General features: G+C 37.9%; 130 protein-coding genes and 5 tRNA genes (1 of these 135 only partly in view). 51 read left to right on the top strand and 84 right to left on the bottom strand.

Annotated elements, in window-relative coordinates; genetic code table 11:
* Positions 1 to 314 precede the first annotated feature (314 nt).
* Positions 315 to 1,286 (top strand): integron integrase, encoded by a 972-nt coding sequence (locus tag H4J76_RS08520; RefSeq protein WP_182214389.1) that lies wholly within the window; start codon positions 315 to 317, stop codon positions 1,284 to 1,286.
* Positions 1,287 to 1,302: 16 nt separating this feature from the next.
* Here H4J76_RS08520 and prsT read toward each other — a convergent pair whose 3' ends face one another.
* Entirely contained in the window at positions 1,303 to 4,134 is a 2,832-nt protein-coding gene (gene prsT / locus H4J76_RS08515) for an XrtA/PEP-CTERM system TPR-repeat protein PrsT (protein WP_182230423.1), read from the bottom strand.
* 322 nt (positions 4,135 to 4,456) lie between these two features.
* Here prsT and H4J76_RS08510 point away from each other — a divergent pair, with 322 nt between their 5' ends.
* Positions 4,457 to 5,266, top strand: coding sequence for a PEP-CTERM sorting domain-containing protein (locus H4J76_RS08510; protein WP_182230422.1), 810 nt, complete (start codon positions 4,457 to 4,459; stop codon positions 5,264 to 5,266).
* 17 nt (positions 5,267 to 5,283) lie between these two features.
* On the opposite strand, the gene H4J76_RS08505 is transcribed toward H4J76_RS08510, so the two are convergent.
* Positions 5,284 to 6,252 carry an NAD(P)H-quinone oxidoreductase gene (locus tag H4J76_RS08505; protein ID WP_182230421.1) on the bottom strand — a complete coding sequence of 323 codons (969 nt, stop codon included), beginning with the start codon at positions 6,250 to 6,252 and terminating at the stop codon, positions 5,284 to 5,286.
* 58 nt (positions 6,253 to 6,310) lie between these two features.
* A complete protein-coding gene (locus H4J76_RS08500) occupies positions 6,311 to 6,580 on the bottom strand; it encodes an acylphosphatase (protein WP_182230420.1) in 270 nt (89 codons plus the stop codon).
* A gap of 112 nt (positions 6,581 to 6,692) precedes the next feature.
* Between H4J76_RS08500 and H4J76_RS08495 the strand changes: the two genes are divergently transcribed.
* Entirely contained in the window at positions 6,693 to 7,883 is a 1,191-nt protein-coding gene (locus tag H4J76_RS08495) for a class I SAM-dependent methyltransferase (protein ID WP_070376725.1), read from the top strand.
* 90 nt (positions 7,884 to 7,973) lie between these two features.
* On the opposite strand, the gene H4J76_RS08490 is transcribed toward H4J76_RS08495, so the two are convergent.
* From H4J76_RS08490 to H4J76_RS08440, 11 genes are all read right to left on the bottom strand, one after another.
* Complete coding sequence (locus tag H4J76_RS08490; protein ID WP_070376724.1) at positions 7,974 to 8,273, bottom strand: PilZ domain-containing protein; 300 nt, start codon at positions 8,271 to 8,273, stop codon at positions 7,974 to 7,976.
* Positions 8,274 to 8,371: 98 nt separating this feature from the next.
* Positions 8,372 to 12,271, bottom strand: coding sequence for an ATP-dependent RNA helicase HrpA (gene hrpA, locus H4J76_RS08485; RefSeq protein WP_404842531.1), 3,900 nt, complete (start codon positions 12,269 to 12,271; stop codon positions 8,372 to 8,374).
* 234 nt (positions 12,272 to 12,505) lie between these two features.
* Positions 12,506 to 12,919, bottom strand: coding sequence for a CBS domain-containing protein (locus H4J76_RS08480; protein ID WP_070376723.1), 414 nt, complete (start codon positions 12,917 to 12,919; stop codon positions 12,506 to 12,508).
* 125 nt (positions 12,920 to 13,044) lie between these two features.
* Positions 13,045 to 13,884: a hypothetical protein gene (locus H4J76_RS08475; RefSeq protein WP_083278094.1), complete on the bottom strand. Its 840-nt coding sequence runs from the start codon at positions 13,882 to 13,884 to the stop codon at positions 13,045 to 13,047.
* Between the two features lie 9 nt (positions 13,885 to 13,893).
* Complete coding sequence (locus tag H4J76_RS08470; RefSeq protein WP_070376722.1) at positions 13,894 to 14,064, bottom strand: DUF2986 domain-containing protein; 171 nt, start codon at positions 14,062 to 14,064, stop codon at positions 13,894 to 13,896.
* Positions 14,065 to 14,136: 72 nt separating this feature from the next.
* Positions 14,137 to 14,406 carry a DUF5062 family protein gene (locus H4J76_RS08465; protein WP_070376721.1) on the bottom strand — a complete coding sequence of 90 codons (270 nt, stop codon included), beginning with the start codon at positions 14,404 to 14,406 and terminating at the stop codon, positions 14,137 to 14,139.
* Between the two features lie 70 nt (positions 14,407 to 14,476).
* Positions 14,477 to 15,043, bottom strand: coding sequence for a DUF3087 family protein (locus H4J76_RS08460; protein WP_182222127.1), 567 nt, complete (start codon positions 15,041 to 15,043; stop codon positions 14,477 to 14,479).
* Positions 15,044 to 15,122: 79 nt separating this feature from the next.
* A complete protein-coding gene (recD, locus tag H4J76_RS08455) occupies positions 15,123 to 17,084 on the bottom strand; it encodes an exodeoxyribonuclease V subunit alpha (RefSeq protein ID WP_182230419.1) in 1,962 nt (653 codons plus the stop codon).
* A gap of 4 nt (positions 17,085 to 17,088) precedes the next feature.
* Positions 17,089 to 20,655 carry an exodeoxyribonuclease V subunit beta gene (gene recB, locus H4J76_RS08450; RefSeq protein WP_182230418.1) on the bottom strand — a complete coding sequence of 1,189 codons (3,567 nt, stop codon included), beginning with the start codon at positions 20,653 to 20,655 and terminating at the stop codon, positions 17,089 to 17,091.
* Positions 20,652 to 24,119: an exodeoxyribonuclease V subunit gamma gene (recC, locus tag H4J76_RS08445; RefSeq protein ID WP_259377131.1), complete on the bottom strand. Its 3,468-nt coding sequence runs from the start codon at positions 24,117 to 24,119 to the stop codon at positions 20,652 to 20,654. The genes recB and recC overlap by 4 nt, the downstream gene beginning before the upstream one ends.
* 101 nt (positions 24,120 to 24,220) lie before the next feature.
* Positions 24,221 to 24,574 carry a hypothetical protein gene (locus tag H4J76_RS08440; protein ID WP_182222131.1) on the bottom strand — a complete coding sequence of 118 codons (354 nt, stop codon included), beginning with the start codon at positions 24,572 to 24,574 and terminating at the stop codon, positions 24,221 to 24,223.
* Positions 24,575 to 24,826: 252 nt separating this feature from the next.
* Between H4J76_RS08440 and H4J76_RS08435 the strand changes: the two genes are divergently transcribed.
* The gene (locus H4J76_RS08435; protein ID WP_182222132.1) at positions 24,827 to 25,861 is read left to right on the top strand and encodes a succinylglutamate desuccinylase/aspartoacylase family protein; all 1,035 of its coding nucleotides are present in this window, start codon (positions 24,827 to 24,829) and stop codon (positions 25,859 to 25,861) included.
* A 114-nt stretch (positions 25,862 to 25,975) separates the two neighbouring features.
* Here the strand turns inward: H4J76_RS08435 and H4J76_RS08430 are convergent, their stop codons facing one another.
* Positions 25,976 to 26,596 (bottom strand): LysE family translocator, encoded by a 621-nt coding sequence (locus H4J76_RS08430; RefSeq protein ID WP_182214373.1) that lies wholly within the window; start codon positions 26,594 to 26,596, stop codon positions 25,976 to 25,978.
* A gap of 54 nt (positions 26,597 to 26,650) precedes the next feature.
* Entirely contained in the window at positions 26,651 to 27,061 is a 411-nt protein-coding gene (locus tag H4J76_RS08425; protein WP_182230416.1) for a hypothetical protein, read from the bottom strand.
* 330 nt (positions 27,062 to 27,391) lie between these two features.
* Between H4J76_RS08425 and ccoN the strand changes: the two genes are divergently transcribed.
* From ccoN to ttcA, 11 genes are all read left to right on the top strand, one after another.
* A complete protein-coding gene (gene ccoN, locus H4J76_RS08420; RefSeq protein WP_182214369.1) occupies positions 27,392 to 28,816 on the top strand; it encodes a cytochrome-c oxidase, cbb3-type subunit I in 1,425 nt (474 codons plus the stop codon).
* Positions 28,817 to 28,826: 10 nt separating this feature from the next.
* Complete coding sequence (ccoO, locus tag H4J76_RS08415; RefSeq protein WP_070376712.1) at positions 28,827 to 29,471, top strand: cytochrome-c oxidase, cbb3-type subunit II; 645 nt, start codon at positions 28,827 to 28,829, stop codon at positions 29,469 to 29,471.
* Positions 29,472 to 29,476: 5 nt separating this feature from the next.
* Entirely contained in the window at positions 29,477 to 29,671 is a 195-nt protein-coding gene (locus tag H4J76_RS08410) for a CcoQ/FixQ family Cbb3-type cytochrome c oxidase assembly chaperone (protein ID WP_070377255.1), read from the top strand.
* The gene (gene ccoP, locus H4J76_RS08405; protein WP_182214367.1) at positions 29,664 to 30,626 is read left to right on the top strand and encodes a cytochrome-c oxidase, cbb3-type subunit III; all 963 of its coding nucleotides are present in this window, start codon (positions 29,664 to 29,666) and stop codon (positions 30,624 to 30,626) included. The genes H4J76_RS08410 and ccoP overlap by 8 nt, the downstream gene beginning before the upstream one ends.
* A gap of 163 nt (positions 30,627 to 30,789) precedes the next feature.
* Complete coding sequence (locus tag H4J76_RS08400) at positions 30,790 to 31,284, top strand: FixH family protein (RefSeq protein ID WP_182214365.1); 495 nt, start codon at positions 30,790 to 30,792, stop codon at positions 31,282 to 31,284.
* Positions 31,285 to 31,373: 89 nt separating this feature from the next.
* Positions 31,374 to 33,782 carry a heavy metal translocating P-type ATPase gene (locus H4J76_RS08395; protein WP_182214363.1) on the top strand — a complete coding sequence of 803 codons (2,409 nt, stop codon included), beginning with the start codon at positions 31,374 to 31,376 and terminating at the stop codon, positions 33,780 to 33,782.
* A gap of 29 nt (positions 33,783 to 33,811) precedes the next feature.
* On the top strand, positions 33,812 to 34,024 hold the full coding sequence (gene ccoS / locus H4J76_RS08390; protein WP_182214361.1) for a cbb3-type cytochrome oxidase assembly protein CcoS: 213 nt from the start codon (positions 33,812 to 33,814) through the stop codon (positions 34,022 to 34,024).
* Between the two features lie 5 nt (positions 34,025 to 34,029).
* On the top strand, positions 34,030 to 34,707 hold the full coding sequence (locus H4J76_RS08385) for a sulfite exporter TauE/SafE family protein (protein WP_259364981.1): 678 nt from the start codon (positions 34,030 to 34,032) through the stop codon (positions 34,705 to 34,707).
* 38 nt (positions 34,708 to 34,745) lie between these two features.
* Positions 34,746 to 35,465, top strand: a complete 720-nt coding sequence (gene fnr / locus H4J76_RS08380) for a fumarate/nitrate reduction transcriptional regulator Fnr (protein WP_182214359.1) — start codon at positions 34,746 to 34,748, stop codon at positions 35,463 to 35,465.
* 149 nt (positions 35,466 to 35,614) lie between these two features.
* Complete coding sequence (uspE, locus tag H4J76_RS08375; protein ID WP_182214357.1) at positions 35,615 to 36,541, top strand: universal stress protein UspE; 927 nt, start codon at positions 35,615 to 35,617, stop codon at positions 36,539 to 36,541.
* 110 nt (positions 36,542 to 36,651) lie between these two features.
* Entirely contained in the window at positions 36,652 to 37,614 is a 963-nt protein-coding gene (ttcA, locus tag H4J76_RS08370; RefSeq protein WP_182214355.1) for a tRNA 2-thiocytidine(32) synthetase TtcA, read from the top strand.
* 109 nt (positions 37,615 to 37,723) lie between these two features.
* On the opposite strand, the gene H4J76_RS08365 is transcribed toward ttcA, so the two are convergent.
* From H4J76_RS08365 to H4J76_RS08305, 13 genes are all read right to left on the bottom strand, one after another.
* Positions 37,724 to 38,590: a glucosaminidase domain-containing protein gene (locus H4J76_RS08365; protein ID WP_182214353.1), complete on the bottom strand. Its 867-nt coding sequence runs from the start codon at positions 38,588 to 38,590 to the stop codon at positions 37,724 to 37,726.
* Between the two features lie 39 nt (positions 38,591 to 38,629).
* Complete coding sequence (locus tag H4J76_RS08360; protein WP_182214352.1) at positions 38,630 to 39,418, bottom strand: hypothetical protein; 789 nt, start codon at positions 39,416 to 39,418, stop codon at positions 38,630 to 38,632.
* A gap of 83 nt (positions 39,419 to 39,501) precedes the next feature.
* The gene (locus H4J76_RS08355; RefSeq protein WP_220465293.1) at positions 39,502 to 40,065 is read right to left on the bottom strand and encodes a DUF1415 domain-containing protein; all 564 of its coding nucleotides are present in this window, start codon (positions 40,063 to 40,065) and stop codon (positions 39,502 to 39,504) included.
* Positions 40,058 to 41,836, bottom strand: a complete 1,779-nt coding sequence (locus tag H4J76_RS08350; protein WP_182230415.1) for an ABC transporter ATP-binding protein/permease — start codon at positions 41,834 to 41,836, stop codon at positions 40,058 to 40,060. Before H4J76_RS08350 ends, H4J76_RS08355 begins: the two co-directional genes overlap by 8 nt.
* Before the next feature lie 402 nt (positions 41,837 to 42,238).
* Complete coding sequence (locus H4J76_RS08345) at positions 42,239 to 43,732, bottom strand: methyl-accepting chemotaxis protein (protein WP_182230414.1); 1,494 nt, start codon at positions 43,730 to 43,732, stop codon at positions 42,239 to 42,241.
* A gap of 17 nt (positions 43,733 to 43,749) precedes the next feature.
* Positions 43,750 to 44,499, bottom strand: a complete 750-nt coding sequence (locus H4J76_RS08340) for an ABC transporter substrate-binding protein (RefSeq protein ID WP_182230413.1) — start codon at positions 44,497 to 44,499, stop codon at positions 43,750 to 43,752.
* Positions 44,500 to 44,651: 152 nt separating this feature from the next.
* On the bottom strand, positions 44,652 to 45,386 hold the full coding sequence (locus H4J76_RS08335; RefSeq protein ID WP_182230412.1) for an ABC transporter substrate-binding protein: 735 nt from the start codon (positions 45,384 to 45,386) through the stop codon (positions 44,652 to 44,654).
* A 9-nt stretch (positions 45,387 to 45,395) separates the two neighbouring features.
* Positions 45,396 to 46,076, bottom strand: coding sequence for a TorF family putative porin (locus H4J76_RS08330; RefSeq protein ID WP_182230411.1), 681 nt, complete (start codon positions 46,074 to 46,076; stop codon positions 45,396 to 45,398).
* Positions 46,077 to 46,448: 372 nt separating this feature from the next.
* Entirely contained in the window at positions 46,449 to 47,780 is a 1,332-nt protein-coding gene (locus tag H4J76_RS08325) for a HAMP domain-containing sensor histidine kinase (RefSeq protein WP_182230410.1), read from the bottom strand.
* 47 nt (positions 47,781 to 47,827) lie between these two features.
* Positions 47,828 to 48,496 (bottom strand): response regulator transcription factor, encoded by a 669-nt coding sequence (locus H4J76_RS08320; RefSeq protein WP_182230409.1) that lies wholly within the window; start codon positions 48,494 to 48,496, stop codon positions 47,828 to 47,830.
* Positions 48,490 to 51,549, bottom strand: coding sequence for an efflux RND transporter permease subunit (locus H4J76_RS08315; protein ID WP_182214338.1), 3,060 nt, complete (start codon positions 51,547 to 51,549; stop codon positions 48,490 to 48,492). Before H4J76_RS08315 ends, H4J76_RS08320 begins: the two co-directional genes overlap by 7 nt.
* A 36-nt stretch (positions 51,550 to 51,585) precedes the next feature.
* Complete coding sequence (locus H4J76_RS08310) at positions 51,586 to 52,689, bottom strand: efflux RND transporter periplasmic adaptor subunit (RefSeq protein ID WP_157471051.1); 1,104 nt, start codon at positions 52,687 to 52,689, stop codon at positions 51,586 to 51,588.
* Between the two features lie 65 nt (positions 52,690 to 52,754).
* Positions 52,755 to 53,336, bottom strand: a complete 582-nt coding sequence (locus tag H4J76_RS08305; protein ID WP_182230408.1) for a TetR/AcrR family transcriptional regulator — start codon at positions 53,334 to 53,336, stop codon at positions 52,755 to 52,757.
* A 144-nt stretch (positions 53,337 to 53,480) separates the two neighbouring features.
* Between H4J76_RS08305 and H4J76_RS08300 the strand changes: the two genes are divergently transcribed.
* Positions 53,481 to 54,539, top strand: a complete 1,059-nt coding sequence (locus H4J76_RS08300; RefSeq protein WP_182230407.1) for an alkene reductase — start codon at positions 53,481 to 53,483, stop codon at positions 54,537 to 54,539.
* Positions 54,540 to 54,595: 56 nt separating this feature from the next.
* On the opposite strand, the gene H4J76_RS08295 is transcribed toward H4J76_RS08300, so the two are convergent.
* Positions 54,596 to 54,889: a hypothetical protein gene (locus H4J76_RS08295; protein ID WP_182214333.1), complete on the bottom strand. Its 294-nt coding sequence runs from the start codon at positions 54,887 to 54,889 to the stop codon at positions 54,596 to 54,598.
* Between the two features lie 109 nt (positions 54,890 to 54,998).
* Here H4J76_RS08295 and H4J76_RS08290 point away from each other — a divergent pair, with 109 nt between their 5' ends.
* The gene (locus H4J76_RS08290) at positions 54,999 to 55,754 is read left to right on the top strand and encodes an ElyC/SanA/YdcF family protein (protein ID WP_182230406.1); all 756 of its coding nucleotides are present in this window, start codon (positions 54,999 to 55,001) and stop codon (positions 55,752 to 55,754) included.
* A gap of 1,287 nt (positions 55,755 to 57,041) precedes the next feature.
* Here the strand turns inward: H4J76_RS08290 and H4J76_RS08285 are convergent.
* Both H4J76_RS08285 and H4J76_RS08280 read right to left on the bottom strand, forming a co-directional pair.
* The gene (locus tag H4J76_RS08285; protein ID WP_220466011.1) at positions 57,042 to 57,803 is read right to left on the bottom strand and encodes a Nif3-like dinuclear metal center hexameric protein; all 762 of its coding nucleotides are present in this window, start codon (positions 57,801 to 57,803) and stop codon (positions 57,042 to 57,044) included.
* Positions 57,804 to 57,834: 31 nt separating this feature from the next.
* Positions 57,835 to 58,581 carry a class I SAM-dependent methyltransferase gene (locus H4J76_RS08280; protein ID WP_182222146.1) on the bottom strand — a complete coding sequence of 249 codons (747 nt, stop codon included), beginning with the start codon at positions 58,579 to 58,581 and terminating at the stop codon, positions 57,835 to 57,837.
* Between the two features lie 71 nt (positions 58,582 to 58,652).
* Between H4J76_RS08280 and gloB the strand changes: the two genes are divergently transcribed.
* The 4 genes from gloB (at position 58,653) to H4J76_RS08260 (ending at position 64,138) form a co-directional block, all read left to right on the top strand.
* Entirely contained in the window at positions 58,653 to 59,483 is an 831-nt protein-coding gene (gene gloB, locus H4J76_RS08275) for a hydroxyacylglutathione hydrolase (RefSeq protein ID WP_310733526.1), read from the top strand.
* 92 nt (positions 59,484 to 59,575) lie between these two features.
* A complete protein-coding gene (locus tag H4J76_RS08270) occupies positions 59,576 to 61,294 on the top strand; it encodes a LysM peptidoglycan-binding domain-containing protein (RefSeq protein WP_182230405.1) in 1,719 nt (572 codons plus the stop codon).
* A gap of 211 nt (positions 61,295 to 61,505) precedes the next feature.
* Positions 61,506 to 63,170 carry an asparagine synthase B gene (gene asnB, locus H4J76_RS08265; RefSeq protein WP_182230404.1) on the top strand — a complete coding sequence of 555 codons (1,665 nt, stop codon included), beginning with the start codon at positions 61,506 to 61,508 and terminating at the stop codon, positions 63,168 to 63,170.
* 167 nt (positions 63,171 to 63,337) lie between these two features.
* Complete coding sequence (locus H4J76_RS08260) at positions 63,338 to 64,138, top strand: hypothetical protein (protein WP_182230403.1); 801 nt, start codon at positions 63,338 to 63,340, stop codon at positions 64,136 to 64,138.
* A 68-nt stretch (positions 64,139 to 64,206) separates the two neighbouring features.
* Here the strand turns inward: H4J76_RS08260 and H4J76_RS20155 are convergent, their stop codons facing one another.
* The 4 genes from H4J76_RS20155 to H4J76_RS08240 form a co-directional block, all read right to left on the bottom strand.
* Positions 64,207 to 67,989, bottom strand: coding sequence for an AAA family ATPase (locus H4J76_RS20155; protein ID WP_182230402.1), 3,783 nt, complete (start codon positions 67,987 to 67,989; stop codon positions 64,207 to 64,209).
* Positions 67,986 to 69,296, bottom strand: a complete 1,311-nt coding sequence (gene sbcD, locus H4J76_RS08250) for an exonuclease subunit SbcD (RefSeq protein WP_182230401.1) — start codon at positions 69,294 to 69,296, stop codon at positions 67,986 to 67,988. Before sbcD ends, H4J76_RS20155 begins: the two co-directional genes overlap by 4 nt.
* Positions 69,297 to 69,330: 34 nt before the next feature.
* Positions 69,331 to 69,852, bottom strand: coding sequence for a shikimate kinase (locus H4J76_RS08245; RefSeq protein ID WP_182214319.1), 522 nt, complete (start codon positions 69,850 to 69,852; stop codon positions 69,331 to 69,333).
* Positions 69,853 to 70,128: 276 nt separating this feature from the next.
* Positions 70,129 to 73,290, bottom strand: coding sequence for a TonB-dependent receptor domain-containing protein (locus tag H4J76_RS08240; protein WP_182230400.1), 3,162 nt, complete (start codon positions 73,288 to 73,290; stop codon positions 70,129 to 70,131).
* Positions 73,291 to 73,755: 465 nt separating this feature from the next.
* Here H4J76_RS08240 and H4J76_RS08235 point away from each other — a divergent pair, with 465 nt between their 5' ends.
* The gene (locus H4J76_RS08235; protein ID WP_182230399.1) at positions 73,756 to 75,246 is read left to right on the top strand and encodes a M28 family peptidase; all 1,491 of its coding nucleotides are present in this window, start codon (positions 73,756 to 73,758) and stop codon (positions 75,244 to 75,246) included.
* 312 nt (positions 75,247 to 75,558) lie between these two features.
* Positions 75,559 to 75,744, top strand: a complete 186-nt coding sequence (locus tag H4J76_RS08230) for a hypothetical protein (RefSeq protein WP_182214313.1) — start codon at positions 75,559 to 75,561, stop codon at positions 75,742 to 75,744.
* A 68-nt stretch (positions 75,745 to 75,812) separates the two neighbouring features.
* On the opposite strand, the gene H4J76_RS08225 is transcribed toward H4J76_RS08230, so the two are convergent.
* From H4J76_RS08225 to H4J76_RS08210, 4 genes are read right to left on the bottom strand one after another with little or no spacing between them, the layout of a single operon-like run.
* Positions 75,813 to 76,286 (bottom strand): glycine zipper 2TM domain-containing protein, encoded by a 474-nt coding sequence (locus H4J76_RS08225; protein WP_182222154.1) that lies wholly within the window; start codon positions 76,284 to 76,286, stop codon positions 75,813 to 75,815.
* Between the two features lie 30 nt (positions 76,287 to 76,316).
* The gene (gene lpoB / locus H4J76_RS08220; RefSeq protein WP_070376678.1) at positions 76,317 to 76,919 is read right to left on the bottom strand and encodes a penicillin-binding protein activator LpoB; all 603 of its coding nucleotides are present in this window, start codon (positions 76,917 to 76,919) and stop codon (positions 76,317 to 76,319) included.
* Positions 76,920 to 76,958: 39 nt separating this feature from the next.
* Entirely contained in the window at positions 76,959 to 77,396 is a 438-nt protein-coding gene (locus H4J76_RS08215) for a YcfL family protein (protein ID WP_182203657.1), read from the bottom strand.
* 10 nt (positions 77,397 to 77,406) lie between these two features.
* The gene (locus H4J76_RS08210; protein WP_220466010.1) at positions 77,407 to 78,798 is read right to left on the bottom strand and encodes a COG3014 family protein; all 1,392 of its coding nucleotides are present in this window, start codon (positions 78,796 to 78,798) and stop codon (positions 77,407 to 77,409) included.
* Between the two features lie 319 nt (positions 78,799 to 79,117).
* Between H4J76_RS08210 and H4J76_RS08205 the strand changes: the two genes are divergently transcribed.
* The 4 genes from H4J76_RS08205 (at position 79,118) to H4J76_RS08190 (ending at position 83,707) form a co-directional block, all read left to right on the top strand.
* Entirely contained in the window at positions 79,118 to 81,331 is a 2,214-nt protein-coding gene (locus H4J76_RS08205; RefSeq protein WP_182230398.1) for a marine proteobacterial sortase target protein, read from the top strand.
* Positions 81,328 to 81,885: a class GN sortase gene (locus tag H4J76_RS08200; RefSeq protein ID WP_182214307.1), complete on the top strand. Its 558-nt coding sequence runs from the start codon at positions 81,328 to 81,330 to the stop codon at positions 81,883 to 81,885. The genes H4J76_RS08205 and H4J76_RS08200 overlap by 4 nt, the downstream gene beginning before the upstream one ends.
* Positions 81,886 to 82,048: 163 nt before the next feature.
* Entirely contained in the window at positions 82,049 to 82,849 is an 801-nt protein-coding gene (locus H4J76_RS08195; protein WP_182222157.1) for an ABC transporter substrate-binding protein, read from the top strand.
* A gap of 108 nt (positions 82,850 to 82,957) precedes the next feature.
* The gene (locus H4J76_RS08190) at positions 82,958 to 83,707 is read left to right on the top strand and encodes an ABC transporter substrate-binding protein (protein ID WP_182230397.1); all 750 of its coding nucleotides are present in this window, start codon (positions 82,958 to 82,960) and stop codon (positions 83,705 to 83,707) included.
* Positions 83,708 to 83,788: 81 nt separating this feature from the next.
* Here H4J76_RS08190 and H4J76_RS08185 read toward each other — a convergent pair whose 3' ends face one another.
* On the bottom strand, positions 83,789 to 84,391 hold the full coding sequence (locus H4J76_RS08185; protein WP_182230396.1) for a DUF938 domain-containing protein: 603 nt from the start codon (positions 84,389 to 84,391) through the stop codon (positions 83,789 to 83,791).
* An 8-nt stretch (positions 84,392 to 84,399) separates the two neighbouring features.
* Positions 84,400 to 85,542, bottom strand: coding sequence for a GNAT family N-acetyltransferase (locus H4J76_RS08180; RefSeq protein ID WP_182230395.1), 1,143 nt, complete (start codon positions 85,540 to 85,542; stop codon positions 84,400 to 84,402).
* Positions 85,543 to 85,857: 315 nt separating this feature from the next.
* Between H4J76_RS08180 and H4J76_RS08175 the strand changes: the two genes are divergently transcribed.
* From H4J76_RS08175 to yghU, 3 genes are all read left to right on the top strand, one after another.
* Positions 85,858 to 86,028 carry a hypothetical protein gene (locus tag H4J76_RS08175; protein WP_182214298.1) on the top strand — a complete coding sequence of 57 codons (171 nt, stop codon included), beginning with the start codon at positions 85,858 to 85,860 and terminating at the stop codon, positions 86,026 to 86,028.
* Between the two features lie 378 nt (positions 86,029 to 86,406).
* On the top strand, positions 86,407 to 87,204 hold the full coding sequence (locus H4J76_RS08170) for an ABC transporter substrate-binding protein (protein WP_182230394.1): 798 nt from the start codon (positions 86,407 to 86,409) through the stop codon (positions 87,202 to 87,204).
* A gap of 151 nt (positions 87,205 to 87,355) precedes the next feature.
* Positions 87,356 to 88,228: a glutathione-dependent disulfide-bond oxidoreductase gene (gene yghU / locus H4J76_RS08165; RefSeq protein WP_182230393.1), complete on the top strand. Its 873-nt coding sequence runs from the start codon at positions 87,356 to 87,358 to the stop codon at positions 88,226 to 88,228.
* Positions 88,229 to 88,608: 380 nt separating this feature from the next.
* Here the strand turns inward: yghU and H4J76_RS08160 are convergent, their stop codons facing one another.
* The 5 genes from H4J76_RS08160 to purE form a co-directional block, all read right to left on the bottom strand.
* Positions 88,609 to 89,079 carry a phosphate-starvation-inducible PsiE family protein gene (locus H4J76_RS08160; RefSeq protein WP_182170271.1) on the bottom strand — a complete coding sequence of 157 codons (471 nt, stop codon included), beginning with the start codon at positions 89,077 to 89,079 and terminating at the stop codon, positions 88,609 to 88,611.
* Between the two features lie 107 nt (positions 89,080 to 89,186).
* Positions 89,187 to 89,630, bottom strand: coding sequence for a SirB2 family protein (locus tag H4J76_RS08155; RefSeq protein WP_182214292.1), 444 nt, complete (start codon positions 89,628 to 89,630; stop codon positions 89,187 to 89,189).
* A 174-nt stretch (positions 89,631 to 89,804) separates the two neighbouring features.
* A complete protein-coding gene (locus H4J76_RS08150; RefSeq protein ID WP_220465297.1) occupies positions 89,805 to 91,427 on the bottom strand; it encodes a SulP family inorganic anion transporter in 1,623 nt (540 codons plus the stop codon).
* Between the two features lie 118 nt (positions 91,428 to 91,545).
* On the bottom strand, positions 91,546 to 92,658 hold the full coding sequence (locus H4J76_RS08145; protein WP_182230392.1) for a 5-(carboxyamino)imidazole ribonucleotide synthase: 1,113 nt from the start codon (positions 92,656 to 92,658) through the stop codon (positions 91,546 to 91,548).
* On the bottom strand, positions 92,658 to 93,137 hold the full coding sequence (gene purE / locus H4J76_RS08140) for a 5-(carboxyamino)imidazole ribonucleotide mutase (protein ID WP_182170260.1): 480 nt from the start codon (positions 93,135 to 93,137) through the stop codon (positions 92,658 to 92,660). Before purE ends, H4J76_RS08145 begins: the two co-directional genes overlap by 1 nt.
* Positions 93,138 to 93,300: 163 nt before the next feature.
* On the opposite strand from purE, the gene H4J76_RS08135 reads away from it, so the two are divergent.
* The 3 genes from H4J76_RS08135 to H4J76_RS08125 all read left to right on the top strand — a co-directional run bounded on the left by H4J76_RS08135 (position 93,301) and on the right by H4J76_RS08125 (position 95,947).
* The gene (locus H4J76_RS08135; protein WP_182214287.1) at positions 93,301 to 94,251 is read left to right on the top strand and encodes a LysR family transcriptional regulator; all 951 of its coding nucleotides are present in this window, start codon (positions 93,301 to 93,303) and stop codon (positions 94,249 to 94,251) included.
* A gap of 495 nt (positions 94,252 to 94,746) precedes the next feature.
* Positions 94,747 to 95,133 carry a hypothetical protein gene (locus H4J76_RS08130; protein WP_182203676.1) on the top strand — a complete coding sequence of 129 codons (387 nt, stop codon included), beginning with the start codon at positions 94,747 to 94,749 and terminating at the stop codon, positions 95,131 to 95,133.
* A gap of 178 nt (positions 95,134 to 95,311) precedes the next feature.
* Complete coding sequence (locus tag H4J76_RS08125) at positions 95,312 to 95,947, top strand: HPP family protein (protein WP_182222163.1); 636 nt, start codon at positions 95,312 to 95,314, stop codon at positions 95,945 to 95,947.
* Between the two features lie 84 nt (positions 95,948 to 96,031).
* Here the strand turns inward: H4J76_RS08125 and H4J76_RS08120 are convergent, their stop codons facing one another.
* Together H4J76_RS08120 and H4J76_RS08115 are read right to left on the bottom strand one after the other, a co-directional pair.
* Positions 96,032 to 97,111, bottom strand: coding sequence for a site-2 protease family protein (locus H4J76_RS08120; protein WP_182222164.1), 1,080 nt, complete (start codon positions 97,109 to 97,111; stop codon positions 96,032 to 96,034).
* A 211-nt stretch (positions 97,112 to 97,322) separates the two neighbouring features.
* Positions 97,323 to 97,820, bottom strand: a complete 498-nt coding sequence (locus tag H4J76_RS08115; protein ID WP_182214281.1) for a fasciclin domain-containing protein — start codon at positions 97,818 to 97,820, stop codon at positions 97,323 to 97,325.
* A 368-nt stretch (positions 97,821 to 98,188) separates the two neighbouring features.
* On the opposite strand from H4J76_RS08115, the gene H4J76_RS08110 reads away from it, so the two are divergent.
* On the top strand, positions 98,189 to 99,079 hold the full coding sequence (locus H4J76_RS08110; protein WP_182222165.1) for a dienelactone hydrolase family protein: 891 nt from the start codon (positions 98,189 to 98,191) through the stop codon (positions 99,077 to 99,079).
* A gap of 80 nt (positions 99,080 to 99,159) precedes the next feature.
* Here the strand turns inward: H4J76_RS08110 and H4J76_RS08105 are convergent, their stop codons facing one another.
* Positions 99,160 to 100,794 carry a M28 family metallopeptidase gene (locus tag H4J76_RS08105; RefSeq protein ID WP_182214278.1) on the bottom strand — a complete coding sequence of 545 codons (1,635 nt, stop codon included), beginning with the start codon at positions 100,792 to 100,794 and terminating at the stop codon, positions 99,160 to 99,162.
* A gap of 820 nt (positions 100,795 to 101,614) precedes the next feature.
* A complete protein-coding gene (locus H4J76_RS08100; RefSeq protein WP_182230391.1) occupies positions 101,615 to 103,075 on the bottom strand; it encodes an alpha/beta fold hydrolase in 1,461 nt (486 codons plus the stop codon).
* 166 nt (positions 103,076 to 103,241) lie between these two features.
* Between H4J76_RS08100 and H4J76_RS08095 the strand changes: the two genes are divergently transcribed.
* Positions 103,242 to 104,777, top strand: coding sequence for a LytTR family DNA-binding domain-containing protein (locus tag H4J76_RS08095; RefSeq protein WP_182230390.1), 1,536 nt, complete (start codon positions 103,242 to 103,244; stop codon positions 104,775 to 104,777).
* Positions 104,778 to 105,364: 587 nt separating this feature from the next.
* On the opposite strand, the gene H4J76_RS08090 is transcribed toward H4J76_RS08095, so the two are convergent.
* The 6 genes from H4J76_RS08090 to H4J76_RS08065 all read right to left on the bottom strand — a co-directional run bounded on the left by H4J76_RS08090 (position 105,365) and on the right by H4J76_RS08065 (position 113,500).
* Positions 105,365 to 107,377 (bottom strand): TonB-dependent siderophore receptor, encoded by a 2,013-nt coding sequence (locus H4J76_RS08090; RefSeq protein ID WP_182214272.1) that lies wholly within the window; start codon positions 107,375 to 107,377, stop codon positions 105,365 to 105,367.
* A 743-nt stretch (positions 107,378 to 108,120) separates the two neighbouring features.
* The gene (locus H4J76_RS08085) at positions 108,121 to 109,587 is read right to left on the bottom strand and encodes a serine hydrolase (RefSeq protein WP_182230389.1); all 1,467 of its coding nucleotides are present in this window, start codon (positions 109,585 to 109,587) and stop codon (positions 108,121 to 108,123) included.
* A 666-nt stretch (positions 109,588 to 110,253) separates the two neighbouring features.
* Positions 110,254 to 110,967, bottom strand: a complete 714-nt coding sequence (locus H4J76_RS08080; RefSeq protein ID WP_182214268.1) for an ABC transporter substrate-binding protein — start codon at positions 110,965 to 110,967, stop codon at positions 110,254 to 110,256.
* 588 nt (positions 110,968 to 111,555) lie between these two features.
* The gene (locus H4J76_RS08075) at positions 111,556 to 111,822 is read right to left on the bottom strand and encodes a DksA/TraR family C4-type zinc finger protein (protein ID WP_182214266.1); all 267 of its coding nucleotides are present in this window, start codon (positions 111,820 to 111,822) and stop codon (positions 111,556 to 111,558) included.
* Positions 111,823 to 111,987: 165 nt separating this feature from the next.
* Positions 111,988 to 112,371 carry a VOC family protein gene (locus tag H4J76_RS08070; RefSeq protein WP_182230388.1) on the bottom strand — a complete coding sequence of 128 codons (384 nt, stop codon included), beginning with the start codon at positions 112,369 to 112,371 and terminating at the stop codon, positions 111,988 to 111,990.
* Between the two features lie 262 nt (positions 112,372 to 112,633).
* Entirely contained in the window at positions 112,634 to 113,500 is an 867-nt protein-coding gene (locus H4J76_RS08065; RefSeq protein ID WP_070374516.1) for a LysR family transcriptional regulator, read from the bottom strand.
* Positions 113,501 to 113,650: 150 nt separating this feature from the next.
* Between H4J76_RS08065 and H4J76_RS08060 the strand changes: the two genes are divergently transcribed.
* The 6 genes from H4J76_RS08060 to H4J76_RS08035 all read left to right on the top strand — a co-directional run bounded on the left by H4J76_RS08060 (position 113,651) and on the right by H4J76_RS08035 (position 119,390).
* The gene (locus H4J76_RS08060) at positions 113,651 to 113,977 is read left to right on the top strand and encodes a multidrug efflux SMR transporter (protein ID WP_070374515.1); all 327 of its coding nucleotides are present in this window, start codon (positions 113,651 to 113,653) and stop codon (positions 113,975 to 113,977) included.
* Between the two features lie 132 nt (positions 113,978 to 114,109).
* Positions 114,110 to 115,240, top strand: a complete 1,131-nt coding sequence (locus H4J76_RS08055) for an S-(hydroxymethyl)glutathione dehydrogenase/class III alcohol dehydrogenase (protein WP_220465933.1) — start codon at positions 114,110 to 114,112, stop codon at positions 115,238 to 115,240.
* 56 nt (positions 115,241 to 115,296) lie between these two features.
* Positions 115,297 to 116,136, top strand: coding sequence for an S-formylglutathione hydrolase (fghA, locus tag H4J76_RS08050; protein ID WP_182214263.1), 840 nt, complete (start codon positions 115,297 to 115,299; stop codon positions 116,134 to 116,136).
* Between the two features lie 123 nt (positions 116,137 to 116,259).
* The gene (gshA, locus tag H4J76_RS08045; RefSeq protein ID WP_182214261.1) at positions 116,260 to 117,825 is read left to right on the top strand and encodes a glutamate--cysteine ligase; all 1,566 of its coding nucleotides are present in this window, start codon (positions 116,260 to 116,262) and stop codon (positions 117,823 to 117,825) included.
* Positions 117,826 to 117,905: 80 nt separating this feature from the next.
* On the top strand, positions 117,906 to 118,832 hold the full coding sequence (locus H4J76_RS08040) for a bestrophin family protein (RefSeq protein WP_182214260.1): 927 nt from the start codon (positions 117,906 to 117,908) through the stop codon (positions 118,830 to 118,832).
* 33 nt (positions 118,833 to 118,865) lie between these two features.
* Positions 118,866 to 119,390, top strand: a complete 525-nt coding sequence (locus tag H4J76_RS08035; RefSeq protein WP_182214258.1) for a YqhA family protein — start codon at positions 118,866 to 118,868, stop codon at positions 119,388 to 119,390.
* A gap of 831 nt (positions 119,391 to 120,221) precedes the next feature.
* Here the strand turns inward: H4J76_RS08035 and H4J76_RS08030 are convergent.
* The 3 genes from H4J76_RS08030 to H4J76_RS08020 all read right to left on the bottom strand — a co-directional run bounded on the left by H4J76_RS08030 (position 120,222) and on the right by H4J76_RS08020 (position 124,574).
* Positions 120,222 to 121,439 carry an IS110 family transposase gene (locus H4J76_RS08030; RefSeq protein WP_182230387.1) on the bottom strand — a complete coding sequence of 406 codons (1,218 nt, stop codon included), beginning with the start codon at positions 121,437 to 121,439 and terminating at the stop codon, positions 120,222 to 120,224.
* A gap of 305 nt (positions 121,440 to 121,744) precedes the next feature.
* Positions 121,745 to 122,740, bottom strand: a complete 996-nt coding sequence (locus H4J76_RS08025) for an IS110 family transposase (protein WP_182230386.1) — start codon at positions 122,738 to 122,740, stop codon at positions 121,745 to 121,747.
* Positions 122,741 to 123,386: 646 nt separating this feature from the next.
* Positions 123,387 to 124,574: a YbfB/YjiJ family MFS transporter gene (locus tag H4J76_RS08020; protein WP_182214254.1), complete on the bottom strand. Its 1,188-nt coding sequence runs from the start codon at positions 124,572 to 124,574 to the stop codon at positions 123,387 to 123,389.
* 384 nt (positions 124,575 to 124,958) lie between these two features.
* On the opposite strand from H4J76_RS08020, the gene H4J76_RS08015 reads away from it, so the two are divergent.
* Entirely contained in the window at positions 124,959 to 125,732 is a 774-nt protein-coding gene (locus tag H4J76_RS08015; RefSeq protein ID WP_182230385.1) for a sulfite exporter TauE/SafE family protein, read from the top strand.
* 202 nt (positions 125,733 to 125,934) lie between these two features.
* Here H4J76_RS08015 and H4J76_RS08010 read toward each other — a convergent pair whose 3' ends face one another.
* The 3 genes from H4J76_RS08010 to H4J76_RS08000 form a co-directional block, all read right to left on the bottom strand.
* On the bottom strand, positions 125,935 to 126,582 hold the full coding sequence (locus H4J76_RS08010) for a DsbA family oxidoreductase (RefSeq protein WP_182214251.1): 648 nt from the start codon (positions 126,580 to 126,582) through the stop codon (positions 125,935 to 125,937).
* 133 nt (positions 126,583 to 126,715) lie between these two features.
* Entirely contained in the window at positions 126,716 to 127,222 is a 507-nt protein-coding gene (locus H4J76_RS08005) for a DUF6436 domain-containing protein (protein WP_182230384.1), read from the bottom strand.
* Positions 127,223 to 127,226: 4 nt separating this feature from the next.
* A complete protein-coding gene (locus tag H4J76_RS08000) occupies positions 127,227 to 128,693 on the bottom strand; it encodes a methyl-accepting chemotaxis protein (protein ID WP_182214247.1) in 1,467 nt (488 codons plus the stop codon).
* A 389-nt stretch (positions 128,694 to 129,082) separates the two neighbouring features.
* Here H4J76_RS08000 and H4J76_RS07995 point away from each other — a divergent pair, with 389 nt between their 5' ends.
* Positions 129,083 to 129,556, top strand: coding sequence for a DUF2947 domain-containing protein (locus tag H4J76_RS07995; protein WP_182214246.1), 474 nt, complete (start codon positions 129,083 to 129,085; stop codon positions 129,554 to 129,556).
* Positions 129,557 to 129,584: 28 nt separating this feature from the next.
* Here H4J76_RS07995 and H4J76_RS07990 read toward each other — a convergent pair whose 3' ends face one another.
* From H4J76_RS07990 to H4J76_RS07980, 3 genes are all read right to left on the bottom strand, one after another.
* Positions 129,585 to 130,634 carry an AI-2E family transporter gene (locus H4J76_RS07990; RefSeq protein WP_070377248.1) on the bottom strand — a complete coding sequence of 350 codons (1,050 nt, stop codon included), beginning with the start codon at positions 130,632 to 130,634 and terminating at the stop codon, positions 129,585 to 129,587.
* A 105-nt stretch (positions 130,635 to 130,739) separates the two neighbouring features.
* A complete protein-coding gene (locus H4J76_RS07985; protein WP_182230383.1) occupies positions 130,740 to 133,313 on the bottom strand; it encodes an ABC transporter permease in 2,574 nt (857 codons plus the stop codon).
* 2 nt (positions 133,314 to 133,315) lie between these two features.
* Positions 133,316 to 134,050 carry an ABC transporter ATP-binding protein gene (locus H4J76_RS07980; protein ID WP_182230382.1) on the bottom strand — a complete coding sequence of 245 codons (735 nt, stop codon included), beginning with the start codon at positions 134,048 to 134,050 and terminating at the stop codon, positions 133,316 to 133,318.
* Between H4J76_RS07980 and H4J76_RS07975 the strand changes: the two genes are divergently transcribed.
* Both H4J76_RS07975 and H4J76_RS07970 read left to right on the top strand, forming a co-directional pair.
* Entirely contained in the window at positions 134,049 to 134,687 is a 639-nt protein-coding gene (locus H4J76_RS07975) for an arylesterase (protein WP_182214241.1), read from the top strand. The genes H4J76_RS07980 and H4J76_RS07975 overlap by 2 nt on opposite strands.
* A gap of 1 nt (position 134,688) precedes the next feature.
* Positions 134,689 to 136,263, top strand: a complete 1,575-nt coding sequence (locus H4J76_RS07970) for a cation:proton antiporter family protein (RefSeq protein ID WP_182230381.1) — start codon at positions 134,689 to 134,691, stop codon at positions 136,261 to 136,263.
* A 423-nt stretch (positions 136,264 to 136,686) separates the two neighbouring features.
* On the opposite strand, the gene H4J76_RS07965 is transcribed toward H4J76_RS07970, so the two are convergent.
* From H4J76_RS07965 to H4J76_RS07945, 5 genes are all read right to left on the bottom strand, one after another.
* Positions 136,687 to 136,762: transfer RNA gene (locus H4J76_RS07965), tRNA-Glu, on the bottom strand.
* 185 nt (positions 136,763 to 136,947) lie between these two features.
* Positions 136,948 to 137,023 (bottom strand) — tRNA-Glu (locus tag H4J76_RS07960).
* Positions 137,024 to 137,208: 185 nt separating this feature from the next.
* Positions 137,209 to 137,284, bottom strand: a tRNA-Glu gene (locus H4J76_RS07955).
* Between the two features lie 186 nt (positions 137,285 to 137,470).
* Positions 137,471 to 137,546, bottom strand: a tRNA-Glu gene (locus H4J76_RS07950).
* Between the two features lie 105 nt (positions 137,547 to 137,651).
* Positions 137,652 to 137,727, bottom strand: a tRNA-Ala gene (locus H4J76_RS07945).
* A gap of 412 nt (positions 137,728 to 138,139) precedes the next feature.
* On the opposite strand from H4J76_RS07945, the gene yvcK reads away from it, so the two are divergent.
* Positions 138,140 to 139,048, top strand: a complete 909-nt coding sequence (gene yvcK, locus H4J76_RS07940; RefSeq protein ID WP_182214237.1) for a uridine diphosphate-N-acetylglucosamine-binding protein YvcK — start codon at positions 138,140 to 138,142, stop codon at positions 139,046 to 139,048.
* A gap of 66 nt (positions 139,049 to 139,114) precedes the next feature.
* On the opposite strand, the gene dcd is transcribed toward yvcK, so the two are convergent.
* Together dcd and apbC are read right to left on the bottom strand one after the other, a co-directional pair.
* Positions 139,115 to 139,711: a dCTP deaminase gene (dcd, locus tag H4J76_RS07935; protein WP_070376602.1), complete on the bottom strand. Its 597-nt coding sequence runs from the start codon at positions 139,709 to 139,711 to the stop codon at positions 139,115 to 139,117.
* A gap of 51 nt (positions 139,712 to 139,762) precedes the next feature.
* Positions 139,763 to 140,860 carry an iron-sulfur cluster carrier protein ApbC gene (gene apbC, locus H4J76_RS07930; protein ID WP_182214235.1) on the bottom strand — a complete coding sequence of 366 codons (1,098 nt, stop codon included), beginning with the start codon at positions 140,858 to 140,860 and terminating at the stop codon, positions 139,763 to 139,765.
* A 105-nt stretch (positions 140,861 to 140,965) separates the two neighbouring features.
* On the opposite strand from apbC, the gene metG reads away from it, so the two are divergent.
* The 4 genes from metG (at position 140,966) to tsaA (ending at position 146,498) form a co-directional block, all read left to right on the top strand.
* Positions 140,966 to 143,083, top strand: a complete 2,118-nt coding sequence (gene metG, locus H4J76_RS07925) for a methionine--tRNA ligase (RefSeq protein WP_182214233.1) — start codon at positions 140,966 to 140,968, stop codon at positions 143,081 to 143,083.
* 127 nt (positions 143,084 to 143,210) lie between these two features.
* On the top strand, positions 143,211 to 145,337 hold the full coding sequence (locus tag H4J76_RS07920) for a cation:dicarboxylate symporter family transporter (RefSeq protein ID WP_182214231.1): 2,127 nt from the start codon (positions 143,211 to 143,213) through the stop codon (positions 145,335 to 145,337).
* A gap of 13 nt (positions 145,338 to 145,350) precedes the next feature.
* Positions 145,351 to 145,767, top strand: coding sequence for an Rcs stress response system protein RcsF (gene rcsF / locus H4J76_RS07915; protein ID WP_182214230.1), 417 nt, complete (start codon positions 145,351 to 145,353; stop codon positions 145,765 to 145,767).
* Complete coding sequence (gene tsaA, locus H4J76_RS07910; protein ID WP_182221722.1) at positions 145,767 to 146,498, top strand: tRNA (N6-threonylcarbamoyladenosine(37)-N6)-methyltransferase TrmO; 732 nt, start codon at positions 145,767 to 145,769, stop codon at positions 146,496 to 146,498. The genes rcsF and tsaA overlap by 1 nt, the downstream gene beginning before the upstream one ends.
* Positions 146,499 to 146,588: 90 nt before the next feature.
* Here tsaA and H4J76_RS07905 read toward each other — a convergent pair whose 3' ends face one another.
* Positions 146,589 to 147,080, bottom strand: a complete 492-nt coding sequence (locus tag H4J76_RS07905) for a peptidylprolyl isomerase (RefSeq protein ID WP_182170177.1) — start codon at positions 147,078 to 147,080, stop codon at positions 146,589 to 146,591.
* A gap of 66 nt (positions 147,081 to 147,146) precedes the next feature.
* Positions 147,147 to 148,055, bottom strand: coding sequence for a DMT family transporter (locus H4J76_RS07900; RefSeq protein ID WP_259364617.1), 909 nt, complete (start codon positions 148,053 to 148,055; stop codon positions 147,147 to 147,149).
* A 130-nt stretch (positions 148,056 to 148,185) separates the two neighbouring features.
* On the opposite strand from H4J76_RS07900, the gene H4J76_RS07895 reads away from it, so the two are divergent.
* Positions 148,186 to 148,599 (top strand): hypothetical protein, encoded by a 414-nt coding sequence (locus tag H4J76_RS07895; protein WP_182214227.1) that lies wholly within the window; start codon positions 148,186 to 148,188, stop codon positions 148,597 to 148,599.
* Between the two features lie 40 nt (positions 148,600 to 148,639).
* Here the strand turns inward: H4J76_RS07895 and pyrD are convergent, their stop codons facing one another.
* The 9 genes from pyrD to nhaC form a co-directional block, all read right to left on the bottom strand.
* The gene (gene pyrD / locus H4J76_RS07890) at positions 148,640 to 149,650 is read right to left on the bottom strand and encodes a quinone-dependent dihydroorotate dehydrogenase (protein ID WP_182230380.1); all 1,011 of its coding nucleotides are present in this window, start codon (positions 149,648 to 149,650) and stop codon (positions 148,640 to 148,642) included.
* A 135-nt stretch (positions 149,651 to 149,785) separates the two neighbouring features.
* Positions 149,786 to 154,636, bottom strand: a complete 4,851-nt coding sequence (locus tag H4J76_RS07885; RefSeq protein WP_182221719.1) for an NAD-glutamate dehydrogenase — start codon at positions 154,634 to 154,636, stop codon at positions 149,786 to 149,788.
* 310 nt (positions 154,637 to 154,946) lie between these two features.
* Positions 154,947 to 157,256 (bottom strand): RND family transporter, encoded by a 2,310-nt coding sequence (locus H4J76_RS07880; protein ID WP_182214221.1) that lies wholly within the window; start codon positions 157,254 to 157,256, stop codon positions 154,947 to 154,949.
* 58 nt (positions 157,257 to 157,314) lie between these two features.
* Positions 157,315 to 158,325, bottom strand: coding sequence for a YCF48-related protein (locus H4J76_RS07875; protein ID WP_182230379.1), 1,011 nt, complete (start codon positions 158,323 to 158,325; stop codon positions 157,315 to 157,317).
* Positions 158,326 to 158,460: 135 nt separating this feature from the next.
* Positions 158,461 to 159,837 (bottom strand): DUF1329 domain-containing protein, encoded by a 1,377-nt coding sequence (locus H4J76_RS07870; RefSeq protein ID WP_182214217.1) that lies wholly within the window; start codon positions 159,835 to 159,837, stop codon positions 158,461 to 158,463.
* Positions 159,838 to 159,860: 23 nt separating this feature from the next.
* Positions 159,861 to 161,909, bottom strand: a complete 2,049-nt coding sequence (locus H4J76_RS07865) for a DUF1302 domain-containing protein (RefSeq protein WP_182230378.1) — start codon at positions 161,907 to 161,909, stop codon at positions 159,861 to 159,863.
* Positions 161,910 to 162,232: 323 nt separating this feature from the next.
* The gene (locus H4J76_RS07860; RefSeq protein WP_182170154.1) at positions 162,233 to 162,448 is read right to left on the bottom strand and encodes a DUF2835 family protein; all 216 of its coding nucleotides are present in this window, start codon (positions 162,446 to 162,448) and stop codon (positions 162,233 to 162,235) included.
* 7 nt (positions 162,449 to 162,455) lie between these two features.
* Entirely contained in the window at positions 162,456 to 165,020 is a 2,565-nt protein-coding gene (gene pepN / locus H4J76_RS07855) for an aminopeptidase N (RefSeq protein ID WP_182230377.1), read from the bottom strand.
* A 112-nt stretch (positions 165,021 to 165,132) separates the two neighbouring features.
* Positions 165,133 to 165,866 carry the end of a Na+/H+ antiporter NhaC gene (gene nhaC / locus H4J76_RS07850; RefSeq protein WP_182230376.1) on the bottom strand. Its footprint extends 769 nt past the window's final position, so the window shows 734 of its 1,503 coding nt (coding positions 770-1,503); its start codon lies off the right edge, out of view — the gene reads right to left on this strand; its stop codon occupies positions 165,133 to 165,135.

The raw sequence follows: 165,866 nt of genomic DNA, 5'->3' as shown, positions 1-165,866 counted from the left end.
AACTTGCCTCCAAAAAAGGTTGAGTAGCAAGTTAAGTGTGGTTGAAATGCAGTGATATGTCAGGGAGTTGCCACTCCCCGCGAAGCGGTTTAGTTCAACAGCTTATTAGACCGAAAAACTAAGCAATATATAACACTTAGCATTCCTTGTTTATTTAAAGTTACAATCATCATACTTTACAACATAATAACAACACTAACATTTTATTATTATTAAATATTTCAAAAGGTGCAACACCGAATCTTTCGGTATATTGGCAAAAGAACCGAACACCAGCTAAGCTGTATATAACAACAGTAAATGGATTTTATATTATGGACGCTAAATCGCCTTTTTTAATGAGTATCGAAGAGCATATGCGTAACTTAAGATACGCGAAAAGAACCATAGAAACTTATATTCATTGGATAAAGTATTTTATAAATTACTCAAATAAAACTCACCCTGCACTCATGGGGGATATCGAAGTTGAGAGATTTCTCAGTTATTTAGTTAATCAACAAAACGTTTCAACAGCTACCCAGTCACTTGCACTGAATGCATTAGCTTTTTTATACAAAGAAATTTTAAAAAACGAATTAAGTTTAAAGCTAAACTTTAACTTAAGCCGCCGGCCTAGAAAATTACCTGATGTGCTTACACCCACAGAAGTAATGAAACTTCTATCAAAAATACCCTCACAACATCATTTATTAGTAAGCCTCTTATATGGTAGTGGCTTAAGGCTAATGGAGGCTATTCGTTTAAGAGTACAAGATATAGACTTTAATTATCACTGTATCGCAGTTTGGAACGGTAAAGGGAACAAACATCGTCGAGTTACCCTCGCCACTGAGCTTATACCTGAACTGTACCGTCAAATTCAAAGGACTAATAAATATCATACTAGCGATATAGAAAATATTGACTATAAAGGTGTCTGGATTCCAAATGCTCTTAATCGCAAATACCCCAATGCCGCAAAAGAATTCAAGTGGCAATATTTATTTCCTTCTGCTCGATTAAGTATTGAACCAGAATTCAAATATCTTAGTCGGCATCACCTCAATGAAAGTAGTATTCAAAAGTCAGTTAAAAAAGCAGCAAATCAATTGAAGTTAAATAAGGTAATAACTTGTCATACTTTAAGGCATTCATTTGCTACGCATTTATTGCAAAGAGGGGCTGATATAAGAACAGTTCAAGAACAACTAGGGCACAGCGATTTACGTACAACTCAAATTTATACCCATGTACTTGAGCATGGCGCTAATGGTGTTCGAAGCCCTTTATCTGACTTGCTTTAGAGCATAATAATGATATCTAAATATCATTATTAGTACGTAGAGCATCAGCCCATAATTTTAACCATTGTTGAGCCTCTTTTTTCTCTGGAAAATCACGTTTACTATTAACCACTTCTAATAAGGTATTAAAAGCCTCTTTTTCTCGATTAAGCGCTTTGAGGGTTAACGCTAAATGATATTTAATTTCAATTTTAGAGTAATCTAGTGCAAGCGCTTGGCGAAATAGTGGCAGTGCTTTATCAAATTCTTGAGTATGATAATAAATCCAGCCAAGTGTATCGAGGGAATCCGGGTGGTTTTTTGTAATAGCTAAAGACGCTAAACTATGCTTTTCTGCCTCATCATACAAGGCTAAATTCAAAGCAGCAAACGCTGCATTATTATGTAATACGGCTTGTTGTGCATATTTGGTTAACAACAAAATATAAATATCGTAAGCTTTTTTCCACTGCTCATTAATCATATAAATTTCTGCTAGCGAAGAATTCATTAAAAAATTCATCGGCTCTTTGTTCAAATACTTTGTCAATAGCTGAGTTGCTTTGCTATTTCGTTTTTGTGCTTGATACACCAAACTTAAACCAACGACAATATTGTCATGATATTCATCTTGAGGTGGTGTTAATGCTAATGTCTTTTTATAGCTCTTTTCAGCATTATCATATTGGCCAGACAAATAATAAGAATGCGCCAAAATCACCTGTAATTTAGTTGAATAACTTTCTAAAAAATCATTAGCAAGCTTAATCGCTTCAAGAGGTTTTTTCTGTTGATTCAAAAACTGACTTGCCGCCACTAACGGTATCTGCTTATTTTCAGACCAGGCAATAGACTTTTTATAGGCTTCAAGGGCATCATCTGGTTTATTATTTGCTTGGTAAAATTGGGCTATATAAAAATAGACCTTCCCTTTATCACCATCAAATTTTATAGCATTGTTGAAGCTTTGCAGTGCTTTGTCAAAATTGTTTTGTTGCTGATAGTAATTGCCTAGTAATACAAATAAATCAGCCGTTTTTTCATGATTAGATAAATAACTTTCTATTATTTCTATTGCTTCGACGGGTTCGCCTGTCGCCATGTAGCTAAAAGACAATTGTTTAAGTAAGTCTTTATTATTGGGTTCTATATTATAAGCCCTCTTAAACCAAACGATTGACTCTTTAAATTGTCTGGTTTGAGTATAATTCTTCCCTAAAGCGCTAATGAGTTCTTTATTATTTTCTTGTTTTAAAAGTGCTTGCTCTAATAATTCAAACGATGCTTTTATTTTGCCCGTCGCAAGTAGTGTTTCTGCCAAACTAATCAGTGATTTAATGTGTAAAGCGTCGATACTAAGAGCATGTTCGAATGCTTGTTTTGCTTTATTATAATCACCCACTATTTGATAAATAAAACCGAGATGATGAAGGAACTCTTTATTATCTGGTTGTGCTTTAACTAATTTTTCAGCAAGCGCTACCGCTTTAGTCATTTGCCCTGACTTTACATAGGCTTGCACCAATAAAAAACTAATGGTTGACTGATACTCCGATGAAGCGTTGATTGAAAGCAAGGTATCTATGGCCTGTTGATACGCCCCCATATCAATACTATTTTTTGCTAACTGTTGCGAGGCAATCGATGAGTCAGGTAGTAATTCAATAACTTTTTGAAAGTAAAACTTTGCTTTCTCATATTGCTTAAGCTCAGAACTGACCAACCCTAAAAGAGAGATAACTTTAGGGTTATTTTCTTTTTGTAAATTGGCTTTATTCAATACTGACAATGCCGCGGTAAAGTTTTTCATGGCGATGTGAATTGTCGCTGAGAAGGTCATCGCTTTAATATTCAAACGATCAATATTTAAATAATTTTTAATATATTGATCAGCTGCTTCATAATTGTTTTGCTGAAAAGCCACAACACTGGCCAAATAATAATAACTAGGGTTATTATCCAACGTATCATTGTCAAGCGTTGACAATGATTCACTTAATTTTGAAAGTTTTTCCCTAGCATTTGAATTTTCGTCTTCTCTGGTTTCAATCATTGCTGATAAAAACATGGCCTTAGGTTCATTGGGCACAAGTTGAAGCACCGTCAAAATATCTTTTTTTGCGCTCTCGTATTCAATAAACTCTATATATAAACTAGCGCGTAAAATAAGTGCCTGAATATGATTAGGGTTTTCTAATAAAGCGTTATTTATAGCTTTAAAAGCAATATCTAATTCAGCTATATTTTGGTGGATACTCGCTTTTAATATCCAGGCATTCACTGGAGGAAAAAAACCGCTGAGTACATCATCAACATATTTTTGTGCTTCATCATAGCGATAATAATTTAAAGCCACCTGCGCTAAACCTAATTTTGCATCGGTATTAGCCGCATTAAGCAATAACGCTTGTTGGTAACTTTCTGCTGACAATGTTAACTGTCGCAAGCCTAGTTGTGCATGGCCTCTTAAAACAAAAATTTTGGCGGCGAGTATTTCATCTTGCACCTGTTTGTCTAGGTGCTTGATGGTGTCATGGTATTTACCTTGTAGTAAATAAGCTTTCGCAAACAGCAAGAATGTTCGATTTTTGTCTGCCCCTAAATTTTCAGCAAAATTGAGTTCAACTTCTGCAGTAGCCCCTTTGCCAAAAGCAATAAGTACCTCAGCCATTAAAAGCCTTGCCGCTAAATTATTGGGTTCTTTTTGGATTAAGTTTTTAAGATGAATGAGCGCTTCATGATGGCGGTTATCTTTAAAGGCGATATTAGCTTGTTCAAGCACATTTTTATCATCCCCCTGAGCAACTTGCTGAAAAGTTATTAAAAATAAAAATAAAAATATTTTGGGTATAAAAACGTGACGCACCATTAACTTCTCGAACAATTTAAAAGACAAGGATGATTGTGCTTTTTATCAGTAAACATTTCAATATAAAACCATTATCTACTCGTTAATAAGATGAATATTGCGCTTTGCTATTCATGAAAAAGTAAAATATTAGCTTAACTCTGTTGCTCAAGCATAATACACTGTCAGGATATTTTACAATACGCTAGAAAAACAAAATAAAGTTGAGAAATAAAACCAGTAATACCTTGATTTTATTTGGTATTATTTTTTCGGCCCAATTATTGCAATTATTGCAATTAATAGGCATATAAAAATTCATCTTATAACTTGGAAGTTAAGAATGACAATTATCCGTTCTCTTATAAATCAGACGAAATCGCTATTAGTTAGCGCATCATTATTAGTTTTCTCAACTAACGGCTATGCAGCAATGACTCCTGTTTCAGATATAATCAATCATCAAAATGGTTTATCAACCGTTTCAGTGCTAATCCCTTCAAAAAATGAGTGTTCTGGCCCGGATCATTATTTTAGCACGGATAAAGGATTCACTGAATGTGCCATATCAGTCGTCGCTACAGGTAATCCAGACACAGAACGTCATTTTCTAGCCGATGTTATTGCTAAGTTTGATGTTACGAGAGGAGAAAATCTTAATAATGCCATATATGAAGAAAGTAAGGATTATAAAGATAAAATTCAAGCTTCTTATTGGAATTTTACTTCAACTGGCGATTATTCATCGGGCGATTGGACATATAAAAACCCCAATAACTACCCTGATATTCGTTACTGGATGGCAAAGGCAGGTGGAGACAACAGCGGTGCAGGGTTTCGTTTGTTTTGGACCATCGAAACGAGTAAGGCGGAAGCATGTGGTACAGGTGCTGACATCAATACTAACTTAAATTATCAATGTATGAATTTAGCCCAATCTGTTACTACCGGTAGCTGGACAACACCTAATAATGCAAATGGCACTCTAAAAGGTTTATCACATATAACCTTTTTTGGTGGTTTATGTGAAGAGGTAGTTGGTTGTGAACCTGTTAACGTTAGCGTACCAGAGCCTTCTACTTTAGCCATTTTTGCTTTAGGTCTTATAGGCTTAGGTGTTAGACGTAAACAAGCTATGCGAATTAAACAATAAAGTGCTTTGAGTAGAAACTAAACCATTAGTACTAACTTGCCGATATTACCATTCTCCAACATACGTTGATGGGCTTTATCGGCATTTTGCCATTGGTAACAAGTATCAATAACTGGTAATAACTGCCCTGCGCAAAGTAACTTGCCAAAGTCTTCTTTGAAGTTAGCCACTAATTCAGCTTTATAATCATTGCTCCTATTCCTTAACGTTGAAGCTGTAATACTGACTCGCTTTGAAAGCATCTTACCTATGTCAATTTTTTCGCAGTAGCGGCCTTGTAAAATAGACAGAATAACAATTTGACCATCGACTGCGGCGACATTGATATTTCTCTGTAAGTAATCTCCGCCCACCACATCAATAATGACATTAAAGCCATCGGGAACGTTTGCTTTTTTCCATTGTTCAAAAGAATTTTGATGGTAGTTAATCGCAACATCTGCACCTAATTTTAAACACGCTTGGCATTTTTCTTCACTGCCAGCGGTCACAACAACAAAACAGTCTTTCGCTTTGGCAAGTGTAATAGCAGCACAGCCAACACCACTAGCACCAGCATGCATCAACACTGATTGCTTAGGTTGTAACTGGGCAATTGAGAATAGACTTTGGTAGGCCGTTAGAAACGTTTCTGCACAAGCTGCACCTTGTTCAAAAGTAAAGGTAGCAGGCAGATAAAATAACTGGCTAGACTTTATAACAACATATTCTGCGTAACCACCGCCAGCAACCAAACCAAAAACTTTGTCATTGATTTTCCAGTTATTTACCGCCCTACCACAAGCAACAATTTCACCACAAACCTCCAGTCCTAAAATAGTAGACTCGCCTTTAGGGGCGGGGTAATTTCCTTGTCGCTGTAAAATATCGGCTCGGTTAACGCCAATAGCTTTTACACGAATTAAGCATTCATCTGCCGAAAACTCAGGTACGGGTGTTTCAGCAAAAGTTAATTGCTCATCGGTTGTAACGTTAATATATTTCAAGAAAACCTCTAAATTGTAAACGCTTGTTCGTTTTACGGGTAATTATCTACACAGTAGATTAGCTAATCGCGAAAAAGTTATGTTGTTGCCATTTAACTTGTTTTTTCTCCATACTTACCACTTCAGCTTCTGGTGGTCCGTACGCGAGCCATGCTAACATTTTATCTACGTCTTTTTCTTCACCGCACATTAAAATTTCTACATCCCCATCATCCAAATTTTTTGCATAACCACTTAAACCATAATCAATAGCGACTTGTTGGCTAGACGCACGAAAATAAACCCCTTGTACTTTTCCGCTAACATGGGCGATATAACTAACATTCATACTTATTGTTCCTTAACGTAGACTGAAATAACTTAACGTGAAGATTGCACCCGAGCTTAGCATTGACTACACTCTGCGCAATTTCATTTACCAATTCATTAAGTATAGTCACATGTCAGCAAGAATTTATTTAAAAGTAAGCCGAGAGAAGTCTTTATTACGAAAACATCCTTGGATATTTTCTCAAGCGATTAATAAAATCAAGGGAAATCCGATGTTAGGCGATACCGTTGATGTCTTTGATCACAAGGAAAAATGGCTTGCTCGCGGTGCTTACTCGCCAGAATCACAGATTCGAGTTAGAGTTTGGAGCTTTAATGAAAATGAAGAAATTGACAGTGAATTTTTTCGTAAAAAATTAATAAGTGCTCAATCTAGACGTGAATGGTTTATCGAACAAGGCGGTTTAACCGGTTATCGTTTAATTGCTGGTGAATCTGACGGTTTACCCGGTATAACTATTGATAAATACGATAACTTAATTGTTTGCCAACTATTAAGTGCCGGTGCCGACTTTCAACGTTATACCTTAGTTGAAGTGATTAAAGAGCTCTATCCTCAATGTAGCATCTACGAACGCTCTGATGTTGACGTACGTAAAAAAGAAGGATTAGAGCCAATCACAGGTTGGTTAACAGAGCCCCTTGAGTCAACCGCATGTGTGATTAAAGAGCATGGTTTATCGATTAATGTTGATATCGCAAAAGGCCATAAAACAGGTTTTTATTTAGATCAACGTGATTCTCGTGTGACTGCAGGTCGATATGCTAAAAATAAATCAGTCCTTAATTGTTTTTCTTATACCGGAACATTCGCCTTACATTGTGCAGCAAATGACGCTAAAGAAGTCATCAATGTTGATGTTTCTCAATCGGCACTCGACTTAGCCGAAGAAAATATTGCCCTTAATAACCTGCAAGACAAGAATGTTTCTTTTGTTAAAGCCGATGTATTTAAGTTACTCAGACAATATCGCGAAGAAAAACGTCAGTTTGATATGATAATTTTAGACCCACCTAAATTTGTTGAATCAAAAGCACAACTAACCGGTGCATGTCGTGGTTACAAAGACATTAATATGCTTGCTATGCAATTACTCAAGCCAAACGGTATATTACTGACCTTTTCTTGCTCTGGTTTAATGGAAGCAAGCCTATTTCAAAAAGTAGTTGCTGATGCCGCTCTTGATGCTCGTCGCGAGGTGCACTTTGTTGAGCGCTTGCAACAAGCTGGTGATCATCCAATATCGAGTAATTACCCTGAAGGTTATTATTTGAAAGGCTTAGTCTGCCAAGTAAGTTAGTTCACTTTTTGTGACTGTCTTAAAATAAAAAACGAGCACTTAGTGCTCGTTTTTTATTAGTTTGTTTATTGCCTAGTTAATGCTCAGTCTTTAATCTATTTCGGCAATATTAATTCCAATTAAAAAGCACTCTTCACCCTCTTCGGTGACGCGTACTATTTTCCCTGAAACTTCCAACGGTTGAACATTACTGCTCGCAGACCGCACACTAACTTTAACATGGGTATTAAGCTCTAAAGGATGCGTCATTTCAATCGCCATACCCGTCGCACTTAAGTCTCGACAAGTCGCTAATATTTGACTGTTCGCTTCATCGTCGATAATGGTCACGGTTACATCACTATTTAACATCATCCGATAGAAATCTCGTTTATCATCAAAGTTAACCATTACTACTCCATATTATTATTTAAATTTTTATTGTCTCTTTTATACCCATTGTAGTGTTTAGTGTCAAATTTCAAACTTGAATTGTTGATTAAATCGACTTAATCTGCTGAAATTTCTTTCAAATGATTTAAAATTCGCTTTGCAGAGACCGGATAAGCTGTCTTTAAATTTTGCGCAAATATCGAAACACGAAATTCTTCTATCATCCAGCGAACCGCTAAAATGTCATCAACAATAGGCTTGCCTTTGCTCTGTTTGGCAAGCAACGCTAAATAAACATCATTTACTTTCGCAACCTCTAACATTTTCAATCGGTCTTGGTTGGGATCAACCGGCAGCTTTTCCATACGTCTTAACATCGCTTGTAAGTAACGAGCAATATCTTCTAATCGTTGATGACCAGAAGCGGTCACAAAACCTTTGAACACCAGTAAGCCAAGTTGTTCTTTAATGTCGGCTTGTGCTTGAATAACCTCTAAAGACATTCGACCCTTTAGTTTTTTCCCTATTTCATGGGTTAAGGTTAATACTTTTTCTACTTTTAATGCTGACACGAGCACACAGTCGGCAAGTTCAGCACGAACATGGTCTTTAGCTTTTTCAAAATCATTTTGGTTACGTGGTATGTCGCCATGCTCTTTCACCAAGTGCTGGCAAGCAGCGAGTATACAATCGTCTAATAAATCAGGTATTGAACCAAAAGGGTTAAAATATAGGCTTAACTTAGCTTTATTAGGCAATTTTTGTTGTAGATATTTAACTGGAGAAGGTATGTTTAATAAAATTAAACGACTCACACCATTAACCATCGCTTGCTCAGCAAGACTTTCTTGTTCAAATAATTCTATAGCAACCGTTTTATTTTTATCAACTAAGGCTGGAAAAGCTTTTATGGTGATATTAGCAATATTTTTTTCATAGCCTTTGGGAATGTTGTTGAAATCCCAGCTAGTAATTTGTTCACGTTCTATTCCTTTATCAGCCACTTTCTTAATTGATGCTTTTACTTTTCCTTGCAAAGAGGCTTTTAACTGTTCAAGCTTACGGCTTTGATTAATAAGCACACCTTTTTCGTCAATCACCTTAAAATTCATCGTTAGGTGAATGGGCAATTCAACATCTTGCCAAATATCTTCGGGTAAACGCACCCCCGTCATTCTTAATAAATGTTTTTCAACAGCGGCAACTAACTTACCGTCCCCCTCACTAATCGCTGACAAACAAGCTTCTGCGTAGTTAGGAGCCGGCACAAAATTTCGTCGTGAAGATTTAGGTAAGCCTTTGATCAAGGCAATAATAAGTTCTAGTCGCAACGCTGGAATTAACCAATCAAAATCACGATTTTCAATTTGATTCAAAATACCTACAGGAATATGTAAGCTTATCCCATCATCTATATCGCCAGGGGTAAAATGATAACTTAACGGCAAGGTCAAATTACCTTGATGCCAAACATCAGGATAATCGTTGGCCGATAATACTTTAGCCGTTTCGTTTAATAAAAAGGCTTCGGTAAAATTAAGTAACTGTGCATTTTTTTGTTTAGACTTTTTCCACCATGACAAAAAACTACGTTGGCAAATAATGGTTTCTGGTAACTTTTCATCATAGAACTCAACTAAACGTTCTTCATCGACTAAAAAGTCTTTACGGCGAGCTTTTTGCTCTAACTTCTCAATGCTCGCAACCAGTTGGTGATTTTGCTGATAAAATTTTTCATTAAGGGTGCTATCACCATTGACTAATGCTTCACGAATAAATATCTCACGGCAGGTATGAGGTTCAATATGATTGAAGCTGATCTTTCTTTTCGCAACTATGGTCAGGCCATATAGCATCACTTGTTCAAAAGCCATTACCGCACCTTGCTTTTTCTCCCAGTGCGGTTCGCTATAATTGCGCTTAATAAGATGTTCAGCTAAAGGCTCTATCCATTGTGGGTCTATCTTTGCGACCATACGGGCAAACAAACGGCTGGTTTCAACCAATTCAGTTGCCATTATCCACTTAGGTGATTTCTTTGCGACACCCGACCCCGGAAATATGAAGAATCGGCTATTGCGTGCACCTTTATATTCTCTGTTTTCGTCAAGTTGCCCTAAATGACTGAGTAAACCTGACAAAATAGCTTGGTGAATAATATTGTTATTATTACTTTCTACTGGCTCAGTTTTTTTACTTACATCGCTATTATTAGCATCTAACGATGGCGGAGTATATTCAACTCCGCTCATTGGAATGTTTAAATCGCGCAGTGTATGTTTAAGCTGACTAAAAATGTCTTGCCATTCACGAATACGCATATAAGCTAAAAACTCTTTTTTACACATATTTCGAAATTGGTTATTAGTCAGCGCTTTTTGTTGCTGTTGAATGTAGTGCCACAAATTAAGCAAGCTGATAAAGTCAGACTCTTTGTCTTTAAAGCGATTATGTTTTTCATCTGCCGCTTGCTGTTTTTCATGGGGACGTTCACGCGGATCTTGAATACTTACCGCACTAACAATAATAAAAATTTGCTCAATACAGCCCAAATCAATAGCAGACAGAATCATTTTTGATAAACGTGGATCGGTGGGGAATTTTGCTAACATCCGCCCCGCTTTGGTTAATACCACTTTGTTTTGCTGTTTTTCTATCGCTGCTAATTCTTCAAGCAATGAAACACCGTCATTAATATTACGACTGTCCGGTGGCTGAACAAAAGGAAAGTCACTGATTTCGCCGAGATCAAGCGCCAGCATTTGTAAAATAACTGTCGCTAAATTAGTACGTAATATTTCAGGATCAGTAAATTCAGGGCGACCAAGAAAGTCCTCTTCACTGTATAAACGTAAACATACACCCGCTGAAACACGACCACAACGCCCTGCTCTTTGATTAGCACTGGCTTGAGAAATAGCTTCTATAGGCAAACGCTGTACTTTAGTGCGGTAACTGTAACGAGAAATACGCGCGGTACCCGGGTCAATAACATATTTGATACCTGGTACGGTTAAGCTGGTTTCTGCAACGTTAGTGGCGAGCACAATATTACGGCCACTGTGTGGTTTAAAAATTCTATTTTGCTCTTGTACCGTTAACCGTGAATATAAAGGCAACACTTGGGTGTGTCGTAAATTTGCTCTTTCTAAGGCTAATGCGGCGTCTCGTATTTCGCGCTCGCCATTAAGAAAAATAAGAATATCGCCTTGGCTGATATGACCAAGTTCGTCAACGGCTTGCAAAATACCACTAATGATATCGTTACTACTTACTTCTTCTGTTTCATCATTATTGTCGCCATTAAGCGGACGATAGAGGATTTCAACAGGGAATGTTCGCCCCGAGACTTCAATAATAGGCGCGGGTTTGCCGTCTGCTGAAGCAAAATGCTGTGAAAATCTTTCTGGGTCGATGGTTGCCGAAGTAATAATGATTTTTAAATCAGGACGTTTAGGTAATATTTCGCGCAAATACCCCAATAAAAAGTCTATATTTAAACTACGTTCATGCGCTTCATCAATAATAATCGTATCGTATTTTCGCAGTAAACGGTCATGTTGCATTTCTGCCAATAAAATACCGTCGGTCATTAATTTTATATAGCTATTTTCACTCACTAAGTCATTAAAACGGACTTTATAACCAACCGCGTCGCCTAATGTTGTCGATAATTCATCAGCAATACGTGTAGCAACTGTTCGCGCCGCAATACGACGTGGCTGAGTATGACCAATCATGCCGTCGATACCGCGACCTAAAGCAAGACATATTTTTGGAATTTGAGTCGTTTTGCCCGAGCCTGTTTCACCCGCAATAATAATCACTTGGTTTTCAGTTATCGCTTTAGCGATAACGTCAGAATTTTGTGATACCGGCAAATCTTCTGGATAGGTGATTTTTGGAACATTCTGAATTTTACGCTGCTTTTTTTCGATTGACTCATCAATATGGGCAGAAATTTGACTGAGTGATTTTTGCTTTTTGTCACTATCAGTAATTTTCTTACTCGACATTAAGCGCTTTTTCAAACGAAACTGATCAGATTTAAAACACAATCCAAGGCGGCTAAAAAGCTTATCAATGTTAATAACTTGGCTGCGCTGAGATTCAGAAGAGGTAGTAATAGATTTTTCAGAAGACAAGGTTGACCCAAACAAAATAGCAAAAAATAATTTTACCAGCTTTATTAAGTCTGTACCACTTCAATCAAGTGGTACAAATAGACAGTGTGAAATTAACTCAGCTGACTAAGGTTTAAAGGTACTTCGAGTATATTGATCAATACCGTATAGAACATCATTACGACATATAGTACCCAGTAAAATACCATCTTCGTCTACCACTGGATAAACTTTAGGTTTATTCTGTAACATGCTTTGCGCAAGTTCTATGACACTGTCAGAGGGTTTAACTGATAATACTTCTTTGCGCATCAATGCGGCAACATCACTCACATGTTCATTATGATAAATCGTCTGTAGCATTGTTGCTAAAACATCACTTTCAGAGAGAAAACCAATAACACGATTATTACCATCGATCACTGGACCACCAATTTGCTTTGTTTTTAAAAAGCGCAACGCCGCCTCTTCAACCACCATTTCTGAAGTAAAAGTAACTGGATAGTGGTTCATATAGTCTTTTACTTGGATACTCAACATAGTTATTACCTCACTAAAATCAAAAATAAAATGCCCAACCAATAAAAATAACTGTAGACGCTTTTATTTAATAAATCATGAATTTAGTGAAAATAATTTTTTTATTTTTAATAAACATAGCTTGATTAAAGTAAAGACAGTAAAACGGGATCCGGAGAATTTTTTATGGTGTTTGTTAAAGCATGATAGGAAAGTGAAAATTGTTTTCGTAAATGTGATTTTAAATGAGGTTTTACCGCGTTAGGTCTTATCGCTTTAAGCAAACAAAATAGCGCTAAAGCATGCACTGTTTCATTTTCTGGCAATGCCGACTGACGGTTTGCATTAGGATTATTACACGAGCCACAGCCGCCTCTAAATTGATAAGCTGTGTTACTAAATATAATACCAAAGCCCATAAAACAAGCGATAACATCAACGGCTTGAGGAATAAACTCTTTGCCACCTGGTGGTAAACTAGCTTGTTGAACAATCAGGATATTCGCAAGGTTTTGTACAATCGACGAAATAAGATCTTGTGGCTGATTAACTTGATTTTCGCCATAAGAAAGCATGATCGGCTGTTGTTGGAGCTTCGCTGTATCTTCTTCACTTAATTTAGCAAAGGGCGTATTGTCACCACGACAATGGTCAACCATATTAAACGGTGGAATGGTTATTTGCTGAGTACCCGCAAAAAACTGCTCTGGTGTGATCAATATAATGGGCCACTGCTGCATACCAGCATAGGTGGTTGTTTGTTTAAAAATACTCAGTGCCATTTCATGAACACTAGTTACACTACCTTGATAAAATTGATTATTAGGTAATACAAGCTGACTATTGTTTTTAAACTCTGCAACATCAAAATGTGTAAGCGCCCAAGAAAAAGTATCGAGGATCCATTGATGACTATCTTGGTCAATGGCATCACTTACATCAATTTTACTCGCCGGTTTTATAATATTTAATAGTTTAGCTAGCATAACCAATAATTACTCAGTAAGTTGCGGTTCATCAGTTGTTTGAACAGCCGCTTCTTTTCCTTCTAAAAGTGCTCGTTCAGCTTTTGAAACATAACGGGGCTTGTTGCTGGTATGTAATTTAGCATTGGCTTTTTTCTGCTTACTTTTTAACGCGGCATTTATTTTTTTCTTACGATTCATTTTATTTTTCTATATTTAAATTTATAAAGCGTTATTTAAACGCACAGACCCTATCATTAAAATAGGCATTTATTACTTAAGTAATGGATGGTCTTCGGGTAATTGCTTTGCTATCCACATTGCTAATCGATGTTTCATACTAAGCAAGTCTTCACCATCAGCAGGCGAAGCTTGAATAAGCTTGTCGTTAACCAATAGACGGTACAAGCTTTCAACCTTGTCTTTTGAAGCATTGGTGGCAGAAAAACCATTATAACCTCGGTTCATCGCATATTTTTCGCCAACTTCAATCGCTTTTTTTAATAAAGCGGTTTCATTCTTTAACTTTTTAGGTTTTTTCATTGGGCTTCTTTTATTGTGGCTTCACATCAAAGTAAAAGGCATTTAATTTACTGCCATCAAGGTCGATTCGTTATTTATAGCTTGAAAGTAACACTTTGGTAAACTGCTCGGTAGTAATTTCTTTTCCATGTTGAGTGATTAATCCCTCAAGATGAGTAATATCAGCCTCTAACGACGACATAGTCAGTGTATTGTCATCTAATAAATAAAGTTGCTTTAGGCTAGCATAATAAAATTTCAAAATAATTAAGGCATTTTCATCACCATTAACACTCGCTTGTTTAATTTTTTTCAAACGACGATAAATAATATTTTGCGTTTGTTTAAGTTGCCAAACATAATAAATTTCATTAAAAAAGGGGGTGTTTTTTAATTGTCTTAGTATCCCTGCACACGTTAACAATGCCAGAATAACGCCTAAAAAGTTATAACGAAAGTTACTGGTTTGCTGACCCGACTCTATCGCGGTATTCATACTCGCTTGAGCCATGGTATCAAGCGCTAAAGGCTCAGCAAATACCGCAATCAATATACCACCAAAAGCAATGGCTAATATTGCGAAGGTAACAATAAAACCAACAATCACTTGATTAAGCTTACTGCGATAAGCTTTTTTATCTATGTCTTTTAACGTCATGGTACAACTTATTAATGGGTTACTAAAATTAAAACGTTATTCTAACGTAATTTCTTTCAGTAAACCCTATTCTCTAGCTTTATTTTTTATAGAGGTCGACACCTGAATAGCGTGTTGTTTTTGTCGTGACTCCTTGTCGCCAAACATTCGCTAAGGTAGCTATACTCAGTTTTTTCTTAGCCCGAGTAATAGCGGTATACATTAATTCCCTAGAAAGTAATTTATTATCAGTTTGTTCCGGTAATACCATCACAACATGTTCGAACTCACTGCCTTGAGTTTTATGAATGGTCATCGCATAAACGGTTTCATGCTGAGGTAAACGCGCCGGATTCACCCACTTATATTCATTGTCTGCTTGCTCAAAAACAGCCATTAAATGGCCCGACTCATTTTTCCACAATAAACCAATATCGCCGTTGTATAAACCTAGTGAATAATTATTAACATTGATCATAATAGGTTGCCCGCAATAGCGAGTATCAAAAGCATTAATATCACCGCGTTTAATCAGTATATTTTGTACTTGTTCGTTTAACGACTCAACCCCCTGCTCACCAACACGTGTTGCGCATAAGATACGAAATTTTTGTAATTGTTTAAAGGCAGCAGACACTGTTTTTTGCGCAAAAATGGGCGCGTAATACTCACTGACGAATGCCGTTAACCAAGAACTAGTTTTACCTTCGAGTAAGCATAAGGTATTCCCAGACTGAGGCACGTCTTGGTGATTATTATCTATAACTGGTTTTTCTGTTAATAGTTGCCAACTTTCGCTAAAGCGACCATTAATAACATGGCTCGCTATTTTTCCGATCCCACCTTCACCATCAAAACGTCTACTTTTGTCAAGAAACACCACGTGATCTGCGGCTAGGGTCAACCCTGATGATTTTGGCGACTTTTTCCACTGAGGTAAGTTTGCACATTGGCTGACTTGGCTTAAATATTGATGATTCTCGGGGCTGTAGCCACGATGAGGCTTAGGTGCTAAATCGTTAAGTACGCTACCAGCAGCAACGGACGGCAGTTGATCAGCGTCGCCTAAAAGTATGATTTGGCAATGGCTAGGTAAAGCTCTAAAAACTCTTACCATTAACGCCAAATCGACCATTGACACTTCGTCAATTAACAGCACATCAATATTCAGTAAATTGTCTTGGTGATGGCGAAAGTTAACACTGTTAGGAATAACACCTAAGAGTCGATGCAGCGTTTGTGCCTCTTGCGGTATTTTTGATAAAACCGCTGCGCTTATTTGTCCTGTAAATCCTTGCAAAGCATTAGTGACTGATTCAGATAAACGTTGAGCCGCCTTACCCGTTGGCGCTACCAAGGCTATCTTTAAGTCTGCATTGGGCTTTTCATTTGAGCTTGAGCTTGAGTTTAACATCACCAAAGCTGCTAACAACTTAGTCACCGTATAGGTTTTACCTGTGCCTGGCCCGCCAGCGATAATACTGAATTTTTTATTAATGGCATTGGCGACCGCAACCATTTGCCAATCTATTTCATTGTTATCATCTGCTGACTGTTGCTGTGGAAAGAGTGTTGCTAAACAGTTTTTAATATCAACGGCGTCAAATGTTTGTACATTTGAATCCTTGGCTTGAGCACTTTTAGCTGAAATAAAAGTCAGTAACTCTTGCTCAAAATGGTAATAACGACGTAAATAAAGGTTATTTTCATAAAAAACAATAGCATGGTTATCATCAGCCATAATAGACAACTGTTCACATAAGCTGACTAGCTGTGGTTGCTCAGCAAAGGTAAAACCGTTATGAGTAACAATACCTTGTTTATCGCAGCTATAACCAAAACGTGTACACGCGATGGTGGCTAAAGGTAAACAACTATGGCCTGCCCTAAGGCTTTCACTGAGGGCAATCAGTAAGTGAAAAAGTTGTTGGTTGTCATTATTGTTATGCTTGTCGCGATTAACTAGGCTTTGTTGAATTTCTTTTGCAAAAAAGTAGTCAACCGCTTCAATATTATTAAGCTGCTGTTGAGCATGACTGAACTGCTTATATAACACTGCCATATGCTTATTCAACTCCTAAAAACAATTGATCAAGTGCGGCAAGTTCGTGCGCCTCGATTTTTCGATAGTAAACACCACAATTAATGTGTTCAACTTGGTCAGTCATACCCCGTAAATATAAATAGTAAGTGCCGCCAAAATGCTGTTCTACGTCGTAATTATCTAAGCTGTGACTTAAATAACGGTGCAAGGCTAACGCATAAATCAAGTATTGTAAGTCATAGTGATTTTTTTCAATATTCTCTTTCATTGCTTGCTGGTTATAGTCACTAAAATCATTGCCTAAGTGGCTGGACTTATAATCACAGATATAATATTTATTATTATGCTCAAAAATCAAATCGATAAAGCCGTGCATCATACCTTTTAGCTGCTGGTATGCCGGTAAACGAACAATTGATTGCTGTGTTGATTGACTATGCGTATTACGATGTTTCGACAATATCTGGGTTAATTTATCAGTACTCGCTGAGCACATTGGATAATAAAATTCACTTTCTCGCAGTGTTTTTGTTTGCTTTAAGTCAGCTAAGCTAAAGGGCTCGCTATTATCAATCTCTAATGCGCTATCACCCAACGGCGAATTAATCATTTGCGCTAACCAACTCTGCAGATCTTCAGCTTGATAACCCGCAGTTAATTCTCCGTACTTTTGCAAGGGCCAATGCATAGCTTCTTGCCAGTCGGGGGCATTAAAATCGGTATGTTCTAAAATATCATGCAATAAATTACCCGTATGAGCTCCTTTTGCTAAATTAAAGCGTAATAAACTACTCGCTTGCATTGCACTAGATTGAAGCTCAGTCATGCTATTTTTTTCGAGTGGGTTATCTCGATCAGGCGAAGATACACCGCCGTGACGTAAATTTCGACTTAAGGCTGAAAATGAACTTAGCCACCAATCGCGTTCTATTTTACCGTTAAAGTGAGCAACTTGACCGGTTTTATCACTAACTTCCGCTAATGGCGCTTGTTGAGCAATAAGCTCACTGGCGTTTTCTAATGATGATAGGGTCACTAAACTGATGTTGTTAGGTTCATCATTAACCAGTTGGCGTAAGTTTTCTTCAATATCTTGCTGACTTTGCCACTTTAACGCTCTACCCAGTGGCGAATGCTCGGCTTTATCAAAAGCGGTTGTTAAGATATAACAACGTTTTTCTGCTCGGGTTACCGCAACGTATAATAGCCGAATGGCTTCAGCGTAAGCCTCATTGGCCATTGACTCCTTAGAATGGTCAGAGCCATCTAAACTTAATTTGAGCTGGTGGTTTTCATCATGATACTCAATAAAGGTCACCGAGCTTGCACCGAACTTAAGTGGGTCTTTATGTCGGGTGGCAAAAGGAACAAACACCACCGGGTATTCTAAACCTTTTGAGCCATGCTGGGTAATAATGCGTATTAAATTATCATCACTTTCTAGACGTAACTCGGCTTCAATTTCAGGATCGTCAACCCGACTTTGTTGTTCAAGCCAATAAAGTAATTCTTGTGGTTGACGGTGGCGTTGACTGGCCGTTTGCAGTATTTCAAATAAATGCAATAAATTGGTTAAAATGCGATCTTGGTTTTCATCGGCGATACAAAAATGGTCATGCATTAATTTTAATGCCATCGAAATAAAGCCTTTATACAACCATTCATTACGTAGTTGCTCAAAATCAAATTTCAATGTTTGCCAAGCAAGTTCATTTTCTTGTAATTCACGATATTTTTCAGGGTGATAGTCGAGTAAATCACAGGCAATGGCAGCACTAAAGTAGCGTTCATTTTCAACAAACAAGATCCCTTTTAGCAGCTGTATCAATTGCTCTGTTTGCTCACTTTTCATTAAGTTAGCGCGATTACTCATAAAGACTGACGCTAAATTAGCTTGTTCTAACGCTTGTTTTATATCACGTGCTTCAGCGCCATCACGCACTAAAATAGCAATATCTTTTGAGCTTAATTTATGGTTATTTTCGTTAGTAGGCGCGGCAAGTAAATTGATAATTTCATTGGCACACCAAGTGGCCATCACTGGGCGAAAACTTTGAGCAACCGATTTTTTTGCTTCTTCATCAACAAAATGCACAAATTGTAAGGCGTTATCGGTAATTGCTTTATATTTAATAAGTGCTGGCGGTGAAGCTTTTACTGGAATATAGGGAATATCGTAACCAAACACCCGACTATTCCCTTGAGTAACATCAACTTTATCGGTGATCGCTTCGCCATAAAATAAGCGGTTATAGCCAGCGATCATTGCTGGTGTTGACCGCCAATTCGTATCCATTAACCACTGTTGGTCACAATCTTTTCGGGCAGATAAATATGCAAAAACATCGCCCCCTCGAAAACCATAAATCGCTTGTTTGGGGTCGCCTATCATGTATAAAGCAGCCGTACTTTGGTGATAATATATGGCTTCTAGTATCGAGAATTGTAAGGGATCGGTATCTTGGAATTCATCAACTAACGCCACCGGATATTGTTCAAATAGGGTTTGTGCTAGGACTTGTGCGTTACTGCTTTTCGCTTGTAAGCAATTAGCCAAGGTTGAAATAAGATCGTCAAAACTTAAAATATTGGTGGTGCTTTTTTGTTCTGTGATATTGGCGCGTATTTGATAAATACCTTCGCGGACAATGACCAGTGCCTTGACTTTTTCAATTTTTTTAGCCAGGGATTTCAATTCAGCTTTAACCATTTTTACGGGTTCAAATACCGCTAACAGTTCAATTTTACCCACCGAGCGCGCGTAACGCTTGCCATCAATAAAACCATCTGGCATTTTTTCATCAGCAACCCCCAGATCTTCAGCAAGTCGATGTAACCATTGTATTAATGAGTCAAGCTCTTGTTGACGTTTTTCACGTTCACTGCCTTTTTTAACATCAATAAGGTACTGAGTAAGCAGTGGTAGATTGTTCTCGAGGTTATAAACCGCTTGCTGTACTAATTCGGTAAATAACTGCTCTATTGCAGTAACATTGACGACATCAAGCGCATTATGTTTACTAATAGCTTTAGAGAATTGACTGAGAAAGTTTAACGGATTTGGCCAAAACTGCATCACTTGCTTAAAGTGTTCAGGACTATCTTTTGCCAATACTCGATACCAATCTTGGCAAGCTTGTAGCACTAAATCTTGGCAATTAGTTTCCATTTGCGCGTTAAAGGCCACACCACTAGCAAAGGCATGTTGGCTTAACACCCGTTTACAAAAGCCATGTATGGTTAATATTGCCGCTTCATCTAAATATAACAATGCTTGGCGCAAACGTATCTTTGCCGACTTTTCATCAATGTGCTGACTTATCGCGCTAAAGAACTCATCGCTGACAATTAACTCGTCCCAATGGTTAAGCGCTTGGCGAATAAAACTATCGATACGGCCACGTAGCTCCTCGGTCGCATCTTTGGTAAAGGTCATAACCAGTATTTGTTCAACAGGCAATTGCTTTTCGAGTAATAGCCGTAAATACAAGCGGGTGATATTAAAGGTTTTACCGGTACCGGCACTGGCTTCAATTAAGTGCTTACCCTGCAACGGGATCTGGTGAGCAATAAGATTATTCATCTTCATTTTATTTGCTCCTGAGCTTGCCACATCGGTTGATAAAGTGCGGTGAATGTTGATTGGTACTCGGAAAATTCAGGACATTGCTGCCAGAAATAATGCATATAAGGGTCTTGTCCTAGGGGTTTTACCACGCTAAGCATACTGCCACTGTCAGACCATAGTTTTTCAAAACTACTTTGCGCAAAGGCTTTAGCTTTAAAGAATTTTTCAATCAATTCAGTATTAAGTAATAAAGCTTGCTGTTGCCCTTTAAGATAGGTCTCAACAATAAAAGCGAGTTGTGCCTGGGCATTGTCTATTTTACTAAAACGGTACTGTGTTGGTTTTTGATTTTTAGTATCAAAATAAAAACCTTTAGTGACATTCACCTGCGCAAGCATATTTTGCTCTTCGGTTAAATGAGCCGCATTTAAGTTCGAGGTATTTGCTTGCCAGCACTGCATAATAATTTGATGTAGATAAAGGCCAAACAAGTCTTTGCCTTTTGCCGAAGAGCTGCGATAAAACATTAAGCTGTCCGCTTGCACCGGGAAATTAGCACTGAGGGTAAAATGACTGTTATCGGTAAGTACCACATCAAGCTCGGTATTGATAAACGTTATCGGTAAGCTGTCGTTGGTTAATTGGCTTTGACTTTGAATGAATTCACTAAAGGTTTCACTGTCATCACGCCAGCGCTCTAGACTATCATGGGTACTGGGTAAATCAGGAAAAACGCCGCTCACCCCTGCCGCACTTACCGCAGAAGAAATCTCATCTTCGCTGCTACCCACGAGATAAAGCGCTAACAGCTGTTGACGTAACAAATAACTCTGCAAGAAGTTTTCACTGAATGGTTCAGTATCATCAAGTTGTGTTTCGTGGCTTTCAAAGAACAACTGCAAGTGTCGTTGAGCAAAGGCTTTTGCCGGATGCTGAAAAAAGCGGATCAGTTCATTAATATCGACAACTTTAGGATCATCATCAGCAATGATCGAAAGTGGTAACAATAAAGCATCGCTTTGTTGGATTTTTTTAGCTGATTTAAGTTTCAACCAATTAGGGTCAAAGCTTTTAAATTTGCCTAAATAGTTATGCTCACTGAATGCTTGCATGGGTAATTGTTTAATATCTGAAGATCGATCACCATTACCATTTTCGTCATTGCCAGCCTCAGCATTATGTAACTGCCAGCCATAGCCTGCTTCTAAATATTCCATCAATTCTTTCAGGACAACCGATGGCTGCTTTTCATTATTATTGCGAATATTACGGCCTTGATAGCTTAAATATAATGACTGTCGCGCCGATATAATGGCTTCTAAAAACAAGTATCTGTCGTCACCACGGCGCGATCTATCACCCAATTCGCTTTTACTACTCGCCATAAGATCAAAACCTAGCGGTTGGCGTTGTCGAGGAAATTCGCCATCGTTCAAGCCTAAAATAGCAATCACTTTAAAGGGAATACTGCGCATCGGTAACATCGAGCAAAAGGTTATCTGCCCAACCATAAATTGCCGACCAGGATCGGGCTGACTAAAATGATTTGTCAGAAAGTCACGTACCACACTCAAACTGATATTGGGCTGATAATTGGCATGTTGACAGTATTCGGCCAAAGAGCCGATCGCTTGGTCAATAACGTTAAAGGCCATTTCGTCGGTTACTTCAAAAAGACTATTTAACATCGTTAATAAAAATTGTTGCCACTGATTGGCTGATTTATCTTGGCCAAGTTGTTGGGAAAAATGCTGTAATTGCTCGATAATCAACATTAACTTACCCAGTAAAATGGCATCGTTGCCCTCGACATTTGGTAAATACAGTTGTTCATCTACATATATTGAACGGTCAGAAAAAGCAAAGCCACGCATTAATCGCGACAAACCTTGTTGCCAGGTAAAAGCATTATTAACTTCGAGGCTATGCAAGACCTCTTGCTTATGTTGCTGGTCAACGCCCCAATGCACACAAGCTTGCTCAAGCCAAGCAGACATTTTGTCTAGCTCTTCAAGACTAATTGAAAATTTATTTTGCATGGCAGGTAAACGTAACATGCCAATGATTTGGGAAACTTGAAAACGACTATCGGGTAAACTCAGTAATTGGGTAAAAGCGGCGACAACGGGCTCTGCATCTTTGCTTACCCGGTCGGCAATAGAACAAGGTAATGGCGGGATTTTATCCGCTAAGTCTTGCCAGCCTCGTGCAAATACAGCACTAATATAAGGGGCATATTGTTCAACTTGTGGGCACATCACTAATACATCTTTGGGGGTTAAGGTTTTATCATCATTAAACTGATGCAGTAACCAGTCGTGCAAGCCTTGTACTTCACGTAATGCGCTGTGTGCGCTAGAAAAAACAATCGAGTTGTCTTGTTGGTTTTTGGCGGTGCTTCTTTGATCAGTTAACGTTAAAATGTCTTGTTGAACTTGCTGCAAAACCGAAATATTTTCTGCTCCATCACTTTGTTCAACCGCATCAAAAACTTCAATATTTACCGTTGAATAATCGTTAAGCAAGGCCATAAACTCGCGGCCCTGCTGACCTAAATTAGCTAACAAAGGGTTACCAACATTTACGGTAATATCATCGTGCCCGACGACCCATTTTGAGAGTAGATTAATCGCTTGTTTTTCTGATTGTATATCGCCCCAATAATCAAAACAGGGATTAAGATGGAAAAAATGTACATCAAGATGTTCACTTATCGCTTCAATAAACGATAACCACATTGGCGCCATCGCATTGATACCAAAAAAAGATAAGCGCGGTGGCAATAAGTGCTTTTTGCTAACAATATTTTCAATGGCTTTATTGACTAACTCAAGCGGGTTATAACTTTGCTCTTGCGTTAACAATTGCCATAATTTTGCTTGCCATTTTTCAACAGCTAACGCTTGTTCTTTATTAACAAAACTTTGGCTGCTCTTACCTTGATGCCAATCATTAATCCACTGTGGCCTAAAAATCAAATATTGCTCATATAAATCAGCTAATTGACAAGCAAGTTGATAGCGTTTCAAGGTTTGCTGTTCGGTAAATACTCTTGGGTTGTCTTGCTTTATTTTTTCAGATTCGCCAACAGATCTATTGGCTAAGTCATCTTCATCAGTAGCGCCCCCTAACCAGTATTGGCTTGCACTGGAAAAATCAGGGTCTTGTATAACAACAGCACTAGCGAGTAACTGATCTATTCGCCATGAAAGTACTTCACGAGAGAATGGCGATTGATCGGGAACATCTTCATCACTTGCCATGCTTCTGACCAGTTTCCATAAAAACTGTGACGGCAAGGCATAACTGATATTCATGCTGATGCCGCGTTGTTGGGCTAACGACATATTAAGCCAATGCTGCATACCGGCATTTTGCACAACAATCATTTCTTGGCTGAAAATAGGAAGTGGTGAAACCTGTTGGATTTTATCGAGAAGTGCTAATAAATTTTCCATTTTATTAGCAGGATAAAGATAGAACAATATGAAGGCCTTAGGTGCAATATTTTCTGCCTAAATTTAAGCATAACAATACCAATAAAGCTATAAAAATCAGCTAAGTTATTGTGGTGAAACGGCTAGTTTTATTGAATAAAGTCTAGATGTCTTTGAAAATATTCACCTAAAAAAGGCACCGAATATTTTTCACCTAATATTGCATAATAGATAGCCATCAACCAGATAATAAATACAAAAACACTGGCTGCCCAGCCAATAAGAGGAATAAAGGACAAAAGCGTAAAAGTTAATACTAGGCCTAAAGATTGTTTTAAATGAAAAGTAGAAAAACTTGACCGATTACCACTATATAGCAGTATCGCAATACACCAACCAATAACGGTAAAGTAACTGATCACCGCGGCAAACTTTGCCATGTCAAAATTCGATTTACTCGGTATATGAAAATGTCCCATAGCCAAAGACTCAAATGAAGTCATAAATTAAGGTTAGTTGAAAAATTTTCTTTCGACAAACATATAAACGAGTAACTTTTATTAGTTTGTTTTAAATAAACACTTTTCATAAAAATAATTCATGCTTTTCTCATCATTATTGACCCTAATCAACAAAGACTTACCCCAAGTTGTGACATGCTAATTCATTGTACCGCCTTAGAGAGACACTTTGCTGACAAAGTTAAGTATCTTTAATGACTACCACTTACACAAACAGGATATTGGAAATCGCTAATGGACATAGATTTTGATGAAATCACCTATTTAAAAAATCCAGGTTCTCTTTTACTAAAAGCCGATTATATACAGTTTTTAATGACATTGACCGGGCCTACAGTAATTGATATTACCGGCAGTGATCAAGATAAATGTCGGGTATTTACCACACTATTACATGGCAATGAACCTTCTGGGTTAATTGCCATGCATCGTTGGTTAACGGCTAATGAGCAACTACCTGTGCCAACAACCAATGTCCGCTTTATTATTTGCTCGGTTGAGGCCGCTAATATTTCGCCGTTATTTAGTCGTCGTTATCTTGATGGCGGTAAAGATATTAATCGCTGTTTTTCTGGTGATAAAATTCCAGATTGTGGCTTTTGTCAACGAGCTTTACTGATAGAGAAAGCCATAAAAGAGGTTAATCCAGAACTTCTTGTTGACTTGCATAATTGTGCAGGGTCTGGACCTGCGTTTGCTATAGCACCGATGATAACGCCTGAGGTGTTATCAATAACGTCTTATTTTTGCCAGACCCTTATATTATCAGGCTTACAATTGGGAACATTAATGGAACGAAAGTTTGATTGCCCAATGATCACGGTAAAATGTGGCGGTAGCAAGGACGAACAGTCTCATCATGTTGCTTACCAAGGTTTAAAGCAGCTGACCTTAAATAAACAAGCTAAAACCTTCCAACAAAATAGAGCGGTTGATATTATTTATCGACCATTACGTTTAGAGTTAAAACCACACACCCCTTTAACTTATGGTGATCACGATGAAGGCTTTAGTGGTGTTTGTATAAAATCAAATATTGAACAACTTAACTATGGTATTTCTCGAAAAGATCAAATGTTAGGCTGGGTTGATGACAAAGGACTTGATAATTTTGTTCTCATTGACGAGCATGGAAATAATGTGATTGATGATCATTTTAGCTGTCGTAAAAACATTTTAACCTGTGCCGTTGATTTACGCATTTTTATGGCAACTGAAAATAAAAACATCGCTTTAAATGATTGCTTATTTTACGTGATAAAAGTTTAGTCAACGGCCCAAAGAGTAAAAGATAACGTTTATTATGAGCTGGATAATAATAACAGTGCCCTAGTAAATAGGGCTAAATAGCTCCAAAAATGATAATGCTCTTTTTAACAAGGATTAACTTAGTGCTAACCAAACCCCTACCCCGGCCATAAGTGTTCCTGCTATTCGATTCATAAGTTTGACGTTATCTCCCTTCGAGAGGAAAATTCTCAGCGTTTTACCACCACTTGCATATAACATCATACAAGTAAACTCTGAAACCATAATCACAGCAACTAAAACCATTAACTGAGGAGTTATTGCCAATTGAGTATTAATAAACGGTGGTAGGAGTGAAACCATAAATGCCCACCCTTTAGGATTTGAAATAGCGGTAAACAAGCCTTGATTAAATAAGGTAAGTCGCCCTATATTCGCAGGCTCTTGGGCACTGCTTAGCGACATTCGCCCCTTTGACAACCACATTTGTACACCAACATAAACCAAATAGGCTCCGCCGATATATTTTACTACAGCAAAGACATCGGGATATTTAAGCATTACTGAAGCAACACCAACAACCGCTGCAATAGCCACTGCAGCAACGCCAATGAGTTCTCCTAGCATCATCCACAAGGTTCTTTTTACACCAATACTCATGCCGAGTGTTAGGGCTAATGTCATACACATTCCAGGGGTAATACTAACAAAGAAGAATGTTGGTATGAATATAACTAAAGTGGTGTAATCAATCATCAGGGTAACTATCTAAGTAAAATTTGGTGTAGCTTATCAGAAGATATAATTGAACTAAAAGCGACTCGACTGAAAATCGATAAAAAAACTTGTTTGTTCTTTATCATTATTCGCTGATTTTTTTTCTACTGTTAACCATAACCGCCAAACCATATTATCTTCAGAGCAGCTACCTAACATTGTTTCTGCAACAAAATAATTTTTCTCTGTGGTGATGTCCTCAGTAAAAAACAAGGGAATTTTACCCATAAACATTGTTTTTCCTTCCATGTAGCCAACGACACTATACGAATCTTCAGCGGAAAAGTTATCCTTAAGCAAATGATCTTTTTTAAGTTCAACCCGTATATCAAAAGGGTGTTCTGTTAGCACTTTCCCAACATTAAACTTAACTAACATCCTGCCAAAAATGGTTTTAACTTCACAGATGCTTTGCGAAGTTAAACACTGAAATGGCAAACTCACTTGTTGAGATTTTTCTTGGGCGTCACAGCTGACAATGCTGACTAAAAAAAAAGCAATAAATAGCCTTTTGTAATTAAAATTATTAATAGGACAGTCTCTCTTTGGTGCTTTATGTACATTAATCGTACTAAGCTTTTAAATATTATTGATCTACAACAAAATTACTGCATATTCTAATGACTTTTCGATGCAAAATTATTACTATATACGGGAGATTTTTTATCGCTAAATGAAATTTATATTTTCAATTGTAACTTATCATTGGCGCTTAGTTTTTTTAATCATAAAAAATCGTTTTACGTTAACAATTATAACTGCGGAAACCATAACATGTCTCAAAGTAATGCGTCATCAGTAGACTACAATTTTGATGTTGTACGTCAATTTACTGTTATGACAGTAATATGGGGAATTGTCGGTACCCTCGTTGGTGTTCTAATTGCAGCTCAATTAATTTGGCCTGCGTTGAATTTCGAAACACCTTGGTTGACCTACTCCCGTCTTCGTCCACTTCACACTAATGCAGTTATTTTTGCATTTGGTACAAGTGCCTTATTTGCTACCTCTTATTATGTGGTTCAAAGAACCTGTAAAACAACATTATTTGGCGGCAAACTTGCTTCATTTACCTTTTGGGGCTGGCAAGCAGTTATTGTGCTCGCTGTTATCACGCTTCCTATGGGCTACACATCAAGTAAAGAATATGCTGAATTAGAATGGCCCGTTGACATTTTAATTGCCATTGTATGGATAAGTTACGCCATCGTTTTCTTTGGGACACTCGTTAAACGTAAAACCTCGCATATTTATGTTGCTAACTGGTTCTTTGGTGGCTTTATACTAACTGTTGCGGTATTACACATTGGTAATTCAATGGTAATTCCTGTTTCTATGATGAAGTCTTACTCTATCTACTCAGGTGCTATCGATGCGATGATGCAGTGGTGGTATGGACATAACGCCGTTGGCTTCCTATTAACCGCTGGTTTCCTAGGTATGATGTATTACTTCGTACCCAAACAAGCTGAACGTCCAGTTTATTCTTATCGTTTATCTATTGTGCATTTTTGGGCATTAGTTTCTTTATACATTTGGGCTGGCCCACATCACTTGCATTACACTGCACTGCCAGATTGGGCTCAGTCTGTTGGTATGGTAATGTCTATCGTGTTATTCCTACCTTCTTGGGGTGGTATGATTAACGGTATTATGACGCTTTCTGGCGCATGGCATAAACTTCGCCATGACCCGATTCTTCGCTTCTTAATTGTTTCATTGTCTTTCTACGGTATGTCTACCTTTGAAGGTCCTATGATGGCAATTAAATCTGTAAATGCACTTTCTCATTACACTGACTGGACCATTGGTCATGTGCATTCTGGTGCTTTAGGCTGGGTTGCTATGGTGTCAATTGGTGCTATGTACCATTTAATTCCAGTGCTATTTAATCAAGGCCGCATGTACAGTATTAAGCTGATCAATGTGCATTTCTGGTTACACACAACAGGTATTGTTTTATATATAGTTGCTATGTGGATTTCAGGTGTCATGCAAGGGTTAATGTGGAGAGCGGTTAACACCGATGGTACGCTAACTTACAGCTTTGTTGAAAGTTTAACGGCATCATACCCATTCTACTTTATCCGTTTCGTTGGTGGTGTATTAGTTGTTGCTGGTTTCTTATTGATGGCTTACAACATGTTCAAAACTATCTATGCTGAAGACGAAAGTCTTAAGCCCGTTGCCATAGATTAGGAGGCTGACGATGAAAAATAAACATGAAAAATTTGAAACAAATGTTGGTTTGTTTGCTATTTTCACTATTCTCGCGATAAGTATTGGCGGCTTAGTTGAAATAACACCGTTGTTTTTTCAAAAAGCAACGACAACACCTGTTGACAACCTCAGACCTTACACCGCTTTAGAAATGGAAGGTCGTGATATTTATATCCGTGAAGGTTGTAATGTATGTCATAGCCAAATGATACGTCCTTTTCGCGCTGAAACTGAGCGATACGGGCACTATTCAGTCGCTGGTGAAGGCGTATGGGAACATCCATTCTTGTGGGGTTCTAAACGTACAGGTCCTGACTTAGCTCGTGTTGGTGGTCGTTATAGTGACGATTGGCATCGTGCGCATTTACTTGACCCTCGTTCAGTGGTTCCAGAGTCGAATATGCCTTCGTTTAGCTGGTTAGCTGAAAACAAGTTAGATGGCGAATTAACCGAGAAGAAATTAGCTACTTTTAATTTCTTAACGCGCAATCGCAGCCATAAAGATGAACAAGGTAATCGTATCCCGTTATATTCAGCTGCAGATTTAGCCGGTGCTAAAGACGCGGTTAAAGATAAAACGGAAATGGAAGCTCTTATTGCTTATTTGCAATCTCTCGGTCATGCGTTGAAATAATGATGATGGATTATGGCACCCTCAGAGGGTTAATAGCTTTATTAATATTGGCACTATTTATTATTATTGTGGTTTGGTCTTATTCTAAAAAGCGTAAAAGCGCTTTTGATGAAGCTGCAAACTCTATCTTCGAAGAAGATAAAGAAAAGACTGAGCTTAATGACGTGAATGGCAAACAGGAGACTAATAAAAATGTCTAGCTTCTGGAATATATGGGTTTGGGTTTTAACCCTAGGAACTTTAGTCGGTTGTTTTTTACTACTTCGCTATTGTTTAAAGAACTTTGCAGGTGTTCCTGAAGGTGAGTCAATGGGACACACCTTCGATGGCATCGAAGAATTGAATAATCCACTGCCGCAATGGTGGAGTACATTCTTCTTATTAACTATCATTTGGGCTTTTGGTTATTTAGCACTCTATGGTTTAGGTAATTGGACTGGATTTATTGGTTGGAAAAGCTCTAACCAAGGAATTTTGAATCTTGCTGAATCTAAAGCGCAGATAATCGCCGCAAAAGAAAATGGTTATTTAGTACAGTATGACCGTGAAATTGAAGCCGCCGATTTAAAATATGGTCCAATTTTTGATGCCTATGCTGCACGCACCATTGAAGACTTAGCCACTGATGAAGAAGCGTTAAAAGTAGGTCAACGCCTATATTTACAAAATTGTTCTCAGTGTCATGGTTCAAATGCAAGTGGTACTACCGGTTTCCCTAACCTAACCGATAAAGACTGGTTATACGGCGGAGACCCACAATCGATTAAGCATACACTTCTATATGGTCGTAATGCTAACGGTATGATCGCTTGGGGCTCAGCATTAGGTGATCAAGGCGTTAAAGATGTTGCCGCCTATGTACTGAGTTTAAGTGGTCGTGAAGTTGACGTTGCCAGTGCTGCTGCCGGTAAAGAAAAGTTCGCTCTGTGCGCAAGTTGCCATGGTGCTGACGGTAAAGGTAGTTTAGCTATGGGTATTCCTTTAGGAGCGCCGAACTTAACTGACAACATCTGGTTGTATGGCGGCTCTCCACGTGCCGTTGAGTCATCTATTAAAAATGGTCGAGCTGGTGTAATGCCCGCATGGAAAGATATTTTAGGTGAACAAAAAATACATCTTGTTAGTGCATATGTGTATAGTTTATCGCAAAAATAACTGCGTTTAATTAGTCTCAATATATCAGCCTTGCGGTATTATTACCGCAAGGTTTTTTTATATCTTCCAAGCCAAGAATAGTGAGTAAATTGTTGGTTTTTTAATAGTTCCCAATAGAAAAAAGTCGTATAATACGCGCACTTTCACCGACTGAATTTTTAATATGAAAACATCTTGGTATAAAGAGCCTTGGGCTTGGTTCGTTTTTATTCTCCCCGCTACCGCTGTTGTTGCTGGTATTTCGACTTACTTTATTGCTAACCATAATCCCGATCCATTAGTCGTTGGTGATTACTATAAAAAAGGTAAAGCAATTAACCTAGAAGTCTCTAAAGTAAAGCTTGCCCAAAAATTAGGGATGCGCTTTGCATTAAAACTGCAAGATAACGAATTAATTATCAAACCTACCGGTATTGATAAAGTATTCCCGGTGTTAAATCTTAATTTTTATCACCCGACTCTTGCTGATAGAGATTTCTATTTAGCACTCACGCCTGACGGTAATGGCTATTTTAGGCATGTCTTTGATGAACCAGTAAAGGGAAAATGGCGCTTAACCATAACGCCTTTTGAGAATCACTGGAAAATTCAAAATACTATTTTCTTACCTCAAAGTGAATTTATCGATATTATTCCTAATGTTAGAGAAGCTAACTAAGCGCCAATAGTCTCTATTAGCTTAGGTGTTGATTAACCTCACCTAAGCAACACCTCTATAAAAACCAATTATTTGCTTGGCCTCAACATATGAAAACACTTTGTTATCACTGCAGTGAAATTGTTCCTAATGGGTTAGATTTATCAATAAAAATTGAGAATACCATGCAGCCGATGTGCTGTATTGGATGTCAAAGTGTTGCTCAAGCGATTATTGATAACGGTTTAGGTGAATATTATCGTTTTAGAACAGCTCCCGCACTAAAAGGTGAGCCTCTGGTTCCTGAGCAGTTACAACGTAATAAGTTACTTGATGATGACAGCCTACAAAGTGAATTTACTTATAAAAATGATGAATATAACGAAGCAATTTTAACGATTGACGGTATAAGCTGCGCGGCATGTGCGTGGCTTATCGAAATGCAACTTATCAAGATAAACGGCTTAATTAAAATTAATGTAAATGCCACGACACAACGTGCAACTGTTCGATGGAATAATAGTGAAGTACAACTTAGTGAGCTGATTAATCATATCAGCAATATTGGTTACCAAGCCCTCCCTTTTAAAGCGAGTACCGCCGAAAAACTTAACAAAACCCAAAGTAATAATTATATTAAACGCCTAGGTATCTCTGGTATTTTAATGATGCAAGTCATGATGATCGCTTTTGGCTTATACTTTGGCGCCTTTTCTGGCATGGATGAGTACAACTTAATCTATTTACGCTATGCGAGCTTATTTTTGACCTTACCTATTGTCACCTATGGCGCATTACCCTTCTACAAGGGAGCTATTAATGCTTTAAAAGTGAAGCGTTTATCTATGGATGTTCCTGTTGCTATAGCGATTTCACTGGCATTTTCGGCCAGTGCTTGGGCAACAATCACTCAGCAAGGTGAAGTCTATTTTGAATCAGTATCGATGTTCACTTTTTTACTACTTATTGGTAAATTTTTAGAATTTAGAGCAAGAAGTCGCGCCGCGGAAGTCTCGGCTAACTTGCTTAAGTTAATGCCGATGATAGCGACAAAACTCATTGATGATAAAGGAACAGAAAAAGAAGTCATACTACCAGCAAAAAAACTTCGTCCTCTCGATATTGTACTCATAAAACCAGGCGAAGTGGTTCCCGCTGATGGCACAATAATTACAGGCAGCAGCCAACTGAACGAAGCGATGTTGTCGGGTGAGCAGTTACCCTTAAATAAATCAATAGGCGATACTGTCTTTGCAGGCACTATAAATGGTGACGGTAATATCAACGTTGAAGTTAAACAAGCCAGTGAACATTCTTTTTTAAGCCAACTGATCAGATTAAGTGAATCATCTCAGGCGCATAAACCCAAATTAGCAAAATTATCAGATAAAATCGCTCAATACTTTGTTGCGGTTATTTTACTAACCGCTATAGGCACTGCATTTTATTGGCAACAGCATTTACCTGAAGAAGCTTTTTGGATCACCTTATCGGTACTCGTTGCTACCTGCCCTTGCGCATTGTCACTGGCAACCCCCACAGCGTTAACCTGTGCGACCACACGCTTAAACCGTGAAGGTATCATGATCAAATCTGCACATGTTATGGAAACATTACCAAAATTAACCACTATTGCTTTTGATAAAACAGGTACCTTAACTTCTGGTGATTTTTCTATTAATGAAATAAAGCGCTTTAATAATGAAAAGCTTAACTATAGCAAGCAGCAGGTTTTAGCTATAGCAGCAGCGCTCGAGTCTTATTCTGAGCACCCTTTAGCCAAACCGTTTAAAGCATTTCGTGATTACTCCTACCATACTCAAGCCGTTGAAATTAAATCTGGTGCTGGTATTCAAGGGAAAGTGAACGGTCAATACTTTCAAATCGGTAAACCTAATTGGTTGCTTAGCGAATCAAGTATGTTGGCAGAATTTGCGACGGCTTCTTGCCTATTAGTAGCAGACAACCAATTAGTCGCTGCTTTTTACTTAAGTGATGAAATTCGCAATGATGCCCAAACGCTGTTAGATGACTTAAAGAAAAGTAATATTTATACCATCATGCTATCGGGTGATAACCCTGCTGGCTGTGAAAAAGTTCAGGCATTGCTACATTTAGACGAGATACATAGTACTTTGACTGCGGCTAATAAGATGGCGATAATAAAAAATCAGCCTAAAAACTCAACCGTTGCTATGGTCGGCGATGGTGTCAATGATACGCCAGTATTCGGCGCAGCCCATGTCTCGATTGCTATGGGGAGTGGCACCGATATAGCTAAAAGTGGTGCCGATGTTATCTTACTCAATAATCGTTTAAAGTCGATAACAACATTAAGACAGGTCGCCAATAAAACTCGTCGCATTATTTGGCAAAATTATTTTTGGGCATTCGGTTATAATGCTATCGTATTGCCCCTTGCCGTCTCAGGCTACATTACTCCCTATATGGCGGTTATAGGTATGTCTGCAAGTTCGATATTGGTTATCACTAACTCGTTACGTTTATTAAAAAAGTAAACGCAAACTTATAATAGAGCATAAAGACCATGAGCATTATTTATATTTTGATCCCCATAGCGATAATCCTAACCTCTATCGCCATTTATTTATTTTTTTGGGCAGTAAAAACTGAACAATTTGATGATTTAGAGAAACAAGGTATGAGTATCTTGTTTGATGAAGATGAAAACACTACCACCAAAAAGTCCACTGAAACCCATAGCGAAAATACAGCTAAAAATGATACGGGTAGTAAATAACAGCCATGTTGAGTATAGATTATTTATCGGCATTCATCATCGGCTTGTTAGGTTCGGGACATTGTATCGGTATGTGCGGTGGTATAACAACGATGTTAACATCTGCTATATCACCGCAACAAAAAGGCAGCGATAAATTTAAGCTGGTCGGTGCATATAATGTTGGCCGAATTTTTTCTTATAGCTTAATTGGGGCAATCGTTGGATTTAGTAGTTCTATTGCAATAAAGAATATTGGCGTTCCATTAGGTTTTTTACGGTTATTTGCAGCGGTATTTTTAATTTTATTAGGCTTGTATTTAGGCCAATGGTTAATGTGGCTATCAAAAGTTGAAAAAATGGGTAAGTTCCTTTGGCGCTATCTATCCCCGTTAAGTAAAAGGTTTATTCCCATTAATAATGCTAAACAAGCGCTAGCATTAGGAGCAGTCTGGGGATGGTTACCTTGTGGTTTAGTCTACTCAACATTAACTTGGTCCTTAGCCAGTGGAAGTGCCCTCAGTGGCGCCCTAATTATGACCAGTTTTGGTTTAGGTACTTTACCAGCCTTGTTAAGTCTTTCACTTGGCTCTTTTGGTATAAAGTCGTTGGTAACAAACACGAAATTCAAGAAAATAATGGCGCTAATGATAATTTCATACGGAATATACAGTTTAATGTTTGCATATAAGCAATTGTTTTAATATGATCGATAAATTAGGGATAACTCATTTAGGTTAATATGTATAAAAAGCCATGTTCTACATCTCAACATATTCATTGTCAAAACTGTAGTATCAGCGAGCTGTGTTTACCTTTCTCTTTAAATGATAAAGAACTCGATACACTAGACAGCATTATTGACCGTAAACGCCCTATTCATAAAGGCGAACAAATTTTCCAAGATGGCGACAAAATGCAAGCTTTATACGCTATTCGCTCTGGAACATTCAAAACATTTACGGTTAATGAACAAGGTGAAGAACAAATTACCGGTTTTCATTTAGCGGGTGATTTATTAGGTTTTGATGCTATTGCTGAGTCAGAGCATCCTAGTTTTGCAAAAGCCTTAGAAACATCTATGGTCTGTGAGATACCTTACAATACTTTAGATTCATTATCGAATACGATGCCTAAGTTGAAAAAACAAATTCTTCGCATGATGAGTTCCGAAATCCGCTCAGATCAAGAAATGTTAACGCTACTTAACCGCAAAAATGCTGAACAACGCTTAGCAACTTTTATTTCAACCTTAGCCAGTCGCTATCATGCACGGGGTATGTCACTAACAGATTTTCGCCTAACGATGACGCGAAGTGACATTGGTAATTATATTGGTTTAACGGTTGAAACCATCAGTAGATTATTAAATCGTTTTCAAAAAAATGAATTAATCACAGTTGATGGAAAACTCATCACAATACTTAATATGGATAAACTTAACGAGTGTGCTTCACTGTAGTTTATCGCTTTTTTAAATAATTATAGATAAATGCTTAACATTAAAGATGTTAAGCATTTTTTTTATTGAAATATTATGATTTAAAGCAAATAATATCTATTAATTATGGTCTATTATTAATATTATTTAATAACTAGGGAGTAAATATTATGGATAAGTATAAAAAAATATTAGCCGTTATTGATCCAACCACTGAAAATCAAAAAGCGTTGAAACGTGCGATTGAATTAGCACGACATAGTGGCGGACAGATCACTGCATTTTTAACCATTTATGATTTATCTTATGAAATGACCACCATGCTTTCTGGCGACGAGCGAGAAGCAATGCGTCAATCGGTTATTAATGATCGTAAACTATGGTTAGACGAAAAGATTTCAGAAACTGATCACCAAGACATAACCATAGATACCTGTATTATTTGGCATAATCGCCCATTTGAAAAGATCATAAAAAAAGTACTGGCTGAAAACTTCGATATTGTCATCAAAGGCACCCATCAACATGACAAGCTAAAGTCGGTTATTTTTACGCCAACAGATTGGCATATATTAAGGAAATGTCCCTGCCCAGTATTACTGGTTAAAGACCATAGCTGGCCAAGCAATGGTAATTTACTTACCGCACTCAATATCGGTAGCGATGATGATGAGCACAAAGCGCTTAATAATAAGTTAACCCAAGAATCAATAGTGTTTTCTTCACTGATTAAAGCCAATGTTCATTTGGTGAATTCTTATCCAGGTACGCCAGTAAATATTGCCATTGAAATTCCAGAGTTTAACGCCTCTGAATATAACGACACTATGTTTAATCATCACAAAAGTGCGATGAAAGACCATGCTAATAGCTTTAATATTCCGCTTAAAAATACCCATGTTAAAGAAGGTTTACCTGAAGATGTTATTCAAAGTATTTCTAAGCACGTTGATGCTGAATTAGTTGTGTTAGGTACTATTGGTCGAACGGGGATTTCAGCGGCACTTATTGGTAATACTGCAGAGCATGTCATTGACCGCCTTAACTGTGATGTCTTAGCGATAAAACCTGATGGTTACCTCTCGCCATTAGCTTAATATTGAAATATGTAAATATCCATTAAAAAGCCGAGGATTTCCTTGGCTTTTTGCTATACTACGCGCGGTAAAATTCATACTTTTTATTTCAAATATCTCTAGGAAACACTATGAGCGCTCAATCAGCGACACCAATAACATCTTTAACACCCAGCCAAAAAATACAGCTGAGTAAACTTGAGAAGCGCTTAAGACGACATGTTGGCCAAGCTATCGCGCAATATAATATGATAGAAGATGGCGATAAAATAATGGTGTGCTTATCGGGTGGCAAAGACAGTTACGCCCTACTGGCTATTTTAATGTTGTTAAAAGAATCAGCGCCCATTCATTTTGATATCGTTGCCGTTAATCTTGATCAAAAACAACCCGGTTTTCCTGAGCATATCCTTCCCGAATACTTAGAAGCTTTAGGTGTTGAATATAAAATTGCGCAAGAAGATACCTACTCTATTGTTAAAGATAAAATACCTGAGGGGAAGACCACCTGCAGTTTATGCTCTCGTTTACGCAGAGCTATTTTATACAAGGTCGCGGCAGAAATAGGCGCAACTAAAATTGCACTAGGCCATCATCGTGATGACATGGTTGAAACACTGATGCTAAATATGTTTTATGGCGGTAAATTAAAATCAATGCCAGCAAAATTGGTCTCTGATAATGGTGAGCATGTCGTCATTAGACCGTTAGCTTTTTGTAAAGAAGCAGAACTCATCCAATATGCACAACTAAAAGCGTTCCCAATTATTCCTTGTAATTTATGTGGCTCTCAACCTAATTTACAACGTCAAAACATTAAGAAAATGTTACAGGACTGGAATGTTAATCATCCAGGACGAATTGAATCTATGTTTACTGCCATTCGCAATGTGGTTCCATCACATTTGTGTGACAGTGAACTTTTTGATTTTAAAGGGATTAACGCTGATTCAGGCATTATCAATGGTGGCGATATCGCTTTTGATGATGAACCTATTATTGCCGCTCAATTAACAAACAACGTCAATATTGAAGACAATTCAAAAGCCAAACTTTCATTAAGTAACAGTTTGAATATTATAGAAATAAAGTAGAATCTACCTTAATTAATACCAAGTATCTAAGCGCGATAACAACACCAGTTAAAAGAATGAATGTTATCGCTCGCCATCATTATCTGACGCGTAATACAATAAGCCGAGCCTAAATAACCTTAGGTTTTGGCTTCGACAATATTTTATCAAAATACACTTTATTATGGCGGATCATTTCTGTTATTTCTAAGACATAATCAGTGCCTCTAATAGAATAACGCAGTAATCCTGTTGCTAAGATTTGTGGCGATAGTGGTTGTTCTTGAGCGCGTAACTGCCCTCTAATTGAACGAAAAACACCATAAGCATGATTTGTATTAATATTGTGTAAATAACGCTGTACCGCATGCTCTAAACTATTAAATGCCGCTACTTCATGTTTAGCACCGTCATCTCTTCCTCTTGGCACCATGCCACAACCCTTTTTATAGCACCACATACCAAAAAAGTTTAAACCAACTCGAGCAAAACGAGAAGTGCCCCAAGCTGATTCATTGGCTGCCTGCACTAATACTAGTTCAACAGGCACAATATCAATACGCAACAATAATTCATTAAGTTGCTGTAGCGGCGAGTGTTTTTGATTAACTTTATATTTCTTAATTAATCGCTCAAGCAAAGCTTGTTGATCTGCTAAAAGATTTTCCTCGAGGAAAAGTGTTTCTATCATCAAGGAGACTTCTGCCCTTAACATAAGAATATTGCTATTCTCTTGCGCTATTGCTGGATAAATATAACGGAAAAACTGACGTTTTTTCGTTTTAACATCGCTTATAGAAGCAAAGTTTGGGATCTTAACGTTATGAAGCGGTTGCTCAACCACTTTTACTTTCGCCTTGACCACAGGAACGATAACAACGTTTGTTACTTCCGGCGTGGGAAGTTCAAAAGTTGGCGCTAAAAAAGTGAAGGGCGCAATAAGCGCAAGAAAAAATACACTTATTAACACAGTTCTCATCAAATATTGAATGATCATAGTAGCCTTTTTGTTAACAATAAGGTTTTGCACAGAGCTTTACGCTGAAAATGTATCACTCGTTTGCTGAGCGGGTACATCCGTCGCTTGTAACTGCATGCCAAAAATTTCTCGATATAAAATGCCTTTAACATTATAAAATAGCGGCGCTATAAATGTTAATGCGACTAAGAAAAGCATAACACCAATCACTGAAAATTGTGTTTTAGCAAGAATGGCTAAGGGGATTAAAGATAAAAATAAAGTTAAAAATAGTAAGCTATAAATAGCGAGTAACTTAAACCACTGAAAACGTGTAACTTGTAAACTCAAGGTGATAGCTTTTATCGGTGATAATTTTTTATCTACTACAAGCGGCAGTACTAATGACAAGGCGACCGCTAAATAAATACCTGGAAAAACAAATAAACTCATACCTAAAGTTATTAATACTGACGTTAACAGCGCACAAACAGCAACCCAACTGCCTCGTTTTAAGAAAGCAAAAATTAATTTACTATTGGTTTTTAAACCAACGGCATGAAAAACGCCCATCATCTCGACACCAACTAAAAAAGGATAGATAACCATAGTGACAACAATATTTAATAATGTTGTTGATTGTGGGTCTTTAATCACTTGTTCAATACCACCCATGGTATTACTGATCAAAAATGAAACAACAATCCCCAAAATAAGCGTAAAAAGTAATCCTAAATTAATAGCGATTCGCGAGCGAAGTGTTAATTGCCACGCCTCTTTTAATACCGAAGAAACGTCAATAGTATATTCACCCTGCAAAGACTTTTCTATGCTACCACCAATTTGTACTACTTTTTTTTCATCCACGAAAATGACTACCTTTGTGTAAATTTTTCAACATTATAGCAAGTTGATTTGATATTGGAAAATAGCATAAATTTTCACCTGAATTATTGGTGTAATTTAGCAATACGTTTTAATATATTTTGAAAGTAATGAGCACCTTTCTCTTGGGCTAAGGCAATATTATTATCAGGTATTTGCTGTGGATTTTTATACACAGATAGTACCTTTTCCATACTCGCTTCTCGTATTAAATGAAGCGTAGGTAATGGCGAACGGTTGGTATAATTAGAGGCTGCGTTGAATGGCTCACCTTCAAAATAATAATCAGGATGAAAACTGGCCAGTTGAAAGACACCTTCATAACCTAAGGTGAACAACAATTCATTAGCCTCATCGAGTAAATCAAGGTAGCTTTCAAAACCTTTAAAGCCTTCAGTAAAAATCAATAAAGTCGTTTCTATGCTGGGGTCAGCGACAAGTCTTTCAAATTCTATGGCTAATTCTGCTAAAGACGATTCGACCTTTTTTGCTGGGCAAACTTGATAATGTATCGTGTTATTAACAAACTCTTTTTTTGCAAAAGGGCAAAAATTCAAACCAATAATTATTTCTTCTAGCCACTGCTTAGTTTGTGAAATTTCAACGGCATACATTTGTTTATCAGGCATTTTGTTGCAGTTGCCACATCGTTGCGTAATGACCCTTTTTAGTGAGTAGCGTTTGATGATCGCCCTGCTCGATTATTTCCCCTTTGTGCAGGACAATAATATTATCGGCATCAATAATAGTTGATAATCGATGAGCTATCACTAAGCTAGTGTGATCTTTAGCCACCTCTTTGATTGCTTTTAAAATAGCTTGCTCTGAGTGACTATCAAGTGACGACGTTGCTTCATCAAAGACCAAAATAGCAGGATTTTTCAAAATGGTCCGGGCAATGGCAACCCGTTGCTTTTCGCCGCCAGAAAGCTTTAAACCACGCTCGCCAACGACGGTATCGAAACCTTTTGGTAACGAGGTAATAAAGTGACTTAAATGCGATAATCTTGCGGCTTCTTCAACTTGTGCATTACTCGCGTTTACATTGCCATATTTAACATTTTCAAATAAACTTTCATTAAATAACACCGTATCTTGTGGCACGATGCCAATATTCTTTCTCAAGGAATGTTGCGTAATATCAGTAACTGCTTCGCCGTCAATTTTAATACAGCCTTGTTGGCAGTCATAAAAACGAAAAAGTAGTTTCACTAAGGTCGATTTTCCTGAGCCACTCTCGCCAACAACAGCGACTTTTTGACCCGCTTTAACCTCGAATGAAACATTTTTTAAAATGGGTCTTTGCTCATCATAAAAGAAGCTAACGTTATCAAATTTAATAGCACCATGGCTTATCGCTAATTCTTTGGCATTTTGTGCATCAACAACCTTAGGTACTTTTTGCAACAAGGTAAACATTTGCTCAATATTTGCTAAAGAACCTTTTATTTCTCGATAAACAAATCCTAAAAAGTTTAAAGGGATAAACAATTGCATCATAAAAGCATTAACCAGGACAAAGTCTCCTAAGGTCATTTGTTGATGAGTCACTTGATAAGCCGCTAACGCTAACATTGCCGTCATCGCTAACGACACGATAATGGCCTGACCACCATTTAAAGCAAACAGTGACAAACGGTTTTGCATTTTTGCTTTTTCCCAATCAGCTAATTGACTGTCGTAAGCTGTTGATTCATATGATTCATTAGTAAAATATTTAACCGTTTCATAATTTAATAGACTGTCTATTGCGCGAGTATTACTTGATGAGTCAGCTTTATTTGCGGCTCTAATGTAGCGCGTGCGCCATTCTGTTGCGTAAATCGAGTAAGCGATATAGCTGGCAATAGACACGCCGGTGATCAGCGCAAACCAAATGCCATAATTCACCCATAATATGGTAATAACCATAATTATTTCGAGTAAGGTTGGCACAATATTAAAAACCATAAACCGCATTAAGAAGTTAACCCCAGACGTACCACGGTCAATGTCACGCGAGAGTCCACCTGTCTGGCGGTCCAAATGAAAGTCTAAGTCAAGTTGATGGAGGTGTTCGAAAACTTTCAAACCAATGCGGCGGATCGCTCGTTCGGTAACACGGCCAAATAAGGTGTCGCGTATTTCTGCCAGTAGCACAATAGTTAAACGCACTAAACCATAAGCGGCAACTAAAGCAAAAGGCACAATGAAAATATTGTTTTCTTGTTGAGCATCAAGTCCGTCAACGATATCTTTTAAGATAAAAGGCAGATAAACACTGGCGAGTTTAGTTAACACCAAACAAAACAACGCAAAACCTATTCGCACTTTAAATTCGAGTAAGTAGGGAATAAGTGACTTTAGCACTCGCCAATTAATGGTGGCATTTTCAGGTGGCGAGTAGGAAGATCTGCGCATTAAGGGATATTACTCTGGTAGGAATTAGGCAAACTTTAACGGCTTTAATCACTTAAAGCAATCAAGAAAATCAACCCATAGTGAACACAACATCTGTTTTTCACTTAATTGAAAAAGCGCTGCCGCACTTCAGTAGCTATAAACTGAGTATATTAAGTACGTCTCTGCATATCTAATCCATAACGCCACTTTAATCATGACGCTGATCTGAAATAAACAGCTAAAAAAAAACTGATTATAATTTGTTGTTAGCAAATTATAATCAGCATTTAATCGTCTCTAAGAGCGAAGGAGAACTCCATAGTTATTTAAAGTTCCCCCTTTTAAATAGATAAGTAAAGTCTATCAGTAAAAGAATCACATACCGGTAAATATACGTACCTAAAAATTTATTGCCTTACGTTAAGCTTTAAATTGTTGCGTTAATTTATTGAGCTCATCTGAAGAACTTTGCATAAGTTGAGAATTTTTTGTCATCGCATTTAATTGTTCTAAACTGCTATGACCTGCGCTAACAATTCTATTAACGTTGCTGCTTAACTCTTCTGCAACAGTACTTTGTTCTTCAACCGCAGAGGCTATTTGCGTCGCCATTTCAGTAATTTGTTCTGTAGAGCTTAAAATGCTACTAATAGACTCACCTGAACTGAGTGCATTTTCAACTGACGCCTTACTTTTAACCTGGCTATCTTCCATAACATGAACCGCTGATTTAGCACCTGATTGTAAACGTTCAATGGTCTGCTGAATTTGTGCAGTGCTTTCTTGAGTTCGACTGGCCAAAGCCCTAACTTCATCTGCAACCACAGCAAAACCACGCCCTTGCTCTCCAGCACGAGCCGCTTCAATGGCAGCGTTTAACGCCAATAAGTTTGTTTGTTCGGCAATTCCGCGAATGACATCTAAGACTGAAACAATGCCTTTAACATCATCCTCAAGTGCACCAACTACCTTAGTGGCTTCATTAAGGTGATCTGATAAGCCATTTATTGACTCAATAGACTCTTTAATAATAGCGGATACTGCTCGTGCATCTTGATTTGCTTGCTCTGCTGAGCCTGCAGTTAACTGAACATTATTAGCAATTTCTTTTGCTGACGCTGACATTTCAGTGATGGCGGTAGCCACTTGATCCGTTTCAGACTGTTGATTTTCTAAATGCCCACGACTGGCCTCAGAAGCTTGATATACATTTTGTGACACCTCTGAAGTCTGCTTTACCGACAATTGAATAGATTGAACAAGTAATTGAATTTTATCTACAAAGACGTTGAATGACTCTGCAACAAGGCCTATTTCGTCTTCACGTTTAACGCGTAGTCGCTGCGTTAGGTCGCCTTCTCCACGCGCAATATTCTCTAAAGCATTGGCAACTTCACTTAAAGGCTGTGTCACTAGTTTAGCGAATAAAAAGTAGATCGCTGAAATTAAAAATACGTCAAGCAATACTCCTTTAACAATGATGCGAGAAGCTAAAGATGACAATTCGGTATCTATTGAAGAACTATCGATAAACAAAGTAACATTACCAACACTGGTACTTTGACCGTCCTCAATATGTTGTAACTTAAAAGTGATCGCTTCGTTTGTTTTCTTTCCTTTTGATTGAGATATTGTTTTTTTATCTTCATTGGTTATTTCTATTAAAGCGATGTCTTCTGATTGTTGTTCCGAGTTTAAAATACCCTTCATTTGATCTTCTTCATAATTCCAAACAGCAGAAGGTAAATTAAGTTTCAATCGAGACTCGACCAAAGAAAGTTGATTTATTTGCTTATTTTTCAGTAAATTACTTTGTGCCATATAATCATACACACCAAAAGAAATGACGAGTGTGGTGACAATAATCAATGCTGAAAAAATAAGTTTAAATGATATAGATTTAGTAACGTTCATATTATTTTTATACCTTTTTACTGCCAGTCTTGTAGACCATATTTATTTAGAATATCTTTTAGCTGTCCAGATGCTCTAAGTGTTTCTGTACCTTTTTCGATTAATTCAATGTACATTTTACTGGTCGGTTTTGCAGGTGAACAAGCAATGTAAATCGGTGCTTTTTCAGCGTTAGTCCCTGCGCTTTTTAGTGCTTCATTAAAACCAAGTTCTTTTAACTTTGCATTCGCGACTGAAACCGATTCAACGACAACATCAATTCGGTTATTAACGAGTTTTTTAAAGTTTTTTTCCAAAGCATCAGTTCCTGAAACATCTTTAAAAACATCGGGTCGACTTTTTATTAACGCGTCAAACTCTTCGCCATAAGCATAACCACTAATAACACCTACTTTCTGAGTTAATAGCGAATCAAAACCGGTAAACGTCCAAGTTGATGCATTATTAACATAATATCCCGTACCATCCATTCCCCAATTCAAAGAAGGAAAAATAAAATCGGGTGCATCTTCAGGATACGCTCCGACAACGCAGTCAAACTTACCTTCACGAACCGAGTTTACCGCCCTTTCCCATGGCATTACCTTATAATCAACAGTATGTCCTGCTGCTGTAAAAATTGCTGTAGCCATATCAATCATATAGCCTTGCTTGTCACCATTTGGATCGCCATTCATCGGAAACCAGTCATCCGCTCGAATAGTAACTGTCGCTGCAGATGCTGGCAGTGAAATAGCAATAGTAAGTAAACCAATAACTAGTTTCATCGTATTAGCCTTGTGTAATGTTAGTTGAATGAATTACGCACATCTGCTTTTAATCAACTGTTATCATATTCATTAATAACAAAGTGCGTAAATATAGCAATCTATTGAGTTAGCCTGAAAAACTATTCTTTATGTATAATTGACATAAGGTCCTATTCATTCAAATATTTTTTCATCACTGCCGTAATATCAATCTTCTTTAAACCTTCATTATAGATAGCTAACCATTTCTGACCTTCGGTACTCTTTTTAAAGGCTACGAACAATTCCTTTTCTGTCAACAACTTAGTATTCATTTGCACTTGTTCTTGCGCCTTTTCTAAGTCTTTGCTATTTGCTAGTAAGTAGCTGAAAACATTGGTATCGATAACAGCAGCATCGATTCGACCACCCGCAACTTTACGAATGTTGGTTTCATCAGAGGTAGCGGTTTGCGCTTTTATTTCGCCACTAGCAATCAATGCATCAACTTCAGCTGTATTAACATAATCTTGAACTACGCCAATTTTATATTGCGTTAAATCTTTAACCGCCGACCATACTATGGGTTTTTTCTTGTTTTCAATTAACCCTAAAGGGCCCTTCCCCATCGGATTAGAAAATGAAAACTCATTAGACTCATAGTAATACTCAGGAAAATAACCTGCATATTTTGAGTCTGGTTCCGATGCAAGCTTTACAGCACGGCTCCAAGGGAAAAAATCAACCTTCAACTCATGTCCCATTGCCTTAAACGCTGCTTTAGCTACAGCAACTGAAGCACCTTGCTCATTTAAAGCCTTTCCAGAATATGGCGGCCAAGTTAACGAGGTTAGATGGACAGTGTCGCTAAATGCGGGTGTGCTAAAAGACAAAATTAATATAATTTTTATGACTTTATTAAACATGGCTATCTCCTAAAACTGAAATGTACGAGCAACGGTAAGCAATAGTGTGGTATCGCCATAAGTATCTAAATCAGTGCCGTGCAGCCCTAATGAAAAATCAAAACCATTGGTACTAAAGTTACTGGTGACTTGCCAATGGTTATAACTGTCACTACCGGGCTCCCATTGCCATTTGTCATCATCTAAACTACTCGACCTGTCAATACCCACTAATAAAGTTAACTCATCATTAATAGTAAAGGTATGATTTAACATAACAATGTAATGACCTGCCCCTGTTCCAAAGTAATCCCAAGCATACCAAAAGTTTAAATCGGTAGCGCCGAAATTCCATTTAGTATATATCTCAGCATAATTACCGTCAGAACTATAGCTTGCGCCGTTATAAGTATATTGAGCAACGCCAACATCAAGATTAACGTTATCATTTACTGCGGTGTAATAACCGAGATAAACATCTGCTTCTATATTCGTATCATCACCAAAATCAACATTTGACGCCCAACCACCCGCATACCACCCCCCCGCACCAGACCAATCAAGACTACCTTGAAGTGCTGGGCCCTCATCTGTTTGACTAACACCATTAAAAAGATAATCGCTTGCTACTGTAACGGTTGATGACCAGTCAGCGAACGCAGGTGAAGACATGGTAAGTAAAGTTGTTACTAATATTAAATGTTTTTTCATTAAGTTAATCCTATAAAAGATATCTATAAAATTATAGTCACTGATCGCTTAATAACAATATTTTACTGATATTAATAAGTAGATGGGCTAACTCAACTCATTGATGGTGAAGAACTTGTATGGTGATTACGGCAATAAATGTTAGCAGATGAGTTATTTAAGTCGTATTGGTATTAGGTAATTGCTGTATTAATGCTACTTTATGTTAGTTTGCATTAATAATAGTTAGTCGATATCGATGTTATTATCTAGTCATCAACTCCGCGATGAATAGGGTGTGATAAGTTTCTGTGATTTTCCCTAGAGGCCATTTATCTAAAATGCCAAGATATTAACCTATCTCGATAAAGATGAAGTTAGTTTGTTAAATAGTTAAATAGAGGTTCGAAAATCAACAGTCGCTTTACGGCCACCACTTGCATCATTATTTTGATATGACCAATGCATTTTATTGACGATTTTATCAACTAACCTTAAACCTAAACCATAGCCGTAATCAGCACCACTGTGATCAAAGTCACCTTCACTTATATTAATATTTTCAACGATAACTAGGCCTTGGCTACATTGAATAATAACTTCGCCTTCTGCTGTATATTGAAATGCATTGCGAATTAGATTGTTGAGGATCAAGCGACAAGGTGTTTCAAGTACCTTAATATGAGTAGGCGTCAATTTAAGTGTTATTTTAACTTTTTTACTTTGTAATAAGTACGCGTTATCTTCAACCAAGTTGTTAATCATCAAGTTTAAGTCTATTTCGACTAAAGCCAATGTTTGTTGATTGCTTTGTTCTATCGAGTGTTCCTGGCTGAGCCATAATAGTGTTTCTGTGGTGTGTTGCATATTGAGTGCTGCCCTACTGATTCGGGCTAAAGACTGTTCACCTTTGTCTTTATTATTTTCGCTAGAGAATATTCGGGTTAATAATTCACTGTTACTTTTAACAACCGCTATTGGGGTTCGTAATTCATGACTTGCATGGCGTAAAAAATCTTGTTCTTTACCAAGCATAGCACTGAGCCTTAATAGCGCTTTTTGTTGTTGAACTGCAATCGCTGTTAATTCATAGAATTCAAAGTTTGGTGTGTCTTGCTCAACATTTTCAAGGGTTAAACTTTCAACCCAATCACCAATACGATAAAAGGGTGTTAACGTTCGTTTAAGCAATAACTGGACAGAAAAATGCATCACTAATAAAAAAATCAATGCGATTGGCCACGTTAGCTGGAACATTTTACTGATACCCATTTGGCTTAAGGCATCATATTGTTTAATATTTATTTTTCGTACTAAATAGAAAATTTTACCATCAAATAAGGGCTGTGCAATAACAAATATAGCCTGCTCTGGCCATGAAATAAAAGTGTCTTCACTGAAAAGTCTAATGTTATCCATCGCCATTTTTTTTACATTTTCAAAGGCAGCAAAATGCTCTCGTACTTCGACGGGAAGACTTTTCCAATCTAAAAAACCTTGGAAGTGAATGTTATTAGGCATTGGATGATCGATGTTTTTTTGATATTGACGTGCAAAATCATTACTTTCTAAATGAAGATCCTGAAAGTTAGCTTCATCAAGCCCATGAATAAAATAAAAGTTAATCACTAAGGTGTAACTAAGCACGATAATTAAGGCAATCATGCTTTGTACTTTTAAGACGTATCGACGAAGGGTTTGTGGTTTTTTCTTAGTTTTACTCATATCAATTATTAACTATAAAGTCGCTATTATAATGTTCATTAATCTCATCATGCACGAAAAACAAAACCTTGTCCCGCCACCGTATGAATAAGCTTACTTTCATTGATGGTATCGACTTGTTGTCTCAATTTAAACAAATGGACTTTCAAACTATCACTGTCTGGTTGTTCATTACCCCAAACAGCTTGTAACAGTTGTTTTTTTGAAACAACCTCAGGTGATTTTCGCATCAGTACTTCAAGAATTTTCCAACCTGTTGGTGACAATTGTAACGTACGTTGTTGCCGTTTTAATGTTTTAGCGCCAAAATCAGCGTCAAGACCGAACAGTGATAATAGGTTTGTTTGACCACTGCGGCGATTTGCTAACACCTGAATACGGGCAATCAGCTCTTGCATTTCAAACGGTTTAACCAAGTAATCATCTGATCCTGCCGCAAAGCCAGCCAGTTTATCATCTAAGGTATCTCGAGCGGTCAACATCAAAATCGCCGTACTATTTCCTTGCTCGCGCATTTTTTTGCAGACGGTTAAACCGTCCATGCGCGGCATATTCACATCGAGGATCATCACATCAAAGTGGTGATTACTGAGCAATGCTAAGCCAGCAACACCGTTAGCTGCGTGATCACAGGTTATGCCTTCTAATTCAAGATAATCAATAATTGTTGTCGCTAAATCAAGATCATCTTCAACTAACAGTACATGAACTAGCATCGACTGATCTTAAAGAAACTGGCATATAAAACAGGTACAACCGCTAAGGTTAAAATTGTACCAACGCCTAAGCCGAATGCTAATACGGTTGCCATACCATAAAACATTGACATTGGGTCTATCAATAACGGTAATAACCCCATAATGGTGGTAACGGTTGTCATCGTTATTGGGCGTAACCGTGTTAAACACGAATTAACAATGGCTTGATAGTCACTTTGCCCTGTGGCTCGTTCAATTTCAATTCGGTCAATTAAGACAATCGCATTATTAATAATAATACCTGCCAAACTATAAATACCTAAGGTGACCATAAATCCAAAAGGCGCATTCATGACTAATAAACCAACAACCGTCCCTATCAGTGATAAGGGAATAGTCAGCACAATAATTGACGCTCGGCGGAATGAATTAAATTGCATAACCAATAAAATTAGCACCAAACCAATAACCATCGGCATACTAGCCCCAAGAGCTTGTTGCGCTTCTTTAGACTGGACAATAACACCGTCGTATTCAATTAAATGGTTAACGGGTAAATCTTTTTTTAATGCTTGAATATCGCCGTCAATAACCCCCTTTAGATCTTCCGCTGTCATTTGGGTATTACTGGCTTCAATCGTGATAGTGGTAAACATGTTCTCACGTTGAATTTTTGCATACTGATTAACTGGAATAAAGTCTGCCACTTGAAATAAGGGCACTGATGATCCAGTTTGATTAGAAAATATTGAAACGGTACGCAGCCTATCTAGATTAAAACGCTCTTCTTCTTCTGCGCGAAACACCACGGGAATAATATCATCGCCATCGCGATATTCAGTAACATTAGCGCCGCTAAAGTAGCCTTGTAAGGCGGTAGCTACGTCAGAAGAGGTAACACCGGCTCGACGGGCACGATGTTGATCAATTTTAACTTGCATCTTAACAATACGATTTTCCCAATCGGTACGCACATTTTTAGTATGAGGGACCGCTTGTAAAACGCTCATAATTTCTTTAGCTTTTTCATATAAAATGTCTTTATCAGGACCTTTTACTTGAATACTTATTGTGCTTGAATCTGAAGGGCCCGCAAACATCCGCTTAACGCGTCCAGACACATTGGGGAAGTTTTCAATAATACCGTTATGTAATTTATTAACAAAAGTATTAATTTTTGTCTCATCTTTAACATTAATGACGACAAACCCTTTATTATTAGCGGGATCTTCTGGATTAAGTGTTAATACAAAACGCGGTCCGTTAAAACCAGAATACCCCGAATAGTTACTGATCTCAGGAAAACTCGTCTTATCATCTAACCAAGTAAACACCTCTTGCATTTGACGATTAGTTTCTCTTGCCGAAGTCCCATTAGGTAGGTCAATGTACATCATCACCTGAGTTCGGTCAGAGTCAGGAAAGAATTGTTTTTTTAGTAAGCCAAAGCCACTTAAAGATACGATTAAGGTGACGACCATCAAGGTCATAAAAATGGCTTTATGTGCTAAAACCCAATGAAGAAATTTTTCATATATTTGATAGAATTTCGTTGAATTTTCAGTGGGTTTATCTGTTGTTGCCGCCCCCTTATTTTCAGCTTTGATAAAGAAATAACAAAGCGTTGGAGTAACACATAAAGCTAAAACCCAACTGGTCATCAACGTTATCAGTATAACCAGGGAAACTGAGCGGGTGAATTCACCCGCCACATGCTCGGCAAGCATTAAGGGTAAGAAAAATAAAATCGTGGTTACCGATGAACTGAGTAATGGCATGGCAAGTTCTTTACCGCCCTGGCACATGGCATCAAAGCGGTCTATACCTTGTTCAATTCTTCGTTTAAAGTCTTCAGCGATAACAATGCCATTATCAACCAATAAACCCAAGGCAATGATAAGTGTTGCTAAGCTCATTTTCTCTAACGTCATACCAGAGAACTTCATAATAGCTAATGTGGTTAGCATCACAAAAGGTACAATTGAGCCAACAATTAAACCGGTACGTAAACCTAAAAAGTAAATAACAACCAATAATACAATCACCAGTGTTTGTATTACATTGATTGAGACCCCTTCAATAGATTTCTGTACTTGATCCGCTTGATAAGTTGCAATATTGATTTTGTAACCAATCGGTAAAGTATTTTCAATGTTGGTGACCATATTTTTAACTCTTGGCGCATATTCCAATAAGTTATATTTTTGCAGCATGGAAACGCCAAACATAATAGCGGGCTCGCCATTAAAGTAGGCAGGTTTATCTGGCGGATCAATAAAGCCTCGGCGCAGGCTAACAATATCTTTTAGCGCGATGGTATCGTCAGTCCCGGTGATCCTAATATGAGTATTACCTATTTCTTCCAGTGAAGAAAAATTACCCGTTGGCTCAACCACGATGGAACGTAAACCCGTATCGATTTGTCCACCTGGACTAATAATATTTTGATTTTGTAGTTCACTAATAATGCTACGCGGTGAAATACCCAATTGAGCGAGTTTAGCTGTTTTTACTTCAAGGTATATTCGCTCAGCTTGAACGCCGATAATATCAACCTTTTTAGTACCGGCAACACTGTATAAATTGTCACGAATATGTTTAGAAATATCATACATTTCACCTAAGTCAAAACCGTCAGCGGTTAAGGCTAAAGTGACAACAGATACGTCACCAAATGAGTCATTAACAAAAGGAGGACTAGTCCCTTCTGGCAAATTCAATTGCGCTTGTTTAACTTTATTACGTAAGTCTTGCCAAATATTATCTAAATTAAAATAGCGATCGTAAATTTCAACATGAATGACCGATTGTCCCGTCATAGAGGTCGATGTAAGTTTTTCAACTTCAGGAATTTTTCTAATTTCTTTTTCAATGGCACGCGTGATTAATTGTTCAACACGTTCGGGGGCCATGCCTGGGTATGAAGTGGTAACAATGGCTTTACGTATAGTTATTGTTGGGTTTTCTTGTGCTGGTAAGGTTAAATAAGCAAAAACACCGTTGATCAATAATAAGGCAAGTACCATTAAAATGGACTTTCGGTAGGTAAAAGCAATTTTAGTTAAATTCATAAAAGTCTCTAAATTTCAAGTTATACGGAAACGTGATTAATTAAAACGCTTTACATGCTTATCAAGCAACCGAACCGACTGGCCATCACGTAAAAACGAGACACCGGCAATCGCAATGATTTCTCCTGACGATAAGCCAGCAGAAACCAAGACTTCATTGTTTAAAATACTTTCTGTTTGCACCATACGTTTTTGTAAAATTTGTTGTTCAACGTTATAAACAAATACATACGACTTTTGTCCTTCATCTGCTGCCAGTGCTGCAATAGGGAGACGAAAAGCTTTACCTTGATAACCCGTTCGTCCAATACCTTGAAAGGTAAAGTCAACTTCGGCTGTCATGCCTGCTCGCAAATTTTTTGTTTCAGAATTAATAAGAATAGTCACCGGAAATGCATTAGCTGTAGCGGCGCGAGAACTAATTTCTGCGATTGTGCCTTTACTGTTTAAGCCGGGAAACGCGGGATAATGAATATCAATTTCGCTTCCTTTAGATAAATCTCTGATCATCGTTTCGGGGACCATGACTTGCACCTCTAAACCATCGTCACCTTCAATTTGAAAAATGGCTTGGCCCGGAGAAATTTGCATAGAAGGTTCGCTAAGACGTTTCGTTATTTTACCATTGTAAGGGGCCGTTAATATTGAATCACTTAAATCTTTATTGGCGATATCAAGTTGAGTTTTAGCAATGTTTACGGCACTGCTTGCTGACTCAAAAGCTGCTTTGGCATTATCAAAGCCAGACTTTGACACTAAACCTTTGGCTGATAACTCGGCGTAACGTTTATATTCATTTTCAGTTTCAGATAGTGCGGCATAGCTTTTTTGTAGGTTTGCTTGTGCTGATTGACGACTCAAATTAAAGTTTCGTTGGTCTAAACGCGCTAGGGCATCGCCTCGCTTAACTTCATCACCGAGTTTTACTTTTATCCATTGTATTTTTCCACCAACCTCAAAACTTAAATTAGCTTCTTCAACCGGGTAAATAGTGCCAGACAAACGACGCACTTGGTCAAATGAGGTTTGCTGAACTTCTTGCCATGCAATAGGACGAATAACTTCTTCAAAAGGCTGCTCTTCTTTACCACACCCTGAGAGTACCGTGATAATAGAAAAAGCTAATAAAAATAAACGCATACAAAACTCCATGAAAAAAACTGCAATAATAAGGCTATTATAGCGGCTTTACAGTTAACGACCGGTTAATTATCAATACTGTTAAATAATTGCTCTGCTAACGCTTTTAATGTCTCTGCATCTGGATTTGATTGAGCAAAAGTGCGTAAACCATAAATCCCCATGATTAAAAATTGCGCTAAGTGTTCACTCTTTTTATTTAATGATAATTCTTTCGCTGCTTGTGCTTGCAAAAACTTATCAGCTAGCGCTTGTTGCCATTGTAAAACATTGTCGGCAATAACGGCTTGTACTTCTTGATCTTCTTCTGTTGACTCGTAAAGGGTTTTAATAAATAAGCAGCCTTTCGCGGGGTCACCGCTGACACACTCATTGACCATATGGTCTAAATATTTTTTTAATTGTGCAAGAATGGTTTCGTCACTTAAAAAAAACTGTGAAAATTCGGCATTACGGTCAGCTTTATACTGGGCGATAGCGGCTAACAGTAAACCGCGTTTATTCTCAAATGCACAATAAATTGAACCTGGATGTAAACCTGTCACTTTTTTTAAATCAGGCATACTTGTCTTGCTATAGCCTTTTTCCATAAATAAGCTCATCGCTGCTCTTAACACTTTTTCTCGGTCGAACTCAGCATTCCTCATGATCACCACTTTTCATTTATCTACTAGATAACGACATGATACTTAATTTTGAACAATCATTCAAAAATAATACTTGAATGATTGTTCAAATAACGTTATCTTGAACGCATATTCAAGAAAGAAATCAATTAATAGAGATAATTAATGACTGATAATTTATTCCAACCTTATGCACTAAATGACACCATCACTTTAAATAACCGTATATTAATGGCGCCATTAACCCGCTGTATGGCCGATGATAACTTAGTGCCTACGGTAGCAATGGCCGAATATTATGGCCGCAGAGCAGAAGCGGGTTTAATCATTTCTGAAGCAACGATAATCCGTCCTGATGGTCAAGGTAATCCGAATACACCGGGCTTATTTACCCAAGAACAAGTCAATGCTTGGAAATTTGTCACCAAGACAGTTCACGATAAGGGCGGTAAAATATTTGCTCAACTTTGGCACACCGGCCGAGTTGCTCATCCTCACTTCTTTGAGCACAATAATAATGGCTCTAGTGACGTTTTAGCGCCATCGGCGGTAGGTGTTGAAGGCACAGTACCGAGAATGCGTGATTTAAACTATCAAGTGCCAAGAGCTGTTACTCATCAAGAGATTGAGCAGTTAATAGCAGATTTTGCTCAAGCGGCAGAAAATGCTATCGAAGCAGGTTTTGACGGTGTCGAGATTCATGGTGCTAACGGCTATTTAATTGACCAGTTCCTTCATTACGACAGCAACCGTCGCACCGATGAATACGGCGAAACACCAGAAAACATGACACGTTTTCCGTTAGCGGTTGTTGATGCGGTTATTGCCAGCATTGGTAAAGATAGAACGGCATTAAGAATAAGCCCAGGTGCCTATTTCTTCATGTCTGGGGATGGAAGAGACCGCCAAGTATTTGATCACTTACTGACCGAACTTGAACAGCGTGATCTGGCATTTTTACATTTAGGTATTTTTGATGATTCTATGGTCTTCGATTATTTAGATGGCCAAGCATCAAGTTATATCCGCGCCAACTACACTAAAACATTAGTGGGTGTAGGCAGTTATACTCCAGATACTGCCAGTGATGCCATTGCCGATAATAAGTTTGACTTAGTCGCAATCGGACGACCTTTTATTGCTAATGCTGATTACGTCGCTAAAGTGCGAGTGGGTGAAGATTTGGTTGAATATAATGCCGAAATGTTAACCAGCTTAATTTAAAGAATAGCGAAGCGAAGCATAACTTGCTTCGCTTTTTTTAGTCGCTTACCCTAAATTTAAATCGCTAAAAAATGTCCGTAATAAAGCCGTGATCCAACCAGTGACTCTAGCTCTGCACTGCTAGGAAAAGTAGCCCACTTTTTAGCATTTTCTTCAACCGCTGCTTCATCTAACCAAACTAATTGCCAACAAATTTCTTCATCATTATCGGTCTTACTTAATATACGATGTGATATTAAGACGGCTCTTTCCTTGTTCATTTCTTCAAACAATAACTGACTTAATTCAATCACTCTTTGTTGATTTTCTTTACTAACAGAAAATACGGCAACCTCATAACAATATGACATGTAAACTCTCACTAGGTGATCAATCAATGACTTCACTTGGTATATCCATCAATGATGATTATAATCTCGAATAATTTTTCAAATATACAACGAGCTAAGATTAATTACTATGGATCTATTTTTACTTAAAAAAATTATTAGCGCGCTGATCATGCCGTTAAGTATCGTCATACTATTATTGGTATTAGCTATTATTTTTTATCAATATAAAAAGAGATTCAGTTATAGCTGCTTAATCTTGGCGACCTTATTATTAACGCTAGGTTCATTAAGTCCGGTTGCTAATCTAGTTATGGCGCCGCTAGAAAGCCAATACTCCGCGTTCACACGTTCAAGTAAACCTGTTGATTATATTATTATTTTAGGCTGCAAGCACACCACAGATGCTCAATTACCAGCGACTAGCGAATTAGGTGTTTGTTCGTTGCAACGACTCGTTGAAGCGATGCGTATTCTGCGTATTCACCCTGAAGCGCACTTAATTACCTCAGGTTATGCTGGTAATGACGAAACAAGTAATGCCGAGAAGGTTAAGCAAGCCGCAATGCTGTTAGGTGTTGCTGAGAGAAAAATAATTGTTGAGGGATTTGCACAAGATACCGAAGAAGAAGCACAATTAATGGCGCCAAGGGTCAGTGGAAAAAACGTTGTCTTAGTAACTAATTCTGACCACATGCCGCGTGCAATTAAGTACTTCCAACGAGAAGGTATTAACCCCATCGCCGCCCCCGCAGGTAAATGGACCAAAGGAATGAATGACGAAAAATATTGGCAAGATTATATCCCTACGCCAAAAAAATTAGAACAAACAACTCATGCCTGGTATGAGAGCATAGGCCGCGTGGTTCAGTCGTTAAAGAGCTAATAGCGGCTTATATTACGCCTGACGGTTTCAGTATCTGGTCTTTATGTTATGAACGACGAGATCCTGAAATAAATTCAGGATGACGGATGGGGGGTCATATGACGTACGCGGGTGCATTCTGTATCTGGTCTTTGTGTTCTTCGCCCGTCATACTGAACTCGTTTCAGTATCTGGTCTTTGTATTCTTCCCCGTCATGCTGATACTGAAATAAATTCAGCATGACGGTTTCTGTATCTGATATTTATCACCTTCGCCCGTCATGCTGGACTCGTTTCAGTATCTGGTCTTTGTATTCTCCGCCCGTCATGCTGATACTGAAATAAATTCAGCATGACGGTTTCAGTATCTGGTCTTTGTCCTATGAAGTACGAGATCCTGAAATAAATTCAGGATGACGAATGGGGGGTCATATGACGTACGCGGGTGCATTCTGTATCTGGTCTTTGTGTTCTTCGCCCGTCATACTGAACTCGTTTCAGTATCAAGTCTTTGTATTCTCCGCCGTCATACTGATACTGAAATAAATTCAGCATGACGGTTTCTGTATCTGGTCTTTGTGTTATGAACGACGAGATCCTGAAATAAATTCAGGATGACGGTTTCAATATCTGATCTTTATGTTCTCCGCCGTCATACTGATACTGAAATAAATTCAGCATGACGGTTTTAGTATCTGGTTTTTGTGTTGTGAAATACGAGATCCTGAAATAAATTCAGGATGACGGATGGGGGTTCATATGTCGAATGGGGTGCATTCAGTATCTGCTCTTTGTGCCATGAAATACGAGATCCTGAAATAAATTCAGGATGGCGGATGGAGGTTCATATGTCGAATGGGGTGCATTCAGTATCTGGTCTTTGTGCTCTCCGCCGTCATACTGGTACTGAAATAAATTCAGCATGACGGTTTCTGGATCTGGGCTTTATCACCTTCGCCCGTCATGCTGAACTCGTTTCAGTATCTGGTCTTTGTGCTATAAAATACGAGATCCTGAAATAAATTCAGGATGACGGATGGGGGCTCATATGACGAATGGGGTGCATTCAGTATCTGGTCTTTATGCTCTCCGCCGTCATACTGGTACTGAAATAAATTCAGCATGACGGTTTCAGTATCTGGGCTTTATCTTCTTCGCCCGTCATGCTGAACTCGTTTCAGTATCTGGTCTTTGTGCTATGAAATACGAGATCCTGAAATAAATTCAGGATGACGGATGGGGGGCATATGTCGTATGGGGTGTATTCTGGATGACGTAGGGTTTAATCATTACGGCTAAGTATATTCTCTAAGCAGGGTTATCAATATCAATAAAAACTGTTGGTATTGATAATTCTTTTTCAAGATGTTTGGCCAACGCTTTAGCGCCATAACGCTCGGTTGCATGATGGCCAGCAGCAAAAAAATGAATATCCATTTCTGTTGCAACATGGGTCGTTTGCTCTGAAATTTCGCCACTAATAAACGCGTCAATGCCCTGCTCTGCAGCAAGCTCGATATAATTTTGTCCGCCACCACTGCACCAAGCAACTGTTTTTATTTTTTTATTAGACGGTGGTGTAATATGCAAGCAATTTCTCGCTAGTTGCTGGGAGATACGTGTACTCAGTTCATCACCTGAAATATGGTGCGAGAATTCACCACGTACAGCGACACTTAAAGGATTGCCAACTTCTAGAGGTTGGACATTATTTATTTCAAATAATTGAGCAAGCTGAGCGTTATTTCCTAATATCGGATGAATATCAAGCGGCAAATGGTAGGCAAATAAACTTATATTGTGATCAAGCAGCGCCTTAATTCGTTGATATTTCATGCCACGAATAACATAAGATTCATTTTTCCAAAAAAAACCATGGTGTACCACTAAAGCATCTGCTTTTTCATCAATAGCTCTGGCAATTAACGCTTGTGTTGCGGTTACGCCCGTGACAATTTTATGGATTTGATCACTGCCCTGAACTTGTAAACCATTAGGACAAAAGTCTTTAATTTGTTCAGGCTTTAGCAAGGCATTTAGGTGCTGCTCTAAATCATTACGATGGATCATTACTGTATTCTCTTTGTTAGGAACTTAAAAGTTAGTTAATTTTATGTGATGAATTCATACTAGGCACTTCTACCTGTTTAAACTTCGGCCTTATCGCCCATTTAGGCTTAATAGGTGTTAACGGGTGGACACGTTTTTTGGCCACTAAGACATAGATAGACCCTAAATTAGGTAAGAAGTCACTGGCAATTTTTTGCCAAAGTTGAACAATTTTACCTTGGCTTAACCGTCCCGATAAAGAAGAATAAATAACTTTTTCATCAACTAATATTTCATAGCCCATTAAATGCAGCCAATCTTTCACTCGCATTGCCGAAAAAAAACGTTCGTTCCACGGAGTGTTATGTTTACGATAAGGAATAAATTTATTAAGTCCCGCTAAACTAAAAGGGTTAAAACCAGTAATAACTAAGTAACCATTAGGGATCAATACTCGGTTTGCTTCTCGCACTACATGGTGAGGGTCAAGTGAAAATTCTAAGGCGTGACTAAGTAAACAAACATCAATGCTATGTTCTAAAAAGGGTAAATCATCTACATCAGCAATAATATCACCGGTTTGTTTTCGCTCGACTAAATTTATTTGATGTTTAATTGTACAGCCTGAGCTGTCAATATGACCACTGAGTGCACCAATTTTTAATAGATGATAACCAAAAAATTTTGGCCACCACGGCGCTAACACTTGTTCAATTTCTTTAACAATGACCTCGCCGTTTGGTAAAGCTTGCCAAGATTTTGGGTAATGGGGTTGTCGATAGCCCAAAGCAGGTTTCATCAGTTAGATACGCCTTTTTAGTTCGTTTACGGGTATACTACTTACTCTACCTTCATTGAGGACGATTTAACGTGCAAAGTCAAACACTAAAGCCAATTTTGATTACGGCAATCCCCGCTTTTACCGACAATTATTTTTGGGCAATAACCTCTCATGAAGTAAACGTGACCGATAATAAAACGCTAAAACCCGTTGCTCTGGTCGATCCCGGAGATGCTAAACCTTGCATTACTTATTTAGAGGAAAATAATTTACAGCTATGCGCTATTTTAATCACCCATCATCATGCTGATCATACCGGTGGTGTTGCTGAGTTAAAGAGCTACTGTAAAAATAAGAACTGGCCACTTACTGTTTACGCGCCTGAAAATGAAAAGATAACCAATGTTGATGTTCGGGTAGTCGCTAAGCAAATAATCGAAATTCCTGCGCTTGAAACTTCTTTTGAAGTCATTGATCTCGCTGGGCACACCTTAGATCATATCGGTTATTACACTGGTGATGCTGTTTTTTGTGGTGATACTTTATTCTCAGGCGGCTGTGGGCGGATATTTGAAGGGTCACCAAAACAGATGTTGAGCGCTTTAACCCGTTTAACCGACTTACCCGATCGAACACATGTTTACTGCGCGCACGAATACACTTTAGCCAATTTAAAGTTTGCTTTAGCGGTTGAGCCAAATAACGCTGAACTCGTTCACTATTACAATCAAGTAGTAGAACGACGAGCAAAAAATATTCCCACCATCCCTAGTTCTATTTTACTTGAGAAAAAAATCAATCCGTTTTTACGTTGCCAACAACAAGAAATCATCGAAAGCGCTGTTGATTATAGTGGTAAAAACTCAATAAATACCTTAGCAACTTTCACCGTTATTAGGCAGTGGAAGAATGAATTCTAAGCCGAGAACACTTTGACTAATGTATTAGCCACGCTTGAATAAGCAGGCTAAATAAGTGAAACTAACCTTAAGTAAAATAATATAGTGCCTACATGAAATTTATCTTAAAAACATCAAACAAATCACCTGCTAAAAAATATACTTTTGCAAAAGCTCTACCGCTATCATTTTCTGTTGCTTTCTCGGTCATGCTAATGGGTTGTCAAGCGACGTCAGTGCAAAATAGTGATGGCGCTCAAGCAACAGATATTGACCAACGGATGATCGCTAGCACTGCTGAAATTAATCAGGCGATATTAGCCGATGAAAACATTGACATTATTCATCCGGTTGCGGATGTAGAATTTACCTTAACTGACCCAGAAATTGTTGATGATATTTATGTATCCGATGATATCTGGCAACGTATTCGCACTAAATTTACCTTTGAAATTCCAGAAGATAAACGCCTTACGCAGCAACGCAATTGGTTTGTAAAACATCCTGAATATCTTGACCGCGTAGCAAAACGTGCTGAGCCCTTTATTTTTTATATTGTTCAAGAACTTGAAAAAAATGATATGCCGCTAGAAATAGCGCTTTTACCTATAGTTGAAAGTGCTTTTGATCCCTTTGCATACTCTCATGGTCGTGCTTCAGGTATGTGGCAATTTGTTCCAGGAACCGGCAAGCGATTCAATATGAAGCAGAACTGGTGGTATGACGGACGCCGTGATGTCATTGCATCAACACAAGGTGCGATTCAATATTTAAAATATTTAAACAAATTTTTTGATGGTGATTGGTTATTAGCGCTCGCTGCGTATAATTCTGGTGAAGGTCGCGTAAAACGCGCAATGAAAAAAAATGCTCGTAAGAATTTACCAACAGATTTTTGGTCTTTAGATTTACCTAGAGAAACTAGAGCTTACGTACCAAAATTACTTGCGTTGGCCGATGTAATAAAACGTCCTGAAGATTTCAATATTAAACTTTACGAAATTGAAAACAAGAGTCAGATCACCAATATTGATATAGGATCGCAGTTAGATTTAGCAAAAGCGGCTAAGTTAGCTGATTTATCTTTAGCTGAATTACAGCGCTTAAACCCTGGATTTAATCGTTGGGCAACTGACCCTGATGGCCCTCACAGTTTATTGATACCAAACCATAAAGTCGCTAATTTTGTGAAGAAGCTTGCTGAACTTCCCCAAGAAGATCGTTTAGCATGGCAACGTTATAAAATTAAAGAAGGTGATAACTTAGGTGAAATTGCCCATAAATTTAATACTGATATCAAGTTAATTAAACAGGTTAATAATATTAGAGGCACACAAATTCGTGCGGGCAAACATTTATTAATTCCTGTAGCGACGCAGTCGCTCGACAGTTATGTCTTTTCTCAAAAGCAACGGACGGCGACAACTAAAAACCGTCAACGAAGTGGAGAGAAAACAACACACCTTGTCGTAGCAGGCGATACTTTATGGGATATAGGACAAACCTATAAGGTCAGTAGCCGAAGTATTGCAAAATGGAACGGTATGGCGCCACGCGATGTTTTAAAACTTGGCCAGAAACTGGTTATTTGGCAGAAAAGCGCTGTGGTTGAAGACAATTTAGCCAGCACAACGTCTTACCAGCCGCCAGAGCAGGCAATCATGCGAAATATCACCTACAAGGTAAGACGTGGTGATTCTTTCGCACGTATTGCCAATAAATTTAGGGTCTCAATTAGTGATATTGAACGCTGGAACAGTTTAAATCGCAAAAAATATTTACAACCTGGTCAAATGATAAAATTGTCGGTTGATGTGACTAACAATATTTAATCAATAACATTTGATGGTTAATAAAACGCTATTGACTGCAGTCTTTAGCGTTTTTTTACATTAAAAATGGCTCTTTATAACCATATATAAGTTATTCAGCAAAATAGCACTTGATAATATTTTTATAGCTGTCACAGTGGCCCTATCGTATAAACGATTAATTTTATACGTACCTCACAATTTGTTAATAATTTAAAGGAGTAGCGCTTCAATGTGTTCGATCTTTGGTATATTAGATATAAAAACAGGTGCAGACGCACTTCGTCCGAAAGCCCTAGAATATTCTCGTTTATTACGTCACCGTGGTCCTGATTGGTCCGGTATTTACAGCAGCGAACATGCTATTTTAGTGCATGAACGTTTATCAATTGTTGATACTGAGCATGGTGCTCAACCATTATATAACGAAGACAAAACAAACATTCTCGCTGTAAATGGTGAAATTTATAACCATAAAGTCCTAGCAGCAAACTTAACGGTAGATTACCAATTTCAAACTGGCTCAGATTGTGAAATTATTCTGCCACTATATAAAGAATTTGGCGTCGAATTTATTGATAAACTTCAAGGCATGTTTGCTTTTTGTTTATACAACGAAACTGATAACTCTTACCTTATAGCACGCGATCATATCGGCATTATCCCACTTTACACTGGCTATGATGAAGACGGTAACTTTTATGTTGCCTCTGAAATGAAAGCATTGATGCCTATTTGTAAAACAGTGAGTGAGTTTCCTCCTGGCCATATTCTTGACAGTCGTGTTGGCAAGTTACAAAAGTATTATAAACGTAACTGGCAACAATATTCTGCGATAAAAGATAATACCACCAGTAAAACAAAAATTCGTGAAGCGCTAGAAGAGTCGGTTAAAAGTCATTTAATGACTGATGTACCTTATGGTGTTTTATTATCGGGTGGTTTAGATTCATCGCTAATATCGGCTATAACGCAAAAATTTGCCGCTCGCCGTATTGAAGATAATGACTTAGCTGAAGCTTGGTGGCCAAAGGTTCACTCCTTTGCTTGTGGTCTTGAAGGCTCACCAGATTTAATTGCCGCGAAAACAGTAGCAGACAGCATAGGCACTATTCATCACAGCGTGGTGTTTACTGAGCAAGAAGGTATAGATGCCTTACAAGAAGTTATCTATCACTTAGAGACTTATGACGTCACCACTATTCGAGCTTCTACCCCTATGTACTTAATGGCGCGTAAAATTAAAGCCATGGGTATAAAAATGGTACTTTCAGGTGAAGGCGCTGATGAAATTTTTGGTGGTTACTTATATTTCCATAAGGCGCCTAACGCACAAGAGTTTCATGAAGAACTTAACCGTAAGTTAGACAGATTACATAAGTTTGATTGCTTACGTGCCAATAAATCTATGTCAGCTTGGGGTATTGAAGCCCGAGTGCCATTTTTAGATAAAAACTTTATGGATGTTGCCATGCGCATCAACCCAGAAGATAAAATGTGTGGCAATGGAAAAATGGAAAAAGCGATTTTACGTGAGTCGTTTGAAGGTTATTTGCCTAAAGATATCTTGTGGCGTCAAAAAGAGCAGTTTTCTGATGGCGTTGGTTATTCTTGGATTGACGGCTTAAAAGCGCATGTTGAGTCTCAAGTGACCGATCAGCAACTTGCAACGGCTAACTTTAAATTTCCAGTGAATACACCAGACAGTAAAGAAGCCTACTTTTATCGTACTGTTTTTGAAGATAAGTTTCCACTTTCCTCAGCAGCCGACTGTGTTATTGGTGGTAAATCTGTTGCCTGTAGTACTGAAGAAGCATTAGCATGGGATGAAAGTTTTCAAAATAATGCTGACCCTTCAGGTCGAGCGGTAATGAGTGTTCATAACGATAGTTACTAGCATTTATCCTTAAAATATTATAAAACCGATAAGTCTGACTTATTGGTTTTTTTTTCAATTTTTTATCTCATTAAAATAATGATATTAATTTGAATACATAGAATTATAATTGTGTAGAATAACTAATAAGATAAAAATGATATAAATAGTACTAACAGGAAAATATTTTGACCAAGCAAATCGACCATAACATGCCGAGTATCACGCCTGATAAAGATCAGGTCGAGGCATTCAAAAATACTCGAACTTATTCTCCCGCTTCAGCTAATTCGGTTGATAATACATCACCTCAGCCTAAAATAGTAAAGCCACAAAAAACACCTAGTTCACCACCAATAAAAATAGCTAAAGCGGCTATTATTTTTATTTATTTATTTATTGCGGGTGCTGGCTATTGGCTTTATCAAGAAAATATTAAAACAAATGCCATTATAGCTTCAGCAGAGCAACGTATTGCCGACTTAGAGCACCAACTTTCCGCTACAGGCGAAGAAATGGGTGAATCTGCAGTAGAGATGAAAGTACGCATAGAAACACTCGGCAAGACCAGTGATAAACTGTGGGAAGAAATGGACAAGCTCTGGGCTTCTGCTTGGCGAAGAAACCAATCTGAAATCAAGACTTTACAAAAAGACAATAAATTATTGACTGACTTATCGGTAACTCAAGGTAAAACACTTGTGGCAACAAACGCCACAGTAAACGAGGTCAATAATAAGCAAGTAGCTACTGAGTTCTCAATAGACGCGCTAAAAGAAAAGTTGACTGAAAATATTAAAAATTTATCGCTGGAGTTATCCGCTATAGAGTCAAACTCTCAACGTCGTGATAAACAACAAATAGCCCTGGCAAGCCGCGTCACTCAACTCAGTGAGCAGAATAAAAAATTATTATTAAAAGTTGAAAGTTTAGAAGCACTAAGCAACATACCCGCAAGAACAGCACCTCCTTTCTCTGAAGGTTCTTAACACAATAAAAATAAGCAAGAGTAGGTTAATGACTATTTAACAACCTACTCTTACCTATCCCCTGTCGACTAAAATCTAAACTGACTCTCCAGCTCACTTACACCTAAGCCACTGCATTTTTTAACTTTTATTTGCACAGGAATACGTTCTTTAAGCGTATCTACATGACTTATAACACCAATCATTTTACCACTAGCATTTAAACTGTCTAACGCATCAAGTGCTACTTCGAGTGTATCGTTATCAAGTGTGCCAAAACCTTCATCAAGAAAAAGAGAGTCGATACTGGTTTTGGCGCTGACCAAATCAGACAAAGCTAACGCCAACGCCAAACTCACTAAAAAACTCTCACCGCCAGAAAGTGTTTTGGTGTCCCGTACGCTATCAGCTTGCCATGTATCAAGGACTTCAAGAGTTAATGCCTCAGATTGTTGACACTTAAGTTGATAGCGAGCATGTAAGCGCTCGAGCTGTTGATTCGCTAAATAGACGAGATGAGCAAGCGTTAGCCCTTGAGCAAACTTTCTAAATTTTGCGCCATCTGCCGAACCAATTAAGCCGTTTAAATGAGCTAAATCATCGACATCTTTTTGTAAAGCCGTTATTTTTTCAAGTAAACCTTGTTGTTGTTGGCGTTGAATATCGTCTTGTTTTAATGTTTGCCCTAATTGTCCTAGTTTTATCTGCGCTTGTTTCAACTGCTCTTTACATGCTGCCAATTTTTCCGTGATCGCCAAGGTGCTAAAATCATTCACACCTGCTTGTTGAATCGCAACTTGATCAATAGTCAATTGTTGAAGTTGTTGCTGATATTGTTCGAGTAGTGTTTGTGAACGCTGTTTTTCAAGGGTAATACTGTCTGACACTTGCTGAAACACATCTTGTTTATCAGGAGGTAATAACGCATTGATAAAATCAACTTCTTGCGAAAAATCACTTTTAGATAAGGCGTTTTGCCACGCTGAAGTCAATAATTCAACTTCTTCATTCAGCTGTGTTAATTGCTGTTCAGCGCTTTTTAAAAGACCTTGTTGGTGTTGGTGCGTTTGCATGCATTGCTGAAAAGTTTGTTGTAATTTATCAAGCTCATCAGCTACCGCATTTCGCTTAGTGGTGATATCCACTCTGACTTGGCTAATGGTTTTTTCTTCAAAAAGAGTAAAGCGTTGCTGTTGAGCTTGTTTTAGTTCACTGACAACTTGCCCGTGAGTTTGACTAACTTGCGCGTGGTCGTCATTGAGGCCATTGTGGTGTATTTGTGCAACAGCCAACTGTTGCTTTAACCCTGTAATGACCTGCAAGAACTGTTCTTGTTGTTGCAACGTCTGTTGATAGTGTTTTACTTGTTCGCTTATTTCAGTAAACCAAGTAGAAAAAATTTCATTACTGGTTAGCGTTTCAGTGTTTTCGTTAAACAACGCTGCAAATGATATGCTACTTTGCTCGGTATTTACCTGCTTGGCGATGGCGGTAATATCGGCTTTAAAAGCAGTAAGCCCTTCGGCCTTAATTTTTTGCTTTTGTGTGAGAAGAACCGTTAATTGTTGCAAACTTATTTGGACATTTTCTTGATTATTTATCAGCAGTAAAGCTTGGTTTTCAAGCGTTGATTTATCTTTTTCAGCAGCGACTAATTGCTGCTGGCACTGATGTAAATGTTGTTCAGCCTTTTGAAGCCTAACGTTTGTGTTAACAAAATTTTCTAGCTTATTTTCTCGCTCGCCAATAAAAGACTCAATAAAGGCCAAATCTGCTATTGGACAATCTAGATCGAGTGGCTGTGCTTTTGAGTGCCATTGACTGAATAAAACTTGTTGCTCTGTTAATTTTTCTTCTTGTTGTTTATCGGCAACGCCAAGTTCCGCCTTAAGCTGAGCTTGTATTTCTGCTTGAGCCTTGCCTTGCTGCTCTAATTGTTTTAATTGTTGCGTTAACTGCTCAAACCTTTGCTGGTACTCAGACGATTCCCCCTCGGCTAATGATGAATATTCGTCAATAGCTGGATGCTCATTTGAACCACATAATGGACACGCTTGCTCGGGCTGAAGATTTTTACGATGTTCATTTAACGATAAAATAGTTTTTTGTTGATCGACAATAAGCATGACATCATCACGCCTTATCTGCACTTGTCGATATTGGTTTCTTAATTCAAGTACTTGTTCAGAAACGCGTTGATATTGCTGTTTTTTTTCTGCGTTATCGGCACTAGCATTAGCGACTTCGTTTGATAAAAAGTTAAAGCGACGAGCGCTTTCAAGGGCAGTTATTTGCTCAGCAATTTGCCCTTGTCGTTGTTGTATCTTGTTTTGTAAAGCTGATCGATCATTCATCGACACTTGCGCTAGGACGTCGGCTATTTCTTGTTGATATTGTTCAAATCGCTCAATAAGACCATCTTGCACACTTTGCTGTTTATTGATCAAATTTTGCTGGGTTTCTTGTTGAACATTTAATTGTTGACGTTGTAAATGTAAGCTTTTTTGGTCACTCAGGATTTGCTGTACTTCATCTTCAGTGAGCGATAAATATTGATACTGACTTTGCCATAATGGCAGCTTCTCGGGCAAAAGTTTCAATATCTGATTATTGCTAATAAAGCCTTCATTTTTAATAAACTGTACTTGATGTTGTTCTTGCTCGTTAGCTAACTTGTCACAATTATTTTTTGATAATTGTTGAGCACTAGCTAACTCAACTAATTTATTGGCTGATTCTTCTTTTTGTTTAACCCAATGAAAGATTTTGTTATCCAGGGGGAGCACTTCTTCAATGATCAGATTTTCAATGCGTTGATCGGCTAAATATTGAATGCCCTGCTCTTTCGTTAAGGCTTCATAGGCTTGCTGAGCGATAGTTGTTTGCTGTTCGATATTTTTACAACTAATTAAAAGTTCATTGTTACTGACCACTAATGATTTTTGTAATTGTATTTTTTGCTGATGTTGCTCGAAAACAGGTCGCAATTTCTCAGCCGGCTTAGCTAAAGCCAATAAGCGTAAGTCATCTTCGGCGTCGCGCTCTTTTTGTGCTACACACTCAAGTTGGTTGTTAACCACATTAATACTGTTATGGTTTTCAAGCGACTTTTGTTGCCAAAGATGTGCTTTTTGCCACAAATCATGTTCAGTGGTCACTCGTTGTTCATCATCACCAAGCGTTGCAAGTTGTTGAGTCAACGTGGTTAATTCTTCTGCCGATAATATAACGGTACCTTGACTCTGTGCTTGTAATATTTTTAAGTCGTTACTGGCATTTTTATGGTTCAGATAGACTTGCTGTGAAACCTGCCCATAAATTTCAGTACCGGTTAACTCTTCTAAAAGTTCAGCTCGTTCGTTGCTGGGGGCATTTAAAAAAGCGGCAAACTGTCCCTGTGAAAGCATCATAGATTTGGTAAAACGAGAAAAGTCTAAACCGGTTAAACTGGCTATTTCATTGCGCACTTGCGAGACTTTTGTTGCTATTATTTGATCATTATCTGCTGTCGACATTGAAATTTCAGCAAGTTCTGCAATCGGTTTCTGTAAATTCCCTTCAACACTATTTTTAGCGCGTCGTTGACTCCAAAAGGCTCGGTAAGCTTTACCTTTCACTTCAAATTCAACTTCAGCTAAACAACTCGCCGTATGGCGGGTCATTAATTGGTTTTGCTTATCTGAAATATTTAAACGGGGTGTTTGATGGTAGAGCGCCAAACAAATAGCATCTAATATGGTGGTTTTTCCAGCGCCTGTTGGTCCTGTAATGGCGAACAAGCCACTATTGTCAAAAGGTGCTTGGCTAAAATCAATTTTCCACGCACCTTTAAGTGAGTTGATATTTTCAAATCGTAAACTTAATATTCTCACTTAGTTTCACCTGCAACTTGAGATTTTTCACTGTGTTTTTCGCCTGTGGTATTTTGCTGTTGCACTTGCTCTAGCGTTTGCGCAAACATTTTTTCAAGTCGATTTTTTTGGTTTATCTCTGTGTCTGTTTGCCAATTTTCTTGCTGTAATCGCGTTGAGAACACCTCGGCTAAAGATAATTCATTTAAGGTAATTTTCTTTTGGCTTTCAGGCATCGACTGCCTAGATGTTTTACTGCGTCGCACCAACAAGACCTCTACCGGTAGTTCTTTGACAAGCGCTTCAATGCGAGGGGTTAAATCTTGTAAATATTCAGCACTGTTAATCTCAATATCAAGCCAAATTTTTTGTTCTTTCTCTAATGAGGTCTTCGAACTATTGAGCTCGCTAACCAGCTTATTGATATCTTCACTGAGCTGTTCTAATTTACTTTTTACCATCAATAAAGGTTGAAAACAGGGAATATCTTGTTCAATAACCTGACTCAGTTTTGCTTGTTCAAATTCTGCGATTAAGACTTTTTTAGTTTGACTTGCTTCATCAAAGCTTAAGGCTATTGGCGATCCGCAATAACGAATATGCTCAGATTTAGCAACCCGTTGACTGCGATGGATATGGCCAAGCGCTATGTAATCAGCTTGCGGAAAAGCATTGGCAGGGAAAGCTTCCAAGGTGCCAATATAAATATCGCGCACCGACTCACTACTGGTCACACCAACGGTGGTTAGATGCCCAGTGGCAATAACCGGTAATTTTTTTTCATCATTTACTGAAGAAATAACTTCTGCTTGGGTAAATAGTGTTTGATAGTGTTCACTAATCGCTTGCTGCAATGACTGTTGTTTATCTTTAACAGATTGCCCCGCACTGCTGCTAATAATATCGCGCGGGCGGATAAAAGGAATAGCACACAATATCGCCCCTGGTTGACCTTGTTTATTGTTAAGCGTAATGACTTGCTGATTTATCTTATCGCTAACACTGGTGATCACCTGACATGATAGATGTGACAATAACTGCTTCGACTCACCAAGCATGGCAACAGAGTCATGGTTACCGGCCAGAATGATTAATTGGCAGTTTTTTTCATGCATATTAACAATAAAATCAAAATACATTTCTCGGGCATAGCTAGGTGGCGTGCCGGTATCAAAAATATCACCCGCAACAATCACTGCATCAATGTCATGTTCACTAACTTGTGTGAGTAACCAATTTAAAAATTTTTGATGCTCTGCAGCACGACTTTTACCGTAAAAATTTTGGCCTAGATGCCAGTCAGAAGTATGGAGAATACGAAATTTCATAAAGTTATCTTAAGGTTTTAAACCTAGGTGTGAGTTATTTTTCATGGGTTTTTATGGTTTTTTTCTTACCGACAAAGCGAGTATAAAGTTGCTGGTGAGCTAGCTTTGAAAAAGTATCGGTGCGTGTATCATAAGCCTTTATCCAATCGATTAGCATAGCTAAATTATCATCCTGAGCTTGCTTTGATGGATATTTATGCGCTTCCCACGGACGATTTTCAGCATGGGTAATGCATGTATTAATCGTTATATCTAAGTAGATAATTTCGTTAGCAAACGCTTTCTTGTTAACGTTGTCATGGTCTACTGCATTATTATTAATCAGTAGCTCTAGTAAGTCACTGTAGCATCCTTCTATTACCCAATTTTCATGTTGTTGAGTAAATGTGTCAATTGCAATGGCTGAATCTGACAGGCATTTTCTTTGCGGTGGAGATGTTGCCAGCCAGGCGAGCGTATCAAGATCTAAATGTGCTAAGCCTTGTTTTGCCGCTATTTTTTTAGCTAAAGTCGACTTACCTGCTGCAGCATTGCCAAAAATAAGGATTTTTTGCAAGTAGCTCACCTTTTGTCATATTATTATCAAAGGTAGTGTACCTGAACCGATGATAAAAAATTAGCGTTTTAATGCAAAAAAAACAAGTTGATAGCGTTTATCCTTACTAACAACTAGCCATGATTTAAATGCGAATAAAGCTTAAGACTATAGGCTTAGGCCAATAACAAAGGTTATCTGCTTAACTTGATTCGTAGCAAACAAGTGCCTGAATAAAAAGAGCGGTACTCTCGTATCGCCCTTTATCGACTTGCTTAAATATGACTACTTAAATGACTAAAAGCGATACGAAGCATTTAAGAAAAAGCTACGTCCATATAAATCATATCCCGATGAAGTCACCATGTTGCCACGGTTCGAGCCAGCAGTTAAATCAACTAACTCTGGCGCTTTATCAAAGACATTTTTCATACCTGCTGTCACTAAAAAGTCATCACCGGTATAAGTGACTGATGTATTAACATAAACCGCACTATCGGCAGAACAAACAGGCACCGTTTGCGGCTTACCAACTAAGTCTTCATTTTTAATAAAGACATCACATTTAGCCGTATCTCTGACATCATCAGCTGATTGAGTACCCGACATATAATTTGCCATGATCATCCAGTTCCATTCATCCATTGAAAAATTCAAGGTTGACACTAAACGATGCTCTGGCGTACCAAAATCTTCTAACAAGTCCTCAGATGATTCGCCTTTGAATATAGTGACTTCTCGTTCAGTTTGTAAGGTATATTGGTTGTCCCATGTCATTCTTACATTATCAAAGTTAGTCACGAACCGTGTATTAACATCAACACCTTTCGAGGTCTCTTCACCAATATTAATAAACGAGGTATCAATTAAATTTGGAAAATTAATCACGGGTGCATTACCACTGTTTCTTGAAATACGAGGGCAAAATGAGCTTTCCATATTAGGAGAGTCAAAACAACGCTTTAAAATAGTCGCCGCACTAATTGTTCGAATGGTATCTTCAACGACTAAGCTGAAGTAAGTAACCCCAAAGTTAAACTCGTAATCCCCTTCAAACACCGGTGTCCACTTAAATGTTGCCGTAATATTTTCTGATGTTTCAGGTTTTAGGTCTTTAGCATTACCGCTTGAAGAGGTTGGGATACTGGGTACGCCACTCAAACCAATTTGAGTAAAGTCAGCACCTTGAGCACTACAGTTATCTAAAATTGTTTGTGAGCGATTTTCTTTAGAGGCATCATATTGGCTATTTGTCGTTAAAGATTCAGAGACCATACAAGGATCAGCACTACCACTTACACCTCCAAATTGGTTAGCAAGAAATTGCTCTCGTAAATTTGGTGCTCGAAAAGAGGTACCATACGAAGTGCTAAATAGTAAAGTTTCAGAAGGCTTGTAGGTAACACGTGCACGATTGGTTAATTCACTGCCAAAGTTAGACTCATCGGTATAACGAAGTGCCGCTTCAACTTCAAATAAATTTGCCCAGTTTTGATCGACCGCAATCGGTAATGATATCTCCGCAAAAACATCACTCACATCACGAGAGCCAACGGTTGCTCCTTCTGTTAAAGGATTCTCTGCCGCGACTAACCCTGTTGAACCTAGCATATCACCCGCAGAATCTATGCGATCTTTTCTGTACTCAAGTCCCATGGCAACGGTTGCAGCCGCACCTTTTTCAAAGTCAAAGACGTCACCGGTAACAAAACCTGAGAGCATTGATTGCTGAACAGTTGTTGTATTAATACGCGTACCGATTAAAAAGTCTTTTTCTGCTTGTGTAGCGAATGTACCACCACCGTAGCTACCGCCATTAAAGATAGATTCTGCAAAAAAGTCGACAGGAACACATTCATTGGCAGTAATAAAACCAATACCAGCTGGGGCATTAATACCACAAATAGGGTTACCGGCATTGTCTAGACGCAATGTCCCTAAACTTAATGCTAGGTTAGTTTCATTCATTACGGGTTGAGTTTGATCACCAACACCGCGGTCGTATGAAACAAACACCTCATAACTCCAGCCCTTATTAGATAGCCAGTCACTGGTAAAGTCACCACGTAAACCAGTAACAAAGCGGAAGTGATTTAATTCAACCTCTCGTTTTTGTGGTAAGTCTTCTAAAGTCATGATGTGAGAAACATCATAATCTGGAAATGGGTTTAGTGGGTTATCAACTAAATTCAATGAGCCATCGGGGTTAGTAACTAAATTACCATTAGCATCTTCATGGGGGATATTAGCAGCTATTGTTGGATAAATTTGTTCAGTAGAAGCTAAGCTGGTTAGGTTACGATGGAAATAATAGCCTTCGTAAAATATTTCTTCATCACCACCAAAAAAATCAGGTGAGTAGCTACCATTTACCGCCAGAGTAAAACGAGTTACTGGTTGAATTAAATCGGCTTCCATACGGTCAACAGCATCAGAATGTGCCGGTGAGTATATACGGCGGTTAAATTGATCTGAACTGGTAATATCAATGTTAGGATCATTTGGAATGGGTAAACCAAAAGCCGAACTAAAACCCGGAATACCAACATCAGATGAGCCAGGGGTGGTAAAAAAACCAATACCTGATGGATGCGGATAGGTCATCACTGGCGCGTTTGGATCATCAGCATTGTAACCGGTAATATCTAAGATAGAATTATCCCAAAAGCGGCTTGAGCACACCGAGGTTCTTTTGCCGTTGTCGTCTTCAAATATTTTACGAATACAATCGGTACGGTCTTTTACGGCGATGCGATCGCGCTCATAATAAGATGCAGAGAGGGTGAATTTTGATTTTTTACCTTCAAAACCAGTAATAAATGAGAAATCTTTTGTAGCGCCCCCACCGTGTTGCGTATCAGAAATATTTGCTGAAACTTCAAAACCATCAAAACTTTCTTTGAGAATAATATTAATAACACCCGCAACAGCATCGGCGCCGTAGATAGATGAAGCTCCTTCGGTGATCACTTCAATACGCTGCACCATATTAACCGGGATCAAACTTAAATCAGGTTGTGATGGAGCACCTCGCACACCTGATGAGCCCAATCGTCGACCATTAATAAGAATAAGAGTTCGCTCTGGGCCTAAACCACGTAAACCAACATTAGATGAACCGACACCACCACTTGGCGGTGCCTCTGATGCATTAGAGCCACCAGAGTTAGAGTTATATGAACCATCAAATTGTTGACCATTTGCCATTGATGTATTTTGTAATAAATCAGCGACTGTTCTAACGCCAGCTTTCATTGCATCTTCAGCCGTGATGACATGGATAGGTGAAGCATTTGAAAATTCTGCTTTTTTTAAGCGTGAACCCGTAACGGAAATTCGTTCAACTTCTTTTTCTGCGCCAACTTCTTCAGCAAAAACAGGCATTGATAACATTGAAGTAGATACACCAGCAAGCAGTGCGTATTTGATAGCTTTCGCTATTGGGGATGCTTTTGTCATAATATTATCCTTTAGTTAATTATATTTATTTTTATAATTATTCAGCTAATTCCTTAACACTGATCACTCAAGTACAACTTCGTAATATCCTTAACTAAACGTAACTTAAGTTAAACTGAACAAACTAACATTAGCCTAAACGTATAGAATTCATACCAAAAATAGTAAACAAATTTAAAAGGTTTACTTTTTCTGTAAACTTTTAGCAACACATTGATAAATAAAGTCACTCTAAAAATGAGTTGTAATTTAATTGATAGCTTCACCACTGATTTATATTAAAAATTCACGGGTAAAGTTTTAATAAATCATTAAAGAAATTCTTATATCTAACTGATCTCTATCTAGTTACTTTAAGATGTTAACTTTTTATTTTTTCTCTTAATAATATTTTATTGAAAACAAACTTGACTGATTATTCCCCAAGCGTTATGTATAGTTAAAACAATAAAAGAAAATAATATAATGAAAATTATTCCTTTGCTGCTTATGCCAGCTTTTTTAATCAATTGTGCTTACGCGACCTCTATTTTTAATAGCGACATTGAGAACTTAATTGCCACATTAAAGGCGCCCACCCCAGTTATTTCAGACTTGAAGCAACTAACGGATGAAATAGGCGCTCGCTTAACAGGTACTCAGGCAAATAAAAAATCGGTTAACTGGGCGCTGAAAAAATTTCATGAAGCGGGTGTTACCGCTAAAAAAGAAAGTTTTACTATGCCAAGAGCTTGGTCTGAGAAAACGATTAGCGCTAAAGTATTTAATAGCCAAATAAATTTTTCACCTCGTATTGTTGCTATGCCTTTTACTAAAAAAACCCATTATCGAGGCCTGAGCGCTAAAATCGTCAATCTGAATAAAGGTAGCGTGGCAGATTTTGAAAAAATGAATATTGACCATTACTTAGCAGATAAGTGGCTACTTATTGAAACCGATATTTTGGATGATGAACGCGGCATCTCAGGCCTTTTTCAAGAGTATAACAATGCGGTCATCATCGAAGAACAAGCGTTAGCGGTCAAAGCCACAGGTATTATTTATATGTCTTCTCGGCCAAAAAACCTCTTGTACCGCCACTTACCTAGCTCAGGGGTTGATAATAAATTAGCCATTGTTGTTATGGAAAGGGAAAGTGCCCTTCGCACTCAACGCCTACTGAACTCAGGTGAATCACTAAAATTAACAGCGAAAATAAATATATTAGGTGAAAAGCCTTATCAAGCTAATAATGTTGTTGCTGAAATAAAAGGTGACACCTATCCCGATGAGATTGTCTTAATTGGTGCTCATATTGATTCTTTTGATTTGGGTACTGGCGCTCTTGATAATGGCGCTAATGTTAGTCTAGTGATAGATCTTGCTCGTCAAATCACTAAGCTTGCTATAACACCTAAGCGTACTATTCGCTTTCTACTCTTTAACGGCGAAGAACAAGGTATGTACGGTTCTTGGGGGTACACTCAAACACATAGAGACGAGTTAGATAATCATGTCTTAGCCGCAACCATAGACATTGGCACCGGTGCTATTACTGGTTTTTTTATTAATGGTCGTGAAGAAATTAGAGCAACCATCGACAGTGTTTTGCATCCCGACACTGAATTGGGTTCATTTAGCCAAATAATCGATCCGGTTGTTGGCACTGACAATTATGACTTTATGATGCAAGGTATCGCAAACCTTGTGGCTAACCAAGCAGACGCTAACTATGCATCTAATTATCATGCTCAATCAGATACCTTTGAAAAAGTAGACCAACAACAATTAAAATTGAACGCCGCTATTATGGGGGCAACTATTTTAGGTATTGCTAACCTTGACCAGATCCCTTGGCAACGTCAAACCTCAGAGCAAGTGGTAAAAATGGTTGAGAAATATAACCTTGAACAAGCGATGAAAACCTTTGGTTTACAACAAAGCTGGCAAGAAAACAAACGTGGTATTCAACACTAAAAGCTCGTCAACTTGTTTTAAATACTTTTCGCCGCTCGATAGCAATATCTAGCGGTTTTTTGTTGATAGAGGAAAAAAACTCATTCTACGACAGTAGAAAGCGGCTATATCGATGATATTGTCTCTTATCAAGGAAGGGGATAAATACTCATCTATTTAGTTATTAACTTGATAAGTGGCCAAGTACTTTACTACAAGCTAAAACTTCTTTATCTACTCTAGCGTGCTTTAAGCGCCTTTTTCTAAAATAAAGGTCGTTTTTTTATTAATATTATCTATACTCCATCAAAATGTTATTAATGGAGTAATAATATGAAAAGAATGCCAACTGCTCTGGTAAAAACTTGGTTATTTCTGCTTAAAAGTAAAGACCCCAAACTCGCAAGACAAAAATTCATTGCTTATCAAAAAATCAAAAAATCATTCGGCAGTGCTGACCTAGCACAGTTATATCTTGAACAAGATAGGGATAATGACATCGAAGTCGTTATTATTTAAACAAAAAAAATGAGCAGGTGCTAACACCAACTCACTTTTTATCAAGCCTGATATATTTATTTGAATATTTACATTTGTTTATCAAGCCGAACAGAGCCATTTTCCAAATAAATGAGGCGGATAGCGTCATTACGTTGAAAAATCATTCTTGAGTCTAAGTATTGTATGACCATAAACTCCTTACCCTGGTCAGTTTTTATCATTAATTCAACTAAATGAAGCGTCTTACGGTGGTATTGTGGGTTTTTATTATTGGCCATAGAACCGCCTAATAAAGCACCAAGGACAGTAGCAACATCTCGGCCACTACCACTACCAAATTGATTGCCAACCGCACCACCAATAAGCGCACCACCAAAAACTTTCCAGCCTTTGTCTTTATCTTCGATAAGTTCTACTTCAGTAATATTTCTAACCGATTGTACTTTTCCAAAGAGAACTTTTTCGACAGGTACGGCTTTATTTCTGTCATATTGCGCATTCACTACTGGACTTAATAAAATCGTTAATAGGCACAAACAAGAAAATAGCTTTGTTTTCATGATCTCCCCCTAAATATTGAATATCAGCTCTTACCAACCCACTGATGCTTTAACTTTAGTTTTGCGAATTTCAGTTTCGTCAGCCCATTCAACTAAGCCACTTTCTAAATCCATTAAACGTAGTGTAAATTTATAATAGACATCAGACTTGTCTTTGTTAGATTTTACAATACTTGATAAGTTCCCATAAAGCATATACTCAGCGCCAACTTGCTTACCAAATTGCACAGCTTTATTGGTGTCAACCATACCACTGTCTTGTTGAAATTTTATTTGTTCACGAGCCGCTTCTACTCGCGCCATATCAACAAAGCGAAACTTGCCTGAACGTAGTAACTTTGTGGAAATTGAATCAGTAATTGATTCAGTATCAATATGTTCGCTGGTTTTATTTTTTAGGCGCTCAACGAACATGATCGGACGTTTATTTTGCGTTAACGTACCTACAACTGGCGACAATAATAGCGAGTCAGTCATTTCTCCAGCAACTTTTTGTAAGTCAGTAGAGCCAAAGTTAATATCGGTCGTCTCAACCGCTGTCGCATCACCGTAGCGAACAACTGACTTTTGTGCACAACCCGCCACAAGGGTAATAGCTAAACCAACAGTAGTAGCAATCATTAATTTTTTCATAAGTACTTCCTTAATATATAACGTAATAAATTTTAATATTTAATATCTATAAGCTTTTTCTGGGATTTCTCTCACGTAAACAGTGAACGAAGCAACCTGTTCATTCGGTGCGAGTCCACTTAAGCTTGTTGACTGAAAACCATGTAATTCAAGTGGCTTCCAGGGTGTTTTTCGTGATTCAATCACAAATCCTTGCGCATCAAACCAGTTAAAGTGGTATTGCAATTTCAATGACTTTTTATAGGTACTGTTAAGCTGTAGATTTATTTCTAGTAAACCATTGGTTTTTCTTGATTTTACATCAATAATTTTTAGCTGTTGTGCTAATTTAGGGTTATGGACCTCTAAATGCTTCGAAAACTCATCACCTTGTGTCATCGCACTGGTACCGATACCCGAGGTTATTGGCGCAGCGCAACCCAGAAAAAATATTGAGCTGAACACGGTAATAGCTGAAATTCTTATAAAATAATGCATATTTTTATCCTTACAAATTTATAGTTTGATAACCGGTAAAGTTACCCAGAGCGGTAAAATTAATGAGCGTCGTTCTATTTTCTGCTACGTCAATGTCAACGAGCTGCTTTTTACCTGCATATGAAATCGTCAATTTTTTCTGACCTACCGCAACATTATCCAACCTCATTATTTGCACATTATCGGGCAAACTTGACCAACTGCGAGTATCGGCTTTTTCTGAAGCAATATTATAAAGGCTGGCTAAAATATTACCGACATCACCACCCGACTTGCTCAAATTCTGACGTATCTGCTCTTTGGCGACTAAACGTATCGCTTGTCTTGTTACCAAACCCGGCAATTTTTCTTTTAAGTCTTTGCTTGCTAAAGACTGAAGCCTGACAATTTCTTGCGAAAGGTAACTTTTTTCATCAATACTGATACTCAAAGGTATTAATGCCGGTAAGCGCCCTCGATAAACAGGTAAAGCAAAAGTGAAAAATTTAAAATCTGAGCGAGTATTAAAGATAGGTAAATTTAAACTTGCCTCTTCTTTTGCACTAACAATTCCTTGTTCAAAAATAACAACTATTTGACCTGTTTTTATTTTATTTTGCCCTTGATAGCGACCAAACCTTTGCTCAAAGCGGGCAAGTTCTTCATTCATATTTAGCTTATTAGCTAATCGCAAGACATCTTGTTGCACAAACGTATTATTGGGATATATTTCTAGCGCTCGCTTATAGTCAATATAGGCATCATCAAACTTTTTAGCTGTTTCATACAATAAACCCGAAAGATAAAAAGTATAAGCATTTTGAAAACTGTTTTTTAGATCACCAATTAAGTTATCCATTGATGGGAAGTTCTCATATAATTTATTACTGTTGATGCCTTTTTCGGCCATTTCTTCTTCAGCTTTGTAGAGTTCAGCTTGATTAGTTTTTAATGCACGTTCTTGCACTAAATTAGCTCTGCGCACTTCAACCAAAGCGCCCTCTAAACTGCCTTGATATAAATAATTTAGCGCTTGATAAGAATGCAACATACCCTGCTCGTATGAAGGTATTTCATAGCCAATAGCATTGTCATTAGTCACCACCGCACTGACTTTTTTCAAGCCACTGCTTATTTGTATTTTCGCTGCTTGCTCTTCAGCCTGCACTTGTTGGTAGGCTAATTCAAAACTTTTTTGACTCGCCAGCCAATCATGAGAAAGAAACTGTAAACGGGCTTTTTCTAGTTGGCTCAAGCCATAATTATTATGCTGGCGATTAACCGAGATAACTGATGTTGTCGCAACAACGAAATCACCTCTTAACTGAGCTGAACGAGATTCTTGCATCTGTTGACTGTAACCAAAAAACAAATCACTCATGCCTATAGATGTACAGCCAACAAGCGTCGCTACTGAAAACATAAGACAAAATTTTATTAATAACTGTTTACACATAAAATTTTCAAGTAACCCTTAATGATGAAGACATTATAACACTTTACTAGCTAAGCCTGCGCTTGATTCGCTAGATGTAAAATTAATACGAAACAGCCCAATAGGCAATACAATAATTGTGAGTAAATTGTAAGAATTTTGTAATGTTCTGAGAGTGTTAACCGTTAGCAAAACTTAATTGCCCTATTATTGACATATTTGGTCAGTACTTTGCCCTAATACCGCCCCCGCTAACGCTCAATGCTTTGCTTTAATATCATCTACTACTTACACAAAAGAGCAAGTGATGTTTACTTCTAGAAAAAACCGACAATTTATAGATTACCAAGACTCATACTATTACCGACAACAGAATAAAAAACGTCGAAATAAATGGTTAAAGTTATCACTGCTAGTGTTTCTTATCCTATTGTCTTCTTTGGCTTTAGTGCGTTATGCGCAAAGTAGTGAAATGGCTTTGACTGAAAATACAGCCAATAATAATAATAATACGCTTATTTATGGTCCACAATTATTATTTGATCACCCAAATCCAGCAAAGCAAGCCAATTTACCCCTTGATATTCAGACCAATGTTGAGATTAATGGTTTAATTGCTTATGTAGAAATAAAACAAACCTTCGTTAATCCTCATGCGATTGCTTTAGAAGGAACCTATCAATTTCCCTTACCTGAAGATGCTGCAATAAAACGGTTAATGATAAAGGTTGGCGATAATGAGATAGTTGGCGAGATAATGGCAAAAAACACCGCTAAGGTTTTATATCAACAAGCGAAAAGCCAAGGAAGAAAAGCGAGCTTACTCGAGCAACAACAAGCTAATTTGTTTATCAATAAAATTGCTAATATTCCACCACAAGCAAGCGTTATTGTTACGCTAACTTTTATGATGCCAGTCTCTTTTTCACAGGGTAATTTTGATCTACGATTACCACTAGCAATGACTCAAAGGTACCAACCCAAATTATCCCAGCCATTATCTGAAAATCCACAAGTAGCAAAAGCTTCTGAGCTTACAGAGCAACGAATAGCGTACTCTGCGGATAAATTACCTGCACAGCTGCAAGCATCAACCACAAAAGCGCCTAGCCACTTACCTTCAATTGCCAGCAGTCAATCATCTATTAATATTTCCTTAAATTCGGGTATTGCGATTACTGCGATTAGTAGTGCTAGTCATAAAATAGTGATGCGCGCGTTAAACTCCCATCAAAATGCTTACTTTATTACCTTAAATCAGGCCAAAGTGGTCGCTCATAAAAGTTTCGTTCTAAGCTGGCGATTATTAGCCAGTGAGCAAGCTAAAATCAGCAGTTTTACTGAACAAGTAGCAGATGAATATTATACGCTGCTGACCTTTTTCCCGCCAAAGACAGACCTTGCACAAGTGATCGCACGAGATATCATTTTTATCATTGATACCTCAGGTTCTATGCAAGGTTCGGCTATGGAACAAGCAAAAGCGAGTCTCTCGTTAGCTATATTACAACTTAACGATAAAGACAGTTTTAATATTATCGCTTTCAATGACACTACCGAATTACTCTTTTCCGGCACCAAAATGGCTGCAGGTCATCATATTAAAAAAGCGCAACAATTTATTAGTCACTTAATGGCCGATGGTGGCACTGAAATGTACCGTCCCTTGAGTAACGCTTTGATGATGAAAAAAAGTGCTGTGCAAGCAGCGCAGGCTATTCGCCAAATAGTTTTTATAACCGACGGAGCTGTCGCTAACGAATTTGAACTTATGCAACTGCTTGAAAATGCCCAAGGTGATTTTCGTTTATACACCGTTGGCATAGGCGCTGCGCCCAATGGTTACTTTATGAAGAAAGCCGCTCAATTTGGTAGGGGTCGTTATGTTTTTATTCAAAGCCAAAGTGATGTTCAACAAAAGATGAGCGACTTTATGACTAAAATAAGTCAACCCGCAATCACTAATATCGACTTAATCATCGACAGCCGAGTTCATCAACACCTCGAGGTTTATCCTAAAAGCATCCCTGATTTATATTTCGACGAGCCCTTGCAGATAGCGATAAAATCTCAGTTTCCTATCACGAGTTTGCAATTAACAGGTGATACCGTCACTGCGCCCTGGTACCAAGAATTAATTATTGATAGCGAGCAATCTTCAACCGGTATTTCATCCCTTTGGGCGCGTAGAAAAATAGAAAGCTTACTCGATAGCTTAGTCAGCGGAGCAGATAAGGCTGAGGTGAAATTTCAGGTTATTACTACCTCACTCAAGCATCAAATTATATCGCCCTATACCAGCTTTATAGCTTTAGAGAAACAGCAAAAAGACGGATTATTACTCGCTAAGAATACCATTTTTCAAGCCCATGAAAGTTTAATGGTCGCTATGCCTAAAACAGCATTAGGGTGGAAATTACAATTTCTGCTTGGCATGGCACTCTTGTTATTGGTAACTATGAGCGAGGCTATTATATTGCGGGGTTATCAGTGTATTAAATTAAGGGGTGGTCAACCTTGAAAAAATTAATTAAAACATCCTTATTGATCATCGGTAGCTTGCTGTGTTTACAAGCCAGTTGGTTGCCTACTAAAGCTTGGTTATCTCAGCAATTAATTAATTATAGCTGGCATCAGACACTGGCTTTACAGCAAAGAATAAAACCTTGGCCATGGGCTGATACCTACCCTATTGCCGAGCTTTCATTTAAACGCTTAGCAAAGTCTCTGGTGATACTTAATGGCGGCGACCCAACCACACTCGCTTTTTCAGCCGGGGCTATTGCTCCTTTCAACCAGGTCAGCCGTGCTCAACCTTTTGTGGTTGCTGGCCATAGAGATAGCCACTTTTCATTTTTAGACGAGGTAGATATGAAGGATATTATTTCATTAACTGACCGATATGGTCAAAGCCAGCTTTATCAAGTTGAAGCGATTAACATTGTTGACGCTTCAACAGGTCAAATGCCCCTGCTAGCTGATGACTCATCATTAATATTAATCACTTGCTACCCTTTTAATAACTCGAGCAGTAATAGCAATGAAAGGTATGTGATAACCGCAAAGTTACTTTAAGGGGATAAGTGGTTACGGGTCATTAAGCCAATAACCCTATTATTACGGTATTTAACCTTATAAAATCTATCAAGAAGTACCGACGGCTATTTAAAGTTTATCCCGTTAACATTAATTGCCTGAGGGGGTTGGTAAAATGATTATCTAAGCTATAGTTTAAAATATGATGAATGAAATTATAAAATTTATGAAAGGACTAAAGAAAAATTTAGCTTTTGGCTTAGTATTGTTATTGGTATTTTACTGCGGCCAAGTATCTGCAACTAAGATCAGCATTCTTACTGAACATTTGGCTCCTTTTCAAATTGTCACGACCAATGCAATAGAAGGCTTGTCAACAGAAATAGTCGAAGCGACGTTAGCACAAGCTCAGTATGAATACGCCATCAGTGCTCACCCATGGGCGTTGTCTTATAGAAGAGCACAGCATGGAAAAAACACCTGTATATATTCACTTGCTCGTATCCCAGAGCGTGAGCCTTTGTTTAAGTGGGTTGGACATATTGCTTCAAGTACCATCTCTCTTTATTCCCTTAATAATAGTCAGATAACTATCTCTGCTATAGAAGAAGCTAAAAAATATAACATTGCGGTGATACGTGATGATGTTACCCACCATTTTTTATTATCAAAAAAATTTATTGAAAACCAAAACCTTTATGTGGTTGACAATTATGATGCCTTATTAAAATTATTAGACCTATCTAGTCGCCATATTGATTTAGTTGTTCTCAATGATGATTTACTTAGAAATAGAGTAAAAAACTTGGGAGAAACAACAAAATATAAAAATGTATTTCAGTTTAAGGCGTTAACACTCAACTTTCATTTTGCTTGCAGTTTAAACACAGAGCAAGTCATTGTAGATAACCTTATTAATGCAATGATGCTACTTGAGCAACGTGGTGCATTGTTAACTATCAGGAAGAAGTGGCAAAAAAACATGGTGAGTTTAATTAATTAAATACACATTCCAGTAAAATTGGTGGTTAGCTGTGTGCTATTAACACTATTCTCGTAAAGCGTTTAATCGCAAGTTGAACAGTTATCTTTTCATAATAAGAGAGCCGTAATGAAACAACGTAATAAAAATATGCTAGTAAAATTTATTACCTTGATGACGTTAATAGGCAATGTTTTTCCACTTTCCGGGCAAACACTCCAGATTGAAACAATCAATGTCGCTCCCTTTGGCTTTATTGGGGACAATAGTAAGCCAACTGGAATGATGTTCGAAATAAGTAATAGAATTGCCGAAGTAGCAGGGCTTAACTATACCAATAAGATAATTCCTTATGCTCGTACTATTATTCACCTGAAACAAGGCAAATCAGATTTTGTGCTACGTTTCAATAATGATCAGTTGCCCGCGATCTCTATCCCATTAGTCTCAGTGATCACTATGCCAATTATTATCCTGTCTAGGGCGGGAACTCACTATAGAAGCCTAAAGGATCTCCATGGAAAAACAGTGGGAGTGGTGCGAGGCGGTGAATTTGATGTCAATTTTGATAATGACGCCGCCATTAATAAAGTTGAAGTCAATAATTACACACAAATGCTAAAACTGTTAATCAGTGGTCGAATTGACGGCTGTATTGGTACCAATGTTGGATTATATTACAACGCTAAGCAACTTGGCATAAAACCTGAGGTATTGAATTCACCATTACAACTAAGTTTCAAAGATTTTGTACTTCATTTTTCTAAAAAGAAGATAAATACCCAGACAATGAAAATATTAAAAAAATCAGTAGAAAAGCTTAAAAGTAATGGGGAGATCCAGACAATCGTCAACAAATACATCGGCGATTTCAAATAGCGGCTTTCATCAAGCCATTAATCAATTTTTGTTAATCGCTTGAAATCGAGAGCGGCGTTAAATATTGACGATATTGAATTTTTATATTTTAGAAAAAACTAATAGCCGATTATTCGCGGGCATTGGATGATCGTCAATTAACTCAAGTCCTGCTCCCGTTGCCAATAATAAGACTGCCTCAATATCTCTAATACCGCTATTCTTATCTCTTTCTTTAAGCCACACATCGAAGTCTGCGTTACTCTCACTAGAGAACTGCCCTTGATAGTTAAAAGGTCCGTATATACAAATATTTGCTGAAGATGATAAGTTTTGCGCAAGCCCCTCAAAAAACTTAACCACTAATGGCCAGCTAATGATATGCAGTGTATTAGCGGTATATACGCCATCAAGGGGGGCATTTTGATTAAGCTTAGGCCAAGTTCTATTTAGATCAACGACGACCGGCCTTTTTACATTCAACCACTTGCTTTCATCGAGCCAGGCATTAATACCCTGGTGGTTTATTAGTAAATCACTGGTTTGCCAGGTTAGATGGGGTAAATTCGGACCAAAGAAGGCAGCGTGTTGCCCCGTTCCTGAGCCAATTTCAAGGACATGCTTAGCACTTGCAAACACTTTGGTTAAAACATTCAAAATAGGTGACTTATTGTTTTCACATGCTTGGGAAAAAGGTTTATTCATTATTTTTCTTAAGTTGATTCATTGGTAGCTAACGTTTTGAAAGGTAACGCCTGCTGGCATTGCTGCTGGTACGTTAGCATATGCTGTTGCTCTTGATGACAAAAATTTTTAATTGCTGCCTTAAAAGCTGGATGTTTTATCCAGTGGTAAGAGTAGGTTAATGTTGGTTCAAAGCCCCGTTGAATTTTGTGTTCACCTTGAGTACCCGGGTTAAAAACTTGCAAGTTGTGTTCAATACAAAACTCGATACCTCGATAATAACAAAGCTCAAAATGTAAATTATTATAATGTTTAGTACAGCCCCAATATCGCCCATATAAGTGAGTATCATCATAAAAAAAGAGCGCACAGGCGATGTCTTCTTGCTGATGACTGGCGATGATCAATAAAATATTATCAGTCATACTAAGCACTATTTGCTTAAAAAAATCATAGCTCAAGTGTGGTTGATGACCCCGTTTTAAATAAGTTAATTGATAAGTTAGATAGAAAAAATCAAGTTCTTGTCGGCTAATTTCGCTATTTTTCAGTTGACGAATTTTAATATCTTGTTGAGTAATAGACAGCCTTTCTTTGCGAGTGTTTTTTCTTTTGCGCGAAGTAAACGTACCTAGAAAGTCGTCAAAGGTTTTATAATCACGATTAAACCAGTGAAATTGCACCGTATTACGTTGATAAATATCCGCTGGTAAAACTGTTTTTATTTCATCACAGTATAATATATGCCAACTATTAATATTTTCTTGCTGGCAATGTTCAATGAGCGGTGCAAACAACTCATTTATTTGGAGTTTTTCTGAAAGGAATTTATTACTGGTTACGGGGGTAAAGGGAATAGTTGCGACTAATTTAGGGTAATAATTTATCTCATTGCGTTGATAAGCCTCGGCCCAATCCCAATCAAAAACATACTCCCCCCAAGAGTGGCTTTTCAAGTACATCGGCATCACACCTGTGACATCACCGTTTGTTGATGTCACTAAATGATGAGCTTGCCAACCTTGTTTAACACTAACTGAGTCACTTTTTTCAAGCGCGCTAAAAAACTCATAAGCAAGAAAAGGGCTAGGTGAATTATTTAACGCCTGCCAATCAATAGCACTTATTTTGTCAATATGATTAAGAAAATTAATATTTATATCAGCATTCAATCGCGTTTTACTCAACAGCCAATGGCTGTTTATCTAGCAATAGTGACTTAATTTTACTGTCAAAATAGCATTATTAAAGGATGTTACGTCAATGATAGCGCTATTTTTTCTCGAAATGTATCACTAAGCCATATTTTTAAGTTATCAGGGGTGGCAAAATAAAAAATAGCCAACAATAAAAAGAGTTCTAATACTAAGTAACGCAAGCTGATATTTCGCTGATATTTCGCTGAAATATAGAGAGTATCTAGTACTAGAATTTATTTAACAGCACTTATACAATACATCTTTATAGTAAATAAAGGTGAATTTCCGGTGTCTGAGAAAGTGATTAACTTCGAGTTTGAAAAGCACAATAAAAACAGTATTCGATATAAAGAAGTACCTGAGAATGGAATGCCCCCCGTTTTAGGGTCTATCTATGTGCAAAAATGGTTTGCCGGTGACAATAAAAACATTGAAATAACCATTAAAACAAAAGATTAAACAACTAAAGTCCGCGACCTACTCTATCGCGCATATAGGCGGTGCTGTATTAAGGCAACGTGCAGTTGAGGTTGAGAAGACTGTTTAAGTGTACCTAAGATGCGCAGTTTTGTGCCATGGTACAGTGACATCAGGTTCCGATATTATCACTGACAAGGTATTGAACAACAAAAAGAATTAGCCAGTTTTTCAGCATGAATTTGAACGGTTTAACTTTTATTGACAAAGTAAAGTCGACAACAGACTTTGTCAGTGAAAATAAATGGTATAAACAGATAATTGGTGAAAACGTTAACAACTAATTATGCTCTTTACTGGCTTTAAGTTGACTATCAATAGTGGCTAGATAAATAAAAATAAAGCTTTATACTGCCTATAATGATGAAATTTATAAAAATAATACCTTTACTTTTCCTTTACTCATTAAGTGCATTAGCACAATCGAGCGCAAAGCCAGATTTGGCGTTATTGGAAAAGGGCAAAATAATTCTAACCGTAGCTACGGAAAATATTGGTTACTACCCATTTTACTATCCAGAAAATGGTGAAATAAAAGGTTTTTCGGTTGAGGTTCTTAATTATATTGAAGCGCATTCAAACTATGATTTTGAGTTTATTATTCTCCCTTGGCCAAGGGCCGTTCACTTGGTTGCAGAAGGCAGGATCGATTTAATACTGACCTTATTTAAAACACCGAAGCGCGAACAAATGTATCATTTTATTGAGCCTTCTTATGCTAATGAAATTAATCAATTATTCACTTTAAAAGATAATAATTTTGAGTTTGATGGAAAATTAAAACAACTAACACCCTACTCTGTCGGCACTATTAGAGAATATTCCTACGGCGAATATTTTGATGGTGCCAGCTACCTAAATAAATTGCCCGCATTAACAGAAGAAGTACTTTTAAAACTTTTGCTCGGCAAACAAATAGACATGTTAATCAGTAACCCATTAGTGTTTAATCAATTAATTTTAAAAGAAAAGGTTGGCGCCCAGGTTAAGGCGATAGAGCCATATATATCAATGACTCCTGTCTATATGGCGCTAACTAAGAAGAGAAAAGACTCGCTAGCAATAAATACCACACTTGGGCAACTCACTGAGCAGTTAAAAGCGTCTCCTTACTATCAAGAATTACTCAATAAATATCAGTTGAATTTTAAAGAATAGAGTTAAATTAAAGACACTAAGGGGTTAGCTTACTAACACCATTATTTTTCAGCAGACTAAGCTGATATTATGGGTTTATAATTTGCTATTACTTAGTTAAAAATCCCACTATCATTCAATGATAGTCTCAATCATAATTACGGAGTCTACAATGTCTACAGATACCTATGTACCACCAAAGATATGGGAATGGAATAAAGAGTCTGGTGGTAAATTTGCCAGTATTAATCGCCCTATTGCAGGAGAAACGCATCAAGGCGACTTGCCCGTAGGTAAGCACCCTTTCCAGCTATACTCGCTGGCTACCCCTAACGGTGTCAAAATTACCATTTTATTAGAAGAGCTATTAGCGTTAAATATAGCTGAAGCCGAATACGATGCGCACTTGATTGATATAATGGCCGGTGATCAATTTAGCTCAGGCTTTGTTGATATCAATCCCAACTCTAAAATACCGGCTTTAGTTGATAATAGTGGCGATAATAAACTGCCCATTTTTGAATCTGGCGCGATACTTCTGCATTTGGCTGAAAAGTTTGCTGCCTTCATACCCAAAGAGCCGTTACTTAAAGCACAATGCTTATCATGGCTATTTTGGCAAGTGGGTAGTGGCCCTTATTTAGGCGGTGGGTTTGGTCATTTTTTTGCTTACGCACCCGAAAAATTTGAATATCCAATAGAACGTTTTACTATGGAAGTTAAACGACAACTCGATGTACTCGACCGTCATTTAGCCAATAATAAATATATGTGTGGCGAGCAATACACTATTGCAGATATCGCTATATGGCCATGGTATGGAGCATTAGTACAAAATAAAGTCTATGAAGCTGCAGAGTTTTTACAAACGCAATCCTATACAAACTTATTGCGATGGACCGAAGAAGTTGGCAATCGAGCAGCTGTTAAGCGTGGTTTAATGGTCAATCGTACTTGGGGAGAGTTAGAAGAACAATTACATGAACGCCATGATGCCAGTGATTTTGAACTTAAAACTCAAGACAAGCTAGTCGATTCTCAATAATCAACTCGGGTCTTTAGCCTGATAGTTGTGCTGCCAAATTTTTTTACCCGCAGGCTCATTGACTAATGAGCCATGACCACCTTTGGCGGTAACAGGGGAAATAAGTTAAAAGACAAAAACATCATGACTCACTGCTTATTCCTTAGCAGGAGTCTTGATTTATTATCGGATTTATTTAATGTAGATTCGAATATACTAGGCGTTTAATTCGTATTTATCGAAGTATTAAGGCTAACTTATACGCTGAATTTAGCCTTAATAACTTATACTAACAAACAGATAAACCGCATAAGAAAACGTTAAATTTAACATTAAAATTAATGTTTTCATTGGGGTAAACGGACACTGCAACTCAAAATTATATGTAAGAAGTCAATAAATTATGATTCAGGCTTAATTATCTCGTTAGCTTGCGTACTTTTCTTTTTTATTAACCAGTACGTTACTCCAAGAGAAATAGTCACCAAAGCAAGACCAACAATTTGATCTGCAGAAACAAGTTTAAGATCTAACACAATAACTTTACGGGCAACTGCCATCAATGCTGTGGCAACAACCAATTCTACCGGGATAACGTTTGAGCCAAGGTACAAACGAATATTGATAAAGATTTCAACCGCGATTAACACCACCATAAAAGCGCCAAAAGTTTGTAAAATATCATCAATATCTAAAAGAAAATAAGGCGGCATCGATAGTTTCAAATAGAGTACATAAACCACATCAGCGATACTCCAATAGATCACTAATACCATTAACAAGGCCAGTATTCTTATCGCAAATCGAATCGAGCGATGCAGTACCTTTAACAATGGATCTGAATGATTTTCAGGTAATTCTTCGTGTCTCATGGATCTTCCTATATGAAAAGCAGGGTAAATATATCGATATATCTATGTTCATAAAGCCATAACGTTATGATCATAGAAAATATCAATATTGAAAATACGGCTCGAAACTAGCAAATATTCGCTATCATAGCCCGCCCAAGGTCAATATAAGCGTTAACATCTTCATTCATTCCCTTGGTTTTAATATGATCAGCAAAACCAAGTCGCGCCGTCATAGCTAGCCAAAATATGGCACTAATTAAGCCAGCAATACGCCACAAATTAGTCTTAGCCCACTTAAGCGCCAACGTAATAGAGAGGACATAGATAACAAAACCCGCAAGTTTAGATGATGCCCAACCATTAACGAAAGGATACAAATTAAGCGGGTTAACGATCACCAAATAAATAAAAGTAACAGCAAATAACGTATATAAAATATGTGGTCCAATTTTTAACAGTTTGTTGTTAGCTTTTTCAGACCCTTTCATCATTAACACAAAGTTAATGAGAAAAAGAACAAAAGTCAGTGTAATTATGGTTATGTGTAGATGCTTAATTATCATGTACATGTGGTTGTTCCCTAAAAATTCATTATTTATTTAATACTTAGGCTGTCAGTATATCGTTTATTTACCTAAGCAACTGCTATCTTTTATATTATTTTAATAAGTTCAGCCAAGATAAGCTGAGCATATTCAATGCACAAGTTTCTCTGTTGATAAGTTTTTGTGTCATGCAAGCATTTAGTCAAGCTTACTGTGCTTTTTTTCTAGATAAGTTAGCGAGGCTTCTAAAGCTTCATAGCGCAATGAATAGATATTATCATTGGCGACTAAATCCAATACATTACACTTTTCGAGCTGTTGATGTGTTTGCTTATTTGGGCACAATAAAAAAACTTCACATTGACCATCTTGAGCATCTTTTACTGCGTTTTCTAGCGCAAGTCCTACCGTTTCATCAATCATAGGGACATCCGTTAAATCGAGGATCATGACCTCAAAATCTGCAACACTGGTATGCTGACGAGAAATAGCTTTTGATACACTAAAAATCATCGGCCCTGATAAGTAAAAAAATAACACTTTACCATTCGCTTTATCGAGTAAGCCTCGTTCAAGCACAGTTAATGGCACATCATTGCCATCAGCATCACTAATTGCTTTAACCTTTCTGGCCTGCTCTCGACTTAAACGCTCAATAACAATGATATTAGAAATGAAGACACCAAGACCTACAGCGACAATTAAATCAACAAAAATAGTTAATAACATAACACCATACATAATGGCCATGCCCTGAACACTGACTTTATGAGCACGTTGAATAAAGCTCCAGTCAAGGATATTAAAACCTACATAAACGGCAATCCCCGCTAACACAGCCATGGGGATAGGCTCAGTTAGACCTGCAGCCACTAACACCACTAATGCAAGTACCAAGGCGCGAATGATACCTGACACAGGTGAGCGTGCACCCACTTGAATATTAGTCACGGTACCCATAGTTGCGCCAGCGCCTGGTAAAGCACCGAACAAGCCAGAGATCATATTAGCGATACCTTGTCCGCGTAACTCCCGGTCGGGATCATGTTCTTTTCGTGTTAATGAATCACCAATCACAGCAGTCAATAAGGTATCAATGCAGCCAAGTGTGCCCAGGACCAAAGCATCTATCACCATAGTAGTAAAGATGTCGACGTTGAAATGAGGAATAACTAAAGAAGGTAAACCTGCCGGTATCTCACCAATTCTGCGGATGTCATCGCTGTTGAAAAAAATTAAAGAAAGTACAGTAACAACAACTAATGCGACCAGTTGAGCCGGAACATATTTGCGGTAATGTTTAGGTAAGTAAAATAAAATACCTAAAGTAAGTGCCCCTAAAAATAATTCACTGAACTTAATATTTGCGAGTATATTAGGCAGTGCTGATAAGCTTCCCGTAACGCCACCAGAAGGTGTCTGATGTCCTAACAACGGAGCTAACTGCAAGATAATTAAAATAACACCTATGCCTGACATAAAGCCAGAAATCACACTATAAGGCATTAACGTAATATATTTTCCGAGCTTTAGTGTGCCAAGTAACATCTGAAATGCACCGGCCATCATCACAATAGTAAATGAAATTGCCATGCCTGTTTCTGGATATTTTGCCATCATGCTGGTTAATATGGCTGTCATAATAACGGTCATTGGACCGGTAGGCTCTGATATCAAACTAGATGAACCACCAAACAATGCGGCAAAAAATCCAACCATTATCGCGCCCCAAAGCCCAGCTTCAGCGCCAGCTCCTGACGCAACACCAAAAGCAAGTGCTAAAGGCAAAGAAATAATTGCGGTAGTTACACCACCAAACATATCTCCTTTGAGATTGAACTCTTTAAAACGATTTCCAAACACCGCGCAAATCCTTACTAAAAAAGATGATCAGGTCAGATAACATTTTATCTGACCCGTAAACAGAAAAACATAGAACCTAACGAATATGATTCAACTTAAGATCGCACTCAAAATTATCTATTTGTTGAACAAGATTTACTCGGTCTTTATCGAAAAAATTAACATGACCCAATTTTCGTTGCGGTTTTACTGATTTGTTGTACCAATGCAATGTTGATAAAGCTGAAAGCGAAGTCATTGGTGGTTTTTCATTACCGATTAAATTAATCATACCCGCTGTGCCAAGCGACTCTGTGCTACCTAGCACTAAGCCAGCAACCGCTCTTATATGATTTTCAAATTGGCAGGTTATACTCCCTGCTTGTGTCCAATGTCCACTATTGTGAACACGAGGTGCTAATTCATTGATCATTAATTCACCATCAACGACAAAGCACTCCATCGCCAGAACACCAACATAGTCGAGGGCATTTAATACGCTTTCCATATACGTTTGAGCTTTAAGCGCTAGCGTATTATTTTGATCTACAGCGGGTGCAATAGATTGCAGCAAAATACCGTTTTTATGGGTATTCTCTGTTAAAGCATAGTGTTCGATATTGCCATTTTTTGAACGAACCGAGACGAGAGATATTTCTCGTTCGAACTTTATCCAAGCTTCAATAATATAATCTTCGATGTTTAAATGGTCAAAGTCTTCAATATCTGCCAAGGTTTTTAGAACCCATTGGTTTTTACCATCGTAGCCATCACTACAAGATTTAACCACCATAGGTAGCTGTAAGACTTTCAATGCTTCACTAGCTGGCAACGAATAAGCAAAGGGTGAAGTTGGTATTGATAATTTTTCTAATAATTGCTTTTCTCGATAACGATGCTGACAGGCAGAAATTGCTTCAATGTTTGGCAAAACATCACAATATGCTTGCAGAGCTTTAAGCAATTCTATATCTACTTGTTCTTTTTCTACGGTAATTACATCAGGCTTTCCAAGGAGGTTATAGAGCTTATGAATATTTTGCTCTTCCCGCCAATTTTTAGTCAGTGTAACCACTCGACCTAAACCGTCAACACAATCAGTTACTTGCTGGAGATTATCATTAATAAAGCTGAATTTTATCCCTAGTGGCAGTCCTGCAAGTGCCAACATACGAGAAAGTTGTCCACAACCTACAATGGCTATGCGCATTATTCTACCTCCCATGAGACACTTTCACTTTGCTGTGAACGCCATATTTGTAGCTTGCCTTGCAGTACCGTATCATTAATGGCAAGGATTTGTGAGGCCATTAACCCCGCATTAAATGCGCCTGCTTCGCCAATACCTTGGGTGGCAACTGCAACGCCTTTAGGCATTTGTACGATAGATAATAGACTGTCCATTCCTTTGAGTGCTTTGCTCATTACCGGCACACCAATAACAGGTAACCAAGTTAATGCGGCAGCCATACCGGGTAAATGTGCGGCGCCACCAGCACCCGCAATAATCACGCTGTACTCTTTATCGGCATTCTCAGCAAAGTCATATAAACGCTTAGGGGTACGATGGGCTGAAACAACCATAGCTTTATACTCAATGCCCAGTGCTTCAAGAACTGTAACCGCATTTTTCATCACTGGCCAATCTGACTGTGATCCCATGATAATCGCGACTTTAATCTTTTTCATTGTAAATGGCCTTATTTTTAATGGTTAAGCGCTGGCTTGAGTTAAACATCAATCCGCTAATTAAATATTCTGATAGTGATATTATGACAAAAAAGATAAATAGATAAAAATTGATATTACCTATAGTATAAATAGATAAAAATCTATTTGGCGGGATGTAATTATGAAATCAAGGCTTCATGCTCATGTTGGCACAATCAGACAGCTGGAAATATTATTGTCAGTTCATGATAAAGGTAGTATTAAAGAAGCGTCAAAAGCACTTTTTCTAACGCAACCAACGGTATCAATACAAATGAAAAAGCTTGCAGAGGCAATGGGAGCTCCTCTATATAACTATACCAATAGACAAATATTATTTACGGATATAGGCCTAGAGTTAGTAAAAACCGCGGTAGAGGTACTTGATAGTTTTTCACGACTTGATATGGCGATAGGTAATATTAAAGGTTTTAAGTCTGGCACCTTAAGGTTGGCTGTTGTCACCACTTCTAAATATTTTATTCCCCATTTGTTGGGACCTTTTTTAGAAAAATATCCAGATATAGATATACAGTTAAATATTGGTAATCGACAACAAACCATTGATCGCCTAAAGCAAGGTATTGACGACTTCTATGTGTTTAGTCATCCGCCATCTGATATTGAAACTGAGTCGATTGAATTTTTAACCAATCCGCTGGTAGCCATAGCACATCAAGACCACCCCATTGCTAAAAAGAAAAACCTCACTTTAAAAGATTTAAGCAAGGAACCTTTCATTATGCGTGAAAAAGGTTCAGGTACAAGGTATGCCATTGAGGAATTTTTAAAGCATCATAACACTAAGCTAAATGTAAAAATGACCATTGAAAGTAATGAAGCAATTAAACATCTGGTGATGTCAAAGCTTGGCATCTCAATATTATCAGCGCATACCTTAATGTATGGTGGACAAAGTGGACTAGTGCGTTTACCAATAAGTGAACTGCCAATAAATGCTCATTGGTTTTTTGTTTGGTCTAAATCAAAACGTCAAACCTTATTAGCGGCTGAATTTCTTGCTCATATTGAAACTAATGGCCGTTCATTATTACAAAAAGAAATGATATCAAACGATATTTTATCTCGCTAAATCACTGTTAAGTTAACCTGCTTAATAAAGTAGGTTAAATGATGGGCTAATTAAATTAATTTTTTCATAAGGTTGATACTGGCTGAACAGCCAAGTATTTAACCTTTTGATAAAATAGCGCATGCATCGCATTATTAGCGAATAGAGGTCATTAACACTAAGTACATGTAGTATTTAGCAATAATAATCGCTCCTTTCACTATACCTTAGCTTACTGTCGTATAAAAGCACCACTGAACAGCATGGTTAAACTGAGCCTAAACATCCCTTTATTCCCTATCGCCTTATCAGTAATTCACACTACTAAAAAAAACAGTTATCAACTTTTAGTTGATAATAAAACAATTACAATCGACTTTAATTGCAGTAAATAGTTAGTTATAAATAACACAGCTAAGCAGTTAACAACGATGTTGTCTAAGCGATAACATCGCTGTTAACACTTTTGCGCTGAGTCATAGTAAATAATCATTTTTAAAATTAAACGAGGCACTTATGGAATTAACAATTACCGATCTGAAAATTGAACTTTCGTCAGAAAACTTGTCGCACATCCGAGATAAAGCACGTCACATGTTTAATAAATTTTATGATCGTGTTCAAGTAATAAAAGTGACCATTGATGATATTAACGGCCCCAAAGGTGGTAAAGATAAGCACTGTAGAGTAGTTATTTACAGTAAAGGTATGCCTGATATTGTTGTTACTGATAATCAAAGCTCTGTAATGTCAGCGGTGAATATTGCCCTATCAAGAGCAAGAGCAAGTTTTTTAAAAAAGGTAAAGCGCCAGCAAAAAAATTATCCGACTTGGTCTCCTAAAAGTGATATTGAACTCTCTAAAAGGGTCGAACTAGAGCGTATTGAATTAATGGTTAACTAACAATGCTATCCGCTGTGTTCACCCCTTTCCAATAAAATAACGAGTAAATAACGCAACTTATTTACTCGTTTATTTAATAACTGGGTTAGTGAACACCATAACGCTAGAAACTTAAATGATAATAATTATATTGGCGCATGGGGCATTCAATAAACACATTATGTAAAAGGAGATAATCATGTTCGCAATATACACGCCAAATGGACGAAGCTTTTCAGGCCCACTGGAAGAGCTCTATCATGTTCAAAAAACACAATTGACGGAGCAATCACGAAGTTTTCAGGAACTCGATGAGCTTTCACCTTTGCTAAAAAAAGGTTATTCGCCGCCCCCAAAAGCCATTGATGCTTATAAAGATGCTATCAGTAAAACTGAGACAAAAGAGTTGATATGTCACGCTTATCAAATTATGACTTACCCCGTTGCCGTAATATCAGCCAGTGATACTTTAACGACGGTTATTAAGATATTTACCGAGCGGGCATATCAAGAATTTCCAATTGTAAATAGCCAGCAACAACTTATGGGGAGCTTATCTAGACAACAACTTTACGAATATCTTTTAAAGCATGGCACTGATGTTGATAAAAGTGCAAAATCAAAAAGCGTCGCTGATTTATTTCTCAATGAGCATTCTAAAATTTATACCGCAGAACCAGTTACAGACATCCGACGTATTGCGGTCCTGCAAGTAAAAAATCGTTTGCACATAATTCCTATTTTAGAAAACAATGGCAAAGTAGTGGGCATTATTTCACGTACCGATATTATAAAAGCAGTAGCTATCGACCCTCCGTTATCATTGTGGTGTTAACGAAGAGAGGATAAAAGAATGCTTTAAAAAGATGGCCGTTTGCCGTTAACGTAATAATAGCCGGGTAATTGTCGAGCTGTTAAATTAACTTCCCAGTATTTTCAGCGGTAATGACAACGCACTGTTGCCTGTTTGACCAACAAACCAAATAATGCCACTTAGCCCGCCTAATGTAATGACGTACCATAATACTGAGACAACTTGAGCATAACGGTTTAAGGGTAATAGGTCACTCAAATGTCGACGTTTATATTCAAAGAAAATTTCTATACTACCAATAGCAAGTAAAAAGCCTAATAGCGCTAAACCAAAGTGATAACTAATATAAACACCTAATGCAGCACCTAATACACAAGCAACTAAACCAACACGGGTATTAATTGAAAAGGCAATACTCTTGAGTATGTGTCCACCATCTAAGGGTAATACCGGCAACAAATTAAATAGATTAAGTAAGGCATTAAAAACCGCTAAACCGGCCAGTATTTCTAAATCGGTTAGCCAGTAACCTACCAAGCAAGCAATAGAGAGTATTAGGCCAAAGAAAGGGCCCATTATCGAAATAACAACATCTTGCCAGCGGGTATTAATTTTATCGTCGCTCAATGCTAAGCCTCCGACAAAGGGAATAAGGTAAATACCTTTGGTTTTCAAACCAAAGTATTTCATCGCCTTAATATGTCCATATTCATGAAAGACGAGACAAAGAATAAGTGCTATGGCAAATTCAATAGAAAATAACCAGCTATATGCGGCTAAACTACCCGCAGCAAATAGCACTTTGATGACTTTGGCACTTTTTAACAATTTCAAGCCAAGTCCAGCCATGCCAATGAAACTAAATTTCATCGGCTGCTTGCTAGCTTGGCTAACTTGGCGTTGTTCTATATCTTTTTCAATGAGGGTATCTTCTTGTTGAAGTTTATTATCAACAAAAAGTTGGTATTTAAGCGCAAAAGGCTGCCAATGCAGTGTGCCCTTAAGTTCTATATGTAAATCACCTTGTTCACTTTGTAGAGAGAATTGATGGGTAAAGGTATCGTTGCCATCGACTGCGTCAATTTGTGAGACACACTGGTCGTCCCAAAAAAGTTGTTGCCATCCCGCCATTGAACCTTCTAATCGTAGTGTTTTATTCAAACACGTTACTGCTAATAGTTGCACTTTATAAACTCAGTAAATAGAACCTTGCCCGATTATCACTATATTTGGAGGGGCAGCAAGGTTTATTGCCACTATTATTGATTTATCGGCAAACAGATAAGCGGGTAAAAAGTTTTTTATTCGCATCGCGATAGAAAAAGCCAGCTAAAGCTGGCTTAATAGTAAACAATTGATTAAGTATCAGTAGTTAAAGCAATACTTTACAATAACTTTACTTAGGCATTAACACTGTATCAATGACATGTATGACACCGTTACTTGCTTTAACGTCAGCCATTATCACTTTCGCATTGTTTATCATTACATTACCGCCATCTACTTTCACCATCAACATTTGGCCTTGCACTGTAGTAGCACTGTCTACTTTAACAACATCTGTAGACATCACTTTTCCAGCAACGACGTGATAAGTTAAAATCGATACTAATTTATCTTTGTTTTCTGGTTTTAATAGCATTTCAACCGTGCCTGCAGGTAACTTTGCAAAAGCTTCATCCGTTGGTGCAAATACAGTAAAAGGCCCTTTGCCTTTGAGTGTATCGACAAGTCCACCGGCTTTAACTGCAGCAACAAGAGTATTGAAAGAACCATTTGCAGCAGCTACATCAACAATGTCTTTTTTCATACCATGGTGTTCTGCATGAGAAGTCGGCATAAAAGCTAAGCTGGCAACTACGAGTAAACCTGTTGTAATAAATTTATTGAACATGTTAATTCCTATTTAATGGATAATATTTAGTTTCAGCCAATATTTACGTACTGTTAAACAATTAAGATCAGTTTACTTAACATCTTTATAATAAAAGCGAATGAAATATAACCACATCTACCCTGTCTACTAAAAAACCCATCACTAAGGCTACAAGTATATCGACACCTTATTCTTGAGTAATAGCCTCGTTTCAGCAATGAACTATGGCAAAAAACTATAAAATTTTATTATCGAAGTTCAAGGATAACGTCTAAGTAATCAAGACTAAATTACCTTAATAAATTTGCGAAAATACTTAAATAAATATATTTTATAAGGTGTTTATGAAGGGTTAGATTATTTAAATTAATAAGTGAGATAAATAAATGTCAAAAAAATCAGCTAGTGATATCCCTCAAGAAGCATTTGACTGGTACGACGAATACGCTCATGGCGGTATGGATCGCAGAAGCTTTATGGCAAAATTAGCGACTTTAGTTGCAGTGGGATACTCAATGACAGTGCTCACATCAGCATTGCTTCCAAATTATGCCCTAGCCGAACAAGTTTCTTTTAATGATGATGAAATAAAAGCTACCTATGAAACTTTCGATTCACCCGAAGGTTACGGTAAAGGTGCCGGCTACTTAGTAACACCAACCAACAAAACAGGAACCTTGCCTGTTGTTTTAGTTATTCATGAAAACAGAGGCCTAAACCCCTACGTAAAAGATGTTGCTCGACGTTTAGCTAAAGCCGGGTATCTTGCCTTTGCTCCAGATGCTTTGTTCCCCTTAGGTGGATATCCTGGTAATGATGATGAAGGCAGATCTATGCAAAAGTCGATGGATGCTGAAAAAATACAGCATGACTTTGTTGCAGCAGCAAAATTCATCAAAAAACATCACAGAAGTAATGGAAAGCTTGGTGCTGTTGGCTTTTGTTTTGGTGGTTACATAGTCAATTACTTAGCCGCAGTGGAGTCTGATTTGATTATTGCTGGCGTACCTTTTTATGGCACACCAGCCAAAAAAGAATTACGTAAAAATATTAAGGCTTCGTTACTGATTCAATTGGCTGAACTCGATGAAAGGGTTAATAACTCTTGGCCTGACTATGAAAGTGACTTAAAAATTGTTCAAGCCCCCTATCAAATGCAGATCTATAAAAATGCCAAACATGGCTTTCATAATGACTCAACCAGCCGTTATGATAAAGAAAATGCCGAGCTTGCCTGGCATCGCACCCTAGCCTTTTTTACTGAGAAGCTGGTATAAAAATCATCTAAAAACACTTTATTAACGAGTTAAGCGAGCAAAGTCATCAATAAAGTAGACTTGTACTCGCTTAGCTATATTTAGCGTTTAAACTCTGATGTTTTACTCCATTGTGGCCACACATTTTCTTTGGAAAGCTGATAACCAATGTCAAAAAATGCTTGCATATCTTCTTCGGCGCCAGAAAGATCCCATGTATCATTATATTCATCACAAAGGTTGTGATAACACTTACCAAGACTTTCCTTTAATTGAGTTCGCAACACTTTAGTCGCTTCATCAACGGCAGTTTCTCCCGTTTTAGCATATAACGCCGGAATGCCGATATTTGCAAAGGCAAAGTGATCAGAGCGGTAATAGATACCCGCAGCAGGACGAGGATCCCCGGCTATAGTGCGGTTTTGCTTCTTCGCTGCATCACTAAGAAAGTTATCAAGTTCTGACTGCCCTAATCCATAGACAGAGACATCGCTACTGCGACCATTCACCCCTAAAGCATCCATATTAATATTTGCAACTGTCTTAGCCGCTGGAATAATAGGATTAGCCGCATAAAACTTAGAACCTAACAACCCTTGTTCTTCTGCAGTTACTGCCATGATGGTAATGGAACGCGCTGGTGCAACAGGCAATTTAGCAAAGGCTTCAGCGACTTCAATAAGTGCCCCAGTACCCGATGCATTATCGACAGCGCCATTATAAATTTGGTCGCCAATTAAGCTGGTATCTTTGCCTAAATGATCCCAATGTGCGGTATATAAAATATGCTCATCAGGCTTAACGCTTCCAGGTAAGGTGGCGATAAAGTTATAAGACACTGATTCTTTCACGGTGTTATTTACGGTAACAGAAGCTGTTAAGTCGCCCATATCAAGATGATAACTTCCCTTGGCAGCCGCAACTTTAGCCTGTTCGAAGTTGACACCGGCTTTAGTAAATAACTCTTTGGCAACCTCGCTATTTATCCATCCTTCAACCGCAACACGGTCTTTATTTTTGTCTTCACGCACAAAGCCAAATTGAGGACCAGACCACGAGTGTTCTACTACCGACCAATCGTATGATGCCGGAGCGGTTTCATGAATGATGATCGCACCTTCAGCACCTTGTCGGCTAGCTTCTTCATATTTATAGGTCCAGCGCCCGTAATAGGTCATCGCATTACCGTTGAAAAGTTTAGCGTCTTGAGTTGCAAAACCCGGATCATTAACTAAAATCACAACGGTTTTACCTTTAACATCCAAATCTTGGTAATCATTCCAGTTGTATTCTGGCGCATTAATACCGTAACCAACAAAGACTAATTCTGAGTCTTTAAGTTGTTCAAGGTTACTTATGCGAGCAGAGCCCATTACCATATCCGTTCCGTATTGATAGTCTTTATCACCAATTGACAATGTCATGTCTGGTGATGCCTCAATTGACACCATAGGTACAGCTTGCAGGAAACTATTACCATTGCCTGGCTTAAAACCTATTGCCGTTAATTGTTTAGTTAAGTAATCAAGCGTAAGCGCTTCACCTTTACTTGACGGTGCGCGCCCTTCAAACTCATCTGAAGCAAGTACTTTGATATGCTCAATAAGTTGTTCTTTGTTAATGCTTTGATAACTCGCCGCAACATCTACTTCGGTATTTTTTGAAACATTACTTTCTTTGCCACAGCCACTTACCAGCGCTAAAGTAAATAAGGTTAAAGCTATTTTATTTTTCATTTTTTATACTTTTATTAAGAATGACACTTGGATTATAAACGAGTATTGGCGGCGTTTGATAGACTTAGTTGAAAAGTTATAGTCAGCAAAGAGTTAACTAGTTAATAAAGTATTAAGTCCGTAAATAAACTCATAATATAAGCAAGGTCATCATATGAATAATCTTAAAATCATCACCTTGTGTGCAAGCGTATAAAGTTTGAGACGACCAATCACTAAATGAGATTGGCTTCTAATGATCATTTTTGCCACTTTTGAGACATTAGCACTAATGCGATAAAACTGAATTCGGATTAGTATTAATAACACTCCATTAATAGCCAATTGCTATTTGTCATGCTTAGATGTCTTTTTATTTTTTTATCAGAAAATAATAATGAGAAGTCGCCGTAATAGCCCAAATTTAAAATCAATTTAACTATTATTTAAACAAAACCTAACGCATAAATTAACCGGTAGTTGTGTTTCACTGAAGAGTATCCGTAACATGATAGAAACAATGCATTAAAAAGTATATGAAGGCTAATGTCAGGAAGGTACAAAGCCGAACTAATATTGAAACTAAAAAGCAGTCTATAGAAGACTGCTTATAGCCCAAACTCTCAGCTTACAATTTTTATGCAACGCTATGTAAATTCAAAGGTAGTTTGACACTAAACTTATTACAGATTTAAATCTACAGAGCCTTTTTTCGTTGATATTTCCAAATTACGCAAGTTAAAAATAGTTTTCACACAGCCTGAGCCAAAAGCTGACATTAACTTTTGAGTTACTAACGGCTGTTCACAGACTATTGCAGCCGTTAGCTAAATGCGATTTATTACCTCACAAATGGCGGTAATGTAAACTCGATTTCTTTGTCTTCTACTGGCTTGTCACTCAAGAATATTTTAATCGTTTCAGTTACTTTGGGTGATACCATAAACAAGTTATGACCTGCATTATTTACCGTTACTTTTGTTAAGTTACTCAAACCTGCTGTAGCTTCATATTGCGACTGTACATATGTTCTTCCGTCTAGTGTGCCTGTTAATAATAACGTCGGTACGTCACTTTTTGGCTTAGTGCGGAAATCATCACCTAAGTCTAAATTTGGAATAACTTTGTTTAAATGCGGCATTGGGAAATTCAGCATTTTACCTACTAATGAAGCGGGAGCTTGTTGCTCAATTAAGTTTAATCGTTCGTCTGTGACGCCTGATGCGACATCCATACCAAACGACATGATGTCGAAGCTGATTTTAGAGTCCATAAAACCAGCACGTTCGATAACGCTAGGTAACATTGCAGTTATTCCACTATCAATACCTGAGTATATTTGCAACAGCATAGACACATAGCGGTGCGGATCTGAAATCATTGCAGACGCTATTCCTTGCATGTGACTTTTTTGAAATAAGAACTCAATTGGCTCACCGTCTTTTTGCGGCATTGTTACTGTAATAGGGTTAGCTTCTAATTTTCTGTTTACACGTTTTACTAAGCCAATAACATCAGGATATTCTGCTTTGGCTTTAGGCTGTTGATTAATAGCTTGCTGCAAACGCTTAAAATACGCTTCAGTTCTGGCTGGTAGTTTTACGGTTTGGTTTAGTCCTTCCGCACTGGCAAGTACCATTTTGTCTATGTGATTTTCCATCACCTTTAGACTGGCAAGTGCTAGATGAGTACCATAAGAAATGCCCCATAAAGTAAGTTTGTCAGCCTGTAGGTGTTTCCTTAAATCATTTAAGTCGTGGGCACTTTGCACTGTAGTATAACCAAGTACATCAGCGCCTTTTTTGTTCCAAAACTCAACACACTCTGTTGCCGCAGCACGATAAATCTTGGTCACTTGTGATTCAGATAAACGTTCATTCAATGGTAAAGATTTTTTCGATTCACACTTAGGGACAATCTGCGACTTGCCTGTTCCACGCTGATCTAAAGCGATTACATCGCCAAACTCTCTTAACGCCATAAATAGTGGGAATCGAAAATTTGGGTACTGCGCAGTAGAAATACCTGAGCCTCCAGGTCCTCCCGACAAATAAACTATAGGTGACCCTTTTTTATTGCCAGTGGCAGGAAAACGTACATAGGTCAGTGGAATGGTACGGCTATTTTTATCGTTACGGTTTTCCAATACCTGAATAGAACCTTCGTAAGCCATCACTGACTGCTCACCACTTTTGAATTGAATTTCTTTCTCATTGCCAAACGTCTTGGCCGCAAAACTGTAAAATGACATTAATGTGACTGTTAATAACAACAAACCAACGGTTAAATTTTTAATATTCATAATTTCTTCCTTCGAGTTCTAATGTCGTCACTATTGCTTAAGTAACAAATAGATGCATCCATAACTCGTTGAAAGGCATGTTTTATTCCGTTTATTCCGTTAAGTGGTATAAACTAATCGGTAAATGGTCGAGCAAAACGACTGAATTTTTAATATAATATTTAACATGACAATACGTATTTTTCTACTTCAACTCTGTACCATCCTGTGCTTGTATTCTGGGTTTGGTTTTTCACAATCATTAGTGACTATTAATCTAGACTCAGTCATTATCTGCCCGATTACCTCTTCCTCTAATGTGATACCCAGTTTTAGTGAACGAGAATGTAAAACAACAAACGCTTGGAAAATAGATCCTCAAAACACAGCTTTATGGGTAAAAACAACCGTCAATGTTCCTGAATATATGCTGAAAGACAAAAATCCTCACAGTGTTTATATTTCAGGTAAGGCGGCGAGTAAGGTCTATTTTAATGGTCAATATTTAGGAAGTAACGGCTCACCTAATGTTATTCCTAACCTAGAACAGGTAGGTAAAATAGATGCAATGTTTTATGTACCCGCTAATTTAATAAAACCTAAAATCAACGAAATTATTATAAAAATGTCATCACATCACGGATTTTTAACCTTAAGCAACCCGCTGAATTTTATCGGTTTTGGCATCTACTCCGACCCTACTTACTTTATTCACCGGAATTTAGGTGTATCAATAGTGCCGCTAGGTGCACTCCTGTTAGGCGCTATTTACTTTTTGGTGGCTAGTTTCAGCCCCAGAAATCGCCCAAACAATTTGTTATTTTTATTGATGACCTCGTTTGCGTCATTACAGCTATTTGCCGAAATATCCCGTTCATTATTTTCTTATCCGTATCCATTTCAGGATGTCAGACTGTTGCTCATTGTTTCGCTCTCGCTTCTATTTGGCTTGTGTTTTTTGACTTTTATTATTTTAAAATTAGAAAAGAACAAGCCGTATTTGTGGATTTTTGCAGGTGGCAGTTTTAGTTTATTAACTGTGTTGTTAACCCCTGGTTTTGACCCTAAAACCGCTTTGGCGATATTTGTCCCAAGTGCGATTAGTGCCACACTTTTAACGACTCAAGCTGTAAAGACCAAATCAAAAGAGTGGGCAATTTATGCTGCTGTGTTTGTTTTGTTTTCAGTCACAATTGTATTAACGTTAACTACCTTTCACGATGTGCTGTTTTATTACATCATTACAGGGGTGCTAATATTACTATTTGTTCTTCAAGCGCAAAAGCTCAACCAAGAACAAAAAGACAAGGAAGCAGAACAAGCCTTAGTCGCAAAACTGCAATTCAAACTAGAACAAAACCAACAACAAACTGAGCCAAGTACAATCAAAATTAACAGCGCAGGGAAAATAGAGATCATCGCCAGCAACCAAGTGGTGTTTTGCAAAGCTGCGGGTGATTACGTAGAAATAAATCTAAAAGACCACCAACAGCGCTTGTTTACAGGCAGTTTAAAAGAGTTAGAGTCTAGCCTTCCTAAAACATTTTTAAGGGTGCATCGTTCATATTTAGTGAATGTGGAATTTATTAACAGTTTGAATACCAAAAGCTCACAACAGTCTGAAACATCGGGTGCAGGCTTCCTGCGACTGCACGACGCAGTGGAAGTCCCCGTAAGTCGAAGAATTATGCCTACGGTGCGAAACTACATAAAACAAAGTTGAGTTTAGAATACTTGCAACCTATATGCCTCTCACTTGATAGACAGGGGCAGGTAAACTTTAAGCCATGATTACATTTATTGTAGATCGAATGTCGAAAATCTAATCTTAGACTAAACACATTTTGGGACAAAAATAAGTATCAGCGAATGACCGCTATGTCGGAACACTTGTCGCTAGATGAGCCAAAGCTAACGTATATATTCGTATCTTTGTTAACATTAAGCTAGTGATCATTAGAGACTTCTTCAACTAGCCATAAGCCGACATTAGCTTTTGTGCATCCTAGATCATATTTAGCAATAATATTAGCCAAGATTTCCTGCTCACTTGTGGGGATGGTTTAAGCCCAAAACTGCTGTTGGACTTTCATTTCTAAACACTAACTTTTACCTTATTTCTTACATCCCACAAATTATTTCGGTATTTCAAAATCACTTTGGAAACAAAGCAGAAAGACACAGTGTTCGAATTTAGGCTCCCACTGTTAATCTATATACGGGCATAAAATAAGGGCGAGCCATTACTTTATTGAGTTCACAATGAAATTTAATTGACTTAAAATCGTCCAGTTTCAGTTGACCATGATACTAAAAATTATAACTAAGTTTTAGTATCGTCTGGCGTCCTCGTGCAGGAAATGCTTGTACGTTTTCATCTACTCCTAAAGATGTATGTGATGATGTGGCATAGCTCTCATCAAGTAAATTTGAAATAGTTAACGATAGACTTACTTCTTTTGATAGTTGATTTTTTATATGGCTATTTAACAGCCACAACGAACCTTCGTCTAATACTTTTACCTTAGAGCGCCAATTACCATTGAGATTGAACGACCAAGATTGGTATTGGTAATAAGCACTGAAATTCAACAAACTATCTGGAGAAAGATCTTCCGACTTGGGTAGTCCTGATGATTGTTCCAAGTGTGTTTTGTTTTTTGATAAATGAGTAGCAGAAGACACTAATCTAAAGCTATCTATTGGTTGCCAAATCAATTCTAATTCAATACCTTCAACATCATTTTTAGCAATATTATCTAACGCATGGACCCCATTTTCATTGGCTTTATAACCTATAATATTCGTTTGTCTGTTAGAAAATAACGTTGCCGTAAACTGTGATTGTGTATATGAATGTAGATAAACAATTTCGGTGGTGCTAATTTCACTGGCTTCTAAATCTTGGCTACCTTGAGTGAGACCACTCTCTTCATCGTACATATCGCCAAGCGATGGGGCTCTATAAGCTTGACCATGAAGAAACTTAATCGTTTGTTTTTCATTTAAATGATGCACCAAGGCAAACCTAGGCATAAGTGCACTGTTAATATCGTTGTAACCATCATATCTAAGGCCCGCTGTCATTTGCAGAGCCGACGTTACTTGCCACTGCGTTTGCAAATAGGCACTGGAAATTTCTCGTTTTTTATCTAAAACTGTTCTTTGTTCGTCTTGATCAAACGTAATCACTTCAGGTAGTTGAGAAGAATCGCCATATATATCGAAATTACTTCTTAAATAAGCGTCAGGAACCTGACTTTGAGAGTAAGACAAGCCAGTATTTATTTTAAAATCTTCGTTTAATTGATATTTACCATTTAAAGCAAAATCTATCGCATGATATTTAAAGTCGGTTCCAAAGAGAAAGTCCACCTGCTCAAAGGGCACTTCTCCCTTGGGTACCAATGCACCCAGTTCTCGTCTTTTTGCTTGCTGGTAACTAGTACTAATATCCCAACTCATTGTCTCAGAATTATATATTCGCTGATCTATACCGGCGATAAAATGTTGTAACTCAAGGATGTTTACCCCATCTCGTAAACGTCTAAAAAGATAATAATCGGATCTTTTTGTATCCAAAAGTTGAGCAAATAATTTTGTATCTTTATGAGTAAGATAAGCACGAAGTTGAGTAGATTCTCTAGGATCACGTGTAGTTGTTTGAATTTCATTACGGTCGAAAACATCATTATAGTGATAACCATCATCCTTGAACAAAGACAAACTTGCTCCTAACTGCCAATCTCCTAATGTGTGTGATGTGTTTATTAATAATTTTTGAGCACCAAAGTCTCCCAATCCCACAGAGATTTTATTTTGGGGCTTAGTTAAAATATTAATAACACCACTAAATGCATTCGAACCATATATTGAAGAACCAGGACCTCTAATGATTTCAACCCTTTCAACATCAGCTAGGTCCATAAATTGAATAAAGAAATTAATGCCACCCGTATAATCATCATTCACTCTATGGCCATTGAGTAAAATAAGTAGTGTATTGGCGTATGTTTGTGCGTGACCACGCATGACGATATGTGATTGGTTTCCTTCGACCGGATTAACCATACTATAAAAACCGGGCACTTGACTGATAAGTTCAGTCCAAGAAGTAATACCCATTTTATCAATATCATTACGGGTAAAAATAGTAACCGAAGAAGGACTGTTTTTGATTGTTTCATCATTTTTTGATGCGATTGAAACCTTCAAATTAAGTAAATCAGTTAATGACAAGTCAAATAAATCTATCGACTCTTCGCCAAAACATAAAAATGGAATAAATAAAAGGGTAAATAAGAAATATTTGATTAGATTCATACAAACTTTAGATTATTCCACAAATGTCTGAATTATAGTTTAAATATTAAGAATAGGTAATTATTTAAATGTAGTTACATAGTTAATTCAGCCACCTAATTAACTGAACCTGTGGCATATTTTTTGTAACTGTCCACTTTATATAAGGTCGGCTTGTCGGATCTCCTGTCTTTAGCATGTAAACTCTAATGACGGCTTTGGTGGCTTTGAAGTTGTTGATTATTAAGATGACGGTAGCTCAACGTCTAATGAACACTCTAAACAGCTTAAATATCTATTGATGCTACGTGCGCTAACGTATCTTTGTTAACATTGAGCTAGTGATTATTAGAGACTTTTTCAGCTAGCCAATTACAGACATTATTTTTTTGTTGAATCATGGTCATATTCATGACAATTCTAACAAAATTTACTGCTTATTTGTGGAGCTGGTTTGAACTACATTGCTGTCTTTGAATATTCGTATCGGAAGGGGAACCATATACCATATTACTGATATTACTGATATTACTGATATTATATTGTCTAATTTAGTATGTTGTATATATTCACTTCGCTCATAAAAGTCGGCACGTTCATAGTCAAAATCACTTAGCCTTTACAAACTGACATATTGCTTGGGAAGTGATTTTTTTAGTAGTGAATCGCAAGGTGAAGGAGGGAATAAATATCCCTCCGGTTTTACTTCATGACCAGTTATAATTTTGGTTTTATTACATTAGTATTTTACTCTGTGAATATGCTTATTTGGATTCAATCTCTTTAATCACAGTAACAGCGTGTTTATTGTCAGGTTCTAACTCTAATGACTTTTTATAGCTTTTTAATGCTTGTGCTTTTTGATCGTTGACGAGATAAGCTTCACCTAGACTGTCATAAGCATTGCCTGATTCAGGATGTTCAATGGTATTAAGTTTCATAATTTCAATCGCTTCAACAACTTTATTTATTTCTAGTAGTTGATAACCCATATTGTTTAGGTGATGTTCTGCAAATTCATATTCATTAGATTTAGATTCTTTTAAATCATGATAAAGCCGAATAGCTGAGTCGATACCTTTTTCTTTTATAGTTTTGTATAAAACACTAACAATCGATTTTTTGGGCTCGTCAAAAGCTTCACCATACAGAATTCTAATGATGGCATCAGTCATCTCATTAAGGGCAGCTCCGCCAGTATTATTAAGTTGTACAATCATATGTTGATCCTGAGGTAATCGAGTGATCAGTGTTTGAAATCCATTGATACCACCACTATGGGCTATTGATTTAATTTTATGGTTTGGTTCAGTTAATTCAATATCTTTTACTCCCCAACCGTACGAATAGTTTTTTAAATATGGAGTGAACATTATTACTTTGTTTTTATTATTCAGAAGTTTTTCGGTATAAAGAGCTTGATCCCATAAATATAAATCTTCAACAGTCGAGTAAACTGAACCTGCGGCGTAAGGTAATGACATGTCTAAATAATTAGCATTTGTGTATCCGTCTAATGAATTAGTATATCCACTTGCTCTATTCTTAATTAGTGGTTTTGCGTTATCGAAACCAGAATTTTTCATACCTAACGGAGTAAATATTTTTTCTTGTAAAACATCCTGATAAGTTTTTCCAGTGACTTTTTCAATAATATTACCCAGTAAGAAATAACCTGAATTGTTGTATCTAAAAGTAGAGCCTGGTTCAAATTCTAACTCCCCGCTACAATATTTTTTAGTAAAATCATCAACACTGTATGGGTCTCGACTAATATCACTGAAGAAGTCTGGTAAACTGGTGTAACTGGGAATGCCTGAAGTATGTGTTAATAAATGATGAACTGTAACTTTATCACCCGTATCTTTTCGGTAATCGGGAATATATGCTGTTATTTTTGCGTCTAGCTTTATCTTATTGTCTTGCACAAGTTGCATAATCAACATGGAAGTGAATTGTTTGGTTAATGAAGCTATTCTGAACTTAGTATCAGGTGAATTAGGAATATTCCATTCCATGTTGGCCAAGCCATAGCTCTTTTTAAAGATAACTTTTCCACTCTGTGACACTAACACCGAGCCAGTAAATTTTCCGTAATCATTATATTTTTGTACTAAATTTTCGATTTGAGATTTTTTTTCGTTTGCAAATACATTATTTGCAGAGACTAAAAGTGTTAGTGTTAAAAATAAAAACACCCGAAAAGTGAATTTTGATTGTGGCTTTATCATGTTCATCCTTATTGATTAGATATAGACATTATCCTAGTTACTTTATATAAAAAATGAAAGTTGATTTAAGGAGAACAATTAAAAAATACATCTAACATTTTGATGTGTGTTAATTTATTGTGTTGAATTTCTTCTGTTTTTATTGGGTGCGTTAACTTTTGAAATAAGAAGATATTAAAAACCAAGAGCCAATTTAATCACTCACACCTCCAGCTAACTTACTCAATAGAAAAGAATTGTTGAAAAGTTAGCTTTGTAAGTCCAACTTGTAATAACTGCGCTCAAGGCAACTACGGAAGTTAAAATTTATTACTAGTCACTTCTATACTAAACAGAGTGAACGTTACAAATTGAACATAGAACGACTGCTATGCTGGCTTAGTGGTCTTTCAGGGTAAAGGTAAACCTGCGCCTTCTAAGCACAGCAAACAGATGGAAAAATATATTGATGGTAATGTCAACAATCGTATCTTTGTTAACATTAAACTAGTGATCATTAGAGACTTCTTCAACTAGCCAAAAGCTGATGTTGGCTTTTGAGTTACTATCTGTCGTTCATAGCCTATAGCTGCAATTATCGAGACTAAGAGCTAAGTGAATTTGCGTCCAAAGCTGAATACTTCCTAGGACTAAATTACTTACGCATACCCAAAAGGAAAATTACTTTTAGAGATTTGATGCGCTTTTTATTTTATTCAGCTCCTTATTTACTTTACTAATATTTATCGTTCCCTTTCTAAATGCTATATACACAGGGAGTGCATAATTCTTAATAACATCAACATCCACTTTAAAATTAGGATGTTGATTTTGTAATAAATATTCACCTACAATTTGGCTGGTAATAACTACATCTACTCTTTTTGCCACTAACATTTGAAATAAAATGTCATTTGATGGTAATTTATGTATTGCTGCATTTTCCAGCTTATGCACGCTGGGGATATCTAAATGTAAATTTATACCTCGATGCACGCCAACTGTTTTATTAGATAAATCTAAATTAATATTATGATCGCCTTTAGCAGCGAATAAGGCAATTTTTGTCACATGTGTTGGTATGCTTGTGTAGTCTAAATACTTTTCTCTATCTGGAAACTTTCCTAGTGAGAAAAAACAGTCATAATTATTTCGTGAGATTTCGACCTTTAATCTAGCCCAAGGTAAATTGACTATTTCGATGTCGATTTCGAGCCTCTTGAATAGTGTCTGAATGAGATCTATATCGGAGCCAGTAAATACCTTTTTGGATTTATCAAAAGTAGTATAAGGTGGGTAATGGGTTGTAGCACAAATATATTTTTGAGTGCTATTAGCATCAGTAGCGGCTATTAAAAGACATAGTAAAATCAAATTTGATATAGAATTTTTTAGTGACATAAGCTAATAAAGACACATAAATAAATTATAGTCATATTATATAATTAAAATTTGGATTGAAAGTGAAGTTTCAAAGCTTATTAATCTAACGTAATTGTTACTATCACTTAATGAACGGCAACCCTTCTTTTTTTAAAATATAGTTGACCTACTCATGTCAATGTCTTCTTTATCGGATCACTTGTCACTCGATAAGCTAAGGCTAAGGTCTTCTTTCGTATCTTTGTGAACATTTAGGCAGTTACTTCTTCAACTAGCCAATAGCTGACATTAAGCTTTTGCACATTAAGGAGCATTTTTAGGCTAATATTAGCCTAGATTTACTATTAACTTGTGGGGCTGGTTGAACTCACAGCTCATTGCTGCCGTTGATATTTAGGCAGTGAACGTTAATAATTTACCGGAATAATAACTAGAACAACTCTTTGATCTATTACACTTTGTACCTTGATTTCACGCCATGGTCATTTAGATTGCATAAGAAGTTACTTATTAATGCCAATGTCAACATTTATTCTGAACGTTGGGTAATCTAGTCTGGACTGGACTAATACTTGTTAACAATAAAAGTGTGTTTTTTACAGCATGTTAACGAAGTTGGCTATCTTTACTTCCGCGTCGGTTATAAAGGTTATGACGGGTTTGGCTTTCTTCAAATATACTTTGGCACTTAATACATAAGTTTATACCAGCGATTGCACGACGTCGTGCTTCAGGGATTTTAACGTCACATTCTTCACAATATAATAAGCTGTCGCCCATGGGTAATTGATTACGAACCTGTGCTACCGCGTCTTCCACGCTAGAATCGATTTGTTCTTGAACTGCTCCATCCTTAGACCATCCGCCCGCCATAAATTTCTCCTTTATTAATAAAATGTGTTATATAAAAACTTTTGATAAATCCCCCTAAATATGGAGCCAAATCTATGATGATAAAAATAGGTTTATACTGCTTCTGAATGCAAAAAAACACCGACTAATCGGTGTTTTATATTTTGATTAAGAGGTCGCGTTAATTTACGCTTCTTTAAAGCAGTAGACGGCTAGCTTGTTGCCATCAGGGTCGCGAGTATACGCCGCGTATGCATTTGGTGCCCAATCTCGTGTACCAGGAGCGCCTTCATCAGGGCTACCAGCAGCTATTGCAGCGGCATGGAAAGCGTCAATCGCTGCGCGGTTCGGTGCTTCAAAGCTAACAGTAACGCCGTTACCAACACTAGCTGGTTGGCCATTTGCTGGTTTTAAAACAAAGAAAGATGGTGCATCTACGCCCCAAATAGTGCCATTTTCATCTAAATCAGCGATGCGCTTAAGGCCAATTGTATTTAAAACGTTATCGTAGAAAGTGCGTGATTGAGTTAAGTCGTTAGTACCAACAGTTACATGAGTAAATATGCTCATTTATATCTCCATAGAGTAAAGTTAATTATTTGCTTATCGATGTGTAGCTAAATTGCTACGACTCGTTTCGATGGAGGTATAATATACCTTTCTAAATAAATGATAATACCTAGTTATGTAAATAACCTTTACCTGATGGTAACAATGACACTTGATTAGAAAACAAATAAAGAAGGGGGAGTTTGTATGCAGTGGCGGATATGCACTACATACATTGATGCGCTATATAAAATCTGGGTATACAGTTGAGAAAAGAATGAGATTAAAGTAACTGCTCAGCTAAATAGTCAACGAGTAATCTAATTTTAGGTGATAAATGGCGATTTTGAGGATAAACCGCCCATATACCTTCATCAGGCGCACGATAACTGTCTAACAAGGTAACCAGTTCGCCACGTTGAATATGATGTTGAACATAGTAATCAGGTAACTGCACTATCCCTAAACCTTTGAGTGCTGCATCGGTTAAGCTATAACCATTGTTGTATCGTAACCTCCCCGTTACTCGGATACTTTTTTCTCTGCCTGACTCTCTAAAATGCCAGTGATCATTTGTTCCCAATAAACAACTGTGCTTATTAAGCTCTGATATAGAGTGTGGTATCCCCTGTTTTTCTAGATAGCTTGGCGAGGCACAAACATAGTTTGTTCGCTTACCTAATTTTTTTGCCATCATTGTCGAATCACTTAATTTACCCAGACGAATAGCTAAGTCATACCCTTCATCAACGATGTCAATTTGACGATTGCTTAAATAAGCAGACACTTCTACATCGTTATATTGCTTCATGAAATTATTCACAAGGGGCAATACCTGTTTCTCACCATAGGTGACGGGAGCAGTTAGTTTAATTTTCCCTTGAGGTTTAGATTGCAAGTTTGTAATAGCACGTTCTGCTGCATCTAATCCATCGAGTACGCTACGACAGTGTTGATAAAAAACACGTCCCTCTTCGGTTAAGGATACTTTGCGTGTTGTGCGATAAAATAATTTGATATTAAGGCGCTTTTCTAGCGCACTTATCTGGCGACTCACTTGCGCTGTTGATATCGCCATTTTTTTTGAAGCGAGCGTAAAGCTCTCATTTTCCGCAACATAAACAAATTCGCTGATACCATCCCATTGCATGATTGTTACCCCTGTGTACAAGTGAATTACTAAAACAGCATATTATCATTTTTTATAAGATAGTTATAATAGCTTCCATCAACAAAGCGCAACCTATTAAAAAAATAAAGTTTTGAGCTAGGTTATGTCTATATTTATAAGGGTGAATACATGAGCTGGTTATTTCTTTTATTAGGCGTTATCGCTGAAACATTATCTCACGTTGCGTTAAAAGAAACAGAAGGATTTACCCGCCCGATACCAAGTGCTTTGGTGTTAATAGGGCACCTTGCGGCTTTTATGTTTTTGTCGCAAGCAATGAAAGGCATGCCGGTTGGTATTGTTCATGCTTTATGGGCTGGATTAGCGATTGTAAGTGTAACGTTATTATCAACTATCGTTTATCGCCAACACTTAGATTTAACGACCTGGGCAGGTATGGCACTTGTTGCCACAGGGGTTGTATTAATTAATTTATCTCAAGGGCATGCACACTAAGTGACATGCTAGAGTAAAAACATTCAATAATAGGCTTAATGCTAATTATTACAAAAACTGAAAGTGAGTAACTCAAAGGTTATTTACATGATTATTATTTAAACCAATATTTAAACAAAAGTGAGAATTCAAATGACTGACAAATTTATCAAATCAAAAGCAGCGATCGCTTGGGGCCCAAACCAACCGTTATCTATTGAAGAAGTTGATGTAATGCTACCGCGCAAAGGTGAAGTATTAGTTAAAGTTATTGCTTCTGGCGTATGTCACACCGATGCATTTACTTTATCTGGAGATGATCCTGAAGGTATTTTCCCAGTGATCTTAGGTCACGAAGGTGGTGGTATTGTTGAACAAATAGGTGAAGGCGTAACGAGTGTAAAAGTTGGCGACCATGTTATTCCTTTATACACACCAGAGTGTGGCGAATGTAAATTTTGTTTATCAGGTAAAACTAACCTTTGTCAGAAAATTCGTGAAACACAAGGTAAAGGTTTGATGCCTGATGGCACAACGCGTTTTTATAAAGATGGTCAGCCAATCTTTCATTACATGGGTTGTTCAACCTTCTCTGAATACACAGTGTTACCAGAAATTTCGTTAGCGAAAGTTAATAAAGCTGCGCCATTAGAAGAAGTATGTTTACTAGGTTGTGGTGTTACAACCGGTATGGGCGCGGTAATGAATACAGCCAAAGTTGAAGAAGGTGCTACGGTAGCTGTCTTTGGTCTTGGCGGTATTGGTTTATCGGCTGTTATTGGCGCTACTATGGCGAAAGCGAGCCGTATTATTGCTATCGATATCAACGAAAGTAAGTTTGAGTTAGCGAAAAAATTAGGCGCTACCGATTTCATTAATCCAAAAGATTACGACAAACCTATTCAAGACGTGATTGTTGAACTAACCGATGGCGGCGTTGACTACTCGTTTGAGTGTATTGGTAACGTAGACTTAATGCGTTCAGCGTTAGAATGTTGTCATAAAGGTTGGGGCGAATCAGTGGTTATTGGTGTTGCCGGTGCAGGTAAAGAAATCTCTACCCGTCCGTTCCAACTAGTGACTGGTCGTGTATGGAGAGGCTCTGCGTTTGGTGGTGTTAAAGGCCGTACTGAGTTACCTGATTACGTTGAACGTTATTTAGCCGGTGAATTCAAATTAAGCGACTTTATTACCCATACCATGGGTCTTGAAGATATTAATGAAGCGTTTGAGCTAATGCATAAAGGCGAAAGTATCCGTACTGTAATTCATTTTGATAAGTAATAGTTAGTTTTGCTGCCCCACCACTTTGTAACGGGGCAGCATTTTGAGGTTCAAACATGACAATTGAAAATTTAAGTGCAAGCAAAAATTTTGGTGGCTGGCACAAGCAATATAGCCACCAATCTAAAACGTTAAATTGCCCAATGCGATTTGCTATTTACTTGCCGCCACAAGTCTCCAATGGAGAAAAAGTGCCAGTGCTATATTGGCTTTCGGGTCTTACTTGCACCGATGAAAACTTTATGCAAAAGGCAGGAGCACTGCGCATGGCTGCCGAATTAGGTATTGCCATTGTTGCGCCTGATACTAGTCCGCGTGGTGAATACGTAGCTAATGATGATGGTTATGATTTAGGTCAAGGCGCTGGCTTTTATGTAAACGCAACCCAAGCTCCTTGGAATCGCCATTACCACATGTACGATTACGTGGTGAATGAGTTACCTCAGATAATTGAAGCGACGTTTCCTGTATCTGATAAACGCGCCATTAGCGGTCATTCAATGGGCGGACATGGCGCATTGACTATTGCGATGCTAAACCCGGAACGTTATCGCTCAATGTCAGCCTTTAGCCCCATTTGCAATCCAGTGAATGCCCCTTGGGGGAAAAAGGCTTTTACCGCTTACCTGGGTAAAGACAAAGCAACTTGGCACAATCATGATGCCAGTAACTTAATGCGTCGAGCGACCACGCTTATCCCGGCCAAAGTTGATCAAGGTGGAGCTGATGACTTTCTGAAAGAGCAGTTAAAGCCTGAAACACTAGAAGCGGCAGCAAACGTCAATAATTATCCATTAGAGCTGTCAATTCATGAAGGTTATGATCACAGCTACTATTTTATTTCGAGCTTCATTGAAGAACACTTGCGCTTCCATGCAAAGCACTTAAATAAGTAGTTATCAGACTGTCTTAGATAAAACTGCCGTGTCATGGATGACATCGCAGGAGTTTTTATCCGTTATATTTTTCATCAGTCATATTGAGCTACATCAATCCTCCCTATTTTAAGGAAAACTGTCTTGTCCGATTTATACCAGACTCGTCTTCAACGACTATCAGCCTCAGAAAACTTACCCCTGTTAATTCGTATCCAGCGTGGTATTGAAAAGGAAGGTTTAAGGGTTACGTCGCAGGCAACAGTGGCTCAAACCGGACACCCACAGGCACTCGGCTCACCGTTGACTCATGGCAGCATCACCACAGATTATTCTGAAGCCTTGCTGGAATTCATTACGCCAGTGTCTCAACAAGTTAATGACAGCATCGATTACCTGACTGATTTGCATAAATTTACCTTGAGCCAGCTTGAGGGGGAATACATTTGGCCTGCGAGTATGCCATGCCAACTGGCAGGGGATGAAAGCATTCCTATTGCTGAGTATGGCAGCTCTAATATTGCTCAGATGAAAAATGTATATCGGCAGGGCTTGGGGCATCGTTATGGGCGCACCATGCAATCTATTGCTGGTATACACTATAATTTTTCTATGCCGGATGACTTTTGGCCTTACTATCAGCATCTTTGGGGCGATAAAGGTGATATTCAGACATTTAAATCACAACGTTATTTTGGTCTTATCCGTAACTTTCGCCGCCACTCTTGGTTATTAATTTATTTATTTGGCGCTTCTCCAGCACTAGACAGTAGCTTTATCGGCGATAATAAATCCGACAAATTAAGCAAGCTAGGTAAACATACCCTAGGATTACCTTTTGCCACCTCCTTGAGAATGAGTGACCTTGGATATCAAAGTAAGGCGCAGAGCGAACTAAATATCAGCTATAGCAATCTAGAAAGTTATATTGAAGGTATGGAACAGGCAATGAACCGCCATTATCCAGAATATGAAAATATAGGTGTTAAAGTTGACGACGCGTATCGCCAACTCAATGCAAACATTCTGCAAATCGAAAATGAATATTACAGTGAAGTACGCCCCAAACGTATAACTCTGCCGGGAGAAAAACCCGTGGCAGCACTGAGCAAAAGAGGCGTTGAATATATTGAAGTTCGTATTCTTGATACCAACCCCTTGTTACCTGTTGGTATTGATGAACAGCAGATCCGTTTTCTTGATACTTTTTTACTGTATTGCCTGTTATCAGATAGCCCTGAATTATCTACAGTGGAGCAGGAAGACATTAAATTTAATCAACAACAAGTTATTCTACAAGGGCGTAAACCATCATTGTCGTTGAAGAAAAACGGCGAGCTTACTGGTTTTGATATCAGCGCTAATAGGCTATTGGTTGAGATGACAGCTATTGCAAAATTACTCGATAATGCACATGGGAATGAGTCATACAGTAAAGCGCTCACTGTCCAAGTTAATAAGGTGGAAAATAGCGAATTAACACCGTCAGCTATCCTCATGCAAGCTATCGAAAAAGGTAATGAGTTTACTGATTCAATGTTATCTCAAGCTAAAGAACATCATGCTCACTTCACCAATAGTGGCTTATCGGCTAAAAAGGTTGCTCATTTACAACTTGCCGCGAAAAAATCATTAAGGCTGCAAAAGCAGCTGGAAGCGAGTGATGAAAGTTCATTTGATGTCTTTCTACAGAGTCACAATGCGTCATAAAATTATTTATAGAGGGCTGACTTGTATCGGCAAACTATACTCAACCTAACTAATTCGGAAACATCGACTTCGAGGCAATAATGATTGTTAGAAATAAACCCAATGCATTCCAGCTGTTTTTTATTATACGCGGCTCTGTTGTACCACTTATTTTTCCACAAATAGCTTTTATGACTATTCTAGGAGCAATGGTAGCGGCGACTCAATATTATTATCCAGCAGTATTTCCAAATTTTACCTTGGCTCCGTTAGCGCTCTTGGGCATAGCATTGTCATTGTTCCTTGGTTTTAGAAACAATGCCTGTTATGACCGTTGGTGGGAAGCACGCAAGCAATGGGGACAACTCATCGTTGATTCTCGTAGCTTATCCCGTCAGGTGACTTCATATATCGATGGGGAAGCTAAAGGCGGAGTAGAAGTACAAAAACGCATGATACATTTAACTATCGCTTTTAATCATGCCTTACGACATCAACTTCGACAATCAGATCCTTGGCATGATATAGAAAAATATCTTGAACCAGAGGATATTGAACCGCTACGTCAGTCGAAAAATTTACCTGATGCTTTGCTACGTTTGATGGGGAAAAAACTAGGAACCTGCGGCCATAAAAAATTACTCTCAGACTTTTTAATGCAAAGTCTCGATGATCATATTACCTCAATGGCCTCAGTTCAGGCAGCATGTGAGCGTATTCAGAACACACCACTGCCGTTTGCTTATATGCTGCTAGTTCAGCGTACCGCTTATCTTTATTGTTTAATATTACCTTTTGGTATTGTTGCTTCACAGGGGTTAGTTACGCCGTTATTTTGCGCAATAGTGGCTTATACGTTTTTTGGTTTAGATGCCTTAAGTGAAGAGTTAGAAGATCCATTTGGCCTTTCTGCTAACGATTTAGCGTTAAGCGCAATGTCTCGTACTATTGAAATTAACCTATTAGAAACTTTGGGTGAAACCGATTTACCCACTCCTATTCAACCCGTAAAACACCGACTTGAATGATCTATATGAAAAAGCTATTGAAGGATTTAAAAAATGAAAGAAACATTTAATGTATTTAGATTTATTAGTTGGATAGCGATTATCTGTTCGCTATTGGGATCTGTTTTATTGTTTATCGTTGGGGCAATGAAGACTTATTCGGCCTATACGACGGTGTTGTTTGGGCAAGTGGCCAATGAAAGCTTGACCCACCTTGATACATCGGAAGTAGCAACGACTTATTTAATTAAATCGTTAGACACATTCCTCATTGCGCTTGTCTTGTTTATCTTCGCTCATGGTGTATTTACCTTATTTATTTGTGATAAGAAAGTTACAAATAAAACCTCTGTTCTCAGGTGGATAAGCACACCAAATATTGGTCGTTTAAAGAACATTCTGGGTGAGGTTATTGTTATCATCTTGTTTGTTAAGTTTCTTGAAATCATTTTGATTAACTTAAATAGCCTCACATGGGAGATATTAATACTCCCTGTTTCTATTCTCTTACTTGCTTTGAGTTTAAAGTTTTTAGGATTAGGTCGTGAAGAGAGAAAAATTGAAAATAACAGTGATTAAGTAATACTCAGTGAATCTTATCGATAAAATAGTACCCTATGAGAATGTATAAGGTGACTTGTACGTTCTCATAGCAGTTTGTTAATTGTGATCTTGTGATAGTTATACCTCTTTGAAATATAAATTCACCATCGGATCTATAATCCCCTCATCCCCCCCAGCAAATTAAATTTTCCATTTCATTTAAATATAACTTTGTCCTTATCTTTTTAACCTGCACTAAAACTCAATTACCCATGCGCTTGGTTGTTACAGTTTAGTAATTATGTTTTGCAAATAATGCTATTTATCCCCTTTGGGTAATTGTGTATTATGCTACCAACAAATAAACTTCTGAGTAAAAACAACATATATATGCTAGTGACTACCCAGCAGTATCACCTTTTATGGTAATCGACATTAAAAATATTGAGGTATAAAACATGATGGAAGCTACTTTACTTAGCATGGGAGTAATAGGAAAAGATGATCTTATGACAATAGAGACAACACAGAAACTCCTCAAAAGAATGTTAGTTTGGTCAGCTTCACTTATGAATAAGAAATGCAGAACAAGTAGCAGTCAATTTGATTAAAAATGAAGGAACAAGAAAGGCCGTTGTCTCAGTTATTGTAATAGCTAATAGTTTGGCCACTCTTTTGTGTTTTTCTACGACGGAATAGAGGTAAAACGTCATAGAATCAATATTATATTTCATCTGAATCTTCAAAATATCAGTGACCCCTAAGGTTGCTTAGTTATCTGTCAAGATAAGATAGTTCTACGCTTTTAACACTACAAATAGCTCAAAAATCTATCGATGCTAATGTCAGCTCTACGCCCTGAGACCTTTAACAAGCTTTTTCTTTAAAAAGTAATGGCGAATTTCTGTCGCTCAACGCTTTTAAATACTTGGCTTCATTGTATGGCTCTTTAGTTTTCCAGCATCGAAATACGATCCGTATCCACTTAAATGCTAATGAACGCACAGCTGCCTGGTGGGTATTACCTTTTTCCCTTTGTTGCTGATAATAAATTTCCGCCCAATAAGATTGCCTTATGCTTTTAGTAGCCCATTCTATAAATGATTGGCGAGTAAATTTAGAACACTGATATCGCCAATGAATCCAGCTCTTTTGACCACTACGCACTGTTACGGGTGCTATCCCTGCATACATTTGAATTTCCGATGCGCTATTGAATCGACTACGGTTTTCCCCAATAGCCACTAGTAACCTAGGAGCTAAACACGGGCCAGTACCCGGTAATGAGTTGTAAAGCTCTGCATCGGGCAAGGCATTAAACAACTCACTAATTTCTCTATCAAAGACCTTAATAACCTTCACAGCAACAAGCAGTTGGTGTGACTCGATAACTGCGTTATCGAGAGTGAGCGGCTCTGCTTCACTAATAGATTGAATTCGCTTAACGCTATATGCCGCAGTACGTCCAGGGTATGAGCAAAAAAACTTTTTCAACGTATCCGGTCTGGCTCTTTTAAGTTTTTGTAGGTTGGGCCAACGTGTAATGAAATCACAAAATATCCCCGATCCTCGGTGTGAAAACCAATCGAGTAAGTGAGGGTAATATTCTTTAAGAGTAATGATTAGTCGGTTGCTAAACCGCCTTTTATTATCGACTAACTTACGACGCTTTTCGACTAGATACGTCAATTTCCTAACCGATTCACTTTCCATTTTTAATGCTTTAATTTTATTCGGATATCTCAGCATTAAATCTAAAGCAAGCTCTGCGTCCGTTGGGTCGTCTTTTGCACCGCTGGGTGAAAAAGCTTTACGGTATTGAGCTAACATTGAAGTGTTAACTGGGTGAATAGTGACAAAATCAAACTTTTGAAGTGCGTAAACTATAGGCCCTTTGGATAGTTCAATAGCAACAGCTATTTGTCCTTTGTATTGCTTATGAAGACTGCTTATCCATTCGTTGATCGACTTAGGTGAGTGCTTAATTACTTCAAACTTTCGTGTACTTGAATTAGCCACTTGAACGCAGACATCGTGTTTATCATTTGCCCAATCAATACCAATATAAACTGAAAACTTAGTCATAATTACCTCCAATTGTCATTGTCAGCATGTATGCCAAAGCTTTTCGAAAGCGATATAGATAGCGTTTATGCGCAAGCCCTGAGATGCCGTCTTGAAAGTCAAATGTTTTCCACAATATAATTCACTGGTAATTAAAGCAGAAAGACACAGTTTATCCTTCCCTTATTAGGGCAACAGTCTGCACACAACCCCCGAAAGTTATATGGACAAGGCAACTATGCTGTCCCGGTGGCAAAGGTTGAAAAGCTATTTAAGGAGCATATGATCGCCAAGATAAATTGGCGATCACTGAAACCCTATATTTATTACGTACTCTGCAATTGTACTTGGTAAGGCTGTTGGTGTTTCAGTACGCCAAAGCAAATATGAATAAGCTTTCTCATCGCCGCACCTAAGGCACACATTTTAGTTTTACCTGCAGCAAGGAGGCGGTCATAAAGTGCCTGTACATCAGGGTTTCTTCTGACGGCAACCATTGCTGGAAAGTAAAGCGCTTTTCGCCAACCGCTATTTCCTGCTTTAGACAATCTTGGCTTTCTATATTCTGATTTTCCTGACCTCTTCTCGATAGGATTTAAACCGACGTAAGAAGCGACTTCTGAAGCCGATTGGAAGTTTCTAGATCTGAGGATAAGCAATACAATCCAGGCTGTCTTCTCACCAACGCCTGGAATAGAAACCATTAGATCGAAGTCTTTCTTGATTGATTCAGTTTCATTGACGTGATTACGAATGTGTATCTGAAATGACTTTATTTCTTTTTCTAAACGTCTGATAGATTTGATAATTGATCGTTTCTCTATAGGGTGAGCATCATGACATTCATTCATTTTCTCTTGTCGATTTTTCTCCCGCTGCAATTCCTTTTCCAGTGTGCTAAGACGATTAATAAGACTTTGGAGCTCTGCTATTTCTTTTGGTACAGGCTTCCAAGCGATTAATTTCGTGGCCATAAGACCATATCTCGCAAGTACATTCGCATCAATGATATCGTTCTTACTCAAGACGCCGATACCTTCAGCAAACTTTCTTACTCTGCCAGTATTAGCCATGAAAACTGTAGCATCTAAAGCGTAAAGGTAAGCAACCAAGCTTTCGTGATAAATACTGGTTGGCTCTATGAGAAAAGACAGCTCTTTTATTGACAAGCTGGTTGTATTTTCAGACCACTCTACGAGCAATTTAAAACCTAGAGCATTGTTAGAACACTCCATTATTCTAGCTTTTTTTTGCTCTTTGTTACGTAAACATGCACAGTCTAGTTTTTCTTTACTTACATCAATTCCAATAAAATAGGACATGTCATTAATCTCCTCGTTAGACTCATGATATCCTCCCAAGACTTCCCTTGTGAATGCAGACTCACTGTTGATGCAGGGTCTAAGATGCCGTTCAGCCTTAAAAGGGGGGACCCATGACCTAAGGGCCTTATCTCAGGGACTAGCTCTTGCTTTGTATTCGTTCGGGCTCACTTCGGTCATGGATAAATTTACTACACTTTTCCTATTATTCACGGATAAATGCAGTAAAAGATAAAATACAAGTATTCGTTTTTAAGCTAAGGCGTACCTATGACATCGAAAGTAAAGCGGTAACCATCGAAATGATATCGTATCAATATTCGTATGAAATAGGCACATGGTCTGAACACCCTAATTATAGGTTTATTCAGACTGAAAGGACTATATCGTATCTAAGAAGACCTTAAGTTTTTCAACTCGTTATGTAAAGCGCACAAAGTGATCCTAAATATTCCGGTTGAATCTCAAGTATTATGATTGAAAAGTCGTTTTTCAAAAAAGCCACCTTAACTGCATCCCTTTAAAAAACCACCAACCGTAAATGAGACTAATATCAATCGTTATGCGCAGTAACACTTGATAATAAACTTACCGTTAACCTACAGTGCGCTTTATCTGTGCCTGCAGATAAAGCATAAACTAAAATCTACAGCATGGTTTGATTGGCTTCTTTGAAGTTTAGCTTGGCATAAGTCAATAACAAAATACCACCCGCAACGATAATAGCCGTTAAATATAAGGCATAGTTATAAGTAGTAAATTGTTCAATAAGTGCCACACAATACAAGGGGGCAATAATTTGGCCAAGGCCGTAAGCTGATGTGATTGCGCCCATGATAAAAACTGGGTTTTTATTGGACAGTTGGCCAGCAAAATTCATAAACAAAGCAACTAAACCTATAAATGTTGCGCCAAAAAACAAACCACTAATAAGGTTCATAATAATATTATTCGAAAAAGTAGGAATTAAAATACCAACAATCTGCAACAACATAGCGGCCATCATAATATTAATACTGCCAAAGCGATGTGCTAAACGCATCCATATAATGCAAGAAGGGATGCCAGCAACACCAACGGCTAACCATACATAGCCGCCATATCCTGCTAATCCGTCTAATGAATTGACGATATCAGGCAGAAATGTTGCTTGTACCACCATACCGATACCTTCGGTAAAGTAAGCCAAAATTAAGACAATAACCATAGGTGAAAAAAGCGTTTTATCAAACTTGTGTTTCACCACTTCACTGCTTGGTTGCCTATCAAACCTTAAGATATAAGCCGAATAGCAAGATAAAAAAGCGCCAAGGATAGCGAGTACTAGCCATGCATCTTTCCAATCGCCACCAAAATAAAATACCGCTCTCATAACTAAATCAGTAATGACAATTGAAAAACCTAAGCCGCTAAAGTGGATACCCATCGCCTTAGTCTTATTGGTGTCTTTTAGCTTTAACATAACAACAGCAGAGCCAACAACGAGCGCCATTGCCGCACCAAATCCCGCCAATAATCGCGCAATAATCCATAGAGTATTATTTTCGGTAATGCCTAAAACAAAAGAAGAAAGCACACAAAGGCACAAACCAAATCTAAAATACCTAACCTTGGCATGTATATCTTTAATAAAAATAGAAAAAACAGAGCCCATCAAATAGCCAAGATAATTGATTGAGGCAAGTACACCAGCGAAGGCGATGCTGATTGACTCCTCTAGCATAGTCGGTAACAGCGACGTAAAAACAAAACGAGCGACACCTACCCCAACCACAAGGGCTAAGATACCTGCTAATAAAATTGAGTAGTTACTGTCTCGGTGAAATTGTGGCATATTTGTCCAAAAAACATTTCTTCGCTATATCTTACACTGTATAACTAAAGGGGTAGATAGGTAAATCACCAATAATGATAAATGCTATACAAGATAATCATATAAATAATAATGACCAGAGACTTTATCTTTATAGATTATTTGGCACAAAAAAAATGAGTGCCAAGGCAATGATAATATTTAGTGCAATGAACAATTTTTCACGTAGGTAAATATTATCTCAATGTGCAACGTAATAGCCCCTTTCTATATAGCTTTACAGCGCTCCCCCCCTTTATAACCCCCTTTAACTTTTAGATTATCAGTAAACTATATGTTGCTATTGGACTCAATTTAAATATGTTATCGTCTAGCTAATTTAATCGCTCAGGTTTATTATTTTTAATGTCATTTGAATTGATTTTTCTGTTCTTTGCCGGTTTTTTTGGTGGTGTGCTTAACTCAGTTGCTGGTGGCGGGAGCTTTATTACCTTCCCCGCACTTATTTTTGTTGGCCTTCCTCCCATTATCGCAAATGCGACCAACACTTTTGCCTCATGTGCCGGCTATATGAGCGGTACTTATGCTTTTCGAAAAGAGATTGCTGCTAATAAAGCTCAACTGCCATTCATTATAACAATCAGCGTGATCGGCGGTATTATCGGTGCATGGTTATTACTAAAAACACCTGAAGTGTTGTTTCGTGAGGCTATCCCTTGGTTACTGTTATTTGCGAGTGTATTGTTTGTTTTTGGCGGCAAGATTAATGCTGGACTTAAAGAATTGGCAGTCAATCACCAACATGCCTCATCAATAGGTAGTTTATTACTGATCATTGTTCTGTTAGGTATCGCTATTTATGGTGGTTTTTTTAATGCCGGTTTAGGCATAATTACCCTTAGCTATCTGGCATTAGCTGGTCACACTAATATCAATACAATGAATGGCTTAAAGCTATTGATATCCTCAGCAGTATCAATAATTGCTATCACAGTGTTTATTTACAATGATGTGATTGCCTGGTATCAAGGAACTATTGTGCTATGTGGCACATTAGCTGGAGGTTATATTGCTGCTAATGTTTCACGCAAATTGCCACAAGCTAAGGTCAGGTATTTTGTTATTTTCGCGAGTATTATAACCACTCTGTATTTCTTTTATGATAGTTATGCGAGCTAACGTTTAGATAAGCTTTCGCCCCGCAACATCCGGTGATATTAATGAGATGGTAAGTTAAGTGGCAGCGTTTATTGGTTAAAAATGTAACCAAAGCGCATTCGAATAAGAACCTTGTAAAACTAATAGCAGTTTATGTAAGGCCGATTAAATCCACTTAAATACCATTTGAACGTTTATTTATAAAGGGTTGTTAGGCCGTTTCTTAACTTTCTTTAGCTATTTCACGTAATGCTTGTTCAAAAACATCCGCTGGCTGACCACCACTGATCAAATGCTTATCATTGACTATCACGGCAGGCACTGAGCTTATGCCCATTGATTGATAATGGCGTTGCAAAGTACGCACCTCTTCTTCGTATTCATCAGACGCTAATATTTGTTGAGCCTTTTCTTTATCTAAACCAACACTTTGCGCTACATCGAGTAGCTTTTGATGATCACTGGGATCGCCACTCTCTTTAAAATATAGATCAAACAAGGCGAGTTTAAGTTCAGTCTGCTTATTATATTCTTTTGCCCAATGAAGCAGCCGATGTGCATCAAATGTATTATATATTCGACCACCACCACGGTTACCAAATTCATAACCAAGCGCTAAACCTCGTTGCTTGATCATCAGTCTATTTTGCTCACTTTGTTCAACACTAATGCCGTATTTTTCGGTAATGTGTTCGGTAATATCCTGACCTTCTTTTGGCATATCAGGATTGAGCTCAAACGGTTGCCAGGTGATATCAACTGAAATATCATCCGCAAGTTTGGTTAATGCTTGATTTAAAGACTGGTAACCAATAATACACCAAGGGCAGGAAACGTCGGAGACAATGTCTAATTTAAGGTGTTTACTCATATTTTTTCACTTGAAATTTGTTGGTAAAATAACTTAAATTATTTGCAGCGTTTAAGCCGAGTAAAAAATAAGCTAAGTAAAGAAAACTAACCATGACAATAAATGGTTAGCGATAGATTAACATAAAGTAGTTTTATACATTGCAATAACAACCTTTCGCTTCTTTAACAACAAGATTAGCGGCATAACCTTTTAAGTAATTATTTAACATAGTCTGGGCATAGCCTGACGTTTGCGAGCAAGCTAAACCTTGCCCGTAAGGACCAAAATAGACAACCTCTCCTGATTCATCTATTAATGCTACAGAGGGCGTAGAGGGAATAACATTGTGCTCATTAATGACAACATTCTTTATTAAAAAATCATTAGCACCCGCCAGTTTATTGAGATCTTTAATATGTTTTTCACTGTACTGTTGGCATTTACAACTCGGTGTAGAGAAATGGAGTAGTGTTTTTTGACCCGTCATATTGGCCGGCTTGGCATAAGATAACAAATAACCAGATAGCTCCTGACTCCCTACACCCGCTAACTTATTACTCTCATCAAACTCGACAAGCCTATCTTTTATCAGGTAACCAAATGCAGATAGCGTAAAAGCTATCCACACGGTAAGTACTCCCCACTGAAGTTTCGACATTAGTTTATTTAAAACGAGCAATATTAAGTGCCATTGCATTCGAGGTAACACTAACACTATCGGCCTCTGAAGCTAATGCTTGGACTCTTTCTCTGTCGACTAAAGCTGTATCTCTTAACGTTTCGGCACTTTTTGCTATATCTGCAGTGGTTACTGATTGTTGCTCAACCGCTGCGGCGACATTAATCGATATAGCACTGGCATGCTCCACGAGTGCTGACGCTTGAGCTATTTGTTTTTGAGCTTTATCAGCACTTTCAATGACCGATTGAACAATCCCAATACTATGGGTCATTGAATCTGTTGTTAACTTAGAGTAACTTTTTAACAGGGAAAGCGTTTGACCTATTTTGTCAGTACTTTCTTTAGTGCGAGTTGCTAACGCACGGACTTCATCGGCAACAACAGCAAACCCTCGACCTTGCTCTCCTGCTCTTGCTGCTTCTATTGCCGCGTTTAACGCTAATAAATTTGTTTGCTCAGCAATACCACTTATTTCAGATAATACCTTCGAAATAGCTTCTGTAGAATTAGCGAGATCGTTCACTTGTTCGCTGGTCTTTTCAAGTGCAGATGTTAAGTTTTTGTTTTGATTATTAATGCTAATAATTTCTTCATTGGATGCCTTCGTAAAGTCAGTAGCTTCTTTCATCTGATCACTTAACTGAGTCGTTTCTTGCGCGATAGATGCTACTGTTACTGCCATTTCTTCTGCCGATGTCGCAATCACTTCAGTTTCTTGTTGACGCTGTGCTGTCGAGCTTTCAAGTTCTTCTTTGGTTCTATTTAAATTTTGTGAGTTAGCATTTAATTCAACAACTTGCTCTTTGACCCCTTGAATAACCTTTGATAATAAGTCTAATAATTCATTAAAAGACAATAAGGTTGTATTATTATTTGCTCTTGCCTTGATGCTCAAGTCAATCGCATTGACATCAACCGTTAATGAAGTCGCCACTAACGATAATTCTTTACCTGCTTCACTTTCTACTTTCATGGAATGTGCTATGTAGCCAGCAATAATAGACTCAGTAATCGCATAAACAGCATGTATTATAACGGTTGAGAAGAGCAATCTATCTTCGTCAAAGATATAAACACCCGTATCATTTACCTGCAAGTAGTAAAAAGAAAAATGGTGTACGGCAACAACAAGAATAGCCGTAATGAATACCCGCCAATCTTGAAAAATAATTAAAAACGCTAAAAGGATAAAAATTTCGAAATGAACTTCAATTAAGCCCTGTGCTTGATGAATATGCAAGGCTGCAAATATCATGACTGCGAGCGCTGAAACATGACCTGAAATAGCACCATCTCCGGCTGTTTTGTAGAAGTATATCGGCACAAGTAATGCAGGTAGGCCAATAATAAGAGCTGATAGGTATGAATCATAGATGAAAGCCAAGAGCAAACTTTCAGCAAATAAAATACATAAAAGGTATGTAAATAGTGTGTTATTTTTATTCATTTTTATCCCGTTATACAGACATAATTAACATCAATTTTACAATGGTTAAAGTTCGACATATTAGGGTTCAATTGCTACCATCGCAAATAAAACCTAGCCCTGTAAATCTCTGAAATCCCTGTAAATCGCGCTTTAAATCAAGATACCATAACTTTAGTTCAATAAAATTGACAAATCAATATCATAAGTATTTAAGTCAGTTAATTTAATAGCTATTGGCTGAGTTAGATAATACCTAAGCGGTTAAATATTTATAAAAATATGTTTTATTTAGCTTGGCTATACAGGCGATATAAAAAATAACCCAGGTTCAAGATAAAAAACTCAATCATAATGGTGTATCATCTGCCTACTTCTGCTTATAACATTAAACCAATACTAGTGAATTCATGAATTATATTCCTTTAGATGACCTTAAAAATGCTTGGATTTTTAGACATAAAAGCCTGCCGATCAATGATAAAGATAAAACAAAAATAAAACCTATGGTTCAAGCACGAGCACAAGTTGTTTGGGATACCTTTATTAGTCGACAAGTCGACCATCCTGATTTTTTCAAAAAGGGTGATTGGCCATTTGAAGAAACAACTTGGCAGAAAACATTGGCTTGGGAAAGTATTTGGGACAGTGAACAAGCAGAATTGCCTGCAGAAGTTGTTGCTCATTTAGCGTGGGACAATAATACCGTGGTTTATTTTTGTAGTGCAAAAAACAATGTTATTGAAACAACTTGGGCTGTTTTCCAGCGTTGTTGGAAGAACTTTCTTTTTATGGATGATGGACCACTTCTTATCGGCAAAAAGCGTAAAGAAGCGGTGCAATTTTTATCTAATGGTCAATGTAAGCTTGGTTTAAAAAAGTAAAGACAGATACAGCCAATTAAATTTAGGCTTAGCGCTTAACATGTTCAAGTTCGTTAATATCGTCTTCACCTGACAATAGCACAGCAAACCAACGACCTTCTTCTGCGTTTTCTAAGCCTATTTTAATGATCATGGTTAATGGCACCGAAAGTAACATCCCTACTGAGCCGAGTAACCATCCCCAAAAGATTAACGACAGAAAAATCACTAAGGTTGACAACCCTAAGCCTTTTCCTAAATAACGAGGTTCAACAATATTTCCCATCACCATATTAATAGTGATATAGCCTAAACCGATAAGACCGGCCTCAGGCAGACTCAATTGTAATACGGCCAGTGACATCGCCGGAACCGCTGCGATAATAGAGCCAATATTAGGAATATAATTAAGCAGAAAAGCAAGCACACCCCAAAGCAAGTAAAAGTCTAAACCAAACGCCCAGAGCATTATTGACACTATAATACCGGTAGCAATACTCACTAAGGTTTTAATCGCTAAATAGTTATTTACCGAGGTAAGAAAACGGTCTATTTGCTTTAAGCGCATTTCGGGATCCGCTAAAGCAAAATGTAACTTTTTAGGTAAAGACGAGGCTTCAAAAAGCATAAATATAACCGTGATGATAATAAGAAATAAATTGGCCATCACACTGCCTAATCCGCTAAGCATATCGGCTGCTAAGCCCATGGCTGCAGCGGGGTCAAAATATTCCATTAATAACGCTGACGATATAATAATATTTTTATCGGCTAACTGCTCAGTTATCCAAATAAACTGTACTCTTAATTGCTCGCGATATTCAGGTAATTTAAGGGATAGTTCGGTGAGTGATTTTCCAACTAACCCCGCAAGGGATAAAGCAACAATAACGAACAAGGCTATGACTAAAAGTACCGCTATTACTTTTGGTATTTTATAACGGCTAGCGCGGGCAATAAGCGGGTTACAAATAATAGCGATGAAAACAGAAAGTAAAAAAGGTACTAAAATATTAGCAGCCGTTTTTATCCCTGCAAAAACAATAAACAGTGCTGCGGTTACTACTAGCATTTTTACTGCACCGCCTGATTTTTCCATTAATCCCATAGTGTTAACTTTATCATTTAAAAAACCTTACTATACCCGAAACTTAAATCTAGTGTTAATAAACTTAAGTTTCGATTGTTAACAAGCAAGCGCGGTTTACATTGTTCGACGGATCAAGGTCAAACTTGACATATTCAATAATCGCCAACAACTTAGCATGCCCATGATACCAACAAATCCAGCGCCAGCAGCGATACCCACTAACCAGTAATTGAAATGAAAGCTCGCCGACATTTCAAAGACTTGCGTTTGCAAGAAAAACACCGCTATTTCCATCGCAATACTCGCCATTAACCCCGCAACAGCGCCAAGTGCAACAAACTCAAACAATACGCTATTTCGCAGTAGTGAACCTTTTGCGCCTAAAGTACGCAATATCGCTAACTCTCGCTCACGCTCTTCCATACTTGCTTGCACTTGTGCAACCAACACTAAACTACCCGCTAAAATAACTAACACTAAAATAAGTTCAATCGCGATTGAAACTTGCTCTATCATGCTGGTCAGTTGTTTCATAATTGCACCAAAATCCATAATTGAGATGGTAGGATATTGGCTTAAAAAGCGATAAACTTCATTTTTTTGTTGGTCTGATATCATCCACGCCGAAATAGAAGTGGACTCTATATCGATAACGGCAGCTTCATTGAAAATCATAATAAAATTTAACTGTCGACTCTTCCAGTTAACGTCGCGAATACTAGTAACCGGCACGGTAAATTCGTCAGTACCAATAGTAAAAGTGAGCTCATCGCCGAGTTTAACATCTAAACGTTCAGCCATACCTTTTTCCATAGAGACTTGCGGTAAAGTATCCTCTATTTGCCACCATTGCCCTTCGATAACTTCATTGGTCAAAGGTAATTGCTCTTGCCATGTTAAGCTTAATTCACGGCCAGCACCTTTTCGCTCTTTTGGCTTTTCTTTATCCTCTACCTTGGGTTTGTCTGTGTCGGTCGTTGCTGAATCTTTTTTCTCATCTTCGTCAGTTTTGACTGTTTTTTCACCATTAATCGCTGATAAACGTCCTCGAAAAATAGGATAAAACCCCTGATTATCGAGATTGAGCTGCTCGGTAAAAGCTTGCAGTGGTGCAACTTCTTCATTGGCAATATTAAGTAAATAATGATTAGGCGTGTTTTCCGGGAACTGTGCTTGCCACTCATCAATAATTGAACTTTTCATTACCGTTATTAGCAGTAATAACTGAATAGCGATAGTAAAACTGACTAATTGCACACTATTTTCATTGGCGCGGCGCTTTAAGTTTGCTAAAGCCAGATGCCAAGCTTTACCGGCTTTAGCACCGGCACTTCGCCCTGCCCCCATGATTAATCGCCCTAAAAGCAATAAAACACCAGAAACTAATATACCACCTAACAACAATGACAAACTCATAACGAGATCGCGACTAAATAACATCAGTAGCGCAAAGAGTGCCAGTAATGGGATCACTTGATGCCAACCAAACCTTGGTAATTCATTTTTGCTAAAACCGCGAATAACATCGAGTGGTTTCGTTGAAATTAATTCAGTAATAGGATGAATGGCAAAGGCAACCGCACAAAGCACTCCCGTTATTACAGCAGTGATAAATGGTTTAAACGTTAGTTGGCTTTCATCTAATGACAAGTAGCTTTCTATAGCACTCACACCGGCGAGCATCAGCATATAACCAACAACAAGCCCTACTATGATACTTATTAAGCTAAGTAAGCCCCAGTGCAGCATATACAATTTTTTTACATGAGACGTTGAAGCGCCTAACGCTTTAAATACGGCAACCATAGGTTGATGACGTTGCCCATACCGTCGACTGGCAACCGCAACAGCAACAGCAGCAAGCACAATACCTAACATACTGGCTAACGATAAAAACTTCTCTGAGCTGTCTAAGACCTTTGATAGACGGTTTTTTGCTGATTTAGCATCGTACCAATTTTGAGTTTCATTGAGTTGTGGCTTTATCCAGGTTTCAAATGTTTCAATATCGTCACGCTCCCCCGCAAACATATATTGATAATAAACGCGACTGCCGGGCTTTATCAACTGGGTTTTCTCAATATCTTTAATATTAAGAAATATAGTGGGTCCGGCAACAAACATACGGTATGAGCGGTCAGGAATTTCTACAATAACACCGGCAACAGTCAGCGGGAGAACCCCGACTTCTATTGTGCCACCGATTTTAACATCAAGACGGCTAAGAATACTTTCTTCTACATAAGCCGTTCCTTGTTTTGGCGCGCCAACCGAGCTGGGTATTTCTTGATCTAGCGACGTTTTAACAAGAAGCTCGCCGCGCAAAGGATACTTTTCAGAAACAACATCAAGTTCAGATAACAGCATGTTATCACCTGAAAACACCATAGAATCGAGTAATATTTTCGAGGCGACATTGAGCGATAAACTATCGCTTTTATCAAGGTATTCGGTCGGTATTACTCGGTTAGAGCCCAGCACACGATCGGCTGCTATGGTGTTAGCGCTGTTGGTGATGATAGCTTGCTTAATTTGCTCTGAAAAACCCGTTAATGAAAATACTGTGCCGACTGCGAGAACAATCGCTAAAAATATAATGGTTAAGTCACCGCGGCGAAACTCATGATGTAACAGTCGTAATGATTGTTTAACCCAAGTCTTTGATGGTTTTACCCTTAATTCAGTCATCGTTAACCTACTTTCATATGAGCAGGAAGTTCATCTTGATTGGCGTTGTTGAGATTAACCTCTTGTAAAACGCCGCTGTCCATTTCAACTTGACGTTGACAGCGCTGGGCTAATTTTGGATCGTGAGTGACCAATATTAAGGTGGTGCCATGTTTTTCATTTAATTGAAAAAGTAAATCGGCGATATGAACGCCTGTTTTGGTATCTAAATTGCCGGTAGGTTCATCGGCGAATAATACGTCGGGCTTGGTAATAAAGGCGCGAGCAATAGCGACCCGTTGTTGTTCACCACCCGATAATTGTGACGGATAGTGTTCAGCACGTTCACCAAGACCTACAGCATCAAGTAACGCCAGTCCTTGTTGTTTTGCATCAGGTAAATTTGCTAATTCAGCCGGCAACATAACATTTTCAAGTGCAGTTAAACTGCTAATTAATAAAAATTGCTGGAAGATAAATCCAACGTGATCTGCTCGTACTTGACTACGTTGCTCTTCATTAAACTGGTGCAATGGGTGGTTTTTAAGATAAACTTCACCTGATGTAGGTAAATCTAAGCCCGCTAAAATAGCTAACAAGGTTGTTTTTCCTGAGCCTGATGAACCTACTATTGCTAATGTTTCACCTGTATTGACCGTTAGGTCAACAGGTTGAAGTAGATCAAGAGTTTTCTCTTCTAACTGCACAGACTTAGTTAACGCACTTACTTTTAATATGGCTTCGGAATTTGACTTCATGAATAAACATCCCATTTATATTTTGTTTTTAAGCTTAATAGCTTTAATTTCTATATCTTTTTCGACATTGGCTAACCCTTCAGCCAAGCATTCTATTTTACTACTAGGTGATAGTGTTAGTGCAAGCTATGGAATGAAAGAAAACCAAGGCTGGGTTCACCTGCTAAATACACAATTAACTACGCAAAAAAGTCCTTATAAGATCACTAATGCTAGCATTAGTGGTGAGACTACAACAGGCGGTTTATCAAGGTTACCTGGGATATTAGCCAAAGAAAAAGTTGACCATTTAGTGATAGAACTTGGTGGCAATGATGGTCTTAGAGGCTACTCACCAAAGAAAATTAAAAATAATTTGTTACAAATGATAAAGCTCGCTCAAGATAAAAACATTCCAGTGTCACTCTATCAAATCAAAATCACCCCAAATTATGGGCCTCGTTATAATAAAATGTTCGAACAAGTATTTATTGATGTTGCCGCTGAAACTAACATTAACTTGTTACCTTTTTTTGTTGAGCCATTAGTCACCGACGCCAGTTTAATGCAAAAAGATGGCATTCACCCAAATGTTAAAGCTCAGCCAATTATTGCTGAATTTGTTGCTAGTCAGTTTACAGAAATCATGGAAGAATAATATGGATTTTATTTGGATTCTATTTGCCTTTGGTTGTGGGATGGCAGCAAAGTCATTTTCATTACCACCATCAATTGGTTATCTCTTTGCAGGGTTTTTACTAAATTTTCTCGGTTTTCAAGCCGACGACAGTATCAATACATTAGCAAACCTAGGCATCACCTTAATGTTATTTACTATTGGCTTAAAACTCAATGTTAAAGACTTATTAAAAAAAGAAGTTTGGTTAGGTAGTTTGTCTCATAGTGTCACTTGGGTGTTAATCGGTGCTTTGCTGCTAAAATTACTCGCCCTTGCTGCTATTGGCTACTTTGCTGACTTGTCTTTCTACACCTTAGGGTTAATTATTTTTGCCTTGAGCTTTAGTAGTACGGTTTGTGTCGTTAAGCTGATGGAAGATCACGGCGAAATGCGCACGCGCCACGGTAAATTAGCCGTGGGAATTTTAGTGATACAAGATATTGTCGCGGTAATATTTTTAGTGGTGGCGACCGGTAAGTCTCCAACATTATGGGCTTTACTGTTGTTGAGTGCCTTTTTTATAAAGCCGTTAATCAATAAACTTATTGACCAAGTAGGTCACGGTGAACTTATTCCGCTAACCGGATTTTTCTTAGCCTTTGGTGCCTATGAACTTTTCGAGTTAGTGAGCATTAAAGGTGATTTAGGCGCCCTGCTCGTCGGGATGTATTTGGCTTCGCACAGTAAAGCCAGTGAAATTAATAAATCATTGATGGGCTTTAAGGATCTCTTTTTAATTGGTTTTTTCTTATCTATTGGTTTTACCGCATTACCCACAGTAGAAATGCTTGCGATGGCAGGTCTACTAACTTTACTTATCCCTGTAAAATTTTTCTTATTCTTTTTCTTATTCACACAATTTAAATTACGTGGCAGAACCTCTTATTTAACAGCACTAGCATTAAGCAATTTTAGTGAGTTTGGTTTGATCATCGCTTCGCTATCAACAAAAAATGGCTGGTTAACAAATGATTGGTTGGTCATTTTGTCCTTGGCCGTTTCCTTATCGTTTATTATTACTAATATCACTTATAACTTTGCTCATCGGATTTTCACCCGACATAAATCGTTTATTTGTAAATACGAAAGAAAAAGTAAACTCAGTGAAGATAACTTTATACAACCTTGTGATGCACCGATTGTTGTAATTGGTATGGGTCGCGTTGGTATGGGCGCTTATAAAGCTTTAGACAGCCAGGCTACGGGTCAAGTATGGGGATTAGATGCCGACCAAGGTAAGATCGCTTGGTTGAATGATAATGACGTGCAAGCATTTTGTGGTGACGCGGAAAATATTGATTTTTGGGAAAATATAGAAATAGAGAAACTAGAGTTAATCTTGCTCGCCCTGCCAAAAATTCAAGATATTAAAAATATAACCTTACAATTAAGACATGCAAATTATCAAGGTCAAATAGCGGCTATTGCTCGGTTTGATGATGAGCGCCAAGAAATTGAAACCTTTGGCGTAGATAAAGTGTTTAACTTCTATACTGAGGCTGGCGTTGGTTTTGCTGAGGAAAGCTTAGCGATGATCAAACCGAATAAGCAGTAATATAACGACTTCAACCAGTACTCTGGCCACTAAAGATTGATTGCTAATAAGTAACAGATCATCCTGTTACTTTGCTTTTACTATCGCCTTTAGGCTGCTCAGTAAACTCATAAGACTGTCAGATGGTGAACCCAGCGACTAAAGATCACTGGGTTTGCTCGACGATGTTCGATAAAATAGTGGTACCACGACGTAAAATCTAAAGCATCTTAGCAGACAAACTCGAAAAAGGTGATCCTAAGTCACTTTGTATGTTACAAGCTTAGCAATGTAACACAGGATTGCTTAAATGCTTAAAATAGACTTAAGGTAATATTCTTATTGAAACATCAAATTTCAGGCATAAAAAAACCGACAATAAGTCGGTTTTTTTATATCACTTATAGCACTGACTCTTTAGTAACTCGTTACATAAAAAATAAGTGGCATCCCTAAGGGGATTCGAACCCCTGTTACCGCCGTGAAAGGGCGGTGTCCTAGGCCTCTAGACGATAGGGACACTAAAACTATTGAGTAAGTAAACATTGAATAAACAAGGTTTAGCTACTTAGAAAAGCATCAAACAAGATTTTCATCTCGCTTTTATGATTGAAACGTTCTTCAATCAAAGGAAACAACAAGACCTAGTTTGTTATACCCTTTTTACCTATTTATTAACTTCCAATAAAGGAAATAAAAAATAAGTGGCATCCCTAAGGGGATTCGAACCCCTGTTACCGCCGTGAAAGGGCGGTGTCCTAGGCCTCTAGACGATAGGGACACTAAAACTATTGAGTAAGTGAACATTGAATAAACAAGGTTCAACTACTTAGAAAAGCATCAAACAAGATTTTCATCTCGCTTTTATGATTGAAACGTTCTTCAATCAAAGGAAACAACAAGACCTAGTTTGTTATACCCTTTTTACCTATTCATTAACTTCCGATAAAGGAAACAAAAAATAAGTGGCATCCCTAAGGGGATTCGAACCCCTGTTACCGCCGTGAAAGGGCGGTGTCCTAGGCCTCTAGACGATAGGGACACTAAAACTATTGAGTAACTGAATATTGAATAAACAATTTTCAATTACTTAGAAAAGCATCGGACAAGATTTACATCTTGTTTTTATCATTGAAAACATTCTTCAATCAAAGGAAATAACAAGACCTAGTTTGTTATACCCTGTTTACTTATTTAATTACGGCCAATATGGCGATAAAAAAATAAGTGGCATCCCTAAGGGGATTCGAACCCCTGTTACCGCCGTGAAAGGGCGGTGTCCTAGGCCTCTAGACGATAGGGACACAAATACTATCGTGAAAAGTAAACTTTTCTATTTTAAGTGATAAAAAACACTTAAAACCAATATTATTTAAATAAAGATTAACTTAATTAAATAACTTAAAACTTGGTGGAGCTATGCGGGATCGAACCGCAGACCTCTTCGCTGCCAGCGAAGCGCTCTCCCAGCTGAGCTATAGCCCCGCTACAAATTAATAACATGGCCTAATATGCTATAAATTCATTGCCTAACAAATGATTAATCACTCGTTGAAAGCGAGGCGCATTCTAAGCACCCGTCCTAAAACTGTCAACTATTATTTTAGATAAAAAGGTGTTTTTTGCAAAGTTTTTAGTTAAGTGTTTACTTAAACATCAACTTGACTATTTTTTGTTTAATCAGTGATTTATCAATATCAACTTTTCGAAAGCGCTTTTATTTATCTGCAATTAAGCGATGTCACTAATGTTAAACGATTATTTATCTACAAGGTGCTATTTTTTCCCTAATTTCAAAAAATACATCTAGGCAAGCTCAATGAAATAAGGGTTTATAGTTTCTTTATGACAAAATTGGGGTTAAAGTTGTACTAAGATATAATAATAAGAATTTTTCATGCAGCTAGAAAAGCTAAATGTTGTCGCTATTGGTGGCGGACACGGTTTAGGTCGTGTGTTATCTACTCTCTCTTTTTTAAAAAAGCAGTTAACGGGTATAGTAACCACAACCGATAATGGAGGCTCTACTGGCCGTTTACGCAGGCGCAGTAGTTCTATTGCTTGGGGTGATCTACGTAATTGCTTAACATTGCTTGTTGATGAGGACTCTGTTGGCAGCCAGTTATTTGACTTTAGATTTGATGGGCAAGATGAACTGGGTGGTCACAATCTAGGTAATCTTATTTTATATGCCTTGGGGAAATTGCAATCTCGGCCACTTGATTCGATAAAGCTTGTCAGACGTTTATTAGGGGTTAGAACGCCTTTATATCCGATGTCAGAGACACCAACCGATCTAATGGCCTTCTACCCTAAGGGACGTTGTAAAATAGGTGAACTCTCGGTTGATAAAATGCCGATAATGCCAGAAAAATTATTATTGGCCCCGTTGGTTAAAACCTTGCCTTTGTGCATTGAGTCAATAAGGTCTGCTGATTTGATTATTTTAGGCCCTGGGAGCTTTCTTACCAGCGTTATTCCACCCTTGTTAGTGCGAGATATTACTAAAGCGATTCAGGCAAGCTCAGCTCATTGTGTGTTTATTGAGAACTTAGCTCCAGAAGACAGTCCTGCCGCAGCATTATCATTAGATGAGAAACTTAATTGGATCAAAGAAAATATTGGCTGCTTACCTATTGATAGTGTTATTTGTCAAAATGAAACGGTTACATCTACTATTTTGCCCGTTATTCATTGCGACCTTTCTAATGGTTCAGACAGTCATAACCATGATAAAGAGAAACTGTTACAGGCATTAAAACTTTGCATAAGTGGTATTGATAAACAAAATAGTATTTCTGCCTAGTTTCTAGACTGCTGATAAAAAGCCGTAAAATGATCATTCATTTTACGGCTTTTTAGTTTTTAGTTTTTAGTTTTTAGAAGCTTCGTCTTGACTAATACGGCTAGCAACAGCACCTGTTTGATTTTTATATTTTGCATCTTCACGTTTATTATAAGGACGTGCAGCGCTTGAAGACATAGTTTCAAAGTTTAGTGCCGCTATCTTCATTTTAGGGCGAAGTGCCAAGGGAAGCTTACCACTATTATAAAACTCTAAAACAATCTGCCCAGACCAACCAGGATCGATGCGATGTGCGGTAACATGGACCATTAAGCCCAAGCGCGCTAATGATGAACGACCATCCAACCAACCAACGATATTATCAGGTAGAGTGACCGACTCATAGGTAACCGCTAGCGCTAATTCACCTGGATGTAAAAAGAAAGCCTCACCATCAGCGATAACAATTTCATCACTCATCACTGAGTCCATCGCTTTTTGCATTTCAGCTTTGGGGCCACTTAAGTCGATATAAGGTGCGGTATGATCTTGAAAAACGCGAAATTCGTTACCTAAACGAATATCAACACTTACCCCTGAAATCATACTGCTATCGGGTGCAGGGGTAATAATAATTTCACCTCTTTCAAGCGATGTTTCTATGTCTTTGTCGGACAATCTCATGTTAGTTCTTCTTACGTTATTACTTTAAGGTTAGGGAATTAGCTATAAAGGCTAATCTTCAATCAATAGTTTTGCGGTATTTGGACTGCGTGAATCCAACTGCAGATATAACTGTGCAGCGATAGTTCGCGCTATCTTACGGTATTGCTCACTGATGTTACTAGTGTTATCTGTTAATAATGGCGAAACCCCTTGGTCTGCATCGCGACGAATACTGACATCAAGCGGCAGTTGTCCTAAAAGTTGCGTATCATATTTATTGGCAACCCGTTGACCTCCACCTTCACCAAACAAGTGTGATTGATGACCACAATTTTCGCATTGGTGATAACTCATATTTTCAATAATACCGAGCACAGGTACTTTTACTTGTTCAAACATCGCAATACCCTTTATCGCATCAGCCAGTGCTATATCTTGTGGTGTGGTAATAACCACAGAAGCTGCCACGGGTACTTGTTGTGATAACGTTAATTGAATATCACCGGTGCCTGGGGGCATATCAACAATTAAATAATCTATACCTTGCCAATCAGTTTCGTTAAGTAATTGACTAAAAGCTCTGCTTGCCATTGGGCCTCGCCAAACAGTTGCATCATCTTCATCGACTAAAAAACCCAGCGACATTGCGCTTAAACCATTAGCATTTATTGGCGTGAGTAACTTACCATCATCAGAGCTAGGCTTTGCTCCTTTTAAACCCAGTAATGTAGGAACTGATGGGCCATAAATGTCAGCGTCTAAAATGCCAACCGAGGCTCCTTCTGCGATTAACGCATAAGCAAGATTAACTGCTGTCGTCGACTTCCCTACTCCACCTTTTCCAGAGGCAATAGCAATAATATTCTTTATACCTAAGAGTTCATGGCGGCGAACCGGCTTAACATTGTACTTAACATCAAAACGAACGGTCTGCTTAACTTCTTTAGTAAGCATTTCAGTTAATAATTGTATTTCACTATTGCAAGGGAAAGGTAAAGACAATTTAATGACAATATCATTACCTTTTTCTAAGGTAATTTCAGGGTCAATATCAGGATATAGAATTCCTTGAGGAAAATTTTCACTTCGATAACGATTTAAGCTATCAACAAGCGTTTGTTTAGCGTCACTGGGGAGTGTTTTTGACGAAAATATCTTTGAGAACATTTTAAAAGGCACTTTATCGCGTTTAGGCAATAATTATTAATGAAAAGTAATTACAAATTCTGTACCATTCCCCTCATAATTACCACCAATAAATGTAAACTTTATATGTCGTTATCAGAGTCATCATCAACTGCTAAAAATAAACGTAAAATTCTTGTAACTTGTGCGCTGCCTTATGCCAATGGCTCTATTCATTTAGGTCATTTACTCGAACATATTCAGACCGATATTTGGGTGCGTTTTCAACGTATGCGCGGCCATGAAACTTATTTTGTTTGTGCTGATGATGCCCATGGCACGCCTATTATGCTTAAAGCGCATGAGTTAGGGGTAACACCTGAAGAAATGATCAATGGTGTCCGTGAAGAGCATATGAGCGACTTTGCAGATTTTCATATTAGTTTCGATAACTATCATTCAACGCATAGTCCAGAGAATGAAGCGTTTGCTCACGAAATTTATAATCGTTTGCATGCTAAAGGTCATATTAAAACTAGAGTCATCTCTCAACTATACGATCCAGAAAAAGGGATGTTCTTACCTGACCGCTTTGTAAAGGGCACTTGTCCTAAGTGTCAGGCAGCCGATCAAAACGGCGATAGCTGTGACGAGTGTGGCGCGACGTATTCGCCCACTGAAGTGCTAAACCCGCGTTCAGTTGTTTCTGGCGCAACACCAGTATTAAAAGATTCAGAGCACTACTTCTTTGACTTGCCTGCTTTTAGTGAGATGTTGCAAGATTGGACACGAAGTGGCGCATTGCAAGATGAAATGGCTAATAAGTTAGCTGAATGGTTTGAGTCTGGTTTACAACAATGGGATATTAGCCGCGACGCTCCTTATTTTGGCTTTGAAATACCCAATGCTCCGGGCAAATACTTTTATGTCTGGCTAGACGCTCCTATTGGTTACATGGGCAGTTTCAAAAACTTATGTGATAAAACCGGTATCGATTTTGATGCATTTTGGGCGCTTGACTCGGAAGCTGAGCTCTACCATTTTATTGGTAAAGACATTATATATTTTCATAGTTTATTCTGGCCAGCTATGCTCGAAGGTGCAGGTTTTAGAAAACCAACGGCAGTGCATGCTCATGGTTTTGTTACTGTTAATGGCGCAAAAATGTCTAAGTCTAAAGGTACCTTTATTAAAGGTCGTACATATTTAGATCATTTAAACCCTGAATATTTACGTTATTACTATGCCGCTAAATTAACCCATAAAATTGATGATTTAGACTTAAATCTTGAAGATTTTGCGCAACGAGTCAATTCAGACTTAGTGGGTAAAGTGGTTAATATTGCCTCACGTTGTGCCAGTTTTATCACTAAACGCTTTGATGGTATGTTGTCAGAAAACATTGACAACCCAGCTCTCGCTGAAGAGGTCATGGCGGCAGGTGACTCTATTGCAGCTCACTATGAAGCGCGTGATTTTGCCCGTGGTATGCGTGAAATAATGGCATTGGCCGACAAAGTTAACGAATATATAGCCGTAAAAGAACCATGGCAGTTAGTGAAAGATGAAACTAAGCAGCAAGAAGTGCAAGACATCTGTTCGCTAGGTATCAATATGTTTCGTACCTTAATGATTTATTTAAAGCCGGTATTACCCGTATTAGCCGATAGCACAGCGACGTTTTTAAATGATGAATTAACCTGGGAAGGACATAAAAAATTATTGACGAGCCACAAGATCAATAAATTTAAAGCCTTACTACAGCGTGTCGACATGGATAAAGTTAACGCAATGACAGATGCATCGAAAGACAATTTACTTGTTAAAGATGACGCTGAAAAACCGGTAAAAAAAGCGAAAAAAGAAAAAATCGTCGATAATAGTGCGGCTCTTAATGATCCATTAGGGTGTGATCCTATTAGCGAAGAAATTCAATTTGACGATTTTGCTAAAATTGATTTGCGTATAGTAAAAATCATTAATGCCGAGCATGTAGAAAAAGCTGATAAACTGTTACGTTTGACCCTTGCTCTTGATTCAAAAGAAGAAGGTGGTGAAACACGCCAAGTGTTTGCCGGTATTAAGTCAGCGTATCAACCAGAAGATTTAATTGGTAAACATACCGTGATGGTTGCTAATTTGGCGCCAAGAAAAATGCGTTTTGGTATGTCTGAAGGCATGGTGCTTGCGGCAGGCCCTGGTGGTAAAGATTTATGGATATTAAATCCTGACGACGGTGCACAACCGGGTATGCGGGTGAAATAACAACCCTCAGTTAGCTGTTAATACCAAAGAAATAAAAGCAGTGAACGTTCACTGCTTTTTTGTATTATAATTTTCAAATAGTTCGTTACAATCATTATGGCAAAATACTTATGAGTACAATATTTTAATGTTGTTTGTTAAACCACCGTTATTAGTACAAATTATCTTAGCGATGTTTCTTGGGTTGTTGATGGGGTATTACTTTTCAACCGAATATTCAGTGATTGATAACACCGCCAATGCTTTTGTTACTGCCCTGCAAATGACCGTACTGCCTTATATTGTGCTATCACTGGTTGTTGGTATAGGTGGGCTTACCCCGAGTAAAGCCAAAAAGGTCTCTAAACAAAGTTTATTGATTATCTTAATGATGATAGCGGTCGTACTATTTTTTATTTTTAGCACCCCTTTGTCCTTTCCTCAATGGCAACATGCCGAGTTTTATTCTAATAACACTATACAATCTGTGCCAGAATTTAGCTTGGTTGACTTATTTATCTCGGCAAACCCTTTTAATGCCTTAGCAAATACTTTAATCCCTGCGGTAGTTTTTTTTAGTATCTGTATGGGGCTTGGTTTAATGAAGATAAAATCTAAAAGACAAACCTTGTTAATGCTTTCAAACTTACAACAAGCCACCGCAAACATTAATGGTTTTATTATGAAATTTGCCCCCTTGGGTATATTTTGTATCGGTTGGCGTGCCGCTGTTACTCTTGATGCAAGCCAACTCGATGGTTTAGTTGTTTACATGCTTAGTGCAATAGTTTTGGTAACTCTGCTTTGTTTTGTGGTATTCCCCGCCATTGTTGCAACGGTCACCCCTTTTGGTTATCGAGAAATAGTTAGTGTGTCTCGCGAGCCAATGATCACTGCTTTCGCTACGGGCAGCTTCTTTTCAGTATTGCCCGTGATTGTTGAAAACACTAAAAAATTACTTAAGCAAAAATATCCTCAAGATAGCGATCTTGAAAAAATATCAGAGATTATTGTGCCAATATCTTTTAGTTTACCCGTCGGTGGTAAGCTACTTGCTTTACTTTTTGTGCTCTTTGCCGCTTGGTTCTCTGGTGCCCATATTTCTTTTACTGATCATATCAATCTAGTCGTTGCTGGCTTGCCACAGTTATTTGGTAGCACAACATTAGCGATGCAAAATTTACTAGAATTGTTTAATGTTTCCGGTGCTATGTTCGACTTTTATTTAGTGGCAGAGAACCTTATTGGCGCTCGGTTAAGTGCTATTTTTTCAGTGGTATTTTCTAGCTGTTTACCGCTATTAATTGCCACGGCAATGTTAAAGCGCTTTACTATAAAATGGCGTGTACTGCTGCGTAACTTAGCGATAATTCCGCTTGTTTCTGTATTGGCATTTATCTCCTTACGTTTCAGTTTTGACACTATAAGTCACCAGTATCAAGGCTATACCAAATTTATAGAGCGAGACTTTTTGTTCACTGGTGTTGAAAGCAACTACCTCGAAAACAGCCCTGCGAATGTTGTTACCAAACCTACATTTTCTCCTGTGCTAAAACGAATTCAACAACGTGGTTTTATTAGGGTTGGCTATTTCAGAGATGACTTACCTTACGCCTTTCATAACAATAACGGTAAGTTGGTCGGTTTTGATATTGAAATAATGAATCAACTCGCCATTGACCTCAACGTAAATGTTGAATTTGTAAAAATATTTCATCATCAAGCGGAAGCACTCTTACAATCAGGCTATTTGGATATCACGACAGGTATTCCAGTTATCCCAGATAATATGACTAAGTTCACCCTTACGGTGCCTTATTCTCAGCAATCACTAGCCTTTATTGTAAAAGATGAAAGACGTGTAGAGTTTAAGCAATGGTCTAAAATTATTGAAAATAAAGCGCTGATTATCGGTATACCTGAAACTTTCTTTTACCAAACAGCTGTTGAACGCAACTTTATTCATAATAAGGCCTGGAAAATATCAACACCCAGATTATTCTTTAAAGAAAAGCACCAACATTTTGATGGTATGCTATTTGGTGCTGCAGCAGCTTCTGCCTGGACATTATTATATCCTGAGTACACAGTTATTGTGCCTAAACCTGTCTTAGCACCTATATCTATGGCATTCCCGATTAATCATAACGATCAAGCTTTTGAACTGTTTATGCGTAATTGGATAAATATGAAACAACAAAGTAACGTTATTGATAAATTATTTAATTATTGGATCAGTAATAAAGCCCCTGTTAAAGCAAATATAAGTAAGTAACCTAGTGATAAAAATGAAGACAATAAGTAAAACCAACAATAAATTAATACTAATGCTGACGTTAATCGGATTATCAGCATGCTCATCTCAATATACTGTTTCAACAAATTTGGACAAAGAAAATTTTCAAACATACTTTAGCCATGCACAGGTAAAAGTTTTTCAAGATGAAAGTGAATTTCCTGGCCGCTACAAACTTATTGGCTTAGTTGAGGGTGAAGATTGCCAGGCAAAAAGTCATCATGCCTTACCAGATAAAATAGCGGCAAGAACTGAAGCACGTAGACAAGCAGCTCAACAACAAGCGAATGCGATAATTTTTAGTGGTTGTGCGTTGATTGATGACGACCAAGCAAATAAGCAATGTATTGCAACGCTTGTCTGCTATGGTATGTCTTATCAAGTTGAACCGCTTAAAAAGATTAACTAATGACTGTATCACCTGAAAACCAGGTAACCTTCAACTATATTGGTCGCGTTAATTCTCCCTACAAAGAAAAATTCGCTATTCCTCGTCAACCGGGTCTAGTGAGTGCAGCACAAGGCTCAATTTTATTACTTGATGATGCCAATAACCAAGAGTTGCTTCGTGGCATTGAGCAATTTAGCCACCTGTGGGTATTGTTTATATTTCATGGGACGCAGCGCCAAGGTTGGAAACCGCTCGTGAGACCACCTCGCTTGGGAGGAAATAAAAAACTGGGGGTATTAGCCACTCGCTCTACATTCAGACCTAATCCGATTGGTATGTCGGTAGTAAAGTTAGAGGGTATTACGCAAAACAACAAACAAACTGTTATTAATATTTCTGGACTAGACCTGCTTGATCAAACGCCCGTTGTTGATATTAAACCTTATATTCCCTACTCTGATAGTATTGATGGTGCACAGGCCGGCTTTGCACAACAACAACCCTTGCACGCGTTAACCACCAAGTTTTCTCAGCAAGCACAAGATGATATGCAAAAGTATCAACGAGAGTATCCAGAGCTAGCACTGTTTATTGAACAAGTCTTAGCGCAGGACCCTAGGCCCGCTTATAAAAAGCGACAAGACGATGATAAAATCTATGGCATGAAACTCTATAATTTAAATATATGCTGGCAAGCAAATTTAAATAATGAGATGTATGTGCTTTCAATAAATAAAGTTGATGATTAACTTTAAAATACACTCAGCAACTCAATATAAAAAAGGTCAGCAGAGCTGACCTTTAACATTCAAATAAATGACCACTTTAACTAAGAAAATTTAGTGGTGATGACCGCCAGCGCCATGTGCGTGACCATGTTCAATTTCTTCATCTGTAGCAGCACGTACATCAATGACGTCTAAGTCAAAGGTTAATACCATACCAGCAAGGGGTGGGTTAATATCAACAGTGACCATAAACTTACCTGCTTTAACAATAGTCACTTGACGTTGACCTTGCTCGGTTTCAACAGAAGCTGTCATGCCAGCTTGCCATTTAGTGGTCCCTTGACCGTCTTGTAGATGTTTTGCTGGAACACGTTGGATCATATCTTCTTTACGCTCACCGTAAGTATCTTCTGGTTGTAGCGTGACTGAAAATTTGTTGCCTACTTCTTTACCCACTAAGGCATTTTCAACACCGACTAACATATTTTTATAGCCATGAAGATAGGCTAAAGGATCACCCGCGTATGATGATTCAATTTCATTGCCAGCTTCATCTTTTAAGGTGTAGTGAAATTGAACAACGGTTTTATCTGCAATTTTCATTTTTAATCCAATTTAATTAATACAATAATAATTTTCTGCGAGTGTAGCAAAAACAGACGCTAGCCACTATGCCCAGAGTAATAAAATAACCACACTAACAATAATTAATAACATACCTAGGTATTCAATTCGACTAATACGTTCCTTAAAAATTCGGTAAGTTAATAATAAAGTAATAAAAAACTCTACTTGTCCTAGTGCCTTCACATGGGCTGCATTTTGAAAACTAGCGGCAGTAAACCAACCAATTGAACCAATAACGCTGGTTATGCCAACAAATAAACACATACGCCAATGTTTAGCCATTAAGGTAAGTTGCTTTCTATCTTTTAAACTAAGATAAATAATTGATATGACGGACTGTACGCCAACCATAAACAACAAAGTAACAGCGGCACTAACCATTAAATCTGTGTTTAGGGCCAAGCTTGATTCTCTAATTAATAAGGTCGTAATGGCTAAGGCTAAGCCTGAAGATAAGCCAAAACCAGCGCCAGGGTTTTTAAATATATCAGTAACCGTAAATTTTACTTTTGAGACAATTAACACGCCTATCACACCAATAAAAACAGATAACCACGCTAGCAATGATAAAGAAACTGAAAAGAACAAGGCTCCCACGACAGCAACTTGAATAGCTTCAGTTTTAGCTAAACTTGTCGCTACCGCAAAATTACGATATTTAAAGGCCGCAACCAAACAAAAAGTCCCAATAATCTGCATCAGACAAGCGATAAGCGCGTACATAAGAAAATGACTGTTAAGCACAGGTAAAGTCACTGCTCGCTGTTCGGTAATAAAGAGCAAATATATAAAAGCAAAAGGCAGCGCATAGATATAGCGCACACCTGTCGTCGCCATCGCACTTAAATGTCCCGATAGCTTCTTTTGTCCAGCGGTGCGAATAGCCTGCATAACAGCGGCAAGTAAAGTGAAATAAACCCAGAGGTCTAAAGAAAAGAAAGAAAAGTCCAAAATCAATCCTAATGATGAAAACGACCAGCAAAATAATGTTAGGCAAAGGCAATAAAAAGCCTTTTATGCTTTATGTTACTAATTAATATTGATAATGTTTAAATTTGAAATTCAAAGTAACCTTAAAACTATGACAGAACAGCTACCGATCGCTATTATGCCGGGTAACGATTTAATAGAACAGTTTACTCAGATAAAGTCAGTGTGTAATAAGCTTGAAGCACAATTTAATTTTCAAACATTGACCGCAAATTGGTATGGTGATGAAAAAAATATTTTATTAATCAATCTCTATCTAGAAACTCAGCAATTTGTTGATGAAGAGATAACTAAAGATCATCAGGGAGAGATTAGCTATTTTGCTGATGATGTTTTCAGTGTTTACCAAAAAGAACATCAGCAGGTAAAATGTTTTATTGCGATAACGCCAGCTGAGTTAACTCTGTTAGCGCAAGAGAAAAAATTATTACCTCGCTATATTCAAGTAAAACTGCACAAGGTACTGAATTTAATTGCCAATAAGTTAACGCTACCCCATATATAAACAAGTGTAAGAAATAGCGTTAAACCATTGAAGTCGTCAGTTAAAGGCTATTCACTATGTCTTTAACCAATTCAGGACCTTGGTATATAAAGCCAGTATAAACTTGTACTAATTTAGCACCCGCCGCTATTTTCTCTTGTGCATCACGGCCACTCGAAATACCGCCAACACCGATTATAGGTAATTTATTATCTAGGGCTATTGCCAATAAACGAATAACCTCGGTACTTTTGTCTTTTACTGGCTCACCACTGAGACCACCCTGCTCTTCTCCATGCTCTAAGCCAACCACACCTTCACGTGAAAGTGTGGTGTTAGTGGCAATAACGCCATCAATATTATTGCTGATCAAACATTGGGCAATCGATTCAATCTCTTCTTTGCTTAAATCTGGTGCTATTTTTACGGCTAACGGTACATATTTACTATGCAGTTCGGTCAGTACTTTTTGTTCCGCTTTAAGCGCGGCTAATAGCTCATTTAATGCATCACCATATTGTAATGAACGTAAACCTGGCGTATTTGGTGATGAGATATTTATGGTGATGTAGGTTGCGTAGTTATAAACTTTACGCATACAAATAAGATAATCGTCTTTAGCTTGATCATCTGGGGTATCTTTATTTTTACCAATATTAATACCCAGCACGCCTTTAAAATTTGCTTTACGTACTTGATCAATTAAGTAATCAACGCCTTTGTTATTAAAGCCCATGCGGTTTATAACTGCATTTGCTATCGGTAAACGGAAAATACGCGGTTTTGGGTTACCCGGTTGTGGCTTAGGTGTCACAGTTCCTATCTCAACAAAGCCAAATCCCATGGCATCAAACGCGTTAATGCATTCGCCATTTTTGTCTAATCCAGCCGCTAACCCAACCGGATTAGGAAAGGTAATACCCATGGCTTCGACTGGTTTATCAGTAATGTTTTGTTTATAAAGTAAATTTAATGGTGTTGAACCCGAGGCTTTAAAGCCTTTTATTGTCAGCTCATGAATAGCTTCAGGATCAAACTTGAATAATACTTTACGAATTGCGGAATAAAACATATTGCCTCTGGACGGATAAGTTAACGCGAAAAAACTTTAATCAAAATCGACAACGACCTAAAAAAAATCCCCACTTAGTAGTGAGGATTTTATCAGTTAAATCAATCTCGTTAAAGCTTGATTAATGGCTTTGACTTATTTTGCTGGATCGCAATTTAAACTCAGTAACATTAACTCTCTTAGCGCAACAGAGAACTTTGCAAACTCATGCGTGCGACCAATTCTAAAGTCAGCTAAGATTTGGTTCCAACGTTCAAGTGGTTGAGCATTCGTCTCAATCCAGTTATTAAGTAAGGCTTCGACTTCAGGTTGTTCAACACCACAATCGCAGCGTAAAACGACTTGTGCTAATGAACGTTGCTGCCAATCAAGTTCCTCTCTAAATGAAGCTCTAGCAAGCGCTTGCCAGTGATTAGATACCGGTTGGCTAGTGATTTGATCTAAGAACCAATGCAAGTCTAAACGAACACCTAGCTTGAAGTATAAGTCAGCAACTAATTCAATTGGACGATTATCCGCTATTGAAATATCAGCAATATCCATTACCGGGAATAATGAACTTAACTGTGAAATACGTTTTGCGATTTTCACTGGAACGCCTGTTCCAACTAGATCTGTTTCAACACGTTGTAGTTGTTCAACTTCTGCGGTTACCAATAACTTATCTAAATTGTTGGCTAAATTTTCAAACGTTGGGCGATACATAGCGATTGTTTCAGCAATACCTAACGCTTTATTACGATGGCGTAAGAACCAACGTGTTGCTCGTCGTACCGTACGGCGCATTTGAAATAACATTTCAGTTTGAATAGAAGTCGAAATTTTATTATCTAATTCGGTAATTTCGTTCCAAATGGTTGATAACTCGAAAACTTCACTGGCCATAACATAACAATTGGCGATTTCAGCAACCGTTGCACCTGTTTCTTCATGCATGCGATTAACAAAATTGAAACCCATATCGTTACCAATATCATTGGCTAATTTTGTCGCTATAATTTCAGCACGCAGTGGATGCAGTTGCATTTGTTCTTGATACTTAACCTGTAATTGTGGAGGGAAAGCTTCAAGTAATAAACGATTGTGATAAGGGTTGTCCGTGATACCTGGACAAACCAAATCTTCTTTTAAGACCATTTTACCATAGGCAAGTAGCACTGAAAGTTCTGGGCGAGTTAAGCCTTGACCTTTAGATAAACGCTCAGAGATTTCATCATCCGTTGGAATAAATTCTAAAGCACGATCTAATTTACCCGCTTTTTCTAAGCCATGGATAAAACGCTCTTGCTCTTTTAATTGTTTAACGCCACGCATTGCCGTAATAGACAATGAATGGGTTTGGCGATAACAATCTTCTATAACAATTTTACCGACATCATCAGTCATATCATAAAGTAACTGATTACGTTGTTTAACGGTTAAGTCACCATTTTGTACTAAACTGTTTAATAATATTTTAATGTTGACTTCATTATCAGAACAATCAACACCGCCGGCATTATCAACAGCATCAGTATTAATTCGTCCACCACGTAAACCAAACTCAACACGACCCAGTTGGGTAAAACCTAAGTTACCACCCTCGCCAACAACTTTGGCTTGTAATTCTTTGCCATTGATACGCAATGAGTCGTTCGCTCTGTCGCCAACGTCAAGATGGCTTTCTTTTGAACTTTTAACATACGTGCCGATACCGCCATTCCACAATAAATCCACTTTCATTTTCAAAATGGCTTGCATTAGATCAATCGGTGACATGGTTTGTTTTTGCGTACCGAGCATTCTCTTAATTTGTGGTGTTAACTTGATAGATTTCACATGACGGCTGAAAATCGCACCACCTTCAGAAATTAATTCTTTGTTGTAATCTTCCCAAGTACAGCCCGGCATATTAAATAAACGTTCACGCTCTACATAAGAGCTTGCTGCGTCGGGATTAGGGTCAATAAAAATATGCATATGGTTAAATGCTGCTTGTAAACGGATGTGCTTTGACAACAACATACCATTACCAAATACATCACCCGCCATATCACCAATAGCAATACAGGTGAAATCAGTTGTTTGACAATCAATATCCATTTCGCGGAAATGACGTTTAACAGATTCCCAAGCGCCTTTAGCCGTAATTCCCATCGCTTTATGGTCATAGCCAACACTACCACCAGAAGCGAACGCATCGCCCATCCAGAAGTTATATTCGTCGGAAATCGCATTAGCAGTATCTGAGAAGGTTGCCGTGCCTTTATCGGCAGCAACAACCAAATAAGCGTCATCGTCATCAAGACGAACAACATTCAATGGTGGCACAATTACGCCATCAATAATGTTGTCGGTAAGATCTAACAAACCACGAATGAAGGTACGGTAACATTCTTTACCTGCTTCAAATATTTCTTGTCTAGTACCGCCTACTGGGAGTTGTTTACAAACAAACCCCCCTTTAGCGCCAACAGGAACAATAACCGTATTTTTAACTTGTTGAGCTTTTACTAAGCCTAAAACCTCAGTGCGGAAATCTTCTTGTCTGTCTGACCAACGTAAACCACCACGGGCGACTTTGCCACCGCGTAAATGAACACCTTCAAGTTGTGGTGAATAAACAAATATTTCGAATTCAGGAAGCGGTAGTGGTACATCACTTATCTGGCGAGGTAAAATCTTAAATGAAATGTAAGATTTTTGACCTGTTATCGGATGAGGTTGAAAATAGTTAGTACGAATGGTGGCACTGATCATTTCAACAAAACGGCGGATAATACGGTCATCATCTAAGTTAGCGACATTATCGAGAGATTTTTCAATATCAGCACTGACTTTATTCAACGCTTTTTCTGAAATTTTCGTCGTTGGATCAAAGCGGAAAATAAAGAATTTAATCAATAACTCAGCAATATTAGGGTAACGAGCAAAAGTATCTTCGATATAACTTTGGCTAAAGGTACCACCGATTTGACGCTCATATCGTGCATAAGCACGGATAATAGAAACTTCGCGACCACCAAGCTCGGCACCTAAAATTAAACGGTTAAAACCATCATCTTCTAAATCACCCGCCCAAACTTTTGCAAAGGCGTCTTGGAACAAGTTTTGTACTATTTCAAGGGTGAACTTACCTTGTCCGGTCAGTAACATCGAAAAGTCTAAGATCCAACAATGTTCACCCGTTAATGTTTTAACTAAATAAGGGCTTTCACCAATAACACGTAAACCGAAGTTTTCAAGGATAGGTAAAATATCTGACAAGTGGATGGGGTCGCCCGTATGGAACAATTTTAATTTTACGTGACGGCTGTTAGCACTTTCTTCTTGTGGTTGATAAAATAACATTTCCAGTGGGTTTTCTGCTGATAACGACTCAAGTTTTTCAATATCAACGATTGCCGTACCCGGTAACACTTCATCTTTGTAAGATTGTGGAAAACTACAGTATTTACGACTTAATGTTTTACCTTTAGCTTCACCTTTGTGAGAGTTCAGAGATGCTGCGAGTTTATCATCCCAGCTTCTTGCTGCTTCATTTAAGTTCTTTTCAATTTGTTTCACGTTGATATCTGCTTTAGTTGATTTAACACGAACAATATAGTGGGTACGCGCTTGTGCTGATTCAGAAAAGTAAGTGGTAAACTCGACTTCTTGACCGCTACCAAATGCTTCTTTGAGTAACTTTTGAGTATTAACACGTAATTCAGTGTTATAACGTTCTCTGGGTACATAGACCATACAAGAGTAGAAACGATCAAAGGCATCACGGCGAACAAAGAGTCCAGAGTAATCACGCTCTTGCATTTGGAAAATGCCTAAAACATTTTTTAATAATTCATCTGTGCTACTTTGTAATATTTCGTCACGTGGGTAGGTTTCTAAAATATTAATCATCGCTTTATATGCGTGAGTACCACGAGCAAAACCAGAGCTTTCACAAACGGTGGTTACTCTAGACTTTATTAACGGTAAATCTAAGGCACTATTGGTATAATAAGCAGAGCCAAATAAACCAACAAAGCGTTCCTCACCAATAACATTACCTTTAGCATCGAAACGTTTTACGCCAATATAATCTAGGTGGGCAGGACGATGTACGCGTGACCGAGAATTGGTTTTGGTCAAAATTAACGGGTTAACCCCTAAAGCAAGCTCACGAGCAGAACTAGATAATGTTGAAATTAAGCGTTCTACTGTGCCATCAGAGCGCTTCATTAATCCTAAACTTGATTCAACATTGGCCGAGAGTGCCATATCACCTGTTAACGTTTTAACATTGTATGAACGATAGCCTAATAAAGTGAAATTATCGTTTAACATCCACTTTAAGAACTCTAATGCGTCATCATGATCATTGATTGAACAAGGTAATTTTGCTTCGGCTGTTTCGGTGATCACTTCACCAAGACGTGCACGCATTGCTTGCCAATCGTCAACCGTTATCGCAATGTCATTAACCACTGAATGAAGCTCTTTGGTTATTTTATCAAGGACTTTTTGATCGGTTTGACGGTCAACTTCAATAAAGAAAACAGCGACAGCCGTTGCCGATTTTAACGATTTATTAGCGGCTGCCGATAAACGTGTAATTTGATTTTTGTCATCACGAATAATATTAATAGGACTATTTAACATTAAATGCGGTGATAAGCCTAAACGGTTAAGGGCAATTCGCAATGAATCAACAAGAAATGGCATATCGGCGATAATGACTTCGATAATAGTATGACTTGATTTCCAGCCATGCTTAGAAACTTGAGGATTAAAAACTTTAATCACCGGTGCATTATTTTGGTGACCATTTAACGAATTCCACAGACTTAACGTCGCACCGTACATATCACTATCGTTACGATGCTCTAAATCAAGCGTAGAAATATTGCTATAAAGGAGCTCTGCAAACTGCTCAACGAGCGGAGCTGTCTTAGCGGGAACTTTTTGCTGAATTAACTGTGCTACATTCGAGAGTATCACTGAGGGTAAACCGTCTACTAACGCCATGCCGTTTTCCTTTTTGGATAAAACGCTGTTGTACTGAATCATTTCAAAATTGATTATTTAAAACAATTAACAGGGTAATTTGTATAATTTTTTATATAAATATTTATTATTGTCTAAAAGAATAGACTATATATGCGATTTTATTAAGAATTTTAGGCTATTGCGAGGAATATTTTACTATTTATGGTGATTAATTATTTACAGCGGCTTGTCAAAATTACTGAGAGTAATTGTTTATTCACTTGTTATAAATAGAAAATGACCTTTCGGTCATTTTCTTGTTTATTTATGCAGGTTTAACGTATTAACCTTATTTCTTATTAGGCCATAAAAAAGCAGCAATAGCAGGTAGGACCAGTACTGCAGCGATCATATTCACCAAAAACATGAAGGTTAAGAGTATTCCCATATCGACTTGAAATTTCAAATCTGACCAAAACCAGGTTGAAACGCCAATCGCTAAAGTAACACCCGTTATTAAGACTGCACTGCCTCGCTCTTTCAAAGCGAGTAAATAAGCTTCTTGAACTTGGTAACCCTCACGTAATTTTATACTCATCGTTGATAAGATATAAATACCGTAATCAACACCAATACCAACACCTAAAGCAATAACCGGAAGTGTAGAAACCGTTAGGCCAATATCAAGTGCGGTCATTAACCATTGCGCTAACGTTGACACGACATAAAGCGGCACGATAACGACAATCGTGGCACGCACACTTCTAAAGCTAATGAAACACAATAAAGTTACCGCGCCGTAAACGTAAAGCATCATCGGCGTTTGTGCTTCAGCAACAGCTTCATTAGTCGCTGCCATAACACCAACAGGGCCAGAGGCAAGTTTAAACTTAACCTCGTCTGTTTCTAATGCCTGAGTAACAACTTTTACTTTATCAACAACTCGATTAATAGTTTCAGCTTTGTGATCTTCTAAGAAAAGAATCACGGGCATAACGCTACAATCACTGTTCAATAGACCACTTGTTGAAGGTATTCGGGCAATTGATTGCACTAATGTTTGTTGGTTGCGAGATAGAACACGCCATCTAGCATTACCTTCGTTATAACCAGCATTAACAATTTTAGCTACTGACGCTAAACTGATTGCTGATTGCACACCAACCGTATTTTCCATCTGCCATTGAAAGGTATCTATTAAATCCATTGTCTCGTAAAAAGTACATGAATCAGCAGGGCTTTCAACGATCACTGACATATAATCAACACTGATGGCATAACGGTCAGTAATTAAAAAAGTGTCTTGATTATAACGTGATGTCTCATGCAAAGATGGAGCGCCCGCATGAAGCTCTCCTATTTTCATGTCTTGTGAATAATAGTATCCAGCAGCATATAAAACAGCGGTTATAACAAGTATAACTGTTGCAATTCGCTTGGTAGCAAACGAAGACATTACATCCCAAACAGTGACTTTGTTCTTATCTGCAATTTCAGGCTCAACTTTAGGGACATGAATAAAAGAAACCAATAAAGGGAGTAAAATTAAATTGGTTAAAATAATCATAGCAACACCCAGAGATGCAGTAATAGCCAATTCACGAATAATACCGATATCAATAGAAAGTAACGTTAAGAAACCGACCGTATCAGACAGCAAGGCGATACCGCCTGGTATCAACAACAAGCGAAAGCTCATTTGTGCGGCTTCTTTGGATGTTGCTCCCTTACTAACCAGTTTGGAGACCGAGTTAATCATTTGTACACCATGGCTGACACCAATGGCAAACACTAAAAACGGCACTAGAATCGACATCGGATCGAGTCCAAACCCTAAGGTAGATAACATACCTAACTGCCAAACAACGGCAACCAGCGAACATGCTATCGGTAAAAGGGTTAGAGAAATAGAACGACAAAACCAAAAAACCATCAGCGTGGTAATAACAATCGCAATGGCAAAGAAAGCAACAACGCCTTTAGCGCCCTCAGCAACATCGCCAACCATCTTACTAAAACCAATAATATGGATGCTGATATTATCTTTTTCGAATTTTCCTCTAATTTGTTGCTCAAGTTGCTCAGCAATAACAAGTGTATCTAAGCGTGCCCCTGTTTGTGGGTCTGTATCCATTAAGGACGCTTTAACCATGGCACAACTGTAATCGTCGGCAACAATACTACCAACGATACCTGCTTTCTCAATATTGGCTTTAACAACAGCTAAACCTTGTGAATCAGGCTGAAAATTTGCCGGGATAACCGGACCACCAGCAAAACCGTCTTCAACAATTTCAACAAAACGGGTGCTCGGTGAATATAATGATTTAACTTGAATACGGTCAACACCAGGAATGAAAAATAACTGATCATGAACACCTTTTAGCGCGCCAAAGAAAGATTCATTAAAAATATCTCCTTCTGTGTCACAAACTGAGATAAGCACGTTATTAGCGCCACCAAAGTTTTCTCGATATTCAAGATAGGTTTTCATGTAGGTATGATTAAGGGGAATGTGCTTTTCAAAAGCCGCATCAAGCTTTATTTGGCTCGCTTGAAAAACAAGAAAAATACTGGCTAGTACGAAAGCAACAAGCACCATGACTCTTTTACGGAACATAGTGGCTTCGATAACATTAATAAGGGATTCTATTTTCATTTAATTTACTTCATCTGCTTCAGTGGAATTGGCGGTAAGCGTATTTATCGATTTACTTTTATTTTAACTTAGTCAGTGCAATGACTTTAAGACCAACTTCAGAAACGATGACTAACTGGTTATTAAACCAAACACCGCTAATTAACGCTTTGCCGTCAGCTTGAATATTTAAAGAGAAGCTAGCGCCATCATCGTCACTTTTTAAAATAACACCATTATTTCCTAAGACAAAAATACTACCGTTATCACCGAGCACTATCGAATTTAATAAGGCTTGGGTATTGGAATTAATATGTTGCCAAGGCGTGCCACTTTTTAAACTGCGAAAAATATTACCGCGCAAACCAACAACTAATAAATTTCCTTGCTGAGTGCGAGCAATGTCATTAAATGAACCTTGATATATTTTATCAAACGGCAACCATTTTTCGGCAAAATCATTGCTTTTAGCAATTAAACCTACTTCACCCACCATATAAAGCGTACGACCGTCTTTAAAAATACTATTGAAGTGGGCAAGTATACTGCCTTGTTCATCTAAATAAGCCTCTTCATCTTGTTCTTTTAATTCTTCTAAGTAAGCGAGGTCTTCAGGGAATAGAAATTCACCATGAAATTCAAATGTCCAATTTTCACCGCCATCACTGGTGCGGTATTGCTGACCGTATGCGCCTATCGCTATACCTTCATTTTTATCTTTGAAAATAATATCGAGTAAAGGTTTTTGCTTAACGGGTAAGTATTGTTGTACTTGCCAGTTTTCGCCGCCATCACTAGAAAACAATATAGTGGCGTCATGTCCAACAGCCCAACCATGAGTAGCATCAATAAAATATACTGCCGTTAGGGTTGAACGAACGGGAACGTTAGCTTGACGCCATATAATTGCGTCGTTTGAAAGTAAAATATGACCACGTTCACCTACAGCGACAAGCTGCTTATCGTTGATTTTAAAAATATCAAGCATAAGTGATTTACTGGCTAAAGGTGCTTGCATAGCAGGAAGTTGCTGTGAAAAAGCATTAAGGAAGAATAAAGCGCTAAAAAGGAAAGCCAACAGACGTTGCATAAAGAAGAATTCTCATTCGTTAATAATTAAAGTGTTACTTTTATCATATCATCCATGACATTGTTAAAGTTTCTTATCTTGTAAAGTATAACGGCTGACCGTTGTCAGCCGTTATAAATGTTTAAAACCTAGCGGTTATCTGCGCCCTTCACGTCTTAATGCAGAAGAAGTAAATGATATATCATCTAACTCAGCTGAAAAGTCATACATTTTAGCTTCATTATCTAAGCCCATTGCTATGTAGCGACGAGACTGTAAATCATGGAACACTTCAAGTGTAGACCATTGTGTAGGAACTTCGTAATAATTCAAACCATGGGCAACACCAACACGATATAACTCGTCACGGTTATCGTAAATATCGGTTACCGCAATTTGCCAGCTATCTTCATCAATAAAGAAAACACGTTTTTTGTAAGTATGGCGTGTATCTGATTTTAAGTTAGCTTCGACAACCCATACACGATGTTTTTCATAACGAACATGTTCTGGGTTAATGTGGCCTGGCATTAAAATATCCGCATATTTTAATGAGTCGCTGTGTAAACGATAATCATTGTAAGGGATCAATAATTCCTGTTTCCCTTTTAATGTCCAGTTGTAACGGTTTGGTGCGCCGTTAAACATGTCGAAATCATCTGTGGTACGTAATCCATCAGACGCTGTACCTGGCGTGTCATAAGCAACATTTGGTGCACGGCGAACACGACGTTGTCCGGTGTTGTATGTCCAAGCTTGGCGTGGTGTTTGTATTTGGTTCATTGTTTCATGAACTAATAATGCGGTACCCGCTAAACGTGCTGGTTCAGTTACTTTTTGCTTAAACTTAAACAAAATATTTGTTTCTTTAAGTTTATCTGCTGAAGCACCTTTAACCCCATATGGGATCATAAGCTGATCGTCAAAACCTAAATAAGTATAATCACCAGAAGCGGTCGGAGCTGCTTGACCCCCTTCTCGTGTTAAAGATTCACCACGATAACGTAAAATGTGATTCCAAATAGCTTCTAAGCCATCTTTTGGTACCGGAAATGGGATACCAACAGCCGCGTTAACAATACCATTACCGCCTTCAACTAATTCTGTACGTCCGGCATTATCAATACTTGCTTGATAAACATGCTCAGGGTAAGAAGCTGAACGTCTTGATTGGTAAACATTCATTTTATAAGTATCAGGGTATGTTTCAAATAACTTGACCTGACCCGGCGTTAACATGGCTTTATATTCACCCACGTTAGCGGCAGTGATCGTGTATTTTACTTTGTCGGTAGAAAATGGGTCTATATGGTGATCACCAACGGTATAGCCAGCAGGAACAGAAGTAATACCACCGTTCCATGCAGGAATAGAACCGTCTTTATTGGCCGCACGCACTGCGCCAATCGGTGTTAGTTCTTTACTTAACTTTGCGACCTCAGTCGATGAAACTTTAGCTAAAGTTGCTGTTGACACAATAGCCAAACTTACTGCAACTGAGGCTAATGTTAATTTTTTTAGTGAATTTTTCATAATATTGCTCATTAACTTAGCCCTTATATAGAATATTTAATGCTGAATGAAATGTAATCGCGGTCTGCTATTTGATTGGTTGTACCTACGCCATCCCAAAAACCGTTATAGTTAATGTCTGCTGACCAGCGACTTTGGTAATTAAAGTTAATACCTAAAGCGACAGACTTACGTTTTTCAACAAATAAGAATAATGGATCTGGTGTGGTACCTTTAACATCATGAGAGAAAACCACACGTGGTGAAATGTTAATACCAGCGATAACGTTATTAAAGTCTAACTTAGCAATTGCACGGTAACCCCAAGCAAATGCGTCTGGGAACGGGTTAGTTTCAACACCGTCCTGAACTGCCATTTCTAAACCTTCTTTACCGGCAATGCCACCGTTACGTGCAGTACCTGGACCATTTAATCGTAATACGTCTTGGTCAGGCATGTCTTGCAGGTTAATACCACCCACTTCAACTAATGTTGTTAACTGGCTGGCACCAAATGAAGGACCCCAAAGATGCGTTAGCGTTGTTTGTGCTTGCAAAGTATCCGATAGAACAAAACCATCAGCATGTTCGCCGCCCTGGAATATTGGCATTTGAGAAATACCATCAAGCTCAGTGCGACCTTGATCATTCGCTAGTTGCTGTGGCATCGCCGCAAACAATAACTCAACATCATCAATTTGCAACGGTTCATCTTGGCGGTAAGTAATTTCACCGGCAACAGAAGTTGTGCCTAAAACGGTGTTAAAGCTCATTGCATAAACTTTAATGTCTTCTACGTAATCAAGTTCTACACGAGAGAAGGCTTTCAAATTTGTATAATTTTCTTCAGTAATAGCGCCTGAAAGTAACATACCAATATCATGACCAATAGCTTCATTACTAAAATCAGCAGTAACACCAGCAAATATTGGGCGACGGCTATGGTAATTCATGTGGTAAAGACTGATTTCGGTGTCGTTGAATTCAGGTAAAAACCATGATAAACGAAGACCATACTGGCCACCATCTTCAGGTTCATTTTCTGCATCAGCTTGACGAAGTGTAACCTTCGTTGGAAAAGCGCCTAAATAAGCTGCGCCGATACTTTCAGCAGGAACAGCGCCAGCAGCAATAGCACCACTAAGGGTATTTAGACCTTCAATAAGATAATCTAAGTCCATATCAGGGTTACTAGCAAAGCCTAACTGAACATTATTAAATTGACCACCGTCACCGGCAAAGTCATTAGTTGAGAAGTAGCTACCAGGTGCTGGTAACACTGTTTTTTCCCAGTTGTACTGGTAGAAGGCTTCAATATTGAAATTCTCAGAAACACCAAGTGAACCCCAAATTGCACCGAAAGGAATAAAGGCTTCTTTCAATTCTGAACCAGGAGCACGAAGACGAGCGATATCAACAGGGTTTAACTCACTAATACCGTGAGAGATTAAAGTACTTTCACCCCAGCTGATCACTTGTTGGCCGACACGAACAGAAAGCGGCATGTCACCTACAACGAAATCACCATAAACGAAAGCATCAAGTAATCTTACGTCATTACATATTTGATCACTTGCTTCACCGTCACGACAAGGATCGTTTCTAACCTCTGATAAAGGATTAGTCCACGCTCGGTCGCCGTCACTCATTTCAAAATCATAGAAATACATGCCACGAACGAACAAACCAAAGTTTTCATAACGAACTTCTAATTCGTGCGAACCTTTGATTATCTGAGAAAAGCTATCACCGGCGTTATAGTTAAGGTTAGCGTTATCACCATTGGTTGAATAACCGCCTTTTCCATTCCATACCGTTGCTGGATCAGGATTTGGATTTAATGATGGGTGATAATTACTAAAATCAAAACCATTATTTAAATTGTTTGATTTACCAACATTATCATTCCAGTTGCGATCTTCTACACGCCAACTTTGACCGTAACTAAACGTTGAATCAAAAGTAACGTCGAAGTTGCCTAATGTAAAATTCTCTGCTTGTGCTTGGCTTACTGTCGCTAAACAAACAAGCGCAGCGGTTATACTGGCAGCTAAAGGTTTTTTATAAAACCGATTGCGAGGGCTATATTTCATTTATTCTCTCCCCAGAGCGTGTAGATTATATTTTATTTTTATCATCGCTACTTACTATTTGAAATAAGTGGTCTAAAACAATAATTGCATCATTTTATCAATGGTGCAAGAGGTAAAAACAATTGATAATACCCTGTGTTTTAATGACTTCTAATCAATAAAAAGCGAATCAGACACTAGCGTTTTAAACAAGCGTTTAAAACAAAAAATTCTTCATATAGATTTTAACAAGTAGTTACTTGTATTAAGTGTTACAGCGAAACAGGCCAATAGCCTTCAAACACATTAAATGGTCCGACCACTGTTTAAAGCTAATACTCTAATCATGCCATTTTTGTCACAGATAAAAATTTATTATTTTCAGTTTCTAGACAAAAAAGCCCCTTAATACCTGTAGATAATAAATATTTTCGCATATGCATTGCCGGAAATTGTACCCGCACTCCTTGAGTTGTAGTAACAACCATCTGCTGAGCTTTACCTTCATAATAAGGGAAAAACTCAGCAGTGGTCATATTTATTGAAAAGAAATATTTCATAAAAGAGTTAGCTCGCTAAGGCCGCATCAAGTTTTTCTTTTAAGTCTTTTGATAAGTTTTTAAGTGTAGTCAACTTCTCTAATTCTGCGCGCATCAATTCCTGTCTAGATAAATCAAAAGATCTAAATTGAATTAAAGGCGTAATGAGCCTTGAAGCCACCTGTGGGTTTATTTCATTCAACAAAGCGATTTGCTCTGCGAGAAACCGATAACCCTGGCCTGACTGACAGTGAAAATAACGCGGATTATTAACGCTGAAGCTACCCACTAATGAACGTGCCCGATTTGGATTCTTTAAGCTAAATAACGGGTGAGTTAATAAGTTACCCAATGAAGTAAAAATATCTTCGCTACATTGTTGAGCCGCAAGACTAAACCACTTATCCATGACTAATGCTGTACTCTGCCATTTTTTTTCAAAATGCTGTAACTGCCCTGCTAAGTCAGCTGAGTTGTTTTCAGCTGAGCAGACTAATGCTGCCAAAGTATCAGTCATGTTATCTGACGATTGATATTGTTCTACTACCTTGCTCTTTTGATGCTCAAGTAAAGAGAGGTAAGACAAACAAACATTTTTTAGTGCGCGTTGGCCAACTTCTTCACCGTCATATTTATAGGCAAAAGATTTATTGGCAGTAAAGGCTTTCTCAAAACTAGCGGTTAAGCCGGTCACTAAAAATAACTTCACTGCGGCAATAGCATTAACTACTTTGATGGGATCAACCTGAGCTATTTCTGCGACAACTTCGTCAAAGCTAGGCAATGATAATTGTTCGGCTTTAAAGGAATTATCGGTATTTGCGTCAAAAATAGCTTGATAAGTCGTTAATAAACTCTGTGGCAGAACAAAGCTACTGTCATCGACTAGCGCTTTAATATAATTCAACATCAATTGCTGACCAGCGTCCCAACGACAAAACTCATCATCGGCAAAAGCCATAATGGTTGCCAGCTCTTTATCTGTTTGCTTAATCGTAAGCTTCACCGGCGCTGAAAAATCTGCCAATATCGCTAGCACAGGTTTATCAGCAAGATTGTCAAAGGTCCATGTTTGCTGCGCAGTGGTTAACTCAAGTAACTCACGTCGGATCACTTTATTGTTTTCGATAAGTTCAATAGCAACAGGGATATGTAATGCTTTACCCTCGCTACCGTCTTTTTGATTTGGATTTTTCTGGGTTAAGGTTAATTGATACTGTCCCTTTGAATAAAGCTCATTTACAGATAATGTCGGCGTACCCGACTGATAGTACCAGCCTTTAAATAAATCAAGGTCAACACCCGAGGCATCTGACATCGCATTAATAAAGTCATCACAGGTCACGGCCATACCATCGAAGCGAGCAAAATATAAGTCCATGCCTTTTCTAAACTTAACTTCTCCTAATAAGGTGTTAATCATGCGGATGACTTCAGCACCTTTTTCATAAACGGTTAAGGTATAAAAATTATTCATCTCTAGTACTTTTTCAGGACGAATAGGATGAGCCATAGGTCCGGCATCTTCAGCGAACTGTTTTGAACGCAGCAATCTCACATTTTTAATACGGTTTACTGCAGCACTGTGCATATCAGCGCTAAACTGCTGATCGCGAAATACTGTTAAACCTTCTTTTAGACTTAACTGGAACCAATCGCGGCAAGTTACCCGATTACCCGTCCAGTTGTGAAAATATTCATGACCGATCACAGCTTCAATATTAAAGAAATCAGTATCGGTGGCACTCTCATTATCTGCTAAAACAAATTTCGAATTAAAAACATTTAAGCCTTTATTTTCCATCGCCCCCATATTGAAGAAGTCGACGGCTACAATCATGTAGATATCGAGGTCATAAACTAAACCAAAGGTTTCTTCATCCCAAAGCATCGATTTTTTTAGTGATGCCATAGAATGGTGAGCTTTAGGTAAGTTACCTTTATCCACAAATATCTCTATTGCCACATCGCGTTTATCTTGGGTGGTAAAGGTATCAACAAGTAAGTCAAAATCACCAGCAACAAGAGCAAATAAATAACAAGGTTTTGGATGAGGGTCATGCCAACAAGTAAAATGTTTCCCTTGCGGTAAATCACCCGCTGCAGTTTTATTGCCATTTGATAACAAATAAGGGTAACGCTTTTTATCAGCAATGACTTTGGTTGAAAAGGTCGACATCACATCAGGACGATCTAGGTAATAGGTTATACGTCTAAAGCCCTCGGCCTCACATTGTGTACAAAAAGCGCCGCCCGACTTAAATAAGCCTTCGAGTGAGGTGTTATTAAGTGGGTCAATTTCAGTCACTATAGTTAGTGTAAATTCATCAGCGCTAATATCTAGGGTTAACTGTGTGTCACTGACCTGATAATAACTTTCAGGCAAGTCTTGATGATCAATTTGCAGTGAAATAAGTTTCAATTGCTCGCCATCAAGCACTAATTGCTTAGCCTCTTTATTTTCACGTTTAATCGCCATAGTGCTGGTTACTATGGTTGCCGTGTCAGCAAGTTCAAAGGTCAGATCGACGGTGGTAATAGAAAAATTTGAAACTTGGTAATCAGATAAATAGCGCGCGGTAAAGTCAGTCATGAGCGTTTCCTTTTTGAAAATATAAAGCCTGTAAAAACAGGCTTTATATTAAGTCGATATGAAGCGTAAATAAAGGATGAATATCCTCTTTTTATCGCAATGTTCTTTGATGTTAGCTCTTTATCGCTTCGTCACTGTTTGTTGCTAACATTTTAATTTTAAAACCGGTGTAACCATAAACGATGGCAAGCACCGGGTTAATTAAATTAAAAAAGCAATAAAAAATATAATCGTATGATGTTAATGCCAACGCGCCAAACATAAAGGCACCACAAGTGTTCCATGGAATTAACGGTGAAGTAATAGTGCCTGAATCTTCTAACGTACGACTTAATAGTGTTGGATGAAAACCTCGGCGTTTGAATTCAGCTTTAAACATACGACCAGGCATAACTATCGCCATATATTGATCGGCTGTTATTAAGTTAGTACCAATACAAGTTGCAACAGTGCTGGCGATTAAGCTTCCCGTTGATTTAGCTGTTGAGAGAATGGCTTTAACAAATTTATTTAGCATACCTAAATGCTCTAACACGGCACCAAAACTTAAGGCACACATTACCAACCAAATTGTGTTTAGCATACTCGACATACCGCCACGACTAAGCAATTCATCAATTTGTTTGTTGCCGGTGTTAACCACTACGCCATCAAAAAATGCTGTCCAAACCACGGTTATATATGCTTTAACGCCACTAACACCTTCTGCAGCCATGTTTAAAATAAGCTCTTGCTGAAAAACTAACGCCCAAACAGCGCCAATTAAAGCGCCAATCGCCACAGCAGGAAATGCCGGTACTTTTTTGAAGGCTAAATAAAGTAAGATAAAAAGTGGGATAAGATTAA

It is taken from the genome of Colwellia sp. BRX9-1, from assembly GCF_014077195.1.
Taxonomy (GTDB): Bacteria; Pseudomonadota; Gammaproteobacteria; order Enterobacterales; family Alteromonadaceae; genus Colwellia_A.
The sequence above is the reverse complement of the archived record's forward strand: the minus strand, read 5'-3'. Positions and strand labels throughout refer to the sequence as shown.

Excerpts from the sequence above, each read along its gene's own strand:
- H4J76_RS08520 (WP_182214389.1), top strand. The coding sequence starts at position 315 with ATGGACGCTAAATCGCCTTTTTTAATGAGTATCGAAGAGCATATGCGT.
- prsT (WP_182230423.1), bottom strand. The coding sequence starts at position 4,134 with ATGGTGCGTCACGTTTTTATACCCAAAATATTTTTATTTTTATTTTTA.
- H4J76_RS08510 (WP_182230422.1), top strand. The coding sequence starts at position 4,457 with ATGACAATTATCCGTTCTCTTATAAATCAGACGAAATCGCTATTAGTT.
- H4J76_RS08500 (WP_182230420.1), bottom strand. The coding sequence starts at position 6,580 with ATGAATGTTAGTTATATCGCCCATGTTAGCGGAAAAGTACAAGGGGTT.
- H4J76_RS08495 (WP_070376725.1), top strand. The coding sequence starts at position 6,693 with ATGTCAGCAAGAATTTATTTAAAAGTAAGCCGAGAGAAGTCTTTATTA.
- H4J76_RS08490 (WP_070376724.1), bottom strand. The coding sequence starts at position 8,273 with ATGGTTAACTTTGATGATAAACGAGATTTCTATCGGATGATGTTAAAT.
- hrpA (WP_404842531.1), bottom strand. The coding sequence starts at position 12,271 with ATGTCGAGTAAGAAAATTACTGATAGTGACAAAAAGCAAAAATCACTC.
- H4J76_RS08480 (WP_070376723.1), bottom strand. The coding sequence starts at position 12,919 with ATGTTGAGTATCCAAGTAAAAGACTATATGAACCACTATCCAGTTACT.
- H4J76_RS08475 (WP_083278094.1), bottom strand. The coding sequence starts at position 13,884 with ATGCTAGCTAAACTATTAAATATTATAAAACCGGCGAGTAAAATTGAT.
- H4J76_RS08470 (WP_070376722.1), bottom strand. The coding sequence starts at position 14,064 with ATGAATCGTAAGAAAAAAATAAATGCCGCGTTAAAAAGTAAGCAGAAA.
- H4J76_RS08465 (WP_070376721.1), bottom strand. The coding sequence starts at position 14,406 with ATGAAAAAACCTAAAAAGTTAAAGAATGAAACCGCTTTATTAAAAAAA.
- H4J76_RS08460 (WP_182222127.1), bottom strand. The coding sequence starts at position 15,043 with ATGACGTTAAAAGACATAGATAAAAAAGCTTATCGCAGTAAGCTTAAT.
- recD (WP_182230419.1), bottom strand. The coding sequence starts at position 17,084 with ATGGCAGTGTTATATAAGCAGTTCAGTCATGCTCAACAGCAGCTTAAT.
- recB (WP_182230418.1), bottom strand. The coding sequence starts at position 20,655 with ATGAAGATGAATAATCTTATTGCTCACCAGATCCCGTTGCAGGGTAAG.
- H4J76_RS08440 (WP_182222131.1), bottom strand. The coding sequence starts at position 24,574 with ATGACTTCATTTGAGTCTTTGGCTATGGGACATTTTCATATACCGAGT.
- H4J76_RS08435 (WP_182222132.1), top strand. The coding sequence starts at position 24,827 with ATGGACATAGATTTTGATGAAATCACCTATTTAAAAAATCCAGGTTCT.
- H4J76_RS08430 (WP_182214373.1), bottom strand. The coding sequence starts at position 26,596 with ATGATTGATTACACCACTTTAGTTATATTCATACCAACATTCTTCTTT.
- ccoN (WP_182214369.1), top strand. The coding sequence starts at position 27,392 with ATGTCTCAAAGTAATGCGTCATCAGTAGACTACAATTTTGATGTTGTA.
- ccoO (WP_070376712.1), top strand. The coding sequence starts at position 28,827 with ATGAAAAATAAACATGAAAAATTTGAAACAAATGTTGGTTTGTTTGCT.
- H4J76_RS08410 (WP_070377255.1), top strand. The coding sequence starts at position 29,477 with ATGGATTATGGCACCCTCAGAGGGTTAATAGCTTTATTAATATTGGCA.
- ccoP (WP_182214367.1), top strand. The coding sequence starts at position 29,664 with ATGTCTAGCTTCTGGAATATATGGGTTTGGGTTTTAACCCTAGGAACT.
- H4J76_RS08400 (WP_182214365.1), top strand. The coding sequence starts at position 30,790 with ATGAAAACATCTTGGTATAAAGAGCCTTGGGCTTGGTTCGTTTTTATT.
- H4J76_RS08395 (WP_182214363.1), top strand. The coding sequence starts at position 31,374 with ATGAAAACACTTTGTTATCACTGCAGTGAAATTGTTCCTAATGGGTTA.
- ccoS (WP_182214361.1), top strand. The coding sequence starts at position 33,812 with ATGAGCATTATTTATATTTTGATCCCCATAGCGATAATCCTAACCTCT.
- H4J76_RS08385 (WP_259364981.1), top strand. The coding sequence starts at position 34,030 with ATGTTGAGTATAGATTATTTATCGGCATTCATCATCGGCTTGTTAGGT.
- fnr (WP_182214359.1), top strand. The coding sequence starts at position 34,746 with ATGTATAAAAAGCCATGTTCTACATCTCAACATATTCATTGTCAAAAC.
- uspE (WP_182214357.1), top strand. The coding sequence starts at position 35,615 with ATGGATAAGTATAAAAAAATATTAGCCGTTATTGATCCAACCACTGAA.
- ttcA (WP_182214355.1), top strand. The coding sequence starts at position 36,652 with ATGAGCGCTCAATCAGCGACACCAATAACATCTTTAACACCCAGCCAA.
- H4J76_RS08365 (WP_182214353.1), bottom strand. The coding sequence starts at position 38,590 with ATGATCATTCAATATTTGATGAGAACTGTGTTAATAAGTGTATTTTTT.
- H4J76_RS08355 (WP_220465293.1), bottom strand. The coding sequence starts at position 40,065 with ATGCCTGATAAACAAATGTATGCCGTTGAAATTTCACAAACTAAGCAG.
- H4J76_RS08350 (WP_182230415.1), bottom strand. The coding sequence starts at position 41,836 with ATGCGCAGATCTTCCTACTCGCCACCTGAAAATGCCACCATTAATTGG.
- H4J76_RS08345 (WP_182230414.1), bottom strand. The coding sequence starts at position 43,732 with ATGAACGTTACTAAATCTATATCATTTAAACTTATTTTTTCAGCATTG.
- H4J76_RS08340 (WP_182230413.1), bottom strand. The coding sequence starts at position 44,499 with ATGAAACTAGTTATTGGTTTACTTACTATTGCTATTTCACTGCCAGCA.
- H4J76_RS08335 (WP_182230412.1), bottom strand. The coding sequence starts at position 45,386 with ATGTTTAATAAAGTCATAAAAATTATATTAATTTTGTCTTTTAGCACA.
- H4J76_RS08330 (WP_182230411.1), bottom strand. The coding sequence starts at position 46,076 with ATGAAAAAACATTTAATATTAGTAACAACTTTACTTACCATGTCTTCA.
- H4J76_RS08325 (WP_182230410.1), bottom strand. The coding sequence starts at position 47,780 with ATGAGTAAAACTAAGAAAAAACCACAAACCCTTCGTCGATACGTCTTA.
- H4J76_RS08320 (WP_182230409.1), bottom strand. The coding sequence starts at position 48,496 with ATGCTAGTTCATGTACTGTTAGTTGAAGATGATCTTGATTTAGCGACA.
- H4J76_RS08315 (WP_182214338.1), bottom strand. The coding sequence starts at position 51,549 with ATGAATTTAACTAAAATTGCTTTTACCTACCGAAAGTCCATTTTAATG.
- H4J76_RS08310 (WP_157471051.1), bottom strand. The coding sequence starts at position 52,689 with ATGCGTTTATTTTTATTAGCTTTTTCTATTATCACGGTACTCTCAGGG.
- H4J76_RS08305 (WP_182230408.1), bottom strand. The coding sequence starts at position 53,336 with ATGAGGAATGCTGAGTTCGACCGAGAAAAAGTGTTAAGAGCAGCGATG.
- H4J76_RS08300 (WP_182230407.1), top strand. The coding sequence starts at position 53,481 with ATGACTGATAATTTATTCCAACCTTATGCACTAAATGACACCATCACT.
- H4J76_RS08295 (WP_182214333.1), bottom strand. The coding sequence starts at position 54,889 with ATGTCATATTGTTATGAGGTTGCCGTATTTTCTGTTAGTAAAGAAAAT.
- H4J76_RS08290 (WP_182230406.1), top strand. The coding sequence starts at position 54,999 with ATGGATCTATTTTTACTTAAAAAAATTATTAGCGCGCTGATCATGCCG.
- H4J76_RS08285 (WP_220466011.1), bottom strand. The coding sequence starts at position 57,803 with ATGATCCATCGTAATGATTTAGAGCAGCACCTAAATGCCTTGCTAAAG.
- H4J76_RS08280 (WP_182222146.1), bottom strand. The coding sequence starts at position 58,581 with ATGAAACCTGCTTTGGGCTATCGACAACCCCATTACCCAAAATCTTGG.
- H4J76_RS08270 (WP_182230405.1), top strand. The coding sequence starts at position 59,576 with ATGAAATTTATCTTAAAAACATCAAACAAATCACCTGCTAAAAAATAT.
- asnB (WP_182230404.1), top strand. The coding sequence starts at position 61,506 with ATGTGTTCGATCTTTGGTATATTAGATATAAAAACAGGTGCAGACGCA.
- sbcD (WP_182230401.1), bottom strand. The coding sequence starts at position 69,296 with ATGAAATTTCGTATTCTCCATACTTCTGACTGGCATCTAGGCCAAAAT.
- H4J76_RS08240 (WP_182230400.1), bottom strand. The coding sequence starts at position 73,290 with ATGACAAAAGCATCCCCAATAGCGAAAGCTATCAAATACGCACTGCTT.
- H4J76_RS08235 (WP_182230399.1), top strand. The coding sequence starts at position 73,756 with ATGAAAATTATTCCTTTGCTGCTTATGCCAGCTTTTTTAATCAATTGT.
- H4J76_RS08230 (WP_182214313.1), top strand. The coding sequence starts at position 75,559 with ATGAAAAGAATGCCAACTGCTCTGGTAAAAACTTGGTTATTTCTGCTT.
- H4J76_RS08225 (WP_182222154.1), bottom strand. The coding sequence starts at position 76,286 with ATGAAAACAAAGCTATTTTCTTGTTTGTGCCTATTAACGATTTTATTA.
- lpoB (WP_070376678.1), bottom strand. The coding sequence starts at position 76,919 with ATGAAAAAATTAATGATTGCTACTACTGTTGGTTTAGCTATTACCCTT.
- H4J76_RS08215 (WP_182203657.1), bottom strand. The coding sequence starts at position 77,396 with ATGCATTATTTTATAAGAATTTCAGCTATTACCGTGTTCAGCTCAATA.
- H4J76_RS08210 (WP_220466010.1), bottom strand. The coding sequence starts at position 78,798 with ATGTTTTCAGTAGCGACGCTTGTTGGCTGTACATCTATAGGCATGAGT.
- H4J76_RS08205 (WP_182230398.1), top strand. The coding sequence starts at position 79,118 with ATGTTTACTTCTAGAAAAAACCGACAATTTATAGATTACCAAGACTCA.
- H4J76_RS08195 (WP_182222157.1), top strand. The coding sequence starts at position 82,049 with ATGATGAATGAAATTATAAAATTTATGAAAGGACTAAAGAAAAATTTA.
- H4J76_RS08190 (WP_182230397.1), top strand. The coding sequence starts at position 82,958 with ATGAAACAACGTAATAAAAATATGCTAGTAAAATTTATTACCTTGATG.
- H4J76_RS08185 (WP_182230396.1), bottom strand. The coding sequence starts at position 84,391 with ATGAATAAACCTTTTTCCCAAGCATGTGAAAACAATAAGTCACCTATT.
- H4J76_RS08170 (WP_182230394.1), top strand. The coding sequence starts at position 86,407 with ATGATGAAATTTATAAAAATAATACCTTTACTTTTCCTTTACTCATTA.
- yghU (WP_182230393.1), top strand. The coding sequence starts at position 87,356 with ATGTCTACAGATACCTATGTACCACCAAAGATATGGGAATGGAATAAA.
- H4J76_RS08160 (WP_182170271.1), bottom strand. The coding sequence starts at position 89,079 with ATGAGACACGAAGAATTACCTGAAAATCATTCAGATCCATTGTTAAAG.
- H4J76_RS08155 (WP_182214292.1), bottom strand. The coding sequence starts at position 89,630 with ATGTACATGATAATTAAGCATCTACACATAACCATAATTACACTGACT.
- H4J76_RS08150 (WP_220465297.1), bottom strand. The coding sequence starts at position 91,427 with ATGTTTGGTGGTGTAACTACCGCAATTATTTCTTTGCCTTTAGCACTT.
- H4J76_RS08145 (WP_182230392.1), bottom strand. The coding sequence starts at position 92,658 with ATGCGCATAGCCATTGTAGGTTGTGGACAACTTTCTCGTATGTTGGCA.
- purE (WP_182170260.1), bottom strand. The coding sequence starts at position 93,137 with ATGAAAAAGATTAAAGTCGCGATTATCATGGGATCACAGTCAGATTGG.
- H4J76_RS08135 (WP_182214287.1), top strand. The coding sequence starts at position 93,301 with ATGAAATCAAGGCTTCATGCTCATGTTGGCACAATCAGACAGCTGGAA.
- H4J76_RS08130 (WP_182203676.1), top strand. The coding sequence starts at position 94,747 with ATGGAATTAACAATTACCGATCTGAAAATTGAACTTTCGTCAGAAAAC.
- H4J76_RS08125 (WP_182222163.1), top strand. The coding sequence starts at position 95,312 with ATGTTCGCAATATACACGCCAAATGGACGAAGCTTTTCAGGCCCACTG.
- H4J76_RS08115 (WP_182214281.1), bottom strand. The coding sequence starts at position 97,820 with ATGTTCAATAAATTTATTACAACAGGTTTACTCGTAGTTGCCAGCTTA.
- H4J76_RS08110 (WP_182222165.1), top strand. The coding sequence starts at position 98,189 with ATGTCAAAAAAATCAGCTAGTGATATCCCTCAAGAAGCATTTGACTGG.
- H4J76_RS08105 (WP_182214278.1), bottom strand. The coding sequence starts at position 100,794 with ATGAAAAATAAAATAGCTTTAACCTTATTTACTTTAGCGCTGGTAAGT.
- H4J76_RS08100 (WP_182230391.1), bottom strand. The coding sequence starts at position 103,075 with ATGAATATTAAAAATTTAACCGTTGGTTTGTTGTTATTAACAGTCACA.
- H4J76_RS08095 (WP_182230390.1), top strand. The coding sequence starts at position 103,242 with ATGACAATACGTATTTTTCTACTTCAACTCTGTACCATCCTGTGCTTG.
- H4J76_RS08090 (WP_182214272.1), bottom strand. The coding sequence starts at position 107,377 with ATGAATCTAATCAAATATTTCTTATTTACCCTTTTATTTATTCCATTT.
- H4J76_RS08085 (WP_182230389.1), bottom strand. The coding sequence starts at position 109,587 with ATGATAAAGCCACAATCAAAATTCACTTTTCGGGTGTTTTTATTTTTA.
- H4J76_RS08080 (WP_182214268.1), bottom strand. The coding sequence starts at position 110,967 with ATGTCACTAAAAAATTCTATATCAAATTTGATTTTACTATGTCTTTTA.
- H4J76_RS08075 (WP_182214266.1), bottom strand. The coding sequence starts at position 111,822 with ATGGCGGGCGGATGGTCTAAGGATGGAGCAGTTCAAGAACAAATCGAT.
- H4J76_RS08070 (WP_182230388.1), bottom strand. The coding sequence starts at position 112,371 with ATGAGCATATTTACTCATGTAACTGTTGGTACTAACGACTTAACTCAA.
- H4J76_RS08065 (WP_070374516.1), bottom strand. The coding sequence starts at position 113,500 with ATGCAATGGGATGGTATCAGCGAATTTGTTTATGTTGCGGAAAATGAG.
- H4J76_RS08060 (WP_070374515.1), top strand. The coding sequence starts at position 113,651 with ATGAGCTGGTTATTTCTTTTATTAGGCGTTATCGCTGAAACATTATCT.
- H4J76_RS08055 (WP_220465933.1), top strand. The coding sequence starts at position 114,110 with ATGACTGACAAATTTATCAAATCAAAAGCAGCGATCGCTTGGGGCCCA.
- fghA (WP_182214263.1), top strand. The coding sequence starts at position 115,297 with ATGACAATTGAAAATTTAAGTGCAAGCAAAAATTTTGGTGGCTGGCAC.
- H4J76_RS08040 (WP_182214260.1), top strand. The coding sequence starts at position 117,906 with ATGATTGTTAGAAATAAACCCAATGCATTCCAGCTGTTTTTTATTATA.
- H4J76_RS08035 (WP_182214258.1), top strand. The coding sequence starts at position 118,866 with ATGAAAGAAACATTTAATGTATTTAGATTTATTAGTTGGATAGCGATT.
- H4J76_RS08030 (WP_182230387.1), bottom strand. The coding sequence starts at position 121,439 with ATGACTAAGTTTTCAGTTTATATTGGTATTGATTGGGCAAATGATAAA.
- H4J76_RS08025 (WP_182230386.1), bottom strand. The coding sequence starts at position 122,740 with ATGTCCTATTTTATTGGAATTGATGTAAGTAAAGAAAAACTAGACTGT.
- H4J76_RS08020 (WP_182214254.1), bottom strand. The coding sequence starts at position 124,574 with ATGCCACAATTTCACCGAGACAGTAACTACTCAATTTTATTAGCAGGT.
- H4J76_RS08015 (WP_182230385.1), top strand. The coding sequence starts at position 124,959 with ATGTCATTTGAATTGATTTTTCTGTTCTTTGCCGGTTTTTTTGGTGGT.
- H4J76_RS08010 (WP_182214251.1), bottom strand. The coding sequence starts at position 126,582 with ATGAGTAAACACCTTAAATTAGACATTGTCTCCGACGTTTCCTGCCCT.
- H4J76_RS08005 (WP_182230384.1), bottom strand. The coding sequence starts at position 127,222 with ATGTCGAAACTTCAGTGGGGAGTACTTACCGTGTGGATAGCTTTTACG.
- H4J76_RS08000 (WP_182214247.1), bottom strand. The coding sequence starts at position 128,693 with ATGAATAAAAATAACACACTATTTACATACCTTTTATGTATTTTATTT.
- H4J76_RS07995 (WP_182214246.1), top strand. The coding sequence starts at position 129,083 with ATGAATTATATTCCTTTAGATGACCTTAAAAATGCTTGGATTTTTAGA.
- H4J76_RS07990 (WP_070377248.1), bottom strand. The coding sequence starts at position 130,634 with ATGGAAAAATCAGGCGGTGCAGTAAAAATGCTAGTAGTAACCGCAGCA.
- H4J76_RS07985 (WP_182230383.1), bottom strand. The coding sequence starts at position 133,313 with ATGACTGAATTAAGGGTAAAACCATCAAAGACTTGGGTTAAACAATCA.
- H4J76_RS07975 (WP_182214241.1), top strand. The coding sequence starts at position 134,049 with ATGAATAAACATCCCATTTATATTTTGTTTTTAAGCTTAATAGCTTTA.
- H4J76_RS07980 (WP_182230382.1), bottom strand. The coding sequence starts at position 134,050 with ATGAAGTCAAATTCCGAAGCCATATTAAAAGTAAGTGCGTTAACTAAG.
- H4J76_RS07970 (WP_182230381.1), top strand. The coding sequence starts at position 134,689 with ATGGATTTTATTTGGATTCTATTTGCCTTTGGTTGTGGGATGGCAGCA.
- yvcK (WP_182214237.1), top strand. The coding sequence starts at position 138,140 with ATGCAGCTAGAAAAGCTAAATGTTGTCGCTATTGGTGGCGGACACGGT.
- dcd (WP_070376602.1), bottom strand. The coding sequence starts at position 139,711 with ATGAGATTGTCCGACAAAGACATAGAAACATCGCTTGAAAGAGGTGAA.
- apbC (WP_182214235.1), bottom strand. The coding sequence starts at position 140,860 with ATGTTCTCAAAGATATTTTCGTCAAAAACACTCCCCAGTGACGCTAAA.
- metG (WP_182214233.1), top strand. The coding sequence starts at position 140,966 with ATGTCGTTATCAGAGTCATCATCAACTGCTAAAAATAAACGTAAAATT.
- H4J76_RS07920 (WP_182214231.1), top strand. The coding sequence starts at position 143,211 with ATGTTGTTTGTTAAACCACCGTTATTAGTACAAATTATCTTAGCGATG.
- rcsF (WP_182214230.1), top strand. The coding sequence starts at position 145,351 with ATGAAGACAATAAGTAAAACCAACAATAAATTAATACTAATGCTGACG.
- tsaA (WP_182221722.1), top strand. The coding sequence starts at position 145,767 with ATGACTGTATCACCTGAAAACCAGGTAACCTTCAACTATATTGGTCGC.
- H4J76_RS07905 (WP_182170177.1), bottom strand. The coding sequence starts at position 147,080 with ATGAAAATTGCAGATAAAACCGTTGTTCAATTTCACTACACCTTAAAA.
- H4J76_RS07895 (WP_182214227.1), top strand. The coding sequence starts at position 148,186 with ATGACAGAACAGCTACCGATCGCTATTATGCCGGGTAACGATTTAATA.
- pyrD (WP_182230380.1), bottom strand. The coding sequence starts at position 149,650 with ATGTTTTATTCCGCAATTCGTAAAGTATTATTCAAGTTTGATCCTGAA.
- H4J76_RS07885 (WP_182221719.1), bottom strand. The coding sequence starts at position 154,636 with ATGGCGTTAGTAGACGGTTTACCCTCAGTGATACTCTCGAATGTAGCA.
- H4J76_RS07880 (WP_182214221.1), bottom strand. The coding sequence starts at position 157,256 with ATGAAAATAGAATCCCTTATTAATGTTATCGAAGCCACTATGTTCCGT.
- H4J76_RS07875 (WP_182230379.1), bottom strand. The coding sequence starts at position 158,325 with ATGCAACGTCTGTTGGCTTTCCTTTTTAGCGCTTTATTCTTCCTTAAT.
- H4J76_RS07870 (WP_182214217.1), bottom strand. The coding sequence starts at position 159,837 with ATGAAAAATTCACTAAAAAAATTAACATTAGCCTCAGTTGCAGTAAGT.
- H4J76_RS07865 (WP_182230378.1), bottom strand. The coding sequence starts at position 161,909 with ATGAAATATAGCCCTCGCAATCGGTTTTATAAAAAACCTTTAGCTGCC.
- H4J76_RS07860 (WP_182170154.1), bottom strand. The coding sequence starts at position 162,448 with ATGAAATATTTCTTTTCAATAAATATGACCACTGCTGAGTTTTTCCCT.
- pepN (WP_182230377.1), bottom strand. The coding sequence starts at position 165,020 with ATGACTGACTTTACCGCGCGCTATTTATCTGATTACCAAGTTTCAAAT.